The organism is Algoriphagus sediminis, from assembly GCF_030403435.1.
In the GTDB taxonomy this organism is placed as follows: Bacteria; Bacteroidota; Bacteroidia; order Cytophagales; family Cyclobacteriaceae; genus Algoriphagus; species Algoriphagus sediminis.
Genome location: NZ_JAUEPH010000006.1, coordinates 115344 through 331182, shown reverse-complemented (window position 1 = coordinate 331182; position 215839 = coordinate 115344). Strand labels below are relative to the sequence as shown.

194 protein-coding genes and 4 tRNA genes (1 of these 198 running past the window's edge) are annotated in these 215839 nt (G+C 41.6%); 64 read left to right on the top strand and 134 right to left on the bottom strand.

Features of this window, described 5'->3' with window-relative positions:
• Positions 1–385: 385 nt before the first annotated feature.
• From QVH07_RS15095 to rpmH, 5 genes are read right to left on the bottom strand one after another with little or no spacing between them, the layout of a single operon-like run.
• The gene (locus tag QVH07_RS15095; protein ID WP_290001940.1) at positions 386–895 is read right to left on the bottom strand and encodes a DUF2480 family protein; all 510 of its coding nucleotides are present in this window, start codon (positions 893–895) and stop codon (positions 386–388) included.
• The gene (tsaB, locus tag QVH07_RS15090; RefSeq protein ID WP_290001935.1) at positions 892–1581 is read right to left on the bottom strand and encodes a tRNA (adenosine(37)-N6)-threonylcarbamoyltransferase complex dimerization subunit type 1 TsaB; all 690 of its coding nucleotides are present in this window, start codon (positions 1579–1581) and stop codon (positions 892–894) included. The genes QVH07_RS15095 and tsaB overlap by 4 nt, the downstream gene beginning before the upstream one ends.
• A gap of 5 nt (positions 1582–1586) precedes the next feature.
• The gene (locus tag QVH07_RS15085) at positions 1587–3269 is read right to left on the bottom strand and encodes a S41 family peptidase (protein ID WP_290001933.1); all 1683 of its coding nucleotides are present in this window, start codon (positions 3267–3269) and stop codon (positions 1587–1589) included.
• Entirely contained in the window at positions 3229–3621 is a 393-nt protein-coding gene (gene rnpA / locus QVH07_RS15080; protein WP_290001931.1) for a ribonuclease P protein component, read from the bottom strand. The genes QVH07_RS15085 and rnpA overlap by 41 nt, the downstream gene beginning before the upstream one ends.
• A gap of 47 nt (positions 3622–3668) precedes the next feature.
• Complete coding sequence (gene rpmH / locus QVH07_RS15075) at positions 3669–3827, bottom strand: 50S ribosomal protein L34 (protein WP_084421262.1); 159 nt, start codon at positions 3825–3827, stop codon at positions 3669–3671.
• A gap of 128 nt (positions 3828–3955) precedes the next feature.
• On the opposite strand from rpmH, the gene QVH07_RS15070 reads away from it, so the two are divergent.
• On the top strand, positions 3956–5596 hold the full coding sequence (locus QVH07_RS15070; RefSeq protein ID WP_290001916.1) for a M61 family metallopeptidase: 1641 nt from the start codon (positions 3956–3958) through the stop codon (positions 5594–5596).
• A 27-nt stretch (positions 5597–5623) separates the two neighbouring features.
• Here QVH07_RS15070 and QVH07_RS15065 read toward each other — a convergent pair whose 3' ends face one another.
• From QVH07_RS15065 to QVH07_RS15050, 4 genes are all read right to left on the bottom strand, one after another.
• The gene (locus QVH07_RS15065; protein WP_290001913.1) at positions 5624–7669 is read right to left on the bottom strand and encodes a M16 family metallopeptidase; all 2046 of its coding nucleotides are present in this window, start codon (positions 7667–7669) and stop codon (positions 5624–5626) included.
• A 27-nt stretch (positions 7670–7696) separates the two neighbouring features.
• On the bottom strand, positions 7697–9031 hold the full coding sequence (locus QVH07_RS15060) for a M16 family metallopeptidase (protein WP_290001912.1): 1335 nt from the start codon (positions 9029–9031) through the stop codon (positions 7697–7699).
• Positions 9032–9182: 151 nt separating this feature from the next.
• On the bottom strand, positions 9183–10181 hold the full coding sequence (locus tag QVH07_RS15055) for an adenosine kinase (protein ID WP_290001907.1): 999 nt from the start codon (positions 10179–10181) through the stop codon (positions 9183–9185).
• A gap of 181 nt (positions 10182–10362) precedes the next feature.
• Complete coding sequence (locus QVH07_RS15050) at positions 10363–11526, bottom strand: hypothetical protein (protein WP_290001904.1); 1164 nt, start codon at positions 11524–11526, stop codon at positions 10363–10365.
• Between the two features lie 210 nt (positions 11527–11736).
• On the opposite strand from QVH07_RS15050, the gene QVH07_RS15045 reads away from it, so the two are divergent.
• Positions 11737–12897 (top strand): DUF4934 domain-containing protein, encoded by a 1161-nt coding sequence (locus tag QVH07_RS15045; RefSeq protein ID WP_290001902.1) that lies wholly within the window; start codon positions 11737–11739, stop codon positions 12895–12897.
• Here the strand turns inward: QVH07_RS15045 and QVH07_RS15040 are convergent.
• Both QVH07_RS15040 and rimO read right to left on the bottom strand, forming a co-directional pair.
• On the bottom strand, positions 12894–13766 hold the full coding sequence (locus QVH07_RS15040) for a glycerophosphodiester phosphodiesterase family protein (protein ID WP_290001900.1): 873 nt from the start codon (positions 13764–13766) through the stop codon (positions 12894–12896). The genes QVH07_RS15045 and QVH07_RS15040 overlap by 4 nt on opposite strands.
• 100 nt (positions 13767–13866) lie before the next feature.
• On the bottom strand, positions 13867–15180 hold the full coding sequence (rimO, locus tag QVH07_RS15035) for a 30S ribosomal protein S12 methylthiotransferase RimO (RefSeq protein WP_290001896.1): 1314 nt from the start codon (positions 15178–15180) through the stop codon (positions 13867–13869).
• Positions 15181–15622: 442 nt separating this feature from the next.
• Between rimO and QVH07_RS15030 the strand changes: the two genes are divergently transcribed.
• Genes QVH07_RS15030 through QVH07_RS15020 form a run of 3 tightly spaced genes read left to right on the top strand, consistent with a single transcriptional unit; the run spans position 15623 to position 19757 of the window.
• Positions 15623–17623: an alpha-ketoacid dehydrogenase subunit alpha/beta gene (locus QVH07_RS15030; protein ID WP_290001956.1), complete on the top strand. Its 2001-nt coding sequence runs from the start codon at positions 15623–15625 to the stop codon at positions 17621–17623.
• 38 nt (positions 17624–17661) lie between these two features.
• A complete protein-coding gene (locus QVH07_RS15025) occupies positions 17662–19011 on the top strand; it encodes a DUF5723 family protein (RefSeq protein WP_290001895.1) in 1350 nt (449 codons plus the stop codon).
• A gap of 53 nt (positions 19012–19064) precedes the next feature.
• On the top strand, positions 19065–19757 hold the full coding sequence (locus tag QVH07_RS15020) for an outer membrane beta-barrel protein (RefSeq protein WP_290001893.1): 693 nt from the start codon (positions 19065–19067) through the stop codon (positions 19755–19757).
• Here QVH07_RS15020 and QVH07_RS15015 read toward each other — a convergent pair.
• The 7 genes from QVH07_RS15015 to QVH07_RS14985 form a co-directional block, all read right to left on the bottom strand.
• The gene (locus QVH07_RS15015; protein WP_290001891.1) at positions 19732–22917 is read right to left on the bottom strand and encodes an efflux RND transporter permease subunit; all 3186 of its coding nucleotides are present in this window, start codon (positions 22915–22917) and stop codon (positions 19732–19734) included. The two genes, QVH07_RS15020 and QVH07_RS15015, sit on opposite strands and share 26 nt — an antisense overlap.
• A 1-nt stretch (position 22918) precedes the next feature.
• Positions 22919–25963, bottom strand: coding sequence for an efflux RND transporter permease subunit (locus tag QVH07_RS15010; RefSeq protein WP_290001888.1), 3045 nt, complete (start codon positions 25961–25963; stop codon positions 22919–22921).
• 3 nt (positions 25964–25966) lie between these two features.
• The gene (locus tag QVH07_RS15005) at positions 25967–27037 is read right to left on the bottom strand and encodes an efflux RND transporter periplasmic adaptor subunit (RefSeq protein ID WP_290001884.1); all 1071 of its coding nucleotides are present in this window, start codon (positions 27035–27037) and stop codon (positions 25967–25969) included.
• A 114-nt stretch (positions 27038–27151) separates the two neighbouring features.
• A complete protein-coding gene (locus tag QVH07_RS15000) occupies positions 27152–28342 on the bottom strand; it encodes a hypothetical protein (protein ID WP_290001882.1) in 1191 nt (396 codons plus the stop codon).
• Between the two features lie 728 nt (positions 28343–29070).
• The gene (locus QVH07_RS14995; RefSeq protein ID WP_290001880.1) at positions 29071–30045 is read right to left on the bottom strand and encodes a hypothetical protein; all 975 of its coding nucleotides are present in this window, start codon (positions 30043–30045) and stop codon (positions 29071–29073) included.
• A gap of 53 nt (positions 30046–30098) precedes the next feature.
• Positions 30099–30314 carry a hypothetical protein gene (locus QVH07_RS14990; protein WP_290001878.1) on the bottom strand — a complete coding sequence of 72 codons (216 nt, stop codon included), beginning with the start codon at positions 30312–30314 and terminating at the stop codon, positions 30099–30101.
• Between the two features lie 416 nt (positions 30315–30730).
• Positions 30731–31144 (bottom strand): septal ring lytic transglycosylase RlpA family protein, encoded by a 414-nt coding sequence (locus QVH07_RS14985; protein WP_290001877.1) that lies wholly within the window; start codon positions 31142–31144, stop codon positions 30731–30733.
• Between the two features lie 78 nt (positions 31145–31222).
• Between QVH07_RS14985 and QVH07_RS14980 the strand changes: the two genes are divergently transcribed.
• Both QVH07_RS14980 and QVH07_RS14975 read left to right on the top strand, forming a co-directional pair.
• Positions 31223–32452 (top strand): metallophosphoesterase family protein, encoded by a 1230-nt coding sequence (locus tag QVH07_RS14980; RefSeq protein ID WP_290001876.1) that lies wholly within the window; start codon positions 31223–31225, stop codon positions 32450–32452.
• Entirely contained in the window at positions 32449–35490 is a 3042-nt protein-coding gene (locus tag QVH07_RS14975) for an AAA family ATPase (RefSeq protein WP_290001875.1), read from the top strand. The genes QVH07_RS14980 and QVH07_RS14975 overlap by 4 nt, the downstream gene beginning before the upstream one ends.
• Here the strand turns inward: QVH07_RS14975 and QVH07_RS14970 are convergent.
• From QVH07_RS14970 to QVH07_RS14905, 14 genes are all read right to left on the bottom strand, one after another.
• Positions 35487–36119, bottom strand: a complete 633-nt coding sequence (locus tag QVH07_RS14970; RefSeq protein WP_290001874.1) for an alpha/beta hydrolase — start codon at positions 36117–36119, stop codon at positions 35487–35489. The genes QVH07_RS14975 and QVH07_RS14970 overlap by 4 nt on opposite strands.
• Complete coding sequence (locus QVH07_RS14965) at positions 36112–37062, bottom strand: ring-cleaving dioxygenase (protein WP_290001872.1); 951 nt, start codon at positions 37060–37062, stop codon at positions 36112–36114. Before QVH07_RS14965 ends, QVH07_RS14970 begins: the two co-directional genes overlap by 8 nt.
• A 54-nt stretch (positions 37063–37116) precedes the next feature.
• The gene (locus tag QVH07_RS14960) at positions 37117–37662 is read right to left on the bottom strand and encodes a YceI family protein (RefSeq protein ID WP_290001870.1); all 546 of its coding nucleotides are present in this window, start codon (positions 37660–37662) and stop codon (positions 37117–37119) included.
• A 71-nt stretch (positions 37663–37733) separates the two neighbouring features.
• Positions 37734–38186 carry a MarR family winged helix-turn-helix transcriptional regulator gene (locus QVH07_RS14955; protein WP_290001866.1) on the bottom strand — a complete coding sequence of 151 codons (453 nt, stop codon included), beginning with the start codon at positions 38184–38186 and terminating at the stop codon, positions 37734–37736.
• A 150-nt stretch (positions 38187–38336) separates the two neighbouring features.
• Complete coding sequence (locus QVH07_RS14950; RefSeq protein ID WP_290001863.1) at positions 38337–39134, bottom strand: alpha/beta fold hydrolase; 798 nt, start codon at positions 39132–39134, stop codon at positions 38337–38339.
• A 16-nt stretch (positions 39135–39150) separates the two neighbouring features.
• Complete coding sequence (locus QVH07_RS14945; RefSeq protein ID WP_290001860.1) at positions 39151–40740, bottom strand: amidohydrolase family protein; 1590 nt, start codon at positions 40738–40740, stop codon at positions 39151–39153.
• A 114-nt stretch (positions 40741–40854) separates the two neighbouring features.
• Positions 40855–41670, bottom strand: a complete 816-nt coding sequence (locus tag QVH07_RS14940) for an enoyl-ACP reductase FabI (RefSeq protein ID WP_290001858.1) — start codon at positions 41668–41670, stop codon at positions 40855–40857.
• 78 nt (positions 41671–41748) lie between these two features.
• Entirely contained in the window at positions 41749–43401 is a 1653-nt protein-coding gene (gene recN, locus QVH07_RS14935) for a DNA repair protein RecN (protein WP_290001856.1), read from the bottom strand.
• A 15-nt stretch (positions 43402–43416) separates the two neighbouring features.
• Complete coding sequence (gene porD / locus QVH07_RS14930; protein ID WP_290001853.1) at positions 43417–44319, bottom strand: type IX secretion system protein PorD; 903 nt, start codon at positions 44317–44319, stop codon at positions 43417–43419.
• Between the two features lie 29 nt (positions 44320–44348).
• Positions 44349–45554, bottom strand: a complete 1206-nt coding sequence (gene coaBC / locus QVH07_RS14925; RefSeq protein WP_290001852.1) for a bifunctional phosphopantothenoylcysteine decarboxylase/phosphopantothenate--cysteine ligase CoaBC — start codon at positions 45552–45554, stop codon at positions 44349–44351.
• A 1-nt stretch (position 45555) separates the two neighbouring features.
• Positions 45556–45870, bottom strand: a complete 315-nt coding sequence (locus tag QVH07_RS14920; RefSeq protein ID WP_290001851.1) for a DNA-directed RNA polymerase subunit omega — start codon at positions 45868–45870, stop codon at positions 45556–45558.
• A gap of 10 nt (positions 45871–45880) precedes the next feature.
• Positions 45881–46771 (bottom strand): outer membrane protein assembly factor BamD, encoded by an 891-nt coding sequence (locus tag QVH07_RS14915; RefSeq protein ID WP_290001848.1) that lies wholly within the window; start codon positions 46769–46771, stop codon positions 45881–45883.
• 71 nt (positions 46772–46842) lie between these two features.
• Positions 46843–47559, bottom strand: coding sequence for a T9SS type A sorting domain-containing protein (locus QVH07_RS14910; protein ID WP_290001845.1), 717 nt, complete (start codon positions 47557–47559; stop codon positions 46843–46845).
• A 108-nt stretch (positions 47560–47667) separates the two neighbouring features.
• Positions 47668–49356, bottom strand: coding sequence for an OstA-like protein (locus QVH07_RS14905; RefSeq protein WP_290001844.1), 1689 nt, complete (start codon positions 49354–49356; stop codon positions 47668–47670).
• Between the two features lie 47 nt (positions 49357–49403).
• Between QVH07_RS14905 and tilS the strand changes: the two genes are divergently transcribed.
• From tilS to QVH07_RS14880, 5 genes are all read left to right on the top strand, one after another.
• Positions 49404–50729, top strand: coding sequence for a tRNA lysidine(34) synthetase TilS (tilS, locus tag QVH07_RS14900; RefSeq protein WP_290001843.1), 1326 nt, complete (start codon positions 49404–49406; stop codon positions 50727–50729).
• Complete coding sequence (locus tag QVH07_RS14895; RefSeq protein WP_290001841.1) at positions 50726–51241, top strand: Crp/Fnr family transcriptional regulator; 516 nt, start codon at positions 50726–50728, stop codon at positions 51239–51241. Before tilS ends, QVH07_RS14895 begins: the two co-directional genes overlap by 4 nt.
• Before the next feature lie 121 nt (positions 51242–51362).
• Positions 51363–52298 carry a malate dehydrogenase gene (gene mdh / locus QVH07_RS14890; RefSeq protein ID WP_290001840.1) on the top strand — a complete coding sequence of 312 codons (936 nt, stop codon included), beginning with the start codon at positions 51363–51365 and terminating at the stop codon, positions 52296–52298.
• A 100-nt stretch (positions 52299–52398) separates the two neighbouring features.
• Positions 52399–55107: a hypothetical protein gene (locus QVH07_RS14885; protein WP_290001839.1), complete on the top strand. Its 2709-nt coding sequence runs from the start codon at positions 52399–52401 to the stop codon at positions 55105–55107.
• Positions 55108–55158: 51 nt separating this feature from the next.
• A complete protein-coding gene (locus QVH07_RS14880; protein WP_290001837.1) occupies positions 55159–56820 on the top strand; it encodes a mechanosensitive ion channel family protein in 1662 nt (553 codons plus the stop codon).
• 3 nt (positions 56821–56823) lie between these two features.
• Here the strand turns inward: QVH07_RS14880 and QVH07_RS14875 are convergent, their stop codons facing one another.
• Genes QVH07_RS14875 through QVH07_RS14860 form a run of 4 tightly spaced genes read right to left on the bottom strand, consistent with a single transcriptional unit; the run spans position 56824 to position 63060 of the window.
• A complete protein-coding gene (locus tag QVH07_RS14875) occupies positions 56824–58431 on the bottom strand; it encodes a hypothetical protein (RefSeq protein WP_290001835.1) in 1608 nt (535 codons plus the stop codon).
• An 11-nt stretch (positions 58432–58442) separates the two neighbouring features.
• Positions 58443–59600 carry a DUF4249 domain-containing protein gene (locus QVH07_RS14870; RefSeq protein ID WP_290001833.1) on the bottom strand — a complete coding sequence of 386 codons (1158 nt, stop codon included), beginning with the start codon at positions 59598–59600 and terminating at the stop codon, positions 58443–58445.
• Entirely contained in the window at positions 59600–62335 is a 2736-nt protein-coding gene (locus tag QVH07_RS14865; RefSeq protein ID WP_290001831.1) for a TonB-dependent receptor, read from the bottom strand. The genes QVH07_RS14870 and QVH07_RS14865 overlap by 1 nt, the downstream gene beginning before the upstream one ends.
• Positions 62332–63060, bottom strand: coding sequence for a hypothetical protein (locus QVH07_RS14860; protein WP_290001829.1), 729 nt, complete (start codon positions 63058–63060; stop codon positions 62332–62334). The genes QVH07_RS14865 and QVH07_RS14860 overlap by 4 nt, the downstream gene beginning before the upstream one ends.
• Positions 63061–63148: 88 nt before the next feature.
• Between QVH07_RS14860 and QVH07_RS14855 the strand changes: the two genes are divergently transcribed.
• Positions 63149–64060 carry a sugar phosphate isomerase/epimerase family protein gene (locus tag QVH07_RS14855; protein WP_290001827.1) on the top strand — a complete coding sequence of 304 codons (912 nt, stop codon included), beginning with the start codon at positions 63149–63151 and terminating at the stop codon, positions 64058–64060.
• Between the two features lie 10 nt (positions 64061–64070).
• Here the strand turns inward: QVH07_RS14855 and cysM are convergent, their stop codons facing one another.
• From cysM to QVH07_RS14585, 54 genes are all read right to left on the bottom strand, one after another.
• On the bottom strand, positions 64071–64949 hold the full coding sequence (cysM, locus tag QVH07_RS14850) for a cysteine synthase CysM (protein WP_290001825.1): 879 nt from the start codon (positions 64947–64949) through the stop codon (positions 64071–64073).
• A gap of 1 nt (position 64950) precedes the next feature.
• Positions 64951–65781: a serine O-acetyltransferase gene (locus QVH07_RS14845; RefSeq protein WP_290001823.1), complete on the bottom strand. Its 831-nt coding sequence runs from the start codon at positions 65779–65781 to the stop codon at positions 64951–64953.
• A 16-nt stretch (positions 65782–65797) separates the two neighbouring features.
• Positions 65798–66349 (bottom strand): hypothetical protein, encoded by a 552-nt coding sequence (locus QVH07_RS14840; RefSeq protein ID WP_290001820.1) that lies wholly within the window; start codon positions 66347–66349, stop codon positions 65798–65800.
• Complete coding sequence (locus QVH07_RS14835; protein WP_290001818.1) at positions 66330–66617, bottom strand: FtsB family cell division protein; 288 nt, start codon at positions 66615–66617, stop codon at positions 66330–66332. The genes QVH07_RS14840 and QVH07_RS14835 overlap by 20 nt, the downstream gene beginning before the upstream one ends.
• An 89-nt stretch (positions 66618–66706) precedes the next feature.
• Positions 66707–67990, bottom strand: coding sequence for a phosphopyruvate hydratase (gene eno, locus QVH07_RS14830; RefSeq protein WP_290001816.1), 1284 nt, complete (start codon positions 67988–67990; stop codon positions 66707–66709).
• 19 nt (positions 67991–68009) lie between these two features.
• Positions 68010–69107: a glutamine-hydrolyzing carbamoyl-phosphate synthase small subunit gene (gene carA / locus QVH07_RS14825; RefSeq protein WP_290001815.1), complete on the bottom strand. Its 1098-nt coding sequence runs from the start codon at positions 69105–69107 to the stop codon at positions 68010–68012.
• A gap of 109 nt (positions 69108–69216) precedes the next feature.
• On the bottom strand, positions 69217–69855 hold the full coding sequence (rplQ, locus tag QVH07_RS14820; RefSeq protein WP_290001813.1) for a 50S ribosomal protein L17: 639 nt from the start codon (positions 69853–69855) through the stop codon (positions 69217–69219).
• A 6-nt stretch (positions 69856–69861) separates the two neighbouring features.
• Positions 69862–70851, bottom strand: a complete 990-nt coding sequence (locus QVH07_RS14815; protein ID WP_290001811.1) for a DNA-directed RNA polymerase subunit alpha — start codon at positions 70849–70851, stop codon at positions 69862–69864.
• 33 nt (positions 70852–70884) lie between these two features.
• Complete coding sequence (gene rpsD, locus QVH07_RS14810; protein ID WP_290001810.1) at positions 70885–71490, bottom strand: 30S ribosomal protein S4; 606 nt, start codon at positions 71488–71490, stop codon at positions 70885–70887.
• Positions 71491–71508: 18 nt separating this feature from the next.
• Positions 71509–71907: a 30S ribosomal protein S11 gene (gene rpsK, locus QVH07_RS14805; RefSeq protein ID WP_290001807.1), complete on the bottom strand. Its 399-nt coding sequence runs from the start codon at positions 71905–71907 to the stop codon at positions 71509–71511.
• A gap of 15 nt (positions 71908–71922) precedes the next feature.
• A complete protein-coding gene (rpsM, locus tag QVH07_RS14800; protein WP_290001805.1) occupies positions 71923–72300 on the bottom strand; it encodes a 30S ribosomal protein S13 in 378 nt (125 codons plus the stop codon).
• Between the two features lie 3 nt (positions 72301–72303).
• Positions 72304–72420 carry a 50S ribosomal protein L36 gene (rpmJ, locus tag QVH07_RS14795; protein WP_009034194.1) on the bottom strand — a complete coding sequence of 39 codons (117 nt, stop codon included), beginning with the start codon at positions 72418–72420 and terminating at the stop codon, positions 72304–72306.
• Between the two features lie 6 nt (positions 72421–72426).
• The gene (gene infA, locus QVH07_RS14790; protein WP_290001796.1) at positions 72427–72645 is read right to left on the bottom strand and encodes a translation initiation factor IF-1; all 219 of its coding nucleotides are present in this window, start codon (positions 72643–72645) and stop codon (positions 72427–72429) included.
• Position 72646: 1 nt separating this feature from the next.
• On the bottom strand, positions 72647–73420 hold the full coding sequence (map, locus tag QVH07_RS14785) for a type I methionyl aminopeptidase (protein ID WP_290001793.1): 774 nt from the start codon (positions 73418–73420) through the stop codon (positions 72647–72649).
• A gap of 1 nt (position 73421) precedes the next feature.
• Positions 73422–74741, bottom strand: coding sequence for a preprotein translocase subunit SecY (gene secY / locus QVH07_RS14780; RefSeq protein ID WP_290001791.1), 1320 nt, complete (start codon positions 74739–74741; stop codon positions 73422–73424).
• Positions 74741–75190, bottom strand: a complete 450-nt coding sequence (gene rplO, locus QVH07_RS14775) for a 50S ribosomal protein L15 (RefSeq protein WP_290001789.1) — start codon at positions 75188–75190, stop codon at positions 74741–74743. The genes secY and rplO overlap by 1 nt, the downstream gene beginning before the upstream one ends.
• Positions 75191–75192: 2 nt before the next feature.
• Positions 75193–75372 carry a 50S ribosomal protein L30 gene (rpmD, locus tag QVH07_RS14770; protein WP_290001786.1) on the bottom strand — a complete coding sequence of 60 codons (180 nt, stop codon included), beginning with the start codon at positions 75370–75372 and terminating at the stop codon, positions 75193–75195.
• Positions 75373–75377: 5 nt separating this feature from the next.
• Positions 75378–75896 (bottom strand): 30S ribosomal protein S5, encoded by a 519-nt coding sequence (gene rpsE / locus QVH07_RS14765; RefSeq protein WP_290001784.1) that lies wholly within the window; start codon positions 75894–75896, stop codon positions 75378–75380.
• Positions 75897–75902: 6 nt separating this feature from the next.
• A complete protein-coding gene (gene rplR / locus QVH07_RS14760; protein WP_290001781.1) occupies positions 75903–76253 on the bottom strand; it encodes a 50S ribosomal protein L18 in 351 nt (116 codons plus the stop codon).
• Positions 76254–76259: 6 nt separating this feature from the next.
• Positions 76260–76817 carry a 50S ribosomal protein L6 gene (gene rplF, locus QVH07_RS14755; protein WP_290001779.1) on the bottom strand — a complete coding sequence of 186 codons (558 nt, stop codon included), beginning with the start codon at positions 76815–76817 and terminating at the stop codon, positions 76260–76262.
• A gap of 9 nt (positions 76818–76826) precedes the next feature.
• A complete protein-coding gene (gene rpsH / locus QVH07_RS14750; RefSeq protein ID WP_290001775.1) occupies positions 76827–77222 on the bottom strand; it encodes a 30S ribosomal protein S8 in 396 nt (131 codons plus the stop codon).
• Between the two features lie 79 nt (positions 77223–77301).
• Positions 77302–77571 (bottom strand): 30S ribosomal protein S14, encoded by a 270-nt coding sequence (gene rpsN / locus QVH07_RS14745; protein ID WP_290001772.1) that lies wholly within the window; start codon positions 77569–77571, stop codon positions 77302–77304.
• 2 nt (positions 77572–77573) lie between these two features.
• Positions 77574–78134: a 50S ribosomal protein L5 gene (rplE, locus tag QVH07_RS14740; protein WP_290001769.1), complete on the bottom strand. Its 561-nt coding sequence runs from the start codon at positions 78132–78134 to the stop codon at positions 77574–77576.
• A complete protein-coding gene (rplX, locus tag QVH07_RS14735) occupies positions 78127–78465 on the bottom strand; it encodes a 50S ribosomal protein L24 (protein ID WP_290001765.1) in 339 nt (112 codons plus the stop codon). Before rplX ends, rplE begins: the two co-directional genes overlap by 8 nt.
• Positions 78466–78467: 2 nt before the next feature.
• On the bottom strand, positions 78468–78833 hold the full coding sequence (rplN, locus tag QVH07_RS14730; RefSeq protein WP_290001763.1) for a 50S ribosomal protein L14: 366 nt from the start codon (positions 78831–78833) through the stop codon (positions 78468–78470).
• A gap of 2 nt (positions 78834–78835) precedes the next feature.
• Positions 78836–79099, bottom strand: a complete 264-nt coding sequence (rpsQ, locus tag QVH07_RS14725; RefSeq protein ID WP_290001761.1) for a 30S ribosomal protein S17 — start codon at positions 79097–79099, stop codon at positions 78836–78838.
• Positions 79100–79117: 18 nt separating this feature from the next.
• Complete coding sequence (rpmC, locus tag QVH07_RS14720; RefSeq protein WP_290001757.1) at positions 79118–79300, bottom strand: 50S ribosomal protein L29; 183 nt, start codon at positions 79298–79300, stop codon at positions 79118–79120.
• A gap of 8 nt (positions 79301–79308) precedes the next feature.
• Positions 79309–79728, bottom strand: a complete 420-nt coding sequence (rplP, locus tag QVH07_RS14715) for a 50S ribosomal protein L16 (RefSeq protein ID WP_290001755.1) — start codon at positions 79726–79728, stop codon at positions 79309–79311.
• Positions 79729–79752: 24 nt separating this feature from the next.
• Entirely contained in the window at positions 79753–80481 is a 729-nt protein-coding gene (gene rpsC, locus QVH07_RS14710) for a 30S ribosomal protein S3 (protein ID WP_290001754.1), read from the bottom strand.
• Between the two features lie 8 nt (positions 80482–80489).
• On the bottom strand, positions 80490–80888 hold the full coding sequence (rplV, locus tag QVH07_RS14705) for a 50S ribosomal protein L22 (RefSeq protein ID WP_290001753.1): 399 nt from the start codon (positions 80886–80888) through the stop codon (positions 80490–80492).
• Between the two features lie 2 nt (positions 80889–80890).
• Entirely contained in the window at positions 80891–81169 is a 279-nt protein-coding gene (gene rpsS, locus QVH07_RS14700) for a 30S ribosomal protein S19 (RefSeq protein WP_290001750.1), read from the bottom strand.
• Positions 81170–81171: 2 nt separating this feature from the next.
• Positions 81172–81996 (bottom strand): 50S ribosomal protein L2, encoded by an 825-nt coding sequence (gene rplB / locus QVH07_RS14695; RefSeq protein ID WP_290001747.1) that lies wholly within the window; start codon positions 81994–81996, stop codon positions 81172–81174.
• A 13-nt stretch (positions 81997–82009) separates the two neighbouring features.
• Positions 82010–82297: a 50S ribosomal protein L23 gene (gene rplW, locus QVH07_RS14690; protein ID WP_290001745.1), complete on the bottom strand. Its 288-nt coding sequence runs from the start codon at positions 82295–82297 to the stop codon at positions 82010–82012.
• Between the two features lie 4 nt (positions 82298–82301).
• The gene (gene rplD / locus QVH07_RS14685) at positions 82302–82931 is read right to left on the bottom strand and encodes a 50S ribosomal protein L4 (protein ID WP_290001743.1); all 630 of its coding nucleotides are present in this window, start codon (positions 82929–82931) and stop codon (positions 82302–82304) included.
• 3 nt (positions 82932–82934) lie between these two features.
• Entirely contained in the window at positions 82935–83567 is a 633-nt protein-coding gene (gene rplC, locus QVH07_RS14680; RefSeq protein ID WP_290001742.1) for a 50S ribosomal protein L3, read from the bottom strand.
• Between the two features lie 245 nt (positions 83568–83812).
• Positions 83813–84118 (bottom strand): 30S ribosomal protein S10, encoded by a 306-nt coding sequence (gene rpsJ / locus QVH07_RS14675; protein ID WP_290001741.1) that lies wholly within the window; start codon positions 84116–84118, stop codon positions 83813–83815.
• An 11-nt stretch (positions 84119–84129) separates the two neighbouring features.
• Positions 84130–86253 carry an elongation factor G gene (gene fusA / locus QVH07_RS14670; protein WP_290001739.1) on the bottom strand — a complete coding sequence of 708 codons (2124 nt, stop codon included), beginning with the start codon at positions 86251–86253 and terminating at the stop codon, positions 84130–84132.
• A gap of 5 nt (positions 86254–86258) precedes the next feature.
• Positions 86259–86726, bottom strand: coding sequence for a 30S ribosomal protein S7 (rpsG, locus tag QVH07_RS14665; protein ID WP_290001738.1), 468 nt, complete (start codon positions 86724–86726; stop codon positions 86259–86261).
• Positions 86727–86745: 19 nt separating this feature from the next.
• Positions 86746–87129: a 30S ribosomal protein S12 gene (rpsL, locus tag QVH07_RS14660; protein ID WP_076501441.1), complete on the bottom strand. Its 384-nt coding sequence runs from the start codon at positions 87127–87129 to the stop codon at positions 86746–86748.
• A gap of 98 nt (positions 87130–87227) precedes the next feature.
• The gene (locus QVH07_RS14655) at positions 87228–87551 is read right to left on the bottom strand and encodes a DUF3467 domain-containing protein (protein ID WP_290001733.1); all 324 of its coding nucleotides are present in this window, start codon (positions 87549–87551) and stop codon (positions 87228–87230) included.
• Positions 87552–87613: 62 nt separating this feature from the next.
• Positions 87614–91927: a DNA-directed RNA polymerase subunit beta' gene (gene rpoC, locus QVH07_RS14650; RefSeq protein WP_290001732.1), complete on the bottom strand. Its 4314-nt coding sequence runs from the start codon at positions 91925–91927 to the stop codon at positions 87614–87616.
• A 46-nt stretch (positions 91928–91973) separates the two neighbouring features.
• Complete coding sequence (rpoB, locus tag QVH07_RS14645; protein ID WP_290001731.1) at positions 91974–95849, bottom strand: DNA-directed RNA polymerase subunit beta; 3876 nt, start codon at positions 95847–95849, stop codon at positions 91974–91976.
• A gap of 156 nt (positions 95850–96005) precedes the next feature.
• Positions 96006–96386 (bottom strand): 50S ribosomal protein L7/L12, encoded by a 381-nt coding sequence (gene rplL / locus QVH07_RS14640; RefSeq protein WP_290001730.1) that lies wholly within the window; start codon positions 96384–96386, stop codon positions 96006–96008.
• A 40-nt stretch (positions 96387–96426) separates the two neighbouring features.
• The gene (rplJ, locus tag QVH07_RS14635; RefSeq protein WP_290001729.1) at positions 96427–96969 is read right to left on the bottom strand and encodes a 50S ribosomal protein L10; all 543 of its coding nucleotides are present in this window, start codon (positions 96967–96969) and stop codon (positions 96427–96429) included.
• A 2-nt stretch (positions 96970–96971) separates the two neighbouring features.
• The gene (gene rplA / locus QVH07_RS14630; RefSeq protein ID WP_290001727.1) at positions 96972–97670 is read right to left on the bottom strand and encodes a 50S ribosomal protein L1; all 699 of its coding nucleotides are present in this window, start codon (positions 97668–97670) and stop codon (positions 96972–96974) included.
• 10 nt (positions 97671–97680) lie between these two features.
• Positions 97681–98124, bottom strand: coding sequence for a 50S ribosomal protein L11 (gene rplK / locus QVH07_RS14625; protein ID WP_290001726.1), 444 nt, complete (start codon positions 98122–98124; stop codon positions 97681–97683).
• A 3-nt stretch (positions 98125–98127) separates the two neighbouring features.
• On the bottom strand, positions 98128–98685 hold the full coding sequence (gene nusG / locus QVH07_RS14620; RefSeq protein ID WP_290001724.1) for a transcription termination/antitermination protein NusG: 558 nt from the start codon (positions 98683–98685) through the stop codon (positions 98128–98130).
• A gap of 19 nt (positions 98686–98704) precedes the next feature.
• A complete protein-coding gene (gene secE / locus QVH07_RS14615; RefSeq protein WP_290001722.1) occupies positions 98705–98893 on the bottom strand; it encodes a preprotein translocase subunit SecE in 189 nt (62 codons plus the stop codon).
• A gap of 15 nt (positions 98894–98908) precedes the next feature.
• A tRNA-Trp gene (locus QVH07_RS14610) sits at positions 98909–98982 on the bottom strand.
• 114 nt (positions 98983–99096) lie between these two features.
• Positions 99097–100284, bottom strand: coding sequence for an elongation factor Tu (gene tuf, locus QVH07_RS14605; protein WP_290001721.1), 1188 nt, complete (start codon positions 100282–100284; stop codon positions 99097–99099).
• 60 nt (positions 100285–100344) lie between these two features.
• Positions 100345–100416: transfer RNA gene (locus QVH07_RS14600), tRNA-Thr, on the bottom strand.
• A 30-nt stretch (positions 100417–100446) separates the two neighbouring features.
• Positions 100447–100519 (bottom strand) — tRNA-Gly (locus tag QVH07_RS14595).
• An 88-nt stretch (positions 100520–100607) separates the two neighbouring features.
• Positions 100608–100690: transfer RNA gene (locus tag QVH07_RS14590), tRNA-Tyr, on the bottom strand.
• A gap of 154 nt (positions 100691–100844) precedes the next feature.
• Positions 100845–103454, bottom strand: coding sequence for a M1 family metallopeptidase (locus QVH07_RS14585; RefSeq protein WP_290001718.1), 2610 nt, complete (start codon positions 103452–103454; stop codon positions 100845–100847).
• A 2-nt stretch (positions 103455–103456) separates the two neighbouring features.
• Between QVH07_RS14585 and QVH07_RS14580 the strand changes: the two genes are divergently transcribed.
• A complete protein-coding gene (locus QVH07_RS14580; RefSeq protein ID WP_290001715.1) occupies positions 103457–104023 on the top strand; it encodes an acyl-CoA carboxylase biotin carboxyl carrier protein subunit in 567 nt (188 codons plus the stop codon).
• A gap of 11 nt (positions 104024–104034) precedes the next feature.
• Here QVH07_RS14580 and QVH07_RS14575 read toward each other — a convergent pair whose 3' ends face one another.
• Positions 104035–104862, bottom strand: a complete 828-nt coding sequence (locus QVH07_RS14575; RefSeq protein ID WP_290001713.1) for an SDR family NAD(P)-dependent oxidoreductase — start codon at positions 104860–104862, stop codon at positions 104035–104037.
• A gap of 199 nt (positions 104863–105061) precedes the next feature.
• Here QVH07_RS14575 and pyrH point away from each other — a divergent pair, with 199 nt between their 5' ends.
• Positions 105062–105772 carry a UMP kinase gene (gene pyrH, locus QVH07_RS14570; protein ID WP_290001711.1) on the top strand — a complete coding sequence of 237 codons (711 nt, stop codon included), beginning with the start codon at positions 105062–105064 and terminating at the stop codon, positions 105770–105772.
• Positions 105773–105778: 6 nt separating this feature from the next.
• Positions 105779–106339, top strand: coding sequence for a ribosome recycling factor (gene frr / locus QVH07_RS14565; RefSeq protein ID WP_290001709.1), 561 nt, complete (start codon positions 105779–105781; stop codon positions 106337–106339).
• 29 nt (positions 106340–106368) lie between these two features.
• Here the strand turns inward: frr and QVH07_RS14560 are convergent, their stop codons facing one another.
• Positions 106369–109008: a DUF5686 and carboxypeptidase regulatory-like domain-containing protein gene (locus tag QVH07_RS14560; RefSeq protein ID WP_290001707.1), complete on the bottom strand. Its 2640-nt coding sequence runs from the start codon at positions 109006–109008 to the stop codon at positions 106369–106371.
• 525 nt (positions 109009–109533) lie between these two features.
• On the opposite strand from QVH07_RS14560, the gene QVH07_RS14555 reads away from it, so the two are divergent.
• From QVH07_RS14555 to QVH07_RS14520, 8 genes are all read left to right on the top strand, one after another.
• On the top strand, positions 109534–112518 hold the full coding sequence (locus QVH07_RS14555) for a SusC/RagA family TonB-linked outer membrane protein (RefSeq protein ID WP_290001704.1): 2985 nt from the start codon (positions 109534–109536) through the stop codon (positions 112516–112518).
• A gap of 18 nt (positions 112519–112536) precedes the next feature.
• Entirely contained in the window at positions 112537–114018 is a 1482-nt protein-coding gene (locus QVH07_RS14550) for a RagB/SusD family nutrient uptake outer membrane protein (protein ID WP_290001703.1), read from the top strand.
• Positions 114019–114081: 63 nt separating this feature from the next.
• The gene (locus tag QVH07_RS14545) at positions 114082–117372 is read left to right on the top strand and encodes a VCBS repeat-containing protein (protein WP_290001700.1); all 3291 of its coding nucleotides are present in this window, start codon (positions 114082–114084) and stop codon (positions 117370–117372) included.
• A 55-nt stretch (positions 117373–117427) separates the two neighbouring features.
• On the top strand, positions 117428–117928 hold the full coding sequence (locus tag QVH07_RS14540; RefSeq protein WP_290001697.1) for a hypothetical protein: 501 nt from the start codon (positions 117428–117430) through the stop codon (positions 117926–117928).
• Positions 117925–121227 (top strand): VCBS repeat-containing protein, encoded by a 3303-nt coding sequence (locus QVH07_RS14535; RefSeq protein WP_290001694.1) that lies wholly within the window; start codon positions 117925–117927, stop codon positions 121225–121227. The genes QVH07_RS14540 and QVH07_RS14535 overlap by 4 nt, the downstream gene beginning before the upstream one ends.
• Complete coding sequence (locus QVH07_RS14530) at positions 121196–124483, top strand: VCBS repeat-containing protein (protein ID WP_290001692.1); 3288 nt, start codon at positions 121196–121198, stop codon at positions 124481–124483. Before QVH07_RS14535 ends, QVH07_RS14530 begins: the two co-directional genes overlap by 32 nt.
• 125 nt (positions 124484–124608) lie before the next feature.
• Complete coding sequence (locus tag QVH07_RS14525; RefSeq protein ID WP_290001689.1) at positions 124609–125952, top strand: vanadium-dependent haloperoxidase; 1344 nt, start codon at positions 124609–124611, stop codon at positions 125950–125952.
• Between the two features lie 148 nt (positions 125953–126100).
• On the top strand, positions 126101–128272 hold the full coding sequence (locus QVH07_RS14520; RefSeq protein WP_290001684.1) for a bifunctional alpha,alpha-trehalose-phosphate synthase (UDP-forming)/trehalose-phosphatase: 2172 nt from the start codon (positions 126101–126103) through the stop codon (positions 128270–128272).
• A gap of 47 nt (positions 128273–128319) precedes the next feature.
• On the opposite strand, the gene QVH07_RS14515 is transcribed toward QVH07_RS14520, so the two are convergent.
• The 5 genes from QVH07_RS14515 to QVH07_RS14495 all read right to left on the bottom strand — a co-directional run bounded on the left by QVH07_RS14515 (position 128320) and on the right by QVH07_RS14495 (position 132265).
• Entirely contained in the window at positions 128320–130101 is a 1782-nt protein-coding gene (locus QVH07_RS14515) for a glycoside hydrolase family 15 protein (protein WP_290001681.1), read from the bottom strand.
• Between the two features lie 136 nt (positions 130102–130237).
• Entirely contained in the window at positions 130238–130804 is a 567-nt protein-coding gene (gene nadD, locus QVH07_RS14510; protein WP_290001677.1) for a nicotinate (nicotinamide) nucleotide adenylyltransferase, read from the bottom strand.
• Between the two features lie 2 nt (positions 130805–130806).
• Positions 130807–131379, bottom strand: a complete 573-nt coding sequence (gene gmk, locus QVH07_RS14505; protein WP_290001675.1) for a guanylate kinase — start codon at positions 131377–131379, stop codon at positions 130807–130809.
• A gap of 2 nt (positions 131380–131381) precedes the next feature.
• Positions 131382–131651, bottom strand: coding sequence for an anti-sigma factor (locus QVH07_RS14500; RefSeq protein ID WP_290001673.1), 270 nt, complete (start codon positions 131649–131651; stop codon positions 131382–131384).
• A gap of 14 nt (positions 131652–131665) precedes the next feature.
• Positions 131666–132265, bottom strand: a complete 600-nt coding sequence (locus QVH07_RS14495) for a sigma-70 family RNA polymerase sigma factor (protein WP_290001669.1) — start codon at positions 132263–132265, stop codon at positions 131666–131668.
• A 99-nt stretch (positions 132266–132364) separates the two neighbouring features.
• Here QVH07_RS14495 and QVH07_RS14490 point away from each other — a divergent pair, with 99 nt between their 5' ends.
• The 12 genes from QVH07_RS14490 (at position 132365) to QVH07_RS14435 (ending at position 145315) form a co-directional block, all read left to right on the top strand.
• Positions 132365–133225: a lysophospholipid acyltransferase family protein gene (locus QVH07_RS14490; RefSeq protein ID WP_290001952.1), complete on the top strand. Its 861-nt coding sequence runs from the start codon at positions 132365–132367 to the stop codon at positions 133223–133225.
• A 22-nt stretch (positions 133226–133247) separates the two neighbouring features.
• Positions 133248–135515, top strand: a complete 2268-nt coding sequence (locus QVH07_RS14485) for an ATP-dependent helicase (RefSeq protein ID WP_290001667.1) — start codon at positions 133248–133250, stop codon at positions 135513–135515.
• A 90-nt stretch (positions 135516–135605) separates the two neighbouring features.
• A complete protein-coding gene (locus QVH07_RS14480; protein WP_290001665.1) occupies positions 135606–136229 on the top strand; it encodes a DUF4290 domain-containing protein in 624 nt (207 codons plus the stop codon).
• Positions 136229–137533: a UDP-N-acetylglucosamine 1-carboxyvinyltransferase gene (gene murA, locus QVH07_RS14475; protein WP_290001661.1), complete on the top strand. Its 1305-nt coding sequence runs from the start codon at positions 136229–136231 to the stop codon at positions 137531–137533. Before QVH07_RS14480 ends, murA begins: the two co-directional genes overlap by 1 nt.
• Positions 137534–137557: 24 nt before the next feature.
• On the top strand, positions 137558–138532 hold the full coding sequence (locus QVH07_RS14470) for a glycosyltransferase family 61 protein (RefSeq protein WP_290001658.1): 975 nt from the start codon (positions 137558–137560) through the stop codon (positions 138530–138532).
• 75 nt (positions 138533–138607) lie between these two features.
• Positions 138608–140326 (top strand): IlvD/Edd family dehydratase, encoded by a 1719-nt coding sequence (locus tag QVH07_RS14465; protein WP_290001655.1) that lies wholly within the window; start codon positions 138608–138610, stop codon positions 140324–140326.
• Between the two features lie 9 nt (positions 140327–140335).
• Positions 140336–141091 (top strand): SDR family NAD(P)-dependent oxidoreductase, encoded by a 756-nt coding sequence (locus tag QVH07_RS14460; RefSeq protein ID WP_290001652.1) that lies wholly within the window; start codon positions 140336–140338, stop codon positions 141089–141091.
• The gene (locus tag QVH07_RS14455) at positions 141084–141743 is read left to right on the top strand and encodes an acetoacetate decarboxylase family protein (protein ID WP_290001650.1); all 660 of its coding nucleotides are present in this window, start codon (positions 141084–141086) and stop codon (positions 141741–141743) included. The genes QVH07_RS14460 and QVH07_RS14455 overlap by 8 nt, the downstream gene beginning before the upstream one ends.
• Positions 141733–142524 carry an SDR family NAD(P)-dependent oxidoreductase gene (locus tag QVH07_RS14450; RefSeq protein WP_290001648.1) on the top strand — a complete coding sequence of 264 codons (792 nt, stop codon included), beginning with the start codon at positions 141733–141735 and terminating at the stop codon, positions 142522–142524. The genes QVH07_RS14455 and QVH07_RS14450 overlap by 11 nt, the downstream gene beginning before the upstream one ends.
• A 30-nt stretch (positions 142525–142554) precedes the next feature.
• Positions 142555–143196 carry a hypothetical protein gene (locus QVH07_RS14445; RefSeq protein ID WP_290001647.1) on the top strand — a complete coding sequence of 214 codons (642 nt, stop codon included), beginning with the start codon at positions 142555–142557 and terminating at the stop codon, positions 143194–143196.
• A 213-nt stretch (positions 143197–143409) separates the two neighbouring features.
• The gene (locus QVH07_RS14440) at positions 143410–144093 is read left to right on the top strand and encodes a hypothetical protein (RefSeq protein ID WP_290001646.1); all 684 of its coding nucleotides are present in this window, start codon (positions 143410–143412) and stop codon (positions 144091–144093) included.
• 265 nt (positions 144094–144358) lie between these two features.
• Positions 144359–145315, top strand: coding sequence for an alpha/beta hydrolase family protein (locus QVH07_RS14435; RefSeq protein ID WP_290001644.1), 957 nt, complete (start codon positions 144359–144361; stop codon positions 145313–145315).
• Positions 145316–145452: 137 nt separating this feature from the next.
• Here the strand turns inward: QVH07_RS14435 and QVH07_RS14430 are convergent, their stop codons facing one another.
• From QVH07_RS14430 to QVH07_RS14420, 3 genes are read right to left on the bottom strand one after another with little or no spacing between them, the layout of a single operon-like run.
• Complete coding sequence (locus tag QVH07_RS14430; RefSeq protein ID WP_290001643.1) at positions 145453–146769, bottom strand: DUF3526 domain-containing protein; 1317 nt, start codon at positions 146767–146769, stop codon at positions 145453–145455.
• Positions 146766–148175: an ABC transporter permease gene (locus QVH07_RS14425; protein ID WP_290001639.1), complete on the bottom strand. Its 1410-nt coding sequence runs from the start codon at positions 148173–148175 to the stop codon at positions 146766–146768. Before QVH07_RS14425 ends, QVH07_RS14430 begins: the two co-directional genes overlap by 4 nt.
• 3 nt (positions 148176–148178) lie before the next feature.
• Positions 148179–148880, bottom strand: coding sequence for an ABC transporter ATP-binding protein (locus QVH07_RS14420; RefSeq protein WP_290001637.1), 702 nt, complete (start codon positions 148878–148880; stop codon positions 148179–148181).
• 300 nt (positions 148881–149180) lie between these two features.
• On the opposite strand from QVH07_RS14420, the gene QVH07_RS14415 reads away from it, so the two are divergent.
• The 7 genes from QVH07_RS14415 to QVH07_RS14385 all read left to right on the top strand — a co-directional run bounded on the left by QVH07_RS14415 (position 149181) and on the right by QVH07_RS14385 (position 155884).
• Positions 149181–149588, top strand: coding sequence for a putative quinol monooxygenase (locus QVH07_RS14415; RefSeq protein ID WP_290001635.1), 408 nt, complete (start codon positions 149181–149183; stop codon positions 149586–149588).
• 96 nt (positions 149589–149684) lie between these two features.
• Positions 149685–150140, top strand: coding sequence for a hypothetical protein (locus tag QVH07_RS14410; RefSeq protein ID WP_290001633.1), 456 nt, complete (start codon positions 149685–149687; stop codon positions 150138–150140).
• Positions 150141–150157: 17 nt separating this feature from the next.
• Positions 150158–150406, top strand: a complete 249-nt coding sequence (locus tag QVH07_RS14405) for an FUSC family protein (protein ID WP_290001628.1) — start codon at positions 150158–150160, stop codon at positions 150404–150406.
• A gap of 37 nt (positions 150407–150443) precedes the next feature.
• Positions 150444–151145 (top strand): CPBP family intramembrane glutamic endopeptidase, encoded by a 702-nt coding sequence (locus tag QVH07_RS14400; RefSeq protein ID WP_290001627.1) that lies wholly within the window; start codon positions 150444–150446, stop codon positions 151143–151145.
• A gap of 221 nt (positions 151146–151366) precedes the next feature.
• Positions 151367–154153, top strand: a complete 2787-nt coding sequence (locus QVH07_RS14395) for a bifunctional aconitate hydratase 2/2-methylisocitrate dehydratase (RefSeq protein ID WP_290001624.1) — start codon at positions 151367–151369, stop codon at positions 154151–154153.
• Positions 154154–154331: 178 nt separating this feature from the next.
• A complete protein-coding gene (locus tag QVH07_RS14390; protein ID WP_290001622.1) occupies positions 154332–155252 on the top strand; it encodes a hypothetical protein in 921 nt (306 codons plus the stop codon).
• 128 nt (positions 155253–155380) lie between these two features.
• A complete protein-coding gene (locus QVH07_RS14385) occupies positions 155381–155884 on the top strand; it encodes a mechanosensitive ion channel domain-containing protein (protein ID WP_290001619.1) in 504 nt (167 codons plus the stop codon).
• A gap of 12 nt (positions 155885–155896) precedes the next feature.
• Here QVH07_RS14385 and QVH07_RS14380 read toward each other — a convergent pair whose 3' ends face one another.
• On the bottom strand, positions 155897–156490 hold the full coding sequence (locus QVH07_RS14380; protein WP_290001617.1) for a gluconate 2-dehydrogenase subunit 3 family protein: 594 nt from the start codon (positions 156488–156490) through the stop codon (positions 155897–155899).
• Positions 156491–156493: 3 nt separating this feature from the next.
• Positions 156494–158200 carry a GMC oxidoreductase gene (locus QVH07_RS14375; RefSeq protein ID WP_290001614.1) on the bottom strand — a complete coding sequence of 569 codons (1707 nt, stop codon included), beginning with the start codon at positions 158198–158200 and terminating at the stop codon, positions 156494–156496.
• Between the two features lie 115 nt (positions 158201–158315).
• Here QVH07_RS14375 and QVH07_RS14370 point away from each other — a divergent pair, with 115 nt between their 5' ends.
• The 7 genes from QVH07_RS14370 to QVH07_RS14340 all read left to right on the top strand — a co-directional run bounded on the left by QVH07_RS14370 (position 158316) and on the right by QVH07_RS14340 (position 164237).
• A complete protein-coding gene (locus tag QVH07_RS14370) occupies positions 158316–159590 on the top strand; it encodes an aminotransferase class V-fold PLP-dependent enzyme (RefSeq protein WP_290001612.1) in 1275 nt (424 codons plus the stop codon).
• A complete protein-coding gene (locus QVH07_RS14365) occupies positions 159587–160006 on the top strand; it encodes a DUF1801 domain-containing protein (RefSeq protein ID WP_290001609.1) in 420 nt (139 codons plus the stop codon). The genes QVH07_RS14370 and QVH07_RS14365 overlap by 4 nt, the downstream gene beginning before the upstream one ends.
• Positions 159996–161102, top strand: coding sequence for a serine hydrolase domain-containing protein (locus QVH07_RS14360; protein ID WP_290001605.1), 1107 nt, complete (start codon positions 159996–159998; stop codon positions 161100–161102). Before QVH07_RS14365 ends, QVH07_RS14360 begins: the two co-directional genes overlap by 11 nt.
• Before the next feature lie 182 nt (positions 161103–161284).
• The gene (gene ppk2 / locus QVH07_RS14355; protein WP_290001603.1) at positions 161285–162133 is read left to right on the top strand and encodes a polyphosphate kinase 2; all 849 of its coding nucleotides are present in this window, start codon (positions 161285–161287) and stop codon (positions 162131–162133) included.
• A 3-nt stretch (positions 162134–162136) separates the two neighbouring features.
• Positions 162137–162925 (top strand): polyphosphate kinase 2, encoded by a 789-nt coding sequence (gene ppk2, locus QVH07_RS14350; RefSeq protein WP_290001600.1) that lies wholly within the window; start codon positions 162137–162139, stop codon positions 162923–162925.
• Between the two features lie 27 nt (positions 162926–162952).
• Positions 162953–163342: a VOC family protein gene (locus QVH07_RS14345; RefSeq protein WP_290001597.1), complete on the top strand. Its 390-nt coding sequence runs from the start codon at positions 162953–162955 to the stop codon at positions 163340–163342.
• 82 nt (positions 163343–163424) lie between these two features.
• A complete protein-coding gene (locus QVH07_RS14340; protein ID WP_290001594.1) occupies positions 163425–164237 on the top strand; it encodes an FKBP-type peptidyl-prolyl cis-trans isomerase in 813 nt (270 codons plus the stop codon).
• A gap of 114 nt (positions 164238–164351) precedes the next feature.
• Here QVH07_RS14340 and QVH07_RS14335 read toward each other — a convergent pair whose 3' ends face one another.
• Together QVH07_RS14335 and QVH07_RS14330 are read right to left on the bottom strand one after the other, a co-directional pair.
• Complete coding sequence (locus QVH07_RS14335; RefSeq protein ID WP_290001591.1) at positions 164352–164561, bottom strand: helix-turn-helix domain-containing protein; 210 nt, start codon at positions 164559–164561, stop codon at positions 164352–164354.
• Between the two features lie 2 nt (positions 164562–164563).
• Positions 164564–165094, bottom strand: coding sequence for a DUF2975 domain-containing protein (locus QVH07_RS14330; protein ID WP_290001589.1), 531 nt, complete (start codon positions 165092–165094; stop codon positions 164564–164566).
• 170 nt (positions 165095–165264) lie between these two features.
• Here QVH07_RS14330 and QVH07_RS14325 point away from each other — a divergent pair, with 170 nt between their 5' ends.
• A complete protein-coding gene (locus QVH07_RS14325; RefSeq protein ID WP_290001588.1) occupies positions 165265–167124 on the top strand; it encodes an alpha-amylase family protein in 1860 nt (619 codons plus the stop codon).
• Positions 167125–167156: 32 nt separating this feature from the next.
• Here the strand turns inward: QVH07_RS14325 and QVH07_RS14320 are convergent, their stop codons facing one another.
• Together QVH07_RS14320 and QVH07_RS14315 are read right to left on the bottom strand one after the other, a co-directional pair.
• Positions 167157–168167, bottom strand: coding sequence for a S41 family peptidase (locus QVH07_RS14320; RefSeq protein ID WP_290001584.1), 1011 nt, complete (start codon positions 168165–168167; stop codon positions 167157–167159).
• Positions 168164–168970, bottom strand: a complete 807-nt coding sequence (locus QVH07_RS14315; RefSeq protein ID WP_290001583.1) for a C40 family peptidase — start codon at positions 168968–168970, stop codon at positions 168164–168166. Before QVH07_RS14315 ends, QVH07_RS14320 begins: the two co-directional genes overlap by 4 nt.
• A 168-nt stretch (positions 168971–169138) precedes the next feature.
• Here QVH07_RS14315 and QVH07_RS14310 point away from each other — a divergent pair, with 168 nt between their 5' ends.
• Both QVH07_RS14310 and QVH07_RS14305 read left to right on the top strand, forming a co-directional pair.
• The gene (locus QVH07_RS14310) at positions 169139–170650 is read left to right on the top strand and encodes a sulfatase family protein (RefSeq protein WP_290001580.1); all 1512 of its coding nucleotides are present in this window, start codon (positions 169139–169141) and stop codon (positions 170648–170650) included.
• 60 nt (positions 170651–170710) lie between these two features.
• The gene (locus QVH07_RS14305) at positions 170711–171847 is read left to right on the top strand and encodes an acyltransferase family protein (protein ID WP_290001577.1); all 1137 of its coding nucleotides are present in this window, start codon (positions 170711–170713) and stop codon (positions 171845–171847) included.
• Positions 171848–172089: 242 nt separating this feature from the next.
• On the opposite strand, the gene QVH07_RS14300 is transcribed toward QVH07_RS14305, so the two are convergent.
• Complete coding sequence (locus tag QVH07_RS14300) at positions 172090–173730, bottom strand: sulfatase family protein (RefSeq protein WP_290001576.1); 1641 nt, start codon at positions 173728–173730, stop codon at positions 172090–172092.
• 70 nt (positions 173731–173800) lie between these two features.
• On the opposite strand from QVH07_RS14300, the gene QVH07_RS14295 reads away from it, so the two are divergent.
• From QVH07_RS14295 to QVH07_RS14270, 6 genes are read left to right on the top strand one after another with little or no spacing between them, the layout of a single operon-like run.
• Positions 173801–174757: a Na/Pi cotransporter family protein gene (locus tag QVH07_RS14295; RefSeq protein ID WP_290001574.1), complete on the top strand. Its 957-nt coding sequence runs from the start codon at positions 173801–173803 to the stop codon at positions 174755–174757.
• Entirely contained in the window at positions 174741–175664 is a 924-nt protein-coding gene (locus QVH07_RS14290) for a nucleoside hydrolase (RefSeq protein ID WP_290001572.1), read from the top strand. The genes QVH07_RS14295 and QVH07_RS14290 overlap by 17 nt, the downstream gene beginning before the upstream one ends.
• Positions 175665–175688: 24 nt before the next feature.
• On the top strand, positions 175689–177191 hold the full coding sequence (locus QVH07_RS14285; RefSeq protein WP_290001569.1) for a Gfo/Idh/MocA family protein: 1503 nt from the start codon (positions 175689–175691) through the stop codon (positions 177189–177191).
• A gap of 56 nt (positions 177192–177247) precedes the next feature.
• Complete coding sequence (locus QVH07_RS14280; RefSeq protein ID WP_290001567.1) at positions 177248–178195, top strand: sugar phosphate isomerase/epimerase family protein; 948 nt, start codon at positions 177248–177250, stop codon at positions 178193–178195.
• Between the two features lie 50 nt (positions 178196–178245).
• Positions 178246–178608: a VOC family protein gene (locus QVH07_RS14275; protein WP_290001563.1), complete on the top strand. Its 363-nt coding sequence runs from the start codon at positions 178246–178248 to the stop codon at positions 178606–178608.
• A gap of 10 nt (positions 178609–178618) precedes the next feature.
• Positions 178619–180421 carry a serine hydrolase gene (locus QVH07_RS14270; protein WP_290001559.1) on the top strand — a complete coding sequence of 601 codons (1803 nt, stop codon included), beginning with the start codon at positions 178619–178621 and terminating at the stop codon, positions 180419–180421.
• 114 nt (positions 180422–180535) lie between these two features.
• Here QVH07_RS14270 and QVH07_RS14265 read toward each other — a convergent pair whose 3' ends face one another.
• A complete protein-coding gene (locus tag QVH07_RS14265; RefSeq protein WP_290001556.1) occupies positions 180536–181123 on the bottom strand; it encodes a DUF7010 family protein in 588 nt (195 codons plus the stop codon).
• Positions 181124–181439: 316 nt separating this feature from the next.
• Here QVH07_RS14265 and QVH07_RS14260 point away from each other — a divergent pair, with 316 nt between their 5' ends.
• From QVH07_RS14260 to QVH07_RS14250, 3 genes are read left to right on the top strand one after another with little or no spacing between them, the layout of a single operon-like run.
• A complete protein-coding gene (locus tag QVH07_RS14260; protein ID WP_290001554.1) occupies positions 181440–181940 on the top strand; it encodes an RNA polymerase sigma factor in 501 nt (166 codons plus the stop codon).
• Positions 181927–182502, top strand: a complete 576-nt coding sequence (locus QVH07_RS14255) for a hypothetical protein (RefSeq protein ID WP_290001552.1) — start codon at positions 181927–181929, stop codon at positions 182500–182502. The genes QVH07_RS14260 and QVH07_RS14255 overlap by 14 nt, the downstream gene beginning before the upstream one ends.
• A gap of 43 nt (positions 182503–182545) precedes the next feature.
• Positions 182546–182791 (top strand): VF530 family protein, encoded by a 246-nt coding sequence (locus QVH07_RS14250; protein WP_290001550.1) that lies wholly within the window; start codon positions 182546–182548, stop codon positions 182789–182791.
• A gap of 53 nt (positions 182792–182844) precedes the next feature.
• On the opposite strand, the gene dnaN is transcribed toward QVH07_RS14250, so the two are convergent.
• The 5 genes from dnaN to QVH07_RS14225 form a co-directional block, all read right to left on the bottom strand.
• Positions 182845–183969, bottom strand: a complete 1125-nt coding sequence (dnaN, locus tag QVH07_RS14245; protein WP_290001545.1) for a DNA polymerase III subunit beta — start codon at positions 183967–183969, stop codon at positions 182845–182847.
• Positions 183970–184087: 118 nt separating this feature from the next.
• On the bottom strand, positions 184088–185773 hold the full coding sequence (gldG, locus tag QVH07_RS14240; RefSeq protein ID WP_290001543.1) for a gliding motility-associated ABC transporter substrate-binding protein GldG: 1686 nt from the start codon (positions 185771–185773) through the stop codon (positions 184088–184090).
• Positions 185770–186489, bottom strand: coding sequence for a gliding motility-associated ABC transporter permease subunit GldF (gene gldF / locus QVH07_RS14235; protein ID WP_290001541.1), 720 nt, complete (start codon positions 186487–186489; stop codon positions 185770–185772). Before gldF ends, gldG begins: the two co-directional genes overlap by 4 nt.
• Positions 186486–187391, bottom strand: coding sequence for a gliding motility-associated ABC transporter ATP-binding subunit GldA (gene gldA, locus QVH07_RS14230; RefSeq protein WP_290001540.1), 906 nt, complete (start codon positions 187389–187391; stop codon positions 186486–186488). Before gldA ends, gldF begins: the two co-directional genes overlap by 4 nt.
• Positions 187392–187465: 74 nt before the next feature.
• On the bottom strand, positions 187466–188170 hold the full coding sequence (locus tag QVH07_RS14225; RefSeq protein ID WP_290001538.1) for an SDR family oxidoreductase: 705 nt from the start codon (positions 188168–188170) through the stop codon (positions 187466–187468).
• A gap of 131 nt (positions 188171–188301) precedes the next feature.
• On the opposite strand from QVH07_RS14225, the gene QVH07_RS14220 reads away from it, so the two are divergent.
• Positions 188302–189588: an amidohydrolase gene (locus QVH07_RS14220; RefSeq protein WP_290001536.1), complete on the top strand. Its 1287-nt coding sequence runs from the start codon at positions 188302–188304 to the stop codon at positions 189586–189588.
• 44 nt (positions 189589–189632) lie between these two features.
• On the opposite strand, the gene QVH07_RS14215 is transcribed toward QVH07_RS14220, so the two are convergent.
• The 4 genes from QVH07_RS14215 to QVH07_RS14200 form a co-directional block, all read right to left on the bottom strand.
• Entirely contained in the window at positions 189633–190727 is a 1095-nt protein-coding gene (locus QVH07_RS14215; RefSeq protein ID WP_290001532.1) for a DUF4249 family protein, read from the bottom strand.
• Complete coding sequence (locus tag QVH07_RS14210; RefSeq protein ID WP_290001529.1) at positions 190720–193131, bottom strand: TonB-dependent receptor; 2412 nt, start codon at positions 193129–193131, stop codon at positions 190720–190722. Before QVH07_RS14210 ends, QVH07_RS14215 begins: the two co-directional genes overlap by 8 nt.
• Positions 193132–193212: 81 nt before the next feature.
• Positions 193213–194118, bottom strand: a complete 906-nt coding sequence (locus tag QVH07_RS14205) for a DUF6624 domain-containing protein (RefSeq protein WP_290001528.1) — start codon at positions 194116–194118, stop codon at positions 193213–193215.
• A gap of 169 nt (positions 194119–194287) precedes the next feature.
• Positions 194288–195106, bottom strand: coding sequence for a purine-nucleoside phosphorylase (locus QVH07_RS14200; protein ID WP_290001525.1), 819 nt, complete (start codon positions 195104–195106; stop codon positions 194288–194290).
• 90 nt (positions 195107–195196) lie between these two features.
• Here QVH07_RS14200 and QVH07_RS14195 point away from each other — a divergent pair, with 90 nt between their 5' ends.
• On the top strand, positions 195197–195721 hold the full coding sequence (locus QVH07_RS14195) for an NADPH-dependent FMN reductase (RefSeq protein WP_290001524.1): 525 nt from the start codon (positions 195197–195199) through the stop codon (positions 195719–195721).
• A 2-nt stretch (positions 195722–195723) separates the two neighbouring features.
• On the opposite strand, the gene ftsZ is transcribed toward QVH07_RS14195, so the two are convergent.
• The 17 genes from ftsZ to QVH07_RS14110 all read right to left on the bottom strand — a co-directional run.
• Positions 195724–197358, bottom strand: coding sequence for a cell division protein FtsZ (ftsZ, locus tag QVH07_RS14190; RefSeq protein WP_290001520.1), 1635 nt, complete (start codon positions 197356–197358; stop codon positions 195724–195726).
• Between the two features lie 109 nt (positions 197359–197467).
• Positions 197468–198778 (bottom strand): cell division protein FtsA, encoded by a 1311-nt coding sequence (gene ftsA, locus QVH07_RS14185; protein WP_290001951.1) that lies wholly within the window; start codon positions 198776–198778, stop codon positions 197468–197470.
• Positions 198779–198788: 10 nt separating this feature from the next.
• Positions 198789–199541 (bottom strand): cell division protein FtsQ/DivIB, encoded by a 753-nt coding sequence (locus QVH07_RS14180; RefSeq protein WP_290001518.1) that lies wholly within the window; start codon positions 199539–199541, stop codon positions 198789–198791.
• 2 nt (positions 199542–199543) lie between these two features.
• The gene (gene murC / locus QVH07_RS14175) at positions 199544–200953 is read right to left on the bottom strand and encodes a UDP-N-acetylmuramate--L-alanine ligase (protein WP_290001516.1); all 1410 of its coding nucleotides are present in this window, start codon (positions 200951–200953) and stop codon (positions 199544–199546) included.
• Positions 200950–202032, bottom strand: coding sequence for an undecaprenyldiphospho-muramoylpentapeptide beta-N-acetylglucosaminyltransferase (gene murG / locus QVH07_RS14170; RefSeq protein ID WP_290001515.1), 1083 nt, complete (start codon positions 202030–202032; stop codon positions 200950–200952). The genes murC and murG overlap by 4 nt, the downstream gene beginning before the upstream one ends.
• A gap of 26 nt (positions 202033–202058) precedes the next feature.
• Positions 202059–203228 (bottom strand): FtsW/RodA/SpoVE family cell cycle protein, encoded by a 1170-nt coding sequence (locus QVH07_RS14165; RefSeq protein WP_290001511.1) that lies wholly within the window; start codon positions 203226–203228, stop codon positions 202059–202061.
• A complete protein-coding gene (murD, locus tag QVH07_RS14160) occupies positions 203225–204571 on the bottom strand; it encodes a UDP-N-acetylmuramoyl-L-alanine--D-glutamate ligase (protein WP_290001509.1) in 1347 nt (448 codons plus the stop codon). The genes QVH07_RS14165 and murD overlap by 4 nt, the downstream gene beginning before the upstream one ends.
• Positions 204572–205783: a phospho-N-acetylmuramoyl-pentapeptide-transferase gene (mraY, locus tag QVH07_RS14155; protein ID WP_290001506.1), complete on the bottom strand. Its 1212-nt coding sequence runs from the start codon at positions 205781–205783 to the stop codon at positions 204572–204574. It lies immediately after the preceding gene.
• Positions 205783–207246, bottom strand: a complete 1464-nt coding sequence (locus QVH07_RS14150) for a UDP-N-acetylmuramoyl-L-alanyl-D-glutamate--2,6-diaminopimelate ligase (protein WP_290001504.1) — start codon at positions 207244–207246, stop codon at positions 205783–205785. Before QVH07_RS14150 ends, mraY begins: the two co-directional genes overlap by 1 nt.
• Positions 207247–209355, bottom strand: a complete 2109-nt coding sequence (locus QVH07_RS14145) for a penicillin-binding protein (RefSeq protein ID WP_290001502.1) — start codon at positions 209353–209355, stop codon at positions 207247–207249.
• On the bottom strand, positions 209352–209735 hold the full coding sequence (locus tag QVH07_RS14140) for an FtsL-like putative cell division protein (RefSeq protein ID WP_290001499.1): 384 nt from the start codon (positions 209733–209735) through the stop codon (positions 209352–209354). The genes QVH07_RS14145 and QVH07_RS14140 overlap by 4 nt, the downstream gene beginning before the upstream one ends.
• The gene (gene rsmH, locus QVH07_RS14135) at positions 209732–210643 is read right to left on the bottom strand and encodes a 16S rRNA (cytosine(1402)-N(4))-methyltransferase RsmH (protein WP_290001496.1); all 912 of its coding nucleotides are present in this window, start codon (positions 210641–210643) and stop codon (positions 209732–209734) included. The genes QVH07_RS14140 and rsmH overlap by 4 nt, the downstream gene beginning before the upstream one ends.
• A 4-nt stretch (positions 210644–210647) precedes the next feature.
• Positions 210648–211082, bottom strand: coding sequence for a division/cell wall cluster transcriptional repressor MraZ (gene mraZ / locus QVH07_RS14130; protein ID WP_290001495.1), 435 nt, complete (start codon positions 211080–211082; stop codon positions 210648–210650).
• Positions 211083–211415: 333 nt separating this feature from the next.
• Entirely contained in the window at positions 211416–212657 is a 1242-nt protein-coding gene (locus tag QVH07_RS14125; protein ID WP_290001493.1) for a TCR/Tet family MFS transporter, read from the bottom strand.
• Between the two features lie 122 nt (positions 212658–212779).
• Positions 212780–214795 (bottom strand): M56 family metallopeptidase, encoded by a 2016-nt coding sequence (locus tag QVH07_RS14120; protein ID WP_290001491.1) that lies wholly within the window; start codon positions 214793–214795, stop codon positions 212780–212782.
• Positions 214792–215169 (bottom strand): BlaI/MecI/CopY family transcriptional regulator, encoded by a 378-nt coding sequence (locus QVH07_RS14115; protein ID WP_290001948.1) that lies wholly within the window; start codon positions 215167–215169, stop codon positions 214792–214794. Before QVH07_RS14115 ends, QVH07_RS14120 begins: the two co-directional genes overlap by 4 nt.
• A 105-nt stretch (positions 215170–215274) precedes the next feature.
• Positions 215275–215839, bottom strand: partial view of an SDR family NAD(P)-dependent oxidoreductase gene (locus QVH07_RS14110; protein ID WP_290001489.1) — the 3' portion only. 233 nt of this gene lie beyond the right edge of the window; only the last 565 of its 798 coding nucleotides appear in the window; the start codon falls outside the window, past its right edge — the gene reads right to left on this strand; the stop codon is at positions 215275–215277.

Below are 215839 nucleotides of genomic sequence, written 5' to 3'. Positions count from 1 at the left end.
GCTAGCGTTCATCCTGAGCCAGGATCAAACTCTCCATTGTAAATTGTCTATTAACTTATTGTCTCTCTTTTCCTATTTCTTCATGCCCCTAAGTCATAGCCTAAACTATACCTTAAAAACACTCAGGTTTTCGCCTTACATCATCTCAAAGAACTTGTTTCTGATCATTTATCAGAACTTGTGAGGATCATTTTCCCCAAATGCGAGTGCAAATATCGGGATAATATTTACATCTGCAAAAAGAAAGTTTAAAATAATTTACAAGAATCTAGAATTACCCCCGAACACATCTCAACTTCCAGATTCACTTTCTTTTTTTGGGACTGCAAACTTACTTGATGGCTAATTATTAACCAAAACAATCAAGACAAACACTGCAAAAATATTATGCCTTTGGCTTTTTATAAAGAGGAACAGTACTGCATGGCTCTCCATACATCACAGACCTGGCATAAGGCATCACTTTGCTAAGCAATTCGCCTTGGGCATAAAGTGAATGAGGCAATTGACTACAGCCCTTAATGATCACCGGTCTATCTCGCAAATCTTCGACATCTATCTCGTCAATAACGTGATCTACCAAAGATCTCTCTGCTTCAAATTTATCCCCCAGCACGAAGTCATATGCTATACCTTTTAAATAAGTACCCACCAGCATGAATGCCCAACTTGGGACCACGGCATCCGCGGTACAGGTTACTGCCACGAGTTTATCATTGTATTCAGACCAATCCAATTGCTTCAAGGAAGCCCTGAAATCTTTTTCCTTCAGAATTAATTCCTGAAATAGAAATGGCTTCAAATCAAACAAAACAATTTTATCCCTAGAATAAAGCTCCTCCAGATCAATAGTAACCAGAGAACTATTCGCTACTCTATTTACAATTTCACTCATTTCAGTAGTAGATTTTTCTTCGATTTAAGCACCTTAAATTCTTTAAGATAGTTGGGGACAAAATAAGCAGTGTCTTCAAACTCCTGCCTCTGAAGCTTTTTCCAAGCAATTTCTCCCATTTCTCTTGCGGAAATAGACCCATCTACAAAAACCGTATTTTGAGAATCAATCAATTCCTTAGTTTTTGCGATTCCATCACCCACAAAATAAACAGGTCCTTCATTCAATAGGTTCGAAAAAGAGCTTTGCTCTAAAACCAAAGAACCTGTTTCCCCTATTTCACTAAGACTCGAATCAAAGACCTGGAAATAAACCTCCATCCTTCTTGCATCCAAAACAGGTATAATATGACCTGTTTCCACTCCATTATTGAAAACTTGTTTTGCTAGGGACTCCATGGCGCTAACACCGATAATTGGAAGGTCCAAGGCATAAGCCAATCCTTTAGCCGTGGAAACGCCAATTCTTAAACCAGTGTATGAACCAGGACCAGAGGAGACCGAGATAGCTTCAAGGTCTTGAACGGATAAGTTCTCCCCCTTTAAGCACTGCTCGACAAAAGGCATCAATTTCAATGAGTGGGCATTCTTTTCATCAGTCTCATTTAATTGTAATAACTCACCTTCTCTATGCAAGGCTACAGAGCAAACTGTAGTAGAAGTCTCTATGGAAAGGATTAATGCCATTAATCTTATTTTGCGGATGCGGTAAGCATATTTTGCATGAGATCCTGATTATTCAAATACTTCATTGCCACCTCAATATCCTCATCATAATCCAAACCTGAAGCAATCATTCCCTCTTGGAAAAAAAATCTAGAAGCAATTTCTCCTGAAATAATTCTCCTGATTTCCGCCTGATGGGTAATCAAATCCTGCTCCTTATTGTGATTAACCCTAGACTTAATAGCCTCCAACTCTTCTTTTATTTCGTCAAAATATTCTTCTTTCTCGGCGTATTTCTCTAAATCCTCAAGCGACTTCTCCACATAGGTAGTGTAGTCATATTCTCTGCCTTCGAGAAACTTTACAAATTCTTCGTAATCCTCATCAGAAATAGCAAAACTTCTAGGATTGTCTACAGGCTCCTTTTTATAATAATACTCAGTAGCGAAATCAAAAATATGATTACCCGCCACAAGGGTGTAGGAAATAGGAGCATATTTTCTTGGGTCTACTTGCTCATCAGGCTCTATTCCAGCACCGTCCAAAACTACCCTCCCATTTCTTGTTTGGAATTCTTTCCGAAGCGAATCAGGTATCGTACTGATCTCACCAGATTCTCTTGACTGTGCATAATCAATTGCCTGAACGCATCGCCCGCTTGGAATGTAATATTTTGCTGTGGTAACTTTTACCTGTGCATTGTAAGTCAGGGGCAATGAGGTCTGAACCAAACCTTTCCCAAATGACTTCCTACCGACTAAAACAGCTCTGTCATAATCTTGTAAAGCACCAGCTACAATCTCAGAAGCTGAGGCGCTTGATTCATTGATTAGTACAACCAGAGGAATATCTTTATCTAATGGAGTCTTGGTGGTTTTGTAGGTATAATTCACCGTTTCAAGCTTGCCAATGGTTTTTACAACTTCTCTTCCTTTCGGAATAAAAAGGTTTACTATTTCCACTGCTTCATTTACCAGTCCTCCTCCGTTATTTCTAAGGTCTAAAACCAACCTCTCCATGCCCTGAGATTTCAAATCTTCAAAAGCCCTTCGAACCTCGACTGAAGCGTTGGTAGTGAACTCTGCCAATTTTATGTAACCAGTCTTATCATCAAGCTTTCCATAATATGGGACATTGCTGATGACGATTTTTTTTCTGGTCAAATCAAAATTCAATGTATCCTGATCTCTCAGCACCTTTACTTGAACCGTCGTATTGGCAGGACCTCTCAATAATTCAGAAACTTCAGCAGTAGTCTTATCGGTTACATCTACGGTATCAACATTAAGCAAGAAATCCGCAATTCTAATCCCTGCATCCTGCGCTGGAAAACCCGTGTAGGGCATGATGACAATATTTCCTTCTCCTCGATTTCCGATAAGAGCCCCCACTCCGGCATATTCTCCCGTGGTCATTTGTCTGAAATCCTCTGACTCCTCCTCGGGAATATATTCTGTGTAAGGATCCAATTCTTCAAGCATGGCATTAATCCCAACGGTCACTAATTCATCAGCGTCTATCTCTTCCACATAGTAAGAATCCAACTCCCGCATCAAGGTCGCGAAAATGTCGATGTTCTTTGTAAGAATAAAAAGGCGATCGTTTTTTACGGTAAAGGCTAGGGCTCCGCCCAAAATCAGGACAATTGCAAGTCCAGAAAGAAGGAATCTAATCGGAAGTATTTTCTTCATTACTATGTAGAATTTCATGTTTTAATCGGTTCAAAATCTTACAAATACTTTGCTCGATTTTTTTGAACTCCATAATCTCCTCAGAAACGAAAATAAAGCCAAGATTGATTGGAGGACAGCCAGTTAAAATATGTTTATTTAATCTGTAGGCCTCTCTCATTCGTCTTTTAATCAGATTTCTCTGATGGGCTTTTTTAAGCTTCTTTTTAGGTGCAGAGAAAAGCACCATTGGATTTCCCTCTGATCTTGATGAATCAGTCTTAAGGATTACCTTAAATGGGTATAAAAAAAAAGAGGAACCTTCGTTAAAAAGTTCCTTGATTAATTTTTCTGAGTGTAGTCTCTCACTCTTTGGAAGTGTGAAATTCATCGCAAGGAGTTCAATCGTATGTGAACATACGAAAAAACTGCAAAGAATTACTTCTTCAATGTCTTTTCAGAAGAAACACTAAGTTTCTTTCTACCTTTAGCTCTTCTGGCTTTAAGAACCCTTCTTCCGTTTGCAGAAGACATTCTTTCTCTAAAGCCGTGCTTATTTTTTCTTTTTCTGCGAGAAGGCTGGAATGTTCTTTTCATGATCGAATATCTTTAACTAATTGCGTTCTGTTTTTGCTCCCGGATGCTGAAGCCTCCAAAAGGACTGCAAAGATAAATAGCATTTATTTAAATACAAACTTGAAAACATAATTTGTCCTTTTCAAACTATGATCAAATATAAAATAACTGTTTCTGAACCTAGTACTCAGTTTTTAAAAGTCAATTTGACGATATCTAATCCTTTCGATCAAAAATTAGGGCTTCAGTTTCCTGCCTGGAGGGCAGGGAGATATCAGCTAGCCGATTATGCTAAAAACGTCAGGAGCTTTGCCGTAAGGCAGTCAGGAGAAAAGGTCTATTTAGAAAAGCTGGCAAAGAATTCTTGGCAATTTAATATGAAAGCCGATAAGGAGTACGAAGTCTCCTATGAGTACTTTGCTGGAAAAATGGATGCCGGCTCATGCTACATAGATGAGGAGCAGATTTATATCAATTTTGTGAATTGCTGTGTGGAAGTCCTCGGGGTCAGTTTCGGAGAGATTCAGGTAGAGATTGATCAAAAACTTTTTAAGTCCAAAGTTTGCACTCTTACAAAATTGAGGCACAATCTTTTTCAGGCCCAAAGCTTTCAGGAACTTGCGGATAGTACCTTTTTGGCAGCCCGAGAATTAACTCATTGGACCTATAAAGTAGCTTCTGTGGATTTTAATGTTTGGATAAAGGGTAAAATCCATTTTGATAAAAAGACATTCTTAAAAAACTTCTGTGCTTTTACGGATCGCTTAATCAATGATTTCGGGGAGTTCCCTGAAAAGGAGTATCACTTTATTTTACAACTACTTCCATACAAGCATTATCATGGTGTCGAGCATAGAAAAGGCACAGTGATCACCTATGGCCCAGCAAGTGAATTAGAAAAATCAGAGAATATGGAAGATCTGCTGGGGGTAAGTTGTCATGAGCTGTATCACGCTTGGAATGTGTGCAGAATCAGGCCAAAGGAGCTTATTCTTTATGATTTTGGAAGAGAAGTGTACACTGATGCAGGATGGATTCTTGAGGGAATCACCACTTATATGGGAGATTTGTATTTATTAAAATCAGGAGTTTATGAGCTACCCACTTATTTGAAACATTTGTCAAAGGTATTTCAGAGGGAAAGCATGATACAGGGCTATCAGCACCAAAGCATCCTTAATTCCAGTTTGGATCTTTGGTTAGACGGCTACCAAACAGGGATTCCTTATCGCAAAACCAGCATTTATACCCATGGAGCATTAATCGCCTTTAGTCTGGATTTACTTTTGCTTTCACAAGGAAAGCGCCTCTCTTCAGTCATGACCCAAGCCTGGGAGAAGTTCGGAAAACCCAACTCCGGTTATTCCCAAAACTCCTTTTGGAGGCTTCTAAAAAGAAACTCCGACATATCAGACGAGCTGGATGACTTCTACAGGGAATACATCGATAGCACCGGTGACATCATAAAATACCTGGAAGGTCTTGTGCCTTCCATAGGATTGGAAATAGTAAAAACTAGACAAGAAGATCCTATCCGGTCGGAACTCGGGATTATTACTTCCGAGTCGAAGGTTACTCAAATCCATCCCATGTCCATTGCTAAAAGAGACATCATAATTGGTGATAAAATCAGCGCAGAGGATTTTGCTAAAACCCTCAGGGTTCAAGTCGAGCGAATTAATGGGAATACATATCAATTCAATTATCCCAAAAAGGATAGAAATCTCTTTCCTCTCCTATCGATTGAGCTAGCGGAAAAAAATGATTTATTTTTAAAATGGAGCAAATAAAAAAGGAGCCATTCGGCTCCTTTCTCTTTAATTAAAATCTGCATCAGTCAGCGGAGGGTTAATCTCTATTGAGGTGACCTTAGCTGCGAGTGGAACAGGAATCGCTGGAGATGTGATCGTCCATAGCATTGGAACCAGGATCCCATCTTTTTCTTCATACTCAGAAAAGACAGTATCACCAGAATTAGGATTTTCATTCTTGATTTTCAATCCTGAGTCTACTGCATAATAGTTGGTCATAAATGTACCAGCACTATTGGTGACAATAACTTTATAAGCATCTACACCATCTACATCTTTTACACCGTCTAGCTTAAGGTCATAGCCTAAAGATTCATAGTACAACTCAGGAATAAACAATGCACTCATTTGAGCCTCATTGTACTGTGCCTCGTTCATTTCTATATTCTGACCTTGAGCTGAAATGGATCCTTTACCATCAACCATAGAAGTAGATTGCATCACATTACCTGCAAGAGAGGTTTTCTGAGCATATCGCTTATTCTCATCATCGTAAACAGAGGTAAGCGTAATGGCATTACCCATCACGTCTGCGTCCATACTCACCTTCGCGGATTTCACTGCCATGGCTGCATCCCTTCCTCCGATAGCCTCGATATAATTTGCCAAAACCTGATCTACAGTCATGCTTGCATCCATTGCAATCTCTCTGGCTGGATTCCCCATATTATCATACATTTTCACCTCACCAAATCGCTCCAGTTTCTCAGCGATCTCCGAACCGTTTCCTACTGCCGTAATGTATAGCTTGCTTGGATCGATTAGCTCCTTAGCGGTAGAGTTAATATCTTCTATTGTCAGCTCATCAACCTTCTGAAGATAGGTAGCATAGTAATCAGATGGCAGATCATATCGCTCTGTATTCAATGCAAAGTTTGCTATGGTAGAAGGGCTTTCAAGAGATCTTCCGAAAGATCCGGAGATGCTCGCCTTGGCTAATTCAAGTTCTTCTTCAGTTACGCCTTCGGCCAACAGTCTGTCAATTTCGGAAACAAACTCATATACCGCAGAATCAGTCACCTCAGTTCTTACAGAAGCATTGGCAGAAAACTGACCCACTAGCTCATCTGAGCTGAATGAGGAATATGCACCATAGGTGTATCCTTTATCCTCTCTGAGGTTTTGAAATAAACGACCCGATGAACCACCACCAAAAATTTGATTTAAAAGCCTTGACGAAATATAATTCTCGTCACCCAAGGTCAAATCGATCGGCTGGACCACGTCAATGACTGTTTGAACAGAGGAACTTCTATCCACTAATCCGACCATGGTTTTATCCGTTCCGGATGGCATTTCATATTCGAAGCTAGGTACCTCTCCTGGTTCCCAATCACCGAAATACTCAGTAACAAGTTCTTCAGCCTCTTCTACACTCATGTCACCTACAATTGCCATGTAGGCGATATTCGGCTTAAAAAATGTCTCATAATAGTTTCGGATGTCCTCAACCTCAATATTGTTAATGGTCTCTTCGGTAGAGAATTCCCCATACGGATGATCCTTTCCATAAACCAATGCTGAAGTAAGTCTTCCCGAAATCGCACCTGGATCATCCTTGGTGGTAGCCAAACCGGTTAAAGACTGCTTCTTAAGCTTATCCAACTCCTCTTGAGGGAAAATAGGATTGTAAAGCACATCAGTCATCAATTCAAGAACTTTCTCCTGATGCTTTTTAAGTGAAGAGCCAAACATAGAAGTAGAGCCGGCACTTAGGCTTGCTCCGATAAAGTCGATCTCCTCATCCAGTTCATCCTTTGTTCTATTGGTGGTTCCTGCTCTCATCATTTGACCGACAAAGCCCAAGTAACCTGCCTTCTCACCTTCGAAGATCGGATCTCTTTCAAGAACCAGAGTAAATGCAACTCGTGGTAATTTGTCATTTTCTACTACGAAAACTTTCAAACCATTTTCCAAAGTGAAAGTCTCAGCTTCCCCAATTTTAAGTTCCGGTGCTGGACCGGCCTCCGGTAATTGACTTCTATCCACCTGGGCAAAACCAGTCATCGAAATCAAAAGGGAAAGTATTAATGATATAGATATTTTTTTCATGTCTATCGCAAATTCTAAAATCGATGATTATTCTTCGGTTGTACTTTCTTCAGTCTTTGGTAAGTAGTATAAAACCACTCTTCCATCAAGGTTAAGATATTCTTTGGCTACCCGCTGTAAATCAGCTTTGGTCACCTGACTGTACTTTTCCATAGTCTGATTGATGTAATTAGCATCTCCAAAAATAACATGAGCTTCAGCAAGGTTCTGTGCTATCCCCGCCATGGAAGAATTCCCACTCACAATATTATTTTCGATGATGTTCTGAAGTTTTTCGTAGTCCTGATCAGAAATTCCTTCATCCTGTACCTGTTTGATTAATTTATCCACTTCAGTTTCTAATGCCTCTGGCTCCACTCCCATATTCGTAATTCCATACATGATAAAAATTCCTCCATCTTCTAGCTCCAGAGGAATAGCGGCTATCGCCAAAGCTTTTTGCTGCTTATCTACCAGCTCCTTGGTCATCAAAGATGAACTCCCTCCAGTTAGATAAGTTGAAAGCATAGATAGTGCGTAGGAATCAGGGTGATTTCTTGGTGGAAGATTATAGGCCTGGATCACAGCAGGAATTTGGATGTTATCATAGATAATATCCCTGATTTCTTCAGTTTTCTTAGCCTCAGTCACATTAGGGCGATAGATTTCCTTGGAGCCCATAGGAATTTCTGTAAAGTATTTTCTTACCCACTCCTCGGTTTGCGCATAATCTATATCCCCTGCTATGGTTAACGTCGCGTTGTTTGGTACATAGAAATCATTGTAGAATTGCTGAAACTCTTCGATGGTGGCAGCATTTAAGTGGTCCAAGGACCCTATTGGCGCCCATCGGTAAGGGTGATCAGAATAAGCACGCTTTAATGTCTCCGGAAGAATGGTACCATAAGGCTGATTTTCATATCTCTGTCTGTACTCTTCTTTCACCACTTCTCTTTGAGTCTCTACACCCGTCATGTCTACTTTGGAGTGTAGCATACGCTCACTTTCCATATAAAGAGCAAGCTCTAACTCATTTGAGGGCAAAAGCTCATAATAATAGGTGATATCATTAGAGGTGAAGGCGTTCAAAGTTCCACCACGGCTCTCAATGATTTTCATGTATTGACCACGATCGATGTTCTCTGATCCTTCGAACATTAGATGCTCAAAGAAATGAGCAAAGCCTGTTCGTTCTGGATTCTCGTTTTTCGATCCCACATGGTAAAGCACTGAAGTGATTACAATGGGTGTGCTGTTGTCCTGATGCATGATTACATGCAGACCATTATCCAAGGTAAATTCCTTGAAATCGATCTTTTTTTGAGCCAAAACCGGCAAAGTCATCAGAAATGCCATTAGCCCAAGGAAGGTAGATTTTCGCATTGGTTATTCTAGTTTAATTTTATTTACAGTTGGATTCGAATATGACTGAAAAAAGTTTCAGTCTTTCTAAATTTTGAACACGTGAAATTAAGTGATGAAAAGAAAGAATTGTTTCTAACAGGTCAATTTTTTCGTGAAATAATCCTAAAATTTAGCTTGGTTCAAGCCTAGCCAAAATGTCTTTGGCTTCATGCCACTGAAGTCGAGGGCCAAACTGACTCACTATTTTTGAGCTAGCCATCGAAGCTAATTTCCCGCTGGAAGCGTAACTATGCCCATTGGTGATTCCAAACATGAATGCTCCCGCAAACATATCTCCTGCCCCATTGGTATCTATGGCTTCAGTAGCATAAGGTTCGATATCGATGAAGGTATCCCCATCGAAAATCATGGCCCCATTTTGACCTTGGGTAATCACAAAGTGCTTAGCGTATTTCTTTAACTCCTCACGGGCTTCCATCAGATTATCTTTTCCCGTGAAAAGCATGGCTTCTTCTTCATTTGAGAAAAGCATATCTACACCATCTCCCAGAACCTCAGCAAAAGGTTCTCTAAAGTATTTTACCATAGCCGGGTCTGAAAAGGTGATGGCCACCTTTACTCCATTTTCCTGAGCTACTTTCTTGGCATGCTTCATAGCTGCCTTCCCATTTTCTGAGGTAATCAGATAACCCTCTATGTATAAATATTGGGAGTCCTTAATTGCTGCTTCATCGATGTTAGCAGGTGAATAGGTTTCTGTAATACCTAAGTAAGTATTCATCGTCCGCTCAGCATCCTCAGTAACCATGACCAGACATTTACCAGTAATTCCCTCAGGAAGCTTCTCCGGATCGAGGTTATGATCGACCCCATTTTCTTTCATGTCATTCATATAAAAGTGGCCCATTTCATCATTGGCCACCTTACAGCAGTAGAATGAATTTCCACCAAACTGGTTCACCGCGATGACGGTATTTCCTGCTGAACCTCCACATTGCTTCTTTGCCTCAGCGGTATTAATTACCCGCATAAGTTCATTTTGGCGAGCTTCATCTACCAGGGTCATCAAACCTTTTTCTACGCCGTTATCGGCGAAAAATTTATCAGTTGTTTTGAACTCAATGTCCACAAGGGCATTCCCTATACCGGTTACGTCGTATTTTTTCATTTATTTATTTTGGTAAATAATTAATTTTTTCTGGGAGTAAGTTTTTCTTCGATCATCTGCCTCCCTTCTTTGTTCGAGATTCCGCGTTCGAAATTCGACATTTCGTTCTCAATGGCATCAATTAGGCAGGAAGACTTGAAGTTCGACTCCTCCTCGCATTTCTTTAATCGTAATTAGCAATTCAATCAAATATTTTATGCCTCTCAAAAGGCTTTTCCCTATCGAACAAGTAGCGATAGGTATGATGAGTTTTATATATCTCCGCGAGCAATTGCTCACATACCCTCATCATTTTTGGATTAAAATCTCCAATCCAATTCATTTCAATGGTCTTATAAGGAAAATCAGATTTCCCACTCATCTTATCATAAGTAATGATCATCGCAGATTCCACTCCTTTGCCCTGATGCTCAGGGACCACACCAAAAACCAAACCCAGCATTTTATTGGGTGGAAAGAATGTCTTATACCAAAGGAACTTAAGCTTTCCAAACAAATCCATTTTTCCATTCACATGCTTGAAGATTTGATTGATTTCAGGAATCTGAATAAAGAAACCCACGGGTTCATCCTTGTAAAAAGCGAAATAAATCAGCCTTGGGTCAATGATCGGCTGCATCTTTTTAAACATAAGAGTAGCCTCTTTCAAGGCAATGGATTTTCCCATGTGCCTTGCCCAGGCCTTATTATACACCTCCATAAAATAACCGGGCGCTTTTTCCTTTAGCTCCTTCCCTTTTATGTATCTGAAGCTGTAATCCGGATTTTCCATGATCTGATTCGCCCGTTTGATCATCTTTTCATCGAAGCCCAGATTTTGGACCGGTCTCATATAGGTAAACTGTTTGAAATAAAGCTTAAACCCGTATTCTTCAAAGAAGTCCTGATAGTAGCCAAAATTCCATGGCATATTGTAATTCGGCTCTGAAAAGCCATCCACCAATAAACCCCACCATTTATCTCGTTCTCCGAAATTAATCGGGCCATCCATGGCTTCCATTCCTTCGGATTCAAGCCATTCTTTAGCGGTTTCAAAAAGCAGAAATGCAGCCTCTTTATCCTCAATGCATTCAAAGAACCCAAGCCCACCGGTAGGTTGCTTTTCTTTAATTTTTGGATTGATAAAAGCTGCTACCCGACCAATAGTCTGCCCTTTGTCGTCTTGGAGAAGCCATCTTTTGGCTTTGGCACCCTGCCGAAAAAGCTTATTAGTTTCTGGGTGAAAGAGACCTTCGATATCCTTATCGAGTGGACGGATCCAGTTCTTTTCGTTTTTATATAGCCTTACGGCCATTTCTATAAACTCCTGCTGCTGAGCCGGAGTAGTCACTTCAACTAAATTCATTTAAACTTCTAAGCAATTTGCTTCAAAAGTAAGATGTTATGGCTAAGTAGCCAAGTCTTGATAAAATCACCAAATGAATCCATTTACCCTTAAAAACGGCCTTCAAAAAAAAAACTCTTGCTTAGTTTACCTAAATTTAAAAAGAGACAAAAGAATTTATAGTTTTGAAAAAACCGGATTGATGTAACTATCGAGCCCTGTCCTATTCAAATGAAATTATACCATAACCATCTTTCAATTACGGCAATTTTACTAATAGCATTACTAAGTCATAATTGCTCAAATAAACAAAATGGCGAAATTAATCGGTTAAAATCCATAAGTCTTCCGGAAGCCAGAACCGAAAAATTAAGCCAATTTGTTTCCGAGGTAGATTACTTGCTCCTACCGGAAAATACCAGCGCTGTTCAAATTGACAAGATGCAGAAATTTGGTGATTTGATTTTTCTGGGTGATTATGAATTAACTCGAACTCTATCTATAGTAAATTTAAGGACTAGAGAGTTGGTCAACATCGATAGATTTGGCGGAGGACCTGGAGAATATCAGACCATATTGGACTTCACTATCAACCGTGAAAAAGAATTTGTTGAAATTCTGGATTTAAGAAAGTTAATCAGCTATGACTTTAATGGAAATTTTATTGAGGAAACTAAAATTCCAGCCTCCTTTGGAAAAATCGCAAGTTTCGCCGAAGCTAAATACGTTGCCTATATGCCAAAAAGTCTACATCCAAATTTTGAAAGACCTGACAGTGAATCCATACTATGGATGTGGGACAGAGAATCTGGCAATGTAGAAAGGATAGCTTGTGGATCTGAAAAATTGAATCTTCCATTTTTCACTGAAAGAAATAACCTCACTTTTCTAAACAATGAAATTCTATTTTCTGCAAATTTCTTAGATTCTGTATATGTTTTTGACGAAGAGTTGAATATGAGAGAGGTAAGATATTTTACAGGAAAAAAAGATCATATGCCTAGGGATTTAATCAATCAGTATAAAGGTGATTTCCCGGAAGAGCTTAGAAATGAATACTTTTTTCATTTACCAAATCTTCTTGAAAGCCAAAACTATTTTTTCACAACATTGATAAGCGGATCTCAATGGGTCAATCTGCTTTACTTTAAAACTGACAATTCTACGGTGACCTTTTCAAAAATCGAAAATGATATTGATGGTGGATACCCATATATGCCTATACTTCATCTGGATGATAATTATCTGTACTCCTTAGTGGAACCCCAATACCTCATGGAGCATTACGAGGGATATGAAGATAAACCAATTGGTAAATTCTCGGACTTCACTTCGAATCTTTCTATAAACTCCCCTTTGGTTTTGATTCGGTATAAGTTGAAGGAAGCCTAATCTAAATTTTTAGCCAAATTCGGGTAATCGGTAATAATACCGTCTACGCCCATATCCAAAAGTTTCTGCATCTGCTCTGAAGTATTCACGGTCCAAGGAATCACCTTCATACCTTTGGACTGAAGGTCCTTGACGATATCTTCCGTCAATGCAATAAAGTAGGAAGAGTAAATCTCAGGCTGAAAACCCAGTTCATCGAGATCCTCTTTATATTTCGAAGCGTTTTCTACAAGCATCGCCAAGGGCACTTCTGGATAAGTTTTATGAATGTATTGAAGAACCCGGAAATCGAAAGACTGAATATTCACTCGCTCCCATCCAATTTCTTCAGAAATCAAATTAACCACCATGTCTGAAAATTCAGACACCACGGGATGATAAATCCCATCTCCTTCAGGTGAACTTTTGATTTCAATATTGTACCTGGGTTTTGGATAACCCATATCCTCTGCATATTTCTCAGCTACCGCAAAGACGTCTTTCAGTAAGGCCTTAGTCGCAAAAAACTTAACTTGTTGAGGATAGCCGGGATGAACTTTGCTCCCGCAGTCAAAAGCCAGAATTTCTTCAAAGGTCATCTGGAAAATATTGAAAGAGTGATCTCCCCTCTCAATTTCATTTCCATCCTGATCCAGACAAATAGCCGGATTCATAAAAGGCTCATGCGATAGAATTATTTCCCCATCCTTTGTAATGGCTAAATCCATCTCGAGTGTAGTGACCCCCAAATCCATGGCCTTGATCATGGCAGGGATGGTGTTCTCCGGCATGAGCCCTCTCGCACCTCGGTGCCCCTGCAGGTCATATGAGAATTGTGCCTGAACCATAAAGGGTAGGATAAAAAAGAATGATAACAGATTTTTTTTCATCTGATAAAAATAAAAGGTCTCCGATAAAGTACCACTCCTATCGGGTTAGGGAATCATTAATTATTGAGTTGCTGCTTCTCCAGAAGCAGGGCTCATTGGTCTAGCTAATCACCTCTCCATAAAGATCGAACTCCGAGGCTTCGGTAATTTTTGCTTCCACAAAATCTCCTATTCGACAGTAGAACTTGGAAGCATCAATCAAAACTTCATTATCCACTTCCACCGAATCAAACTCGGTTCGTCCCACGAAATATCCCCCTTCTTTTTTATCAATCAGTACTTTGAAGTTTTGACCTACTTTTTTCTGGTTTGAGTCAAAGGAAATTTGCTCCTGGACTTCCATCAGGTGATTAGCTCTTCTCTGCTTTTCCTCCTGAGGAAGTAAATCTTCCATTCCAAAAGCATGTGTATTTTCTTCATGGGAATAGGTAAAAACTCCCAGCCTTTCAAATTTCATGCGCTCCACGAAATCCACCATTTCCTGAAATTCCTTCTCTCCTTCTCCTGGATGACCTGCGATTAATGTAGTTCTGATCGCGATCTTTGGTATTAGCTCACGAATGTCATGAATGAGCTTTTCCTGCTTCTCCCTGGAAGTTCCGCGGCGCATAGCCTTGAGCACATCTGTGGAGCCATGTTGTAAAGGAATATCCAGATAATTGCAAATATTCGATCGCTCTTTCATCACCTCAATCACATCCATGGGAAAGCCTGTTGGATAGGCATAATGAAGTCGAATCCATTCTATCCCCTCCACATCGGAAAGTCTTCTAAGAAGCTCGGCCAGATTCCTTTTCTTGTAAAGGTCCAAACCATAATATGTGGAGTCCTGAGCGATCAAGAGTAATTCTTTGGTTCCCTGAGCGGCTTTATGTTCTGCTTCCTTCACCAGCTCTTCAATGGGTCGAGAAACATGTCCTCCACGCATCAGCGGAATGGCACAGAAAGAACACGGTCGATCACATCCCTCAGAAATTTTCATGTAGGCGTAATGAGCCGAATGAGTTAGTAACCTCTCCCCCACCAACTCATGCTTATAATCCGCCTTGAACTTTTTCAGGATGGCTGGGAGATCTCTGGTTCCAAAAAACGCATCCACCTGAGGGATTTCTTTTTCAAGGTCATCCTTGTAGCGTTGAGATAGGCAGCCGGTCACATAAACTTTATCTACAATTCCTTGCTCTTTCGCATCGGCATATTGCAAAATCGTATCAATGGACTCCTGCTTGGCATTATCTATGAACCCACAGGTATTGATGATGACGATATTATTGTCATCCGCATTTGATTCATGTCTTGCATCAATTCCATTCCCTTTTAATTGGGTGAGCAAAACCTCAGAATCCACCAGATTCTTTGAGCATCCCATGGTCACGATATTGACCTTATCCTTTTTCAGCGTCTTCGTCTTCACAAATTTCCTTCTTTATTTTCCACAAAGGTAGATAAAAGTCCATGATCATCAGCCATTCGCTCCATGACAAAGACTTATTCAGAAAAGAAGGCCATCCGAGGACAATTGTTATCCCAAGGTTAATTTTTTCAGAGCCAAAACAGCCGAAATTCAATGATTCAATCAGTTTTCCCCAATCATATAATTGGGTTATTACCATTTTATTAATGAAGTAAATTAATCATAAACTAACCTTAACGGCTGCAATACCCATTTCAAGGGCCGTGATCTCTACTTTTGAGTGTACAGCAAAATTTTTTAACTCCTTGCATTTATTTTTCGCCCCGACCTGGTTTCGGGGCTTTGCTTTTTTTTGGTTCGTGGTTTCATAAGTCTGGTTCTTGCCTTGCAAAGCTAAATGGAGCGATTAACTTTAATGGGTAATCCCAATTCAATCCACTTCATGCCCACGGAAACCATTAACTCCCGACTTACTTTTGATCGGAAGGACTACTCTGATGAGACTTTACTCCATCTTTATAAATCCTTGCTCTTGCCAAGGCGAATTGAACAAAAAATGCTTATTCTCCTTCGCCAGGGAAAGATCTCAAAATGGTTTAGTGGATGGGGCCAAGAAGCCATTTCCATTGGTGCGGTAAATGCACTTGAAGAAGATGAATTCATTCTTCCCATGCACAGAAACTTGGGGATTTTCACTGGGAGAGGCATCCCATTAGAAAGGCTCTTTGCACAGTTTCAGGGAAAAAAATCTGGCTTCACAAAAGGACGTGATCGTTCATTCCATTTTGGGAGCATTGACCATCACATCGTAGGAATGATTTCTCATCTGGGGCCTCAGCTTGCGATTGCAGATGGAATAGGCTTAGCAAACCTTTTGGAGAATAATAAAAAAGCGACCTTGGTTTTCTCCGGGGATGGAGCTAGCTCAGAAGGTGATTTTCATGAGGGGCTAAATGTGGCGGCAGTTTGGAAATTACCGGTGATTTTTGTGATCGAGCATAATGGGTATGGGCTATCCACGCCAAATAATGAGCAGTTTGCCTTTAAAAATTTCACTGAAAAAGGTCCTGGATATGGAATCGAAACGGTAAGGGTGGAAGGGAATAATGTTCTGGAAGTTTATGATACGATCCGCCGAATTGCCAATGACATCCGAGAAAATCCGAGACCAGTGCTCGTAGAAGCCATCACCTTTCGAATGAGAGGGCATGAGGAAGCTTCAGGGACCAAATACGTCCCAAAAGATCTGATGGAAGAGTGGGGAAATCTTGATCCAGTGGATAATTACGGAGCATACTTGCAGAGCATTGGGATACTGGATGAGAAAACTAAGTCTGAATTTGATTCGGAGATCAAAGCTAAAATCAATCAAGGCTTAAAAGTAGCTTATGCTGAGAACGCCATTGAAGCTGAGCTTGAAGAAGAGTTGGGTGACATTTACGCAAGTCATACACCCAGTTTGGTTTCGCCTGGAAAGAAATCTGAAGAGAAACGATTCGTAGATGCCATATCTGAAGGTCTTTACCAATGCATGCAAAAGCATGAGAATTTGGTTTTGATGGGTCAGGACATTGGAGATTACGGTGGAGTTTTCAAAATCACCGATGGTTTCAAAAAAGAATTTGGAGGGGAAAGGGTAAGAAATACGCCGCTTTGCGAAAGCGCAATTATTGGGGCTGGTCTTGGTTTGTCCATCAAAGGGTGGAAAGCTATGGTGGAGATGCAGTTTGCTGACTTTGTTTCCGTAGGCTTTAACCAAATCGTAAATAACCTAGCCAAAATTCATTATCGCTGGGGTCAAAATGCCGACGTGGTCATTCGAATGCCTACCGGTGCAGGTATGGGTGCAGGACCCTTTCATTCCCAATCCAATGAAGCCTGGTTCTTTCACACTCCGGGGCTAAAAATCGTTTATCCATCAACTCCTGCAGATGCCAAAGGACTTTTGGCGGCAGCCATCGAAGATCCAAACCCGTGCATGTTTTTCGAGCATAAAGGGCTTTATCGTTCCATAAGTGGACCTGTGCCTACAGATTACTATACTCTTGAAATAGGAAAAGCGAAATTAATCCAGGAGGGAGGCGATGTCTCAATTATCACCTACGGAATGGGAGTTCACTGGGCACAGGATGTGGTAAATGAGCTAAAGTTAAGTGCTGATATTTTAGATCTGCGGACGCTATTACCTTGGGATAAAGATGCTGTAGAAACCACTGTCAGGAAAACCGGAAGAGTGATTTTCCTGCAGGAGGACTGTCTGACTGGGGGAATTGGGGCAGAGATTTGTGCCTGGATTTCAGAACACTGTTTTGAACATCTGGATGCACCGGTAATGCGTGAAGGCAGCCTGGATACTCCGGTGCCTTTTGCCGGAAATTTGGAGAAGCAATTTTTGCCTTTGGATCGATTTAGGAATAAATTAAAAGAGCTTTCTGATTTCTAGGCAATCAAACACAAAACCAATTTTTAAAACCCGACAGCATGAAATTTTTAATGAAATACCTGACTCTTTTTTTGGTTATAGTTTTTTTAGGCTTTACCCAAAAGTCAATTTCTCAGACTCTGGTAGGAGCACAAATAGATAACAGAGCTGGGATTAGAGGCCTCACCCTGAATCCAGCGAACGTAATCAACCCAAGACTCAAGGCTGAGGTGAACGTATTTACTTTCAGTGGCTACTTTGGCAATGATTACATAGGTGTAAGTATTTCTGATATTTCTAAAATCAGGAGTTTAGATGAATTATCGGCCTCTTCAGAAATAAATGCTAAGCCTGATAATAATTTCGTAGGCAACGTCGATATCCTCGGGCCTTCATTTCAAATGAATCTAAGTCCCAAACACAGCATTGCCATCAGCACAAGAGTTCGAACCTTCTTCAATTTGAATAATATTGGCGGCGAATTTCTAGAAGCAATTTATGACAATGAAAATGACGCCAGTCAATTTGAGGTTCTGATGAGGGATGTCAACGGAATTACCCACCTCTGGGGTGAAATAGGAGGAACCTACGGCAGGGTGCTTCTAGATAATGAATCGGTAACCTTAAAAGGTGCCGCTACTCTTAAATACCTTTTCGGAGCTGGTGGCGTAACTACTTCTAGTGAAACCCTAGGAGCCGTTTACTTTCAGGTCACAGACACACTCACCACAGCCGGCCAATTAGATTATGGATTCACTGATGGGGTAGAAAGTGGAGAAATTTCATTTGGGAGTTTTAATTCCGGTTTTGGAGTGGATTTAGGGGCTATTTTTGAGATTAAGGATAAACGTGATCGAGCATATGGTGATGGCTATGTTTTTAGAGGTGGAATATCCGTTATGGACATAGGCGGAATAAACTACAAAGATTTTTCAGAGACAGATTATAACATGAACGCGAGAATAGCCCTCGATGAATTCGACGATAAGAGTATCGAAGAGGTCCTCGATGAAAATTACCAGGGTTCCAAAGAAATTCGTGATCAATCACTCGCCATGCCCACCTCCTTACAGATTTTTGGAGATTTTGCCTTGACGAATAAATTTTATCTATCCGCCCATGCTTCCATAAGCCTTAGGGATCACAAGGAAATACCGGTAAGCAAAATCACCAATAATATAAGCGTAACCCCGAGATTTGAATCAGGATGGATCGCTGTTTATTCCCCACTTAGCTACCGGCAATATGAAGAAGGACTTTCATGGGGACTTGGGGTTCGTCTTGGCCCCGTAATTCTTGGTTCTGGTTCCCTACTTACCAATATCTTATCGAAAAATTCAAGGAGTACCGATGCTTATTTCGGACTTCAAATTCCCATCTATAACAAAGGACGAAGGGTGGAAAACTGATTTTTCTGCAACTTTTTAATCGGAGAAAGTCGTAAGAAGGGTATTACCCTTTTATGAAAAAGCTCTTTATCCTTTTATTCACCGTTGGACTTTTCCAGTCTGCATCCGCCCAATTCTTTTTGGCTGGAGGCCATCTAAATTCAAGTACCAGCATAGGAGACCTGAGAAATGATGTTGGTGGTTTCACCTATCCATCTCTGACCGGATTTATGCTTTATGAATTCGAAAGCAAGCCTATTCAGATTGGGGTAGAATTTGGCTATGGCATCTACGGAAGCAAGCTGGAAAAACGGACCGACCTATTTCCCGGATTTACTGATGAACTGAGACTTCGCCGGAATAACAACATCGTAACTGGAATGCTGGTGATGAGATACTTACCAATGGTAAACACAAAACTCACCCCCTTTATCGAAGCTCAGTTTGGAGGTAATTACTTATATACTCGATATAAAATTCGAGCCACAATCGAGGAAGAGGCCTTTGAAGCGGGAACTGATCATACTCAGTGGGCCTTGGCGTATCGAGTTGGGGCCGGCCTGCAGATTCCAGCTGAAATCTTTGATCAGGGAGTCAAGTTTGAGTTAAAAGCCACATATCAAAGCAGCAATGAGATTCAATTCCTTACCAGAGGAGACGTGACCTATCTTCCAGATGAAGGAGTTTTTAATTATGACTTTCAGCGAGGCCAGCTTCAGTTCCTGACTTTCTCTGTGGGGATTATTGTTTACGACCTTTTCTATTAAACATTCTAAATCCTTTCCAGCGCGATTTCCTTGCTTTGGTTTCTTTTGGCTGCGCCAAAGCTGCTTCTTTCCTCCACAGCAAAACTGGCAATACCCAAAACACTCCCACCATACTGAAAGCCAATCCACCGATGGTCCCAATCGCAAGAGAGAACCAGAAAATCTCGTTTTGGCCTTCAATTAAAAAGGGCACCAGTCCAAAACAGGTAGAAAGAACGGTCAGCAAAATAGGGGTCGCCTTTCCTGCTATAGACTTCAATACATTTCTATGATAATCTCCCGTTTTTCGGTTATTCAGGTCGTTGATGATGAAAATCCCGGCATTCACAGCCAAGCCTCCCAACATGACGAATGCCGCGTAGCCTCCTTGATCGAAGTAAAAATCGAATAGTGAGAATATCAGGAAAAGCCCGATAAAACTAATCGGAATGATAGCTATGATATAAAGCGGCTGTTTAAGGTTTTCGAAAAGCACAGAGCAGATCAGAAATATCCCGATGATCAACAAACCGATTAATCCATATTGCCTTTTGGCTTTATCAAAGTCCCAAGACCAGCTTTGCTTTTTAGCTTCATACCCTATCGGCATGCTCACCTTCATTTCCTCCAAAACCTCATCCAGGTACTCATTCCCAAACTTCGCAGAGCCCATGTATTCAAAGGACGCCACACGGATATATTGTCTATTCTCCTTATGCAGTGCATTTGTGGTGGTTTCTTTTGTCAAAGTACCAAAATCCGCAACCTTGTAAATCCGGTCTTCGCCACCGATCAAGCCCGTCTTTTCTAAGTCAAACTTGCTAAAGTTCTTTGAATCTGCCTCTCGAATGATGACCCCATAATTCTTTTCATCCAATGCCAAATACCCACTAGCGGATTGAGGTTTAGACATATCCTGCAAGGCATTAATCACTTCAAATTGGTTGGTCTGACCCAGAGCAATCTGGTTTTGGTCCAGGCGAAGAACATACTCTTCCGTTTTTTGCTCGGAGTAGCTGAGACGTTCATTGGTATTTACTTCCTGAATACGCTTATGCTGGAGTAGCTTTTCAGCCAAAATCTGGGTTTGCCTTTCCAGCTCATCAAAATTATACCCTCTCATCTCCACACGGAAATTAGGAATACCTTCTCCACCGGCACCAGTATAGAATCCTTGTCCCACCCCGTAAATATTCCATTGTGCTCCTGACCAGTCGGTCGATTTAACAGAAAGTTTACCTTTCAATTGGTACGGCAAGGGCCCTTTCTCAGCTTGTTCTGTAAAAGTGATGATGATCTGTGCTCGCTGACCTGAGATGACATAGGTGACAAATTGATCGATTCCATCCACTCCCTTCAGATATTCTTCAAACTCCCGCATGATGAAGTCCATCTGGTCCAGAGTATTACCAAAAGGCAATCTGGCCATCACATACAAGCGGGTCTTTTCTGCTTCACGGTAGGAACTCTTCTCAAAAACTCCCCTCACAAACATCCTCAAAGATCCTCCCAGGGCAATATCCACATAAGGTCGTATCTCCTCCTGATAGAAAGTATTTCCGACCGTTTTATTGTACCAGTCCTTGTCTTCCCAGGTAGCAGGCAGCCAGAAAATTGGAGTTCCAAATAGAAGAATAATCGCAACAATAAAGGTCTTTCGGTATTTGGCCGTCCAGGCCACCGTGGCCTGATATCTATGCAAAGCTTTAACCCGTCTTCTGAGCTTTGGAATGGTTAGCTGTCTACCCTTGCTCACTGACTCTCCAAAAAGAACCTGATAAAATGCAGGGGTAAAAAACAGCGCAATCAACAGACTGATTCCCAGCATAACCGAAACCACAATAGAAAATTCCGTTAGGTTCTTCCGGTCTTCTTCGGGTAAGAAAAATACGATCATCAATGCCGCAATCGTAGTGAGCGAAGCAGCAAGCAAAGCCAAGAATACTCTTCTGTTTTTGTGCTTATGCAAATGGTCGATCATGATGATGGCATTATCCACGATCAGACCAAAACTAATGGTCAAGCCAGCCAGTGAATACAAATGAATATCCACTTTGAGAAAATAAAGTACGATAGCACAGAGGCTGAGATTGGCTATAATCCCTAAGAAAAGGATAGTCAAATACTTGACATTCCGGTTGATCAGAAAGATGAAAACAATCAGGATAAGAATGGAAAGACCTGAACGCTTGTAAATTTTGTCCAGCTCTTTTTCCAGAAACTCTGTATCGTCATTTTCCAATCGAATTTCAAAACCTGCAGGCAGAAGACCTTTTGTATCCTCCACAGCAGCTTTTAAGTTTTGTGCAAGCAAAACCTTATTTACTCCGTCTCTATTAAAAATCGAAACAGTAACAGAATTATTCCCATTGATTCGATAGTAACTGGAAGGTTCAGCCTCTTCGAGCGTCAGCTCGGCCAAATCCCGAAGCCTGATATCCATCCCATCCACCTGCTTGATGGGAAGAGTTTCCAGTTGATCCATACTTTTCAGTGAGCGATCAATCTCAATAAAAAGCGTTTCCCCGGCCCCATTTACCAAAGCACCCGGGTAAGAGCGACCAAAGGCTTGATTAATTTTATTGCTCAATTCACCACGGGTGACCCCAAAGGCCTGCATCTTTTGAATATCGTAAGTCACATACAGCTGCAAATCATTTGCCCCTCTAACCGTGACTTCTTCCACTTCTTCAAATCGCGTCACCGCTGGCTTGATCACGTCCTCAGCAATCTTTTTGATCTCAAAAGATGCAAAAGGGCCATTCACAGAATAGGTTAAAATCGGATTCCTGACATCCCGATTCCGATCAGATGACTGGCTAATTTGAGGATAGGAAACCCGCTGATCCATTTGCGGATAAACCTGCCGGATCATCGAAGCCACCTCAAACTTTTTGAGCTCCATATCTGCTTCCTTGTCAAAACGAAGCGTAATACTTCCCTGATTATAATTCGATACAGACTCCAAATTATTCAGCTCAGACAGCTGGCTGAAAGTACCCTCCAATGGTGAAGTGGCTAGTTTTTCGATGATTTCTGGAGAAGACCTCGGAATACCATAGCTGATCGTCAACACCGGCTCTCGTTCTCTGGGATTCAAGTCCACAGACAGTAAAGGAATCACAGCAAATCCACAAATGGACAGGAGCACAAAAACGATCAAGATCCGAAATGCTGTCATCTTATGCCTCCCTCAGTTTCTTTTTAGAAGTAAAAAACCAGTAAGCCAAAGGCACAAAGAAAAGTGCGGTGACAGTTCCAATAGTCAACCCACCAATAACCGCCTCCACAAGGGGTCTTTGCAAATCTGCCCCAAGACCTGAACTGAAAATAATGGGTACCAAAGCCAAGATGGTGGTAATCGATGTCATCAAGATAGGCTTAAGCCTAATCTGTCCAGCCCTATGCAGGGCTTTTTCTAAAGCTTCCATTTTTGTCATCTCCCCCCCTTCTGCATATTCTTTTCTGAGCCTATTGATGGTATCAATTTTCAGAATCGCATCATTCACCATGATTCCCAGCATCACCACCAGACCAATCGCCGACATCACATTCAGAGATGATCCAGCCAGCCAAAGCACCAGAAATGCTCCACCTATGCCTAGGGGCAAAGTGAAAACCACAATCAATGGCTGAATGAAACTTTCAAACTGAGCTGCTAAAATGAAATAAAGCAAAAGCACTGAGATCATTAAAATCCCAATCAATTGCTGGATATTCTCACGATCTTTAAAATACTGCCCCACCACTTCTATTCCAAGATTCTTTTCCTGTCCCCAGCGGATAAAATCGCTTTCGAGATCTTCAGGATTTTCCTCCGTGACATACACCGATTGATAAATCCCTCCTTTATCGGCTGTGACGAATTTATAATGATCTTCGTACTCATAATCTACAAATTCATCCAAAATATAGGAGCTGGAATCGGAGGCATATACTCTGGTGTTTTGCAGAAGGTTTTCAAATCTGTCCTGAGATTCTTTTAATCTGATCGGGGTAATCTCTCCAAATCTTCGAATATCTGTAATAGTAAACGTTCCAAATAACCTCGAAATCAAATCCTGTACCGTCTCCATGGGGATTTGGTATGTGGCCAGGCGATCAGCCCGAAGTGTGAAAACCACTGAAGCCTCTGTCTGGAGACCCGGACCTCTCTCCCATTCTGAAGTCGGGAGTTGGCTGAGCCAAGGCCCCATTTGACCTTCGGAAACAGGCTCTTTGGATTCCAGGTCTTTCCATCTCACTTCGTAGTATGGCAAAGCTGAATTGAATAGCTGATCAAAGGCATTGGGTGCATCTCCAAGGGAAAAGGTTGCTGCAGGATAGTTCGACTTGATATAATCATCCAGACGCCTCAATGCCTCGTCCTTAGCATCGGTGCTGGAAAACAGAAAATACAAAAGCGATTGCTGGATGGAGTTATCTCCTCCATAAAGCAAAAACTGCCTCACCCCGATATCGGCTTCAGCCTGCTGATATTCGTCCGCCAAAAGCCCCATCAATTCCAAAACCCGATTCTTATTTTCTGAGGCAGAAATAGGCTCACTCCAATCGATTTCTAAGGTAGCATCCAACTTTTCTATTTCTGGCAAACCTTCTGTATCCAGTATCTGGCTGATCAGCAGTCCCAGAGGAATCAGAATGGCAAAAAGAAAGAGAAACACGGATCGATTAGCCATTATTTTTTCATATCCCGAGTCATAAAGCTTTAGCACTCCACTAAAGAATCGACTCTCACTTCCGTCCTCCACCTTTTTGCTCCGGGAGAAAAAGAAAAAGTAGAGCATGGGTAAAAGGATAAAAGCCACTGCAAGGGATACAGATAGAATCGATGCCACGGCTACCGCCTGATCGAAAAACAAAGCACCGGAAATACCACTAAGAAAAACCAGCGGAACAAATACTGCAAGAGTAGTAAGAACCGAACTAATCAGCGCTCCCATCACTTCATTTACGCCCGAAATACATGCTTCAAAAAGTGAAAGTCCACTTTCTCTTTTACGGGTGATATTATCAAGCACGATGATCGCATTGTCAATCAACATACCAATACCCAATGCAAGTCCAGAAAGAGAAATGATATTGATGGAAAGATCAGTGAAGTAAAAAACCAGAAAACTGATCAAAAGTGATGAAGGAAGACTCACCCCGATAATGATCGGAATTCGGTAATCCTTCATAAAAATAAATAGAATCGCGAAGGCGAAAACCCCACCAAAAAGCAAGGAGGTACTCAGATTGTCAATGGCTGCATTGAGCAGGTTTGACTGATCCTGAGTCAGCTCAAATTCTACTTGGGGGTAATCTTCTCTGAATAATTCAATGGCATCTTTTAGCTCAGGAATGAGCTCATTCATTTTGGCGGAAGCCTGCTTATGGACGGTAATGACCAGTGATTCGGTTTGACCAAAAAGATGATAACCTAGCATTTCTTCGGCCTCATAGGAGACTTGAGCTAGATTTCTCAGAGGAATAATAGCTCCGGATGGGGCAGCTACGGGCAGGCTTTCTATATCGGATGGAGTATTTACCCGAGTGGCAAGACGTAGAAAATACCTGAACTGTCCATCCTTGACAGAAATACCTGGAAGTTCAGAATTACCGGATTGGATGGCGGAAATCACTTGTTCCTGCGTCATCCCCAGTGCGGACAAGGCTTCCTCATTCGGTTTTACGGTGATTATGCGATCTTTCTTCCCATTAATGTCCACCAGTGAAACTCCGGGTAATTGCTCTATTCTCTTTTTGAGGACATTCTCCGCGAGTAAGCTCACCTCTATATCATCAATATTTTCCTTCGGCACCACCTGAACCCGAGCCACAGGAATATCAGAAGTATTGATTCGAATCACCTCGGGCCTGGCAAGCTCCTCGGGTAGGGAATTACTGAGGCGGTCTATCTTTTCATTCACGTCGATGTAGGCCAATTCCATTTGAGTACCATACTCAAAGGTCAGATTGATCGTCCCGACTTCGGAGCCGGATTTGGAGTCCATTTGTTCCAAACCATTTAATGTGATCAACCCTTCACGAATCGGGGAAAGCACATTTTGTTCGATGGCTTCCGGAGAAGCATTGGGATAGCTCACCTTTACCACGATCTGAGGCACATCGATAGGCGGCAACAAGGAAATGGGCAAAGTTCTCAGGACAATGAAGGAGAAAACCATCAAAGCCAAAAAAGTCATGAATACCGCAATGGGTCGGGCCAGTAGAAATCTAACCATGGATTACCCTTCTACGATTTGAACAGGAGCCTGATGTGCCAGCTGCAGATTATTTGAAGTAATCACAATGCTGCCATCTTCGATACCATCGAGGATTTCCACTTCTTCGCCATTGTCCTTTCCTACCTCCACATAGTTCCAGTTGGATTCATTATTCACGATAGTAAATACCACCGGACGGCCGGATCGGTAGACCACCGCATCCTTGGGAACCACCAGGCTATTCGATTGGGGTGCACGGATGATGGCGCGTGCGTTCATGCCCGGAAGTAAGTTTTTGGCTGAGGCCAAAGCTAAAGAGACCTGAACCAAACCATTATCGTCTACTCTAGGATTGATTCCAATCACTCTTCCCGTAATGGCTTCACTTGTATTAGAAACCGGGAAAATCTCAGCCTTCTGATTGGTGCTGATGAGGCCAATATCCGACTCCAATACCTTTACTCGGAGCACTAGACCATTGCTACCCAAAATCTCACAAAGCTCTGAACTGGCACCCACCAGGCTTCCTTCCCGAAATTTCAAATCCGCAATCCGACCGGAAATCGGGGCTTTTACTTCGCATCGCGCAAGTGCCAATTCTGCCTCTCTGAGCTCCACTTCAGAAAGAAATACCCCGCTTTTTGCTTTTAGCTGTTCTTCCACTATGGCCTTTCTCTCCTCATCATCAGATTCAAATAAGGTCCCAAAACCCAATTTCATCGACTCAAACTCGGCAAGTGCATTTCTCAATGAAATATTAGCTTTTTGCAAAGCCAGCTTGGCTTCTGTGTCATCTAGTCTGGCGATAACTTTACCTTTATTTACAAATTGGCCTTCTCTGATCGGAAGCTCAATCAGATACCCGGCCTGCTCGATTACAGCCATGACCTCAGAAGCCGCCTCAAGCTTTCCAGTCGCATTAATCAGATAATCGAAGCTTTTTCGTTCTGCTGAAGCGATATTCACTTCGGTCGCTGCCACTTCATTTCTGAAGGACTCTGCAGGGGCTTCTTCTACGGATTCGGCTTTTTCTTCGCAAGAGAATGCAAGCGCCGAAAGGCAAAAGAGGGAGAGTAAAAGTTGTTTCTTCATCGAGATAATAGTTGGTCGCTTAAGTAACTAAGCAATTCTTTAATCTCAAAGGGAAAATTTCAAAAAAGGTGTTAAAAAATGAACTACTCTTTTTTTGAAGTAATTGGAAAGGTCTTAACGTAATAATTCAATGCTAGAGTGTGGGATTATTTTAAATATAGATTTTCCACCTTGCTCGGATGTCCTCACATCATATAACCAAATTCCATCGCTGGTAGCTCCAAAAAACTGTATTTCATAATAGTTAAAAGCATAGGTCTTGATATTCTTATCCTTCAAGTCAACTATAGCCAGCAGATTATGAGAAGAAAATGGAGCATCATCCACATTTTCGTATGCTAGTTCTTTTGAAGGCAGGTAAGATATGAATAATTGGTCCTGAAATGAATCAATAAAATTGATTTCAAAATTATAATCCAAAGATAGATTTGAAGCTTGGGTATTATGCTTTTCTTCTATAAAATAGTCTACTGGCAATGCACTAAATCTCATCTCCAAATCCCAGGTATTGAGAAGCTCAAATTCAAGGTTTTTCTTGTCAAACTTAAACTCAAACAAATATGTCATTGGATTCAGCATAGCATAGAATCGATCATTTGAGGGGGAATAAGTCAGGTATAACCTAAAACGTTCGTATAAATTATCCATCGGAAGTTTCGGTAACTGAAGACTATACTTGACTTCGCCGCTTTTCATAGACTTTATTCTTGCGTAGAATTTTTCTGAAAAGTTGTCCAAGGTCACTGAACTGAACAATTCATTCAAATCATAGCATGGAGAACCATTTTGGGTGATAATAATTCCATCCTCAGGCGTCCCAAAACTAAAGATTTGAGAAAAAGAATTATTGAAAGATGGGCATGTATCAAAATTGTCGTACGAGATAGATCCAATCGTTTTAGTAGTTAAATCATATGATTTAACCATAGTATTACTTGAAATTAAAACACTATCTGTCCTACCATCTAGGTAACCTACTCCTTTAAAAAAACTACCACCAAGACGATTAGGCCCTTCTTCTAAGGGATTAAATGATTGATAAATACCACCAGGTAGGAATTGTTTCAGTTGTTTATCGGCAAAATCAAAAATTACAATTGAAGAGTTTTGTGAAGCCAAGGGTAGCGGTAGGATTACTGGAATTGAATAGGTCTCCGTTTTTCCAATTCCATTTAAATCACTTGAGAAAATTTCAAGAATTTCTGAATTTTTAGAATCTATCTTTTCAAATTTTAATTCATCAGAGTTTCCATCAATGCAGGAAAAGAAAACAAAAGTAAATAGGGTCAAATATGCTTGTTTCATATAAAAAACGCATCCCTAAAGGGATGCGTGTAAGTCAAATTATTGTTCTGGACAAGGATTCACTATGGCGAAGCATTCGCGACTAGTATTGTCTAATACACAGATGTCAAATCCGTTAATTTCAAGATTATAGCCGCTCTGCCTTACATTGCACTTTTCTCCTTGCGCGTTCGCTATTCCAGCCGCCAATATTGCTGTAAAAGCGAAAATGATTTTTATGTTTTTCATGTCTTTTCTTTTTAATTATTGTTCGGGACACGGATCTACTATTGCAGCACACTGCCTCATTGAATTATCTAAAACACAGTGTTTTACACCATTTATATACTGGTAATACCCAGTTTGTATATAGCCACAATTACCAGATTGGGCAACACTCACTCCAAGTGAGGAGAACATTACTAGCAGAAAACCCGCAGAAAAAAACTTGATTTTATTCATCTCATTAATAGTTGTACCTCCAGCTTTCACCGGAAGTGGGTTAAAATTGAATTAAACCGAAAAATCACTACCTGGCCAGAACTGAATCTTTCTGTGATCAATACCCCCAACTAAATACACAAGCAAACCTAAGATTATTTTATTATAATTTTAGTCATTTACCTTAAGGCGCATTTTTATTTGTCCTAACACATTAAAATTAGAGTTGTGCCTTTTTTCATCTCAAAGGGAAAATTTCAAAAAAGGTGTTAAAAAACTAATCTACCTCAGGTGAACGATAAGTATGTTTATTCAAAAAATTGAAAAAACTTAATTGAACTTGTTTGAAATTCATAAAAGGCGAAGCGACGAGACTCAATATGAGCAAACTTGGTAAAGTATTCTTGGTCAGAGCCAAGAGAATACTTTGCCTTTAATCTTAGTGAATTTGATATATCTATTTCATAAACATACCTTGGGTTAACCGGTGAATTAGGATTTCTGTCATAGGTCAACAAAAATAAACTTCCGTCAACCACTTGACAATCGGAAAACATGCTGATTAAAGTATTATCTGACTTTTCATATTGAAGTTCTACCCATTTCTTGGCTTCAGAAAAACCAGATTCATTTAACAAACAAAGCTCATCCGCTAGTATGAAGGACTTATCGTATTTTTGAATTAGGCCAATGTAAGGCATTACAAAAACAAACCCATTTTCCGTTATAAAGGAGAAGGAATCACGAAAATAATGATTGAAAAAGGGGGTTCTTTGATCCTTAAAATATTCGCCAAAATAAGTCCGTTGATTGGATTTTAAATCATGTAGTACAAAAGGCTTACCCTCAAAACTTACTCTTGAGAAGAGAATTTTATCATCTTGAATATGAAAATTTTTTAGCTGAGAATCAGAATCAACTAAAATTGATTTAGAAATATCAATGCCATTGAACAGATTCAATGACCTTTTCTCCGAACTGTAAATCCAAAAGCCATTATCATAGAAATTTGCATCGGTTGGGAATGAAGGAAAATCCGGATTTTCTGGATTACCTAATTCAACCGAAGTTTGCAAGTCTTCATCCAAATAATAAAACCTATCGTAATCGTATTCAGTGACTAAAAATTTCCCATGCTCATAATCTAAAGAACTAACGCCTGCCAAAATAATCTCATCATTTAATTGGGCACTATTTGATATTGGATTCAATGAGTATTCCTTTATTTCTTTGGTTGTGCAAGAACCAAGGATAAATAGAATCGGTACAATTATTCTTTTCATTGGTATTAAAAGAAAGCTAGCCCAAATGGGCTAGCGATAATAAGGATCATTAACTAGGCTTGTGGAGGAGTGCAGTAGTTTCGAACTCCATCACATTCCACCCATGGATTAGTTTCCAATCTACCGGAACCTGTACAATGCGTGCCTGAACAACTTAGACTATCACCTTGGTTTCCGCAGCTTTTGGTCCTTGTACAACCTCCCTCAACGGTATATGAATAAAGAAATAGACCACAGGTGAAAGCTAACATGCTAATAAACTTTTTCATTCTTGATAAAATTAGGCTTCTTTAAAGAAGCTGGTTAGAAATAAATTAAATCGAAAAAACACCATCTGGCCAGAACTGAGTCTTTCTGCGATCAATATACCCCCCCCCCCAAACTAATTATGCAAGTAAATCTAAGATTATTTTATTATAATTTTAGTCATTTACCTTAAGATTCATTTTTATTTGTCCTAACACATTAAAATTAGAGTTGTGCCTTTTTTCATCTCAAAGGGAAATTTTCAAAAAAGGTGTTAAATAAACAATAAATCAACAGGAACAGATTCCCCGAATCTTTGAGTTGGGTAATTGGTAAAACAAGCTGATCGAAATCCTCAAGCTCTGCAAATTTAGGCGTGAATTGAGAATAATCTTTATTGGTCTTTTATAACCTAATTTGTCATTATTTGAACCATTTGTTAATTATATTTCACTATCTCCAAACTCACCTTAACCAATCCTTCATTTATCATGTCTAGCTCCATGGCCGCGCTGCGAGATAGGTCGATAATCCTCCGGGAAGTTTTTGGGAGACGATCATTGATGCGAACCCAAACAGCCTGACCAGTATCCGCCCTAGTGACTTTTACCCAGCTGTCAAAGGGTAAACTCTTATGTGCAGCCGTCATGGAATCCATATGAAATATCTCCCCACTCGCAGTCATTCGACCATGAAACCTCTTCCCGTAAAAGCTGGCTAAGCCTTCTTGAATAGTCAGCGTATCCACAATCTGAGCTTTGCCCGATAGGGTCAATACCACCGTAAATGCCAATGCAAGGAATACCTTAACTACCTTGCGATTCAAAAGACCTCCTGCGTCATTTTTTGTCAATTCCTTAAATCTTATTGTGATCTGTTTTGCGATAGATTAACTTAGATATTTAGTCTTTGATAAACAAACCCCCAGATTTTGATGAAGGTGTTACACACAGCTGACTGGCACTTGGGAAAACGGCTTCAGGAGTTTTCCAGGCTTGAAGAACAGGAGCAGGTTTTGGAAGAAATCATCGGCATAGCTGAAGATGAAGAGGTGGACTTGGTCATTCTGGCAGGTGATATTTTTGATAGTTTTAATCCCAGCCATCAGGCCATTGAGCTTCTATTCCGTAGCCTTCGCCGCCTTTCTAAAAATGGTACGCGACCGATTATTGCCATAGCAGGAAATCATGACAGCAACCAACTGGTGGAAGCGCCCGATCCACTGGCCAGAGAATTGGGAATACTTTTTTATGCTGATTATGATTCCGTAATCAAAACCGGGAAGCTGGATTCGGGTGTAGAGATCAGAAACTCCGAAGAGGGTTTTGTAGAACTGAAGCTCCCAAAGCATAAAGAGCCCGTTCGAATCATTTTGGCCCCTTATGCCAATGAAGTACGGCTAAAAACTTACTTAGGGGAAGATGATCGGGAACAGGAGTTTAGGGACAGGATGCAACTTCGCTGGAAAAAACTTGCAGATAAATACATGGATTCTCAAGGCATCAATCTCTTCGCAGGGCATTTCTTCTTCGTAAAAGAAGGAGAAACTCCGGAAAAAGAACCCGAATCAGAACGGCCCATTCTTCATGTGGGAGGAACGCAGGCATTGTACACTTCAAACATCCCTGAGGCAGTTCAATATTCAGCTCTGGGCCACTTACATCGCTATCAGGTTTTAGGTGGGGCGAAGGGCCCTGCAGTCTATTCCAGTTCGCCTCTAGCCTATTCCTTTTCAGAGGCCGATCAGGAAAAGAAAGTTGTTTCGGTTTATCTCGAAGGCGATTCGGAGGCTGAGGTGACTCCTATTGGATTACAAAAAGGCAGGCCACTCCACCGAAAGCGTTTCTCTGAACTGAAGGAGGCTTTGGACTGGCTAGCCGAGAATCCCTATTGCTTTGTAGAACTGACCTATGCCACGACTCATTCCATCGATGCTCAAACCCGAAAAGCACTGTTCAATGCCCACGACGGGATCGTAAATCTTATTCCAGAAATCACCGATCCTAGTCGAATGCAGCAAAGCTCGCTTCACGTGGATGACCTCTCCAAGGATATGACCGAGCTTTTTGAGAAGTATTACGAAAGCGAAAAAGGTATCAGCCCAAATCCTGAATTGACCGAAATTTTCAAAGAAGTGATTGCCCAAAAATCTGAATCATGATCCCAAAGAAACTTGAGTTACAAGGGCTATACTCCTACCAAGAAAAGCAGGTTATAGATTTCGAAAAGCTAACCAAAGCAGGACTTTTCGGGATTTTTGGTGCCGTGGGAAGTGGAAAATCATCCATTTTAGAGGCTATTCTACTGGCTCTTTATGGAAGTACTGAGAGGCTATCCAGCACGGGTGAAAGAAGCAGCATGGTGAACCTTCAATCCGATCGGCTCCTGGTCAATTTTGAATTTCTTTCTGGCCATGGAAATCAAAACCGATATCTAGCAAGGTATTCAGCAAAGCGGAACAAAAAAGACAAATCCAAAATCGATACGGGAGAACATATCCTATATGAGAGGTCTGGATCAGAATGGAAAGCCACAGACAAAAGTGCAGAAGAAATCCTTGGAATGAAGAAGGAGCATTTCAAGCAGACTGTGATTATTCCTCAAGGAAAATTTCGAGAGTTTATCGATCTAAAACCAAGAGACCAGGCTTCTATGATGAAGGAGCTATTCGGTCTTCAGCGATTCGATCTCTCTATCCCCACAAAGGTTTTGAAGAAGGAAGTTGAGGAAAAACTGATTCGAACCAGAACCAAATTAGAAGGTCTGGAGGAGGTGTCAGGAGAAATTTTAGGCAATCAAGAGATAGAGAAATCAGAACTAGCCGAGGAGAATAAAGCCTTGGAAAAAGCTCTTCAAGCCAAAAAAGAGGAGTTCAAAAAACTGGAAAACCTTGAGGCACTAAAAGTGGAATTGGATAAACTTGAGGAAGAAAAGAAAGACTTGGCTATTCAGCAACCAGAAATTCAAAAGCTGAAAAAAGAGCATGAGCGATTTATGATCGCAAAAGATAAAATTCGACCAACCTGGGAAGCCTTGAAAACCCTGAGGGTACAGTTGGAAAAAAATCAGGTATCCCTTACCGAGTGCAAACGATGGGCGGAAGGCTTTGATACGGAAATAGCGGATTTGGAGGAAAAACTTTCAGGCTTGAGAAAGAAGAGTCAGGATAGGCCCAGCCGTGAGGCAAAAATCAGGGACCTTCAAAAAATATTGGAAATTCAGGTTTTGGAATCAAAGAAAGCCTTGGTTTACCAGGAGCTAAAAATAATTCTACCGGAGATTGAAAATAAAAAAGCTTCCCAGAAAGCTTTGTTTGGTGAATTGGAAAAACTGGAAAATGTTCAGGATGCAAAGAGTTTACCTACTCTAAATCAACTGGCGGAGTGGAAAGCCTTACTTTTGGAGAATTCGAAGCTACTTTCGGCCTCTGAGCGATTAAACCAAATTCTTAACTCCATTCAAGCTAATCTGAATTCCTTGGAGGAATCGAAGTCCAAATCGGAGGAAGAAATACCTGGCGCATTCCAAGATTTGAATGAGTGGAAAAGAAGTTTAAAAATATCCATAGAGAGCAAGGAAAAAAGTCAGATTGAACTAAAGGAAAAACTTGGGCTTGGTGCCCATGTCCATCTTCTCGAGGATGGGAAACCCTGTCCCCTCTGTGGGTCTATGGAGCATCCTAATCCTCAGGACGAGAATCAAAATCAAGAAGAACTCCAGAAAATTGAAAATGAAATTTCCTCTGAAAAAGAGGTGTTGGAGAAAATTGAAAAGCTGATCCAAAAAGTATCCGAAATTGATTTTCAGATCAAACAACTTGGAAGAGATCTCGAGGGAAAAACCCTCGAAAAGGAAAAAACCGAATCCAGAATTGCAGAAATAAAAAAGATCACCAAATCAGCAGGGTTTGAGTCATTGGATAAACTGAGTTCAGAACTCACTAAGTTCAAGAGTCAGATAGAAAAACAGGAAAAAAGCCGAAAAGAGATTCAGGAGAAGCGAAAAGCAGTAGATTCCTTAAGACAGGAGATAGAGAAATTAGAAACTCAGTCCGCTGGTAGCCAAAAGCAAATGGATCAAATTTCGGGGTCTATTGAAGGTAAAAAAGCTGATTTTACTGATCCGGATTTTTGCAATGAAAATTTAAATACTCCTTCTGAAACTCTGCAGGGTTGGATTTCAAAAGTGACTGATGATATTCAGAAAACAGAAGAGGCATTTGTGGGAGCTCAGAAGCATTTGGAAGGCAGAAAGAAGCAGCAAACCGTAAATGCCACGGATATAAAAAATTACGAACGAAATGTAAGTGAGATCAGCAAGGAAAAGAATTCAAGGAGTCAAGAATTCGAATCACTCAAGGAGAAATATGGCTTTATCAATGAGGAAGAGCTCGAGCAGCTTTTTGAAAAGTCCATAGAAGAAGAGGTGGTGGCAAAGAAAATTCGGGAATTTGAAGATCGCTTTAATTTTGTGGAGCGACGAATCTCACAGCTTTTGGAATCAGAGGAATTAAAAGAATTTGATGAAGACCATTTCCATAATTTGAAGATTTTGATTCAGAAAGAAAGTGAAACTTTGGATAATCACCGGACCCAGCTGGCTTTACTCTCCAAGGAAATCGAAAAACTGAAAGAAGATCTAAAAACCAAGGAAAAACTAGAATCAGACGAGTCCAATCTGGAAAAGAGAGAAAGCTATCTAAAAGAACTGGAGCGGCTTTTCCAGGGAAGTGGATTTGTTAAATACGTTAGCTCCATTTACCTGCAGGAGCTTTGTCGGACGGCTAACCTTCGCTTCATGAAGTTGACTAAAAATCAGCTGGCCATAGAAGTGGACTCCAATAATACTTTTTGGGTCATTGACTATTTGAACGGTGGGGAAAAACGGCTATTAAAATCTCTTTCTGGCGGACAGACTTTTCAGGCTTGCCTCTGTCTTGCTTTGGCTTTGGCAGAAAAAATAAAAGCCCTGAACCAGGCGGATCAGAGCTTTTTCTTTATGGATGAAGGATTTGGAGCTTTGGATAAAACAAGCTTAAGCGTGGTATTTGATACACTCAAATCCCTTCAGTATGAAAACAGGGTGGTTGGAATCATCAGTCATGTAGAAGATCTCCAGCAGGAAATTGGCGTTTATGCCAAAGTAAACCTGGATCCCGAAATCGGCTCCCAGATTTCTTACTCCTATAACTTAGATTAAACCATCATTTTTTTCTTACTAGTCAGGATATTTAAGTTTACCCAATCCACCTCTTCCTGTCGAATGGTGTGGTAGCGATCCGGGAAGATGAGCATGTTTACTTTGGCACCCATCGACTTCAACACCTCCTTTGAATCCTCTATGCGTGAAAGCGGAACATGCATATCTTCTTCGCTGCTACCAATGAAAATTGGAGCGCCCTCGAAGTCTCCCTTGTATTTAGGAATATCTAGCTGTTCGCCAATTAAACCACCAGTGAATGCAATAACTCCCCCATACTTTTTCGGGTTTCGGCCGGCGTATTCTAGCGAAAGACATGCTCCCTGAGAAAAGCCAATCAGATAGATTCGGTCACTGGAAAAACCTTGTTTAAGCAAATCCTGAACGATATGATCTATTTCCTGAATAGCATTGGATAGTGAAGGTTCATTCATATGGTCCGGAGCCATAAAGCTGTACGGGTACCAAGAATTATTCTCAGCCTGCGGCAAAACCAATGCAAAATCCTCAAGATTCAGATGTTCCTGCAAAGACAAAATACTTGAAACTGAAGCACCTCGACCATGGATCAGGATCGCGACCTTAGTGGCTTTCTCCAGTGATTGACCTTCATGAAATATATTAAGCATAGCTAGTTGTGTTTACACTTACTTCAGGTAGACTAGACTCGATTCTTTCCCGACTTGGTTCTGCCCACTCAGGTAATTTTAGTAATTCACCCAGGTGTGCTTCTTCCTCGTCGATCGCAAATCCAGGCTCATCTGTGGCTATTTCAAATAGAACTCCTCCTGGAGATCTGAAGTAAATAGACGTGAAGTAGTTTCTGTCTTTTACTTCTGTTGTTTGATAGCCATTGTCCCAAAGCAACTTTTGAATAGATAACTGTGATTCGGCGTTTTCTGTTCGAAAGGCGATGTGGTGGACCGTACCAGCACTTTGTTGACCTCTTGGAGCATCCGGGTTGACAATAATATCAACGATATCTCCGGGCTTACCTTCTACACCATATCGGAAGCGCCCTTTCTCTTCTCCAATGAATCGGTAATCCATATGGCGAGTCAATAATTCGGCAGTTCCTTCTTTTTCTTTTAGATAAAGGGTGGCTCCGTAAAAACCTCTAATGGTATGCTCTTCGGGTATTTGACCATAAGACCAGCCTTCTCTGTCATCCTCATCATTGGCAATAAGCTCAATACCCATTCCATCATGATCTTCGAATCGAATCAACTTTTTCCCAAATCGAGTTAATACATCGGAAACGACTACATTAAATTTGGACAGGCGCTCCATCCAATAGGAAAGTGAGTTTTCAGGAATGGAGAAACCAGTAAATGTCATCTCTCCAGTACCCTTGGTACCCTTGCGAGCACCTTTGAAAGGGAATGTGGTGAAGATGGTTCCCGGAGCTCCTTGCTCATTTCCAAAGTAAAAATGGTAGACATCCGGGGCATCGAAATTAATGGTCTTTTTTACCAATCTCAATCCTAAGATACCCGAGTAAAAATCTACATTCGCTTGTGGATCTCCAGCGATGGCCGTCACATGATGAATTCCCTTGATTAATGTTTCCATTATTTCCTCCTTCGTTGAATAATAAAAAAGGCTGCCAACCGGCAGCCTGTAATTTTATGCGGTTGCTTCTGCCTCTACTTGCTTAACAAGCTGAACGCTGAGTAGAAGTCTTACATGATCACTTACTACCACATTTCCAGCTTCTGTCACTGCTGACCAGGTCAAGCCGAAATCTTTTCTATTGATTTTTCCTTCGATTTCAAAACCAGCTTTAGTCTGTCCATATGGATCTCCAGCTACTCCACCAAAGTCTACATCAAGCTCAACTTGCTTAGTATTTCCTCTTAAAGTCAGATCACCTACCAGTTTGTACTTTCCACCTTGATTTTCAATGTTTCCTGCAAAAGTCAACTGAGGGTGATTTTCAGCATCAAAGAAATCAGCTGATTTCAAGTGTGCATCTCTATCTGCCTGATTCGTGTCAATGCTATCGATATCAGCAGCAAAAGAAACTTTGGCTCCGTCGAAATCATCAGAAGCTGATTCAGCTGCTCCTTCGAATTTTTTGAAATAGCCTGTTACTGTAGAAATCACTAGGTGCTTTACTTTGAAAGATACCTCAGAGTGAGTTGGGTCGATTGTCCATTTTGTTGTGCTCATCGTGTTTGTTTTTTTTGGTTATTAAATTGTTTTGACATTATATGTATAGACATTGTTAGGGGTAAAAAATTTTACCCTCTAAGATCGTCTAGTAATTGATTCAATTTCGTAACATCCTCATCGCTCAGACTTACAAAATTCTTATTGAATTTATCTACCTGAATCTGTAAATCTTCCAAAAGTTCAAGGCCCTCCTCAGTGATCGAGATGTCCACTTGTCTCCTATCGGTAGGACATTCCTCTCTTTTCAATAAGCCCTTAATCTTCAGTTTTTCAACCAACCTGGAAGCGTTTGACATTTTGTTAAGCATTCGTTCCTGAATAGAAGAAACCGTAATCGGCTTTCCTTTTTGTCCCTTCAGAATACGAAGTACATTGTACTGTTCAGGAGAAATTCCGTAAGGCTTGAAAAGGGAATTTTGCTGGGTAACCAAATAGCTGTGCGTGTACAATAGATTCACTATCAGCTTATTTTTTGGATCCTTAAATTCCTTCTGCTGTATCGCCTTTTCTATGCTTACCATTTTATCGTTAAATGTAATTAATGTATATACATCTAAATGTAAGAAAAAGTTTCAGCTCCTGAAAAAAAATTTGAATTTTAATTTTTAGGGAAGACTTGGTGCCATTGTTTCAATGACGAAAAAGGCCTTTAAGGGTATTGAGTGCGGGCTTTAGTACTTCTCCAGCCATTCTGAAATCAGGGCATTCACTTTTTCCGGTTTTTCAATACAGCTGGAATGACCTGCGCCTATGATTCTATGCAGCACAGAGTCTTTAATCCCCATCTGTATAAATTTAGCCTTCTCCGGTTTAGTGGCCACATCTTCATCACCTACGATAATCATGGTCGGACAACGAATATTTCCAAGCTCATCCTCAACTCCTGATCGAAATATTACACCCTCTACCGGCTTGGTGATGCTTTTCTTATTTTTTCGTAGTTCTGATTTCCATCTCTTAATTTCTTCCTTATTATCAGGGTTATCAAGCCAGGACTTTGCAAACATGATTGGCATTACCTGATTAGCAATCATTGGCAAAACGCCAAACCATTTAACAAGGCCGTTTAAGGTTTTATATTTAGGATGATTTTCTACTGGCTCTGCGTTGGCTGAGGTCTCCAACAAGACAAGTGATTTCACGAGTTCTGGATATCTCGCGGCAAGTCTCATACCGGTAAACCCTCCCATGGAAAGACCTATGAAATGAACTGCCTCACCAACCAGCTTTTTAATTAATTCGGCAGCATCATCCCCTAACGTATCCATATCAAAAGGCTCCCTGACCTCACTTGAACCTTGGCCCCGATGGTCATATGCAATAACCCGGTATTTCTTTTTTAGCAGCTCTACCTGCTTTTCAAACATGACATGACTCCAAAGCAAGCCATGTGAAAAAACCACAGTCTCCTCCCCAGATCCTTGATCTGTGTAAAAAAGATTGACTCCATTTACCCGAACATGCGGCATGCATTCCTTATTTAAGTTACCATTCTAACCCAGGCTGTTTCACTTCATAGCCTTTTTCTGCTTTGGCATCTATCACTATCTGTTTCACATCTTCCAGCAAAGCTTTTGCGTCGTAGACGATACCATCTTTTACGGTGTATTTTACTCCTCCCACGCGAATAGGTTGGTTATTTTCATCAATCCTTATCGCTCCAGTCCCATAAAGGACCTTAAGGTTCTGTAGCGGGTTTTCTTCCAAGATTACAAAATCGGCAAGCTTTCCCACTTCCACCGTTCCAATTTCTTTTTCCATCCCCAAGGCCTCAGCTCCATGCATAGTAGCAGCTCGAATAACTTCCAAAGGATGAAAACCTGCTTCTTGGAGTAATTCTAACTCACGGATATATGCAAAACCATAAAGCTGATAGATAAACCCAGAGTCAGAGCCAGCCGTCACCCTACCTCCACGGTTTTTGTACTCATTAATGAAGGTCATCCAGAGCTGATAATTCTTTTTCCAGTTTAATTCATCTGAAGTAGTCCAATCAAACCAATAAGAGCCATGGGATCTGCGGCTAGGCTGATAAAACATCCAGAGGGAAGGCAAAGTGTAAACAGCGTGCCATTCAGCGGTCCTTGCTCTCATTAAATCTCTATTGGCTTCATAAATATTAAAGGTGGGGTCCAGTGTGAAATCAAGCGCCAAGAGCTCCTCCATTATCGCATTCCAATGATCAGAATAAGGCTCAGCAGCCTGTTCCCAGAGCTTGCCCGCCTCAGCAAACCGGTGTTGCTCGTTTTGATAGTTATAATCCACCCGGAAATCTTGGATGGTTCTGTCCGTAAAAAGTGCCTCAGGCAATCCGTACCAATGTTCCATTGAGGTAAGACCAGCTCTTGCGGAGTTCATTACATTCCATCTAGCTACATCCATTTGCTGGTGATGCATAGCAGATCTTAACCCAATTCGCTTATTTTCAGAAATAGCCGCCTGCATTACCTCTGGGTTTGCACCAAAAAACTTAATCCCATCTGCCCCTTTGTCAGCATTGGCCTGAACCCAAGCCTTGGCCTGCTCAGCCGTAGTAATCGGTTCTTCAGAGCCCTGACCAAAGGAGGTATATGCTAAAATCCTTGGTGCAGTAATCTCATTATCGAGTGATCGCTGTTTTTGATCCAAGACCCAATCAATTCCATTACTAGCAGAAGGGTCACGGATAGTGGTAATTCCATGGGCCATCCAAAGCTTGTAAACGTATTCTGCACTCGTCCCTTGACCTCTTCCTCCTATATGGCCATGCATATCCACAAATCCAGGCAGAAGATAATGTCCTTCAAGGTTATACTCTTTATCATTCGGTCCGGCTTCAGGTCTACGGTTTTCAGAAATGGGTAAACCGGGATATCCAACGACCTGAATTCTGGTAATTTTATTTTGTTCTACCACTATATCCACCGGACCAATAGGTGGTGCCCCGGTGCCATCAATAAGTGTGACCCCTCTAAAAATTAATTTTTCAAATGGCCCTTCACCTTCTGCGCGATCAGGAGCAGGCTCTATTTGTGCCAAAGCAGAAAGCAAGAAAACAAAACTAAAAAGTGGTGTTAGGAATACTTTTTTAAACATAGGTTGATGGTTGGGTGGAAAGTTAAGTTAAGAAAAAGGTGGGTAATAAAAACCATCCCACAAAACAAAAAAGCCTGTTAAAAAACAGGCCTTGGATTGGAATAGGGGTTCCGATTACTTGTCACTCAGCTTATCCATCATTTCCTCAGAAATTCCGGTGAATGAATATCCTCCATCATGGAAAAGGTTTTGCATGGTCACCATTCTAGTGAGGTCTGAGAACATGGTTATGATATAATCCGCGCAGGATTCTGCTGATGCATTCCCTAGTGGAGAGAGTGATTCTGCGAAAGTGAAAAATGAATCAAATCCTCCAATTCCTGAACCTGCGGTAGTTTTGGTAGGCGACTGAGAAATGGTGTTCACCCTTACTTTTTTCGCTTTACCAAATCTATATCCATATCCCCTGGCAATACTTTCCAAAAGGGCTTTGGCGTCAGCCATGTCCGTATAAAAAGGAAAAACCCTTTGCGCAGCGATATAAGAAAGCCCCACAATGGAAGCCCATTCATTCATAATGTCCTTCTTCTCTGCTACCTGCATCATTTTATGAAAAGAAATCGCCGAGACATCATAAGATTTCATCGCCCAATCGTAATTCAAATCGCCATAGGATCTTCCTTTTCGAATATTTGGAGACATGCCGATGGAATGAAGAAGGAAATCAAAGTTTCCACCCAAAAACTCCTTGGCCTCGTCATAAAGCTTTTCGATATCCTCAACACTAGTCGCATCAGCTGGAATAACTATGGTGTTACATTCCTCAGCCAACTCATTTATAGCACCCATTCGCATAGCGATGGGGGCATTTGTCAGGACAAATTTAGCACCCTGCTCTTTAGCTTTGAGGGCAGTTTTCCAGGCAATGGAATTCTCATCCAGAGCTCCGGTGATTATTCCTACTTTTCCTTGCAGTAAGTTCTCAGGCATATTCGTGTGATTTTCATTAAAAGTTTGAACAAAAATAGCCTTTTTTCAGAAACCTGAATACGGCTTTTAAATCTGTGATCAGGAGTTCAAAAGCTCCTTGGCACTATTAATCGCTGAATCTGATGGACGTGCACCGGCTATCATTTTCGCCAGTTCTTCTATTCGACCTTCCGGATCAAGCTCTTTAATTTTACTCAATGTTCTTTCGGATGATTCTTCCTTATAAACAAAGAAGTGAGAATCCCCTTTCCCGGCTACTTGAGGCAGATGTGTGATACAAATAATTTGATGTCTTGAAGACATTTCTTTCATCATTCGAACCATTTGTAGGGCTACCTCTCCGGAAATACCTGTATCGATTTCGTCAAAAATCAAGGTTGGCAATGCCATCTTTTCAGCCATGAGGTATTTGATCGCAAAAAGAAAACGAGAAAACTCACCTCCTGATGCCACTTTTTTAAAAGGCTGTAAATCAGAACCCTTATTTGCTGAGAAAAGAAATTCTAGCTGATCTTGTCCGGATGAATTAGGCTCTACTCTCAAATTGGTGATTTTTACCCTCGCATTTGGCATTCCTAGTTTTCCGAGCAATTCTGAAAGCCTTTTCTCAAAGTCATCGAAGCAAGACTCCCGAAGCTCAGATAGGGTATCAGCCTTCTTATGAAGCTCTGCCTTTGAATTTTCAAATTTTCTTTTGCTTTCAGCCAAAGCTTCATCCAGGTTTTGAACTTGAAAAACTTTCTCTGCAAGTTCTTTTTCAAGCCCAAGTAGCTCTTCAACCGAACTCAGCCCATGTTTTTTTTGAAGCTGATAAATCCTGCTGATTCTCTCCCTCAGCTCCTCTAAATGTTCAAAGTTGACTTCTATTCCCGAGGACTCAGACTCGATACTATCTTCTATATCGTTTAATTCTATGTTGAGACTTTTTAGTCTTTCGGAAAAGGAGGAAAATCGCCCGCTTAAGTCTGCCAGATGATCAAGAATCCCGGAAAGCTGATTCAAGGACTGAGATACACCAAAGTTTTCATTTCTGATCAACTCCAGAGCTTCCTGGGCTTTGGCCTGAATCTCTTCACTGTTTTCAAGAAGTTCAAGCTCTTCTTCTATTTCCTCCTGCTCTCCTGACTTTAGTCCCAGTTCAGAAAGTTCGTTGAGTTGGAATTCATTAAAATCAGCTTCTTTCTTCATTTGTAAGGCTTCCTGATGAAGTTTCTCCATTTGAGATTTCGCATTCAGATAGGCCTCGAACTGTGCCTGATAGTCTTTTCGCTGGTGGGAGGCTTCAGCAAAAGCATCCACCAGACGGAGCTGGTAGCTACCATCTCCCAGTCTCAGGCTGTCGTGCTGAGAATGAACGTCCATGAGAGCAACGCCTAGCTTTTTTAGGGTATCCAAAAGAACTGGAGTGTCATTCACAAATGACCGGGATTTTCCTGAGGGATTAATTTCCCTCCGAATAATACAAGTGGAATCAAAATCTAGGTCCTCCTCCTTAAAAAAGGATTCAAGTCCATAATTACCAACATCGAAAATCCCCTCGATTACGCACTTTTGATCAGGAAAAAGCAAAACTTTGGTATCTGCCCGATTCCCCAAAAGCAAACTCACCGCACCCAGCATAATGGATTTTCCAGCTCCGGTTTCACCTGTGATCATGTTGAGCTTTGCCGAAGGCTGAAGCTCCAGATCATCAATCAATGCATAATTTTTTATGGTTAGGGATTTCAGCATGAGCTCTGACGGACCTTAGCTTTCTAACAATTCATTATACTTTCGGGCATTATTCGGATCCACCTCTAGAAGTAATTCCACCGCCTCAGATTTCAACTCAAATGAAGCATTTTGCAAGACCTGAGCAATTTCATCTCCTTTGGCATCCATGAATGAAATTACAAAAATTCCATTGGGCTGGGTGGTATTCGCTTCGGCCAAAATCCTGATGGCCTCAAGCATGTTAGAATAAGCCTGCTCCTCATTTACAAGAAGCACATCCATCCCCTGCCTATGATATAAATAATACGCATCTCGGACTTTGTCGAATACCGAGGATGTATAAATATCATTAATCAGCCAATATCGATTCCTCCGATCTGTGGTGCTTTGGCCCCAGCCAGGTCTTCCGGACTGCTGAGCATTATTTACTATATCATTGGCAATTTCAAAATATGGATTCCCCCCTCGACTTTCGAAGGAATCATAATCAATTCCCAGTGCGATATGAGCATAAAAGGCCAGCAGGGAGGTAATATTATTGAGATAGGTAAAGCGGTTAAATTCTAAGGGCTGTGAATCCAGGTATTGGAAATTCCAATTTCGATCTGCAAAATTGAAGATCAATGATTCGTAGTTAGTTCCATAGATAGGCCTGAGAACTTGAACCTGAACAGTGGCATTGTAGGACCCAACCTGTGGGACATCGTTTATGGTTATAAGCAGGTTACCCTTGATCCTCTCTTCAGGTCGAAACTCATCATTGGTCCAGGATCGGCCATTAAGAAACTGTTCAAAACTCGTCTTCATTTGATTGAACACATCAGTGTTTTGAATTCTGGACCGCTCTGCATTGATGGTAACGGTAAAATTCAATTCCTGCCCTACGGCCTGATATCCAAACGCACTGAATAAAAGAAAGAAGAAAAGTTTTTTCATCTGGATAAAAATAGGGAATAATCTATTCCTCATATCCAAACGGGGACATTTTTGATTTGGTCTAAAATCAATTCTGCAATTTCGGCTTTTGAAGCCAATTCAGATTCCTTTTGTTCACCCGATTGATGGAAAATGGTCACTTTGTTTGTGTCACTCTGAAAACCTGCACCTTTGTCTTGAAGTGAATTCAAAACCACTAAATCAAAGTTCTTCTTGCTGAGTTTCTGCTTGGCATTTTTCTTTTCATTCTCCGTTTCCAGAGCGAAACCAACGTGAATTTGCTTTTGACTCTTTTGTTTACCCAAGGTCAAAGCTATATCGGGATTCTTGGTCAAAGACAGACTTAAAGAAGAACCTGTTTTCTTGATCTTCTGATCTGCCACATTTGCTGGTTTATAATCGGCTACTGCTGCTGAAAAAACACAAATATCCATTTGCGAATGTACGGCAGAGGAAGCCTCAAGCATTTCATCTGCAGTTTTAACATGGATAGTCTTGAACTTCGAAGGAATTTCACCTTTTATCGGGCCAGCTATCAGATGAACTTCGGCTCCTCTCTTGGAAAATGCCTCAGCAATAGCTAATCCCATTTTCCCACTAGAATGGTTAGAGATAAAACGCACAGGATCTAAAGCCTCCTGTGTAGGCCCTAAAGTGATCAAAATCTTCTTACCCAGAAAGTCCTTCGATTTTGAAAAAAAATACTCGATCTCCTTGAAAATATCCTCAGGCTCCATCATCCTTCCTTGACCAGATAATCCACTGGCCAATTCTCCTGACTGGGCTTCCAGGATTTGGTTTCCATAAGAAGTTAACTTCTCCATGGAAGCCTGAACAGAACCATGCTTATACATATCCAAATCCATCGCCGGAGCTATCATGACCGGACATCTCGCCGATAAGTAAACCGCTTCCAGAAGATTATCACAAAGTCCCCCAGCAAACTTCCCCAAGGTATTTGCGGTAGCTGGAGCTACAAGCATTAAGTCAGCCCACAATCCCAATTCCACATGATTATTCCAGGTTCCTGTTTCATCTTTTTGGAATTCACTTAGCACTGGATTTTTCGAAAGAGTGGCCAGGGTGAGTGGGGTAATAAAATCTAAAGCAGAAGCCGTGGCTACAACTTGCACCTCGGCTCCTGCTTTTACTAAAAGTCTGATAAGGAAGGCTGATTTATAGGCAGCAATGCTACCCGTAACTCCTAAGAGTATACGCTTTCCTTTTAACATCATTTTATTTGCTTTCTTCCTCTTCCGGGAATCTATAATAAACTTTTCCTTCCATGAATTCTTCCATTGCCAAGGTGGTAGGCTTTGGCATTCTTTCATAAAATTTAGAAATCTCAATCTGCTCCTTGTTCTCGAAAACCTCTTCCAGATTATCCACTGTAGAAGCAAATTCAGAAAGCTTTGTGTTCAACTCTTCCTTAAGAGAAGAAGCAATTTGCTTTGCTCTGTTTCCGACAATGTGAAGTGACTCATAGATATTCCCTGTAGGTGCAGCTACTTTGTCAAGATCTCTTGTAATAATTGATGGATTAATTGCCATTGTTTTTGATTTAATTATTGTCTTTTGATTTGGCCAAAGCTTCGGCCTCTTTTTCAGCTTTATTTCTAGCTACTTCAGCTTTTAGCTCCTGATGCTCGGCAAGCTCCGAACGTGCAAGCTCTTCGTAGCTTTTCACATCTGAAGTGAATTTGGAGTCAGGATATCGACGATAGAAGTTGCTGGCGAATACGATAGCGTCATTTAAACGTTCTTCCTTTTTCGAAAATACGCTGTTCTCTGCATATCCTGTACTCACTTCAACAAGCTTCGCGGCGAGCTCCTCGTTATATTCACTTTCTGGATAATCCTTTGCAAAATTCTGGAAATTCACGATACAAGCCCGATAGAAATCTCCTGGAAATAGACCATCCTTTAATCTATAATACATGGAAGCCTCTTGGTAAGCCTTCTCCTCAAATCTCTCTTCAAGGGTGGTTAGCATATCCATGGCTCTTTCGTAGTTTCCTGAACCAGGATACCGGGTTACAAACTGCTGAATCGCAGCTACCGCCTCCTGAGAACTCTGTTGATCTAAATTATAATCTGGTGAATCCAAGAATAAGGAATAAGCATGCATGAATAATGCTTCCTCAGCCAAAGGGCTTCGATTATATGTTCTGTAGAAATTATTGAAGTATCCAGCTGCCTCAATGTAACGCTTAGTCTTAAAATGGCAGTCTGCATAGTTATAATCAGCCATTTCTGCTTTTTCGCTACCCTTGATCACCGGTAAAACCTTATCATACAGAATGATGGCCTTATTGTATTCACCCTCCTGATAATAGTTATTCGCTCCCGTGTAAAGCTCTTCCCAATTGGTGCTTTTTTCCAACTTGGCAAAAGGGCCACATCCACTCAGAATCAGAACTGCTGCAATTATGCTTGCTAATCTATATCGCATGGTAGTTTTCAAGACCGCAAATATACGGATTTTTTTTCGATTGAATTTTAAATTTAACTAATGGTGGCTGACTACTTTTTCACAACCAACTTTTTGGTGACAATATTCTTATTATCCACAAAAAGGGTGTAAAAGTAGACTCCTGGATTGAAATCAGATACGTTGATTACCAGGGTATTTTGACCTGGTTCCAGGTCATAAGAGCTCACTGGATTCCCGATAAAACTATTGATAGAAATACGGGCATCAACGTCTCCCTCTTTCAAATCATAGTCTATCTGCGCAATCCGCTGTGAAGGGTTGGGATAAACGTCCGTAAGCGAAATAGCTTCATGTTCAAACCCATCCTCAGACGTAGTAGGTCCTTCCACTTCATAGTTTGCTTGTACAACGAAGGCATCTCTGATATTCTTTTCATTAACAAAGAATAAATCGAAAGAGCCTCTTGCCTCCACAATTCCCAACTCAAATTCAAGATACAAGTCTGTCATAATCTCTCCTGGCTCCAAATTGATCTTGATTTTAGCAAGATCTCTTTTGGAATCGAAACAATCTTCCCCAATACAAATTTTTACGTCCTGTGAAGAGCCTATGCTTCCCCGAACATTTTTAAGAAAATAAGTTTGAGATTGATCCGTTTCATTTTGAAGGATCACGGTTTTACGTTGGGACTGGTTAAGGGTACCACGAAAATCTAGTTCATCACTCAGAACTTTCACTTCCTGCGCATTGGAAAGCAATGGCAAGCTCAGCAAGAGCCAGAAAAAAATAGCGAGAAACCTTTTCATGTAAACCTTTTACCTATACGCAGTTATCTTTATCAGTAGATAATATACGGACAAAAATAGATTGTAGGTTACCATTTACTCAAAAAATCGCCTTAATTGTTGTTAAGCTTACTGAAATAAAAACTGGCCTTTCACGTTTCCCTTCGTTTTAAGAGTTGAAGGAAGTGGCCTATCTGACTTTTTAGGCTCAAAAATTCCCTTTTCACGGAGTGAATTCTGTATTTCATCCTCTGTAGGCATGCGAATTTCCACCTCAGGAATATCAAAAAGATTTTCAGCATCAAGATCTATTTCCTCCGGCTTCCTCCACGCATCAATGATCCCTTTATTGGGTTTTTCATCCTCCCTCCATTCAAAGTCATCCAACCTCGAGTTTTCCTCATCTATCTGCTGCACAGGGACAAAACGCCCGTCAGGCTTAATATTGTACATTACTTTTCGTATCGCTCCTTCTTTAAAATCCATCCTAATGGATGCACTTAGGGTTAGATTTATTCCCTGAGTCAGGGTATCCCCTTCCAAAGCATAATAAAGAGATTCCGCATTTCCATCAATTTGAATCTGATTGATATTTCCTTCAGAAAAAGTAGCGGTCATGTTCCGCCCCTTCATTTGATTATAATTTAGAAGAGTATCTGTAGCTATGGCAAAAGCATTATCTTTCATAAAGACCTTATCCAGATTATCATTCTTGAGAAAAAAGGTCATACTATCTGCAGTTATCTGACTTTTTTCATTCCATAAAACCGGATCCCTAAAAAGCTTAATGGTTGAATCTGCATAATTGTAACTTAATGAATCTGAGACTCCGTAAACTTCTGATTTAAGAAGTTTTACATTAGGGAAAGCGGTCAAATAATTCATGGAGTCTACATCATTATCTAATGAAATCAGACTATCCGCGATCATGAAGAGGGTATCCTGTTCGAAATACTTCCGGACTAAAGCCTTACCATAAACTCTGCTGAATTTACTCTCTTCAAAATACTCTCCCACATCTCCAAAAATCTCAACATCTCGTTCCTTATTCAAAACACGTACATCTTCCTTTCCTTCATAGTACATGCCGGCTTCATCATAAAAAAGCTCCTGAGCTTTTACCCTACTGGTTTCAGTTTCTACGGTTCCATCAAAAAATCTAAATTTCTTCCCTTGGGTATCATAAAAGCTTCCTTTGACCGCATCCAGCGTATTTCCCTCGGCTGAAATCAAATTAGTCAACCCCTTGGTTTCAGCTGTTTTGGGAATGGTGAGATAGACCAAGTAATTGGTTTTCAAAGTATAATCCGGATTTACCAAAACTACCTCATCGAGGAAAGTGATCCTCTCCAGGGATACCTCATATCTACCCTTTTCACTCGTCAATACATTTGTGGAATCCACTACCCTGCCTCCATTGAAATAATTAGCGACATTGGATAGTCGGTTGTAATCCAAAAACTCTGTATACAGAGTCGTTTCTTGATTGGTGAATACCACGCTATTTCTAAGCTTTGCAACCTTAGTATTGCCGTCATACTCAGCATATCGACTGGTGGTAATTACCGGGTCATCCGTATCGATAATTCTAACGTTTCCGAAAAGCTGAGCCCGGTTTTCAGTTCTAAAGAAATGAGCTGAGTCACAATAAATCAAAGAGCTCTGATTTTTCATCTCTACATTTCCCATTAGCCGTTCAAAGCCGTCTGCTCCAGCAAGCAAGTCCGCCTTCCTGATTTCAAGAGTGTTATCCTGTGCCTTGAGTAATAAAACTGGAATCAGAAAAAGCAGGAAAAGAAAAAGGGAAGCTTTGTTCATGTTTAACAATGATGGGCAAAATTAGTAGAAAATGATATTTTTGATCAATGATCAAGTCTTTTATCCATCATATACAGGAGAAAGGTCTCTTAAATTTTGATAAAAAATATCTTCTTGCATGTAGTGGTGGTTTGGACAGCATGTGCCTAGCTCACCTGCTTCTGGAAAGTAAAATATCTTTTGAAATTGCTCATGTGAACTATCAGCTGAGAGGAGCTGAAAGCAAGGGAGATTATGAATTCGTAGAAGCATTTTGTGAATCAAATTCAATAGCCTTTAATAGTTTGGAAACGGATACCCATTCGTATGTAGAACGAAATAAGGTATCGGTCCAAGAAGCTGCCAGAGATATTCGTTATGATTTTTTCGAAAAAATCTGTCGGGAAAAAAATCTGGAAGGAGTTTTGACTGCTCACCATCAGGATGACCAAATAGAAACTGTTTTCATAAATCTTTTACGCGGAACAGGCATCGAGGGACTGGCAGGAATGTCAGAAAAAAGGGGTGACGTAATCCGCCCTCTTTTAAATTTCTCCAGGTCTGAGCTTGTGAAATTCGCCACAGAATTGGGGATTTTCTGGCGGGAGGATTCGTCAAACCAAAAAACAGATTACCTCAGAAATAAGCTAAGACATGATGTACTTCCTGCACTTTTTAGCTCTAGGGAAGATGCTAGGCAAAACCTTCTAAACAGCTTGCAGCGGATAAAAGACACGGGCCGAGCATTCAGCAGTCTCTATCAAGAATGGAAGAGGAAATTCACTTCAAAAGAAGGTGACTTGTGGGTTCTTAACGCAAAGGGGTTGAAAAATCATAGTGGAGCCCAATCTCTACTTTTCTATTGGGTTAGAGACTTTGGCTTTAATTCAGACCAGGCCAATGACATGCATACCGCTTTGATTTTAGCAGAACCCGGAAAGCTTTTCAATTCTTCAAGCCATTTGGCAAATGTTGATAGGAATCAAATTCTCATTGCAGAGAAAGGTGGCGAACAGAAGAAGGCTTTTATTCAGGAATCCGATATTCAGATAGAAACGGCTGCTGGAACTTTCTCTATTTTAAAAGTTGAGCCAGGTGATTTTTTGGATAAAAATCCGGAAAACGCCATGTTGGACTTAAGCCAGCTCGAATTCCCTTTAACACTCCGGGCCATCGAGACTGGGGACCGATTTGTTCCACTTGGAATGAAGAATGAGAAAAAAATCAGTGATTTTCTGATTGATTTAAAAGTACCCCTGATTAAAAAAGCACGAGTGAATGTATTACTTTCAGGAAACCGAATAGCCTGGGTTTTGGGTTACCGTATTGCTGACTGGGCAAAAGTGAATTCTGGAACAAAAGAAATTATCTATTTCAAAAAGGAGTCAAAATGAATAATCCCTTCTCAAAAACCTTTTCTTCCTCCGACCTCGAAACATTTAAATTTTTAGGGTCGATCAAACTTTTCGAAAGGTTAAGAAATAAGGAGATGGCGAGGTTTCTACCTGCACTTCATTCCAGGAAGTACAAGATGGATGAAGTTGTTTTTTTTAGTAAGGATCCCAGCCAGGCACTTTACGTTGTAAAGAGAGGAAAGATTGAATTGACTATAGATATCAAAGACAGTTTTGAGACCATCCTGGAGGTGGGTCCAGGACAGGCCTTTGGAGAAAATTCCCTGCTAGAAAACGCCAAACGAACTTACACAGCTATTGTGAAATCTGAGGATGCCGATCTTTTGGTAATTCCTTACTTTTCCTTTCAGGAAATTTTTGCGAGCAATCCAAAAGTCAAGGCTAAGATGATGACATCACTTGCTGAATACTACAATGAAAATAATCAGCGCCTTTTCAGGTCCTACCGTTCATCCTTCGGTTTCTTCCGCTTGAGAGAAATGTTCGAATAGGAAGCATTGTTCTTCCATCTATCCTCAATGATATAAGAGCTTCAGTTCCGAATCTGCCCTTTGTTTAATAACTTAGCGCAGCTTTTTATCAAGTTTTTAACAAAAAAATATAGAAATCACAATGAGCAAAGTAACCGTAGTAGGAGCCGGAAACGTAGGCGCCACTTGTGCTGATGTTTTGGCCTATAGGGAAGTAGCAGAAGAAATCGTTCTTGTTGACATCAAGGAAGGTGTAGCAGAAGGTAAAGCCCTTGACATTTGGCAGAAAGCCCCTATCAATCAATATGACAGCAGAACTGTAGGCAGCACTGCAGATTATACAAAAACAGCAGGGTCGGACGTAGTTGTGATCACTTCAGGTCTTCCAAGGAAGCCAGGAATGACCCGTGATGATTTGATCGAGACCAATGCAGGAATCGTGAAATCTGTAACTGAAAATGTGATCAAGCATTCTCCTGATGCCATTGTCATCATCGTTTCAAATCCGCTGGATGTGATGACTTACCAGGCACATCTTACTTCCAACCTCCCAAGAACCAAGGTAATGGGAATGGCAGGGATCCTGGACACAGCACGATACAGAGCCTTCATTGCTTCAGAACTGAATGTTTCACCAAAAGAAATCCAAGCTATCCTCATGGGTGGACACGGTGATACCATGGTGCCACTTCCACGATATACAACAGTGGCCGGGATTCCAGTAACTGAATTGATCGAGAAGGAAAAGCTTGACGCTATTATTGAAAGAACGAAGTTTGGCGGTGGTGAATTGGTAAAACTTATGGGAACTTCAGCATGGTATGCACCAGGTTCTGCAGCTGCCCAAATGGTAGAAGCCATCCTTAAAAATCAAAGAAGGGTATTCCCAGTTTGTATCAAGCTCGACGGGGAATATGGAATCGACGATTGCTACCTTGGAGTACCGGTTATTCTTGGGAAAAATGGAATCGAAAAGGTTCTTGAGTTAGACCTCAATGAAGAGGAAAAAGCATTACTTGAAACTTCCAGAGGCCATGTGAAAGAAGTAATGGCTGTCTTGGATAAGCTTTCTAGCTAAGCTTTAACCAAATTTGACACAGAGACCTAAGACCTCGAAGCATTGCTAAGAGGTCTTAGGTCTTATTTTTGCTATATCAAGTACGTTCAAAATTCATCATGTGAAAATCTGGAAAAGTACCACCATTAGCATTCTGATTGGATTGATAATATTGGCTGGATGGATGATATCCCGCACGCTTTTTTCGTCCAAAAAAGTAAATAACCTGGAGTTGATTTCCAGAGATGCCATCTTTACCCTCGAATCTTACAATGCCGCTGAGACTTGGAATCAATTAGTGAATTCTAAGGCATACCCCTTACTCCAGAATTTCCCAGCATTCAAAACAGTTTCGGATCAAATAGCAGCTCTGGATAGCTTGACTGGCTCACAGGGTATCGTTGCTAGCGAACTGGCAGGAAGGCAAACAACCATTAGCCTCCACCCTGTCGGAAAGGAAAATTTCGACCTCATGTATATGCTTAGCTTAAGGGAGGGTAAGGCAAGAGACATGATCGACCTAATCAAAGGAAAGCTGAAGAATGGCGAGCGGTTTCAAAGTCGAACATATAGTGATCGTGAAATCCTTGAGCTATTTGATGGCAATAATGACAGGAAATGGAGTGTGGCCTTTTTAGGTGATTTGGTCCTGGTTTCCTCCTCCTCGTTTATGATCGAAGAGGCCATTAGATTTTACGAAAATCCAAACCTGCCTAATTTTGCATCATTTTTTCAAGAAGATATTCTTGATCAGGAATCAGAAGGGAGAATTCTGATCACAAGTACCGGTATCGCCAACTTACTGAAAGGAGTTCAGGGAAAAACCACTGACCCCACTATTGCTAAGTTCGAACAGTACCGCCAAGGATTTGCTCTGGACCTTAATCTTAAACCTTACGAATTAGGGTTTAGCGGAAACATAAATTTTCCAGAGGAAGTGAACTTTACCCCTTCCATAAATGCGAACATCAATGCAATTCTTGATGTCATTCCATCCAGTACTTCAGCAGTTACCCAAATCAACCTCGAAGGGATTTATGAAACTCAAAAATTGGTAAATAGAGCATTTACCATGCGGGAAACACTTACTGCCCAAATTGAATTAGAACTTCTTTCCAAGGGGTTCTTAGACACGTTTTATGGAGATTTATATTTTCTGACTTTAGAAAAAATCGGTCCGATTAATGAGAATTTTGGGCTGATCGCCAGAAGCTCAAATACAGATGCCGTAATCGAGCTTTTAAAAAACTACCAAAATCAAGACGGATCTGTGGTATCCGACTTTTATCGAGACCAGGAAATCATTCTAATCAATGAGCAAGATTTCATTGCACATGTGTTCAATGGAAAGTTTCAGGGCTTCAATCAAACCTGGGTTTCGGCGATTGATGATGTTTTGATTTTCAGCAATAATCAACAAAGCATGAAACTCATTTTGGATGATATTGCCAATGGAGATACTTGGGGAAAAAGTACCCAACCGAATCCCATGAGGAATTCATTGACGGCGAGTTCAGGCTTTTCCAAAACAATTCTTAGTAGCAAATCCTGGGATGCTTGGACTGCTGCGGCTTCACCGTATTGGAATAGCTTTTTTCAAAGATACCGATCAAGCTTCCAGCAGTTTTATGGTATAAGCCTAAAGCTGAACCAATATCCTGATCGTTTGACGGCGAGCCTCACTTTTCCTTTTTCTGGAGTGGAAGCTCCGCCAATTGAGTCCACTCAGGAAGCCATTGCTTTGGAACCTACCAATCGAGTAATATTTGACAATAACTTGATTTTTGGGCCTCAAGTGATCACGAATTATCAGGATGGTTCTGAAGACATTGTGGTTCAGGATGATAATTATAATTTGATACTTCTAAACTCTGCAGGTGATCAAGTTTATTCGGTTCAGCTAGATGGACCCGTGATTTCTGATGCTTTTCAGATTGATTATTATAAAAATCAAAAGCTACAACTCTTAGTGGCTACTCAAAACAGAATTTATGGAATTGATCGGCTGGGGAATCCTTTATCCGGATATCCTATAACCATCCCTGGAAAAACCCTGAGTACGCTTAATTTAGTTGATTATAACAACACTAAGGCCTACCGATATTTTGTGAGTACAGAAGATGGTCAGCTTTATCTTTTGGACAAAACTGGCCAAAGACTCGATGGATGGAATCCAAAACCCGTAGGTGCAAAAACAATTGGTGTGGCCCGGCACGTACGGGTTCCTAGACAAGGTGATTACATGATCGCCTTTACTGAACCGGGGCTTTTGCATTTCTTTAACCGACGAGGAGAAAGACAAGTACCAAATCCGGTAAATCTTGGAACAAGCTTTAAATCCTCTGTAATTGCTTTCAATAATCCTTCGAGCAAGATCCTGGAACTTGTGAATATCTCTACTGGAGGAGAAATAAAGAAGAGCAATTTCAATGGAGAAATTACCTACACAAATCAGTTGGTTAAGGAAGGTGCAGATAGCGAGTTTTTCCTAGTCGCTGACCAGGACGAAAGTGATTTTCTCATTGTGGGAAAAGAATTTAATAAAATCAAGATCCTTGATTCTCAGGAAAATGAAATGTTTACGGTAAGCACATCTACTGAGCAATTTGAAATTCAGTTTTTCAATTTTGGAACAAACCGGAGAATAATCTCTGTAACAGATTTGATTCAGGAGTTTAGCTATCTATACGATGCTGATGGAAACCTTCTTACCACTTTGCCACTAGAAAGTAGTGGTAAACTGGAGGTAGGTTTTGATTCTTCAGGTAGACAATACATCATCAGGTGTAGGGCCAGAAATCAGATTATTGAATACGCTTTGGCTTACTGAGTTTTGCCAAGCATGGGCTTATGACTAACTTTGCCCGCAAATCACCTACTCATGAGATTTCTTACTATCGCACTTATATTTTTATGCTTTTTTGCAGGGCAAAGCTCCTTTGCGCAGCTAGTTTCAGACGATAACGCTCTGGATGAAATCAATTATGACGTAAATCTTACGACTCCTTATCATACTACCCTGACTTTCTTTTTTAATCTGGAAGACAATAATTTCAAGCCCGAAGAAGCAGCCAAAGCATTGAATTGGAGAGGGATGGAAGATGCTGATAAGGAAGACCTGAGTGTTAAGCTTAAGCAAATTTTTGAGGGTCGTGGTGTAGCTGTGAGAACGAGCCAGATTCCAAATGAGCCAGGTTACCTGGACAGCCTGGCTGGAAATGAACCTATTTTCTATTTCGATAGACAAAAGCTCCCAGGAATTTTTCTATCCAAGAGAGGAGAAGAATGGAAGTTTTCAAGTTTTTCGGTTGGCGAAATCGAGAGAATGCACCGGGAAACTTATCCGTATGGTACTGCCCGACTATTGAATCTGCTGCCAAAAATAGGCACGGATAAATATTTTGGTTTGTACCTATGGCAGATCATTGGTCTGGGGATTTTGATCCTTTTTGTGTTTCTGACTCATTGGGTATTGACCTTTCTAGTGGACAAGGTGCTTCTTTATGTCATTAGCAAACTTGGGTATGGAAATGAAGGGGAGAAGTATCTACTGCCTGTAGCGAAAGTCACCAGTATCTATTTCATTGTTCTACTCTTATCCCTTTTCATTCGGGTACTCCAGCTTCCGATAGAAGTTTGGTCCTGGTTGGTAATCATTTTCATGGTTCTGAAACCACTGATGATCACCATCATTTTTTACAAAATAGTGGACGTTGTTGCCGCTTATTTTGTCAAGCTTGCACTGAAAACTGAGTCCACACTTGATGATCAGCTGGTTCCTCTTTTGAGAAAAACTCTCAAAGCATTCGTCGTGATAATCGGTACCCTCTTCATCCTTCGTGATGGATTAAGTTTGGATATCATTCCTTTCCTCACGGGTCTTTCGATTGGTGGTGTGGCCATCGCCCTGGCGGCTCAGGATACGATAAAAAACTTCTTTGGATCGGTTATGATCTTTGTAGACCGACCTTTTCAGGTTGGAGATTGGATTACCTCGGGTGATGTGGACGGTACAGTGGAGGAGGTGGGCTTCAGGTCCACCAGAGTGAGGACTTTCCGAAATTCTGTGATGTACATCCCAAATGGTAAAATCGCAGATGCCACAGTGGATAATCATGGCCTCCGTCAATATCGTAGATTTTATACTACGATAACCATTACTTATGACACACCACCTCAGCTAGTGGAGGAGTTCATTAAGGGGCTTAGAGAAATTGTTTTGGCTCATCCGCATACGCGCAAAGATTACTTTAACATTTACTTTAATAATCTTTCGTCTTACAGTCTGGATATCATGTTTTATGTGTTTTTTGAAGTGCCTACCTGGCCAATGGAGCTTCAAAGCAGACATGAACTTCTGATCCAGATTATGAAGCTAGCGGAAACCCTTGGAGTTCGCTTCGCATTCCCGACACAAACGTTACACATGGAGTCATTCCCCGAAAAAAAGGAGCTATCTCCAGACTTTAGTCAAGAAACGGAAGAAAGTTATAAGAAGAAGCTCGGGGCGTTTTTGCAGCAAGAACTTGGAAAGAAACAGTGAGCCTCAATCCGCGGATGATATCCTTCTAGTGATTGTCTCGAGTTTTCCATTTTGATCCCTGTACATCACTTTCACTTCCCAAGGCAAATCAATTGAAGGAAAGTGAATTTTTAGCTCTTGAGGAGTCAAATCTGGTATAATTTCTGACCAAAAAAGAATAGCTCTCCAATCAGGAACCCGGTCTTCCTCATTGGGGGTAAATATTTGGGATATGTCGACCAATTCCATCGATAAGCCCTGATATTCCAGGTAAATGCCATTGGAAGGAATGGGGAAATTGCCAAAATTATTCTTATACGAAGTAAAACTCATAACTCCCGGAAAAGCTTCTTCATTTAAATAAAAACTTCGGGTTAGAATCTCCAATTTTTGAAAGTGTGAGGGATTGAACCTGGCTAATCGGTCTGAATCGAATACCGGCATAGCGTCCACAAGCATCAAAGGATTTGAATCGAAAACCCTGTTTTTCACTTTATCCACTACTCTGAAATCCTTCTTTTTATCCTGTGTTCTGACACTCACCTCAGGAACATATTCCTTAACCACAGTTTCTACCGTTTCAAATCTGGTATAATCATCAAGGAGATACGTTCTATCTTCAACAAATCCAGTGACCACTGGATTAGCTGTACTGCTAAAATCCTGGACGAAATATTGCTCGACCTGACTAGACTTTAAAAGCTCATTAAGAAATTCCTCATCATCAGGAGAAATAATAAATTCAGGGAAAATAAAATCCTCAGAAAAGGAGGTTTGTGGAGAAGGAGAAACCACACTAAAATCAATCAAACTCTCATTTCCATTGGTTTGAGCGATAATGAAATCCCATTCTTTTATCCCACCTGTATCGAAATAAAGTGAGCCATTCCTGTCAGGCCTGTCGGTGAAAAGAGCCGACTTTTCACCATGAACTGAGATAAAATAAAGCTGCGTAGTATCAATAGCTTTGGGATTTACATACCCTTCCACGATATGACCAAATAACTCCGGGACTAAATTTCTTGATGGCAGAGATTCATAAATATCCGATGATGAAAAATCATAATGAGTCAGGTAGGGGTTTGCCACAGAAACTGATGCTGAAATTATTTCTCCATTAACACCGGTCAAATCTAATTCAAGCTCATTTTGATTTCTTTGGGCTAAAATGGTCTCATTTCCACTTGCCTCTGTTCCTTGTTCCATTTTATCTGGAGCAGGGCTCACCGTAGGAGGAATTCTCGGATTGACCACAGTGATTAGCTTTTGACGCAGTCCAAGTTCAAAATCCAAATATGGGCTGATCCTGGTGAATACCCGGATAAGGTAATGATCAGAAGGGATGTCATTTGGGAGATTTAGGAAATTAATCGTCTTGCCATCGGTCAACTGAAATTTACCCAAAGCCACGGATTGATTGTTTCGATTCAAAATTTCCACATAGCCAATTTGAGATTTCACCTTCTCATTTTTAGATGAAATATCTATACTCACCCAAAGCCTTTCTCCTGAAATGTAAATCGACTTTGGAATATCAAAGTCTACAATTTCGGCAGTCAAATTTTCCGTAGGGTTTTGAGCCGAGCTTTGCAAAGCATATAAAAAAGTGACGAATAGGAAGAAATATCTCATGCCCTTCATTTTCAATCCTCCCAAAATTCTGGTGGAACATTGGAGCCACGGCGTGTGCAATCCACACAATTCACAGGAGCTGTTAGGTACCCAATCGGATTAAAACCGCCTTCAGGAATAATCGGACGAACCGGTAGAATAATTCCACTCTGAAGCTTTGTAGGGTAACTTTCTATGAAAACCGTGTCCTGAGAAATAAAACATCCCACGTATTCAGGTATCTCCTCCAGGCCCCAAGGGATAACTTCACGGTTATCGATAAAAAGTCTCTTCTGCCTAACTTTCCCAAGACTAACCTGACCGATCACGGGAGCTGAAGGATCCTGATCAAAGCTTATATTTCCTCCAATGAGAGAGGGTAAAGGGCTGAAAATGGATCCAAGATCGTCGGTATTCTTTTTCAAAATCTCCCAAAACTCAGAATCTTCCTCAGAAAGTGCCTTCTGCGAAATCAGGATACTGTACCTAACCGATAGCTTTTCATCGCCTTGTTCGATTTGAGAAATAGACTGTCTGAAGACAAACTGATCTTCAAATCGAGAAGAAGTTTCTAACAATAGGTCAGAATTTGGAGAAACTTTATAGCAAATGTCATTTCGCTCTTCATCTCCCCTGATAACTACATCTTGAACATCCGGATCATATTTGAAAGGACTAGATATCGCTGGTCGAAATGCCCAGGCCTCCTCATAAGTCCAGAGGAAGTTATCCGCGTTTTCATCTCCTTGGGTAGTGATAAATATCTCCACTCCTGTTTCATTTTTCACAAAACCCGCATCAATTATATCAGGAGTGATTATCGGTCTTAGCTCCTCAGAGGTATAAGAGTTTCCGTTTCTCAAAAATATCCTCAATCGATAAGTGTCAACTTCAGGAATATCCGTTTCGTGTAAATACTCGCCCTGGCCAATCTCGGTGAGGGGAAACTGATTCCCACTCGAACTTTCTAGAAAAATCGATGCACCCAGCAGTCCAGAATTATCCTGGATTGGTCCATCTAATTCGGACGTAAAACTCAACTTTAAAATACTGGGACTCCCATCAGAATCCAGATAACCCTCCACTACCAAAACATTCTGATCGCTAGGTTCAATGTCTGGCTCAAAAGGCTCACGACAAGCAAGTATCAAAAGTAGGAGTAATGAAAATATGGTGACTTTATGCTTCATCAAAACCTGAAATTATAAGTGATGAAAGGAATAGGCCTTGCGAAAATCGAAAGTTGGAAGCCTTTAATCTCACCTTCAATAGGGGTATAATAGACCGAATATGGATTACTTCGTCCGAGAAGATTATACACACCAAATGACCATGAGGCGTGCGCAACCTTATTCACCTTGTGGTTTCCTTCCAGGTTCACTGAGAAGTCTATTCTGAAATAATCTGGAATTCTGTAGGCATTTCTTTCTGAAAAAAATACTCGCTCCGACCCAGCATACTCAAACTTTGAAATTGGCAAGGTTACCGGCCGGCCGGTGCTGTAGTTAGTATTAAGTGTCGTGTTAATTCTTTTGCTGAGTTCATAATTCAGTGCCAAAACAACATTATGAGGCTGATCATAATTGCTTGGGTAAAACTCCCCATTGTTGACTTTTTCAATGCTTGGATCATCTGAGGTTTTGAGGAAAGAACGAGAAAAAGTGTAGGCCAGGGAGCCTCTCAAATCACCCACATTTTTCTTAAGCAAAAATTCAATGCCATACGCCCTGCCATCTGAGTTCAGCACATCCTGTTCAATATTTTCATTTAAGATCAAGGTGGCCCCGGATCGAAAATCAAGCAAATTCCGCATGTATCGATAATAAACCTCCGCACTAAATTCCACTTGGCCTCTGGCTAAATTTCTATAATAACCCAAAGAAGCCTGACCTCCCGTTTGAGGTTTGATATAAGTATCACTAAGCTTCCATGAATCTGTCGGCGCTATTGCCGAAGTATTGGTAAGGAGATGAAGGTTTTGACGATTTGTATTAAAGCCAGCCTTTAAAGATGACTGATTATCCAAAATGTATCTGGCAGAAACTCTAAACTCAGGCCCATGATAAGTCTTTACAGATTCACCACTTCCGAAACTTCTTTCGCCAATCACGTTGCTATCCGTAATTGGGGCTCCCGGGACATATTCATTAATAGTTTGCTGCCCATACATATTATAAAACATGTATCTGCCACCATAGCTAATGCTGAGTTCTTCGTTGATAGTAAATTCATCCCCAAAGTAGATAGAGAATTCTCTGGCCCTTTCCCTTTCTAAATCCTGCTCAATCAAAATAGATTCAGGTCCAAAGGGTTGGATTGTCCCTGGATCTAGGTCGTATTGAATGGCATGGAACCCAAACTTAAAAATGTGGTTCTCATTTTTTCTGTATTCGAAATCAGAGCGCAAATGAAACTGCTCGACTTCAAAACTGAAATCAAAAGAGTTCAATGGGTTTTCAATACCAATAATCCCAAATTCATAGCTATCGTACCCAAAAGTGAAACTACCCTCTAACTGATCGTTGAAGAAGTGTCTCCAGGTACCTGCCACATTAAAGTTCCTGTAGTTAAAAGTGGTATCTGGGTCAAAACTAAAGTCGTCCTGGCTCAAGTAGCCTGTGAACTCCAGAATATTTTTTTCATCTATTTCATGACGGATATTTGCATTCAGATCATAGAAAGAAACATCACTCCCGTTTAAGTCTGTCTCATCTTCAAGAAGATTCAAAACCCAATCAGAATAAGTAGCTCTACCTCCTATTTTGAATGTGGTATTCTCAGAAATCGGCCCTTCCAGACTAAGCCTCCCAGTCAAAAGACCGATTCCTCCACTCCCAGAAAACTTTTCTTCATTCCCAAAATCAGCATCTATCTGGAGTACCGATGATAGTCGACCCCCATAGTTCACAGGTATGGAACCTTTGTAAAGCTCTACGCCAGATGTAAGATCTGCATTAAATGCCGAGAAAAACCCAAAAACATGGCTTGGGTTAAAAACCGTGGATTGGTTATACAAGATCAGATTTTGATCGGCAGCGCCACCTCTTACATTAAAGCCCACGCTAGCTTCTCCAACCGTATTCACCCCGGGAGTAGTAAGAATCCCTCTTACCAAATCCACCTCTCCAAGTACAGCAGGAAGTCTTTTGACTTCGTCAATGGAAATGGCCTGAACTCCCATATCAAGTTTCTGAATATTGGATAAAGCTCCGGAACTAACCACCACTTCATCAAGAGACAAGACTGTCTCAGCAATTCTCATATTCAGCTTTCCATCACCAAGGAGGTTTATTTGCCTTTGCTCCTGAAAACCTCCAATATTTTGGACCACCAAAGTATGCCTTCCTTTTGGTAAGGTAAGTTCATAGTAGCCATCGGGACCTGTAACCATTTGGTTGTAATTCACCCTCTCAAGAACAATAGCTCCTTCCATGGGCTCCCCATTTTCAATACTAGTGACAATCCCACTTATGGTCGCACTGGATTTTTCAGGATCATCCGTTGATCGCCCGATAGTATAAAGCTTGTTTCTTGCAAAACGGTCAACCGAATCTACTATAGAAGTCTCGTCATCTGATCTTTCCTTAATTTCAAAAAACTGGGGGCTGAAATTCATCTGCATCCGGGATTCGGAAGAAATCCAAACTCCCAATTCACCGTCAATGGTGTACTTAAGGTTAGTCCCCGAAAAAATCTCATCCAGGGCGTTCGGTAGTGATGCATCGCTCAGCTGAAGGTTCACCCTTACATCTGCCACATCCTTCTGCCTGAAGTGGAATTCATAGGAGGTCTGATTCTCTACAGTATTGGCGAATCGCTCAAAATTCATTTGGGCAAATAATCCGGATATCCTTTCACCACCGCTTTGGGCGAAAGCCGCAAATCCAAAAAAGTTTAAAAAAAGAAGAAGAAACAGCTTTCTCATTCTACAAAGCCATTAAATGAAGTACTGTTCTTCGAATGAAAAGCAACCAATTTCGCGAGTGAGCCAGGGATGTCTTGGTTAAACTTATAACTGTTTAGGTCCAGTTCTTTTCTTACTTCCTTTTTATTGATTCCTAATGCTTTAATTGCAGTTTTCAATTTTTCGACCTTTACAAAATCATCCTTGTACCACAGGAAATAATCTTCATACTCTCGAAACTCGAATAAATTTTTTTCGATTTCCTTAGATGGCTTAAGCTCCTTAAAGTACTTGGTCAAAACTTTTAAGTCATCACCAGCCACCACTCTGTAAAAACCATTCTTGTCTTTATTGTAATCCGAATTACCTTCAAAATATTGAAACTCTTCGTTTTCAAAAATTCGAAAGGCTTCCACCTTTTCGGGCTTAAAAAGAATTTTCTGTTTATGGATAGGATGAAATGTAATCAGGTGATCATTGAAGGAATCATACAGTAAGGGGACCTCCTCATAATCTATCCCGTTTATGGATAACAGACCAAAATCAAAATGTTGCGATTTGTAGTAAGGCTCTCCTCCGTAAGTATTGCTTGCAAAAGCATATTCCCCTCCAGTGATCAATTCCTGAAAATACGGAAGTTGGTTTTGATACAATGCAAGAAATGAGTCCGAGACTTCAGGTTCCTGGGCTCGAACCGACCATCCCAAAAGCATGAGTGAAACAGAAAAAAAAACTATTTTTATCATTGAGCCGAATACATAGCTATTTTAACCAAAGGGTTTTGGAAAGATGAGACAGACTACATGAAACTTAACTCTAAAAAAATTCAATCCTATGACCGATCGTAGAAAAGTTCTAAAATCTCTTGCATTAGGGGCAGCTGTGATGCCATTGACCACTAACATCAGTCATGCCAAACCAAAGAAAACCACCAACTTTCTTTTTTCCCTAAACACCAGCACCATTTCCGGGCAAAATTTAGGACTGCTAAAAACCTTAGAAACCGCAGGAAAAGCGGGCTACGATGGAGTGGAAGTTTGGATAAGAGATTTAGAGGGCTTTTTAGAAGGAGGCGGCACTCTCCAGCAGGTCAAACAATCCCTACAAGACAATAAACTTCAGGCATTTAGTGCCATAGGTTTTGCGCGATGGATGGCTCAGAATCCTGAAACAAGCAAGGCGGGATTCGAGCAAATGGAGAGAGAGATGAACATGTTGGCTGAAATAGGTTGTACACGAGTAGCTGCCCCCGCCATCGGTGCAGAAGCACCTGTAGATCCATTTTTTGGTGGGGAGAAATACGCTGAGTTATTGGAGTTAGGGAGAAAAACAGGAGTCATGCCTCAGCTGGAATTTTGGGGAGCCTATGAACCTTTTCACCACTTAAGCCAAGCTTTGGCGGTAGCCGCAGCCGCAAATGATCCTGATGCCAGACTTTTACCTGATATTTACCATTTATACCGTGGTGGTTCGGGCTTCGATGGACTTAAGTTGATCAATGGAAATGCTATAGAAGTATTTCACTTAAATGATTACGGAACTCAGATTCCAAGAGAAGAATTAGAAGATAAGCACAGAGTTTATCCGGGGGATGGAGTGGCACCGATTACTGAAGTCATGGAAACATTAAGCGCTATGGGTGGTACAAAGGTTTTATCGCTAGAGCTTTTCAATCCAAGTCTTTGGGAAATGGATGCCGATGTGGTCGCCAGCACAGGTTTGGCAAAAATGAAGGCTTTTGTTTAAAACTCCAGAATCAAGCAAATAGATCAGAACTCAAATACCGGTCTCCACGGTCGCAGGTGATACAGACAATCAGGCCTTCTTCGAGTTCTTCGGAAAGTTTGATAGCCGCTGTCAAAGCTCCACCACTACTCATACCTGCTAGGATTCCCTCCTCCTTGGCCATGCGGCGAGTCATTTGGGTGGCTTGGTCTTGGGACACATCGATCACCCTATCCACTCTTTCCGCTTCAAAAATTTTAGGTAAAAATTCTGGCGACCACCTTCTGATTCCCGGAATTCTAGATCCATCGGTCGGCTGAGTTCCTACTATTTGAATATTGGGATTTTTCTCCTTAAGATAGCGGGAAACACCCATAATGGTACCCGTAGTACCCATAGCAGAAACGAAATGGGTAACCTTTCCATCGGTATCATTCCAAATTTCCGGTCCGGTAGTTTTATAATGAGCGAGGTAATTATCTGGGTTTCCAAACTGATTAAGCATGTAGTAACCTTCCTTCTCGTTCATTTCTTCTGCAAGGGTACGAGAATATTCAATGGTTTTGGCAGCAGGAGTCAAGATGACTTTGGCCCCATAGGCTTCCATGGAAAGAACTCGCTCCCGAGTAGAGTTGTCTGGCATAACCAGTGTCATATCCAGTCCAAGGACCTTTGCAACCATGGCCAGGGCAATTCCGGTATTTCCACTGGTAGCCTCCACTAGCTTATCTCCCCTTTTAATCTCTCCTCTATCTAAGGCGGATTGGAGCATATTGTAGGCTGCTCTATCTTTCACGCTACCTCCGGGGTTTTGCCCCTCCATTTTACATAGAATCCTAACCTTGGGGTTAGTTGGGATAGCTTCAAGTTCTACCAACGGAGTGTTCCCGATTAATTCAAACAGCTTCATACTAGTCGTTTTTAAAAATGTATAAATCTGTTGAGGATGAATCGGCGTGATGCATTTGGGCTTGGTAATAGACCTTTGAACCGGGAACTACTGACTTGGTGAGCCACACATTTCCCCCGATAGTACTTCCTTTTCCGATAATGGTTTTACCGCCCAAAATGGTAGCTCCTGCGTAGATTACCACTCCATCCTCAATGGTTGGATGTCTTTTGCTATCTGCATCTGCCTTGTCCACGCTCAATGCTCCGAGGGTCACGCCCTGGTAGATTTTGACGTGATTTCCGATCACTGTGGTTTCACCAATAACCACTCCAGTACCGTGATCAATACAGAAATGATTGCCGATCCTTGCCCCAGGGTGGATATCTATCCCTGTCTTACTATGAGCAAATTCTGTAATAATTCGAGGGATTAGTTTGACCCCTAATTCATGGATTGAATGTGCGAAACGATATGCTGCTATCGCAAAGAATCCAGGATAGCTACGGACTATCTCAGTTCTGCTTTTGGCTGCAGGATCACCCTCAAACATCGCATCAATGTCTTTATTGATAGCGTCAAAAACACCTTCAAGCCCCTTGAAAAAATCTTCAGAAATTTCCTCACCCTTTCCATCGCATAATTGTGGATTTCTTTCAAGGAGAGAAGTAAATACCTCTTTAAGCCTTTCCAGTTCTTCTTCGATACCCTCAGCATCTTCAATTCTTTTTACGGTGAACTCAGGGAAAAGCAAACCCAAAAGTTCTGAAAAGAATTCTTGTACAGCCTTCGGAGATGGGCAATCGCTGCAATCGCGATGGGCTGCCTGAAGCTTTTTTAGGAAAGAGTTCATAAATAGGTTAGGTGTTCTAAAGTACGAAACCCACTCTGATCACATAAGGTTCGCCATAAGGCGATCTTAAATTGTCATGAAGCACATTATACAGGAAGGTGAAGTTAGCACCACCATTTCTTCCAAATGGAGCAAAGTACCCCCCACCCAGGAATAATGCATTCGACCAAATTCTCTCGAACTGATCTGAAATCACATTGTAATTATCAAAATTAATGCTTTCGAATTCCCCATGTAAGAATATGTTTGGAAGTACATTATACCTGGAGAAAATTCTTCCACCATAGCTGGAAGTTTGTCCTCCCACATATCTTCGATCATCGAAAAACTGATAGGTGACCCCTATCCCGGAAGAAAACTTTGGTGTGATCATCACTCCTACCAAAGGTGAAATATCTATCAGCGTGACTGTACCGAACTGCATGCCAAAGTTTCCTCCGTAATAAAGTCGATCTTTCAGTGGAGGTTTCTCCTCTAGATCGATCTCCCTTTGTGCCAAAGTGCCAAAGCTAAACCCCAGAAAAAAAATAAGGGATAAGAAGGCTAATTTACTTTTTGACGATAACATATAAATCCTCAGTTTTCTTCTTCATCAAGTATTGCTCACGTGCAAACTTCTCAAGAAGTTCAGGATTACTAAGTAATTCTTCTCTCTGAGCCGTGATGATTTCCTTCCTTTCTTGGTAATACTCCTTCTGATCTTCCAGATCTCCTAGCTTCTTACTGAGTTGATACTGATTCACCAGATTATTCGAATCAATGAAAATCATCCAAAAAAGGAAAAAGAGAGTTCCTAAGATATAGTTGTTCTTGGCGTATTTAAAAATTTGCTTCATGGGAGAAAGAGTTGTGAAAATATAGGAACAAAAATGATGCAAAAAAAAAGCAACCCGAAGGTTGCCTTTACATTTTGTTCTGCTAAAACTTATTTCAATTTACCGATAAATACGGCAGCATCACCCAATTGCTCCTCAATTCTTAGCAATTGATTATACTTAGCCATTCGATCCGATCTGGAGGCAGACCCGGTTTTGATCTGTCCGCAATTCAAGGCTACCGCCAAATCAGCAATAGTGGAATCTTCTGTCTCGCCTGATCTATGTGACATTACCGCCGTGAATCCTGCTTTATGGGCCAGGTTCACCGCATTGATAGTCTCGGTCAAGGTTCCAATCTGATTCACTTTAATCAAGATGGAGTTGGCTGAATTTTCGTCAATTCCTCTCTGAAGGAACTTGACATTGGTCACGAATAGGTCATCCCCTACTAGTTGAACCTTGTCACCGATTTTTTCAGTAAGCATAGCCCAAGCTTCCCAATCTTCTTCCGCACAACCATCCTCGATGGAGTCAATCGGATATTTTGAAGTAAGTTCTGCCAGATAGGCTACCTGTTCTTCACGAGTTCTTACGACTCCTGTATCTCCTTCGAATTTCTTGTAATTGTACTTTCCGTCTTCGTAAAACTCAGATGCAGCACAGTCAAGCGCGATGGTTAAGTCTTTTCCTGCTTCGTAACCTGCCTTAGAAATAGCATCTAAAATAGCTCCTAAAGCTTCTTCTGTACCTCCGGAAAAGTTTGGCGCGAATCCACCCTCGTCTCCAACGGCTGTGACCAAACCTTTGTCATGAAGGATTTTCTTCAAATTATGGAATACTTCAGTTCCCATTCGGATAGCTTCAGAGAAAGTTTCTGCTCCTACAGGGCGAATCATAAATTCCTGAAATGCAATCGGTGCGTCCGAATGTGATCCTCCGTTGATAATATTCATCATGGGAACAGGGAGTAAATTGGCATTCACTCCTCCAACATATCTGAAAAGAGGCTGTCCCGCTTCCATTGCTGCAGCTTTGGCTACCGCCAAAGAAACACCAAGAATAGCATTTGCACCCAGGTTACTTTTATTAGGAGTTCCATCAAGCTCAATCATTATCTGATCGATAAGGTTTTGCTCAAAAACATCAAAGCCCACCAATTCAGAAGCTATTTTATCATTCACGTTTGCCACTGCCTTCAACACACCCTTACCTAGGTAAGTGCTTTTATCTCCATCTCTCAGCTCCACTGCTTCATTTACACCGGTGGAAGCGCCACTAGGCACCGCAGCCCGGCCAAAAGCTCCATTTTCAGTGATTACATCTACTTCTACAGTCGGATTTCCTCTTGAGTCAAGAATCTGACGGGCATGAATTGATTGAATTAAAGTCATAGGTTTAAAAGATTTGTTATTAATTTTTTTTGATTAAAGAAATGAAGTCATCAAAAAGATACCTGGAATCGTGTGGTCCTGGAGATGACTCAGGGTGGTATTGGACAGAGAATGCAGGCTTATTTTTCAGCTTGATTCCTGCCACCGTATTGTCATTCAAATGCACATGGGTTATTTCAATTTCAGGGTTGCTTTCAGCATCTTCCCTTGTAATATTAAAACCATGGTTTTGAGATGTAATTTCAGATTTACCTGTTAGGAGGTTTTTAATCGGGTGATTTATTCCTCTGTGGCCATGGTGCATTTTATAGGTCGTAATACCAACGGATTCAGCAAGAATTTGATGCCCGAGACAAATTCCAAAAACAGGCTTATTCGTCTCAAGAATTTCTTTAGTAGTTTCTACTGCATATTCCATTACTGCAGGGTCGCCCGGTCCATTGGAAAGAAAGTAAGCATCCGGCCCCCATTCCTCCATTTCACTCAAACCAGTTTTAGCTGGGAACACCTTACAATAAACGCCCCTGTCAGCAAGATTTCGAAGAATATTCTTCTTGATACCCAGATCCAGACAAGCTACTTTGATAGGAGCAGATTCGTCGCCGAAATAGAATGGTTCCTTAGTGCAAACTTCTGAAGAAAGCTCCAATCCATTCATGTCAGGGAGTTCGTCTAATTTGGCTTTCAAGCCATCAAGATCACCTTCAAAATCTGAGCTGATGATCGCATTCATGGCTCCAGCAGATCGAATATGCCTTACCAGTTTTCTCGTATCAATATCAGCGATACCAGTTATTTCATACTTTACCAAATAATCCTGGAGGGAGCCTGATGCATCCACTCGAGTATGTATTTGAGAAAAACTATTTACCACTATACCTCCGATGGTTGGGTGATCAGATTCAACCTCTGAATCAATTACACCATAATTTCCGATGTGGGATGTGGTGGTCACTATGATTTGGCCGGTGTAGGATGGATCTGTGTAAATCTCCTGATAACCAGTCATTCCGGTATTAAAGCAAATTTCTCCGCCATTCGTACCGGGACTTCCGATCAGATTTCCATGAAAAACGGTTCCGTCTGCGAGTAGAAGTGTAGCCTTTTGCTTGGTCATTTTAATGATTTTGCCCAAAGTTAAATAAATCTCCGAAGCTATAATTCCTCAAACACAAAAAAAGGATTGAACTAATGCCCAATCCTTTTTCTATCGTAAACTGTTCCAATTACTTGTCGTCAGTTTTTTTATCATCTTCCTCTTCAGAAGCATCAGCTTCAGGAGTTTCATCTGCCTCAGCTGTTGGCTCTTCTGCCTTCACCTCTTCAGCGGTTTCTTCTACCGTCTCCACTACTTCTGCCTCAGGAGCTTCTTTTACTTCTGGAGTTTCCTCAACTACTTCTTCTACCGCAGTCTCTGCAGCAGGAGCAGCATTGGCCTTACTTCCACCGCCTCTTCTAGATCTTCTTGTAGTCTTCTTAGCTGGCTTAGCATCTTTCTGCATAAGTTCATTGAAGTCCACAAGCTCAATGATACACATCTCTGCGTTATCACCAAGTCTGTAACCAGTCTTAATGATTCGAGTGTACCCTCCTGGTCTCGTACCTACTCTTTCGATCACTTCACCAAAAAGGTCTTTGATTGCTTCCTTATTCTTTAAGTAGGAGAAAGCCATACGACGATTGTGAGTAGTATCCTCTTTAGCTCGTGTAATCAATGGCTCCACATATTTCTTCAATTCTTTTGCTTTAGCAAGCGTAGTAGTAATACGCTTATGAAGAATCAGAGAGGTCGCCATGTTAGAAAGCATAGCCTTTCTATGAGCTGATTTTCTACCGAGGTGGTTAAATTTCTTACCGTGTCTCATGATATTTTATTCTTCTTCAAGTTTATACTTTGAAATATCCATCCCAAAAGTCAATCCTTTCTCCTGAATCAACTGCTCCAACTCAGCTAAAGACTTCTTACCAAAGTTTCTAAACTTCATCATATCAGAAATTTCAAGCTTAGCAAGGTCTCCAAGAGTCTTCACATCTGCTGCCTTCAAGCAATTAAATGCTCTTACAGACAGATCAAGATCGCTCAATGAAGTTTTAAGAAGTTTTCTCATGTGTAGGAATTCCTCGTCGATAGGCTCTGGCTCAGTAATTCCAGTGGAATCAAGAACCATAGTCTGATCTGAAAATAGCATGAAGTGCTGGATCAAAATCTTTGCAGATTCCTGAAGCGCTTTCTCAGGGTGAATAGACCCATCGGTAGTTACTTCAAGAACAAGCATTTCAAAGTCAGTCTTCTGCTCAACACGAGTGTTTTCTACACTGTACTTCACATTCTTGATAGGAGTGAAAACCGCGTCAATAGCGATAGTTCCGAAAACCTGCTCTTTTGGTTTGGACTCTTCAGCTGGTAAGTATCCTCTTCCTTTTTCAACCACAATCTCCATTTCGAAGGTTGCAGATGGATCTAGATTACAGATCACCTGATCTGGATTCAAGATCTCAAAAGAAGAAGTAAACTTTGCGATGTCCCCAGCTGTGAAAACTGATTGATTTTTGATTTCTACGGTGATCTTTCCATCAAAAGCTTCATGCACTTTTTTGAAACGCACCTGCTTAAGATTAAGGATAATGTCAGTTACATCTTCTACGACACCTTCGATGGTAGAAAACTCATGAACAACACCTGGAAGTTTAACACTGGTGATTGCATATCCTTCAAGTGAGGAAAGAAGAATTCTTCTTAATGCATTACCGATGGTAACTCCGTAGCCTTTTTCAAGTGGTTTGAAAGTGAAGAGTCCGTGAAAGTCATCGGCCTTTTCCATTACCACTTTTTCGGGCATTTGAAATGCTAGTATGGACATATAGTTTATTCTTTTTAAAGCTGAAAATAAATTTTACTTAGAGTAAAGCTCGACAATAAGTTGCTCCTTGATATTCTCAGGAATATCATCTCTGCTAGGAATACTGACGAATTTACCGGTCAATGAGGCCAAATCCCACTCTAACCAAGGATATTGCATGGCTCCTCTACCGGCTAAGCTACTAGTAATCGCTTCAAGCGACTTAGAACGCTCTCTCACAGAAACTACATCTCCTGGTTTCAATGTGAAGGATGGAATATTTACCACCTCACCGTTCACTAGGATATGCTTGTGAGAAACAAGTTGTCTTGCCCCTCTTCTTGTAGGAGAGATTCCCAATCTGTAAACCGTGTTGTCTAATCTAGCTTCCAAAAGCTGAAGAAGGTTTTCACCGGTGATACCAGACTTTCTAGAAGCGATGCCGAACATCTTAGCAAATTGTCTTTCCAATACACCATAGATGTATTTTGCTTTCTGCTTTTCAGCTAGCTGAATCGCATATTCAGATTGCTTCTTTCTTCTTCCTCTACCGTGCTGACCGGGAGGATAGTTCTTTTTCTGAAGTGCTTTGCTATGCCCTTCGATAGGCTCGCCAAATTTCCTGGCGATCTTGGATTTAGGACCTGTATATCTAGCCATTCTTTCTAATCTTTAATATTAAACTCTTCTACGCTTAGGAGGACGACATCCATTGTGTGGCATTGGAGTCACATCAGTAATGGTAGTCACGTCAAGTCCTACATTTTGCAAAGTTCTGATTGCAGACTCACGTCCGGAACCAGGTCCTTTTACAAATACTTCGATTTTTCTCAAACCTAAGTCATAGGCTACCTGACCACAATTTTGTGCCGCCATCTGCGCAGCATAAGGAGTGTTTTTCTTAGAACCTCTGAAACCCATTTTACCGGCAGAAGCCCAAGAGATTACCTGTCCTGCGTTATTGGTGATAGAGATGATGATGTTGTTAAAGGAAGCTCTGATGTGAGCTTGGCCTACGGCCTCCACCTTAACTACTCTCTTTTTACCCTTCGCTTTTTCGTTTCTTTTCTGAGCCATAATCTAATTCAGATTTTATTTAACTGCCTTCTTTTTGTTAGCAACAGTTTTTCTCTTGCCCTTCCTCGTTCTTGCGTTGTTCTTAGTCTTTTGACCACGCACTGGAAGACCTCTTCTGTGCCTCAAACCTCTGTAGCAACCTATATCCATAAGTCGCTTGATGTTTAGCTGGATTTCTGATTTCAGAACTCCTTCGATTCTAAATTCCTCAGAGATAATATTTCTAATGGCGGTTGACTCATCGTCATCCCACTCACCTGCTTTTTTATCTACGGAAATACCGGCCTTTTCTAAAATCGCTCTGGCTGAACTTCTTCCTATGCCGAAGATGTAAGTAAGTCCAATTTCGCCACGCTTATTGTCTGGTATGTCTACCCCTGCAATTCTAGCCATAACTTAACCTTGTCTTTGTTTAAACTTAGGATTCTTCTTATTGATGACATAAAGCTTTCCCTTTCTACGGATCACTTTACAGTCAACACTTCTTTTTTTGATAGATGCCTTAACTTTCATATCATTTTATTTATATCGATATACAATTCTACCTTTCGTCAAATCGTAAGGAGACATCTCAAGCTTTACTCTGTCTCCAGGTAAAATCTTGATATAGTTCATCCTCATCTTCCCTGAAATATGAGCGATCAGTTGATGCCCGTTTTCCAGTTCTACCTTGAACATCGCATTGGACAAAGCCTCTACGATAGTTCCATCTTGCTCTATAGATGTTTGTTTTGCCATATTAGAATTTAAAATTCTCCTCTATGTATTTATGGGTCGTTAAGACCTCAGTTTTATCTTCTAATATCGCCACAGTATGCTCATAGTGGGCAGAAGGTTTGCGATCCGCAGTGCGGATAGTCCATCCATCTCTCTCCTGAACAATATTCCTTGTCCCGAGATTTACCATGGGCTCTATGGCGATCACCATACCAGACTTGAGAAGAGGTCCACTTCCGCGCTTGCCATAATTCGGAACTTCCGGTGCTTCATGTAGATTTTTGCCAATCCCATGTCCTACAAGCTCTCTGACTACTGTATAGCCTTTGGCTTCGACATATTTTTGGATCGCATTACCTACATCACCGAGACGATTCCCAACGACAGCACGCTCGATTCCCAGATATAATGAATCTTTAGTGGCTTTTAATAAAGCAATGACAGCAGGGGAGACATCACCAATAGGGTAAGTATAAGCGGAATCGCTATGAAAACCTTGGTGAAAGACTCCACAATCTACTGAGATTATATCGCCATCTTTCAATTCATAATCGCTGGGAAATCCATGCACGACTACTTCGTTCACAGAAATACAAAGTGAAGCAGGAAAACCGTTATATCCCTTAAAGGAAGGAACACCCTGGTGATCTCTGATAAACTCTTCAGCAATTTTGTCTAGAAAAGAGGTCTTTACCCCTTCTTTGACATGCTTGGCTACTTCTCCATGAGCTCTACCAAGTATGTCAGCACTCTCTTTTATTAACTGAACTTCTTCCGAAGTCTTATAATTAATCATATTATGCTACCTGATAATTAGAAGAATTATTCTTCATATTACCGCTTTTCATCATTCCTTCGTAATGACGCATAAGTAGATAGCTTTCTATTTGTCTCAATGTATCCATAATTACACCTACCATAATAAGCAATGAGGTACCCCCGTAAAATTGGGCGAATTCATTTCCTACTCCTGCAATGATTGCAATGGCTGGTAGAATCGCTACTACTGAAAGTAAGATGGATCCTGGAAGTGTAATTTTAGAAATAATACCATCGATAAACTCAGAGGTAGGAGCACCCGGCTTGATACCTGGAACAAAACCTCCATTTCTCTTCATATCCTCAGCTATCTGCTCAGGGTTTACGGTAATTGCCGTATAGAAGAAAGTGAAAATGATGATTAGCACAGCGAACAGCAAGTTGTATTGCCATGAAGTGAAATCACTAAACGTAGTACCGATGTAATTCGCAATGTCACTCTCACCTGCCCAGATCTGGGCGATCAAAGCTGGAACGAACATTAGAGACTGGGCAAAGATGATCGGCATCACACCAGAAGCATTCACCTTAATTGGAATGTATTGACGCTGCCCTCCATATACTTTACCTCCAACTACCTGCTTGGCATATTGTACAGGAATCTTTCTCACTGCCTCGGTCAAAGCAACTGTTCCTACTACTACAAAGAATAGAACCGCTGCTTCAATCAAAAGAAGTAACATTCCTGAAGTTCCTTTGCCAAGAACCTCTGCAATGATAGCACCAGGGAATCGGGAAATAATACCAATCATAATCAGCATGGAAATACCATTTCCGATACCCTTCTCGGTGATTTTTTCACCAAGCCACATGCAGAACATTGTACCTGCAGAAAGCAAGATCAATGAACTAGTCATGAAGAGAGGAGTACTGATCATCACGGCTCCCGTAGGAAGGATAGTGGCTGTAACATATCCTATACCCTGAGCAACTGTAATTGCAATGGTTAGTACACGAGTAATCTGGGTAATTCTCTTACGTCCAGATTCCCCATCCTTTTGCATTTTCTGAAAATAAGGTACTCCGACAGTCAATAGCTGCAACACAATGGAGGCAGATATATATGGCATGATACCTAAACCAAAGATGGATGCATTACTGAATGCACCACCAAGGAAAGTATCGATCAGCCCGAAAATACCCTCTGGTGCGTCATTCAGTTTTGAAGGGTCTACACCTGGTAAAACAATAAAGGATCCTAATCTAAAAATGATTAGGAACCCGATTGTATTGAGGATTCTTTCTCGAAGGTCTTCGATGGAGAAGATGTTCCTTATTGTCGAAATAAATTTTTTCATTAATCAATTTTATTTGCCGCGCCACCATTTTTCTCAATTGCAGCTGCTGCTGAAGCTGAGAACTGATGTGCTGTCACATCTAATTTGGCTTTCAATTCACCACCACCAAGAATTTTGATTCGATCATTCTTAGAAGCAACTCCATGAGCTACCAAAGTATCCAAGGTTACTGCGTCAAGATTATGCTTTTCGGCAAGCTCTTGTAGGGTATCTAGATTTACTGGCTTGAATCCAACTCTGTTGAAAGGTTTAAACCCAAACTTAGGAACCCTTCTTTGAAGTGGCATCTGACCACCTTCAAAACCCAGTTTGGTTTTATAACCTGATCTGGACTTAGCACCCTTATGACCTCTAGTAGATGTTCCACCTCGACCTGAACCTTGTCCTCGACCGATTCGCTTTCTATTTTTAGTAGAACCTTCTGCTGGTTTTAATGTATGTAGCTTCATAATTAAACTTCCTCTACTGTTACTAGGTGATTCACCTTCTTCACCATCCCATGGATTTGAGGCGTAGCCTCATGAACCACAGATTTATTGATTTTACCAAGCCCTAGGGCTGTAATAGTACCCTTTTGATCTTTTGGTCTGTCAATGGTACTTTTTACCTGAGTAATCTTAATCTTCGCCATGATTCTTAACCGTTAAATACTTTAGCCATTTTAACTCCCCTTTGCTGAGAAACAGCAATGGCATCTCTTAAATGAGTCAAAGCATCGATAGTCGCCTTCACCACGTTGTGTGGGTTAGATGAACCTTTTGACTTTGCAAGTACATCAGTTACACCAGCACTTTCAAGCACCGCTCGCATCGCACCACCTGCAATTACACCGGTACCAGGAGCAGCTGGCTTGATAAGGACGAAACCTCCACCATACTTACCTAATTGCTCGTGAGGAATAGTACCCTTAAGTACTGGAACTCTCACTAGGTTTTTCTTAGCATCTTCGATTCCCTTAGTGATAGCATCGGTTACCTCATTGGCTTTGCCAAGACCATAACCCACTACACCGTCACCGTCACCTACTACTACGATAGCTGAGAAGGAGAATCTACGACCACCCTTAACTACTTTCGCTACTCTATTAATAGCAACGACTTTTTCTTTAAGCTCTGTATCTGTAGCCCTGATTGGCTTTCTTCTTAGTTCAGACATCTTTGATTAAAATTTAAGGCCTCCTTCTCTGGCTCCATCGGCCAAAGCTTTCACATTACCATGGTACAAGTATCCGTTTCTGTCAAATACTACTTCGTTGACACCAGCAGCTACAGCTCGCTCAGCAAGCTTCTTCCCTACTTCTTTAGAAACATCCACTTTTACATTTTCTTTAGCACCAAGCTCTTTTGAAGATGCCTGTACCAATGTATGACCCTTAAGATCATCAACCAATTGAGCGTAAATACCTGAATTACTTTTGAAAACAGATAGTCTAGGTCTGGAATCTGTACCGGAAATCTTCTTTCTGATACCCTGCTTGATTCTAAGTCTTCTGGAACTCTTCTTAAATGCCATAACTTATTATTTTTTAGCGGCAGTTTTACCAGCCTTACGTCTAACTTGCTCACCAACGAAACGCACACCTTTTCCTTTGTATGGCTCGACTTTTCTCAGGTTCTTAATCTTAGCAGCTACCTGCCCGATCAGTTCCTTGTCATTACTGTTAAGGGTAATAATTGGATTTTTACCTTTCACAGTCTCCGTAGCTACTTTTACCTCTTCAGGAAGTGCAAAGAAGATATTGTGCGAATAACCTAGGTTAAGCTCTAGTACCTGACCGGCATTTGTAGCCTTGTAACCTACACCCACAAGCTCAATTTTCTTCTCGTACCCTTCAGAAACTCCGACAACAGCATTGCTGATGAGAGATCTGTATAGCCCGTGAAATGACTTATGTCTTTTCGATTCAGTTGGTCTTTCTAAAACCACCTGGTTTTCTTCTACTTTCACAGCGATATCCGGATGAACATCCTGAGTAAGCGTACCCTTTGGACCTTTAACAGTGACCAGCCCGTGAGCTGACACGTCTACAGTAACACCGCTGGGTAGATCTATTGGTTTTTTACCTATTCTAGACATGAGTGTTTATTAATATACGTAGCAAAGAACTTCTCCTCCGACACCTTCGACTCTGGCTTCTTTGTCAGTCATCACACCTTTAGAAGTTGAGATTACTGCCACGCCCAAACCGTTGATTACACGGGGTAGTTCAGTATGTTTTACATATTTTCTTAAACCTGGAGTACTCACTCTTTGCAGGCTTACGATTGCATTTTTCTTGGTAGCAGGATTATACTTCAAAGCAATTTTAATAGTACCCTGAGCACCATTATCTTCGAATTTATAATTCTGAATGTATCCCTTATCATGCAATACTTTCGTGATCTCCTTCTTCAAATTAGAAGCAGGGATCTCCACGATTCTATGAGAAGCCTTAATGGCATTCCTCAATCGAGTCAGATAGTCAGCTATTGGATCTGTCATTTTCTTTTTAGTCTAGCTCCGCCCAAACGGGGGGCAAAGTTACGAATTGATTCTTATAATAAAAACTACTGTCGCTATTTTACCAGCTAGACTTCGTTACACCAGGAATTTCGCCGTTTGCGGCCATTTCTCTGAAAGTAACTCTGTTGATCCCAAATTTCCTCATGTAGCCTTTCGGTCTACCGGTCATTTTGCATCGGTTATGAAGTCTTACAGGAGAAGCATTCTTTGGAAGCTTATCAAGCGCCTCGTAGTCACCGGCAGCTTTTAGCTCGGCTCTTTTCTTGGCATACTTGGCTACCAATCGCTCTCTCTTTCTTTCACGTGCTTTGATTGACTCTCTTGCCATGATTAATTCTCTTTATTTTGGTTAGCGAAAGGCATTCCAAACGCTCTTAGAAGCGCTAGGCTTTCCTCGTCTGAATTTGCAGTAGTCACAAATGTGATATCCATACCTGAGATTCTGTTCACCTTTTCGATGCTGATCTCTGGGAAGATAATTTGCTCAGCTACTCCAAGAGTGTAGTTACCTCTACCATCGAATCCCTTATCGGAAATTCCTTTGAAGTCTCTTACTCGAGGAAGAGCCACAGTCATAAGACGATCTAGAAATTCATACATTCTGTCACCTCTCAATGTAACTTTAGCTCCGATAGGCATTCCTTCTCTCAGCTTAAAATTAGAGATTGAATTCTTTGCCTTAGTAGACACTGCTCTTTGACCGGTGATAAGAGAAAGCTCTTCTACACCCTGATCCACTAATTTCTTATCAGCTACAGCAGCTCCGATACCTTTGTTAAGCACAATCTTGCTCAACTTTGGTACTTGCATTACTGAAGTGTACTGAAATTTCTCTTTTAGAGCTGGTACGATTTCTTCTACGTACTTTGCCTTAATTCTAGGATTAGCCATTGATCACCTCCCCTGTTTTCTTAGAATATCTAACTAGTTTTCCGTTCTCACCAGCTTTGCGCCCAGTACGGGTAGCTTCACCAGTTTTAGGATCTACAAGCATCAAATTACTGATATCGATAGAAGCTTCTTTCTTGTCGATTCCACCTTCAGGCTTAGCTGCAGTAGGCTTCACATGCTTTGTAATCATGTTCAATCCTTCCACAAATGCTCTCCTCTTACTTGTATCCACAGAAAGAACCTTTCCTGTTTTTCCTTTGTCGTCTCCCGAGATTACCTTCACAGTATCACCGGTTTTGATATGGAATTTTGCTTTTTTATTTCTTTCCATGATTACAGTACTTCTGGTGCTAATGAAACGATTTTCATAAACATCTTTTCTCTAAGCTCTCTAGCGACTGGACCGAAGATACGTGTACCTCTAGGCTCGTCGTTATTGTTTAGCAAAACAGCTGCATTGTCCTCAAATCGAATATAAGACCCGTCTTTACGTCTTATTTCTTTTTTGGTGCGTACGATTACCGCTCTAGACACGGTTCCTTTTTTCATGTTGGTGGAAGAGGCTGACTTTACTGTCACGACTACTTTGTCCCCAATGGACGCGTAACGCTTCTTGGTTCCTCCCAAAACTCGGATTACAAGCACTTCTTTAGCACCTGAGTTATCCGCTACACTTAGTCTGGATTCTTGTTGTACCATGATTACTTAGCCTTTTCAATAATTTCAACTAATCTCCAACGCTTGCTTTTACTCAGCGGACGAGTTTCTGAGATTTTAACGATGTCTCCAGGAGCACATTCGTTTTTCTCGTCATGAGCCATAAACTTGGTAGTTTTAGTAACAAATTTTCCATAGATACCATGCTTCTTGCGACGCTCAACGGCCACAGTGATGGACTTGTCCATTTTATTACTTACCACTTTACCAATTCTTTCTTTACGAAGATTTCTTTCAATCGTAGCCATCTTATTTTCTATTAGCTATTATTTGGCTGTCAATATCGTCTTCAATCTTGCGATTAGACGCTTTGACTCGCGGATTCTGTTTGGATTCTCAATCGGAGAAATGTTATGAGCAAACTGAAGTTTGGTCAAATTCTCCTTCTCAGCGACTATTCGCTCTTGGATTTCACTTGCGGAAAGTGAACGGATTTCTGAATTTTCCATAGGTTCTACTATTCTGCGTATTCTCTACGAACAACAAATTTTGTGCTTACAGGAAGCTTTTGCTGTGCAAGTCGAAGAGCTTCTTTAGCCGTTTCCATACTTACACCAGTTGCTTCGAATAAGATCGTACCTGGTTTGATTGGAGCTACCCAGTATTCTGGAGCACCTTTTCCTTTACCCATACGAACTTCCGCAGGCTTTTTAGTGATTGGCTTATCTGGAAAAATTCTAATCCAAACTTGTCCTTCACGCTTCATAGCCCTGGTCATCGCAATACGAGCTGCCTCTATTTGGCGAGCTGTAATCCATCCTGCTTCAAGAGACTTGATGCCAAAGTTCCCGAAAGAAAGCGTATGCCCTCTTTGCGCGATGCCTTTGACACGGCCCTTTTGCATTTTTCTATATTTAGTTCTTTTTGGCTGTAACATGATTCCTCAATAAACAGGTGAAAATTAATTTCTTCTTCTACGTCTTGGAGCTCCGTCACGCTTTGGACCAGCGTTTCTTCCTCCTTTTGGATCATTAGCCGAACCCTGGTTAGGAGAGAGATCTCTCTTACCATATACTTCTCCTTTGAATATCCATACTTTGATACCTATGATTCCATAGACTGTCAAAGCTTCAGATATTGCATAGTCAATGTCTGCTCTGAGTGTATGAAGAGGAATTCTTCCTTCTTTGTACATTTCAGATCTAGCCATTTCAGCGCCACCTAGTCTTCCTGAAAGTTTGATTTTGATACCTTCGGCACCTACTCTCATAGAAGCCGCGATCGCCTGCTTCATGGCTCTTCGGAAAGAGATCCTAGCTTGAAGTTGAGATGCGATAGATTCTCCTACTAGCTTGGCATCCAATTCAGGACGCTTGATTTCAAAAATATTGATTTGAATATCTTTGCCAGTAAGCTTCTTTAGCTCTTCCTTAAGCTTGTCTACTTCGGCTCCGCCTTTACCAATTACTACACCCGGACGGGCAGTGTGTACCGTAAGCGTAATTCTTTTGAGCGTACGCTCAATGATCACCTTAGATATACCTCCCTTAGGGATTCTGGCAAGGACGTATTTACGGATTTTCTGATCTTCGAATAGTTTATCAGCAAAGTTCCTCCCACCATACCAGTTGGAGTCCCAGCCTTTAACCACGCCAAGTCTAAATCCTATTGGGTTAATCTTTTGTCCCATGGTCTCTTTTAATTTGCCTTTTCGTTTGTTTCTACTTCATCAGCGGTCACGTCTTCTACAGAAGCATTAAATGCATCAACTACAAGAGTGACATGATTAGATCTTTTGCGAATTCTATGTCCACGACCCTGAGGAGCTGGTCTCAAACGCTTAAGCATTCTACCACCGTCTACCATGATCGTTTTGATATACAAGTCTGCTTCTTCCAGTTTTTCATCTGGATTTTTTGCCTGCCAGTTAGCCACTGCAGATAACAATAGTTTCTCAAGTCTCGCCGCTCCCTGGTTAGGAGTGAACTTAAGGATGCTAAGTGCTTGACCTACTCTTTTTCCTCTTACTAAGTCAGCGACAAGTCGCATTTTGCGGGTAGAGGTAGGAACATTATTTAATCTTGCTATTGCTTCCATGATTATCTCTTTCCTTTATCTTTTTTAGCAATGTGCCCTCTAAAGTTTCTGGTAGGAGCAAATTCACCTAGCTTATGACCTACCATGTTATCTGTGACAAATACTGGAATAAACTTATTTCCATTATGCACAGCGAAAGTATGTCCTACGAAGTCTGGTGAGATCATGGATCTTCTTGACCAAGTCTTGATGACAGATTTCTTGCCTGACTCGTTCATCACATCCACTTTCTTCATCAGGTGGTGCTCGATATAAGGACCTTTTTTTAATGATCTTGCCATGATTATTTAGATCTTTTGCTGATGATGAATTTATTCGAATACTTCTTGCTAGCTCGGGTCTTCTTTCCTTTAGCCAAAACACCAGTTCTGGATCTTGGATGACCACCGGATGAACGTCCTTCACCACCACCCATTGGGTGATCTACTGGGTTCATCGCTACACCTCTTACTCTTGGACGTGCACCTAACCATCTTTTTCTACCTGCTTTTCCAAGAACCACATTCATATGGTCCGCATTGGAAACAGATCCGATAGTGGCCATACAAACGCCAAGTACCAATCTCATCTCACCGGATGGAAGTTTAACAGTCACGTATTTTCCCTCACGAGCAACAATCTGCGCATAACCTCCTGCACTTCTTACCATTGCTGCTCCTTTGCCAGGCTTCAATTCCACATTGTGTACAATTGTACCCAAAGGAATATTCATCATGCGCATAGCATTACCTACCTCAGGTGCTACTTTCTCTCCGGAAATCACTGTTTGTCCAACTTGCAAACCTTCCGGTGCGATAATATAGGCTTTCGCTCCGTCTGCATAGTATAACAGTGCAAGTCGAGCGGTTCTGTTTGGATCATACTCGATACCTTTTACAGTAGCAGGTACATCAAACTTATTTCTCTTGAAGTCTACTACACGTAGTCTTCTCTTATGACCACCACCGATATTTCGCTGGGTCATTTTGCCTTGATTATTTCTACCTCCTGATTTCTTCAAAGGGGCAAGAAGAGACTTCTCTGGCGCTGACTTAGTAATCTCGTCAAACGCGGGAGCTACTCTAAATCTCGTCCCTGGAGTAATCGGATTCATTTTTTTAATTGCCATGATACTGATTCAATTAAACTTCTCCGTAAAAATCAATTACATCACCTTCAGCGACTTCAACCATTGCCTTCTTAAAGGAATTGGTGAATCCTGATACGATCTGGCTTTTAGTGTATCTGGTCTTTCTCTTTGCGGCATAGCGCATAGTTCTGACAGATACAACTTTTACACCATATGTCTTTTCTACAGCTGCTTTGATCTCTGGCTTCTTGGCAGTTTTATCTACCACGAATCCATAAACGCCACCTTCATTCATGGCGGAAACCTTCTCTGTAATTATGGGCTGCTTTAGAATATCCATTGTCTTATTTCGATAAAATGGTTTCCAACATACTCACAGACCCTTCGCAAAGCACTAACTGATCAGCGTGAAGCACCTGGTAAGTATTTACATCATTTACAGTGACTACCTGGGACTTTGGTAAGTTTCTGCTGGACAGATAAACATTCTTATTTGCCTCTGGCAAAACCACCAATGTCTTTTTGTCTCCAAGAGACAATCCGTTCAGCAAGTTCACATAGTCCTTAGTCTTTGGAGAATCCAAAGTTAGGTTCTCTAGAATGGTAAGGCTTTCTTCCTGAACCTTGTAAGTCAAAGCTGACTTTCTAGCCAATTGCTTCAACTTCTTATTCAATTTGAAAGAATAGTTTCTTGGTCGTGGACCAAAAATTCTACCACCACCTCTGAAAAGTGGAGACTTGATAGAACCTGCTCTTGCCGTACCAGTACCCTTTTGCTTTTTGATCTTTTTAGTAGATCCAGCAATTTCGTTTCTTTCCTTAGACTTATGAGTCCCCTGTCTTTGATTAGCCAGGTACTGCTTTACGTCTAAGTATATCGCGTGATCGTTTGGTTCGATCCCGAAAATTTCCTCAGAAAGTGTCACCTTTCTTCCGGTATCTTCTCCTTTATGATTGATTACTGCTAATTCCATGGCTTATTTCTCTAGAATTACATAAGAATTTTTTGGACCTGGAACAGAGCCAGAAACCAAAATCAGATTCTTTTCAGGATAAATTTTCATCACCTTAAGGTTGACGACTTTAACCCTGTCACCACCCATTCTTCCAGCCATTCTTAATCCCTTAAATACTCGGGAAGGCCAAGAACAAGCACCAATCGAACCAGGGTGTCTCTGTCTGTTGTGCTGACCGTGAGTAGCATCACCCACACCACCAAAACCATGACGTTTAACCACACCTTGGAATCCTTTACCTTTAGAAGTCCCGATAGCATCCACGAAGTCACCTTCTTTGAATACTTCTTCAGACTTCACAGTAGCTCCTAGATCTACCTGGCCTTCAAACTCGACCCGGAAATCACGGAACTCAACAACCTTGTGCTTAGGAGTGGTACCAGCCTTTTTAAAATGGCCGATTAATGGCTTCGGAGTGTTTTTCTCCTTCCGCTCACCAAATCCTAGTTGCACAGCGCTGTACCCGTCTGTTTCAACGTTTTTTACTTGCGTAACTACGCAAGGACCAGCTTCTATTAGCGTGCATGCGACATTACGTCCATCGGCACTAAAAATGCTAGTCATTCCTACTTTTTTTCCAATAATACCAGACATCTTAATAAGATAATTTGATAATTCTCAAGCGCTTAGGCGCGTGAGCCCTTTTTAAGGACTGCAAAGTTACTGAAATAAAATTCTGTAACAAACACCCCTCAGTTTATTTTCCCCTGATTTTCAGGTTTTTTGCTTCTCCTCCAAAACATTTTGCATGAGCAGCATTTCAATTCTTAATTCCTGGATTGCAAAAGAAAAGACCTGAGCAAAAACTCAGGTCTTTCTTTTTGAAATTTCAGGTGAAATCAAACTTTGATTTCTACATCCACACCACTCGGAAGCTCGATTTTCATCAAAGCATCCACAGTCTTAGAACTGTTTGAGTAGATGTCTACCAATCTCTTGTAGGTACAAAGCTGGTATTGGTCCCTTGCTTTCTTGTTTACGTGTGGCGACTTAAGCACAGTAAACTTCTCTTTTTTAGTTGGCAATGGAATAGGTCCAACCACAACAGCTCCTGTAGATTTTACAGCCTTTACGATTTTCTCTGATGACTTATCCACCAGGCTATGATCGTATGATTTTAGTTTTATTCTGATTTTCTGATTCAACTCAATATTCTTTAGGCTTTTTCACCTTTAACGTTTGCAATCACAGATTCCGCAATATTATTCGGAACCGCCGCATAATGCGAGAATGTCAATGAAGCGGTAGCTCTACCAGAGGTAATGGTTCTAAGGTCAGTGATATAGCCAAACAATTCTGACAATGGAACATCAGCCTTAACAACAGATGAAGTTCCTTTAGTATCCATTCCTTTCATCAAACCTCTTCTTCTATTCAAGTCACCAGTGATAGGTCCTGTGTACTCATCAGGGGTTACCACATCTACAGCCATGATCGGCTCTAGCAACTGTGGACTACACTGTCTTGCTGCTTCCTTAAATCCAATTCTCGCCGCCAATTCAAATGACAAAGCATCAGAATCGACATCGTGGAAGGAACCATGGAACAATCTCACTTTCATGGAATCGATAGGATATCCTGCAAGTGGACCATTGTTCATAGCCTCAGCAAATCCCTTCTGGATAGATGGAATGAATTCTTTAGGAATAACACCACCAACGATAGCATTTTCGAATTCAAGTCCTGGCTTAATTTCACCAGTCTCTGGATCTTCAGGTTTTGGACCGATCTCAAATACGATATCGGCAAATTTACCCTTACCACCAGTTTGCTTCTTATAAACTTCTTTATGTTCAACACTTGAGAAAAGAGCTTCTTTGTATGCAACCTGAGGCGCACCTTGGTTGATCTCAACCTTGAACTCTCTCTTCAAACGGTCAATAATAATATCAAGGTGAAGCTCTCCCATACCTCTAAGGATAGTCTGACCAGTTTCATGGTCAGTGTTGACCTGTAGAGTTGGGTCTTCTTCTACAAGCTTTGCGATAGCCATACCTAGCTTATCCACGTCAGCCTGAGTCTTAGGCTCAATAGCATAACCAATTACTGGCTCTGGGAAAATCATAGATTCAAGGACTACCTTTCTTTGCTCATGGCAAAGGGTATCTCCAGTTTTGATATCCTTAAACCCTACTACTGCTCCAATATCACCTGCTCTTAAAGCATCGATTTGATTCTGCTTATTGGCATGCATCTGGAACACTCGAGAAATTCTCTCTTTATTTCCAGACCGGCTATTGAACACGTAGGAACCTGAATCAAGAACTCCTGAATAAGCCCTAACGAAACAAAGTCTACCTACGAATGGGTCAGTAGCAATCTTAAATGCAAGACCTGCGAAAGGCTCATCTTCATTTGGCGCAATGGCTACCTTCTTTTCTTCATCCTCTAAGTCTGAAGCGATGATATCATCTTTATCCAAAGGAGAAGGAAGAATTTCCATAACCAAATCGAGCATGGTCTGCACTCCTTTATTTTTAAATGAAGAACCACAAACCATAGGAACGATCTTCATGTCAATAGTAGCTGCACGAAGGGCACTTAGGATCTCTGCCTCGGTGATCGAATTAGGATCATCGAAGAATTTTTCCATCAAGCTTTCATCATAATCAGCTACCGCTTCAAGCAAATGTTCTCTCCACTGAGCTACTTCGTCTACCATGTCTTCAGGAATCGGAACTTCTTCAAAAGTCATCCCCATATCCTCTTCGTTCCAGACAATTCCTCTATTGTTGATCAAATCAACAACACCTCTAAATTTATCTTCGGCACCGATAGGCAACTGCAATGGAACTGCGTAGCTTCCTAGCATTTCCTTTACTTGCTTACAAACTTCAAGGAAGTTTGCGCCAGCTCGGTCCATTTTGTTCACGAATCCGATTCGTGCTACTTTATAGTTATCAGCTAATCGCCAGTTAGTTTCAGACTGTGGTTCAACACCATCCACAGCACTGAAAAGGAAGACAAGACCATCCAATACTCTCAAGGATCTGTTTACTTCCACTGTGAAGTCCACGTGTCCGGGAGTATCGATGATATTGATTTGGTATTTCTGATCTCTGTAATTCCAAAATACGGTAGTAGCAGCAGATGTAATAGTAATACCTCTCTCCTGCTCCTGCGCCATCCAGTCCATGGTTGCAGCACCGTCGTGAACCTCACCTATTTTGTGAGAAACACCTGAATAAAAAAGAATTCTTTCGGTAGTAGTAGTTTTACCTGCATCAATGTGTGCAGCAATACCGATGTTTCTGGTGAATTTTAAATCTCTCTTCGACATCCTAATTAAAATCTAAAGTGGGAGAATGCTTTATTCGCTTCGGCCATTCTGTGCGTGTCATCTTTCTTCTTAACAGCAGCACCTTCACCTTTGGAAGCCGCGATGATCTCGCCTGCAAGACGATCCATCATGGTTTTTTCACCTCTTTTTCTGGAATATTGAATCATCCATTTGATCCCTAATGCCATTTTTCTCTCGGGTCGAACTTCCATTGGAACCTGGAATGTAGCACCACCAACTCTACGACTCTTCACCTCAACGGATGGAGCAATATTGTTAAGCGCCTTTCTCCAAACTTCAAGACCATTCTCACCTACTTTTTCTTCAACCTTTTCTACCGCATCGTAGAAAATATTGTAAGCAATACTCTTCTTACCATCTACCATAAGACAATTCACAAACTTGGTTACCAAGGTGTCATTGAACTTCGGATCAGGAAGAATATATCTCTTCTTTGGTTTCGCTTTTCTCATTTTTTCTTGTTGTTATAAATTACTTCTTAGCGTCCTTTGGGCGCTTAGCACCATACTTAGAGCGACCTTGCTTACGGTCTTTTACTCCGGCAGTATCTAGTGCACCTCGGATGATGTGATATCTTACACCTGGTAAATCCTTAACACGACCACCTCTGATCAATACGATCGAGTGCTCCTGTAAATTATGACCTTCTCCAGGGATATAGGCATTCACTTCCTTCCCGTTTGTCAATCTCACCCTGGCCACTTTCCTCATCGCTGAGTTAGGCTTCTTAGGGGTGGTAGTGTATACTCTGGTACAAACTCCTCTTCGCTGAGGACATGCGTCCAAAGCTCTAGATTTTGATTTGGTCTCCAGTGTAGTTCTACCTTTTCTTACTAACTGTTGAATAGTAGGCATTAACTGATAAAATTTAGTCTTCCTGTAAACTGTTAAATTTTGGACTGCAAAGGTAAAGAAAGAATTAAGATGAACAAAATTAAGAAGTTATATTTCTTTTATGCTTCTCCAGCCGGTCCAAAACTCACCGGAAACTGAGGGGTTCCTCCTGATGGATTGATCTTCCCGAAAGCTTTTTCATACTTATCAATATTATCTTTCAAAGCCGCCAGAAGTCTCTGTGCATGCTCTGGGGTGACAATCACACGAGATTTGACTTTCGCCTTTGGTACTCCCGGCATTAATCGAATAAAATCAATTACAAACTCAGAATTTGAGTGAGCAATCATGGCTAGATTTGAATAAACACCTTCAGCTACCTCTTCTGATAGCTCAATATTTATTGGCTGATTTCCTGGTTTCTTGTTTTTTGGATCTTCCATAATTTTTGGATTAAAAAAGGCCTGCGATACGCAGGCCTTTTCAATTAAAATTTATCTATTCATTAAAGAATCGCTTCACTTGATCTGGTCGATGGAGTATTTTCCATGTTCTCAGAAAGTTGTTCGTACTCCTCCTTTGAACCGACGATCATGTTTTGAATTCTTCTCTGGCCTGTACCTGCTGGAATCAGGTGACCTACGATCACATTTTCCTTTAGACCAAGCAACTCATCACGCTTACCACGGATGGAAGCTTCAGATAGTACCTTGGTAGTTTCCTGGAAGGAAGCAGCAGATATAAAGCTTTCTGTTCCTAGGGAAGCCGCCGTGATACCTTGAAGAGTAGGCTTAGAAACTGCAGTTTCAGCATCTCTTACCTGAACAACCTTCAAGTCCTTACGCTTCAAGCTAGAATTTTCATCTCTCAGCCTTCTGGCAGAAATGATCATACCTGGCTTCAAAGTGCTGGAATCTCCGGCATCCATCACCACCTTCTTGTCTAGAATAATGTCATTTTCCTCACGGAAAGCCCATTTATCTACGACTTGATTTTGAAGGAATCCTGTATCACCAGCATCTAGTATTTCTACTTTCTGCATCATTTGGCTTACGATAACTTCAATGTGCTTATCATTGATCTTCACACCTTGTAATCTATAAACCTCCTGGATTTCATTCACAAGATATTCCTGAACAGCAGTTGGGCCTTTAATGGCAAGTATATCATTTGGAGTAATCGCCCCATCAGAAAGTGGTTCACCCGCACGGATAAAGTCATTCTCCTGAACCAGGATATGCTTAGAAAGAGAAACCATATACTTCTTCGTGATTCCATCTTTTGATGTAATCAAGATTTCTCTATTACCTCGCTTGATACCTCCGTATGCTACCACTCCGTCAATCTCAGAAACTACTGCTGGGTTCGATGGGTTTCTAGCCTCGAAAAGCTCAGTCACTCTAGGAAGACCTCCTGTAATATCTCTGGTTTTACCCACAGATCTTGGAATCTTCACAAGTACCTGACCTGCTTTCACCTTATCTCCTTGCTCTACAGCAAGGTGAGCTTCTACCGGAATATTGTATGACTTAGAGTCATCTCCATAATTCACGATAATAGCCGGGTTTTTGGTTCTGTCCTTAGAGTCGATGATAACCTTTTCACGGAAGCCAGTCTGATCATCAGCTACCTCCTTATAAGTAATACCTTCTACGATGGATTCAAATTCAACAGAACCATCGAATTCTGAAAGGATTACAGCATTGTAAGGATCCCAAGTACAAAGAGAATCACCTTTTCCTATTTTCTGACCATCCTTCACTGCAAGGTGAGCGCCATAAGGAACGTGATTAGACACGAGTGTCTTTCCAGATTTCGCATCGTTGATTTTGATCTCACCTGATCTACCCATTACTACCATCACTTTCTCACCGTCCTTATTGGAAGACTCGATCCATCTTAGCTCTTCGTCAAACTCAACCTTACCTTCAAATTTCGCAGTAATGGAAGCCTCTACAGCCATGTTGGATGCAGTACCACCTACGTGGAAAGTTCTCAGGGTAAGCTGTGTTCCTGGTTCACCAATGGACTGAGCAGCAATCACACCAACGGACTCACCGTTTTGGACGATATTGCCAGTAGCCAAGTTTCTACCATAACACTTAGAGCAAACACCTCTACGGGTTTCACAAGTCAAAACGGATCTGATTTCCACCTCTTCAATAGATGATTCATCTACCTTGGCAGCTATCTCATCAGAAATTTCTTCACCAGCACTGATGATTAGTTCATCAGTTTGTGGATCATAAACATCATGAACGGATACTCTACCTACAATTCTTTCAGAAAGTGGCTCAACAATCTCGTCATTGTCACGAAGTGGTTCTACCACTAGGCCTCTCAAGGTTCCGCAGTCCTCTTCGGTAACAATCATATCCTGGGCTACATCTACCAATCGACGGGTCAAATAACCAGCATCGGCAGTTTTAAGAGCTGTATCTGCAAGACCTTTTCTCGCACCGTGAGTGGAGATAAAGTATTCCAATACATCAAGACCTTCCTTAAAGTTGGAAAGAATTGGGTTTTCGATAATCTCACCAACAGACCCTTGAAGGTTTTTCTGTGGTTTCGCCATCAAACCTCTCATGCCACCCAGCTGACGAATTTGCTCTCTGGAACCTCTTGCTCCTGAGTGCATCATCATATAAATAGCATTGAACCCTTGCTTATCCTCTTCCATCTGCTTCATCAGATTATTAGTCAGATGAGAGTTGGTACGAGTCCAGATGTCAATTACCTGGTTATATCTTTCGTTATCTGTAATCAGACCCATTAAGTAGTTATTCCATACTTGGTCAACTTCCTCCTGCGCCTTAGCAATCATTGGATCTTTCTCCTCAGGAATAATTACGTCATTAAGTCCCATAGAAAGTCCACCTCGATATGCCATTTGGAATCCAAGACTCTTAATGTCATCAAGGAATTGAGCCGTTCTTGAAATTCCACAAACCTTCACTACCTGAGCGATAATTTGCTGCAATTTCTTCTTGGTCAAAAGCTCATTTACAAACCCTACTTCCTCAGGTACATATTGGTTGAAGATCAACCTACCAGCAACCGTTTCTACGATCTGCTCTTTGATCTCGCCGCTTGCATCACGCACATTAACTTTACACTTAATATTTGCATGCTGAGAAATTGCCCCTTCATTGAGAGCAATGATTACCTCTTCCTGGCTATAGAAAGTCATCCCCTCACCTGGAACAGGCTCTTCAGGTGTTGACTTTTTACCTTTGGTCACATAATACAGACCCAAAACCATATCCTGAGAAGGTACCGTAATTGGTGCTCCATTTGCAGGGTTAAGGATATTGTGAGCAGAAAGCATTAGGGTAGAAGCCTCAAGAATAGCTTCATGTCCAAGCGGAACGTGAACGGCCATTTGGTCACCGTCAAAATCCGCATTAAATGCAGTACACACCAATGGGTGAAGCTGAATCGCTTTACCTTCTATAAGCTTTGGCTGGAAAGCCTGAATACCTAATCTGTGAAGCGTAGGAGCACGGTTAAGCAATACAGGGTGTCCTTTCAATACATTTTCAAGAATATCCCATACTACCGGATCCTTACGATCAACAATCTTCTTAGCAGACTTTACAGTCTTCACAATACCTCTTTCGATTAGTTTCCTGATAATAAAAGGCTTGAAAAGCTCCGCAGCCATATTTTTAGGAAGACCACACTCGTGAAGCTTCAATTCAGGACCCACTACGATCACCGAACGACCGGAGTAATCCACACGCTTACCGAGCAAGTTTTGACGGAAACGACCTTGCTTACCTTTCAACATATCAGAAAGGGATTTTAGCGCACGATTTCCATCTGATCTTACCGCATTTACTTTTCTTGAATTATCAAATAAGGAGTCAACAGCCTCCTGAAGCATTCTCTTTTCGTTTCTCAAGATCACCTCAGGTGCCTTAATATCGATCAAACGCTTCAATCGGTTATTTCTGATGATTACTCTTCTATAAAGATCATTCAAGTCAGAGGTAGCGAATCTACCACCATCAAGAGGAACCAAAGGTCTCAATTCTGGCGGGATCACTGGAACCATTCTCACGATCATCCACTCAGGACGATTCTCAATTCTGGTCCTGGCATCTCTGAAAGCCTCAACAACTTTCAGTCTCTTCAACGCCTCAGCTTTTCTCTGCTGAGAGGTATCAGTTGCTGCCTGATGTCTCAAGGAGTAAGAAAGATCATCTAGATCGAGACGAGCAAGAAGCATTTCAAGAGCTTCAGCACCCATCTTAGCGATAAACTTATTTGGATCATCGTCATCTAATTGATGATTCTCCTTCGGAAGTTTATCCATAATATCCAGATACTCATCTTCAGTCAGGAAGTCCAGATATTGAACTCCATCCTCTTCTTTGATACCTGGCTGCACTACAGCATATCGCTCGTAGTATACAATTTGATCAAGCTTTTTGGTCGGAAGACCTAATAGATATCCGATCTTATTTGGAAGAGATTTGAAGTACCAAATATGAGCTACAGGAACCACCAACTCGATGTGACCCATTCGCTCTCTACGCACTTTCTTCTCTGTCACCTCAACACCACATCGATCGCAAATGATGCCTTTATATCGAATACGCTTATATTTTCCACAATGACACTCCCAGTCTTTCACTGGACCAAAAATTCTCTCACAGAACAAACCGCCCATTTCAGGCTTGTACGTTCTGTAGTTGATGGTTTCTGGCTGAGTCACCTCTCCGTTTGAGCTATCCAGAATAGATTCTGGAGAGGCCAAACTGATGGTCACTCTTGAAAAGTCATTGTTGAGTTTTTTATTTTTTCTAAACGCCATAGTTTTTGAATATAGGTTTGGGCCTTTTCAGGCCCGATAAGCCAAATTAATCTAAGGTAATCTCTAATGCCAAGCCTCTTAGCTCATGAACCAATACATTGAATGATTCAGGAATATTTGGCTTAGGAAGGTTTTCACCTTTCACAATCGACTCGTATGCTTTTGCACGACCGATTACATCGTCAGACTTCACTGTAAGAATCTCTTGCAGTACATGAGAAGCACCGAATGCCTCGAGTGCCCATACCTCCATCTCTCCAAATCGCTGGCCACCAAACTGAGCTTTACCACCCAATGGTTGCTGCGTAATCAGAGAGTATGGCCCGATAGATCTTGCGTGCATCTTATCATCGACTAGGTGACCCAGCTTCAGCATATAAGCAATACCCACGGTTACCGGCTGATCAAATCTATTTCCAGATAATCCATCATAAAGGTAAGTTCTACCAAATGCTGGAAGACCGGCAAGCTCTAGCTCATTTGAAACTTCTTCCATGGTAGCTCCATCGAAAATAGGAGTAGCATATTTCTTACCTAGTTTCTGACCGGCCCATGCAAGTACAGTTTCAAAAATCTGACCAATGTTCATTCTGGAAGGTACACCAAGTGGATTCAAGACGATGTCCATTGGAGTTCCATCCTCAAGGAATGGCATGTCCTCGTCTCTAACGATTCGAGCTACAATACCTTTGTTTCCGTGACGACCAGCCATCTTATCACCTACTTTCAGTTTACGCTTTTTAGCCACGTAAACTTTCGCAAGCTGAACGATACCTGCAGGAAGCTCATCTCCTACCTCTAAGGTGAATCTTTCTCTCTTGAATACACCACTGATTTCGTTTCGCGAATTGGTATAATTTTTAACCAATTTAACGATTAGATCATTGATGCGCTCATCCTTAGTCCAATCATCAAGAATGATATCAGAGATCAAGTTTGCCTCCTCTGGAACATTGTAGTTAGACTCGTCTCTATAAGGATTCTTCGCTGGGAATAAATTATTCTCAATGTTTTTCGCATTGAACTTTGTTCCCTTACTGATGATCTCATCACCGAACTTATGCTTCACTCCCTGAGAGGTCTGTCCATCCAGAATAGTCACCAACTTATTGATCATTCTCTCTCTGATCGCAAGAAGGTCCTTAGAGTACCTTGCCTTTAGCTTTTCAACCTCAGCCTTAGATTTTGCTCGATGATCTTTGTCCTTCTTAGGTCTGGAGAATAATTTGGTTTCAATTACTACGCCGTTAAGAGATGGGGAAGCTTTCAAAGAAGCGTCCTTCACATCACCTGCCTTATCTCCAAAGATTGCTCTAAGAAGCTTTTCTTCCGGAGTAGGGTCCGTTTCACCTTTTGGAGTAATCTTACCAATGATGATGTCACCTTCTTTGATCTCAGCTCCGATTCGGATGATTCCATTTTCGTCGAGATGCTTAACTGCTTCCTCAGATACGTTAGGAATTTCAGAAGTCAATTCTTCCTCTCCTCTTTTAGTATCTCTTACTTCAAGCTGGAACTCTTCCACGTGGATAGAGGTAAAAATATCCTCTCTTACTACACGCTCAGAAATCACGATCGCATCCTCAAAGTTATAACCTTGCCATGGCATGTATGCCACTTTAAGGTTCTTACCTAAAGCAAGTTCACCTTCGTTCGTAGAATATCCTTCTACCAGAACCTGACCCTTAACTACTTTCTGCCCTTTCAGCACCAATGGCGTCAGGTTGATGGTAGTGTCTTGGTTAGTTCTTCTGAACTTAATCAAGTCATAGGTTTTGTACTCATCGGAGAAGTTTACTAGGAGCTCATCATCAGTCAAATCATATTTGATTGTAATTTTACAAGCATCCACATAATCCACAACACCATTAGCCTCAGCTATGATAAGCGATCTGGAATCTACTGCGGCTCTCGCCTCTAGTCCGGTACCTACGATTGGAGACTCCGCCTTAAGCAAAGGAACTGCCTGGCGCTGCATGTTTGATCCCATCAGTGCTCTGTTCGCATCATCATGCTCCAAGAAAGGAATCAACGAAGCGGCAACAGATACAATCTGATTCGGCGCAACATCCATGTAGCTGATTTCCTTTGGATCAAGAACTGGGAAGTCACCTTCAAATCTTGCCTTTACTTTTTCGTTGACAAATTTCCCTGAATCATCTAGTGGGGCATTTGCCTGAGCAATATTATGATCATCTTCTTCCTCCGCTGTAAGGAAAATAATGTCATCTTTCTTCATTGCGACTTTTCCATTTTTCACCTTTCTATAAGGTGTCTCAAGGAAGCCCATTGAATTCACTTTCGCGTGAACGCACAAAGAGGAGATCAAACCAATGTTTGGTCCTTCAGGAGTTTCGATAGTACAAAGTCGACCGTAGTGCGTGTAGTGAACGTCTCGAACCTCGAAACCTGCTCTTTCTCTGGATAGTCCACCAGGTCCCAAAGCAGAAAGCCTTCTCTTATGAGTCAGCTCTGCCAATGGATTCGTTTGATCCATAAACTGAGAAAGCTGATTGGTTCCGAAAAAGGAATTGATCACAGAAGAAAGTGTTCTTGCGTTGATCAAGTCTACAGGCTTGAAGTCCTCATTATCCCGAACATTCATTCTTTCACGGATGGTTCTCGCCATTCTCGCAAGACCAACTCCGAATTGACTGTAAAGTTGTTCGCCTACAGTTCTAACTCTTCTATTACTCAAGTGATCAATATCATCCACTACTGCTTTCGAATTGATTAAGCCGATCAAATACTTCACAATAGAAATGATATCGTCCTTGGTCAAGACAATTTTCTCAGCCTCGATATCAAGACCAAGCTTTTTGTTAATTCTATATCGTCCTACTTCTCCAAGATCATATCTCTTATCGGAGAAGAAAAGACTATTTATCACCTCACGAGCGGTAGACTCATCAGGTGCTTCTGTATTTCTAAGTTGTCGATAAATTACCTCAACCGCTTCCTTTTCAGAATTTGAGTTATCCTTTTGAAGAGTATTGTAGACAATAGAGTAATCTGCAATGTTCACATCTTCCCTGTGAAGGATGATGCTTTTAGCTCCAGATTCCAAAATCAAGTCTACATCTTCAGGGGTAAGGACAGTATCTCTTTCGAGAAGTACTTCATTCCTATCGATAGAAACTACCTCACCAGTATCCTCATCCACAAAGTCTTCAACCCAAGTTCTCAAAACACGGGCAGCCAGCTTTCGGTTTACGGCTTTCTTAAGGGCAGTTTTATTTGCCTTCACTTCTTCTGAAAGCCCAAACAGATCAAGTATATCTTTATCAGATCCATAACCAATCGCTCTCAATAGAGTGGTTACAGGAAACTTCTTCTTACGATCGATATAAGCGTACATAACATTATTAATGTCTGTAGCGAATTCGATCCAAGAACCTTTAAAAGGAATGATTCTAGCTGAATACAGCTTTGTTCCATTCGTATGCTTACTCTGAGCAAAGAAAACTCCAGGTGACCTGTGAAGCTGAGAAACGATAACTCTTTCTGCTCCATTGATCACAAAAGAACCTTTTTCTGTCATGTAAGGAAGATTTCCTAGAAAGACCTCTTGCTCGATGGTCTCAAAATCTTCATTGTCCTCATCATGACATAATAATCTAAGCTTTGCCTTGAGAGGAACTGAGTAGGTCAGTCCGCGGTCAATGCACTCGCCCACGTTGTATTTTGGAGGATCTACAGCATAATCGATAAACTCCAAAGTGAAATTCTCACGAGAATCACTGATTGGGAAGTTTTCAGAAAATACTTTAAATAATCCATCCGCACGACGCTTTTCAGCAGGAGTATCCAATTGGAAGAAATCCTTAAAGGACTGCAATTGAATATCTAAGAAATCGGGATAGTCTTTGACCACCTTAATGGAGGAGAAACTTTTCCTTTCGGTTTGATTCTTGATAGCCAAGGTAGTTTGTGTTTATAGTGAAATAAATTCTTATTTAGCTACAATTTTAGCTAATTATAATGCAATTTTAGACCTGTGCATAAACAGGAAAAGACCTGACTGATTTAGTCAGGTCTTAGGAGTTAAACCAGGTCCTATTGGCTCTGGTTTAACAAATTACTTGATTTCTACTTCAGCGCCAGCCTCTTCCAAGGACTTCTTAAGAGCCTCAGCTTCGTCTTTTGCTATACCTTCTTTAAGGGCCTTTGGTGCAGAGTCAACTAGCTCCTTAGCATCTTTCAATCCAAGTCCAGTCAATTCTTTAACCAATTTTACTACAGCTAGCTTAGAAGCACCTGCTGCCTTAAGAATTACATCAAAAGATGTTTTCTCTTCTGCAGCTTCAGCTTCACCGCCACCAGCACCACCAGCTACTACTACAGCTCCAGCTGAAGCAGGCTCGATTCCGTACTCTTCCTTAAGCAGGTTTGTCAATTCTTGAACCTCTTTTACAGTCAAGTTTACCAACCCTTCTGCAATTTCTTTGATATCTGCCATTGTATTATAAATTTAAAATTTTCTGTTTTTGATTAGTTTTTTAATTTTCTCCTCTGTCTTCCAAAGCCTTCAAAACTCCAGTAATATTGTTTTGTCCACTTTGCAAAGCTCCAAGAAGGTTCATAGTTGGAGACTGAAGCAAGCCCAATAGGTCTCCCAACAGTTCATCCTTAGATTTCAGCTTAGAAAGCATGGTCAGGTTATCCTCACCGAGGATAATATCAGTATCGATCGCAGCTCCTTTAAAAGCTGGCATCCCATCTTTCTTACCTAATTTCTTTCTGAAATCCAGCAATACCTTTGCTGGCAAATTATTTGTTTCCTTCGAGAATAAAATTCCTGAGAATCCTTTCAACGCATTTTCCGAAAGTTCTGAGAAATCTTGATCAAGATTCTCAAGTGCTTTAGAAATCAAGGTGTTTTTGTACACTTTGTACTCAACTCCTTTTTCAAAACACATTCTTCGGAATGCATTCACGGTAGCTACGTCAAAACCAGAAGCATCCGTGATGTAGAAGAAAGGAGTTTCCTTTAGCTTCTCGGTAAGACCATCAATGATCTCTTTCTTTTCTGCTCTAGTCATGATTAAATTCCTTGAATGCTTGATTTATCCAGCTTGATGCCCGGAGACATAGTGCTGGAAATGTTGATACTCTGGAAATAAGTTCCTTTAGCAGATGCTGGCTTTAACTTAGAGATCGTCGTGATAAGCTCCCTGGCATTCTCTTCGATTTTCTCTGGTGAGAAAGATATTTTAGCGATGCTCGCGTGAATGATTCCAAACTTATCTACTTTAAAATCAATCTTACCAGCCTTCACTTCTTTCACAGCCTTAGCTACATCCATAGTAACTGTACCTGCCTTTGGATTCGGCATCAGGCCTCTTGGTCCCAATACTCGCCCTAATCTACCTACTTTAGCCATTACGTTTGGCTGGGTGATGATGACATCAATGTCAGTCCACCCACCTTCGATTTTAGCTATGTAGTCATCTAATCCTACGTAGTCTGCACCAGCTTCTGTAGCCTCGTCTACTTTGTCAGGAGTGCAAAGAACCAATACTTTGATATCTTTACCGGTACCGTGTGGAAGTGCTACAACACCTCTTACCATTTGATCGGCTTTACGTGGATCTACACCCAAACGGATGTCCAAATCAACGGAAGCGTCAAACTTCACATCAGTAATTTCCTTAACAATAGAAGATGCTTCAGAAAGGGAATATTCCTGACTAGGATCGTATTTCTCAAGTGCTGCTTTCAGCTTTTTAGTTAACTTCGCCATAGTCTAATATTTATGCCTCCCAAGGAGCTCGTCCAGATACTTTGATTCCCATACTTCTAGCGGTACCCGCTACCATTTTCATAGCAGATTCCACTTTGAAAGCGTTAAGGTCAGGCATCTTCACTTCAGCGATTTCTTTCACCTGATCCCAGGTTACAGAACCCACCTTTTTTCTGTTTGGCTCCGCAGAACCACTCTTTAGCTTTGCCGCCTGCAACAGCATGTTTGCTGCTGGAGGAGTCTTAATGACAAAGTCAAAAGACTTATCAGAATAAATTGTAACCAAAACCGGTAGCAATTGCCCCATTTTTTCTTGGGACCTTGCGTTGAATTGCTTACAAAACTCCATAATGTTCAGACCCTTGGAACCAAGAGCTGGACCTACAGGAGGTGAAGGGTTAGCCTGGCCACCTCTCACTTGTAATTTTAAATAACCAGTGATTTCCTTAGCCATTGCTTAGTCTTGTTTTTCTACTTGTATAAAGTTTAATTCAACAGGAGTATTTCGACCAAAGATCTTGACCATAACATTCAATTTCTTCTTGTCATCAAATATCTCCTCAATCGTCCCGGTAAATCCACTGAAGGGCCCGTCCATCACTTTTACGGACTCTCCGACTATATATGGTGTATCCAGCTTCTCGGCAAACTCATCAATCTCCTCAACCTTACCTAAAATACGGTTGACTTCAGACTGACGTAATGGCTCGGGGGTTTTGGAAGCTCCCCCGGAGTTTGACCCTAAAAAGCCGATTACTCCCGGTATACTTGTAATTACATGGTTGGCTTCACCATTCGAAAGATCCGCATTGACTAAAACATACCCAGGAAAGAAATTTCTCTCCCTAACACGCTTTTTGCCATTTCGCATCTCGTAGACTTTCTCAGAAGGGATCAGGACTTCAGGAATAAATTCCTCAAGAGTCTGCCTATTAATCTCATTATCGAGATAGGTTTTCGTCTTTTTTTCTTGTCCAGCTACCACCCTGAGTACGTACCACTTATGTTCTGCCATCCTGTAAAAATCAATTCAATTAGAATAAATCATAAAACCATGTCATGATATTTTCGAAACCTAAATCCACTCCACCTATAAATAGGGCGAAGATCAAGGAGGCTACTAATACCAAAACCGCACTGTTTTGAAGAAATGAATATTTAGGCCAAGTGACCTTATTTCTCATTTCATCGTACGCTTCTAAAACAAAGTTTTTCAGATTCATAGTGTACTTTCTTATTGGCACGGGCAGAGAGATTCGAACTCCCATCAACGGTTTTGGAGACCGCTATTCTGCCATTGAACTATGCCCGTGTGAATGAACGTTCCGCTAATGGGAACGCAAAAGTAGTTATTGATTAATAAAGAAACAAATGCGACTCCAATAAATTGAAGTCGCATTGTATAATTTATAAATCTAGAAAGGTATTAGTCTAGGATTTCAGTAACCTGACCTGCACCTACAGTACGGCCACCTTCTCTGATCGCGAAACGAAGTCCTACCTCAAGAGCAACCTTATTAAGAAGATTAACTTGGATAGTAACGTTATCACCTGGCATTACCATTTCCACGTTTTCAGGAAGTTTGATCTCACCAGTTACGTCAGTTGTTCTTAAGTAGAACTGTGGACGGTACTTGTTAAAGAATGGTGTGTGACGTCCACCTTCTTCTTTAGAAAGAACGTAAACCTCGGCTTTGAACTCAGCGTGTGGAGTTACTGATCCTGGCTTACAGATAATCATACCTCTCTTAATCTGATCTTTCTCGATTCCTCTAAGAAGAAGACCTACGTTATCGCCAGCTTCACCTCTGTCCAAAATCTTACGGAACATCTCAACACCAGTCACAGTAGACTTCAATCCTTGTGCTCCCATACCGATAATATCAACTGGGTCACCAGAGTTAATTACACCTCTTTCGATTCTACCAGTTGCTACAGTACCTCTACCAGTGATAGAGAAAACGTCTTCTACAGGCATCAAGAAATCCTTATCAACAGCTCTTTCTGGAGTTGGGATAAATTCATCAACCGCGTCCATCAATTTAACTACAGTTTCAACCCACTCAGCTTCACCGTTCAATGCTCCAAGAGCAGAACCAGCGATCACAGGAATATTGTCTCCGTCGAATTCGTAGAAAGAAAGAAGTTCTCTTACTTCCATTTCTACCAATTCAAGAAGTTCTGGATCATCAACCATATCCACCTTGTTCATGAATACAACCAACTGAGGTACACCTACCTGACGGGCAAGAAGGATGTGCTCTCTAGTTTGTGGCATTGGTCCGTCAGTAGCTGCTACTACAAGGATAGCACCGTCCATTTGGGCAGCACCAGTTACCATGTTCTTAACGTAGTCAGCGTGACCTGGACAGTCAACGTGAGCGTAGTGTCTGTTTGCAGTTTGATATTCTACGTGAGAAGTATTAATCGTAATACCTCTTTCTTTTTCTTCCGGTGCGTTATCGATAGAAGAAAAGTCTCTTAATTCAGATAGACCCTTTGAAGCCAACACAGTTGTGATAGCAGCAGTCAAAGTAGTTTTTCCATGGTCGACGTGTCCGATGGTACCGATGTTCACGTGCGGTTTGGATCGGTCAAATGTTTCTTTTGCCATGCTTGAAAATCCTCAGTTTTAGTTAAAGATATGTTTATTTACTTTTTTATGAGTCCTTAGAGCCAACGACGGGATTTGAACCCGTGACCCCTTCCTTACCAAGGAAGTACTCTACCCCTGAGCTACGTCGGCTTAAACCCTGTTGTCTCGATTAAGACATCGAGCGGGAGACGAGGCTCGAACCCGCGACCTGCAGCTTGGAAGGCTGCCGCTCTACCAACTGAGCTACTCCCGCTTATAATTTTAATTCTTTCATTTAGAGACACTTTCGACGTTTCGAAAATGCCCTGCAAAATTAAAAAAAAATTTTGCATTGCAATATGTGGGGGAAACAGGATTCGAACCTGTGAAGACATAAGTCAACGGATTTACAGTCCGTCCCAGTTGGCCGCTTTGGTATTCCCCCAACTTTCATTACCTCAAGAACTTTGACTGTCCTCCTCTTGTAACGGATGGCAAAATTATACCCTTTTAGTAAAGATTCAAAACCTCTATTTTAAAATTGATAGCTTTTTGCTCAAAAAGTTTTTAACAAGCTATAAATCAAGTCTTTATTTTTCTCAGAGATTATTTAAAAAGTAGCCATAATACTGTTTTAGGAAGTCATCAGACTCTTTTCCTGAAATTCTTTGCATTTCTTCCACCACCTCTGGCTTATCCGCAAAACCCAACAGAGCCTGAAATGCTCCTAGCTTTTCCCCAGTCTTTGGGCTATTTTCCATCAGATTTAGAAGGTACAAAATAGCTTCTTCTTCCCCTTCATCCGGATTCATGCTAAAATACTCACCGAAGTACCCGAAGAAATAATAAAGGCCATCTCCACTCAAGCTTCGTACTTTTTCCATAAACCAGGGTCCTTTGCCTGTAATTGCATTATCGAGATAGTATTCTGCTACCGGAATTATCATATGATAGCTTTCCTCGGATTCATAGGACTCCACTTCCTCAAGACTCATTGGTTTGGTTTCAGAAGCCATTAACCCCATGAGGGCCGATCCAGCCACCAAATAAGAAGGGTGATTCACCATCAACCTGAAGGTCGGATTATATTTCTCCTTCCACTGAGCGGCCAAAACATCGAGAGCAGTGGATTTAACCGAATTATCCTCAGAGTTTGTTGCGATTGAAAATACAAGCTCTTCTAGTTCCGGCATATCCTGAAACCAAGAATCTTTACTCATCAAAGTAAGTAAGCTGTATTCCTGAATAGAAGAAAAATCGTCAGATAGACCGGCTTTTACGGCTTGCCGCCAAAGATCCTCTCTGCCAGAAATCTCCAAGCTGTCCAAAGCTTCGTATCTACTTACACCATATTCAGATTGGAAAAACTGCAGAGACCATTGTTCAGGAGAAAAGCTGGGATTGGTTATAGCCAAAAGCTCCTTTTGTTCATCAAAATAGACCACTTCAACCGGATCTTCATTTTCCAGTGCGAACTGTTGGAAGGCTCTTTCCAATACAAATCTTTTTGATCGTCTCACACCCTCTACGTACCAGGATACCTCAAAAGGAAGCTTATAAATAGGAGTGGTATTTAGATCCTGGGTTTGATAAACTTCCAATAGAACATTTTCGGGCTGAGAATAGTCTGCCCTGACTAGAAGCTGAGGGTGTCCTTTATCAAAAAACCATTGGTTAAAAAACCAATTCATATCCCTACCTGTCACTTCTTCAATCGCCAGCCGCAGATCATGAGCTTCAACAGATTTTAATGCATTCTCCTTAAGATAATGCTTGAGGCTTTCAAAAAACGCTTCGTCTCCTATTGCTTTGCGAAGCATATGGAGGATAGCGCCGCCTTTTGCATAGCTATGAGAATCAAACATATCCTCCGAGTCTTCATATTTAAACCGAATCAGGTCCACCTGTTTTGTTTCAGCCTCATAGAAATACCCTTCCTTCTCAGCCATTAATTTCAGATCCGCCTCATCTCTGCTGTAAAAATGTTCGTTCCATAAATACTCACTGTAATTCGCAAAGGCTTCATTAAGGGTCAAATTCGACCACGATTCTGTGGTGACGTAATCTCCAAACCACTGATGAAAGAGTTCATGAGCAATGATATAATCCCACTCCGAGTCGATTGCCTCACGCTCCGTCAGCCTTAACTCCTCCATAAAAATGGAAAGAGTAGTATTCTCCATAGCTCCCGATACAAAATCCCGAACTACAAGCTGATCATACTTGGGCCAAGGAAAATCCACCCCTAAAAGCTCCGAGAAAAACTCAATCATCTCAGGTGTATTCTGAAAAACCTTTTTGGCGCCGGCCTCAAAACCTTTCTCAACATAATAGCCCAGCGGGACATCTTCCCATGAGTCTGAAACTTTTCCAAAATCCCCAACTGCCACTGCAGCCAAGTAAGGCGCATGAGGAATATCCATTACCCATGTATCCTGCCTCATTCCATTTCCAAGGTCATTCTGACTTATGAGTTCACCATTGCTCAGACTTATTAAAGAATCGGGAACGGTGAGAATAAATTTTTGAGTGAAACGCTGATTAGGCTTATCCACCATGGGGAACCAACGGGAATTGTGCTCAGTCTCACCCTGAGTCCAAATCATGGTTGGCTTATTAGGGATGGTGTCCAGGGGATCGATAAAATATAATCCTTTGGTGTCGGTAATGGCAGAGCTGCCAGCTTTGGTGCTTCTTTCGGGAAATGCCTTGTAATTTATTTCTACCCAAATGGAGTCTTCTTTTTGAATTTCCTCTGGCAAGTAAATAGTGATTTTCTCAGCATCCGTATAGGAATATCCAAGCTTCAGTGTGTCCTCTCCTACTATCTTCGAAATTCTACCAAGTTCAAATTCTTTGGCGTCCAGCTCAAATGTCTTAATGGGATAAAAATGCGGGCTTATAAGTAATCTGGCTATTCCTGAAACAGATTGATTTTGATAGTCAAAGCCCAACTCCAATTCAACATGATGAACTTCAATATCTTTAGGGAAGCTTCCCCTGTAATCCAAAATCTCACTTTCTTTCTCGCGGAGAATTCTTACAAACTCCAATGAATCTTCCGTTGTAAATTCTGAGTCAGGTACTTCCTCTACTGTCTGATTCACTTCTTGTATCGGTACATCTGCCGTAGATTTACATCCAATAATCCCGGTAATTATGGCAAAAACGAAAATTGGAGTATACTTTAAAGAAAAAGTCTTGGGCATGGATGTCAATTGTTTCATCTTTGGAGATTGTCCTTCAGGGCATGCAAGTTAAGATTAAGAGGTATTTAAGCGATATGTATTCAGTAAATATTGGTGAAGAAAAGTTAACCATCGAGGTCAAAGACCAAGGATATCAAATCAATGATGAACTGGTCCAGATTGATATCAAAAAACTTAATGACAGCACAGTCCATGTGATTCATAAAAATAAGTCCTACGAAGTTGAATTTGTCCGCTTTCTGGACGAGGAAAAATCCATGGAAATCCGAATCGGAAACAAAATCGCTCAGGTCAGTCTGAAAGATAAGAATGACCTCCTGCTGGAAAAGTTGGGACTAAACTTAAAGAGCAGTGCCCATATCAGCGAGATAAAAGCCCCAATGCCGGGACTGATTTTAGAATTAAAAGTAAAGCCAGGAGATGAAGTAAAGAAAGGCGACGTAGTGCTGATACTGGAGGCCATGAAAATGGAAAATATAATCAAATCTCCCGGAGATGGAGTCGTCAAAGCTGTAAAAGCTGAACTCGGACAGAGCGTAGAAAAGAACCAGGTCCTGATCCAGTTTTGACCCGCATTGAATTATTGAAATCCGAAAAAGCGTTTGATTTTAGCTAATCTTTGAAGCGGGTTAGAGCGGATTAAAGCACGATTCCAACCAGGAAATAAGCGATTCAATATTACTGTGAAGCGCTCGGACCCTCCCACCACAAACTCTTCCTTTCCCTTAGCTACACCCACCAAAATATACTTGGCACAAACTTCCGGATCCATTCCTTTTTCCAAGGCATTTTGCATTTTTCCATTTGGGGTACCATCTCCCCTGAATCCAGCCACGGTAATGGCAGTCTTAACAAACCCAGGAATCACCAAATGAATTTTTAAATTGGTTTGAGCGGTCTCCGCTCGCAAAGAATCAAAGTATCCGTGAAGCGCATGCTTTGAGGCAGCATAGGCTGCAAGTTTGGGAACTCCATATTTTCCACTCAAACTTGAGGTGACCACCAAATGAAGAGCATCGTTAGGTTGCTTCAACTTTAACAAGGTTTTAGTAAGAATTACTGGACCCCAAAAATTAATATTCATGATTCGCTTTTCGACCATTACTTGCGTGTCGGATACAAGGTCCCGCACAGACATCCCCGCGTTTAAAAAAACCACATCAAAACCTCCAAAAATACTCCAAGCCTCTTCACCCTTCTGTTCAAGACTTTGATGATCTTCCACATCTATTTTCAGGAGCCGTACTGAATCTTTAGAAAATCTCGTTTGAATTTCTCTCAGTTTTTCATCCCTTCGGGCTGAAATAAGAACTCTTGCCTTGGAAGAAACCAGCCATCCAATCAGGCCTTCTCCTATTCCAGAAGAAGCTCCTACAACCCAAATCCTTTTATTTTGCCAGAAGTCCATTTCCCAAATGCAAAAAATACTTGGTTCAATTTACAGCAATCTGTATCAAATTTGATTTTGTGTCTAGCATTATGTCTTGAAGGAATTATATTTGTTCGATTGTTGGCACTCATATGGAGTTCCTCCTATCAAATTTTATTAATAATCCGATCACCATACAGGGTAGAATGTCCCAAACTTGAGAAACAAAACACCATCCATGAAATACAGAAGAATACTCCTTAAACTAAGTGGTGAAGCCCTAATGGGTGATAAGAGTTACGGGATTGACCCCGTTAGGCTCCAGCAATACAGCGATGAGATCAAAACCATTAAAGAAATGGGAGTTGAAATCGCAATTGTGATCGGAGGAGGAAATATTTTCAGAGGAGTCCAAGCAGAGAAATCAGGAATTGATCGAGTGCAAGGTGACTATATGGGAATGTTAGCGACCCTAATCAATGCCATGGCATTACAAAGTGCTTTGGAACAAAATGGAATGTACACCAGACTGATGTCGGGTATTAAGATAGAAAGCGTCTGTGAACCATTTATCCGGCGGAGAGCTATCCGCCACTTGGAAAAAGGTAGAATTGTAATTTTCGGCGCGGGAATCGGAAATCCATATTTCACGACTGATTCTACCGCAAGCCTTCGAGCGATAGAGGTAGAAGCCGAGGTGGTTCTAAAAGGAACACGGGTAGATGGAGTTTATACTGCAGATCCAGAAAAGGATGCGAATGCAACTAAATATGATAACATTTCCTTCTTTGAGGTTTATGAAAAAAACCTTAACGTGATGGATATGACAGCTTTTACCCTTTGTCAGGAAAACAATCTGCCCATCATTGTATTTGATATGAATAAGGTGGGAAACCTAAGCAGAATTATAAAAGGAGAAGAAATAGGAACTCTAATTTCGTCTAATTAAGAAATTATGGAAGAAATAGAAATGTTTTTAGATGAGGCCAAAGAACTGATGCAAAAGGCCGTCAAACACACAAGCTCTGAACTTCTAAAAATCAGAGCTGGCAAAGCTATGCCAAACCTACTGGACTCGGTAATGGTAGAATACTATGGGACAAACACTCCTTTATCCCAGGTGGCTTCCATCAATACCCCAGATGGCAGAACTTTAGCAATCAAGCCATGGGAGAAAAATTTGATCCCAGACATAGAGAGGGCTATTATTAATTCAGACCTTGGACTAGCTCCGCAAAATAATGGAGAGATGGTCATACTCACAATCCCAGCTCTGACCGAAGAAAGAAGACTTACTTTGGTCAAGCAGGCAAAGCATGAATGCGAACAGGGAAAGGTTTCTATCCGAACTGTCAGAAAGGACACAAATGATTCTCTCAAGCAACTTCAAAAGGACGGAGTAGCTGAGGACGAAATCAAAAGAGCGGAGGACAAAGTTCAGAAATTGACGGATAGCTATTCACATAAGATCGATGAACTGTTCGATCAGAAAGAAAAAGACATAATGACTGTATAAATTAAGGCCCTGAAAATTCAGGGCCTTTTTTAATTATCTCCAGAACTGACGGTAATAAATGTGGCTATACCAAATCTGGCTCCCCCTCTGAGGTAATTTCCATTCTCGAATCCTGCACCAAATTCCACTCGAAAAATCCTGAACAGATTATCCAGACTATAACCCACTTCCCAGTAATGTGGAGAATTTTCAGTTTTTAGATAATTGAAAAAGATATTTTCACGAAGTCCAGAAAACCTCAACATCGGAAGTTGTGTGAAAAGAAACTTTCTGAATTGGTAGTGAACAATACTTGAAAAGTAAGAAGTCTGGGTACTGTATTTATAGTAGTCCATAAACCGGTAATTCGAGGCCGGGCCAAAATTTGAAAAGATCGTGCGGTTACCTCCAAAATGCTGGAAGTCCTGGAAGTACACCTGATCATTGCTGAGGAAAGTTCCACCGGTAATTTTAAAATCCAAATCCCCGCTTACTCCAAAATCAAAAGCGTGTTCTATTCCCAGGCTCACATGATCATAGCTTGCGGCCATATCTGAAATTCCACCAAATGCCCTTTCGTACGCAAATTTAATCAAGGGCGATCTGGACGTATTCGGATATTTCACTCCATTATAAATGTTGTAGGTAATACCAGGTCTCCAATCAATTGAACCCCTCAGGATCAAGGCCTGATGATCCTGAAAACTCATATCAGAGGTTTCTACATTCTCTGGTTGATTTGGTGTATAGACTCTCTCTGGTTTATTATAAAAGCTGTAATTCGAATTATTGAACAATTGATTTCTGTCCGCATAAGTTAGATTCACCCGGTAAGTAAATCCTGAATTTACCCGATGAGCCCAATAGGCCCGGACGAAACTTTGATCGTAAAGCTTCATGTAGTTTTGACGAAACAACAAAGAATAGAATGCATTCACCTGCTCATTGATAGGATCCCCACCATTGAACTGATAAATATATCGGCCACCTTCTATTCCTCTGGTTAGTCCTGAGATTGCCTCAGTCTGGGACCACCGAATATTTACTTTGCCATAAAACTGATTGCTGGAAAAACCATATCGTAGTTCTGGTTCTATGTTGAAACTTTTTCGAATAGAATTGACAGAGTCAGCCAGCTTTATCCTCTCATACTTTCGATAGTAAAGCCCCAAACCCATTTTAAAACCTTCCACTGTGTTGAATGAAAACTTTGTCCAGTTTTGGCGGAAGCCAATGGACTTTCCTCCTCCCAGACTATATGAAGCCCCATTCATAAAGTCCAAAGGCCTGTATTTCGTTCTTGCTTTTTTGGCTACTGAATCCACATCGCTCATTTTAGCCGCTTCCACCACAGCCAGACTGTCATCTCTTTTGTAACCGGCTATTTCTTTGTCCGTCAAAGGAACCGGTCGAATGCTATCCCAATAAGACAACTCTCTTTTCTTCGCAAGAGAGTCAACTGAATAGTACCTCTCAGAAGTCACATTCTCATTCTGCTCTTTTTCCTCCTTAAGCATTTCCTTCTCATACTCATTCATGAGCTTCCTGTACTCTTTTCGGGTTTTGGGTTCTTCATCTGCCAATTTTTGAAAAACAGACTTCTCCGAATCCTTCTTTTTGATTTCTTCAGGGACTTCCTCGATTTTCTCATCGATGATATCCGGCACCTCCACCAAATCCTCATTTAATGTGAGCTCATAATCACGGGTTGAGGCGAGATAATTGAAGTTTCCTTCAAAGCCAAAAAATTTACCGCCGAACTTGTAGGTATGGGTCAGAGGCATCCAGACATTTTCCTCTACTGGGGCATATTGCTGGGTTGCCTGAATTTGGAATCCCAGCAAGGACGTCTGGAGATTCAGACTGTGTATCGCCCAAAGGTCCTCAATTATGTAAATGTATCCTTCGAAAACCTGCTCCCCTCTAGACCGAGGTGTAACTTTAATTTTGCTCACAAGTACATCCTGATCAAAGAAGCTGCCTTCATATTTGAATCGGTAATACTGAAAAGCAGCTCTAGAAAGTGGTGAGATAATGTCATTAATTTTTTCCTGATAAAAACTCGTTTCTATATAAGGTGCTGGTGATGTGGCCTGATTATCCCCATTTGTTCGAATGGAAATCACCTTCTCTTCCACCTTGTCTGGTTGGGTGAAAGTTATTCTGGAAACCGATTCTGAGGTATATGCTTCATTCAACTTTAACCCTTCTTCTTCCAGCGTTTTCTTCAGAAAAAATGGTGCATCCGTGAGCTGGCCCGTACCCTTTAAATAAACGGTCATGGAATACTGTTGAACCTGCAGCCTATGATACTTGGCCTTGGCAATGGCCTTTCTCATAATGGTCAGAGCAGGATCTTCCTGACCTGCCTCTACCTCCACTGTCTCCAAGGTGTAGGTTTGTGGTTTGAGTCTAGCGGTAAACTCAGTCCACCCATCCTCTACTATTATAGTTTCTATAAGCGACTCATATCCCAGATACTGAAAAATCACATCATAAATTCCAGGAGGCAAAGCAAACTCAAATCGACCTTCTTCATTGGTCGGCACTCCGTCTCCGATATTTCTCACATAAACTGAGGCATAGGAAAGAATTTCTCCTTCTTCTGAAAGAACCGTACCCCGAATTCCCTGAGCGTTTGAAGACAAGGCCAAAGCAATCATCGAGAACAAAAAAATGACTCGTTTCATCAAAGTTGGTTTAGTTAAAAATCCAAATTCATTGTTGCCCAATTATACTCAATAGATTTTATGAATCTATTTTTCATTCAGACGAGACGCAGAGTTTTAAGTTTAATTAGCTAATTGAAAAAATGTCCTGGTAGTCAGCCTTGGCTATCCCACTGATAATCAGAAATAGACTAAATTCTTTGTAGACTTTTTCTCACAATCAGAGAAACTTATATAAAATTTTTAAAAATGTCTCGCAATCGATTTAAATGCTTGTTTCGGCTATCCGACGAATTCTCATTTTTTTAATAAAAATGAAATATTTTAAGTATTTGTAAAAGGAAATCGATTTCCATTAACAATTAATTAACACAATAGATATTTCTTTAATCATCCACTAAACTTTGGTTTCATTTGTTGATTTAACTGGATTTAAGGGTGGTCTTTCGCCAATGTTAAGAATTGCAAAATTAAAATTTAAAGAACACTTTAGCCGCGAATTCGAATGTGTTCAACTAATTCGTTTTTTGAAAATTTATAAATCTTATGAGAAACAATTTACCAAAAATGAAGTCGTTGCTTCTGGCATTGCTCCTTACGCTGAGTACGGTCATGCTGGTCAACGCGCAAACCAGGACGGTGACTGGAACCGTTCTTGATGGAACTTTTGGCGAAGGGATTCCCGGAGCCACGGTTCTTGTGAAGGGTACTACCAGAGGTGTGCCGACCGACTTGGATGGAAAGTTTACACTTGAAATTCAGGAAGGGGACGAAATTCTAGTTTTTTCTTTCGTGGGTTATGTAACTCAGGAAGTGGAAATTGGAAATCAAACTGAATTTACTGTAACTCTTGAAGAAGATATCACTAGCCTTCAGGAGACAGTGGTAGTTGGTTACGGAATTCAAGACAAAAAAGAAATTACTTCTGCTGTGGTGGGAGTTAAGCCGGAGGAATTCAACCGGGGAAATATTTCAAACCCTGCCCAATTGCTTCAAGGTAAAGTAGCTGGTCTATCGATTACAAGAGCTGGCGGTAGTCCAAATGCAGGTTTTAATGTCAGACTGAGAGGTCTTTCCACCTTCGGTGCAAACCAATCTCCACTTATAGTATTGGATGGTGTGATTGGTGCTTCTATCGAAAATGTCGATCCGAATGATATCGAATCTATCGATGTATTGAAGGACGGTTCTGCGGCAGCAATTTACGGTGCTAGAGGTTCTTCCGGTGTAATCCTGATTACTACCACGAAGAAGTCAAACCGAGAGGGGTCCACGACTGTAAATGTCAACACATTTGGAACTGTTGATCAGGCTACTAACCTGATTCCTGTACTTTCTCCAGAAGAGTTTATCGAAAGAGGAGGAACTGATTTTGGAAGTAGAACAGACTGGAGAGAAGAGCTTATTCAGGATGCATTTTCATACACTGCAAATGCTTCAGTTTCTGGCGGATTTGGAAGTACCAATTACATGGCTTCTGTAAACTTCCGAGATAATCAGGGAATTGTAAAAGGTGAATCCAATACCAGATTGAATACAAGATTGAACTTATCTCAGTCAGCTATAAATGAAAGATTGAGACTGAACGTTAACCTTTCTTTCTCAAATATTGATTCTGAATCCATCAACGGTGGAGCATTCAGATATGCGACTATTTATAATCCTACAGCTCCAGTTTTTGAAGATACTGAGGATGCAAATGAGAGATTTGGCGGTTATTTCCAAAGAGATCTTTTCGACTTCTTCAATCCTGTGGCTCTTGCTCAGCAACAGCAGTTTATTGGTGAAACAAAAACAGCCTTGACATCTTACCGAGCTGAGTTCGACATCTTACCAAACTTGACCGTTGCGGCTCAATACTCTCAGGATAGAAGAAATACACTCTCCGGAGCTTTCTGGAGTCGACAGGATTTCCAAGTAGGTTTTGGTGCTGGTGGTTCAGCCCAAAGAAATACTTTTGACAGATATCAGAAGATTTTGGAAACTACTTTAAGGTATGAAACAGACCTATTTGATGGCTTGAACATGGCGGTCCTTGGTGGACTTGGTTTTCAAACCACAAGAAATCAGGGTTTCAACGCCCGATCTCGTCAGTTCCTGTTTGATCTTGGATGGAATAACTTGGGTGCAGGTGCAATTAGAGTAGGTAACAATACCGACATGTCCTCATTCGCTAATGAAGATCAGTTAAACTCCGCATTTGGTAGAGTGAACTTTAATTACAATAACACCTTTTTCTTCTCTGCTTCGGCAAGAGCAGAAACCTATTCTGGATTTGGTGAAAATAACCAAACTGGTGTATTCCCTGCCTTCAGTGCGGGAGCTGACTTTACTCAGATTTTTGACATGGGTGTATTTACTCAGTTTAAGCCAAGAGTTTCTTATGGTATAACTGGTAACCTTCCTCCATCACCAACCCTTGCGCTTGGTGTATTCGGTAATGGTAACAGAATAGATTTGGATGGAGATCCATTAACCCAAAATGACATCTATGTTGGTATCGTACAGAACTCTAACCCAAACAGAGATTTGAAGTGGGAAACAAAGGCAGAATTCAACGTGGGTGTGGACTTCGCTATGTTCAATGATAAATTAACAGCGAGTGTTGACTACTACACTAGAAATATTTCTGACTTACTATTCAACGTACCTGTAGCAACAGGTGCTCCGAACCCATTCGATCCAGGAAGGTTTAATACTGTGGGTAGTACTTGGGTAAACCTTGCAGACCTTAGAGCTGCCGGTTTTGAATTTGCTTTGGGAGTAAATCAAATTGCACTTGGCGAAGTTCGTTGGAGTCCAAATGTAAACTTCACTCTGTATGATAAAACAGAAATTGAAAGTTTATCCGCTGGTGATCTAGGTTTTGACGAGCTAAGATTCGCAACTCCTGGTGCTCCTGGACAGAACAACAATCCAATTATCTACAATAGAGTTGGTGAGAAAGTGGGTGACATTTATGGTCCAAGATTAGAAGGATTAACCGACGGCGGAGAGTACGTTCTTTCTACCACAAATCCTGATGAATTTGAAAGACTTGGAAATGGTCTACCAGCTGGAGAATTTGGTTTTGCTAACAGCTTTGCGTACAGGAACTGGTCTTTGAATTTCTTCTTCAGAGGAACTTGGGGTCATGACTTGTATAATTCTTACAGAGGTTTCTACGAAAATCAAGATGCTGGCTCAAATACCTGGAATTCAGTTGTCACGGATAAAACTGAGTTCGTCACTTCTACACCGACGTTCAACAGTTCTTATGTAGAAAACGCTTCTTTCGTTAGACTTGACAACTTGGAATTGGGCTATAACTTCCCAACAAAATCTGAGAATTTGAGTAATTTAAGAGTATACTTCGCAGGACAAAACCTGTTCACAATCACTAATTACACTGGTATTGATCCAGAAGCAAGATTGACTGATGCAGAGAACGGAGATGGGTTTACCACTTCACTTTCTCCAGGTATTGAGCGAAGAAATACATTCTTCCAGGTAAGGTCCTTTACCTTGGGTCTTACTGTGAATTTTAAATAACAATCAAACAAAAGACATATGTTTAAATCAATTAAAAAAATCTGTCTACTGGTACCAGTGGTGATGCTTGCATCTTGCTGGGAGTTGGATCAGGAGGTTCTCGATGGAGTAACTGCTGATGATGTGGCGAATAGTGATAATCCAGTTTTGATTGATGTGTTAAAGGCTTCTGCTTACTCCAGAATCGTGGGTAGCTGGGGTGGACACAACAGTATCTGGTCTATTCACGAGGTTGCCTCCGATGAATTAGCAATTCCCCAAAAAGGAGCTGACTGGGAAGATGGTGGATTATGGCTAAGAGTACACAGACATACTTGGCAACCATCTGACGAAGCGTTTAACAATTCTTGGAACTATTGCTATTCTGCTATTGGGGAGATCAATAACCTTTTGATCCAATATCCTGATCTTCCAGCTTTGAATGCTGAATTGAAAATTCTAAGAGCGTTTGTTTATTTGTGGTTGATCGATTCCTTTGGAAATGTGCCGATTGTAACGGAAGCTTCTACTGGAGGTAACCCAACCAATAATACGCGCCAGGAAGTATTCGATTTCATTGAAAGTTCTATTCTGGATAATGCGGCTTTGCTTCCTCAAGTTGATAGCAAAACGACCATGAATTTCTATACTGCACATGCTGTTTTGGCAAAGCTCTATTTAAATGCGGAGATTTATACAGGAACCCCAAGATGGGCAGATGCAGAAGCTGCTGCTGATGTAGTAATAGGAGGACCTTATTCTCTATCGACAAACTTCTTCAGTAACTTCTCAACAAGAAATGGCGGTTCCACTGAGAACATTTTCACACTTCCTTATGACGAGAATAATGCAGGTGGATTTAACCTTGCACAGATGACTCTTCACTATTCTAGTCAGGCAACTTATGACCTTCAGGAGCAGCCTTGGAATGGATATGCATCTCTCGAAGAGTTTTATAATAGCTTTGATGATGAAGATGTGAGAAAAGGTAGTTTCTTAGAAGGTCCTCAGTTTGCCTCTGATGGAAGCAGGTTGAACGATATCTCGGCAGAGGATGAGGATCCAGATGGAGAACCACTTACTTTCACACCTGAAATTAATATGCTTGCTCCTAATGCCCTACGACAGGCTGGAGTTAGAGTGGGTAAATTTGAGTTTGCCACAGGCGCAGGTTCTAACTTGAGCAATGACTATCCACTTTTGAGATTAGCTGATATCATGTTGATCAAAGCTGAGGCTGACCTAAGACAAGGAGGTTCTGAAGCCCTTGACATTGTAAACCAAATCAGAACAAGAGCAGGACTTGAAGGACTTTCCTCGGTGACTCTTGAAGATATTTATGATGAAAGAGGTAAAGAATTGTTTGCTGAAGCTTCCAGAAGAACGGATATGATCAGGTTCGGTAAGTTTAATGAGCCATGGTGGGAGAAAGGTGCTTCTGAGCCATTCAGAGCGCTATTCCCGATTCCATTACAGCAGATTAATGCGAACCCTAACTTGGTTCAGAATCCAGGTTATTAATAGTCTAGAATTTCTTATTGAAAGGAAGTGTACTTTTGTGCACTTCCTTTTTTTATCCTTTTAATGAAGTATCATCTCCATACCATATGCTTTCTTTTGCTGACTCTCGGAGCATGCGCTCCAAAGGCAGAACAAGAGGGTAATGCTCTTTGGAAACCACTTCTACAAAACCAAACAGGTATTCAGTTCAGAAATGATCTGGAATATACAGAACAGGTCAATCCTTACACATTTCGGAATTTTTATAATGGCGCAGGAGTCGCTTTGGGAGACATAAACAATGATGGTCTAATTGATATTTTTTTCACCGGAAATCAGGTATCTAATCGTCTTTATTTGAATAAGGGAAAACTGATCTTCGAAGATATCACAGAAAAAGCCGGGCTTGCCAGTCTGGGAGTATGGTCTACCGGTGTAAGTATGGCAGACATCAATCAGGACGGGCTCCTGGATATTTACGTTTGCAAATCCGGACCTCCGGGAGGCCCAAATAGAAAAAATCAGCTTTTCATCAATCAGGGAAACAACAGCTTCCAGGACCAGGCTGAGGAATATGGTCTTGATGAAGAAGGTTTATCCCAACATGCTGTGTTTTTCGATTTTGATAAGGATGGTGATCTGGACATGTACCTTCTCAGCAATTCAGGTCGCTCTGTTGGCGTATATGATCTTAGAGAAGGGCAGCGAGAAATCAGAGATCCAGAAGGAGGAAACAAACTTTTTCGAAATGATGGAGAAACTTTTAAAGATATAAGCGAAGAAGCTGGAATTTATGGAAGCTCCATCGGATATGGTTTAGGGGTGACTGTCGCTGATTTGAATCAGGATTCCTGGCCAGACCTATATATTTCGAATGACTTTTTTGAGCGGGATTATCTTTATATAAACAACCAGAATGGGACATTCACAGAATCCCTGGAGCTCATGCTGAATGAGATTAGTTTAGGTTCCATGGGAGCAGATGTAGCTGACCTAAATAATGATGGTCTCCAGGAAATTTTCGTGACAGAAATGCTTCCTGCCACATGGGAAAGAATTAAAACCAAAACCCCATTCGAAGATTGGGATAAATATCAAGCGAATTTGGCAAATGGATATTATCATCAATTTACAAGAAATACACTTCAGCAAAACCTTGGTTTCCCACCAGAATCAGACCTCCCTGTGTTTTCTGAAATCTCCAGGATTACAGGCACAGATGCCACAGACTGGAGCTGGGGAGCGCTAATCTTCGATGCTGATAACGATGGGTTAAAAGATATTTTTGTAGCAAATGGCATAGTCAAGGATTTGACAGACTTTGACTTCGTGGATTTCTACACAGACCGACAGAGTGAGATTGAGCAGTTGAAAGAAGATTCTCTTTTGGTTACTCGGATGATTGATCAGTTTCCCTCCGTCCCACTTCAAAATTATTGGTTTAAGAACCAAGGAAACTGGGCGTTTCAAAATGAGGCTGGGACCCAAGGGCTAAATGAATTAACTTTTTCAACCGGATCGGCATATGGGGATTTGGACAATGATGGAGATTTAGATTTGGTGGTAAATAATCAAAATGATTTTGCCTCTATTTATCAAAATCAATCCATGGAACTTGGCCTTGGTAATTACATCAAGTTCGATTTTGGAAATAATTTTGGCACGAAGGTGACCCTCTATTATGACGGGCAAATCCAGTTTCAGGAATACCAGCCTGTTAAAGGTTACCTATCCTCTGTAGCTCAGGAAACTCATTTTGGAATAGATTCCGTCAATACGATAGACTCTGTAAAAATTCTTTGGCCGAATGGTAAAATAAGCAAGCTATACGACGTAAAAACAAATCAAGTTATAAATCCAGAGCTTGCTGAAGAAGAAGATTTTTATCCAGATTTTAATTCAACTCCACCGATTTTTTCAAAAGCAAAAGAATTAGGAATTAAGCACGACGAAAGTGATTTTATCGACTTTGACAGAGACCGTCTTCGCTTTCGAATGATCAGTAATGAAGGACCAGAAGCTGCTAAAGCGGATATAAATTCAGATGGATTTGAAGATATTTTTATTCCCGGTCCAAAAGGAAAGCCTTCAAGAATATTCCTCCAAAATTCTGACCGAATCTTTTCAGAATTTATTTTTGAAGCGGAAAGTATACAGGATTCTGAAGACGTTGTTGGACATTTTTTCTATGCGAATGAGGACGAATATCCTGACCTGATTATCGGCGCAGGAGGAATCGAATATGGAAACTATAACTCAAATTATCAGGATCGCCTTTACCTGAATGACGGTAATGGAAACTTCACCAGAAGTGAAGTCAAATTCAAGAGCACGCCCACATCATTCATTTTGGATTGGGATATTGATTCTGACGGCGACCTGGACCTAATCATCGGCGAGAGGGCTATCCCATTCTCTTACGGACTTCCTGCAGGTTTACAGTTGTGGGAGAACAATGGAAAAGGTGAATTCACGGATATTTCAGAAAGATATTTGGCTGATTTGAACCCGCTTGGCTTGTTGAGAGATGGAGCTATTTCCGATTTAGATCAGGATGGAATTCCAGAGTTAATTGTGGTGGGAGAATGGATGCCCTTGAGAATTTTCTCAATGAACTCTGAATCTTGGACGGACAGAACTACGGAATTTGGTTTTACAAATACTTCTGGTCTTTGGCAGGAAATCAAAATCGTAGATTTAAATAAAGATGGCCTTCCAGATATCCTTGCCGGAAACTGGGGACTAAACTCAAGGATTCGAAGCAATGAAACGAATCCTCTAAAAATGATTATCAATGATTTTGATGCCAATGGATCTACTGATCCAATTATGGCATTCGAATCTGAGGGACAACATATCCCCTATGTTTTGAAAAACACCTTGCTAAAGCAAATTCCGGGTTTACGTAAACAACTTTTAACCTATGATTCCTACAAGGTCAAAACTTTAGAAGAGCTATTTGGGGATGAAATCCTATCAAAATCCGTAACTTTAGGGGCTGAAAATTTAGCTTCTAGCCTTTGGCTAAATCAGGGAAACGGAGCCTTTAAATCCATCCAACTTCCTCATGAAGCTCAACTGTCTCCAATTTTTTCTTTTGAATCCTTAAGCCTATCGGGATATGACTTCCCACTGGTTTTGTTTGGGGGAAACCAATCTAAGGTGAAACCCGAACTAGGATCACAAATGGGAAGTTTTGGAGGAGTGCTGATGACTGAAGATGGAGAAAACTGGAAGGCTGTCTCAATGGAAGAGACAGGGCTTTTCATTCCTGGAGAAACACGGGATATGATGATTCTGGAATCATCAGAAACAAAAAGACTAATTGTATTTAGAAATAATGATGATGCGCTGGAGTTTGAAATTATTCAGTAGGAGTTTGGTAGGGCTAGCTTTCATTCTGGCCTCTTGCGAAACCGAATATCAGAAAATGGAGTCTAGGGAATTAGCCTCCGGCAAAGTGGTGAATGACATTTTCCTGGGTTTGGAACTAGGTATGACTCAAAAATCCTTTTATGAGACCTGCTGGGATTTAAATAAAGAAGGCATCCTCACCAATGGACCGACCGAGCTTTCAGTAGAATATAAAGCAGATATGCCTTCAGGGAATAAAGCTTCGATGCGCTTTTTCCCAAAGTTTAATGAAAAGAAAATCTACCTCATGCCGGTAGAATTTACATACGAGGCTTACGCTCCTTGGAATGAGGAGATGAATTCAGATCGCTTACTGGACGACGTTAAAGTCCTTTTCGAGGAGTGGTACGGTGAGGGTTTTATTGAGGTGACCGATGAAGATGAGACCAAAAGAGTTTGGGTAAAAGTGGACGGAAACAGGAGGATTCGAATTTTCAAAAAGCACATTTCTGTGGTTCGGGCTGAGATTGTGGATTTGCCATTGTATAAAAACATTCAATCGGAGAAACCTTCATGAAAAAATTACTATTAGCTGGAATAGTCACTCTTGGCCTTTTTGCCTGCGGGCAAAATGAACCTCAGGAAGTTTCCGATCCACTATTTGAGGAGATTAGTTCGGAAGTTTCAGGTTTGGATTTTGCCAATAATCTCTCATTCGATGAGGACTTCAATATTTTCACCTACCGGAATTATTACAATGGAGGTGGTGTAGCCCTCGGAGATGTAAATAATGATGGACTTTTGGATGTCTATCTCACCGCCAATATGTCCTCAAATAAACTCTATTTGAACAAGGGAGATTTCAAATTTGAGGATGTTACGGAAACCGCTGGTGTAGCCGGTAATCGTGCATGGAGTACGGGCGTAGCCATGGCTGATGTCAATGCTGACGGCTTTCTGGATATTTACGTTTGTAATTCAGGGGATATTCAGGGAGATAACAAGCAAAACGAGCTTTTCATTAATCAGGGAGACGGCACTTACTTGGAGCAAGCTGAGGAGTATGGCCTGGCCGACCAAGGTTTTAGCACGCATGCGGTTTTCTTCGATTTTGATAAGGACGGGGATCTAGATGTGTACTTATTAAACAATAGCTATCAGGCTATCGGTAGCTTTAATAAAATGCAAAATGAGCGGCCCGTCCGTGACGAGGTTGGCGGCGATAAGCTTTTTGAAAATCGTGAAGGAAAATTTTTCGATATCAGTGAACAAGCCGGAATTTATGGAAGTGTAATTGGCTTTGGGCTGGGCATTACCATTGGAGATGTGAACCAGGACACCTGGCCGGATATCTTTATTTCCAATGATTTTTTCGAGAAGGATTATTTATATATCAATAATCAGGACGGTACCTTCACCGAGTCTCTGGAAAAATCAATGCGCTCCATCAGTGCGGCCTCCATGGGAGCAGACATCGCCGATATTAATGGGGATGGCTTTCTTGATATTTTCGTGACTGACATGCTTCCTGAGCCTCCTGCCCGAATCAAGCAGGTCACCACCTTCGAAAACTGGGACAAGTACCAATTCAACTTGAATTACGGATACTATCATCAGTTTAGTAGAAACATGCTTCACCTGAATAATGGAGACGGGACCTTCAGCGAATTGGGAAGACTGGCCAATGTAGAGGCTACCGACTGGAGTTGGGGAGCATTGATTTTTGACATGGATAGTGATGGAAAGCGAGACCTTTTCGTAGCAAATGGGATTTATCAGGACATCACAGATTTGGACTATCTGAACTTCATTGATGATGCAGATACTAAAATGAAAATCATCTCTGAAGAGGGTGTGGATTACAAAGCTTTGATTGACCCTATTCCTGTAAATCCTGTTCCAAATTATGCATTTAAAAACGAAGGAGGATTGAATTTCACTAATCTGGCGACTGAATGGGGGTTAAGCAAAGCTATTCATTCTAACGGAGCGGCCTACGGTGATCTGGACAATGACGGCACTTTAGATTTAGTGGTAAATAATGTAAATCAACCTGCTCAGCTTTTCAAAAATCAGGGAAGAACCATTAATCCGGAGGCACATAGTCTACAAATAGAACTCAAAGGTGACAATAAAAATCTGGCAGGAATCGGAAGCCAGATCAGAGTGTTCCGCGAGATGGACACCCTCTATGCAGAACAGATACCTAACCGTGGATTTCAATCTTCCGTGGATCCACGGGTTTTCTTTGGCCTGGGCCAAAATGACAAAATTCAAAAGATTGAGATTCTGTGGCCGAGTGGAAAGCTTTCTGAAATTCAGGAGCCTCAGGCGGATCAAATTTTAACTGTTCTGGAAAAAGATGCCTCAGAAACCAATAAACCGTTCTTCGCAAACCTCCCAGAACCATTTTTCTCAAAGGAAGATGCGAACACAATTGATTTTGACCACGAGGAAAACATATTCGTTGATTTTGACAGAGATCGCCTGACCTACCACATGTATTCCACAGAAGGCCAGGCTTTGGCGAAAGGTGATGTGAATGGAGATGGCTTGGATGATCTTTTCTTTGGCGGAGCCAAAGGATTCTCAGGCCAAATCTATTTTCAGGATATGGAAGGATCCTACAAGGTTTCCGAACAACAGATTTTCGAAGAAGATAAGGATTCTGAAGACACAGATGCTGTGTTTTTTGATGCCAATGGAGACGGAGCATTTGATTTATTCGTGACCTCTGGGGGTAATGAATCTCCTCTTAATTCCAGAGAATTAATCGATAGGCTATATCTGAATGATGGCAAGGGAAATTTCACGAAAAGTGAGCAAGAAAGTCTGAATAGTGTAAGAGGAAGTAGCTCCTCAGTGGCCATTCTTGACATCAATCAAGACGGAAACCCGGATATTTTCACAGGTGGAAGGTTGGTCCCTTTTGTTTATGGCGCACCCTCCTCCTCTCAAGTTTGGATCAATGATGGGAATGGTAACTTCTCAGGAAAGGCGGCTGAGTTAGCCCCTTCACTGATTGACTTGGGAATGGTGACTGATGCTGTTGCCGCAGACTGGGATCAGGATGGAATAGATGATCTTGTTTTGGTTCAGGATTGGGGTCAACCTCTTTTCTTCAGGAACACCACGAAAGGCCTAGAATTGATCGAAAGTCCAGATCTTGATCAGCAGAAGGGCTGGTTCCGGCAGATCGCAGTAGGAGATTTTAACGAGGACGGTTATCCTGATTTTGTTCTGGGAAATCATGGACAAAATTCACGCTTTAAGGCATCTACAGAGCGGCCTATTAAAATGCATGTAAATGACTTTGATCAGAATGGTGCCATAGAACACCTCACTATTCAGGAAATTGATGGTCAGCAAATTCCTTTGACCCTTAAGCATGAGCTGGAAAAGCAGATTCCCTCAATAAGAAAGCGCTACATAAAATACAGCGATTACAATGATCAAACGCTTGAAGAAATATTCTCCCCAGAGGTTTTGGAAAAATCGATTGTGAAAGAAGTGAATGAGCTCAGAAGTGGGGTATTATTGAGTAAATCAAATGGACAATACGAATGGGTTCCCTTACCAAAAATGGCACAGAAATCCTGGGTTTTTGGGATTGCAGTGATGGACATCAACAAGGATCAACACCTCGATTTAATTCTTGGTGGTAATTTGAGTGGGGCTAAGCCAGAAGTGGGAAAGTATGATGCAAGTCAAGGAGAAGTTCTTCTGGGTGATGGAAACGGTGCATTTAGCTATTGGCCAAACTGGAAAAATGGTCTGAAATTGGAGGGAGATGTACGAGCGATCCAGCCGCTTTCGGAAAATTCCTTTTTGGTTTCAAAGAGTAATGATAAAGCTGAAATCTGGAGATTTGATTGAGGGTTTGATGAAAAGATTTTGCCTGCTCATATTGGGACTGAGTTCGATTTTTTGGTCTTGTGAGACGGAAAAGGAGAAGAAGGCATTCGATCTGCTGACTCCCGAAGAAAGCAGTGTAGATTTTGAAAATCGACTCATTTCTACTGACACCCTTAACATCATCGAATATCTTTATTTCTACAATGGAGGCGGGGTTGCTTCTGGAGATTTTAATCAAGACGGTCTGATCGATATTTTTTTCACTGGGAATCAAGTCTCGAATGAGCTTTACCTGAACCAGGGAAATCTGCAGTTTGAAAAAGCCACCGAATCGGCCGGTCTGGAATCCACTGGCACCTGGTCCACCGGGGTGGCCACTGGCGACGTAAATGGAGATGGATTGCTGGATATTTACGTATGTCAGGTTTCTGGATTTAAAGAACTTGAAGGTCAAAATAGGCTTTACATCAATCAGGGAGATGGAACTTTCATTGAACTTGCTGAATATTATGGAGTCGATTTTAAAGGGCTTAGTACCCATGCCGTATTTTTCGATTATGACAAAGACGGTGATCTTGACCTTTATCTATTAAACCATTCTGTAAAATCTCCAGAGGTCTTTACCAACTCCAAAAACAGAATCAAACCTGACCCTCTTGGGGATAAACTTTACCGGAATAAAGCCGCTCAAGGTGAAAGAGGATTTGAGGAAGTGACACAGGAAGCTGGAATTTACTCCTCCATATTAGGCTTTGGGCTTGGTGTGAGCATTAATGATTTTAATGAGGACGGCTGGTTGGATATTTATGTCGCCAACGATTTTACCGAGAACGATTACCTGTATTTGAATCAACAGGATGGAACTTTCATAGAATCATTGGAAAAATCACTTTCAAATACCAGCCGATACAGCATGGGCAATGATTCCGGTGATCTTAACGGTGACGGTTTACCGGAGATTTTCACCACTGACATGCTTGCTCAGGACCCCGAGATTTGGATGAAATCTGTGGGAGAGGATAAACAGGAAGTGTATGCGATAAAGAAGACTTTCGGCTATGCTGATCAATATGTAAGGAACAACCTTCAGTTGAATCGAGGCGAAGGAAACTTCTCAGAGGTAGCATACTTTTCGGGTGTGGGTGCCACAGATTGGAGCTGGTCTCCCCTTTTGGTCGATCTGGATAATGATGGGAATAAAGACATCCACATCACCAATGGAATAGTAAAACGACCTAATGACCTGGACTTCATCCAATACAGCCAAGAGGCTCCTGGAAATTTGACCATGACGGAACTCAGGAGGCGTCAGGTGGAGATGCTTCCCACTATGAAACTGAGTAATTTCACCTACAGAAACCTCGGAGATTTACGCTTTGAGGATGTTTCTGAGGAATGGGGACTGAATCAAGAATCCTATTCAAATGGATCATCCTATGCCGATTTGGATAATGACGGAGATTTGGATTTGATCATAAATAATATGGATCAGCCTGCCTTTATTTATGAGAATCTGACCGAAGGTAATGGTAATTCTTTCTTGCAGATCAAGCTGGAATCTAACTCTTTGAATCCTCTGGGAATAGGTTCAAAAGTCAGTTTATATTCATCAGGAAAAATCTGGTCTCAGCGGTTGATTACCAGCCGGGGCTTCCAATCTTCGGTAGCTCCTGAATTGATTTTTGGCCTGGGCCAAAACAAAAAAATCGACTCCATTCGAGTTGATTGGTCTGACTCCTATCCCGAGATATTCCTAACAGACTCTCTGAATACAACTTTATCCCTGAAAAAAGGGAATGGAAAAAGATTAGTCTTCGCTCAAAAAAACGAAACGGTTGAAATTAAAACCCTTGATTGGAAACATACCGAGAATGAGGATTTTGATGAATGGGATAGAGAGTATCTACTTCCCAGAAGCTTCGCAATGCTAGGACCTGCAGTAGCCGCTGGCGACGTGGATAAGGATGGAGATTTAGATATTTATCTGGGTGGTGCCAAAGATCAGGCTGGAGTTTTGATGATTCAGAAGGAAAATGGCTTTGAATCATTAGTTAATCCGATTTTTGAGCAGTTAGCCAAAGCTGAAGATGTAGTAGCGGAGTTCTCTGATTTTAATGGAGATGGACTCTTGGATCTTTATGTGGGCAGTGCCGGAAATGAACTGGAATCAGGAAATCTTTTTCTTTTTGACAGAGTCTATTTTGGGGATGGACAAGGTGATTTTCGATTCTCACCAAATGCCTTACCCCCAAGGGGTGAAAACACCTCGGCTTTAGCTATTCATGATTTCGATCAGGATGGTGATGATGATATTTTTGTTGGAGTTTCTGTGATCTCTGGGGATTATGGAGCTAGACCTTCCAGCTACTTATTGGTAAACGATGGAAATGGTCGATTTAAAGAAGCTACTTCAGAATTCTTCCCAGAATCGAATTCACTGGGAATGATCAATGCTGCCATTTGGGAGGATTTGGACCAGGATGGACAAAAGGAATTGATTCTATCCGGCGACTGGCAGAAATTGAGAGTTTTCAAAGTTGGAGATTCCGGAAAACTTCAGGAAATATTTCCAACGGGTCTGGAATATTCTGCTGGCTGGATTCAAGAAATCACATCCGGTGATTTCAATCAAGATGGCCTGATAGATTTAGCCATTGGGAATTTGGGCTTAAACTCAAAGCTCAAAGCAAGTGTAGAAAAACCCGTTTGGCTATATCATTATGATTTCGACAGCAATGGCCAAAATGACCCAATAATTTTCAGGTATTTGGGTGAAAGACTTGTGCCCTTAGTGAGTAGAGATGATTTAATTGCTCAAATCCCCGGTATCAAGGGGAAGCATAGCTCCTATGCGGAATACTCAAAAGTATCTTCACCAGAAGAGTTGCTAGCTTCAGAAGCTTTGCAGAAAGCCAATAAATATCCTGTCCATAACTTTCAGTCTGGAGTATATTTACAAAATGAGAGTGGTGGATTTGAATTCAAACCATTTCCTTCGGAGGCTCAATTGTCACCCATAAACTCAATAGAATGGATTGAAGAAAAAGGTCAATTGATTTTAGGTGGAAACATGTCAGGTTTCAGAGTGGATCTGGGTGATGCAAAAGCAAATGCACTGAGCATACTCAGCTGGAAAAATGGAAATTGCACGGCACTTCCCAACCCTGAGGGAGTTTCCACCTCTTTGGAAATCAAATCTGTCAAATCAATTCCTGGGTTAGGTTTCATATTAGCGGCGACGCATAACGGCCCCGTGTATCTTCTTCCCAATAAATAGCGTAAAACAGATGGAAATCAGGCTGTCAGAGCCGTTCCTTATAATTTCTTAAGGATTGCCATTTACTTGAGACGGCCCTTTGATTTTCGTATATTTGCAGCGCAAAAGAAAACTTATCTACCCTTATGCAAAAATTAAAATATATCCTCTTACTCGTTCCATTCTACTTTCTGGCATCCTGTCAGGAACAAGTGGATTATTCAGGGGTGATCACAGATGGTCACTATCTGAACGAAGCACAGGATAAAGTAACGGAAGTAATTATTCACGATATATTTTCCCCTCCGGTAGCTGCCAGGATTTACTCTTATGCTTCGCTCGGAGCCTATGAAGTTGCTGCAGCCACTGACCCGGAGTACGTTTCATTAATGGGCCAACTTAGGGGTTCAAGCCCTGTTGACTTCCAGGTATCCAAAAATGTTTATCCGCCATTGGCAGCTTTGCATGCCTACTATGAGATCGGAAAAAGTCTGATTTTCTCAGAAGATATGATCACTGAACATAGAGATGCTACCTATGAGATGCTTCGGGAAAAAGGTATTCCTGAGCAGGTTTTTGAGGAGTCAATGGATTTTGGGAACCAGGTGGCTACAGCCGTTTTGGCATATTCCAAAGAAGACAATTACCATGAAAGTAGATCTTTCCCAAAATACACCGTGACCAATGAGCCGGGAACATGGGAACCTACTCCTCCTGCCTACATGGAAGGCATCGAGCCACATTGGAATAAAATCAGAACATTTGTTTTGGACTCAGCTGCACAATTCAAACCAGCCCCGCCTCCACCCTATTCCACAGAGCCTAGCTCAAAATTCTATGAGCTCGCTATGGAAGTTTATAATGCTGGAGTGGAAGCAAATGAGGAGCAGAAGGAGATCGCTCTATTCTGGGATTGTAATCCTTACAAAATGAATGTGAAAGGTCATGTGATGTTTGCAACCAAGAAAATAACACCCGGTGGTCACTGGATGAGTATTGCGGCCATTGCGGCAAAAGCAGCTGGTACAGACTGGAAAGGAACCGCAGAAGCCTTTGCCCTGACAGGTATCTCTCTGAATGAGGCATTTATTTCCTGCTGGGATGAAAAGTATAGAAGTAAGCTGGTAAGACCTGAAACTTTCATTAATCAGTATATCGATGAAGAATGGGTTCCCTTGCTTCAAACACCTCCATTCCCTGAGCATACCAGTGGACATAGTGTAGCTTCAGCTGCATCAGCTTACACTCTTGCGCAGCTATTTGGGGATGATCTGCATATTGTAGATAGCTCCGAAGTGAATTATGGATTGCCAATCAGAGAGTTTGATTCGTTCACTGAAGCTGCGGAAGAAGCAGCCATCAGTAGATATTATGGGGGAATCCATTATTTACCCGCTATAGAAGACGGAGTGACTCAGGGTAGGGATATTGCCGAGCTGATCTGGTCAAGAATAAGTACCAAACCACAAAACATAGCTATAAAAGATTAATTCAAAAGGCAGCTGAGGCTGCCTTTTTTTATGCCCTTATCCTACTTATTCCCCTTTCCACAGGAATAAGTTTCATAAGCTGTGGATAATCAGTAAATTTTATATCAAAAGAGATAAATCTCATTTTTTACTTATACAAAGAAAACTCATGTCAAAAACCATCATTGTTTCGAATCGGCTTCCAATAAGTCTAAGACATCGAAACGGGAAATTTGAATTCAAACCTAGTGCCGGAGGCCTTGCGACAGGTCTGGGATCCATATACAAGGAAGGTGAAAATATCTGGATCGGATGGCCAGGAAATACAGTAGATGATCCTGAGCAACGAGCAGAAATTATCATTGAGCTTCATGAACTTAAAATGGCTCCTGTTTTCCTTTCAAAACAGGACGTAGAAGAGTTTTATGAAGGTTTCAGTAATGAAACTCTGTGGCCAGCATTCCATTATTTCACCCAATACATGGTTTATAATCCCGATCACTGGGCAGCTTATGTAAGAGTGAATAAGATGTTTTGCGAAGCAATTCTGAAAAAAGCAGGATCGGAAGATACCATCTGGGTTCATGATTATCAGCTTCTCCTGCTGCCGCAAATGCTTAGGGAGGCCTTGCCAAATGCCACCATCGCATTTTTCCAGCATATTCCCTTCCCTTCCTATGAAATTATCCGAATGATTCCATGGAGGAAAGAACTGCTGGAGGGAATTACCGGTGCGGATCTAATCGGTTTCCATACCTATGATGACATGAGGCACTTTCTCTCCGCGGTAGGACGAATCACCGGTCTGTCAAATGAGAGTGGATATATTCAGGCTGAAAATCGAATTATTAATGTCGATTCATTTCCCATGGGAATTGATTATGATAAGTTTGCGAAGCAGGCCAAAAGTCGGAAAACCCAGAATATTGTCAAAAATTTCAGGAAGCAGGTAGGTGATCAAAAGCTACTGCTCACCATTGATAGACTGGATTATTCCAAGGGTATTCCTCAAAGGATTCAGGTCTTTGCTCAACTTCTCGAACAGCACCCCGAATTACATGGCAAAGTATCCATGATCATGATCGTGGTTCCCAGCAGGGATAAAGTTCAATCTTACAAAGAACTCAAGGAAGAGATAGATACTCTGGTAGGACGAATCAATTCAGATTATTCTACATTGAATTGGGTACCTATTCACTATTTCTATCGAGGATTCCCATTTGATGAGCTCAGTGCATTTTACAGCATGGCGGATATCGCCTTGGTGACCCCGCTACGGGATGGTATGAACTTGGTATGTAAGGAGTTTGTCGCCAGCAAAACAGACCAAACTGGCGTATTGATTCTGTCAGAAATGGCAGGTGCCTCGAAGGAATTACAGGATGCTTTGCTGGTAAACCCAAATGATCGGCAGGGATTAGTTGATACTATTTTTGAGGCGCTTTCTATGCCAGTAGAAGAACAGAAAGCAAGAATCTCTGCCCTTCAGGAAAGCCTGAAAACCTATGATATTTTCCAATGGGTAAAAGTTTTCATGGATCGGGTAGAGCATGTGAAGCAAAAGCAACAGGAGTTGAATTCCAAAGTTGTAGACGTAAAGGTCACTACAGAAATGGAAAAGAGTTTCCATGCGGCGAAAAATCCAGTCTTATTTCTAGATTATGATGGAACCCTAACCGGTTTCGTATCAAATCCACAAGATGCCAAACCCGATGAAGAGCTTAAGGGTATCGTGAAAAAACTGAGTGAAAAGGCTCAAGTAGTAATTATCTCAGGAAGAGATAAGGATACACTTGGAAAATGGTTTAAAGGGCAAAATGTAGATATGATTGCCGAGCATGGAGTCTGGGTTAAAATGCGGACCCAGAAGGATTGGGAGCTTTATGCGGATGCGGATTCCAGCTGGAAGGAGGATATCAGAAATATCATGGAATACTATGTCTTGAGGACTCCAGGAGCTTTTATCGAAGAAAAGCATCACTCTTTGGTTTGGCACTACAGAAAAGTGGAAAGCGGACTGGGAGACCTAAGAATGAGAGAGCTCTTCAGCCACTTGAAATACATGGCCAGAGGTCATAATCTCCAGGTGCTGGAAGGAAATATGGTTTTGGAAATCAAAAGGCCAGATATCAACAAAGGCCGTGCAGCCACAGCACTGATGAAAGGGCAGAAGTATGATTTTGTACTTGCTATTGGCGATGACTGGACGGATGAAGATACTTTCAAAGCCATGCCTGAGGATGCTTATTCCATCCGCGTAGGCTATGCTTACACTGCTGCTAATTACAATATAAAATCATTCAGGCAGGTAAGGAATCTGCTTGCGAAGCTGGTTTCTTAAAACAAAAACCTCTTAGGTCTTACAGACCTTTGAGGTTTCTTTTTTTATTATAGAAAATTCGGTCTATCCAGCTTCTTGCCAATCCTGATCGCAGCATTCATTAATCCCACATGCGAATAAGCTTGTGGGAAATTACCCCATTGGCTTCCTGTTTTTTGATCCACATCCTCAGAGAAAAGCTGTAAATGATTGCAGTATTTCGTCAGAGTGCCAAAGCCTTCCACTGCTTCTTCGATTCGCCCAACACAAGCTAAGGCCTCGATATACCAGAATGCACAAATTAGGAAGGTGGTTTCAGGCACTCCGAAATCATCCTCATGTTTATACCGGTAGAATAAGAAATCCTTTGCCAATAAATCCTCCTCCAGGGCCTTCAAGTGGTCATTTGCCCGCTCCAGATCATCACCAAAATATCCCATGGTAATCAACTGAAGAGTCGAGGCATCCATATATTTAGTGCCCACAGCCTGAGCATAAGCCTTCCTCTCGGGTAAATAACAAGCCTCTATTTTTTTAGTCGCCTCATCCCTAAGCTCTATCGCTTTCTGATACATGGTATCGTTTTTCATTCGAATACCAATTTTTGCGGCAGCACAGGCACCAGCCCAGTGAAACAGGAAAGTATAGCAGTGCTCCTGAGCCAAATTCCTAAATTCCCAAAGCCCGGCATCCTTCTCATGCATGGTCTCCTCGATTTTGTCAAGAAGATTCATAATCATAGGCTGAGAGGAACTTCGCTCACTTTCGGTAAATCTCTGATCGGAATATAAAGGCAATAAAGACACCAAAACCTGACCATAAAGGTCATTTTGAATATGGGTGTAGGCTTGGTTACCAAATCGCACAGGTTTGTTTCCCAGGTAACCATCCAGGTCCGAGATCTCCTCAGTTAGCAAAGAATCTGCTGTAATAGAATACAATGGCTGATACCTCCCTTTGTGATCACAAGGGAGATTCTGAATAAACTCAAAATATTTTTCAAGCTCTTCGAAGTGACCTATCCCACTGAAAGCAGTAAGCGTGTAATACGTGTCCCGGATCCAACAGAATCGATAGTCCCAGTTCCGGGTACTCCCGGGAGACTCTGGCAAGCTGGTCGTGGAAGCAGCAATAATCGCCCCGGTATCTTCATATTGATGAATTTTCAGGATTAAGGCGGACCTTAATACCAGCTTCTGGTGGAAATTAAAAATATGCGTTGATTTCACCCAAGCCTGCCAATAGCTGGTGGTTTCATTTAAAAACCTCTCCGAAGTGGTCTCAATGGGTGCTTCCAAAGGTCGCCCATAAGTAAGCACCAAATAAATAGTTTTATGAAGGGCAAAGGGCTTCCCGCTTTGGATGTAGCTTAAAGGTGCATTGCTGGTCAGACGAAGCTCCTGATCTATGCCCATATATCGGATATGATTACTACCGAAAGTTGGCGTCAACTGTCTTTCCCCACGATCTGCCACAGGCTGGCAATTAATAGTAACTACCGGAGATCCTGAGGTACACTCGACCTTTCGGATCAACATCAATGGTTTATAGTACCGATCGTAATTTTTAAAGCGGGGAGCAAAGTCAGTCACCTTGTATGAACCCTGGTCATAGCTCACGGTAGTTTCGAGAACATTTGTGTTTTCTACGTAAGCCTGTGCGGTTTCAAAATCATCCGAACCAGGTAATATGGTGAACTTCCCCCCTTTTTTTCTATCCAGCATCCCACCAAATACAAAGTCAGAATCAAATCTTGGGAAGCATAGCCAGCTGATGTTAGTATCCTTCTCCACATGCGCGATATAGGCGCAATTCCCAATTAGGCCGGAGCCATAAATATGTTTATCCATTCGAATAGGTTTAAAAATAGAAAGTGAATAGGTCTGAGCTTTGGCAAGAAAGTAAATGGGAGGGTACTATCCAAAAAACATGAATTTTCAAGCAGCAAAAAGTAAGTGCCAACTCTTTAAATAAAAGCAGCTACTTTTAAAAATACAGCTTCTTCGCTTGGATATACTCCTCCACTTTTTCAGGAAGAAGATACTTTACGGAGAGATCGTTCTTGATCGAATCACGAATAAATGTAGCTGAGATATCCAGGAGCGGAGCCTCAATCCAGTTTAGCGAATCATGATCAAAACCAGGAGAATCTCCTGGTCTGGGATAAACGAAAATCTCATAATGTTCTAGAATCTGCTCGTAGTTTTTCCAGCGCTTAAGCTGCTTTACACTATCTGAACCTAAAAACAAGGAAAACTGATGCTGTGGATACTGATCACTGAGATAAGCCAGCGTATCAATAGTATAGCTGGGCTTTGGCATCTTGAACTCTACATCGCTGGCACGAAAGTGAAAATTATCTTCGATCGCCAGTTCCACCATTCGTAGTCTGTCATGCTCATGAACTAGAGATTTTCTTTTCTTAAGAGGGTTTTGCGGGCTGACCACAAACCATACCTGATCCAAATCTGAGCGATCATAGATAGTATTGGCTATGATCAAGTGACCAACATGAATAGGGTTAAATGAGCCGAAATAAAGTCCGATCTTCAAAACTATCGGGCTATAAATTCACTCACTAAATATTTTGCTTCAGCTGAGGATTTGGCAAAATCATCATTGACCACGGTAACATCAAACTGAGGCTCAAACTGTGCTTCGAACTCAGCTTTGTAAAGTCGACGAGAGAGGGATTCCTCTGATTCGGTTCCCCGGTCTTTTAATCGCTCCTCTAGAACCTCCAGACTGGGGACTTTTACAAAAATAGCCAGGGCCTTATCACCAAAATATTTTTTCAAGGCAAGGCCCCCTTTTACATCGACATCGAAGATTACCGTTCGACCTTCATCCCAGATTCTTTGAACTTCTTCCTTCAGAGTGCCATAAAAATTTCCTGCATACACTTCCTCCCATTCCACAAAAGCATCTTCATCGATTTTTCGCTTAAACTCCTCCTGACTTAAAAAATAGTAATCTTTTCCATGCACCTCATGCCTTCCCCTTCGATCCCGGGTACAGGCTGAAATCGAAAAGCCTAGCTCAGGAATCTCCTCCACCAGATGCCTGACCAGTGAAGTCTTCCCAGACCCCGATGGGGCCGAAAAAATTATGGCTTTTCCTCCGGGCATGTTTATTTTAATTCTTGGATTTTGCTTCTGATAGATTCAGCCAGCTGTGGAGGTAATTTCTGCTTCGTGCACTTTTTCTTTAGCACATCACGAATCGCCTGCTCCAGGTGAAAATGCTCAAAGCAAGGCTGGCACTTCGCCAACTTCTCTTTCAGAACTTCTTTCGAATTATCAATTTCTCCGTCCAAAATACTTTCCAAAAGCTCAAAACACTTACCAGTTTCCTGACATTGGGTCTTTCTTGGTTCGGACGCTCCTTCCATCTTATCCATCTGTAATCGTTTTTTTATAAATCCTCCTCTTCCTCGGTTTCATAGCCCATGTCCTGAGCGTAACCTTTTAATTTCACTTTTAATAAATTCCTTGCTCTGTGCAGCCGGGATCTTACGGTACCTATGGGAATGTCCAGAATTTTTGACATTTCCTCATATGTGAATCCCTCCAGATCCGCCAGAATAATCACCGTACGGAAATCAACAGCCAAACTATTTAATGCATTGGAGATCTCATCTCCCAGCATATCCTTTACGGATTCAGCCCTTAAATCCGACGTTTGTTGGTAGTTAACATTATCTGAGTTGTAATAAGTTTCAACTTCCTGATAATCTACCTTCGCCGGCTGCTTACTCTTCTTTCTATACTCATTGATAAAACTGTTTTTCAGGATACGAAAAAGCCATGCTTTGGCATTCGTTCCCTTCTCAAATGAGTTGATAAATCGGTATGCTTTCAGATAGGTATCCTGCACCAGATCCTTGGCATCGTCCTCGTCAAATGTAAGCCTGTACCCGAAATTATACATGGAATCTATGTGCGGCATAAACTCCCCATCGAAGATCGCGGTCTTTTCGGCTTCCGAATATTTTCTGCGCTTATCGTCTGACATAAGTTTCAAAAGTAAACAAAGACCGAAATTATAACTAGGAAACAAAAAGGAATTCGAGCGATTTCATTTATTTTGCTATTCGGAGCCTGACGGCCAAAGCTGTTCTCCTTCTTTCATTTTATGTTTTTCTTCCGACTGATTTCCCGCTTACCTCTCTGGGTCTTGTACCTCTTTTCAGATTTACTTTATCTGATAGCCCGCTATGTGATCCGCTATCGCAAAAAAGTGATTGATGAAAATCTTACTCATGCTTTTCCCGACAAAAGCCCAAAGGAAATTAAGGACATCAGAAATAAGTTCTATAGAAACTTTACCGATGCTTTCATTGCCGAAACCATCAAGCTCCTGACCATTTCGGAGGAAGAATTCAGACGAAGATTTGTGATAGTCAATCAGCAGGACCTTGACCAACCTGTAAATAATGGGGTGAGCTCCCTCATGATGGCAGGACATATCTTCAATTGGGAATGGGGAGTGGTCGGTTCTAATTTATATTCAAAAGTACCTGTAGAGACTGTTTATCTTAAAGTGAATAATCCCTTTTTCAATAATCTGATGAAAACCATTCGAACAAGATTCGGTGGATATGTGACTGAAAAAAAGGAGTTTCGTAGAGGGATGCTTACCTTGGGGAGAGACCCTAGAATAGTTCTATTGGGCTCAGATCAGCGGCCACCCTCTTCAGAAAATCGTTATCAGCGAGAATTCCTGAATCGTCCTGCCGTCTTTTTTGAAGGAGCAGAATTCCTATCCAAAAAGAAAAACCTTGTGGTGCACTATGGGAAAATGATCAAAATTAAGCGTGGACATTACCGCTATGAATATGTTCCTTTAGCAAGTCCCCCATACGACTCGGATAAGCCTCATTCGATTACCGATAGATTCTGCGAAATGCTAGAGGAGAATATTAAAGAACAGCCCGACATGTACCTTTGGAGTCATAAAAGGTGGAAACTGTAAATAAAGAGAGGAAAGAAGATAGATGGAATACCTGGATCAATTAAACCCTGAGCAACGGAAGGCAGTGGAGCATACCGACGGGCCCGTGATGATTATCGCCGGTGCCGGATCGGGAAAAACCAGAGTTCTCACCTACCGAATTGCTCACTTGATCTATGCCAAAGGAGTAGATCCTTTTCAGATTCTTTCTCTGACCTTCACCAACAAGGCTGCTTTTGAAATGAAGCAGAGAATTGAAAACCTGGTGGGTCTGGAAGCCAGAAATACCTGGATGGGAACCTTCCACTCCACATTCGCGAAAATCCTTCGCGTGGAAAGTGACAGGCTGGGCTATCCTTCGAATTTTACGATTTATGATACTCAAGATTCGAAATCCCTGATAAAGTCGGTGGTTAAGGAGATGAAGCTGGACGATAAAATCTACAAACCAGCCACAGTTCTCTCGAGGATTTCCGGGGCGAAAAACCGTCTGATTGGTTGGCAGAAATACCAGAATGATCCCTATCTGAAAGCTGACGATGAAGCTGCCATGCGTCCAAGGATGGGAGAAATCTATGAACGATATCAAAAGCGAATGTTCAAGGCCGGAGCCATGGACTTCGATGATTTGCTCTTTAATACCAATGTACTTTTCAGAGATCATCTGGATGTATTGAATAAATACCAGCAGCGATTCCGTTACATCATGGTGGATGAGTTTCAGGACACCAACTTATCTCAATACTTAATCACCAAAAAACTTGCGGCAGCGCACCAGAATATCTGTGTGGTAGGTGATGATGCCCAAAGTATTTATGCTTTCCGCGGTGCGGATATCCAGAACATTTTAAACTTCGAAAAGGACTACCCGGATCTATTTGTAGTGAAACTAGAGCAAAACTACCGATCTACGAAAATGATTGTGGACGCGGCAAACTCTATCATCGATAAGAATAAGGCCCAGCTGAAAAAGAATGTTTGGACCTCAAATATGGATGGAGAACCCATTGAGTTAATCAAAACCACTTCAGACAACGAAGAAGGTAGAATCGTGGCTACCACCATCTTTGAGGAAAGAAATAACAAAAAGCTGAACAACAGCGATTTTGCCATTCTTTACAGAACCAATTCGCAATCGAGAGCGATAGAAGAGGCATTGAGAAAGCTGAACCTTTCTTACAAAATCGTGGGTGGGCTTTCCTTTTACCAAAGAAAGGAGATCAAAGACCTCATGGCCTATCTCAGGTTTACGGTAAACCCAATGGATGAGGAAGCCTTTAAAAGAATTATTAATTATCCAAAGCGAGGAATCGGCGACACCTCTGTAGAACGCATTTTGGTAGCTGCTTACGAGCATGACATTGAACTCTGGGAGGTGGTGAAAAACGCTATGAGCTTTCTGAAAGGCCGGGCGGCAAATTCTGTGGCAGATTTCGCTACGATGATCAAAGCTTTCCAGATCGAAACAGAAAGAAAGGACGCTTACGAAGCAGCTGAGAGCATTGCAAAGCAAAGTGGACTCTTAAGAGAGCTTTATTCCGACAAAACCATCGAGGGGCTCAATCGCTATGAAAACGTTCAGGAACTACTCAATGCGATCAAGGAATATGTGGACAATGAGGAAAATGAAGATAAAAGCCTAGGAGCTTTTCTTCAGGAAATTGCTTTGCTGACGGATAATGATCAGGATAAAGACACCAGTGATGCCATCACCGTCATGACCATTCACTCTTCTAAAGGACTGGAATTTAAGCAGGTATTCGTGGTGGGAATGGAAGAAGATCTCTTCCCCTCTCAAATGATGATGCAGAGCCGTGAAGATCTGGAAGAAGAGCGAAGACTCTTTTACGTTGCGACCACTAGAGCGAAAGAGAAACTCTATCTCTCTTATGCTGTAACACGCTATAGATTTGGGCGGTTATTGAACTGTGAGCCTAGTCGCTTTTTAGAAGAAGTAGATCCGAGGTGTATCAAAGTGAATAAAAAAGCTTCGAGTCGAGATATGCCAGGAGCCTTTAGAAAAGAAGGATTGCCAGGTTCGGAAGGGCGGTCAGGGTTTGTAGGAATCAAAAGAAAACCGCAAAGCCGAATGCCGACTCAGAAAAAAATTCACACACCTAGTCCGGACTTTAAACCTTCCAATACCAATAACTTACAGGCAGAACAGTTAGTGGAGCACCCAAAATTCGGTTTTGGTAAGGTGAGAAAGATAGAAGTGGAAGGCTTAAATAGAAAGGCTACAATCAATTTTGAACATTTTGGAGAGAAAACATTATTACTTAGCTTTGCGAAGCTCAGGATAATAGATTAATCACGAGTAGTCCACGATTTTTCCCCTTTAAAGTGGAACTAGAAACCCAAGGTGATTCCTGAAGAAAAAGAAAAAATAAACACGCACATTTTGAAAGAATACGGCAAAAACATCCAAGGTCTGGTAGATCATCTTTTGACTATTGAGGATCGTGAAAAAAGAACTCAGAGCGCCTACACAGTAATCGATGTTATCAAAAGGCTGAATCCCCAATGGAGACAGGAAAATGATCAGAAACTTTGGGATGATCTGTACATCATGTCGGATTTTAAGTTAGAGGTGGATTCACCATTTCCTATGCCGGATAAAAAAATCCTCGGAAGAAAGCCTCTACCCATTGGCTACCCAAAAGGAGAGATTCGATTCAAGCACTATGGCCGAAACATAGAAAAACTCATTGAATTGGCGATAGAAATGGAAGATGACGAAGAGCAGGAAGAGGCGATTATCTATATCGGGCAGCTTATGAGAAGTTTTCATTCCACCTGGAACCGAGATAATTTCGATGATGGCATAATCTTGGATGATATTAAAACGCTTTCGAAAGGGAAGTTGCATATCGATCTGGATAAGGTGAAAGAAAACGGACTTTTCGAATCCAATACCAGGAGAGACTTTAAAACTCAATCCTCCACCAGTCGCAGCAACAACAACAATAATAAAAACCGTCGGGGCAATAAGCGTAGAAGTAATCATAAAAAACGAAGAAATTAATGGGATCATTCCGGGTCAGAGGAGGAACTAAGCTACAAGGCGAAATCACTCCTCAGGGGGCAAAAAATGAAGCTTTACAAATTTTATGCGGTGTCCTTCTGACACCGGAAAAAATGACCCTCCGAAAAGTCCCCAACATTCGGGACGTGAATAAGCTCATCGACCTGCTCGGAGACATGGGCGTAAAGATCACCAAACTAGGTCCCGAAGCATATACTTTTCAGGCAGATGAGATTAACCTGGACTATCTGGAAACAGAAGAATTCTTAGTAAAAGCCTCCTCCCTTAGAGGCTCCGTGATGATCCTAGGCCCTCTTTTAGCCAGGTTTGGAACTGGAAAGCTTTCCAAGCCAGGAGGAGATAAAATTGGTCGAAGAAGAATGGATACCCACTTTGTGGGCTTCCAAAAGCTAGGCGCAAAATTCGGCTACGATTCCAAAAGAGAGATTTTCCACATTGATGGAAAGAACCTTAAGGGTACCTATATGCTGTTGGATGAAGCTTCGGTAACAGGCACAGCGAATATCGTTATGGCCGCATCTATGGCCGAAGGAAAAACCACCATTTATAATGCAGCCTGTGAGCCTTACCTCCAGCAGCTTTGTTCCATGCTGGTCAGAATGGGTGCGAAAATCACTGGAATTGGTTCCAATTTACTGCACATCGAAGGAGTAAAAGAGCTAGGTGGAACAGAACATACCATGCTTCCGGATATGATTGAGATCGGTTCTTTCATCGGGCTGGCTGCTATGACTGAATCCGAAATAACCATCAAGAATGCCCAGATTCCTCGCTTAGGAATCATCCCTGATACTTTTAAAAGAATGGGGATCCAAATGGAATTCCGTGATGATGATATTTATATCCCTTCCCAGAAGCATTACGAAATTGAGACTTTCATCGATGGGTCTATTTTGACCGTAGCGGATGCGATTTGGCCAGGATTCACTCCTGATCTCCTGAGTGTGGTGCTCGTGACTGCCACTCAGGCCAAGGGTACGGTTTTGGTTCACCAGAAAATGTTTGAGTCCAGATTATTTTTTGTGGATAAATTAATTGATATGGGAGCGCAAATTATCCTTTGTGATCCTCACAGGGCTACCGTCATTGGACTGGATCGAAAGACCTCACTTCGTGGAATCCGGATGACCTCACCTGATATTCGAGCGGGAGTTTCACTTCTGATCGCAGCACTTTCTGCTGAAGGAACTTCTATCATAGACAATATCGAACAAATAGATCGTGGATATCAGCATATAGATGAGCGTCTAAGAAAGCTCGGAGCTGATATTGAAAGATTGTAAAATTCGTCCCCTTATTTGGCCTAGGTGAAAAAAGTAAACGTCAAAAGAAAATTACCGGAAAACCTAGATCCCGGAGACAAAAAGCTTTTTGAGCCGGCACTAAACGCTACCTTTTCTATTCTGCCCATTTTAGAATTAGAAAATGTAGCCATTCTTCAGGATACTGTATTTGACCCTAAAAAATTCAAGTTTTATTCAGAACATACTCACACTAAGGGCTTAGGCTTTTTGCCTATCGGCAAGAGGATTCTTCACTGCTCCATCCGGAAATGGAGGACTGTAGATCATGCCATGTGGGTCAAAGATGAATGGAGCGCAAATTATTTTCACTGGCTCACTGATTGCCTGCCCAGAATCTGGGAAGGAATGAGAAAAAGCGAGGCTAAAAAGGTCTTACTTCTTGATTCATTTAAGCAGCTCCCATTTGTCACGCAGTCTCTAAAACTAATCGGGTTAGAACCTGAATTTTATAGCTCAAATGAGAATATATGGGTGAAAAAATTAGTCCTAACGTCGAGGACGGCTACATTCCCGAATTTCAATGTACCTCTCACACAGCTTACCAGAGATAAACTCCGAAAAAATTCTGAGAAAGCTCCACATCGAAAGATTTACATCAGTCGTCGCTTCGCTCCAAAGCGAAAATCCCATAATGCAAAAGACGTAGAGCTGCTTGTTAAAAAATATGGCTTTGAGGTAATCTATGCTGAAAAGATGAGTCTGAAAAAGCAGATCGAACTCATGTCAGAAACTGAAACGCTTGTTTGTCTACACGGTGCTGCCCTGACCAATATGCTTTTCCTTCCAGATAATGCTTCAGTGGTAGAACTTCGAAATGTAGGAGATAGCATTAATCAATGTTATTTTAATCTTGCTTCAGCATTAAACCTGAAGTACTACTACACGCTGAATAAGGGAGATAGTAAAAACACGATTTCCACCAATTTTACTATCGACCTCGAATCACTTGAAGAGGTTTTACAAAATTTTCAGAGCTGAGCGTCCACAAACCCGATCTCACTAGGGCTAAGAAATATTTTTTGGTAAATTCTGGGCGTTAACAAGCCCAAACCTATGTCAGAAAAAAAACTTCGTAGCCACGAATGGTACGGAAGAAAAGGAAAAGATGGATTTATCTATCGTTCATGGATGAAAAATCAGGGATTCCCACACCACCTTTTTGAAGGTGGAAAGCCTGTGATTGGAATCTGTAATACCTGGTCCGAATTCACCCCCTGTAATGCTCACTTCAAGGATTTAGCTGCAGCCCTAAAGCGTGGCATTTGGGAGGCAGGTGGTTTTCCACTGGAATTTCCAGTCATGTCGCTGGGAGAATGCTCCATCAAACCTACCGCCATGCTTTTCAGAAATCTAGCCAGCATGGATGTGGAAGAGAGCATCCGTGCAAATGCAATGGACGGCGTGGTGCTCATGTGCGGTTGTGATAAAACCACACCTTCCTTGGTCATGGGAGCGGCATCAGTGGATCTACCCACTCTTGTGCTGTCTGGAGGTCCCATGTTAGTAGGGCGATTCAAAGGAAAAAAGATAGGGACATCAGATGTCTGGAGATTTGCCGAAGATTTCAAAACTGGCAAGCTATCCCAGGAAGAATTTATTGAGGCCGAAGCAGCCATGTCTCGCTCCGTAGGTCACTGCGCCCCAATGGGTACTGCGAGCACCATGGCCGCCATGGTTGAGGCGCTAGGATTGGCCTTGCCGGACAATGCTACCATTCCTGCTGCAGATTCGCGAAGGAAGGTATTGGCGCATATGGCCGGGATTCGAATTGTAGAAATGGTCAAAGAGGATCTCAAGATGTCCAAAATCCTTAATCGGAAAGCCTTTGAAAATGCCATCATGGTAAATGCCGCCCTTGGAGGATCTACGAATTTTATCCTTCATCTCACTGCCATTGCCAAACGCATTGGAGTAGATATTGACTTGACTGATTTTGATAAGTTCTCGGCAATGATTCCTTTGATTGCGAATGTGCAGCCTTCCGGTGAACATTGGGTGGAAGACTTATTTTATGCGGGAGGACTTCCGGCAGTTTTAAAGGAAATAAAAGACAAAATCCATGTGGATAATCTCACGGTCACCGGAAAAACGCTGGGAGAAAATATAGAAGGAGCTGAATGCTATGATCGGAATCTCATTGGTACACTTGACAAACCCATTAAACCAGACTCGGGTATCGCAGTCCTCAAGGGTAATCTTTGCCCGGATGGGGCAGTCATTAAGCCCAGTGCTGCCAGCCCAAACTTACTGAAGCATACCGGGCGGGCAGTGGTGTTCGAAAACATAGATGAGTACAAGGCAAAAATAGATCAGCCTGATCTGGATATCGATGAGAACTGCGTGATGGTGATGAAAAATGTGGGACCGAAAGGCTATCCTGGCATGCCAGAGGTCGGAAACATGGGACTTCCGTCAAAGCTTCTGGAAAAGGGAATCAAAGATATGGTTCGGATTTCGGATGGAAGGATGAGTGGAACTGGCTATGGCACAGTCATCCTTCATGTATCCCCTGAATCTGCCATTGGAGGTCCTTTGGCTTTGGTGAAAAATGGAGATATTATCGAGCTGGATGTGCCCAATCGTAGCCTGAATCTTTTGATCTCAGACGAGGAAATGGAAAAGCGCAAAAAGGAATTTAAGCCCATCGAACTTCCTTATGAAAGAGGGTATGTCAATCTGTACTTAGATCGGGTGAATCAGGCCCATGAAGGAGTGGATTTTGATTTCCTTCAGGGAAGCTCAGGTTCTGAAGTTAAGCGGGATTCTCATTAAATTAAGGATATGGCAAAAACAGCAATTATCACCGGTGCGGGGCAGGGCATTGGCTTTGCGATAGCAAAAAAATTATCTCAAAAAGGCATCAATATCATCTTGAATGATTTGGAAAAGTCACTTGCAGAGGAAGCAGCAAAATCCATTTCTTCAGAAACCAAGCACCCCGTACTGGCAATCGGTGGTGATGCGAGCCGGGAGGAAATTATTTCCGGGATGATTGATCTGGCTATTTCAGATTTCCAATCCCTGGATATTGTGGTGGCTAATGCCGGCATCACGCTTTTTGGAGGGTTTTTAGATTATACCCGGGAGGACTTTAGAGAAGTGACTAGGGTCAACCAAGAAGGCACTTTCTTTTTGACCCAGGCTGCTGCCAAAGTCATGAGCGAACAGGAATCCGGAGGGGCGATACTTTTTACCTCATCCGTCACCGCTCATTCAAGTCATGAAAATCTCGGGGCTTATTCCATGAGCAAGGCAGCATTAGAAATGCTCGCTAAAAATCTGGTTTTGGAGCTGGCTCCTCTAGGAATCCGAGTAAACACCGTAGCTCCTGGTGCCACCCTCACCTCTAGAACGGCCATGGATGAAACCTATGAGTCCACTTGGTCTCGAATTACCCCGCTTAAAAAACCTGCCAGTATCGAGGACATCGCAAATGCAGCTGCTTTTCTGGTTTCCGATGAAGCTTCTCATATCACTGGGCAATCTCTCGTGGTGGATGGGGGCTGGACCAGCGTAAGCCCTTCACCCTATGAATGAATCAGTATGGTCTGAGAAAGTAAAACCCGCTCCCCCGCCCTGGAAACTCAGTGGCGAAGGAATTCTGATGCTTTATAAATTCTCAAAAGATTGGGTGGAGAATTATGCGCAGCTTCCGGATGATCTTTCTGGAAATTTCAAGGGAGGTATAGGCTATGTAATGTTGGTCAACTATCATGAATCTCCGGTTGGGCCTTATCGTGAGCTATTGATCATACCGGGAAAGTTTGAACACACCGGAAAGCATAGCATCAGCAAAATCTATGTGGATTCTGAGGCCAGCACACAAAATGGGAGAGCCAATTGGGGTATCCCAAAACATACTTTACCCTTTTCATGGGAGTCCGATGATGGGGTAGACCATATCAAGATTTTTAACGGAGATGAAAAAATCTTTGCTTGCACGGTGAAGTACAGGGGGCTAAAATTTCCCGTGACCACCAAAATTTTACCTATCGATTTACACCAGCTTTGGGTAGGAAAGGAATATCACACCAAGCCAACAGGAAAAGGCTGGGGAAAACTGGCGAGTGTAGAAATCGAAAAGTGCAATAAAAACTTCTTCCCACCCATACAGAAGCAAAGACCTCTGGCAGTGGTGAAAGTGAATCCCTTCGAAATCACTTTTCCAAAACCCAGTTATGGTTTATAAGGCATTTACCGAAGCAAAAATTATCATCACCGGTGCAGGATCAGGCATAGGAAAGGAATTGGTGGGACAGCTACAGGAATCCAAACCTCAAATCCTGGCGGTGGATTTTGATTCCAATAAGCTTTGGGAGCTTCGCGAGGAGTTTCCTGAAATAAGCACCCTCCTGGTAGATTTAAGCGAAAAATCAGGTAATAAGAAAATTCTTGATTGGGTGAAGGTAAATTGGGATCGGGTAGATTTTTGCTTTGCCAATGCAGGAAAAGCTGAATTCGGACCGAATAAAGATCAGAATTGGGGAGAAATGGATAAACTTTTTCAGCTTAATGTGCATAGTCCCATACAGCTTGGATATATGCTCAAAGAGGCCTTTCCACATCACCCCTACCGACATATCATTACTGCTTCTGCTATGGCCTATTGGCCTATCCCCGGATATAGCCTTTATGGAGCCACCAAATCCGCACTTTTGCAATGGGCAAGAACCCTTTGGGCTGAGAAAACGGGAAGTTGGCTCTCCCTGGTTTTTCCCATAGCCACTAAAACTGCTTTCTTCGAAACTGCGGGAAAGGATGTCCCTCAAGCCTGGCCCAGACAGACCGCCGAATGGGTGGCTTCTGAAACTTTGCGCGGAGCGGCAAAAGGGAAAAAGAGAATTTATCCCTCCAAACTCTTTTTCTTTATGTTGATTATTACCCGATTCTTGCGATTTTTAAAAAGGATCGTTGCTATGATTGAATACCGACGATATAAAAATTGGCTGGAAAAACAATCCGAAAGCTGAGCCTGTTAAATTTGTACAAAACCATCAATCATGAAAAAAACACTATTCTCCTTACTCTTTGCCGGGCTTCTTTTGGCCTGCCAACCTAAAGAAACTGTTCCAGATACCTTACCCATGAAAGTGGCCATGGCCTATGGCTTCGATCAAATGGATCAGGTGAATAAGCTGGGTTTTACCTGGAATGTACAACGGGATTCTGTGAATGTTTTCTCTCGAACCTACCTATGGGATATGAAAGCCCAAACGGTAGACTATTCGGATGCAGACACTGCTTATCAGTTTAGCCTGACGGCCGAAACCATGCCTGATGCACATAAGGGATTTATAAATGATAAATACTGGGCCATGATGCCATTCCAGCTGGCTTGGGATACGGGCTATACCTATGAAACGCAGGAAAATGTCCCTACTCCGATCAAAGGAACCAATTCCACAAAACTCACCATTCTGTATAACAATGAGGATGGATACAGTCCCGGGGATGCCTATGATCTCTACATTGATGAGAATTATAAGCTACTGGAGTGGACTTTCCGTCGGGGTAATGCGGTAGAGGGTGCCACCTGGACCTGGGAAAATGAGCAGAATGTAGGTCCACTGACTTTTGCGGTGGATCATATGGGAGCCGATGGCAACCGATTTATCTGGACCTCAAATATATCGGTCAACTAACCGAAGAAGCCAATATCGAAACCGGAGTGAAAGCTCCGGTTTTTTAATAGATAAAAACTACCAGCTCCTAATAACCTCCTCTACGGGCATAAATTCGAGCATGAGAAAAAAGTAGGGTTTTGACTAATTTTAAAAAAAATAAGTTTAACCAGTACAACCAATAGGAATATGCTGCGAATGCAACATATCCACTAGTTAGCAGCAATTAGAAAGGTGAAACTAATACACATCATTGCAGTCTTGACTCTTTTGACATCTTGTGGACAAGTGACTAAAAAAGCTGACCAAGAATCAGCGGTGGCAAATTCAACGGAAGTTGAACAAATCAAATTGAATTTACCCGATACAACAATTAGTTTCATGTGGAGAGATTTGAAGTACGACTCGACACTGAATGACTCCTTTAGCTCAATATTTCTGAATATGGACTACATAAACACTATGACCAGTCAAGAAAAAGCTGCGATTGGGTATGTTTCGACATTTATTGGAAACGAGTGTTGGTGGGACGGAGAAGCGAATGATGACAGAAGCAATTTAGACTGTAAAATAATTACTGCCCTTGGACTTGGTTATCAATGCTCTGAAAGCCACTTAGGGTTTTTAAGAAAATGGTTCTCAACTGACAATGAAGTTTTAGCCGAATTAGGAGATTCAAATTGCCCAACAACTCCTTACACCGCGACAATTCAAGACACATTTAGCAAGATTGTAATTAGCACAAAAGAAGATTCAATTTCTGTCTATTATGAAGCAAGTGCAGTCAATATGCGAGAGCAAGAAAGTTGGGAATGGTCAGAGACAGTTCATTTCTTTGCGACAACTGACAATTTAAAACTGATTAAAAAAGATAAATCTGAAGTCAAACTTGAAAAATTTGAAATGACTGAAGAATGAAAATAAAAACAGCCGCTAACAAATGCTGTACGCAATCCCTTCAGGACACTGCGCATAGCCAAGCCGTTGAGCCCCAATTTAGTTAACTCCAGCCTCTTGCTTCGATTTCTCAGAATTTCAAAACCTAAAAGTCACCAACTGGGTGATTTTTTTTCTAACACCACCTTCTCTAGTTCCCCCTGAACTTCATATATTTTAGTTTTTAAACCCTTTCTCCCACACTTTGCCGTTCACGTAGTGACAGGCAATTATGAATAGATAATACATGAAATCTTTCAGTCTATTATTCTGTCTAATCATTGGAATCACAAATGTCCCTGCCCAATCTGGGATTTTTAATGTTCGGGAGATTAAAATCGAAAAGACCTATGACGAAATAAGTCCTCTAGGGAAATACAGATATGATAGTGTTTCATATACAGTTGCAAAAGAACAGACAGCCTACATGTATGAGACCTTTTCTTATAAAAGTGATGAGTTCGAGGTAGAAGGCTACTCTTGTAAACCATTAAACTCTGAAGGGAAAAAGCTTCCTGTAATCATCTATAACAGAGGAGGAACGGGAAATATCGGCAAATTATCGGAAGAGGACTTACCGGATTTTTATTGGCTTGCAAAATATGGATTTGTCGTTTTTGCTTCAAATTATCGTTTTGTGGGTGAATTGGGAAAAGTCGATCAGTCTGGTGGAGATGATGTCAATGATGTGATTAACCTTTTTGAAGCGGTTCAAACACTTGATTTTGTAGACTCCGAAAACATATTTATGATGGGCGTCTCACGAGGAGGTATGATGACCTATCAAAGTATTAGACAAGTTACTGTAAAAGCCGCTGCAGTGATTGCGGGTGTGGCTGACCTTAGGCTTCAGGCTGAAAAAAGGCCAATATTTATTACAGGCTGGTCAGATTTAGATGAAGAATTCAACTATGAGGGTTTGCAGAATATTCTTCCAGAGTTTGAGAAAAACCGAAACCAACATTTCGATAAAAGGTCTGCAGTGGTTTGGGCGGATGAAATTAAGTCGCCAGTTTATATTTTACATTCAAGGCAAGACGGTAGAGTACCCGTGGACGGAGCTCTGAATCTATCTTTGAAACTCAATGAATTAGGAAAGCCCTACAAGCTTAAAATATATGATGAAAAAAGTCACGGTCTTCCATATTCAAAATTTGATTCATTCGAAGAAATCATAGCATGGTTCAAAAGCCACATGACCTGACATTCGCAAGAAAAACCTTTGTTCAGTGCCCAATTGATTATCACAACTTATGAAAAAATGAAATCAGAGGAAAATTGAATAATAGTTTTTCATCATAAAAGGATCAATGCCAAAATTGATTTTTCCTTTGCTCTATTTTACCTGGCTGTTGAGAGGCTTTCACTATACCATTTATATCTCTCCGTATCTACTTTCACATCAGCCCAAATATCTTCTATTAAAACCCCAGTGCGCTTATCAATCAAAGCCTGTATTTCATCCCGGTAGACCTGGTAGTCGTTGTAATTCGTTTGAGCAATGCTATTGAACTTGTTTTGGAAAAAGGTAACTGGATTGAACCAATAGGTAGCTTCTATCAAGGTGTTTTTATCTTGACTTTCTTTTTCAATCGGTCGAATAGCTTCTTTATTGAGTTCATTAACTAAAGCATAAGCTGAATTACTCATGGCCGAGTTAAATTTGGTCTCGTCATTGAAAGCAGTCGTTTTTGTAATCTCAGGAAATAGGTCGATGAGTTTCCTTTCAAAGACGCTGTCGTTGGCATAAAGTTCTTCCTGTTTATCTCTAACCTCGATAAATTCCGTCATCAAATTAGCCGGCTTGGAAATACTTATGCTTTGGTGCACAATAGCAGGAATTACAAAGGCAAGTAAAAGCCAAACACCAACCATTTGTAGCGTATTTCCCAAAATACTATTCCCGTTTTTTAAAATGAAAAAGAAGATGAGCGACCAAAAAGCAAGGTAAAGCAAGGTGTAAAGCAGTATCTGCCCAAAGGCTTCACTTGCATTTTTAAAGACATCCGTGAGCATGGCTCCATAGATTAATAAACCGATGGTGACCGAGGTAACCAGAAGGAAATAAAATAGGATTCGCGAAATTAGCCAACTGTTTTTTGAAGCTGTTTGCACTTCAATCAAAGGTAAAAATCCTTGTTCGGCTTCGGCACTTTTAATGTTATAGAGCAAAATCAATAACAGGAGAGGCAAAAGAAAAAGGACGACAAAAGCAAAATCTAAAGTCCCTGTTTGAAGACGTTCGGGATTGGCAATTTCCTCCGCCATATCGGCATCATATGGACTCGCCATAAAAGTCACACGCTTATAAAAACCGTATTGTTCTGCCTGTCCAATGCTATAGACCATAGCAGGCGAAGGTGTTTTGATATGATACGTCGGGGTATACCAAATGGCCCAAAATGGGCTTGCCATGTCTATCCATGGACGGCTGTCATCGGTTAGTTTACCTTCTGCATATTGTTGCTGGTATTGCTCCTTTTCGGTCTGAATTTTTTCGTGGATTTTTTCAATCTCAGCGGTCTGATTTTGATACAGACTATACCCATTATTTAAACCATAAACCCCAGCCACGATAAAAAGAAAAACAGCAAGTATTTTGAATGGATTTCTGAAGAAATGCTTCCATTCGTATAAGAATATGGTTAAATCTCTCATAAAACCTGCATTTTTTTTGCTCCGAATACAATCAAACTAAGAACCAAAATTGACCAGCCCACTAGAAGCAAAACGTCGGTTATATAATGCGGAAAAACTGAAGCCAAGGCAGTGGGCTTATACTCAAAATCGGGTACGGATTTAAAGAATTCATTATCGGCTTCCCAACCCCAATCACCAGTTTCTGAGCCTCCGTATGCATGCTTGTCATTAAGCATTTTGATAAATACCCTTCGGTAATTCTCTACTTGTACCAAAAACTCCTGATGGTGTAAATTATCATTGCCAGCAAAGCCCATACTGGCGTTTTGAAGGGAAATGAAGGGATCGAAAAGACCACCCATTTGATAACTCTTCTTTTGAGAGGCAAGTACCTTTCTCAATTCCCCAAAATGTTTATCCCACACTTTATTGCCATATTCTTCATCTTCCTGCATTACCAGTCCATCAAAGTTGATCGGCAATTGGGATAGGCTATCTACGCCATACTCCACTAAAACTTTTTCTTCCAATTCTTTAGCACGTTCATCGGAGGGATTGTGCCCGTCCAATCCTTTCGAGCGATCCTCTTGCATAGCAGCTTTAAACTCGTTTCGGCTAGGTAAATCATGCCATTTTTCCACTGAACTCATTAAAATATTGGGTAGGAAAATTGTCCAGATTATCCAAATACCTAACATAGAAGTCAAGGCGATTGTGGAGTTTTCCCAGCGTGCTGAGAAGAAAACTGTCAAACCGGTTATGATGAAATAATACAAACTGTACGAAACCAAAAGCAGCGTGGTCCGGCCTAATACCTCCACATTTAAATCGTTTAAATGGAAAAGGGAATAGGCCATTATTGTGAGTACCAAGAGCCCAACTCCGTATAGCCAAATTGAAAGTGTTTTTGCAAAAATCAGTGAAATTGGCTTGGCTCCTTGTAAAATCAATAGTTTTAATCTGCCGCTTCGTTTTTCATTGCTGATACTACTAAACGCAAGAAAAATTAATAAAATGGGCACGATATATTGTAGCAATAAAGAACTTTTGAGTTTTCCGAATTTGGAAATTGTTTGCATCTGAGAGGCCTCAGAATGTACAATTTCGTTTTGGACGTGACCTTCCAGTCTAAGCACATTTCCTGTAATGCTATTTACCCCTTCATCCAAACTGCTCAGCATATTCGCAGGTTTGAAAACATAAGTGCCATAATGAGCAGCGTTATGAGGATTCATTGCATCAATACTTTCCCATTGGGCTCTTAGCTCATTTGAAGCTGTGTTATATCTCTCAGTTTGCTTTTGTGTTTGAAAATTTCCGAGCCAAATAGACAAAAAAAGTACTAACACAAAGCCTACACTAATACCTAAAAGCCAAGGCGTCCTGCCGTAGTATTTCCATTCGTTTTTGATGATTTTCCACATAGCTTAATTGGTCATATATTCGAGGTACAATTTCTCTAGTTCATTGGCACTTACTTCTTCGCTGCGAAGTTCTTTTACCAATTCGCCTTGTTTGAGAATTCCTATACGATGACACACTTCTCTGACCCGAAAAATATCATGTGATGCCATAAGTATAGTAGCTCCATCCGCCGCTAGCTTTTTAAGGATTTCGGAGAGCTCATTACTGGCTAATGGATCCAGACCACTTGCAGGTTCATCTAGCAGATAGACTTTAGCCTTTTTGGCGTAAGCTATGGCAATACCCACTTTTTGCCGCATCCCTTTAGAATACTCAGAGACTTTTTTGTCGTGGGCATCGGATTGTAAACCGCACCTAGTAAGAAATTCATGAAGTTCTGTTTTAGAATACTTCATACCGGCTAGCTTGCAGAAATAGTCCAGGTTTTCAAGACCTGATAAATAGGGGTAGAGATTGACATTTTCAGGAATGTATCCAATAAGTTTCCGGACTTTCTTCTCTTCTTTAGAGGTTTCCATTCCTTCGATACTGACAATGCCAGAATCGGGTGATAGAAAACCTAAAAGCATGTTTATGGTGGTGGATTTTCCCGCACCATTGGCGCCTAAAAGCCCCAAAATTTCACCTTCCTTTACTTGCAAATTCAAGTTTTGCACGGCCGGTTGTCCTTTGAAGGATTTATTGACATTTTTTAATTGTATCATACTCATGTGATCATCAAACCAATCTAAACTAATGCAACTCAGTTGCAAAATAGCGAATTAATCTAGCAATATCCGAATAGTCAAAAAGACAAAATTCCTCCTGTCTGCCAGAATTTTTTAGTACAATAAAAAGTCGCTCTATCAGCAATGGGATGTGGAAAGTGAAGTCGTTGGGCTTTATCTGCTAAACATTTACAGTTATGGATTTCGGGTTTTGATCACGCCCTTTAGCAAGCCAAAAGGAAATAAAAACACAATTTTATTCCTTAAATTATATCAAATGACAACCTTTTTGAAAAAATGAAAACACTTAGAATCCTAGCCGTTACCTTAATTTTCGGAGCTCTTTTTATCACTTTGATCGGCAGTTCAAATCCGGAAAAGCAAATTCACTTGAATTCAGCTGAAAATTCAATCATTCTCCTTAAGTTCAAAACGCAGCCAAATAAGGGTTCCCAAGCCCTTGAAGAGCTGAATAAGTTGCTAGAAGAGGTGAAGAAAGAACCGAACTTCGTGTCCATAAAACTCCATGTGGATCCTAATGATGATACCAATATTCTACTTTATGAGGAATGGCAAGATTTAGCTTATTACACCGGACCACACATGGAAACTTCGCATTTGACAGGCTTTATGGCTAATTCGGTCAACTTTCTTGCCGGAGAACCTGAAATTACATTTTGGGAGATGGAGAAGGTTTTTGAGTAAGAAAGGGGTTGTATGCCTTGGACATTTTTGCAAGGCCAATAGATAATTGCGTTCGCTGTTTTAGATCGTTATCTTATTGGTTCAGATAAGTAGTTTATGAAAAGTAAAATCGGTACAGTCCTCTTAATTCTGGCAAACCTCCTGATCATTATCGGTAGCATCTTTGCATTAACAAATACTAGCCCGCTTCCTAATATTAATTTAGGAGGCTTTATTGTATTTACTTTCAGTTTCACTTTAATTTTAGTCTTGTTGAGTGTTTTTTTCAAGTTTCTAGATAAAAGCCCCGAAGATCCCAAAAGAGCTATAAAAATCTATCTTACCACAGGGCTTGTATTCTTAGTTTTTGGAAGTGGTCCCCTATTGGTAACTATATTAATGGCTAATCTCGGTCTTACTTCGGACCCTAATCCAAATCCCATATTTTTCGGAATGATGGCTGGTTTTTCATTCTGGCCTGGCATATTGTTTCTCCTAACTGCCATCATTAAAAAGTATAAGCTAAGGAAAATGTCTACTGAAATAGAAGGCTTAACGGAAAATCAGAGCTAAATTCTGAGCAGAAAATCATGACTGAGCAAGAACTATCTAATCTTAGTGACGAGGAGTTACTGGAACACGCTAAAAAGAATAAGCCTTCCCCAATATTTGATGCCTTCTTTATTGGCTTTCTGATAGGTATACTCATTTTTGGTTTCGTGGCGGATGGATTGGGGTTCCTTGCTATAATCCCTCTTTTTCTGATTTATCTTTTTCTGAAGAAACCCAAACAACAGGCCGCCATTAAGAAGGAGATGGAAAAGCGAAAGCTCTCATAAATCCCGGATCAGGCAGAGAAAAACACTCAGAAAATAAATGATAGGAATTTTAGTGGCGGCTGCCATATCCTGGTTGCTTTTATACTTTTTTGAAAAGGATAATATTCTGGCTTTGGGCTTTCTTCCCATTGCCAAAAGGCTCAAGCAATTTTTAATTGGCTTTATGCTATCAGCATTTCTATGTGTGCTCGTTCAGTTTTTAGAGTCCTATTTAAAATCTTCAGAATGGATTATGAATGAAGATATTTCGCCATTACACATCCTAGAGGCCTTTTGGTGGGATTTCAAATCCGTCTTGACAGAGGAATTGATTTTTCGTGGAGCCCTCCTTTACATTCTCTTCAAGAAGATAGGCACAAGAAAAAGTGTTTTGATTTCGGCCATTGCTTTTGGTATCTATCATTGGTTCTCTTATGGCGTTTTGGGTAATGTCCTCGCTATGGTTTTAGTGTTTCTCGGTACAGGCTTGATGGGCTTTGCATGGGCACTTGCCTTTTCTAAGACCAACTCTATCATGTTAGCCTTTGGACTTCATCTGGGATGGAATTTTGTCCACAATACCATATTCTCGAAGGGACCTTTGGGTGAGATGCTTTTGATTTCAAAAGGTGGAAATGAGTTGAGCGACTGGGCCTCTCTTTTGAACTTCACAAGTGGTCTCATTATAGTTCCGATCATTATGCTTCTATTTGTGTGTTTTGGTGTTAAGAATGAGGGCTTTACAAAGCAATTCCCTTAGCCAATAGCATAACAATTCTTTGCACCCACACGAAGCCCGAGCTAAGAGATGCCTTTGCACCATCCTAGCTCTTTTTGAAAAAGTCTAGTATCTTTGCAGTCCGAAATGGCAGCCCTTTTTTAAAGTTGTGAAACATGAACTTGTTTAGCCGACAGGGCGTTTTTTCAGCGATTATTTATAAAAGTGTTTTAAAAAAACACGCAGAACCTAAAATATTATTTATGAGTAGATACCAGGAATACCTACAGGAGATTGAAGAAAGAAAAAGTCAGGGCTTACACCCAAAGCCTATCGATGACGCAGAGTTGCTAAAGGAAATTATCATTCAAATCAAGGATATAAATAATGCGCACCGAGACGATTCTCTCAACTTCCTGATTTACAATGTACTTCCTGGAACTACTCCTGCAGCTGGAGTGAAAGCTGAATTTCTGAAAGACATCATTTTAGGAAATGTGAAGCTTGACGAAATCAATACAGATTTTGCCTTCGAACTACTTTCCCATATGAAAGGAGGTCCATCTATCCGAGTGCTTCTGGACCTGGCATTAGGCGATGATAATGAAATAGCACTCCTTGCTGCCAAAGTTCTTAAAACTCAGGTGTTCTTATATGATGCCGACACCGATCGTCTGGCCGAAGCTTATAAAAATGGAAATGACATAGCAAAAGATATTTTAGAGAGCTACGCAAATGCTGAATTTTTCACAAAACTCCCTGAGGTAGAAGAAGAAATAAAAGTGGTGACCTTCATCGCAGGAACCGGTGATATCTCTACTGATTTACTCTCTCCAGGAGCAGATGCTCACTCCAGATCTGATCGAGAGCTACACGGGCAGTGTATTTTTGAACACAATAAAGAGATGCAGGACGAGCTGAAGGCCTTAAAGGCTGAGCATCCTGATAAGCGCGTGATGCTGATTGCCGAAAAAGGCACCATGGGCGTAGGTTCATCCAGAATGTCAGGAGTAAACAATGTGGCCCTTTGGACCGGAATCCAGGCTAGCCCTTACGTTCCTTTTATAAACATTGCGCCGATCATCGCCGGTACTAATGGGATTGCACCCATATTCCTGACCACCGTTGGGGTAACTGGAGGAATTGGTATCGACCTTAAAAACTGGGTGAAGAAAAAGGATGAAAATGGAAATACGGTAGTAGATGCCGATGGAGAGCCGGTTTTGGAGCAGAAGTATTCTGTCGAAACAGGAACCGTACTCACCATTAATACCAAGGAGAAAAAGCTTTATAATGGAGATCAAGAACTGATGGACATATCCGCAGCTTTGACTCCACAAAAAGTAGAATTCATCAAGGCAGGCGGCTCTTATGCTGTTGTCTTCGGAAAAAAGCTTCAGACCTTCGCAGCTAAAACTCTTGGAATCGAAGCTCCTGCGGTTTACGCTCCATCCAAAGAGATTTCCATCGAGGGACAAGGACTGACGGCCGTAGAAAAGATATTCAACAAAAATGCAGTAGGTAATACTCCTGGTAAAATTCTTCATGCAGGTTCAAATGCCAGAGTTGAGGTCAACATTGTTGGTTCTCAGGATACCACTGGCTTGATGACAGCCCAGGAGCTTGAATCCATGGCTGCCACGGTGATCTCACCGATTGTAGACGGAGCTTATCAGTCTGGTTGTCATACCGCTTCAGTTTGGGATTCTAAAGCTCAGGCGAATATCCCAAAGCTCATGAAGTTCATGAATGATTTTGGATTGATCACAGGCCGAGACCCAAAAGGTAAATATCACGCCATGACTGATGTGATTCATAAGGTGCTGAATGACATCACCATTGACGATTGGGCAATCATCATTGGTGGTGATTCTCACACCAGGATGTCTAAAGGGGTTGCCTTCGGTGCTGACTCAGGTACCGTAGCACTTGCACTTGCCACTGGCGAGGCTTCCATGCCTATCCCGGAATCTGTTAAAGTTACCTTTAAAGGGAAAATGAGAAGCTTTATGGATTTCCGTGACGTGGTGCACGCTACCCAGCAGCAGATGCTTAAGCAATATGGCGGTGAGAATGTCTTCCAGGGAAGAGTTATCGAAGTACACATTGGTACACTTACAGCAGATCAGGCATTCACCTTTACAGACTGGACTGCTGAAATGAAAGCCAAAGCTTCTATTTGTATTTCCGAAGACGAAACCCTGATTGAGTCCTTGGAAATTGCGAAGTCTCGAATCCAGATCATGATTGAGAAGGGAATGGACAATGAGAACCAGGTGCTGCAAGGTCTGATCGACAAAGCGAATAAAAGAATCGAAGAAATCAGAACTGGTAAAAAACCAGCTTTGAAACCGGATGAAAATGCGAAGTACTATGCTGAGGTGGTAGTGGATCTGGATCAGATCGCCGAGCCTATGATCGCTGATCCGGATGTAAATAATGATGACGTTTCTAAGCGATACACGCATGATACGATTAGACCTCTTTCTTATTATGGAGGAAATAAAAAAGTAGACCTAGGTTTTGTTGGTTCCTGTATGGTTCACAAAGGAGACATGAAAATCCTGGCACAGATGCTTAAAAACGTGGAAGCTATTCAGGGGAAAGTGGAATTTAAAGCTCCACTTGTAGTAGCTCCGCCTACTTACAATATCGTGGATGAATTAAAAGAAGAAGGTGATTGGGAAGTGTTAAGGAAATATTCAGGATTTGAATTTGATGATACAAACCCAAAAGCTTCTGCCAGGACCAAATATGAGAACATGCTCTACCTAGAGCGTCCGGGATGCAACCTATGTATGGGTAATCAGGAGAAAGCTGAACCAGGGGATACAGTGATGGCTACATCCACCCGACTATTCCAGGGTAGAGTAGTGAAAGATTCAAATGAGAAAAAAGGAGAATCCCTACTTTCCTCTACTCCTGTTGTGGTTCTTTCCACGATTTTAGGTCGAACACCTACTATGGAAGAATATGAAGCAGCTGTGGACGGAATTCAGCTGACGAAGTTTTCTCCATCCATGAAGAAGCTTAGCGCAGTGGCGGTTTAACTTAAAAGTGAGACAAAACATAAGCCCTTTTCAATATTGAGAAGGGCTTTTTGTTTTAGAATAATTTCAAAAACTCACCCAGTAATGAATAGATGAGGAGAAAGCCTTTTCAAAAAAAACAGACCCAAAAAAGGTCTATTTTAAGATATTTACGTTATTTCTTAAAAATGGTCTTCTCATGAAAAAATTTGCCTATTACCTCACTGTACTAAGTTTTTTTCTTTTTTTGGGTTGTTCTGAAGATGACCCACTACCGGTTTCGCCCTTTTTGAACATTACTTTCATTATGGATGAGACCGCAGATCGTCTGGATAATTTTGGAGATCCCATTTCAGTTCCTGATGGAAATGCAGGACAGAATCCCGATTTTGAGGTTTTAGGTTTACACTTTATTGGGCTTTATCCTGATAAATTCACTCCCTTTGATCAGGGGTCCACAGTTTTTCAATCTCCCACTACGGAGGCTGGAGGAATTGCGGCTATTGACTTTGATAGGGAGCTTTTTATCACACCTGAAAACAACACCTTTTCCATTCCTTTGGATGAACTGGAGGTCGGGACTTATGAGTTTTTCAGAAGTTCTATAGGATACCAGCAATTCAAAATTGATTATAATCTCGGGGGAGCGTCTCAGGATCCAAACTGGCCGGATGGAATCAGTGATGATGTGAGTGTAGAGGCTACCATAGCTTCATTTCTGGGCTACAATACTTACATAGGAAGCTATTCCATTGAAAACGAAATGATCAATGTGAATGAGAATAAACTCCAGGGCTATTTTGGCATGTATTCTCGAGGGGAAGTTGCTGGATTTCCATTTTCTGACCTGACGGAAGGGGATGCTCCTGTCACTACAGTTCCAAATCCGATAGACGACACATCACCAGTGCCTGAAGGTTCGTGTGTTGTAACCGGGCAATTTCCCACAGCTTTGGTCATCCCTGAAAACCCTACCCAGGATATAAATATTCAGGTTGTGATTTCGATCAATAAGAGCTTTGAATGGGTAGATACCAATGGAAATGGAAAGTATGAACCGCTTCTTGGGGAGCAGGTAGTGGACATGGGTACCCGAGGTGTATTTCCCTCTGTTAAATAACTCCTCTAAAAATCAACGGGGCAAAAACCAGAACACAAGTTACTTTCTGGGTGTACAAGGAAAGTAAATTTACCTCGGGAGGTCGATCTATTTCTGAGTAGATACTATCTTCGATAAAAGTTTTGCGTATGGAAATTAACTACATCAAAATAGCGGAAACATTCGCTATCATTCTGATCTACTTTTTACTAAGAAATTTCACCAATCGGGTAATAGAAAGAACCAAAAACGAGAAGTTAATTCAACCCGTCCGGAGCTTAATTGTCAAAAGAGCCATAGGTCTTTTTTTATTAATTGTAAGCTTGATAATCATTTCCTTAATCTGGGGAGTGGATGAGAATGAGCTTTTCGTTTTTGTAGGATCGGCATTGACCGTGGTAGGTGTAGCACTTTTCGCCCAGTGGTCTATTCTCTCAAATATCACCGCCAGCATAATTATTTTCTTTAATCACCATGTGAAACTTGGTGATGAAGTAAGAATACTTGAAGGCAAGGACTACGTGATAGAGGGAAAAGTGAAAGATCTTGGTTTATTCTTTATTTCCCTCGAAACCAAAGAGGGAGAAGAGATCACTATTCCAAATAACGTCTTTATCTCCAAAAGTATTCAGAGCAAGTCTACCCCTCAATAGGTGGGCATGTAATTACAAAGACCACACTTTACCGATTTCATCCACAGGAACACAACCTCGGTATTGACCGGGGATCGGATCGTAATTCAAGACATTCTTCCCGATTTCTTCCGAACTGAAATAGCCCCACAATGCCATCGATTTCAGATTTCGGTAAAAAGCAACTGGCTCCTGTTCGCCCACAGCCGTACCCCATACTCCTCGGTTAAATTTGGCAGTCTTCTTTTCATGAGCCATAAGACACTCTCTTTTTTCTTCTGCACCCAAATCGGCAAATACCTTCCCAAATTGAGCCTCACAGTCTGAATCAAATTTGTCCAACTCTGCCCTTACACCAGCCTGGGCCTCTGGGTCAAGTGTTTTTGCATATACAAAGTCAATGAACATATCCGTCTTCACATCGATGGCACCAGGAGTTTCAGTTTTTGGTAAAATAGTATCTACAAATGATGTGATAAATCGGGCCTGCTTTTCAGACAAGAACTCAGGCACCCATTCAGATCTTGTTTGCTGGCTGCAAGCCTGGAGTAAGGAGAGTAAACCTGGAGCTCCCGCGGCTATTCCACCAAGTAGACCTGTCCTTTTTAATGCGTCTCTTCTATTCATGATCTACAGGTTTAATTTATTTAATTCTTTAACCGCATGATCTGCAGCACGGGCCGTTAAAGCCATATAAGTCAATGAAGGGTTCACACAGGATGAAGAAGTCATGCATGCCCCATCGGTTACAAATACATTTTTACAGCCATGGATTTGATTGGTTCCATTTAGTACAGAAGTCTTGGGGTCTCTTCCCATTCTGGCTGTTCCCATTTCATGTATTCCATATCCCATCTCATGCTTATTGTCAAAATCAATAACATCCCGTAATCCAGCGGTCTCCAGCATTTCCTTGGCATCCGATCGAATCTGTTTATTCATAGCGTATTCATTCTCTCCCCACTCTGCATCCACAGAGAGCGTTGGTTGTCCCCACTTATCCGTTACATCCTTATTTAAATAAACCCTATTGCTATGATCAGGAAGGCATTCTGCAAAACCAGTAATGAAAAACTCCCACTGCCCCGGGTTCATGATCTTATCCTTAAAATCTCCACCGAAATCCTCCATGTTGGTACCCTGGCACCAGCCTTGCCGATAGCCTCCACCCTGGAAACCAAAGCCTCGAACGAACTTATCCGATTGAGGTCCATCCTGAAGATTCACGTATCGCGGAATGTAAATTCCGTTTGGCCTGCGGCCTGAATAATATTGATCTTCAAATCCATCTACCAAACCAGTCGCCCCAATTCGATAGGTGTGATCCATCAGATTATGCCCAAGCTCACCACTGTCATTTCCCAAACCTTCAGGAAAACGATTTGAGGTGGAATTCAAAAGAATCTGAGTAGTGCTCAATGCTGACGCATTACAAAAAATGATTTTAGCCTTATAAACTATTTCTTCGCTGGTTTCAGCATCAATGATTCGCACACCGGAGGCTTTGCCCTTGGCTTCATCATATTCTATGGACTGAACAATGGAAAAAGGACGAATCGTAAGATTCCCGGTAGCATGTGCCGCCGGCAAAGTCGTAGAATTACTACTAAAATACGCTCCGTAAGGACAGCCTCGATCACAACGATTTCGGAATTGACATTTCCCTCTTCCGTTAATGGCCTCTGTCAAATGTGCACAACGACCTATGATCAAATTCCTCCCTTTGAAATTACTTTCCAACCTTTCCTTTACATGTTTTTCCACACAGTTCAGTTCCATTGGAGGTAGGAAATAGCTATCAGGAAGCTGAGGCAAACCAATTGCTTCACCGGATATTCCGGCAAATTTTTCTACATAGGTGTACCAGGATTCAATATCCCTATATCTTATTGGCCAATCCACTCCATGACCATCCTTGGCATTGGCTTCAAAATCAAGATCAGACCAGCGATAGGTTTGCTTTCCCCAAAGCAAAGACCGCCCTCCCATTTGATGAGCTCTAACCCATAGAAATGGTTTTACTTCGGTGTATGGGTTCTCCAGATCATTTGCATAAAAATGTTGATTGGTAGCCCCCACAAAACCGACTCTTTCTCCGATTGGATGAATTTTCTTTTGTTCTGGGGTCATTGCCCCTCTATATTCCATATCCCATGGATCCAGATGCGCAGTGGTGTAATCTTTGATATGTTCGACGATCCGGCCACGCTCCAGGACTAAGGTTTTCAATCCTTTTTCACAGAGCTCTTTGGCTGCCCATCCCCCGCTGATCCCGGATCCCACTACGATCGCATCGTAAGTCAAATCCTTCTCAGCATCAATATTGTAATTAGCCATAAAATAAAATTTGGCATTAATATAAGTAATCTCCCTTAGAGGAAGATAATGCTCAGCCAAATCCAGATTCTAAAGGAATTGGACTAACTTAAAGAGGAATTAATTTCAGTGAAAAATGAAATACTCCAGAAAAGAATTTCTAAAGGTTTTAGGCAGCACTGCAGTAATTTCAGGTATTCCTTTTTCAAATGAATTATCGGCGTTTTCGGAAAACTCAAAGACTGTTTTTTCTCAAAAAGACCAAAGTGAAAAATTCTGGTCCTCCCTTGCCAAAAAATACTACAAGGTATCTCCTGACTTCATCAATTTGGAAAATGGCTTTTTCGGAATTCAACCCAAACCCGTTTTAGAGGCCTATGAATCCTATGTAAATCAAGTGAATGAAGAGGGTGCACTTTTCGCCCGGCGAACTTTTCCAGAAAAATTCAGAGCCTCCCTTTCCCGAATTGCAAGTTTTCTGAAAGTGGATGAAGGAGAAATCTTGATCACCCGGAATGCCACCGAAGCACTGAATATCGCCATACAAGGCTACCCTTGGAATGTAGGTGATGAAGTTATAGTGAATCAGTTGGATTACTATAGCATGGTAGAAACTTTCCAAATGCTCGAGCAAAGGGGAAAGCTTAAAGTCAAGACATTTCAAATGCCTTTACTTCCAAAAAGTCAGGAAGAAATCATAGAAGCCTATGAGCAACAAATCACTGCAAAAACCAGGGTGATACTACTCACCCAGGTTTCCAATATCACGGGTTTAATTGTACCTGTCAAGGAAATCACAGCGATGGCAAGGGCAAAAGGAATTGATACAATTACTGACTCTGCTCATGCTCTCGGGCATATTCCCTTCGACATAAAAAGTATGGGTTCTGATTTTGTAGGGATGAATCTCCATAAATGGATGGGGAATCCCATTGGTGCAGGACTGCTTTACATAAAGAAAGAAAGAATCGCTGAGATGGCTTCTCTTTTCGGAGATAAGGCTCCAAAAAATAACCAGATCAGGAGGCTGGCACATGTTGGGACCACTCCCTTCGCTGTTCAAATGAGTATTCCACATGCCATAGATTTTCATGAAATGGTTGGTATAAACAGAATTCAGGAGAGAATGAATTACCTGAAAAACTCATGGATTTCTGAGGTGAATGAAATGGAGAGAATTGAGGTTATCACTCCCACTGACCCAAACCTCTCATGTGGAATAGCTTCCTTCAGAATTAAAGGGAAGACCGGGAGAGAAGTGGAGAATGAATTACTGGATAAATACAGGATTTTTACTGTAGCTAGAATCTTGGGTGAAAAGGGTTGTATCCGAGTGACTCCGGGTCTATACACTCAAACTAGTGATATGCAGAAGCTTGCCGAAGCATTAAAAGAAATAGCAAGATCATGATGAAAGAACTTTCGGAAGAGGTCGGACAGGTCATTGAAACTTATCCAAAAGAAGCTCAAAAAAGAATTCTAGAATTACGAGAATTGATTCTGAACACTGGAATGAAAACGGATGGAGTGAATGAAATAGAAGAAGCCCTCCGATGGGGCGAACCCAGTTATCTTACAAAAAAAGGAAGCACAATTCGAATTGCCTGGTCTAAAAAACAACCGGAGTCATTTTCCATCTTTTTCAAATGCACTTCGCAACTCGTTCCTACCTTCAAAGCTCTTTATCCAGAAACCTTCCACTTTGAAGGAAACCGGGAAATCAGATTTGATCTTTCAGATAAAATCCCTCAAAGAGAACTGAGTCATTGCATAAGCATGGCTCTGCGCTATCATAGCATCAAACATATTCCTCTCCTTGGAAATTAGAGAAGGCATATCTCAGCAACTCACAGGGTTAATTTGTATGGTTCTGGTCGCGATTGGCTGTGAAAAGCAAAGTCTGCCAGAAATATATAGAGATCTTGATTTGGTTGGAATTCAGCGCTTTGCTGATTCCCTAGTCACTTCGAGGATGAATGAGTATGAGATTCCCGGACTTTCTATCGGAATTGTAAAAGATGATGAGATAATATTTGCCCGTGGCTATGGACTTAGAGATTTAGCTCAAGACTATCCTGTCACCAAAAACAGCATTTTCCATACCGCTTCCATATCTAAATTATTCACGGCTCAGGGAATTTTGATTCTCCGTGATTCCGGGAAACTAAAGCTGAACAGCAAGATTTCGAATATTTTACCTGACCTCGATTATTCAGGAAACTCAGGTGACATAACCACTCGCCAGCTTCTAAATCACACTTCCGGTCTACCCGACATCAGGGATTATGAATGGGAAAAAGCCCTGGCCTCCAAGGATGCTTTGCGAAATTATTTTGAGCACCTAACCTTGGACGCCAGATCGATTCCCGGCACGGAATATTATTATAGCAATTTGGGTTATAATCTTCTTGCCTTGATCATCGAAGAAGTTTCTGCTCAATCCTTTGAAGATTTCATAAAGGATAATATCCTTTTGCCTTACGGTATGGAGTCCAGTGATTTTGAATATCCCAAAATCCCCGACTCCCTGAAATCTACTCCTTATACCAAGAATTGGTTTGGAAATATTGAGCAAATCTCAAATTATCCTTACTCCCGCGTTCATGCAGGAAGCAGCACGTTAAATTCATCTGCCCAGGATATTTCAAATTGGATGATCAAGGTGATGAAGGAGGAACACCTGATATCAGAAATTACATCACCTGACGATAACTTTCCACAGATTTACCTCGGATTCCAGCAATATGAGACCAAACGTTTCAAGGGTGTAGGACATTTTGGTGGAGATCCTGGATTTAGAAGCTTTTTGCTTATGATACCAAGTCAAAAAATTGGATTGGTTTTATTGGCAAACTGCGATTATGATGAGGACTTCCGTCAGGAAATTATTCTTCCCATTGCTAACGAGTTGGTTCTGAATTGAGCAGGCGGTTTTGACGGTAATCCGAGGTGGTGGTGGTAAATGATCTTGGTCAGTTTACTCGCAGAAAAGCCTAAATCGTAATGTTCAAAATTTTTTAGATCATCAGGAAAAGTAGATATTGGGGCTGAGAGAGGGCAAAATTCTCTTTTAATGAAAATGCCCAATACTTTTAAAGTTACTTTATGAAATTTACGGCAGAGCAATTAGAGAATGCTAAAACTCGGGATGACCTCATTAAGATCGCCAATGAAAATGATATCCCAATCAAAAAAACGCTCAGAAAACTAAAATACGAAGCTGAATTGGCGCTTTTACAAACTGAGTTTGTGAATCTTCAAAAATGGATCGCGCTAGAAAAAAGAAGGGTTGCCGTTATTTTTGAAGGTCGTGATGCAGCTGGGAAAGGAGGCTCAATCAAGCGATTTAAAGAACACCTGAATCCACGATCTTCCCGAGTAGTAGCACTGACCAAGCCTACCGAAGTGGAGCGTGGACAATGGTATTTCAGACGATATATTAAGGTTTTACCAAATCCAGGTGAAGTAGTGTTTTTTGACAGAAGCTGGTACAATAGGGCCGTGGTGGAGCCGGTGATGGGCTTTTGTAGTCCCGATGAGTATGAGCAGTTTATGATTCAGGTTCCGGAATTCGAGCATCTTCTCTATGAGGACAATATGAACCTTATCAAATTTTGGTTTTCCATATCCAAGGATGAGCAAAAGAAGCGATTTGAAGACAGACTTAGTAACCCTTTGAAAAGGTGGAAGTTTAGCCCAGTGGATATGAGGGGGCAGGAATTATGGGATGATTACACTCACTATAAAGAGCAGATGTTCAGCAGAACCCATTCACATTATATACCCTGGGTAATAGTAAAGGCAAATGATAAAAAAATTGCCAGGCTGGAAAGCATGCGATATGTGCTTTCCCAATTTGATTATAGTGGCAAAGGATCAAGCGGTGTCAATTTGATACCGGATCCAAATGTGATTATGCCATACCACAGAAGTGTACTCCAAATAGACGTTTAAACCATGAGTAAGATAAAATTGACAGAAGAAAACGTTGAGCTTCTTAATTCTAAGTTAGGTTTACATGCCCTGTTAAAGCCAAAAAAGGTAAACCTTGAAAAAGCCCTCTACATTTCCAGTCATAACGAGGAAATCAGAAAGCGGCAGGAGGAAATGATTAAAGTCCAACAATGGGTAATTGAGGGAAGAAAAAAAGTTGTTGTGATTTTTGAAGGTCGGGATGCCGCAGGCAAAGGAGGAGCAATCCGAAGGTTCACGGAGTACATCAACCCTCGTCATTTCCGTATTGTCGCCCTAGATAAACCTACTGAAGACGAAAAGGATCAATGGTTTTTTCAGAGGTATATAAATCAACTTCCAAAGCCCGGTGAAATCGTATTCTTCGATAGAAGCTGGTATAATCGTGCTGTGGTGGAACCAGTAAACGGGTTCTGTACTGAGGAGGAATACCACATTTTCATGAATCAGGTAAATGATTTTGAAAAAATGCTGGTTGAATCTGACACGTATTTAATCAAATTCTATTTTTCTATTTCTAAGGAAGAACAAGCCATCCGATTTAAGGATATCAAGAAGAATCCCTTGAAACGATGGAAAATGACGCCTGTAGATGCGAAAGCTCAGGAATTGTGGGACGTTTACACTCATTATAAACAGTTGATGTTTGAGAAAACCAACACAGAATTGGTGCCTTGGGTCGTAGTAAGCGCCAATCAAAAACTAGAGGCTAGATTATTTGCCATTAACCATTTTCTGGACATCATTCCTTACAATGAATCCTTAGAAGTCTAAGCCCAAAACGTTCATCTCATTTTCAACATGCGAATAGAACATCTAGCCATCTGGGTAAGAGATTTGGAAAAGATGCGCTCTTTTTACTGTGATTTTTTTGACCTTGGAAGCAATGACCTCTATCACAACCCAAGGAAAAAATTTAGTTCCTATTTTCTTTCATTTCCCAAGGGGGCAAGATTAGAATTAATGCATCGGGAAGAAAACATTTCCGATTCTGGCATTTCCCATTCTGATCGGATTGGCCTTGCCCATTTTGCGATTTCTCTTGGTAGCCAGTCTGATGTTTTGGCCTATACGGCCAAAGCAAAAAAAGAAGGAATCAAGGTGGTTGGAGAACCTCGAACTACCGGTGATGGGTACTTTGAAAGCGTAATAGAAGATCCAGAAGGTAACTGGATTGAATTGACGGTTTGAAAACCCAAAGAGCACAAGCTCTTTTGAAACCTTTCATTTCGCAGAAATGGCTATCTTACTTTTGACATCAACCTACAGCACTATGAAAAGGTCAATCTTTTTCTTTTCCATTTTAATTTATTTGGCCGCTTGTTCCGGACCATCAGGTTCAATCGAAGAGGCTGAAACCGGAGATACCATCCAAACCGAAACCGGTCTTCGATATGTCTTCCTGAAAAGAGGCGAGGGTAAGAAAGCGGAAAAGGGCTCTATGCTAGATACGAAGCTCAGTCTAATGGTTGAAGATTCTGTCGTTTGGAATTCGTATGAAGCACCAGATTCACTCTTCTCATTTATTCTGGGATACGATCCTGTGATCTCAGGATTTGAGGAAATGGCTTATCTCATGAAAGAAGGTGATAATGTGCTAGCTATTCTTCCTGATTCATTAGCCTATGGAGATGATGGAGCTAGTGATGTTATTCCGCCGAATGCAACTTTAGTGTATGACCGATATGAAATTGTTTCTGTTTCCGAACCAAAATTACCCTTATCGGATACGCTCTCCACACTTTATGATAAGGGAGGAGTAGACTTGGTAGTTGCATCTTATGAAGAAATCATTAGCACTGAGTCTGTATTAGATTTCCATATGGAATTAGAATTCATATTTCCATTTATTCAGGAGGTTATTGACGAGGGAAAATTCGAAGATTCTGAGGAACTGTCCAGATATTTCCTTGGTGAATCAAACAACCTAAATGATCGCCAGACTTTTCGTTATGCCTTGATGCTAACTTACGAAGGCAAAGAAGAATTTGATAAAGCTTTGGAAATAGTAGATGAAGCATTGAAAGAAGAACCGGAACAAAGCTTTTTGCTGAGCAAAAAAGAAGAGCTAGAGTCTAAGATTTGATACTCATTTCTAAGGGTCTAAATTAATTGATAATCCTATTTCAACCCTGTCAAATTGAGTCTAGTAAAGGTGAATTGAAAAGAATTCCATCCAACGGCTAGTTCTGGAGCAGGATCAGTTCTCTTTTCGCCATTCTAAAATATCTCCTGGCTGGCAATCCAGAGCCTCACAAATAGCCTGCAGCGTACTAAATCTTACTGCCTTGGCTTTGCCCGTTTTTAAGATAGATAAATTGGCTGTAGTAACTCCCACTTTTTCTGAAAGCTCATTAAGTGAAGTTTTTCGCTTAGCCATCATCACATCAAGGTTCACAATAATCGGCATAATCAGACAGTCAATTCATTTTCAGTTTGCATTTCCACCCCTCTTTTGAAAATTTGGGAAATAACAAAAACCAATCCTGCCATAAACAGAAATTCTCCACTTGCCTTCTCTCCAAAAAATTCCCCGGTACGATGCAATAAGTAATTCTGCTGAATATTGGCGATGATATTAATCACCCAAATACTGAACAAAAAGTAGCTCATCTCTTCAAGTTTCTTAATTACTTCCATGGTAAAAGGTTGACTCAGATTAAATCCGGTAAGGGTCTTGATCACCAAAAGCCAAACAATTGATTTCAAAAAAGAGCCTAGAACAAGAAAGGAATTGAAACCGATGAATTGAAATTTGCTGTAATCCAACAGAATTGAAAGGTCCATATGATCATAAAAATCCTCCGCTCCAGTATCCTTTAAGACTGTAAAGATGGTCAGTCCTAAAATTGAAAATCCTTGAATCAAAAAACCGATAAATGCAATCCAGGCGATGACTCGCATGATCTTAAGTATTAGTGGGGTCTTGGAGGCTAAAGTCATAATTTGAAATTTTAATTAATCAAATATCATATATTTTTTATTGTTTTTCAATAATTATAATATTTTTTTCAATAAATCAGTATTTAATTCAAATCAGGCGATTTGACTTCATTTTTGCCAAATTCGCCCTTGTCTTGAGATTTGATTTCTTTTTGTTCTAATTTTCCAACATGAAAAGATTTGTCACTTTCCTATCCATAATTCTGACAGGTCTGGCTTGCCAGCCAAATGAACAAACCGAACCAAAACCTATGAAACCTCAAAAAATCGTCGTTTACCAGGTTTTTACCCGCCTTTTTGGCAACACAAATACCAGCAATAAGCCCTGGGGAACCAAGGAAGAAAACGGTGTTGGAAAGTTTAATGATTTCACGGATACAGCTTTGGAGGAGATCAAAAAACTGGGCGTATCCCACATTTGGTACACCGGAGTGCCTCATCATGGAGTTATTGGAGATTTTCCTGAGATCGGCGTAAGTTCAGATGATCCGGATGTGATTAAGGGACGTGCAGGTTCGCCTTATGCAGTACGGGATTACTACCAAGTCAATCCTGATTTGGCGGTGGATGTGACCAAGCGGATGGAGGAATTCGAAGCCTTGATTGCCCGCACTCATAAGCACGAAATGAAGGTGATCATTGATATTGTCCCTAATCACGTTTCAAGACATTATGAAGGGAAAAATAATCCGGAAGGAGTTCTGGATTTCGGTGCGGATGATGATAAAACGGTCGAATACGCTAAGGATAACAACTTTTACTATATCCCAGGAGAAGCTTTTCAGGTACCAGAACCCAAAAACGGCTATCAGCCGCTAGGCGCGGAAAAGCATCCATTAGCCGATGGAAAGTTTGACGAAAACCCAGCTAAATGGACTGGAAACGGTTCCCGATTGGCTCAACCTGATTTCTACGATTGGTATGAGACGGTCAAAATCAATTATGGAGTAAGTCCCGACGGTAAAAAGGATTTTGATGAATTACCTTCTGGAGCGGACTCCTTGGATTGGAAGGCGCATTATGAATTCTGGCAGGGCAAGGACGTGCCGGATTCCTGGAAAAAATTTAAGGATATTACCCAATTTTGGCTGGGCAAAGATGTGGATGGTTTCCGCTTCGACATGGCGGAAATGGTACCTGTGGAGTTTTGGTCTTACCTCAATTCCAATATCAAAAACACCAATCCGGAGGCCTTTCTATTAGCTGAAGTCTATAATCCCAGCTTGTATCGAGACTATATCCACAAGGGCAAAATGGATTACCTCTATGATAAGGTAGAGCTGTATGACACCTTGAAGCACATCATGTACGGGTATGGGTCCACTGATAATTTACCTCCGATTTTGGATGGATTAAAGGACATCGAGCATCATATGCTTCATTTCTTGGAGAATCATGATGAGCAGCGGATTGCCAGTCCTGAATTCGCTGGAAATCCGTGGAAAGCTTTACCGGCTTTAGTGGTTTCAGCCACCTCCACCACTTCTCCGACGATGATCTATTTCGGCCAAGAAGTAGGAGAACCAGGTGCTGAAGATGCGGGCTTTGGCGACCCTAGCCGTACCTCCATTTTCGATTACATCGGCGTACCACAGCATCAGAAGTGGATGAATGGAGGAAAATTTGACGGAGGGCAACTTTCAGACAATGAAAAAGCGCTGCGAAACTACTATTCCGAGGTGCTGAACTTTACCCGAAACAGTTCGGCACTGATGGGGGAATACTTAGATTTACATGTCTTCAATAGATCGATTAATCCGAATTACACGGACAAGGCTTTCTCTTATGCACGCTGGGATGAAAGTCAGAAGTTGATCGTAGTAACCAACTTTGATGAATTCCAATCGTTGAAAACGACGCTAAAACTTTCTCCAGAATTGCTAAAAGCATGGGGCTTGGAAAAAGGAGAGCGGGAGATCAAGGAGTTGATGTTTGGAAAGAAAAAGACCATGTTACGAGTTACAGACTCAGGCGCTGAGATCGATTTGGATTTTGGTCCTTGGGAATCGGCCGTCTTTGAGGTAAACTGATAAAATTAGGACAGAGGATACTTTGTTTCCAATTAATTTCCCCTCTTCACATACTCAATAGCACGCTCCAATATCGGGTCCCTTCCTGCGGCTATGTCCTCAGGTGTCATTTCTACCCGGATGTCAACTGGCACTCCTCCTTCGAAATTCAGCCCGTCTACCGTGTAGCCAATCGTACTGCTATAGTTGAAATACCAGCCATTGGGGAGATCGTATCCTGCTGGCACGCCTGATCCCCCTCCGGTGTCATCTCCAATGAGAGGGACATTTGGAAGAGCTTTTGTATAGGCTGAAAAATAGCTTCCTGCGCTGTAAACAGCCCGATTGGTCAGCACCACAATTCTCCCATTGAAAGACGGATTTTCTGTATCGGGGTCAAGAAAAATCTCTTTTTCATCTGAAAAATCATTTGTACCTGGGCCGTTTTTTAATTGGTATGAGAAAAGCTTGGTCCGCTCTTTAATGATTCGGGACATGATTTTCAAACCGTTGGCAGGATCTCCGCCTTCGTTGTTTCGAATATCTATGATCACCCCTGGCAAGTCCTTGAAGCGATCTATCACATAATTCAATTCTGAGTCCAAAATCGGTGTGGCAAAACTTCGATAATGGATATACCCTACTCCATCGATCTCTTGATTGAGTAAAAATCCAGTAATGCGGTAATCCCCAAGATAATTTTGCTCCAAAACATCAAAACTGTAATTAGCAGGTTCGCCCAAATAGGGTAAATACCTACTAATATCGAAAGGTGTTCGAAGGTTTACATGACCGTCACGAAGGGTGTTGAGCATTGATGCAAATACATCGTAAAGCTCAGTGTCAGTTTGGGCCTGAAGGGCCAACGGACGATACACATTACGTACACTATCCCAGTCGATTTTTTTATACTCAAAAAGCGAATAGCGCTCATTCATCACTTCCCAGAGAATATCAAAATTCTCAGCATTTGAATTATCCGGCTGAGAGTCCAGAAATAGCTGTTCACAAGATCCACAAACAAGCAGAATACATAGGGTCCAAATTCCAGTTAGCTTTTTCATTTCGTTCGCATTAGAAAGTTGATACCAAAAGTGTGAGCGGCTGTCTGAACGGGGTTGGGGCTCTGGAAAGAATAATATTCCCAATTGTAAATCACCTGAATCTTATTCCCCCCAGCGATGGGGAATTCCACAAAGTTGTCAAATTGGATTCGGGGGAAATTACCCAGCCAACTCAAAGAAGTATTTTCAAACAGTTGGTTTTCAAAGCCTCTTTCCTGATCCAAAAAATCGGGAACCCCTGCAAAAATTGGACGGGTCATGTAGCCGATCAGCGGAAGCTTAAGCCCAATATTTCCTTTCATCTTTTTCCCAAAAAGCTCAAAACTTTGGCGGTAACGTACCTCAGCCTGAAGATTCCCGCTGAAATCATAATTGATTGAACTATTATCCCAACGGGGAGAAAAGCGAACATGAATCAGATTGGAGACAGAAGGACCTATCCACCAGCTGGACTTTTCGGATGACTTGAATAGAAAAAGCGAGGAATAGGTGATTTCGTTCCAGTAGGAGGTGATCTGTGGCTGTTGGTACCTTCCCAGATTTTTTCCCAGTTCAAACTCCTTCGTTTTCAAAGGACCCACGCTTCCCTCGAACTGAAAACTGCTGAACTTCTTGGGTTTTTGACGCTCATGATTCAACATGAAATAGATCGGTGCACCACTGTAACGGCTTTGCGTGATCAGTTGATCTTGAAAGGTTTGAGATCTCAAGCCAATGGCAAGACCCCAATAACCTTCCTTTTCTTGAGCTTTGAGGGATTGGAAACCCAGCAGCAAAACCAAGACGATTATGATTTTTTTCAAAACAGCGCGGTTTGTTCAAAGATAAAAGTTACTTCCTGAGAAGTAGATGCACGAAAATGGCCGAAGGTTGCATCGCAAATTATTTTATTTTCTACCCAAATAAATACTTGAACCATGGAAGGTTGGAATAAAACTTCTACCAATCTAAATTCAAGAAACTTTAAGTCTATGAAAAGTCTGTTCCTAGCCCTTTCTCTTTTACTCTCCTGCTTTTTTACCGCGAATGCACAAAGCAAACAACCCAATATCCTCTTTCTAATCGCCGACGATTGGTCTTTTCCACATGCAGGAGTCTATGGGGATCAAGTCGTAAGAACACCCACCTTTGACCGACTGGCCGCTGAAGGAGCACTTTTCACCAATGCATATACCGCATCCCCTTCATGCTCTCCTTCAAGAGCTTCAGTTTTGCTGGGCCGATATCCTCATCAAAACGGAGATGGAGGAAATCTCTGGTCTGAGTTCCCAAATGCCCAGCCCACTTATGTTCAAATTTTAGAAAAGGCTGGCTATCACACCGGTTCCACCCGCAAAGGCTGGGGACCGGGAGAGTTCGAAGTAACTGGTTTTGATCATAATCCCGCGGGCAAAAGCTACACGGGTTTTGCCGAATTTTTAGCCAATCGTCCAGATGGAGCCCCATTTACTTTTTGGTTTGGAAGTACTGATCCTCATAGGGAGTATGTAGCCAACACGGGAATTCAAGCCGGAATGAAACTAGAAGATGTGGTAGTTCCCGGCTTTTTCCCGGATAATGACTGCGTGCGAAATGATATCGTGGATTATTACTTCGAGATCGAGCGCTTTGATCGGGAATGCGGGCAACTGATCGCGATGCTGGAGGAAATGGGCGAACTGGACAATACCATCATCGTGATGACGAGTGACAACGGAATGCCTTTTCCTCGGGCCAAAGCCAATCTCTATGACTATGGCACTCGCATGCCTCTTGCGATTCGCTGGCCCAAGAAAGTCAAGCCAGGAACGGTGGTTCATGACTTTGTGAATTTTGTAGACTTCGCTCCGAGTTTTGTAGAGGCTGCGGGCCAAAGCCAAAACTCTATGTCAGGGCAATCACTTTGTGGGCTTTTGGCGGGAGAAAAGCAAGATCGGGATCAGGTCTTTCTGGAGCGGGAGCGTCATGCCAATGTGAGAAAAGGAGATCTCAGCTATCCCATGCGGGCGGTTCGAACTCATCAATACCTCTATATCTGGAATCCCATGCCGGAGCGAAATCCCGCTGGTGACCCGACAGTCCATCAGTCCGTCGGGCAATACGGGGATGTAGATCATTCTATTACCAAGTTTTTGATTATGGCTTTGGAGGGGAAATCGGCAGCTGGATTTCCTGATTTATTTGAATTAAGCTTTGGCCAAAGGCCTGAGGAAGAACTATATGATGTGGAAAAAGATCCTTACCAACTGAACAACTTGGCAAGCAACCCGAGTTTTGCAAGCGTCAAGGAAGAAATGAGAAAGGAGCTCTTGGATTGGATGGAGCAAACGGGTGACCCGAGATTCGAAAACCCCAAATCAACCTATTGGGATGAGGCACGGTATACGCCGGATTATCAGCATGAAAACATTGATTGGCAAAAGCAAATCGAAGAATATCGGATTCGGCCTCCTTTCGGGCAATTTTCTAGGGAAGGGATTCCCTGTCTAAGCGATTTGGAATAATATCTTTCATCCTGCCTTTAGGTGTAAGATTACTTGAAAAATAAGGACTGAAATCTGAAAATGAAAAAGATTCGTCGTTACGATTTAGACTGGCTCAGGGTAATCGTTTTTGGCCTTCTGATATTTTATCATGTAGGGATGTTCTTTGTCCCTTGGGATTTCCATATCAAAAATGACATTATCTATCCTGACCTTCGCTGGCCCATGCTTTTTCTGAATCAGTGGCGATTACCAATCCTCTTTGTAATTTCTGGAATGGGGACCTTTTACGCGTTATCAAGTAGATCAGGGATGGAATTTTCGAAGGAAAGATTTATCAGACTAATTATTCCATTAATCTTTGGAATGCTGGTGATCGTTCCACCCCAGATATACTTTGAACGATTAGATGTTGGACAGATCCTTCCAGGGTATTTTAATTTTTGGCCTAGCCAACTTTTCGCTAATGGCACTTATCCAGAAGGGAACTTTTCTTGGCACCAACTATGGTTTTTACCTTACCTATTTATTTTTTCGATCCTTTTGCTACCCCTCTTTTTATATTTCCGATCTCATCCACAGGCTAGAGTATTGAATCTGCTTCGCAAGTGGGCCGCACAACCATTTGGATTATTTTTCCTCATAATCCCACTTTATATATGGGAATCATTGATAGAACCATTTTTTCCATCCACACATGCCCTTATCGGAGATTGGTTCAACTTGGTCAATTATGGAACGCTATTTTTCTTCGGGTTTTTACTGATTTCTACAGGAGCGGAGTTCTGGAAAACCGTTCAAGAAAATAGAAGAAAGTACCTCTATCTGGGCATTTTATTCTTCACTCTGATGATCGGTCTTCGCTTAATCTGGGAAGACTCTACGCTTATTCATTTTATAGAAGCTGCGCTAAAAGTAGCCAATTTATGGGCTTGGATTCTCACACTATTCGGATATGGAGCTGCCAATTTAAATAAACCGAGTTCAAAGCTAAGCTATGCGAACGAGGCCGTGTATCCTTTCTATATCCTTCACCAGACTATCACCATCGGGATTGGATTTTACATCATGCATTTGGACTGGGGGTTCCTTCCAAAGTTTCTGATAATGGTCCTTGGGACTTTTGGTTTGACATTTTTGATTTATGAATTTCTAATTCGTCGATGGAAATGGGTTCGGCCCCTATTTGGCTTGAAACCGAAGTTCAAAAAAAATTAAGCTTATGCTAATGCTGGTCAACTATTTCCTGATAGAGAAATAGGGAACAAATAATCCAAGAAAAATTCCAATCCTATCCCTCACAACTCCTATGGAACCTCTCCTTTACCATCTGAAATTTCAAAATGGAGATAATACCAATTCGAGTATTCATTTTCTACTCATTTGAATTCCTAAAATCTTTCGAGAATCGTAGACATTGAAGCCAATGAATAGCCCTTGGGCGAGTGGGAATAAATTGTTCATTCAAGAGTTAATTGAAACTCGGAGGGCTCGTAGCCAATCCGATGTGAGTTCACGTAAATTGTTTCTCCTGCTTGAGCCTCAAAAGGAGCAGTATAAACCTGCCATGTATCGCTTTCTGATTTTCTCCAGCCGATCAAAGCAGAAGAAGTGGGGCAGCTTAAAGTGACTTTTCCCTCGGAAAAACTCACCTCAGCTGGAGCGGTGATGGGAGGATTTTCCCCTCCATTCCACCAGCTTCTGACCATTTCCATTTCATTCAGTGCACCTTTGTCTCCGTACTTTTCGATCCAATCCTCATGGGCTTTGCGCAGCTCTTCCAACTTCCCGGCATACCCAGGATTCCCAACCAGGTTGTTAAATTCCCAAGGATCATTTTGGGTGTCATATAGTTCTTCCTCAGGCTTGCTTTGGGCAAACCAGCGGGCTTGATTTTCATTCAGTTCCCCATTTTCATTCAGTTCGAGCAAATGAACCATCAGGGGATTTTGAAGGCGGTATTGGATATTTTGGTAATTCGGCTTTTCGGGCATGTAATTTCTGATGTATTTAAATCGACCATCCGAAACAGCCCTGACCCGATCGTATTCGGAGTCCATCCGATCCCGAGCGGCATAAATGTATTTGCGAGGCTCCGACTTTTGATCTCCGAGAAAAGCCTGTCCCTGCATACTTTCGGGAATTTGAACTCCTGCAAGTGAAAGGACAGTCGGTCCAAAATCCACAAAGCTTACAAGCTCATCGGTTACAGAACCAGCCTCTAAAAAAGGAGCTTTCACAATCAATGGAATTTTGAGGCCTCGGTCATAAAGCTCCCTCTTGTAATAAGGCATTCCATCTCCATGATCAGAGTAATAGAAGATAATGGTATTTTCATATAGGCCCTCATCTTTGAGCTCCTGAATAATATCACCTACCTGCTCATCCATTTGCATCACGTTGGTGATAAAGCGGGCAATTGTCTGTCGGGAAATGGAATCATCCGGATAAACAGGTGGAACCAGAACAGAATCCGGATCGACCAACAGTGGCTCATCCGCACGAGCCCATACCTGACTTTCGTGCGAGATGGTCAAATTGAAAATTGAGAAAAAGGGCTGATCAGGATCAGGACGGTTTCGCCAATGAGCTTCCCTGCTACTTTCATCCCACATCATTACAGGACTTTGGAATTGATAGTCTTCCTTTACATTATTGGTTACATAATACCCAGCCATTCTGAGATGAACCGGATAGGGCCACATATCTTCGGGGAGAACCACATTGTAGCTTTTAAAACCTGGAGGATAGGCCTCAAGAGCATTAGCGGACATTCCGGTAGTTCGCATATTATGCGCACCAATTGAGGTTTGATAAGCACCTGTAATTATAGCCGCACGACTGGGTGCACAGACCCCTGCTGTGGAAAAAGCATTGGTAAACCTCAGGCCTTCAGCGGCCAAAGCATCGATATTTGGAGTTTTCCCTCCAGTACCTCCATAGACACCCAAATGCTCAGGAGACATATCTTCATTTACAATCCAAACGATATTGGGGCGATCTGGATAAGAGATATTATTGGTTTCTTCGGGTTCTTGAGCTCCTTTTTCACAGGAAAAAAGAATAAAAACAATCAATAAAAGATGAAAGCTATTTCTCATGGCAAAGGCATTATTTCTTTAAATTATCAATAATTTCTAAGGATTCTCTGCCCTTGCAAACAAAGACTGAATGAACGCTTCTATTCTCACTTTTCTTTTTGGAGGTCTTATACTTTTCATTTACTCAATTTCCCGGTTGTCTAAGCACCTGGAAAAAGTTTTATCAGATAAGGCTAATGAGGTCATATCGAAATTCACAAAAACGGTATTGCATTCCTTGCTGGTAGGAATCCTAGCGACTGCCCTGATGGGCTCTTCCTCAGCAGTCATCATTATTACCATTGTGTTGATCAATGCAAATGGATTGAGTTTTAAAAACTCTCTTGGGATCATTTTGGGAGCTAATATCGGAACCACCTTCTCCAGTCAACTTTTTGCATTAAGTATTACGGATTACGCTATTTTTCCATTGGCCATTGGTCTGGTTATCCAGATTTTCGCCAAGAGGGGATATGTCTATTCCCTGGGTAAAGTACTTTTCTTTTTTGGATTACTTTTTTTCGGGCTTTACATGATGGAGCATTCTGTGCTACCTCTGCGAGATAGTGAGTATTTTGTTTCTCTGTTGGAATCTATAGGAGAAAGCCCATTCAGAGGAGCCTGGATTGGTGGTCTCACCACCCTAATCATCCAATCCAGCAGTGCCACGGTAGGTATTGCTATTGTATTGGGAAAGCAGGGTCTCTTAAGTTCAGCAGCGGGTTTATCTATAATGCTTGGCGCCGAGCTGGGTACTTGTTCAGACACTTTATTGGCAACAATAAGAGGATCAAGGGCGGCAATCAGAGCAGGTGTTTTCCATGTGACTTTTAACCTAGTGACCATTGCATTAGGACTGATCCTATTCGATTTCTTCCTGGATTTTGTGACCTGGATTTCTCCTACTGATGATTTAGGAAGGCTGATCGCAAATGGCCATATGGTCTTTAATTTCCTGGGTGTGTTGACAATTTTGCCCTTTTTGGGATATATTGAAAGACTACTGTCTGGAATAATCCCTGATAAACCCAATGTTGAAATTCCTTAGCTCCACCTTCACCCTCTTTCTTTTTATTTCCTTATCCTTTGCGCAGCAAAAGGTATGGCTCGATGCGGATACAGGAAATGAAATGGATGATCTTTATGCGATTGCGCACTTAGTGAAGTCTGATAAAATTGACTTAATCGGCATTAGTTCGGCGCATTTCAACAATGCTGATCTCAATGTCTTTGAAAAATGGAATGCCTACGAAACGGCGACGCTCAAGCCAGTCGAAGAAAGTCAGCGCCTCAATGAGGAGATTCTTGCTGCCATGGGTCGAATGGACATCCCGCATCCCTTGGGTGCCGATCGGCAGATCGGAAGGGCATGGGGACAGCAGGACCCAAGAGATTCTCCGGCAGCTCAGGCCATTATCGCCGAAGCCCGAAAGATGAAAGGAGAAGAAAAGCTCCATGTCCTGACACTTGGGGCTATGACCAATGTGGCGACTGCTTTGATTTTGGCACCGGACATCAAAGATAAAATCCAACTTTTCTCCTTGGGTTCCTGGTACTCTCCCGAGACAGGTGCTTGGAACAAAAGCGAATTCAACATCCGCTGTGACCTGAATGCCTTTGATTACTTGCTTAATCTTGAAGGACTGGACTTCACCATAATGACGACGACGACCTCTTTTGCTCTGCAGTTTGATAGAGATGAGACTTATGATAGGCTGGATGAATCAGTAGAAATTGAAAAAATTCTTGAGGATCGATGGAGAATCCAAAACCCTCAAGATAAAACCAGAGTGATGTGGGATTTAGCCTTGGTGGAAGCCTATCTGTATCCTGAGTGGGCTACTATTTCGGAAGTGACCACACCCCCTGAAAATACCCAAAGAAAAGTGAAAGTCTACACTGAGATAGATGCCGAAGCCATGAAAAATGAATTTTGGCGAATTATAAAAGAATAAATCTAAAACCTTAAACCCAAAAAAATGACTCCTCCAAAAAATATGAATCGCAGAGAATTTATGGGTTCTGCAGCTGCAATTGCAGCATCGATATCCGTAGTTCCATCTTCGGTGATTGCAGGAACGGGCCACATTCCCCCTTCTGACCAGATTACCGTCGCCAATATTGGTTGTGGCACACAAGGACTGAGAGAAATGGGAAGTCTTCTCCAAAACCCAAAAGTGCGGGTGATTTCTGTTTGCGACTCAAATAAATACTCAACAGATTATATCGACTGGTCACCCAATGGAATCCGAAATGGAATCCGCCAGGTATTGAATGATGACTCCTGGTGGGAGGGCGTTTCAGGAATCCCAGGAGGACGAGATGTGGGCAAAGCATACATAGACAAGTTTTATAAATCCGAAGGGAATGCAGGCTGTACCTCTTATGAGGACTTCCGTGAGCTTTTCGCAAAGGAAACTGATCTCGACGCTGTCAAAATCATGACTCCTGATCACACTCATGCGGCCATTGCTATTCTTGCCATGGATAATAGGGTTAATGTGGTTACACATAAACCCATCTCTAACAGGCTGATAGAAGGGAGAAAGGTGATTGAAAAAGCCAAAGAAACAGGTGCTATTACTCATCTCCTAGCCTGGTCAGATCGCCCTGAATATAGACAGATCAAGGCATGGATGGATGAAGGTCTTATCGGGGAACTAAAAGAAATTCACAATTGGTCTTACCGACCCGTTTGGCAGCAATGGACCAAGCGACCAGAACCTGCCATGCCAATTCCAGATGGGTTTAACTGGGAGCTTTGGCTGGGGCCAGAGAAAGATAGACCCTATCATAAAAATTACACCCATAATGTCTTCCGTGGATGGTATGATTTCGGCGGAGGTTCGGTGGCTGATATGGGACATTATAGTTTGTTCCCACTTTTTGAAACTTTGGGGATAGATCGCTCACCTTTGGCGGTGAAGGCCTATGGAACCACTACTAGGGAAGAAGTGAATCAGGTTTACCGTTGGGTTGAGAATGATGTGGCCTTTCCAGCCAGCTGCATGATCAAATGGAAATTTCCCGAACAATCCACTCTTCCAGGTTTTGACCTTTTTTGGTATGACGGAGGGATGAAGCCCTTTGCTCCGGAGGAACTGGAGATAGACGGAAAGGATGTGGGTCAGGAAGGTCTTATGATCGTGGGGAGTAAGGGAAAAATCCTTGGAGGTTTCCGAGGTGAAGATCCTGTTTTGATTCCAGAAAGCAGCATGAATGCCCGGCCAGAATCCGAGAGAATAAATTCCAGAGAAGTGGATAGGAAAACGCTCGCCTGGGTGGATGCCATTCAGGCTGGAGAACAAACACCAGGTAGTTTCATCAGAGCACAAACGATTACCGACACAATCAATTTAGGTGCGGTAGCTCTCCGCTCAGGGAATAGGCTTGAGTTCAACGCGAAAAATTTAAAAATCACTAATGAGGAAGATGCAAATAAATTTCTCACGAGAGACTACAGGCAGGGTTGGGAATTATAAATACCTTGTATTCAATATTTTTATTAAATTCCAATGCCAATCAAACCAAATTATCAATGAATAAGAGAAGAGAATTTTTAAAAGCTGCAGGTTTGTCCGCTGCAGCGATAAGTTTAGGATTACCCAATCTAAGCTTTGGAGCCAAAAAGCAGGAGGAAGTTTTTAAGATTTCATTAGCAGAATGGTCTTTACAACGAATATTATTCGCGGGAAGAATGGATCACCTGGATTTTGCCATGCTTGCAAAAAAGAACGGTATTGATGCTGTGGAATATGTGAATCAGTTCTTTATGGATAAAGCTCAGGATATGAACTATCTGAGGGAGATGAAAACCCGTGCTGATGGAGAGGGTGTTGAATCTGTTCTGATCATGGTAGACCGAGAAGGAATGCTTGGAGAGGCTTCTTCTGCTGGCAGAGCACAAACGGTAGAAAACCATAAAAAATGGGTAGAAGCTGCGGCTTATTTGGGATGTCATTCCATCCGCGTGAATGCATACCATGCGGTAGGATGGACAGAGGATGAGGATAAAAGACAAGAAGCCATTGATATCTGTAGTTCCACTTTCCGTAGAATCTGTGAATTTGCCGATGATTATAATATTAACGTATTAATTGAAAACCATGGTGGTTTATCTTCTAACGGTAAATGGCTAGCTTCTTTGATCGAGCAAACTGCACATCCTAGAGCGGGAACGCTTCCAGATTTCGGAAACTTCCGAATGCATACTGAAGGTGATAGAATTTTAAGTTATGACTCATACAGAGGCGTTGATGAATTAATGCCTTATGCCAAGGGTGTATCCCTAAAGCCAATGGTCTGGGACGACAGAGGAAACGAAAGCCGTTTGGATTATGAGCGAATGCTTAAAATCGTAACCGCCAGAGGCTTCAATGGCTATGTGGGAATCGAACATGGTGAGCCAAATCGAGAGTGGGAAGGAATCGAAGATATCAGGACCAATCTAGATCAGGTACGTAGAACCCTCGCAAATCAAGGTTAATTAACTTTAGACTAATAAAAGCCCCATGCAAAAGCATGGGGTATTTTTTTATGGAAACTATATTTCTATCCACCGTCCCAGTTCTTCCCTCTCAAGACATTGAAAGAGATATTAATTGGTATGGTGAAACCCTGGGATTTAAAAAGTCTTTTGGAGACTCCATGTATTCTGGGCTAACCTACAAGGGTTTAGAAATACATCTCCAATGGCACGCTGACACCGAGGATGATCCTTTACTTGGAGGATCAGTGGTTAGAATTTTTGTGAAAAATATTGAGCCCTATTTTCTAAAGTTACTTGAAAAAAAAGTGGTCAAAAAAGACAAGCTACGAAGAAATACACCCTGGGGGACACATGAATTTGGACTTTATGACTTGAATAATAATGCAATCTTCTTTGTGGAAGATATTTGAACCAAACAAAATGAAACAGTTTTTTACTTTTCTTTCTTTTTTCTGTCTGATTGTAATCCAGTCTTTAGCGCAGAAAAACTCTGAGGTCTTTAAAACTTTGGATACTGAACTCGAAAAAGCTAGGGTTGAACTGAAAACTCCGGGCTTTGCGGTAGCAATCGTTCAAAAAGATCAAATCGTTTATGCCAAGGGTTTTGGCTTTAAGGATGTGGAAAATCAAGTTCCCGTGACAGAAAACACGCTTTTCGCAATTGGTTCTTCTTCCAAGGCCTTTACCTCAGCAGTCTTGGGCGTGCTGCGCAAAGAGGAGAAAATTGACTTTGATGAGCGACCAGGAAAATACATTCCCGAACTCCGATTTGCAGAACCTTGGATGAATGAGCAAATCATTGTCAAAGATCTGATGGCCCATCGGACCGGATTGCCAAGACATGACTTTTCTTGGTTTATGTTTCCTTCTGAGTCCAAAACGGAATTGATCAAGCGGATCGAATTTCAAATGCCTTTCACCGGATTGCGTCAGCAGTGGTATTACAACAACTGGATGTTTTTCCTCCAAGGGGAAATCGGTGCACGACTTACCGGCAAAAGCTGGGAGCAGAATGTGAAAGAGCTGTTTTTTGACAAACTGGACATGACCCGAAGCAATTTCCGCATTCCTGATATGGAAAAGGATGGAGACAAATCTTTTGGCTACTCGGTAGGTCTGGAAGGAAAGACTACAAAAATGGATTACTACAACATCGCCGCTATGGGACCTGCCGGGGCGATCAATTCCAGTGTCTCAGAAATGTCCAACTGGCTCATCACCTGGATCAACGGAGGGAAATTCAAGGGCGAACAAATCATTCCTGAAGACTATGTAAAGGAAGCTATGAGTGCCCAAATGGTCGTGGCAGCCGGTACTCCTTCCGAGGAGCATCCCGATGTGCAGTTCTCCAACTATGGATATGGCTGGTTTTTGGCGTCTTATCGAGGCCATTACCGGGTGGAGCATGGAGGAAATATCGATGGCTTTTCTGCCTCGGCTTCCTTTTTCCCTACCGACAGTTTAGGCATCATGATTCTCACGAACCAAAATGGATCTCCTCTCCCGGGAGTCGTCCGAAATATAGTGTCCGATCGCATGCTGAATCTGGAACCTTCCGATTGGCTGGGAGAGACGGTCAAGAAATTAGAAGAAGCCAAAGAAGCCCAAGCCAAGGCGAAAGCTGCTGGAGACTCCACGGCCAAAGCCAGCCTGACTAAGCCATCCCATATACTGATGGACTACACCGGTACCTACGAGCATCCTGGCTATGGCAAAATAGAAATTGACCTGAAAAACGATACATTATTTGTTCAGACTGGCCTTTTGGGAGGCTTTTTGGAGCACAAAGACTATGACACCTTCAATATGTACCTGATCTATCAAGGTGAACCCAATAAGGACAATGCCTTTCCATTTCAGTTTGTCAGCAATATGACAGGCGATATTTCAGGATTGAAAGCACCTTTCGAACCAGCACTCGACCCAATCGAGTTTAAGCGCACACCTAAAGAAAATGAGCTTTCGGTGGATGACTTGAAAAAGTACGAGGGAGCCTACCTACTGATGGGCGTGCAAGAAATCAAGATTTATATCAAGGAGGAAAAACTATATGCCTTTGTGCCCGGCCAACCCGAATACGAATTGGTCAATATCGGCGAGCATGAGTTTAACCTGAAGGTCCTGGAGGGATTTAAGGTGAAGTTTGAAGAAAAAGACGGGGAGATCATCGCCGTGAGCTTTATTCAGCCGAATGGGACATTTAGAGGGGAAAGGAAGAAGTAAATCAAACCTTCGAAGAGATTTCTCAATGGTTCCTCTTTCGAAATGATACCTCAAAGATTTTTCGGTATCAATTTGAATCCTTCGAGGTTTTTGGAAACCTCAAAGGATGCCCACTTACTGTACTTTTGCTACTTTCAATTTATAATCTCTCATTAATCCCAAACCCAAAATCACTAAGCAAAGTGAAGTGAAAGCTGGAATCAGGGAAGCGTATGAAGGGAAATAGACCGCCATCAGCCATGAACCAAAAGGGATAATCCCGGCAAAGGCTCCAAACCAATTGGTCTTATAATACCAGGCATAAGGGAAAAAGTGTGCCCCGGTGATAATCGCATACCCTAAAGCAAAGTATTCCGGCTGATTGCCTAGCAGGATAAATAGAAAAGGGAAATAGAATAGTTGCCCAATGTTGAAAATCATCCCTACTTTATTGAGCGGGTTTCCTTCCACATTCCAAGATGTTTTCATGATTTTACCCAAAATCCAGGCTAGCGGAAGCATCAATCCAGAGATAGAAAAAGTAAGTATGCTTTGATTGTAGGTACTCAAGCCTAGATTCCAAATAACGGCTATCCCCGCCCAAATAAATGCAGCGGCAAAAATAAAGTTGATCCCATTTTTACATTTTATGCTCAATTCAATTCTCCATTGATCAAGTTGAGTAGCTTGGGGTTTTTCGAGTGAAATCGTATTTGTATCCATTGGTGTTTTTGTTTGTTAGAGTACACCGAATAGGAATTGTTACACATTTCTTTCATGTGTTTATAATTTGTCTTAAAGCGGTCACATAGCCTGTCCCGAACTTGTTTCGGGAGAATCTCGCAGTTATGACCATCCCTCTGTGTGTCTCTTGCGTCATGCCTGTCTGCTTCAGGCAGGCTCGATTTCACTAATTTTTAAGATCCTTTTACCTGACACCTGAATCGATTTTAAACAGTGCTTTGAAAAGCTTCATTTTTTTCTACATTTTGTAACAATTAGAAGCTTTGGCACTCTAAGAGCTGAGAAGAAAAAAAATTTGAATTCAATAGAAGAAGAAAAACTCTTTAAGATTCGCTTCGAGCAGCACAAGGATATTATCTATAGGCTCTGTTTAGGCTATTTTAATCAGAATAGAGCGCTCGCTGAAGATGCATTACAAGAGGCTTTTATGAAAGCCTGGATTTATCGGAAGCAATTCCGAGAGGATGCCAACTGGCAAACCTGGATCTATCGCATCGCTGTCAACACCTGTTTGCTGAAAATCAAACAAGAGAAAAAAGAAAAGGATAAAACTGAATCTTTTACACAGCAACCTCAGGCAGAGTATGATGCTGAAAAAGAGAGCAAAATCCAAAAAATGTATCAGTGCATAGAAAAACTCAATTCCCAAAATCGAATACTCATTTTGATGGTACTGGAAGGAATTCCATATGCGACAATCGAAGAGACTCTTGGGTTGAGTTCTGAAAATCTTAGAGTGAAAATTCACCGAATCAAAAAACAACTTTACACCTGCATGAGCCATGGAACCCTTTGATGAAATTCAAGCGATTTATGATTCCGAAAAAAGGAATCAAACCCAGAAATCAGCAGAAGAAATTGTTGATTCCGCTCGGGCAAATTTGAAAAAACTTAAAAGAGATCAGTTTTGGACAATTATGATTATGTCCGTCCCACTTATTCTCCTCACTTATTTTTTCTATAAAGTGGGTCAATTCGGAGATTGGAAATTGATTTCAGGTTTGAGTTTAATGATAGGACCCTTACTCGTCCGAGTAGTTCTTGAAGCGTGGAGCAAAGCGAAACTTCGTAGAATTCAGACTTACCTTTCCACCAGTGAATTTTTGGAATCAGTTCAGCACTATTTTGAGGGCAGAAAGCGTATTCAAAAGATTTTCACTCCAATTATTTACCTGCTTTATGGTGTAGGAATTGTATTGTTTCTAATAGCAATCAAACCATATACCTCTCCTTTCTTCTTTGCCTACTGCGTAGTTACTGGAATAGGTTTTTGGATAGGATTTATTTGGGTGATCAGATATAGCTATCGCAAGGAATGGGAGCTATTGAAAGAGCTTGAGAAAATGAGTGAGGAGTAAAGCTGTGGAAAATTCTTATTTTCAACCTCTAATAATTCTTCAATTGGAACATCAACCCAACAACCCTCTCCATGGAATTCGACTAGATCGAATGCTTGAACACTTGGTGGATTATTACGGATGGGAAGAGCTTGGAGAACGCATTACTATTCGCTGTTTCACCCATAATCCCTCAATTAAATCAAGCTTGAAATTTCTAAGGAAAACACCCTGGGCCAGAGAGCGAGTTGAGGGCCTATACCTGAAATCTTTAAGGGACGCAAAAAAGAATACAGAAAACCAAAAGTAAAAAGGCCTGAATCTAGACGATCCAGGCCTTTTTAATCATTAAAATAACATTGCCTAAACGTAATTATTTAGCATTACTGGCATGACCAGCATCAAGATATCCTCATTTTCATCTTGCTCAGAAGGAAGGATCAAACCGGCTCGGTTAGGCGCAGAGAATTTCAAAGTCACCTCCTTACACGTCAGGTTACTCAGCATTTCCACAAGAAATTTAGCATTAAAGCCAATCTCAATATCCTCCCCATCATGCTCACAGGAAAGTCTTTCATTTGCCTCATTTGAAAAATCAAGATCCTCCGCGGAAATCAGCAATTCACTCCCAGTTAATTTCAATCTTACTTGATGCGTGGTCTTATTTGCATAGATCGCAATTCGCTTAAGTGTACCTAGGAGCTCCTGACGATTTATGCTCATGGTATTTGGATTCTCTGTTGGAATCACATTTTCATAATCGGGGAAACGCTCATCAATCAGCCTACAGATCATTTTGATGTTGCCAAACTTGAAATAGGCATTGGACTGATTGAACTCCACACTCACGGGTACATTTTCTGCTGGCAAAGTGGACTTCAAAAGATTCAAAGCCTTTCGAGGAATAATCAAACTAGTCGCATCCGGTGAGGCAATATCCACTCTTCTGTATCGAACCAATCTGTGACCATCGGTTGCCACGAAAGTGGTATTGGTATCGCTTAGATTAATATAAACCCCTGTCATAGCTGGTCGCAATTCATCGCTGCTGGTCGCAAAGATGGTGTTTGCCACCGCACTGGAGAGCACCTCAGTAGACATATCTACTAGAGTGGCATTGCTCACTGTAGGAATCTTTGGGAAATCTGTTGCGTTTTCTCCCGCTAATCTATATCGACCATTATCAGAGCTAATTTCTACAGCATATGTATCATGATCTATGCTGAATGTAACTGGCTGTTCCGGAAGGTTTTTGAGAGTTTCAATCAAAATTCTTGCTGGAACTGCGATGTTTCCATCTTCCTTGGCTTCAACATTAATCTCAGTCATCATGGAAGTCTGCAAATCCGAGGCTGTGATCGTCAATAAACCATCATTGATCTCAAAAAGAAAGTTCTCCAAAATAGGGACCACTGGATTTGTCGTGACCACTCCATTGATTGCAGAGAGCTGCTTAAGCAAAGCAGAGGAGGAAACAATAAATTTCATACGTTAGGGCTTATTTTATGAATTAATTAGAGGGGGTAAATTTATAAATAAAATCGAATTAGCGGCGCCACTTGTCCGATTTCCTTAAATTAATAACTAGGAAAAGGAGGACTTAGAATCAGCTGGATTTTTTCGAAAACTTTCTCCTTCTCCATGTGGCAACCGATAGCCCGAAAATCAGTAAGAAAATTACAGGCCCCAGCACATTGATCAATTGCCAGAAAAGCTTCTGTTCTGTAACCTTAACCCTATTCAAAGGTCTAATTTTAAAAGATCGGGTTCTGGTCATAATAATCCCTTCAGGATCATTCAGGTACTGAACCAGGTTCCGTAAAAATAATCGGTTCGCAAAGGTGATCTGATTAAAGGGATCTTCTCCGAGAGCAAGGGGGCTTCCATCGCTCAGATTTCTTTGGCTTTGAAAAATATCACCATCCCCTATCACCACAACTCTACCCTTACCTGATTCCATAAAATCTGTCTCCGAAAATCCCTCAGGAATGAATCGGTTTTTGAAAAGTGAGGTAAACTCCCCTTCAAGTAAATATGCCAATGGCAAGTTCCTTTCATTGAAAAGATTTACATCTGGTGCCGATTCCATATCACTAAAAGCAACACGAACGGGAGCTTGCAAAACTCTGGAAAAGTCTGATGTAAAAATCAATGGGGTCTTTTTTACTTTATCAGCCTTGACGGTATCCAAAGTGCTTACAAATCGAAAATTGATCACATCCAATCCTTTCGTGATGGGATGATTTTGCATCCTTCCGGCCTGCACAAAGAATGGCCAGGGTAGTGGGACCAACTGATCCTGATTCCCAAAATTTCCACCCATCACAGGAAAATAACCGAAATTTAAATCCTGAATCAAATCCTTGTTCACCCGGACTCCATACCTGAAAAGCAGGTTATCCAAACCAACCTCAATCGGCATTGCCAGGGTACCTTCACCTCCGGCTTCGGCAATATTTACAGCGACACCATCCAGAAGTACCACTAAATTCCCTCCTCGCATGACGTACTGATCAAGGAGATAAACCTCTCGCGGAGTGTAGCTTTCTCTAGGCCCCTGAATAAAAATCACACTAAAATTCTCCAGATCATCCGGACTTTGCGCTTGCTCTAGAGGCACCTTAAAAAGTTCATGCCTTCCATCTAAGGCCTCTACCAAGCCATACCCCTCATCTTCTGACATTTCTCCATGCCCCATGATCATGGCTATGGAGTTTGCTGCTGGATCGATGAGCTTTTGAATAGCAAGACTCAATTCAAACTCCAGATTTTCAATCGACTGATTCAAAACCTGCTCCTGAGACATTCCTTGTTCTCCTTTTAATATTAAGGCTCCAGTCTCGTATTGAGAGTCGCTTAGCAAAAAACCAGGAAAAATCAGTTGAGATTGCTGACCGGAGCTTTGGTTTACAAAAAGATTTGTCGGGTTAATTCCATATTCATTTAAATCCAGAATCAATTGCTCTCCTTCCTCTCCAGCTACGGACAGGGGATCAAAATATGAATAGGTGATCCTCTCCGGACTATAGGAATCGAAAGTTCGGATAGTCTCTTCTAGAGATTTTTGTAACCTTCTCATCCCAGGAGGAAAGTCTTCTCCAACCAAAAGAATATCCACATGGAGGGGTTCCGTAATTTGGTCAAGAACCTTCTCGGTGGCAGGACTGAGAGAATATCTCTTCTCCTCTGTAAGGTCCAGCCTAAACCGAATTACCTGACCAAGACCAAACAAAATCACTACTCCAAAAAGGAGGGCCAGCCACTGAATCAATTTTGAAGATTTTCCCTTCATTCTCTATCTGAGATTAAAATGGACAAACCTAAAAACAGCCATATTACGGCCAGCATGAAAAATAAATCTGACGAGTCAAGCACACCTCTACCCAGATTAGTAAAGTGGTAGCTTAAACTTATTTCTTCGAAAAAGTAGGACCATGATCCAAGCTGTAGATCAGCCAAAGCCGTGAAACCAAAATAAAGCACAAAGCAGAAAAAGACCCCCAGGACAAAGGCCAAAACCTGCTGGGATGTGATGGAGCTGGCAAACAATCCAACTGATGAAAAAACTGCTCCAATCATGAGTAATCCAATCCAAGAGCCGAAGAATCCTGCCTGATCGAGATTTCCCACAGGATCACCGAGCTGGTAAACAGTCAAGAAATAAAGGAGAGTGGGGAAAACCGCCAAAACCACCAATACCAGTAAGGCTAAATATTTGGCGATTATGATTTGTGTAACACTGAGTGGTGAAGTCTTTAGAATCTCCCAGTTTCCCGACCTTTTCTCCTCCGCCAGAGAGCGCATTGACAAAGCCGGAATTAAAAAGGTAAAGACATAAGGGGTGTAAACGAAAAGAGCTTCGAGGTCTGCATAGCCATAATTGAGTATACTTGTTTCGGGGAAAACCCAAACCACCAAACCAAGAGCTACCAAAAAAATTGAAATAATGAGATAACCCAAAAGATTACCCAAAAAGGAATTGACTTCTTTTAGAAAAAGACTTTTCATTTGGTGATTTCTCGGAATATTTGTTCCAATCCTTTTTTCCTTTCACTCAGTCCTATAATGCTTAATTCCTTCTCATGAATTAAGCTCATCAATTTCTTCCTGTCTTCAGTGGGACTTTGAGACATAATAAGTACCTGATTTCTTTGAGAAGCCCCAAATTCCGCCTTTTCAAAATCTGTGAACCAATCTAAATCCAATTCTTCCTCTGTCTCCAAAATCAGCTCAGCTCTATCCGACTTTGACTTCAAGTTTTCAAGAGACTCTGAAGCTTTGATTTCACCCTTGCTGATAATTACCACATCATCACAGATGGCCTCCACTTCCTGCATGATATGCGTAGACAGGATTACCGTTCTGTTTTCAGATATCTCTTTGATGAGCGCACGAATTTCTACCAGTTGGTTTGGATCAAGGCCTGTGGTGGGCTCATCTAAAATGACAACACTGGGATCATGAATGAGCGCTCTGGCAAGACCTACCCTTTGGCGATAACCCTTAGACAATTGAGAGATTTTTTTATGCTTCTCAGGATTCAAACCAGTTTTGTCCAACATCAGGTCAACCCGCTTACTTAATTTTTGGCCGGAAAGGCCATAAAGCCCTCCTGAAAACCGAAGGAACTCCTTCACATACATGTCATGGTAAAGAGGATTATTCTCAGGTAAATATCCTATCAAACTACTGATGGCTTTGGCATCCTTACCTTGCTCTTTGCCCATCACCCTCACCGAACCCTCATCAGGAGAAATGAATCCACAAATGATTTTCATTGTCGTGGACTTTCCTGCTCCATTAGGACCTAAAAACCCCAGAATCCTCCCAGGCTTTACCGAGAAAGAAACTTCACTCAAAGCCTTTTGCGAGCCATAAATTTTAGTAAGCTGGGTAACTTCTAGTGACATATTGAAAAGATGAGTTTAAAAGTAAGAAAATTTCTCGCCCCTCGTCTTTTGTTACCTTTTAAAGACCCCGGGTCTTAAGCCTTTTTCTTACCTCTAGGCCTTAATGGTCTACACTCCACATCCGCCACGAAATAGTTTGGGTGTGTTTCGAGCGTTTGGACCATCGTAAGTGCAACGTCCTGAGGACGCATCATATTTTCACTGGCTTCAATCGCCGGAATATCATCAAAGAAATTTGTTTGTACAGACCCAGGATAAATGGTGGAAACTTTTATCCCAAAGTCCCTTAATTCCATGTATAGCGAATGAGAAATACCTCGGACCGCATGCTTAGTGCCTACATATCCCGCAAACTGATTCACTCCATTCAGGCCTGCGATGGAGGCTACATTCAAAATATGACCTTCGTCTGCCGCTTTCATGGCAGGGATAAATCGTTTGGTCACATAAAAAATCCCATGAACATTGGTATCAAACATAGCTCTCCAATCCTCTGATGAAAAGCTTTCTGTTGGCCCGGCAATTCCAAAACCAGCATTATTAATCAAAATTCGAATATCAGACCCCAGCTTCGTTGTGGTCTCTGAATAGGCCTTTTCCACAGCTTCCTCTTTAGAAACATCACAAGTGAAAAAGTGGAAATTCTCATGGCTAAAGTCTGGAGCATTTCTACCCCATCCTGCTACCGTCACTTCCTTTTCAAGCAAAATTTTAACTACTTCTAAACCTATTCCTTTACTTACTCCCGTGACTACGGCTATTTGATTTTTTATTTCCATCTCTCTTTTGTTTTCCTATTCAAATCCGAATTGGTCAAAATAGTTCTGACAATTATCAGAAAATCCAAAATAAACAGATTCAGGTTTAGCGAATCATTTTGACTATTTTGATCCATATTAAAATCCAAACCATGAAGAAAATAATTATCCCCCTACTTTTCACTCCTTTTTTCACCTTCGGTCAAAGCCCCCTTCGGGGAGAAATTGATGAATCTGCCGCTGCCATAGAGGGCAAGGTCATCGAGTGGCGAAGGGATATCCACCAAAACCCAGAATTGGGAAATCAGGAATTTCGTACAGCCAAAAAAGTGGCCGATCATCTTCGCTCCTTGGGGATAGAAGTTACTGAAGAAGTAGCGGTCACCGGCGTAGTGGGTATGCTTCGAGGTGGCCATCCAGGACCCACAGTCGGCCTGCGAGCAGATATGGATGCCCTCCCTGTGACTGAGAGAGTGGATCTTCCATTTAAATCCACAGTAACCACCACATATAACGGACAGGAAACTGGCGTAATGCATGCTTGTGGTCATGATACTCATGTAGCCATGCTGATGGGAGTCGCCGAAGTGTTGGCAGGCATGAAAGACGAACTTCATGGAAATGTCAAATTCATTTTTCAGCCAGCGGAAGAAGGAGTCTTTGACGCAGATATTTTTGGAGCAGAGCTTATGGTGAAAGAAGGTGTCATGGAAGATGTAGATGCCATATTTGGTCTTCATATCTGGTCACAGGCAGAGGTAGGAACCATAGGGTATCGTTCAGGGCCTTTTTTGGCTGCCGTTGATAATCTTGAAATTACGCTTACTGGAACCCAGGCACATGGCGCCTCGCCTTGGTCCAGTGTGGATCCAATTGTCACCTCATCCCAAATAGTCATGGGGCTTCAAACGATCCTGTCAAGAAATGTGAATATCTCAGAAAATCCTGCTGTGGTTACGATCGGAGCTATTCATGGAGGTATAAGGCATAATATCATTCCTGAAAAAGTGGAAATGATTGGAACGGTCAGAACCTTTGGCATGCCCCAGCAGGAACTAGTGCACAAGCGGATTATGGAGATCACCACGAATATTGCAAAAAGCGCAGGTGCTGATGCAGATGTAAGAATTGGGAAATTATACCCCTCAACGGTGAATCACCCTGAGCTTACAGCAACCATGCTACCTACCCTAAGTGCAGCAGCTGGTGAAGGAAATGTAATTTTAATGGATCCTGTGACTGGAGCAGAAGACTTTAGCTTTTACCAGATGGAAAAGCCAGGTTTTTTTATGATGCTTGGAGGTATGAAAAAAGGTGGGGACCCAACCACCACTCCATCGCACCACACACCCGATTTCTACATTGACGAGGATGCATTCGTGCTGGGAGTACGAGCGCTAAGTTACCTAGCCGTGGATTATATGGAAATGCAGAAGTAATTCAATAAAATCAAACACCGGTTGGAGTAAAATCTAACCGGTGTTTATTGATCAAACCACCACTCCGGAGTTTCACCTGTGCTGTTGTCAAACTCAGAACAGCTGAGGCAAGTTCTTGGGTAATCACTTAATGGGCGATTGGGATCAAAAGTACAGACCTCTTCAATGAAGAATGGTACATCGGCCTTGGTGGTATAAATTCTGGTGACATCCACTTTGGCCACCTCAAAATAACCCAACACTACTTCCTCTTCATCATTAATATTCCTAAGGTTTCCCTGAACAGGCGCAGGCGGAGCATCAAAAACAGATCCCGAATTATTCACTAATTCCCTTACCTTTCTCCTGTACTCATAGGATTCCTGGGAAGTACTGATTTGGCGCACATTAAAATAATGTCTGCTGAGAAAGGATTGATCTATTCGTCGCTCTGCGAGGATCTGGGAAGAAGTTCCCCCAGGACGATTAAGGAGGTCTCCATTAAGCAGGGTGATGCGCTCAGGATCCGCAAATCCAAAAACATAGCAATCAGGGGGAGGTGTATTAAATGGATTTGGGAAAAAGGTGAGATTCCAATAATAGACCTCCTCCACATCCCAGCGAAGGAAATAGCCGCCGGTTTGCTCAGGAAGAGTCACATCTGAACGAATACTGATGAAAGGAATCTCTGGCTGGTTATTTAATTCTCCCCTGTCGAAAGTATAGCTTATTTCATCCTCACCAATGACCTCAGGCATCACTTCCGGCGAGGACTTATAGACCCTTCCTTTTGCCAGAATTTCAACATAGTACTCCACTCCCGATTCGGGACCGGGAAAGCCCTCCAGCGCATAGGTTCCAGGCTCAATTTCCTGATAGGACCAATTTTGGCCTGTGCTACTTTTAACAGAAACCTGAGCCCCTCTAACTGGTCTTGGTAGGTCGTTAATCGTGAAATAACCATCAGTGAGAATCGGCTCTCGATCTGCTGATGTAGTTTCGGATAAGTACACGTATTGTGTTTCATTCCAATCATTGAGCTGACCGGCAACAATTAATCGTTCATTCCCAAGATTCAATGGAAATTCAATCTGATCCACGCAGCTTTCAAAAAGTAGAAAAACTACAAGTAGGCTTAACAGTCTTATCGTCCTATTCATCTGCATGTCCAAACTGAATACTGTAAGTAATGGAAGGAAAAATAGATCCCAGAATGGCCAATCGATAAGGCCTCAATTGCCTAGAATCATCATCTTTCTGCCAAAAAACACTGTAAGCATTTCTCCTTCCAAGTAGGTTGTAAATGCTGAAATTCAAACTATCTCCTTTCTTTGAAAATACTTTTTCAAATGTGTAGGATACATCCACTCTAAAATAATCTGGAATTCTGTATTCGTTTCTATCACTGTATTCCGGCACTACGAGACCACCAAGTACATAGCTGGAATTCACAGCGTTCACCGGCCGGCCGGTAGCATAATTAATACTGATATTGAATAGACCACGGGGATACATTTTTTTACTCAAAATGAAATTCACTTCATGAGGTTTATCAAAGTTTGACGGAAACCACTCTCCTCTATTGATTTGCTCCTCTGGAAAAGGGCTTAAGGTTCTGAAAAAAGAGCGTGAATAGGTGTAGGCAAGCCAACCGGTTACAATTCCAAGATTCTTTTTGATTAGGAATTCGGTCCCGTATGATTCGCCTTCCCCAAAAACTAACTCTGTCTCCATATGTGGATTCAGGAAAACCTGGGCAAAGTCTCTGTATTCGACCTGATTATCTGTTCGTCTGTAAAAACCATCCACAGAAAATTCCCACATATTGTCTTTGGAATTCCTGAAATAACCCAGAGAAAAACTATCGGACCGCTGCGGTGGAATATAAGTGGTACTTAGCTGCCAGAGATCTATAGGAGTCGGCCCAAAGGTGTTTGAAACCGATTGGATATATTGATTGAGCCTTGAGTAACTCATCTTGATTGAGGAGTTAGAGGATAAATTCTGGCGTATGGAAAGTCGGGGCTCTATTCCTGAATAGTTCTTAATGGAACCGCTTTCAACACCCACCACTCCAATGATATTTTCTTCAGTGATTGGTGCATTATCTCGATATTGATATACGGAGTCGGGGCCAAGTTGATTGTAGTTTGAGAACCTCACTCCTGCTACAATTCCTGTATTTTCTCCTAGTTCAAATTCCGAGTTTGCAAAGGCTGAATACTCAAGCCCTCTCTCTTTTTCAACTCTATCTTCTTCCACGGAGCTTTCGCTTCCAAAAGGACTTAAAGTTTCAGGTTTACCCTTGTAATAAATGGCCTCGGCACCCACATTGATTGCTAAAGATTCATTTGCCCAAGTGGCAGTCACTTTCCCCTGCTGATAGGTCATTCCATTATCAACCTGTGCTGCATCCAAACCTTCAGGATCGAAAAAAGCATTGTCAAAATCTCCATTAGCGTAAACCACGTTCAAAGAAACGTTTTCGCTTAAAATCCCACGATACTTAAGTGAACTCACCCGGTTTGACCAATCATATCCAAACTCATCTGAAAATCTAAAGAAGTCGCCTGTCAATAAGGTGTTGGCTTCCAAGGTATGGCCTGTTCCAATTTTCCAGGAAAGCCCACCATAGACATCATGAAAATTCAATTCACTATTCTGAATATCAAAATCTCGAGCTTGATTCAGGAGCCAATTGACATTAGAAATCCGGCCACCTAGAATCACACTCACCTTATCATTTACAATCGGCCCTTCGAGCAATAGGCGACCATTCGATGTGCCGATACCGACTTGGCCCGACCAGTTTTGAAAATCACCATCGCGCATTCGAATATCCAAGGCAGAACCAGCCCGACCGCCAAGCCTAGAGGGAAGGTTCCCTTTGTATAAAGTGAACGTCTCAGTCACATCGGTGTTGAAGGCAGAAAGAAAGCCCAATGCATGATTTGAACTCAATACCAAGGCTTCATCCATCAATAGTAAGTTCTGGTCAGTTTTTGCACCGCGAACATTAATTCCCGAAGTCCCTTCACCTACTGAACTCACCCCTGGCAAAAGCTGCAGTCCTTTAAAAATATCTGCTTCCCCAAGAAATGCCGGGATGGCTTTTAATTCCTGGGTGGTAAGTTTAGTCACTCCAGTTATTGGGTTTCTTACATTCCTATCCATTTCGTCGGACATGACCACGACTCCATCCAGCTCGAAGCTTTTGTCGCTCATTTCTAAGTTCACAACCGCATTCTCATAAATAGTCACTTCGATGATGACAGGAATCTTGGATACCTGACGGTAAGCTACCCGATGATTACCAGGGCTAAGGTTGATAATGTAGGTACCAAACCGATCAGAATTTACACCCTTATAAACTCCATCAATGTATAAACCCACTCCTTCGATGGGCTCTTTAGTGGCTTGGTCTATAAGCTTTCCTGTAAGAATGTAAGAAGAACCCTGAGAATTAGAAGGACTGCCAAATACATAAGTTAGAGAGTCGGTCTGGGCCAAAGCTCCAAAACTCCAAAAAAGTAAGACCATTCCCACAAATAGGATTCTGCACATTCTATAAAATTAACTCGAATTTTGGTTGATCGGCATTCATTGGCAAAAAAGAACGAAAGCATCTGGATGATGACATAAAATTTAGTCTTTTCCCAAATCAATTTCTATCTGTTCTGCAACCAGTTTCAAATCCTCCCAGCTACCGGGAAGTTCAGATTTCAAATAATCCATACTTGCATCCTGAATTAGCACATCGAAGCCATTCCATCCTCTGGCAAGAGCGCGGGTGAGCAAAGTGGTAGCTTGTGATATTTGCTCATGTTCAGAAAGAGAAAGAGCCTTGGCAGCCTGAACAAAATCTTCTGTAGTCACATGCCCATAAGCCGCTGTCGCGATCAAATAATGATCTGCCGATTCTTCAAATTCTTGATTGGAGAATTTCTCCCTGGCAATAGCAACATGTTTGTCGTACTCGTTTTTAAGTTTTTCTGCCCTTTGATCTGCTTCCTTTCTATCGGGAATCTTATACTCAAAATTCATAGAGGCTGCGTAATCCTCTACAGATCTTGAAATGTTCATTGCTTCCCGGCGAATCTGAACACTATCTTCTCTTGCTATCGGATAAAAATTTCCTTCTGTGAGTCCATTGTTTGAAGAGCTTTGAGTAGCATAGAGCTGCTTCTCTCCCTTCGACACAGCCACACGGTCATAGAGATAGGCATAATTGCTGGGGTTGGCCTGACCTGCATCCACAGCTGCTTTTAGTAAGGGCAAACATCTGGCCTGAAAAGCAGGATTTCGGTCAGCATGCTGAACAATCAACCAGGCATTATTACTTGGGCCCTCACCAACCAACTCATAAGATGGCCAACCATATTCCTCGATAATCTCTCGCATTCGCTTAGTATTCTGTCGATCCAAAGCAATAAGCTCCTTTGTAAACTCTTTGAATTTCTTACTATCGAACTTCCCCTTTTGGTACATTTTTGACCATTTGATGCGATTCTTCTGATCTTCATCTCGCATGTCCTTTATTTCTTTCGCCAATTCTGGTTGTAAAACAGTGGATTTCTGGCCGTATGATGGACAAAAAGAGAGAGCTAAAAAAAGGAGAGTCAAAAATTTTAAACCTGTGGTATTCATAATTGTGGTTTTGCGATTTCAATAAATTTAAAAAATGACTTTCAAATCTTCGGGGTCTTACAATTTGAATAGCTCAGATGACTTTGATAAGCTCACGGATTATTGAAATCATCTTTGGACTTGCTATTTCCGCCGCCGCCAAAACCTCGGCCAGGGTCAGTTTTTTGACTTTACCCATTACACCTAGGTCGGTAATCGCTGATATGCCGAAAACATTCATTCCCATTTGATTAGCTACCATCACCTCCGGAACCGTACTCATCCCCACTGCATCAGCTCCGATAATTCGAAGGTATTTGTATTCTGCCTTCGTTTCCAGATTAGGCCCCTGGACTCCAGCATATACTCCTTCATGAATTTTGATTCCCAAATCAACTGCGATTTCCTTGGCCTTTGCCAAAAAATCTAAAGAAAAGGGCTCGCTCATGTCAGGAAACCTAGGCCCAAATTCCGGTGGGTTTTTGCCTCTTAAGGCATTTTCAGGAAATAAGTCTATTTGATCCCTGATCAACATGACATCACCTACTTCATGTTTAGGACTCAAACCTCCACAGGCATTGGATACCAAAAGTTTTTTAACCCCCATCAACCCCATGACCCTGATTGGAAAGGTCACTTCTCGCATTGAATACCCTTCATAATAATGGAAGCGCCCCTTCATAGCGAGAAGGAGTTTCCCCGCTAGCCTACCTATAACCAATTTCCCATGATGGCTTTCTACGGTGGAAATTGGAAAATGTGGAATATCATCATAGTCTATTTCCTTGATGACCTCGATTTCATCTCCCATTTTTCCTAAACCAGTTCCCAGAATTAAGGCTGTTTCAATGCTTTCAGGAAATTTGTCCTCAATAAAATTTCGAGCTTCTATGACTTGATTAAGATATTCCATGGTACAAAAAGAGTTTAGCTTTTGGAAAAATACCAAAGGCTGAGAACTTTTAACCCCTGAAGGATGTATTCACTGCATAAAAATGATTCGATGGTTAAGATAATAGTGGGGACAAACCGGAAGAATGCCGTCTCCAAAACAATTGCAGAGCTTTACCAATCCATACTATTAGATAAAGGAGTAGAATCCGAGATTCTGGAGTTACAGGATTTACCGATAGATTTTATTGGGTCGGCATTATATGAAAACAATGGAAAAAATCCCGAATACAATGCCTTCGTGGATAGGCTTAGAAAGGCTGAAAAATATGTGTTTATCGTCCCTGAATACAATGGTTCATTTCCAGGGATTCTAAAGACCTTCATCGATGGCATGAGTTATCCAAATCCTCTAAAAAACAAAAAGAGCGCCCTTGTGGGGCTCTCTTCAGGAATTGGAGGAGGTGGCATTGCACTTAGCCACCTCTCCGATATTTTTAATTACCTGGGAATGCATGTTCTCGCTCTTAAACCAAAGCTGGCTCAAATAGAGCGTAATATGTCAGATAGCTCGCTCACCAACAAGCTGTACTTAGAACTTCTGCATCAGCAGGCTGAAATGTTGATCGAGTTTTAAACTCAATCTACATTGTCATGAAGAAATCTATTATTACCAAGGATCTCATTGTCATCATTGAGGTTGTACTTGGATAAGTTCTTCTCAGAGCTATGCTCAGGATTCTTCAAGACTACATTTTTTCTTTGATAAGCCGGGACTTCCATTTTCTCCTTGAGCTCCTCAGGCGTAGGATTCAATGATCTGCTGTCCTTAAGCTTTTGAAATCTTTCATGAGCTCTCTGAATAGCCTTTTGCTTCATTTTTTCATAGAAATCTGCGCCAAAAGCTGGCTCCACCTTTTCTTCCTCTTGAGATACTTCTTCCTTTTTTTCTTCGGTTTCATCAGTAGGATAAAGCTCATGAACGATCTTCTCAGGCTTTTCCTCTTTTTCTACAAACTCAATAGTTTCCTCCTCCATCTTTTCCTCCTTTGGTTCCTCAAAAGAAATTTTTTCTTGTCGAGTTTCAACGACCTCTTTTTCTTTTATCGGTTCTGGAGCAGAAGGACTTTCTGGAGCCTTTGGCTTGGGCATTTTAAATGAAAATGGGCTGTCCTGAGAAATCTTTTCTTCCTGGATTTTTTCGGACTTACCTGATTCCAGATGGATAACTGTTTTGGTATCTTCTTCCACCTTAGGCTCTTCCTTAGGTGTTTCAGTAGCTACTGGCTTTGAGCCGGAAAGTCTATCCATCTCAAAACCTGTGGCAATCACCGTTACCCGAATGCCTTTCGCTAGCTCCTGATCAATTCCCTGACCGAAAATGACTTCAGCATTATCTCCTGCTTTTTCTTGAATATACTCAGTGATCTCACTCAATTCGTCCATAGACAACTCTTCTTCCTCACCGGACATGATGGAAAGAAGAATCTTCTCAGCTCCCTTGATATCAACATTATTCAGTAATGGCGAAGAAATGGCAGCCCCGGCCGCTCTGATGGCTCGTCCTTCCCCCTCCTCGGTTGAGGATCCCATTACGGCAGCACCTGCATCTTTCATCACAGTCTTCACATCCTCGAAGTCCACGTTTACATCCTGATGAATAGTTATAATTTCTGCTATGGATTTTGCTGCAGTGGTCAATATATCATCAGCTTTGCCGAAGGCAGTTCTAATAGCAAGATTTCCATAAATCTCACGAAGTTTGTCATTCAGGATGACAAGAACCGTATCACAGCTTTCACGAAGCGACTCGATTCCTCGCTGAGCTACCCCCATCTTTTTCTTGCCTTCAAACATAAATGGAGCGGTCACGATACCCACAGTCAGGATATCTAATTCCTTCGCAATTCTGGCAATGACAGGAGCTGCACCTGTTCCTGTACCTCCACCCATTCCTGCAGTGATAAAAACCATTTTGGTGTTATCAGAAAGCAACTCTCTAATTTCGTTTTCTGATTCCAAAGCAGCATTCTTCCCCTGTTCGGGATTAGCTCCGGCACCAAGCCCTTCTGTAAGGCTGGCTCCTAACTGCAATCTAAGTGGAACCGGGCTAGACTTAAGAGCCTGAGCATCGGTGTTTACTACTACAAATTCCACATCCTTTATGCCTTGGGCAAACATGTGGTTTACGGCGTTGGATCCACCTCCACCCACTCCGATTACCTTAATAATGGATTTTGAGTTTTTTGGTAGATCAAATCTGTAATCTTTCATTGAATCTGACATATTTAATTATTGGTGAACTATTTAATTCTAATTTTTAGCTGGGTTTTTAAGTGGGGAAATAAGCAGCAAAGCCACTTATCTCCGCCCGTCATAAGCCCTAGTAGTTTTGATCATCTCCGATATCATCGTTGATTAGCTTCTTTAGCTTAGCTCCGATGCTGGAGAAAATATCTTTTGAAATTTTTTCCTTTCTTGTTTCGCGATAGCCTGGACCTGCATTGGCGACTCGCTTTCTGTACCCCTCTTCCCGGTCATCAAGTGCCTTAAATCCTGCTAGGACCAATCCCACAGAAGTGGCATACATCGGGGACTTAACATCTTCCACTACAGACTTGCCGAGGTGCTCATTCGGATGTCCAATTCGGGTGTCCAAACCAGTCATGTATTCGAATAGCTGGGATATAAACTGGAGTTGTGAACCACCTCCTGTAAGGACGATTCCCCCAGCCAATTTTTTATAGTGACCACTCTGAATCATTTCATTTTGGACGATCTCAATAATCTCTTCCATTCTTGCTTGAATAATGGAGGCTAGATTTCTGATGGAAATCTCTTTCGGAGGCCTATTTCTTAGACCTGGAATGGATACTATTTCATTCGGATTTGCTTCTTCAGCAATGGCCTTACCAAATCTTGTTTTTAGCAATTCAGCCTGCTTTTGCATCACCATGCATCCCTCCTTGATATCAGAGGTTATAATATTACCCCCTAAAGGAATGACAGCGGTGTGGCGGATAATATTCTCGTAGAAAATGGCTATATCAGTAGTACCTCCACCGATATCTACCAGGCAGACACCTGCCTCTTTTTCTTCATCTGATAAAACAGAAAGTGAGCTTGCAAGGGGCTCCAGGATGAGTTGCTCGGAGGTTAAGTTTGCCTTTCTGACGCATTTATTGATGTTACTGATCGCTCCAGTCTGGGCGGTGATAATATGAAAATCCGCTTCAAGCCTGGCTCCTGCCATACCAACCGGATCCTTAATTCCACCTTCATAATCCACAGTATAATCCTGTGGCATCACATGGATGATACTGTTTCCGGGAGGGACCACGATGTTTTCCATATCATCTGACAATCTCCTCACATCCTCTACCGTGACTTCCTCATCATTTTGAGATCTCATGATACTTCCATGGACTATCTTGCTTTGAATATGCTGTCCTGCTATTCCGACGATTACCTCAGCGATGTCCACGTCCGCCATATTTGAAGCTTCTTCCACGGCTTTTTCTATGGCGTGAACAGTTTTATCAATGTTGGTAACCACACCACGCTTCACCCCATCGGATACTGCGCGGCCCATACCAAGTACCTCGAGCTTTCCGAAGGTATTTTTGCGACCGATGATCACACAGATTTTGGTAGTACCAATATCAAGGCCTACGATTAGTTTGTCATTTTCCATTCCCTTGCTATTATTCACAAACGATTTGATTCTTAAATTTTACACTCACCCTGTTATATGCATTCCAGCCTTTACGAGGTAAAATCTCCTTGTAAAAGACTTCTAGCTTTTCGAATTTTTCTTCCAGATCTTGAGCTGAGCCAAGCTCCAAAACCTGACTTCCTACTTGTTGATACAGGCGGATATCACTCTTTGAGCGAAGCTCTATTTCAGTGATCTGAGCCTTCCAAAATTCATCTTCATCCACAAACTCAATCAGGTCCATAAGCTCTGGTACTTCTGACATCACATTACCCTGATCCATTAGCTTATCCGCCAAATCCCCATAAATCACAATCACCCGGCTCGTATAAGAATTAGAAGTCGGGATTATTTTCCCCTCTTCAGTGATGTAGCCATCAGCTGCTCTTGGCCTTACAATCCTCGCAACAGGACGGTGCTGCTTCACATGTAACTGAAGTACTCCCTTCTGTCCTATGTAGGCCTGTGCACCATTTACAAATGGATGTCCCATCAGGCGCTCTTCAATATCATTAAGTGGAACTTGGGACAATGGCAATCCCGCAATCAGCTCTGGAAATCCCTGCGAGATGATATCATCTATCTCCTTATCCTCCACGAAATAAAGACCACTCTCTCCTTCGATATAAACTTCCCTATCTAGGTAAAACTTATCCATAGTTTGCTTCTCCACAAAGCCAATAAAACCAAGTAAAACCAGGCTCAAACCAATGAAAACAGCGATATTTTTTATTCTTGGCATCTTCATAATTCGCTTACCGTATTATTCGAAGACAAAAATTGAGCTACTTCGGGCACCAAACGGTCAATATCTCCAGCACCAATTGTGATCACTGCCTCAAGATTTCTGGTAGAAAGGCTCTCCATCAAATTTTCTTTGGCGATTACTTCCTTTCTTGAAGAAGTTATTTCCTCAAGAAGAATCTCTGAGCTTATCCCGGCAATCGGTTTCTCTCGGGCCGGATAGATTTCAAGAAGAATCACCTCGTCTGCAAGTGAAAGACTCTCACTAAATCCTTTAGCAAAATCCCTTGTACGCGTATATAAATGAGGCTGAAAGATCGCAGTGATTTTTAATGATGGGTACATGGCTCTTACCGAGCTAAGCAAGGATCTAATTTCTTCAGGATGATGTGCATAATCATCTATGTACACACAGGTTGGCTTGCTTAGATGAATCTCAAACCTCCTCTTAACTCCCTTGAAAGATTTCATCCCTTCTTTGATCTGCTGACTACTCAGGCCTTGAGATAGACCAATTGCAATGGCGACAAGAGCATTTTCCACATTATGATATCCAGGAATTGGTAATTCAATTCCGGTAATCCTATGGTCACCATCCTGATAGTCAAAAACAAAAGAATTGGGTTTAGCCTTTATATTTTCTGCAGTGATTTGAGAAGATCTCAAACCATATTCCTTCACTTTTAATTTTTTCCCTGAAGGCTTATTTAGCTTTTGATTCGCGTTAGTTTGAATGAAAAGCTTTCCTTTTTTGTGGATTAAGTTTACAAAATCAGTGAAGCTCAAAATCATGGAGTCCTCACTCCCATAAACATCAAGGTGATCAGCATCCACACTTGTAATCACTCCAATGGAAGGCTTTAGCCATAAAAAGGATCGATCAAATTCATCTGCTTCTACTACGAAAACCGTATCCTTACCTTTCTTTCCGGAGAGTAGAAAATTACTTTGATAGTTCTGAGAAAGGCCTCCCAAAAATGCCGTCACTGGCACATCCGCTTGATACAAAAGATGGGCTATCATGGATGAGGTGGTCGTCTTTCCATGTGTCCCTGCTACAGCAATGCAAAACTTACCGTCCGTGATATTTCCCAGCATTTCCGAGCGCTTCAGCAGGGTATATCCCTGATCTCTGAAATAGCTTAATTGAATACTCTCCTCCGGCAAAGCTGGAGTCCAAATAATCAGACACTTCTCTTTATTTTTCTTGATCTCATCTGGAATGGTAGCCAATGAATCTTCAAAGGATATCTTCACTCCCTCCTTGATCAGTTCATCAATTAAAGCAGAAGGGGTTCGGTCATAACCAGAAACCGCTATTCCTTTTGAGGTGCACCAGCGTGCTATGGAACTCATACCGATTCCTCCGATTCCTAAAAAGTGGGCGCTATGTATTCCTTTTAAGCTCAACCTACCAATCGATATATTTCATTACAAATGTCATCCGCAGCGTTTGGCTTTGCCATTTTTCGAATGTTTGTTCCTAGTTCCGTCATTCTGGATTCATCATTTAATAGCTCATCCACTTTGAGCTTAAGCTTACCTTCAGCTTCTGAATCCTTAAGAAGCACCGCTGCTCCATTAGACACATAAGCCAAGGCATTTTTGGTCTGATGATCCTCAGCCACATTGGGTGAAGGAATAAAAATGACAGGTTTGCCAACCAGAGAAAGCTCGGAGACTGAAAGTGCACCAGCTCGAGAAACCACAACATCGGCCGCTGCATATGCTAAATCCATTTCCCGGATAAACTCTCTCAGATGTATGTGTTCATAGTCCTTGTCCTGAGTGGCTTCCAGCATTTTTTTGAAATAGAATCTTCCGCTTTGCCAAAGAACCTGATATTCTTTATTGAGTGCCTTGATGTCCTTTAGCATCGCTCGATTCAAAGTTCTGGCCCCAAGAGATCCACCCAGAATAAGGATAGTCTTAAGGTCTGGGCTTAAACCAAAATGCTCAAGGGCCTTTTCTTTCTTGCCTTCCAAATGCAGAATATCTGCTCGAACCGGATTACCGGTGTAAGAAATTTTTTCAATCGGGAAGAACTTCTCCATTTCGGGATAGGCGACACAAATCTTCATCGCCTTTTTCCCCAATATTTTATTGGTCAAACCGGCATAGGAATTTTGCTCCTGTAGAAGGCTTGGTATTCCTTTTCTCTGCGCCATGAATAACACTGGACCGCTGGCATATCCCCCAACCCCGATCACTACATCAGGCTTAAAATCTTTGATTATTTTTTTCGCCTGCATTAGGCTTTTCCAAAGCTTGATTGGAAAACTCAGGTTATCCGGAGTGAGGCTTCTTTGAAGGCCTGCCACAGGTAATCCGATAATTTTATATCCAGCTTCAGGAATTTTCTGCATTTCCATTTTGCCTAAAGCGCCCACGAATAAAATCTCAGTATCAGGATACATTTCCATCCAGCGATTGGCTATGGCCAAAGCCGGATAGATGTGCCCCCCGGTACCTCCACCGCTAATAAGCAATCGATATGTAGATTTCTTTTCTATGGCTATGCAGTTTTAAATCTTGGTTTATTTGCAAAAGGACTTGTCGCCTTTTGAGCCTCTTCCTGATGATCTCCCCGACTAACGCTGAGGATAATCCCCAGTGAAATACCGGTAAACACAAGTGAGGTTCCTCCCATACTTAGCAGTGGCAATGGCAAACCTGTTATGGGTCCCAATCCCACAGCTACGGACATATTTATAAGTGCCTGAATGACCAAAGCAAAGCTCAGTCCCGCAGAAAGAAGTCCACCAAATGCTTTATTGGAATTTGCGACAATACGCATTCCCCTGTAGAGTAGCGCCAGATAAAGGAATAGGACTCCTACTCCACCGGCCACTCCATATTCTTCAATGATAATGGCATAAATGAAGTCCGAATAGGGATGAGGGAGGGAGTTTCTTTGCTCACTGTTTCCGGGTCCTTTTCCGGTAAATCCACCAGTAGCAATAGCGATGTAGGATTGCTCCGCCTGAAATGGAATTTCTTCAGGATCCACAAAGCTTTCGATTCTGGAAACGAATGTTTCTCCTCTTTGCCCCAGGAATGCCGCGGAGGTTAGCCCCAGAACACCAACCAAAACGACCATCACCAAGTACTTGAGCGGCACCCTACCGATAAACATGATCAAGAGACATGTACAAAGTAGAAGGATGGCGGTGGACATATTGGCCAAAGCGATCAATCCACAAATAATCCCGATAGCGATAATGATTGGTAGAAAAGTGGTCTTAAAATCTTTGATATTATTCTGTTTGCTAGCAAGCATGGCTGCCAGAGCTGAGATTAAGGCAAGCTTTGCAAGATCAGATGGCTGAAAGGCCTGATTTATAACCGGAATGGTTAACCATCGATTAGCCTCATTGATATTTGAGCCAAATAAATAGGTAATCAACAGCAATGGAATCGACAAGTACATGGCCAGTCTTGCGTAAAGTGCATAATTCCTGTAAGGGATTTTATGCGCAAACCACATCACAGCTAGGGAGACCAAAACCAGGAAGGAATGTCTAAAAAGATATACCTCTGTATTTCCCCCGGCATACTTGTAAGCCAATGAACCAGTAGCAGAATAAACAACCAGAATACTGAAAAGGGAAAGCAATATCACTATGCCCCAAATGATCGGGTCACCCTTAAAATGTTCGTCTATCCATGATTTGAACTGATTCATACCAGGGCTTTAGGTTTAAGTTGGTTCACTGCTTCCACGAACTGATGTCCGCGATCTTCATAGTTATTAAATAGGTCAAAGCTGGCACATGCCGGAGAAAGCAATACCACATCTCCATCCGTACCGATTTCATGACCCCAGTTTACAGCTTGTGTCATAGCCTGAGTTTCCCTGATGTCATCTACCAAGTCTCCAAAAACTGATTTCAATTTTTGATTATCCTTGCCCAGACAAATGAGACCTTTGACCTGCTTTTTAACTATGTCGATAATCGTGGAATAATCATTTCCTTTGTCTACTCCTCCAGCTATCCAGACCAATGGCTGATCATAGGAGTGAAGAGCATAGGATGTAGCATCCACATTAGTTCCTTTACTATCATTCACAAAGGTCACTCCGTCCACTATCCTAACTTTCTCAATTCTATGCTCGATGCCACGGAAAGAAGAAATCCCTTTTTTTATCGCCTGAGGACTGAGATTGGCTAGTTGACAAGCTAAACCTGTGAATAGTGCATTGAATTGATTATGTCGGCCCGGAACCGGAATTTCATCTATCTTTAGTTGCCAGTTTTGATAATCAAAGTGGAACTCAAGTGAATCTCCATTTACAAAGGCTGATGCCTCATTCGTATTGCCTACTTCAAGAATTGTAGATGAAATGGATGAAAATGACCTTCCTTTATCAGAGTTTTCATCTCCCTTAAGAAAAATGGCAAAATCATCCTCAGTCTGGTTTTTGAAGAGCCCAAACTTAGCCGTTATGTATTTATCCAAAGAGTATTCATATCGATCCAAATGGTCAGGAGTGATATTCGTAAGAATGCCAATATGAGGTCTGAAGGATTTCATTCCTTCGATTTGAAAGCTACTGCACTCAATGACCCACCACTCATGGTCTGAATCCAAAAGCTGAGAAGCCCAGCTTTGGCCTATATTTCCCGCAACTCCCACATCCATTCCTGCACTTTTCATGACATGATAAATCATGGAAGTTGTTGTCGTCTTACCGTTGGTCCCGGTAATGGCAATGACCTTGCCTGTTGAAAATCTAGAGGCAAATTCTAACTCATCTATAATTACAATTCCTTTTTCTCTAGCCGCCTTTAGAATTGGAATTCGGGGAGAAATACCCGGACTTTTTATTATGAGGTTGGCATTTAAGACCGATCCTTCAGAGTGTCCATTTTCTTCAAATAAAATTCCTTCAGCCAAGAGCAATTCACGACTCTCTTTTGATATTTCGCCAAAATCAGAAACGAAAACGTCATAGCCCTTCTGTTTGGCTAGCCTTGCAGCTCCCATTCCGCTTTTTCCGCTTCCCAGAATGACTATTCTATTCATTTATCTCAATTTCAATGTGGCCAAAGTCATTACAGCAAGGAGAATCCCTACGATCCAGAATCTGGTCACTATTTTAGCTTCAGGTATATTTTTCTTTTGATAATGGTGATGCAGTGGAGACATGAGAAATATTCTCCGCCCTTCACCGTATTTTCTTTTGGTGTATTTGAAGTAGCCCACCTGGATCATCACACTCAGGTTTTCCACAACAAAAATTCCACACATCAATGGGATCAATAATTCCTTCCTAAGTGTAAGCGCAAGAACCGCTATCACACCACCAAGCATCAAACTTCCGGTGTCCCCCATAAAAACCTGGGCGGGATAGGCATTGTACCAAAGAAATCCAATACAAGCGCCAATGAAAGCTGCTGCAAAAATTACCAGCTCCCCTGAATTCGGGATATACATCACATTTAAGTACTGTGAGAAAATGGCATTTCCTGAAATGTATGCGAATATGGCAATGGTAAGGCCGATTATGGCTGAGGTTCCAGCGGCCAAGCCATCAATCCCATCGGTAATATTAGCTCCATTGGAGACTGCGGTGATAATGAAAATCACCACAAAAATGTAAAGAACAGGAGTCATGCTTTCTCCCAAAAATCCAAGCAGATTTTCGTAGTTAAGCTCATTATTCTTCACAAATGGAATGGTGGTCTTTGCTGTTTTCACATCCTGATAAGCTGGGGTTTCTACTACTCCCTGCTCGATCGAAACCGGTGTTTGGAAATCCCTCACCACCACATCTTCATGAAAGAATAGAGTAGCTCCCACAATGATCCCAATCCCAATCTGTCCTACTATCTTAAATCTGCCTTTTAGGCCTTCTTTATTCTTTCGAAATACTTTGATGTAATCATCCACAAAGCCAATTCCACCCAACCAAACCGTTGTAATCAGCAGAAGTTGAACATATATATTTTGTAGATCTGCAAACAAAAGAGTAGGAATCAGGATGGCGGCCATAATCATCAATCCGCCCATGGTTGGAGTTCCCTTCTTTTGGTTTTGGCCTTCAAGGCCCAAATCCCTTACCGTCTCACCAATCTGACGATTTCGAATCCAAGTAATCATCTTATCACCAAAAGTGATGGTCACAATCAGAGATAAAACCGCTGCCATCCCCGCACGGAATGAGATATATTGAAAAACTCCTGCTCCAGGAACGTCTAATACTTGATCTAGATAATTGAATAGTGGATAGAGCATTAGTTTTGATTCAGTTGAGTTAAAAATTCCGTCACTACTTCCGCATCATCGAAATGGTGTTTCACTCCATTAATCTCCTGGTATGTCTCATGGCCTTTGCCAGCGATGAGAATAATATCTCCCTTCTTGGAAAGCATGCAGGCCGTTTTTATAGCTTCCCTCCTGTCTACAATGGTCAAAGTCTTTCTTAAATCACTTGGACCTACTCCTTCCTCCATGTCCTTCAGAATTTCCTGCGGATTTTCTGTTCTAGGATTATCAGAAGTCAAAATGGCCTTGTCACTTTCGGTAACAGCAATTTTAGCCATTACAGGTCTTTTGGTTTTATCTCGATCACCCCCACAACCGACAATGGTGGTAAGTTGCTCGCCTCCGGTGCGTACCTCGTTTATAGTCTTTAGGACATTCTCCAATGCATCAGGCGTATGGGCATAGTCCACTATTGCGGTGATCCCGGCAATTGAAATCCTGTCGAATCTACCTCTGGCTCCTTTGATTCCTGAAAGAGATTTTAAAACTTCCTCTTCATCTTCCCCAAGCAACAGTGCAGTTCCGAGAACCGCCATAATGTTATAGGCATTAAAGGCTCCAATCATCCGGAACCAGATTAGCTTTCCGTTTATGTCTAATTCGAGTCCTTCCAGCGTATTGGAAAGGATTTTAGCCTTAAAATCTGCTGCAGTTTTCAGCCCGAAATACTGGATGGTCGCTTTGGTATTTTGAACCATGACCTTTCCTCTCTTATCGTCAATATTGACCAAGGCAAAAGCATCCTTAGAAAGTTCATCGAAGAGTTTTTTCTTCGCCTTGATGTATTCTTCAAAAGTCTTATGATAATCAAGATGGTCGTGGGAAATATTGGTGAAAACCGCACCTGTTAAATTCAACCCCGCAATTCTTTCCTGAACTATGGCATGAGAGCTGGCCTCCATAAAACAATGTGTACAACCGGCCTCGAGCATCTGTGCCAGCAAGCGCTGCACGCTAAGAGAGTCAGGAGTAGTATGTGTGCTCGGAATTACCTCTTCATTAATTTTATTTTCAACAGTGGAAAGCAATCCACTGGTGTATCCCATATCCTGAAATAGCTGATGAAGAAGCGTTACCGTAGTGGTTTTTCCATTGGTCCCAGTAACTGCTACTACCTTCATTTGCTTTGAAGGATTACCGTAGAAATTAGCAGCCATAATGCCCAGGGCCTTGGATGAACTTTGTACCTGAACGTAGGTAACCCCTTCCTTAATATCTTTAGGCAGAGTCTCACAAACAATGATTCCAGCTCCCTTCTCAATAGCTTTGGCTATGAAATCATGCCCATCGACCTGTGTCCCAGGAATGGCCACAAAGGCAGACCCTTTCCGAACCTTACGGCTATCGAAAGCTATATCCACCAATCCATTCTCCATATTACCAACAGTGGACTGAAGCGAAACACGATATAATATGTCTTTCAAAACCTTCATTTAGCCAAGTCTTAGATTTATGGTAGAATTTGGTTGAAGTTTACTTCCTGCCGGAATGGACTGAGACATCACCCGGCCCTTACCGGTGTAATCCACTTTTAGACCTTTGTTCTCAAGAATGAAAAGTGCATCCCTCAAGGAAAGTCCGGAAACATCTGGGATGGTAGCCTGATCCATAGGATTGTCCTTCCAGTTCACGGTTTTTTCTTCAGCATAGGTTTTCACCCATTCCTCAGATTGCTCCGTAACGGAAGGGACCCCAAGTTCAGCCAGAATTTGTCCAATCTCCGATCCTTTTCCTGCTCGAATGGTAGGCAAAGGACTTTCTTCCTGTTCTTTTTCTGTGATTAGAGTTTGATTGGAAGGATTCAATTCCATATCCAATGCATAAACTCTGTTGGCGATCTCTTTAAAAACTGGGGCGCAAACATCTCCACCATAGGCCATAAAGCCTTTGGGACTGTCAATCACCACAATCATGGAATACTTTGGGCGATCTGCGGGAAAGTATCCCGCAAAGCTTGTGTAATAATTCCTTGTATATCTACCATCCACGAGCTTCTGCGCAGTCCCTGTTTTTCCTGCGATTCGGAACTCATCATTTGAAATATTCCTGGCTGTTCCCCGCTCCACTACACCTTCTAAAAGTTCTTTTAGCTGGGCAATGGTCTTTTCCGAGGCTATGCTTTCACGAATCACCTCCGGATCAAATCTTTCTTCAATTTGGTTTCCTTTAGCGATCGCCTTGATAATGAAAGGCTTCATCATTTTGCCGTCATTGGCCACTGCATTATAAAGTGCCAAAGTGTGTAGCGGATTAAGCTTGGACTCATAGCCAATTGAAATCCATGGAAGTGAGGTCCCATACCAGGTTTTGGTTCCTGGTGTTTTGAAGAATGGCTTGCCCTCTCCCACTAATTGGAAACCAAAAGGTTCCTTTAATCCAGTCTGATCCAGATAGCCAAGAAATTTGGAAGGGTTAGCACCAAAATTCTCTTCCACCAGTTTTGAAATGGCCACGTTTGACGATTTCTCAAATGCTTCCCGTACAGTAAGGGTACCATATCCACCATTTTTTGCATCCCTCATGATGCGATCATAGAATCTGTAAGCCCCATTTCCAGTTTCAACCTTATCCTCCAGACTTACTTTGTTCTCCTCAAGTAGAGCCAACATTGAAAAAAGCTTGAAGGTAGATCCAGGCTCAGTGTTACCCTGGTCGCCGATGGCAAAATTGTAATTCTCACCATAGCCTCTTCCACTTTTATTTTTTTGCAGATTAGCTATGGCTTTAATTTCTCCGGTCTTTACCTCCATCAAAATTACAGATCCAAACTCTGCCTCTCTATCCAGAAGTTGTTTAAGCAAGGCTGTCTCAGCAATATCCTGAATATTCACGTCCAATGTGGTGATCACATCGCTTCCATCTTCAGGCTTCACATCTTCTGCATCAAAAACCGGCTTCCAACTTCCACCAGCCAATCTCTGAAATAAGGCTTTTCCGGTTTGACCTTTCAAATACTCATTAAAGCTGTACTCTATTCCTGCTCCATATTCATCCTCATTGATAAAACCCACAGTCCGGCTGGCCAGTGATTTGAAAGGCTGATATCTTTTTTCAACTTTTTCAAAAAGTACTCCACCGCCCAGTCTTCCTCTTTCGAAAATTGGCCACTGAGACATCTTTTGCATATCCTGATAGCCTATTTGCCTTCGATTCAAAACGATATATCGTTTCTTATCATGGCGGGCATCCATGATCATTCTCTTATAAGAAGCAGCAGACTTATCTCTGTAATAAGCCGAAAGATTATTGGCCAGCTCATCAATTCCATCTTTGATGATTCCGTCTTTTGCCATGGTAGGGTCCATAGCTACTCGATAAAATGGAAGACTGGTTGCCAAAAGACTTCCGTCTCCAGCGTAGATATTTCCACGGGTAGCTGCCACCTCTCTGTATTGGAAATTGATGGTTTTGGCTTTAGCTCTCCACTTATCCCCTTCATCAAGCTGAAGCCTAATGATCTGATAGGGAATGGCAGCCGCAGCCAAGGCAATGAGGATAAACACCACCCGAACACGGAGCACTATGGATTGCTTAATATTCACTCTTCGATCTCTATTTTGATAGGTGGTTTATCCAGTTCTTCTATTCCTTGTGGGGCCACTTTCTTAGCCACTTCAGACTGCATACTGCTAAGCATATACTCTGCTTCAAGAGTGGTAACATCTGCTCTAAGGTCTTCCACTTCTTGCTGCGCTTTTTCAATTTTCCGGACCATGTTCTCCGCCCGATGATTACTGTAGATGTAAATCAAAGCAAGCAAAGCAATAAAAGTCACTGGTGGTACCAATTGCACAGGCACCCCTTCTCCAATCACCGGCGTGATGTTCAGTTTTTCTTCAATCCATGAAAAAATGGTCCTACCCGAACCCTTCTTCGGGGTATTCCCTTTTTTTAGCTTTTTCTTAAATCGATTCTGACTCATAGCTCTGATCTTTTAGCAATTCTCAACTTTGCGCTTCGCGCTCTGGAATTTTCACTGATCTCATCCGCATCCGCTGTAACTGCCTTTCTCGTAACTGGCTCAAAGGGACGAATCAGATTTCCGTAAAAATCCTTCTCCACCTCGCCATGAAACTTGCCCTTGGTGATCATATTTTTCACCAATCTATCCTCGAGGCTGTGATAACTCATGACCACCAACCGGCCCCCGGGCTTCAATACCTCAATGGAATCCGTAAGGAAATCCTCAAGTGCCCCGATCTCGTCATTCACCTCAATGCGCAATGCCTGAAAAACCTGAGCATAGTACTTAAACTCCTTTCCGCGCCGCGCATACTTTCGTAGGAATGTGGTAAAACCTTCTGTGGTCTCAAATGGCATTACCGACCTCTCTGCCACAATTCCTTGAGCCAAAGTCTTCGCATTCTTCACCTCACCATAGACTCCCAAAATCTTATGTAGCTGAGCCTCATCATAGGTATTGAGAATATCCTTGGCAGTGATCTGAGCTGACTGGTTCATCCTCATATCCAAGTCACCGGCAAATCTGGTTGAGAAACCTCTGCTGGCTTCGTCTATCTGGTGTGAGGAAATACCCAAATCAGCTAAAATTCCATCCACTTGTCGAACGCCGTGAAGTCGTAAGTATTTCTTCAAATCCCTAAAATTGGCCTGAATAAAGGTGAATCGCTCATCTTTTGGAACATTCTCCAATGCATCCTGATCTTGGTCGAAAGCCAAAAGCCTTCCCTTATCCAGTTTTTCGAGGATAGCACGAGAGTGTCCTCCTCCTCCAAAGGTGACATCAACATAAGTCCCATTAGGGTCTATAGCCAATCCTTCAGTGCATTGGGTAAGCATGACTGGTATGTGGTAGGTTGAAGCTGTCATAAACTTAGGAGAGATATTTTTCCATCAGGTTTGACAAGTCCGCGGGATCAGCGATGATATTCTGCTGATACTTCTCAGGATGCCAAAGCTCTATCCGCGATCCCATTCCCACGACTACCACTTCTTTTTCTAATCCGGCATAAGCCTGGTAGACTTTTGGAATTAGCAGCCTCCCTGCACTATCCAACTCGACCTCCACGCTACTGATGAAGAATGAACGCTGAAGCATTCGTTGCTCCGGATTATTGATTGAAAGCGATTTAATCTGACTCTCTAGCTTCCGATACTCATTCATGGTGTAAAGTGCCAGACACTTGTCTTCTGCCATACGCAGCATGAGCGAGGAACCATTCGCTTCTGGAATGGCCGCCTTTATTTTAGCTGGTAAAACCAACCGCCCTTTCGGATCAAGCTTGCTATCGTACTGGCTATTGAACATTCAATCGAAAAATTTCTGGGAATCAGTAAAAACAAAAGTAATAAAATGACTTACACATTCTACCACTTTACCCCACTTTTTCCCACTTTCTTTTAAAAGTAGCTAAAACTTACTCCTAAGCCAATATTTAAGAGAAAAAAATCAAGATTTTTTATTAGCTATTCTATTGATTCAAAAGAACTTAGCCAAAATCCAAAAACAGCGAATGGAGCGGAGTAAAGCACTTTTCGTGCCATAAAATGAAAATCTATACACTTAAGAGTCCAAGGAACAGACCAAAAGTGGGGTAAATTCCCATGAAAATTTTTGAAAGAAGGAATTAGTCCCAAATTCTTACTTCGGATCGGGCCAAACAAGACTTTTGAAACGCACAGACAGAACCCGATACGCTAAAATCAAACTAATAATAGTCAGTAGTGCGGCCAAAAAGAAGGATGCTCCGGGCAAATAAATTGGAGCAGAATCAGTCGAAAAATAAGCGAAAATACTATTCATCATTACGGGGCCAACGATGGATGTTGCACTGACCAAACTTGTCAAAGCTCCCTGTAATTCTCCCTGTTCATTCGAAGGAACCTGGGAGGAGATAATCCCCTGAAGCGCAGGACCTGAAATACCACCGAGACAATAAGGAATCAGAAATACCAGCATCATCCATCCAACATTGGCCATGCCAAAACAGAAAAGTCCCACTGCGTACAAAGCTAGTCCTAAATAGACTGAGTTCGCTTGCCCCAGGCGCGGAATAGCCACCCGAATCAGTCCTCCTTGAACTAGAGCTACAAGGAGGCCAACCACCCCAAGTGAATATCCCACCATGGCTTCATCCCAATCAAATTTAAACATGGTGTAATAAGCCCAATTACTTTGCACCGCATGACCAGCCAGATAAATCAAAACAAGAGAAACAACCAAGCCAGAGACGATAGGATATTTCCTCAGGTTCATCAGTGAACCCACTGGATTGGCCCGCTTCCATTCGAACTTTCTCCGTTTGTCTTCATCCAGTGATTCCGGAAGAACAAAAAAGCCGTAAACGACATTCAAGAGAGATAGTGCCGCTGCCACATAAAAGGGTGCCCTTGGCCCAAATTCAGAACCTGCAATCCCTCCGATCACTGGACCAATTATGAATCCCAATCCAAAAGCTGCTCCTATCAAACCGAAATTTTGAGATCTTTTTTCGGGGGTACTGATGTCAGCGATATATGCTGTAGCAGTGGTAAAACTCGCCCCAAAAACTCCGGCAATTACCCGACCCACAAAAAGCCAGAAAAGCGTAGGTGCCAGAGCATGGAAGACATAATCAATCCCTAAGCCAAAGAGCGATAGTAAAAGGACCGGTCTTCGTCCAAACCTGTCCGATAAGCCTCCCATGACAGGAGAAAACAGAAACTGTGTAGCTGCAAAGGAAAAAATCAACCAGCCGCCATACCTTGAAGCCTCGCTGATTCCTTCACCGGTTAACTCTTCAATCAGTGAGGGTACCACCGGAATGATGACCCCAAGACCAATAACATCCACCAGGATGGTAATGAAAATAAAAAGTAAGGCTCGTTTGGAATTGGACTGCATGTTCAAATAAACAGCCCAAACTTAATGCATTGTTTGGACTCTTTCAGCTTTTCTACAGCCATATCTTTTAAACAAAAAAAGCCTGACCATACGGACAGGCATTTCTTTATCAAACACACAAATCAATTATTTTCTTTCTCTTCTTTTGCTTCTTTAGCAGCTTTCTCAGCTTCCTTTTGCATTTGCTCAGCTTCCTTCTCTATTTTCTTCACAAATTCCTGAATTTTCGCTTCATTCTCCTTTTGCCACACCTCCACTTTTCGTTGGAATTCTTCCATCTTTGGTTCATTCTCCTTCTGCCACTCTTTGATCCTCTCTTCAAACTCCTTCATCTTTGGCTCATTTTCTTCTTGCCAAGCCTTCATCTTCTGCTCATATTCCTTCATTTTTGGCTCCCAGTCTTTTTGCCACTCCTTCATTCGCTCTTCAAACTCCTTCATTCTTGGAGCCATCTCTTTTTCCCATTCCTTAGCTCGCTCTTCCATTCTTTTGGCAAACTCTTCAGCCTTTTTCTCAAAATCCTTTTGCCAAGCTTCTCTCTCCTCCTGGGTCATCTCAGTAGTATCCATCTCGTAGAAGACAAAATCTTTATCCCCATCAAATTCGAACATCACTGGAGCATCAAAATCGAAATCGAAATCCATATCTGGCATAGCTTCAAACTCTTCCATGAAGAATTCAGGAGTCGGCACCATGGCTATACTTGGAATATCTTCCAGCTCCATTACCGGAAAATCTGACATATCCATCACCATGCTATCGATAAATAAGTTATTCGCGCCGCTCAGCTTTAAGGTATCTCCATTTAAAATGAACATATCGTTATCCTGCTTAAGCAGCATTTTCCCAGTTCCTTTCAACTCGATAACTGTACCTTGACCATTTTCCCAAACAAATACATTCTCAGCTTTTTCTGAATCCTCATCAAGATGAATTCGGGTTACGGTACTCTCGGAAGAATCTTCATCCCGATGGACGATTACTTCCTTTAACTGCTTTTTCTCAGTAGTATCAATTGGCACAAGATTCTTTAAAGGAATCTCCACCTCCGGCATTTGTAAAGATGCCAGTGGCATCACTTTTTCTGGTTTCTCAGGAAGGGGCTCAGCCGTACTGGCCACCATTCCCAGGGCAATAAATAGCGTTAAAATCATAGGTATAGAAATAATAGGGTTTTGTGGATAGGTCTGAGCGGGCTGGCCCAGAATTCTTTTTATTCTTTGTAGTGTAGGGTTTCTTTTTTTGGCTGCTGCCAAAGCTAATTCACTTTGGGCTCCGCGCGAATAATTCAATACTTCTGCTAAGCTGTGGGCTAAAGCATCAGGAGAAATTCCGGCTTCTACCGCTAAGTCATCAGCAGCATTTTCCCTCAATTCCTTTATGGTTTGAGACATCCACCAGAACGATGGATGATAAAAGAAAATCACTTCTAGAGAGGACTGAACCAAATTCGCCAAGTAGTCATATCGCTTGATATGAGCCAATTCATGTGCAATGATCGCCTCCAACTGACTTGGAGAAAGATGGAATATCAAACCTGCAGGAATCAAAACCACCGGCTTAAAAACGCCAAATGTAAGTGGAGAAGTAGCATTTTTTCCTAATCTCAATTCGATATTGCTACTTAGATCCATTCTTCCTATCAGTCGGTAAAATGTTTTTTCAAGTTCAAAGTCAGTCACTCCCTGGCTCGCTACTTTCAAGTTCCTAACCGCAGCTAAATTCCCAAAGAGTCGAACTAGAAATAGAAGTGCTCCGAAAAACCAGACATTGACCAGGAAGGGAATTTGCGGCTCTACGAACCTCACAAAGGTGTCCCAAAGACTGATTCCAGAACCAACAATAGCCTGGGCCTTAACAGCTTGGTTCATGGCAAAGGCGAGTTCTCCACTCGCACTTATAGTGGCACCTTTAGCTGAATCAAAAACATAAATAAAAGTTGATATGGTCGTAAGCAGGCAGAGCATCATGGCTGCATAGGCCAATCTATACTTGAAATTAGGACTCTTCCTTTGGAAAATCTTAAGGCCGATCCAAAGCGTGGCAGATATCAGAATCATCTGCCAAACTGAGTGAATCAGCGTCCAACCAAATGCAGATAACATTGATTCCGATATCCAGTCGTTTAATAGGTTCATGATTTCTTTTCTTCTAGTTGGTCTAAAAATGCGCGAATTTCATCGAGTTCCTCCTTGGATGGCTTCTCTTGTCCCAAAGCCTGCATAACCAGATGTTGGGCAGATCCACCAAAGGCAGTATTCATTAGGTTTTTTAATAACGAAGATTGGGTTTCCTTCTTGTTGGTAGCGGGACTGTAAATATGAGAGCGACTACTCTCATCTCTGGAGACCAAACCTTTAGCATGCATGATCTGCATGATTTTCAGTGTGGTAGTGTAGCCTGTTTCCTTGCTCAGGGCCAACTTCTCATGCACTTGTCTCACGCTGGCTTCTTTCATTTCCCAGAGGATAGAAAGAATCTCTAATTCTGATTCTGTTGGTTTAGTCATGATCCTTCTTACGATATCTTTCGTACAAAGTTATACGAAGTCTATCGTAATTCAATAGATATACGAAAATTATCGTATTAAAAAGTGTTAAACCTAGAAATTGAGCTTTTAACGTAGTTTTTTGATAGCTTTTTCCCCTTTGGACTCCAGGCTATTCCTAAAAATCTCTCCCAAACCAGGCCAGATTCCGGCTACTTTGGCCAATAGCCCACGGGATTCAGGGATGCAGACCAGGTCTTTGGGCTTTTCCATAAGCTTCAACAGGACTTTAGTAATATCAGTCGGAGTCAGTACTTTTTCAGGTCCGCTAAATGTGAGTTTGGCTTCCTCTGGATAATCGAGCTGTAAATCCAACATGGGGGTTTTTACCAAATCAGGACAAACCACAGAAATATTGACTCCGAATTTTCTATACTCAGTTGCTGCCGCCAAACTGAAACCCCGAATCGCGAATTTCGAAGCAGAATAAAGACTCAATCCTGAAACTGGCGCCAATCCAGCCAATGACGAAATATTGATCACGTGACCAAATCCTTGATCTTTCATTAGGTTGGCAATGAAGCGGGTTCCAAGGATACTCCCTTTGGTATTCACATCGAGATGAAAATCGATATCTTTTAATGAAAAGTCCCGAACAAATCCTGGCCTAATCACTCCTGCAGAATTGACTAGG

Coding starts and splice junctions, on each gene's coding strand:
- QVH07_RS15095 (WP_290001940.1), bottom strand. CDS start 895: ATGAGTGAAATTGTAAATAGAGTAGCGAATAGTTCTCTGGTTACTATT.
- tsaB (WP_290001935.1), bottom strand. CDS start 1,581: ATGGCATTAATCCTTTCCATAGAGACTTCTACTACAGTTTGCTCTGTA.
- QVH07_RS15085 (WP_290001933.1), bottom strand. CDS start 3,269: ATGAAATTCTACATAGTAATGAAGAAAATACTTCCGATTAGATTCCTT.
- rnpA (WP_290001931.1), bottom strand. CDS start 3,621: ATGAATTTCACACTTCCAAAGAGTGAGAGACTACACTCAGAAAAATTA.
- rpmH (WP_084421262.1), bottom strand. CDS start 3,827: ATGAAAAGAACATTCCAGCCTTCTCGCAGAAAAAGAAAAAATAAGCAC.
- QVH07_RS15070 (WP_290001916.1), top strand. CDS start 3,956: ATGATCAAATATAAAATAACTGTTTCTGAACCTAGTACTCAGTTTTTA.
- QVH07_RS15065 (WP_290001913.1), bottom strand. CDS start 7,669: ATGAAAAAAATATCTATATCATTAATACTTTCCCTTTTGATTTCGATG.
- QVH07_RS15060 (WP_290001912.1), bottom strand. CDS start 9,031: ATGCGAAAATCTACCTTCCTTGGGCTAATGGCATTTCTGATGACTTTG.
- QVH07_RS15055 (WP_290001907.1), bottom strand. CDS start 10,181: ATGAAAAAATACGACGTAACCGGTATAGGGAATGCCCTTGTGGACATT.
- QVH07_RS15050 (WP_290001904.1), bottom strand. CDS start 11,526: ATGAATTTAGTTGAAGTGACTACTCCGGCTCAGCAGCAGGAGTTTATA.
- QVH07_RS15045 (WP_290001902.1), top strand. CDS start 11,737: ATGAAATTATACCATAACCATCTTTCAATTACGGCAATTTTACTAATA.
- QVH07_RS15040 (WP_290001900.1), bottom strand. CDS start 13,766: ATGAAAAAAAATCTGTTATCATTCTTTTTTATCCTACCCTTTATGGTT.
- QVH07_RS15030 (WP_290001956.1), top strand. CDS start 15,623: ATGCCCACGGAAACCATTAACTCCCGACTTACTTTTGATCGGAAGGAC.
- QVH07_RS15025 (WP_290001895.1), top strand. CDS start 17,662: ATGAAATTTTTAATGAAATACCTGACTCTTTTTTTGGTTATAGTTTTT.
- QVH07_RS15020 (WP_290001893.1), top strand. CDS start 19,065: ATGAAAAAGCTCTTTATCCTTTTATTCACCGTTGGACTTTTCCAGTCT.
- QVH07_RS15015 (WP_290001891.1), bottom strand. CDS start 22,917: ATGACAGCATTTCGGATCTTGATCGTTTTTGTGCTCCTGTCCATTTGT.
- QVH07_RS15010 (WP_290001888.1), bottom strand. CDS start 25,963: ATGGTTAGATTTCTACTGGCCCGACCCATTGCGGTATTCATGACTTTT.
- QVH07_RS15005 (WP_290001884.1), bottom strand. CDS start 27,037: ATGAAGAAACAACTTTTACTCTCCCTCTTTTGCCTTTCGGCGCTTGCA.
- QVH07_RS15000 (WP_290001882.1), bottom strand. CDS start 28,342: ATGAAACAAGCATATTTGACCCTATTTACTTTTGTTTTCTTTTCCTGC.
- QVH07_RS14995 (WP_290001880.1), bottom strand. CDS start 30,045: ATGAAAAGAATAATTGTACCGATTCTATTTATCCTTGGTTCTTGCACA.
- QVH07_RS14990 (WP_290001878.1), bottom strand. CDS start 30,314: ATGAAAAAGTTTATTAGCATGTTAGCTTTCACCTGTGGTCTATTTCTT.
- QVH07_RS14975 (WP_290001875.1), top strand. CDS start 32,449: ATGATCCCAAAGAAACTTGAGTTACAAGGGCTATACTCCTACCAAGAA.
- QVH07_RS14970 (WP_290001874.1), bottom strand. CDS start 36,119: ATGCTTAATATATTTCATGAAGGTCAATCACTGGAGAAAGCCACTAAG.
- QVH07_RS14965 (WP_290001872.1), bottom strand. CDS start 37,062: ATGGAAACATTAATCAAGGGAATTCATCATGTGACGGCCATCGCTGGA.
- QVH07_RS14960 (WP_290001870.1), bottom strand. CDS start 37,662: ATGAGCACAACAAAATGGACAATCGACCCAACTCACTCTGAGGTATCT.
- QVH07_RS14955 (WP_290001866.1), bottom strand. CDS start 38,186: ATGGTAAGCATAGAAAAGGCGATACAGCAGAAGGAATTTAAGGATCCA.
- QVH07_RS14950 (WP_290001863.1), bottom strand. CDS start 39,134: ATGCCGCATGTTCGGGTAAATGGAGTCAATCTTTTTTACACAGATCAA.
- QVH07_RS14945 (WP_290001860.1), bottom strand. CDS start 40,740: ATGTTTAAAAAAGTATTCCTAACACCACTTTTTAGTTTTGTTTTCTTG.
- QVH07_RS14940 (WP_290001858.1), bottom strand. CDS start 41,670: ATGCCTGAGAACTTACTGCAAGGAAAAGTAGGAATAATCACCGGAGCT.
- recN (WP_290001856.1), bottom strand. CDS start 43,401: ATGCTGAAATCCCTAACCATAAAAAATTATGCATTGATTGATGATCTG.
- porD (WP_290001853.1), bottom strand. CDS start 44,319: ATGAAAAAACTTTTCTTCTTTCTTTTATTCAGTGCGTTTGGATATCAG.
- coaBC (WP_290001852.1), bottom strand. CDS start 45,554: ATGATGTTAAAAGGAAAGCGTATACTCTTAGGAGTTACGGGTAGCATT.
- QVH07_RS14920 (WP_290001851.1), bottom strand. CDS start 45,870: ATGGCAATTAATCCATCAATTATTACAAGAGATCTTGACAAAGTAGCT.
- QVH07_RS14915 (WP_290001848.1), bottom strand. CDS start 46,771: ATGCGATATAGATTAGCAAGCATAATTGCAGCAGTTCTGATTCTGAGT.
- QVH07_RS14910 (WP_290001845.1), bottom strand. CDS start 47,559: ATGAAAAGGTTTCTCGCTATTTTTTTCTGGCTCTTGCTGAGCTTGCCA.
- QVH07_RS14905 (WP_290001844.1), bottom strand. CDS start 49,356: ATGAACAAAGCTTCCCTTTTTCTTTTCCTGCTTTTTCTGATTCCAGTT.
- tilS (WP_290001843.1), top strand. CDS start 49,404: ATGATCAAGTCTTTTATCCATCATATACAGGAGAAAGGTCTCTTAAAT.
- QVH07_RS14895 (WP_290001841.1), top strand. CDS start 50,726: ATGAATAATCCCTTCTCAAAAACCTTTTCTTCCTCCGACCTCGAAACA.
- mdh (WP_290001840.1), top strand. CDS start 51,363: ATGAGCAAAGTAACCGTAGTAGGAGCCGGAAACGTAGGCGCCACTTGT.
- QVH07_RS14880 (WP_290001837.1), top strand. CDS start 55,159: ATGAGATTTCTTACTATCGCACTTATATTTTTATGCTTTTTTGCAGGG.
- QVH07_RS14875 (WP_290001835.1), bottom strand. CDS start 58,431: ATGAGATATTTCTTCCTATTCGTCACTTTTTTATATGCTTTGCAAAGC.
- QVH07_RS14870 (WP_290001833.1), bottom strand. CDS start 59,600: ATGAAGCATAAAGTCACCATATTTTCATTACTCCTACTTTTGATACTT.
- QVH07_RS14865 (WP_290001831.1), bottom strand. CDS start 62,335: ATGAGAAAGCTGTTTCTTCTTCTTTTTTTAAACTTTTTTGGATTTGCG.
- QVH07_RS14860 (WP_290001829.1), bottom strand. CDS start 63,060: ATGATAAAAATAGTTTTTTTTTCTGTTTCACTCATGCTTTTGGGATGG.
- QVH07_RS14855 (WP_290001827.1), top strand. CDS start 63,149: ATGACCGATCGTAGAAAAGTTCTAAAATCTCTTGCATTAGGGGCAGCT.
- cysM (WP_290001825.1), bottom strand. CDS start 64,949: ATGAAGCTGTTTGAATTAATCGGGAACACTCCGTTGGTAGAACTTGAA.
- QVH07_RS14845 (WP_290001823.1), bottom strand. CDS start 65,781: ATGAACTCTTTCCTAAAAAAGCTTCAGGCAGCCCATCGCGATTGCAGC.
- QVH07_RS14840 (WP_290001820.1), bottom strand. CDS start 66,349: ATGTTATCGTCAAAAAGTAAATTAGCCTTCTTATCCCTTATTTTTTTT.
- QVH07_RS14835 (WP_290001818.1), bottom strand. CDS start 66,617: ATGAAGCAAATTTTTAAATACGCCAAGAACAACTATATCTTAGGAACT.
- eno (WP_290001816.1), bottom strand. CDS start 67,990: ATGACTTTAATTCAATCAATTCATGCCCGTCAGATTCTTGACTCAAGA.
- carA (WP_290001815.1), bottom strand. CDS start 69,107: ATGACCAAGCAAAAGGCTACACTTCTACTCGCAGACGGAACCGTTTTT.
- rplQ (WP_290001813.1), bottom strand. CDS start 69,855: ATGAGACACGGTAAGAAATTTAACCACCTCGGTAGAAAATCAGCTCAT.
- QVH07_RS14815 (WP_290001811.1), bottom strand. CDS start 70,851: ATGTCCATACTAGCATTTCAAATGCCCGAAAAAGTGGTAATGGAAAAG.
- rpsD (WP_290001810.1), bottom strand. CDS start 71,490: ATGGCTAGATATACAGGTCCTAAATCCAAGATCGCCAGGAAATTTGGC.
- rpsK (WP_290001807.1), bottom strand. CDS start 71,907: ATGGCTCAGAAAAGAAACGAAAAAGCGAAGGGTAAAAAGAGAGTAGTT.
- rpsM (WP_290001805.1), bottom strand. CDS start 72,300: ATGGCTAGAATTGCAGGGGTAGACATACCAGACAATAAGCGTGGCGAA.
- rpmJ (WP_009034194.1), bottom strand. CDS start 72,420: ATGAAAGTTAAGGCATCTATCAAAAAAAGAAGTGTTGACTGTAAAGTG.
- infA (WP_290001796.1), bottom strand. CDS start 72,645: ATGGCAAAACAAACATCTATAGAGCAAGATGGAACTATCGTAGAGGCT.
- map (WP_290001793.1), bottom strand. CDS start 73,420: ATGATTAATTATAAGACTTCGGAAGAAGTTCAGTTAATAAAAGAGAGT.
- secY (WP_290001791.1), bottom strand. CDS start 74,741: ATGAAAAAATTTATTTCGACAATAAGGAACATCTTCTCCATCGAAGAC.
- rplO (WP_290001789.1), bottom strand. CDS start 75,190: ATGAAGCTACATACATTAAAACCAGCAGAAGGTTCTACTAAAAATAGA.
- rpmD (WP_290001786.1), bottom strand. CDS start 75,372: ATGGCGAAGATTAAGATTACTCAGGTAAAAAGTACCATTGACAGACCA.
- rpsE (WP_290001784.1), bottom strand. CDS start 75,896: ATGTCTGAACTAAGAAGAAAGCCAATCAGGGCTACAGATACAGAGCTT.
- rplR (WP_290001781.1), bottom strand. CDS start 76,253: ATGGCATTTAAGAAGAGTTCCAGAAGACTTAGAATCAAGCAGGGTATC.
- rplF (WP_290001779.1), bottom strand. CDS start 76,817: ATGTCTAGAATAGGTAAAAAACCAATAGATCTACCCAGCGGTGTTACT.
- rpsH (WP_290001775.1), bottom strand. CDS start 77,222: ATGACAGATCCAATAGCTGACTATCTGACTCGATTGAGGAATGCCATT.
- rpsN (WP_290001772.1), bottom strand. CDS start 77,571: ATGGCAAGAGAGTCAATCAAAGCACGTGAAAGAAAGAGAGAGCGATTG.
- rplE (WP_290001769.1), bottom strand. CDS start 78,134: ATGGCTAATCCTAGAATTAAGGCAAAGTACGTAGAAGAAATCGTACCA.
- rplX (WP_290001765.1), bottom strand. CDS start 78,465: ATGGAAAGAAATAAAAAAGCAAAATTCCATATCAAAACCGGTGATACT.
- rplN (WP_290001763.1), bottom strand. CDS start 78,833: ATGGTACAACAAGAATCCAGACTAAGTGTAGCGGATAACTCAGGTGCT.
- rpsQ (WP_290001761.1), bottom strand. CDS start 79,099: ATGGCTACGATTGAAAGAAATCTTCGTAAAGAAAGAATTGGTAAAGTG.
- rpmC (WP_290001757.1), bottom strand. CDS start 79,300: ATGGAAAATTCAGAAATCCGTTCACTTTCCGCAAGTGAAATCCAAGAG.
- rplP (WP_290001755.1), bottom strand. CDS start 79,728: ATGTTACAGCCAAAAAGAACTAAATATAGAAAAATGCAAAAGGGCCGT.
- rpsC (WP_290001754.1), bottom strand. CDS start 80,481: ATGGGACAAAAGATTAACCCAATAGGATTTAGACTTGGCGTGGTTAAA.
- rplV (WP_290001753.1), bottom strand. CDS start 80,888: ATGGAAGCAATAGCAAGATTAAATAATGTTCCTACCTCTACCCGCAAA.
- rpsS (WP_290001750.1), bottom strand. CDS start 81,169: ATGGCAAGATCATTAAAAAAAGGTCCTTATATCGAGCACCACCTGATG.
- rplB (WP_290001747.1), bottom strand. CDS start 81,996: ATGGCAATTAAAAAAATGAATCCGATTACTCCAGGGACGAGATTTAGA.
- rplW (WP_290001745.1), bottom strand. CDS start 82,297: ATGGATATTCTAAAGCAGCCCATAATTACAGAGAAGGTTTCCGCCATG.
- rplD (WP_290001743.1), bottom strand. CDS start 82,931: ATGGAATTAGCAGTAATCAATCATAAAGGAGAAGATACCGGAAGAAAG.
- rplC (WP_290001742.1), bottom strand. CDS start 83,567: ATGTCTGGTATTATTGGAAAAAAAGTAGGAATGACTAGCATTTTTAGT.
- fusA (WP_290001739.1), bottom strand. CDS start 86,253: ATGTCGAAGAGAGATTTAAAATTCACCAGAAACATCGGTATTGCTGCA.
- rpsG (WP_290001738.1), bottom strand. CDS start 86,726: ATGAGAAAAGCGAAACCAAAGAAGAGATATATTCTTCCTGATCCGAAG.
- rpsL (WP_076501441.1), bottom strand. CDS start 87,129: ATGCCTACTATTCAACAGTTAGTAAGAAAAGGTAGAACTACACTGGAG.
- QVH07_RS14655 (WP_290001733.1), bottom strand. CDS start 87,551: ATGGAAGATCCAAAAAACAAGAAACCAGGAAATCAGCCAATAAATATT.
- rpoC (WP_290001732.1), bottom strand. CDS start 91,927: ATGGCGTTTAGAAAAAATAAAAAACTCAACAATGACTTTTCAAGAGTG.
- rplL (WP_290001730.1), bottom strand. CDS start 96,386: ATGGCAGATATCAAAGAAATTGCAGAAGGGTTGGTAAACTTGACTGTA.
- rplJ (WP_290001729.1), bottom strand. CDS start 96,969: ATGACTAGAGCAGAAAAGAAAGAGATCATTGATGGTCTTACCGAGAAG.
- rplA (WP_290001727.1), bottom strand. CDS start 97,670: ATGGCGAAGTTAACTAAAAAGCTGAAAGCAGCACTTGAGAAATACGAT.
- rplK (WP_290001726.1), bottom strand. CDS start 98,124: ATGGCTAAGGAAATCACTGGTTATTTAAAATTACAAGTGAGAGGTGGC.
- nusG (WP_290001724.1), bottom strand. CDS start 98,685: ATGGCAGAACATAAGTGGTACGTACTCAGGGTGGTAGCTGGACAAGAA.
- secE (WP_290001722.1), bottom strand. CDS start 98,893: ATGAATCTGAAAAACTTTGTTTTAGAAGCGTACGATGAAATGAGAAAT.
- tuf (WP_290001721.1), bottom strand. CDS start 100,284: ATGGCAAAAGAAACATTTGACCGATCCAAACCGCACGTGAACATCGGT.
- QVH07_RS14585 (WP_290001718.1), bottom strand. CDS start 103,454: ATGCCCAAGACTTTTTCTTTAAAGTATACTCCAATTTTCGTTTTTGCC.
- QVH07_RS14580 (WP_290001715.1), top strand. CDS start 103,457: ATGTCAATTGTTTCATCTTTGGAGATTGTCCTTCAGGGCATGCAAGTT.
- QVH07_RS14575 (WP_290001713.1), bottom strand. CDS start 104,862: ATGGACTTCTGGCAAAATAAAAGGATTTGGGTTGTAGGAGCTTCTTCT.
- pyrH (WP_290001711.1), top strand. CDS start 105,062: ATGAAATACAGAAGAATACTCCTTAAACTAAGTGGTGAAGCCCTAATG.
- frr (WP_290001709.1), top strand. CDS start 105,779: ATGGAAGAAATAGAAATGTTTTTAGATGAGGCCAAAGAACTGATGCAA.
- QVH07_RS14560 (WP_290001707.1), bottom strand. CDS start 109,008: ATGAAACGAGTCATTTTTTTGTTCTCGATGATTGCTTTGGCCTTGTCT.
- QVH07_RS14555 (WP_290001704.1), top strand. CDS start 109,534: ATGAGAAACAATTTACCAAAAATGAAGTCGTTGCTTCTGGCATTGCTC.
- QVH07_RS14550 (WP_290001703.1), top strand. CDS start 112,537: ATGTTTAAATCAATTAAAAAAATCTGTCTACTGGTACCAGTGGTGATG.
- QVH07_RS14545 (WP_290001700.1), top strand. CDS start 114,082: ATGAAGTATCATCTCCATACCATATGCTTTCTTTTGCTGACTCTCGGA.
- QVH07_RS14540 (WP_290001697.1), top strand. CDS start 117,428: ATGGAGTCTAGGGAATTAGCCTCCGGCAAAGTGGTGAATGACATTTTC.
- QVH07_RS14535 (WP_290001694.1), top strand. CDS start 117,925: ATGAAAAAATTACTATTAGCTGGAATAGTCACTCTTGGCCTTTTTGCC.
- QVH07_RS14530 (WP_290001692.1), top strand. CDS start 121,196: ATGATAAAGCTGAAATCTGGAGATTTGATTGAGGGTTTGATGAAAAGA.
- QVH07_RS14525 (WP_290001689.1), top strand. CDS start 124,609: ATGCAAAAATTAAAATATATCCTCTTACTCGTTCCATTCTACTTTCTG.
- QVH07_RS14520 (WP_290001684.1), top strand. CDS start 126,101: ATGTCAAAAACCATCATTGTTTCGAATCGGCTTCCAATAAGTCTAAGA.
- QVH07_RS14515 (WP_290001681.1), bottom strand. CDS start 130,101: ATGGATAAACATATTTATGGCTCCGGCCTAATTGGGAATTGCGCCTAT.
- gmk (WP_290001675.1), bottom strand. CDS start 131,379: ATGCCCGGAGGAAAAGCCATAATTTTTTCGGCCCCATCGGGGTCTGGG.
- QVH07_RS14500 (WP_290001673.1), bottom strand. CDS start 131,651: ATGGATAAGATGGAAGGAGCGTCCGAACCAAGAAAGACCCAATGTCAG.
- QVH07_RS14495 (WP_290001669.1), bottom strand. CDS start 132,265: ATGTCAGACGATAAGCGCAGAAAATATTCGGAAGCCGAAAAGACCGCG.
- QVH07_RS14485 (WP_290001667.1), top strand. CDS start 133,248: ATGGAATACCTGGATCAATTAAACCCTGAGCAACGGAAGGCAGTGGAG.
- murA (WP_290001661.1), top strand. CDS start 136,229: ATGGGATCATTCCGGGTCAGAGGAGGAACTAAGCTACAAGGCGAAATC.
- QVH07_RS14465 (WP_290001655.1), top strand. CDS start 138,608: ATGTCAGAAAAAAAACTTCGTAGCCACGAATGGTACGGAAGAAAAGGA.
- QVH07_RS14460 (WP_290001652.1), top strand. CDS start 140,336: ATGGCAAAAACAGCAATTATCACCGGTGCGGGGCAGGGCATTGGCTTT.
- QVH07_RS14455 (WP_290001650.1), top strand. CDS start 141,084: ATGAATGAATCAGTATGGTCTGAGAAAGTAAAACCCGCTCCCCCGCCC.
- QVH07_RS14450 (WP_290001648.1), top strand. CDS start 141,733: ATGGTTTATAAGGCATTTACCGAAGCAAAAATTATCATCACCGGTGCA.
- QVH07_RS14445 (WP_290001647.1), top strand. CDS start 142,555: ATGAAAAAAACACTATTCTCCTTACTCTTTGCCGGGCTTCTTTTGGCC.
- QVH07_RS14435 (WP_290001644.1), top strand. CDS start 144,359: ATGAAATCTTTCAGTCTATTATTCTGTCTAATCATTGGAATCACAAAT.
- QVH07_RS14430 (WP_290001643.1), bottom strand. CDS start 146,769: ATGAGAGATTTAACCATATTCTTATACGAATGGAAGCATTTCTTCAGA.
- QVH07_RS14425 (WP_290001639.1), bottom strand. CDS start 148,175: ATGTGGAAAATCATCAAAAACGAATGGAAATACTACGGCAGGACGCCT.
- QVH07_RS14420 (WP_290001637.1), bottom strand. CDS start 148,880: ATGATACAATTAAAAAATGTCAATAAATCCTTCAAAGGACAACCGGCC.
- QVH07_RS14415 (WP_290001635.1), top strand. CDS start 149,181: ATGAAAACACTTAGAATCCTAGCCGTTACCTTAATTTTCGGAGCTCTT.
- QVH07_RS14410 (WP_290001633.1), top strand. CDS start 149,685: ATGAAAAGTAAAATCGGTACAGTCCTCTTAATTCTGGCAAACCTCCTG.
- QVH07_RS14405 (WP_290001628.1), top strand. CDS start 150,158: ATGACTGAGCAAGAACTATCTAATCTTAGTGACGAGGAGTTACTGGAA.
- QVH07_RS14400 (WP_290001627.1), top strand. CDS start 150,444: ATGATAGGAATTTTAGTGGCGGCTGCCATATCCTGGTTGCTTTTATAC.
- QVH07_RS14395 (WP_290001624.1), top strand. CDS start 151,367: ATGAGTAGATACCAGGAATACCTACAGGAGATTGAAGAAAGAAAAAGT.
- QVH07_RS14390 (WP_290001622.1), top strand. CDS start 154,332: ATGAAAAAATTTGCCTATTACCTCACTGTACTAAGTTTTTTTCTTTTT.
- QVH07_RS14385 (WP_290001619.1), top strand. CDS start 155,381: ATGGAAATTAACTACATCAAAATAGCGGAAACATTCGCTATCATTCTG.
- QVH07_RS14380 (WP_290001617.1), bottom strand. CDS start 156,490: ATGAATAGAAGAGACGCATTAAAAAGGACAGGTCTACTTGGTGGAATA.
- QVH07_RS14375 (WP_290001614.1), bottom strand. CDS start 158,200: ATGGCTAATTACAATATTGATGCTGAGAAGGATTTGACTTACGATGCG.
- QVH07_RS14370 (WP_290001612.1), top strand. CDS start 158,316: ATGAAATACTCCAGAAAAGAATTTCTAAAGGTTTTAGGCAGCACTGCA.
- QVH07_RS14365 (WP_290001609.1), top strand. CDS start 159,587: ATGATGAAAGAACTTTCGGAAGAGGTCGGACAGGTCATTGAAACTTAT.
- ppk2 (WP_290001603.1), top strand. CDS start 161,285: ATGAAATTTACGGCAGAGCAATTAGAGAATGCTAAAACTCGGGATGAC.
- ppk2 (WP_290001600.1), top strand. CDS start 162,137: ATGAGTAAGATAAAATTGACAGAAGAAAACGTTGAGCTTCTTAATTCT.
- QVH07_RS14345 (WP_290001597.1), top strand. CDS start 162,953: ATGCGAATAGAACATCTAGCCATCTGGGTAAGAGATTTGGAAAAGATG.
- QVH07_RS14340 (WP_290001594.1), top strand. CDS start 163,425: ATGAAAAGGTCAATCTTTTTCTTTTCCATTTTAATTTATTTGGCCGCT.
- QVH07_RS14335 (WP_290001591.1), bottom strand. CDS start 164,561: ATGCCGATTATTGTGAACCTTGATGTGATGATGGCTAAGCGAAAAACT.
- QVH07_RS14330 (WP_290001589.1), bottom strand. CDS start 165,094: ATGACTTTAGCCTCCAAGACCCCACTAATACTTAAGATCATGCGAGTC.
- QVH07_RS14325 (WP_290001588.1), top strand. CDS start 165,265: ATGAAAAGATTTGTCACTTTCCTATCCATAATTCTGACAGGTCTGGCT.
- QVH07_RS14320 (WP_290001584.1), bottom strand. CDS start 168,167: ATGAAAAAGCTAACTGGAATTTGGACCCTATGTATTCTGCTTGTTTGT.
- QVH07_RS14310 (WP_290001580.1), top strand. CDS start 169,139: ATGAAAAGTCTGTTCCTAGCCCTTTCTCTTTTACTCTCCTGCTTTTTT.
- QVH07_RS14305 (WP_290001577.1), top strand. CDS start 170,711: ATGAAAAAGATTCGTCGTTACGATTTAGACTGGCTCAGGGTAATCGTT.
- QVH07_RS14300 (WP_290001576.1), bottom strand. CDS start 173,730: ATGAGAAATAGCTTTCATCTTTTATTGATTGTTTTTATTCTTTTTTCC.
- QVH07_RS14295 (WP_290001574.1), top strand. CDS start 173,801: ATGAACGCTTCTATTCTCACTTTTCTTTTTGGAGGTCTTATACTTTTC.
- QVH07_RS14290 (WP_290001572.1), top strand. CDS start 174,741: ATGTTGAAATTCCTTAGCTCCACCTTCACCCTCTTTCTTTTTATTTCC.
- QVH07_RS14285 (WP_290001569.1), top strand. CDS start 175,689: ATGACTCCTCCAAAAAATATGAATCGCAGAGAATTTATGGGTTCTGCA.
- QVH07_RS14280 (WP_290001567.1), top strand. CDS start 177,248: ATGAATAAGAGAAGAGAATTTTTAAAAGCTGCAGGTTTGTCCGCTGCA.
- QVH07_RS14275 (WP_290001563.1), top strand. CDS start 178,246: ATGGAAACTATATTTCTATCCACCGTCCCAGTTCTTCCCTCTCAAGAC.
- QVH07_RS14270 (WP_290001559.1), top strand. CDS start 178,619: ATGAAACAGTTTTTTACTTTTCTTTCTTTTTTCTGTCTGATTGTAATC.
- QVH07_RS14265 (WP_290001556.1), bottom strand. CDS start 181,123: ATGGATACAAATACGATTTCACTCGAAAAACCCCAAGCTACTCAACTT.
- QVH07_RS14255 (WP_290001552.1), top strand. CDS start 181,927: ATGGAACCCTTTGATGAAATTCAAGCGATTTATGATTCCGAAAAAAGG.
- dnaN (WP_290001545.1), bottom strand. CDS start 183,969: ATGAAATTTATTGTTTCCTCCTCTGCTTTGCTTAAGCAGCTCTCTGCA.
- gldG (WP_290001543.1), bottom strand. CDS start 185,773: ATGAAGGGAAAATCTTCAAAATTGATTCAGTGGCTGGCCCTCCTTTTT.
- gldF (WP_290001541.1), bottom strand. CDS start 186,489: ATGAAAAGTCTTTTTCTAAAAGAAGTCAATTCCTTTTTGGGTAATCTT.
- gldA (WP_290001540.1), bottom strand. CDS start 187,391: ATGTCACTAGAAGTTACCCAGCTTACTAAAATTTATGGCTCGCAAAAG.
- QVH07_RS14225 (WP_290001538.1), bottom strand. CDS start 188,170: ATGGAAATAAAAAATCAAATAGCCGTAGTCACGGGAGTAAGTAAAGGA.
- QVH07_RS14220 (WP_290001536.1), top strand. CDS start 188,302: ATGAAGAAAATAATTATCCCCCTACTTTTCACTCCTTTTTTCACCTTC.
- QVH07_RS14215 (WP_290001532.1), bottom strand. CDS start 190,727: ATGAATAGGACGATAAGACTGTTAAGCCTACTTGTAGTTTTTCTACTT.
- QVH07_RS14210 (WP_290001529.1), bottom strand. CDS start 193,131: ATGTGCAGAATCCTATTTGTGGGAATGGTCTTACTTTTTTGGAGTTTT.
- QVH07_RS14200 (WP_290001525.1), bottom strand. CDS start 195,106: ATGGAATATCTTAATCAAGTCATAGAAGCTCGAAATTTTATTGAGGAC.
- QVH07_RS14195 (WP_290001524.1), top strand. CDS start 195,197: ATGGTTAAGATAATAGTGGGGACAAACCGGAAGAATGCCGTCTCCAAA.
- ftsZ (WP_290001520.1), bottom strand. CDS start 197,358: ATGAAAGATTACAGATTTGATCTACCAAAAAACTCAAAATCCATTATT.
- ftsA (WP_290001951.1), bottom strand. CDS start 198,778: ATGGAAAATGACAAACTAATCGTAGGCCTTGATATTGGTACTACCAAA.
- QVH07_RS14180 (WP_290001518.1), bottom strand. CDS start 199,541: ATGCCAAGAATAAAAAATATCGCTGTTTTCATTGGTTTGAGCCTGGTT.
- QVH07_RS14165 (WP_290001511.1), bottom strand. CDS start 203,228: ATGAATCAGTTCAAATCATGGATAGACGAACATTTTAAGGGTGACCCG.
- murD (WP_290001509.1), bottom strand. CDS start 204,571: ATGAATAGAATAGTCATTCTGGGAAGCGGAAAAAGCGGAATGGGAGCT.
- mraY (WP_290001506.1), bottom strand. CDS start 205,783: ATGCTCTATCCACTATTCAATTATCTAGATCAAGTATTAGACGTTCCT.
- QVH07_RS14150 (WP_290001504.1), bottom strand. CDS start 207,246: ATGAAGGTTTTGAAAGACATATTATATCGTGTTTCGCTTCAGTCCACT.
- QVH07_RS14140 (WP_290001499.1), bottom strand. CDS start 209,735: ATGAGTCAGAATCGATTTAAGAAAAAGCTAAAAAAAGGGAATACCCCG.
- rsmH (WP_290001496.1), bottom strand. CDS start 210,643: ATGACAGCTTCAACCTACCACATACCAGTCATGCTTACCCAATGCACT.
- mraZ (WP_290001495.1), bottom strand. CDS start 211,082: ATGTTCAATAGCCAGTACGATAGCAAGCTTGATCCGAAAGGGCGGTTG.
- QVH07_RS14125 (WP_290001493.1), bottom strand. CDS start 212,657: ATGCAGTCCAATTCCAAACGAGCCTTACTTTTTATTTTCATTACCATC.
- QVH07_RS14120 (WP_290001491.1), bottom strand. CDS start 214,795: ATGAACCTATTAAACGACTGGATATCGGAATCAATGTTATCTGCATTT.